This window comes from Algibacter sp. AS12, assembly GCF_046736315.1.
In the GTDB taxonomy this organism is placed as follows: Bacteria; Bacteroidota; Bacteroidia; order Flavobacteriales; family Flavobacteriaceae; genus Algibacter_B; species Algibacter_B amylolyticus.
The window spans coordinates 936,887-1,167,572 of the sequence record NZ_CP151841.1 but is presented as its reverse complement, the minus strand read 5'-3'; the positions used below and the strand labels follow the sequence as shown (position 1 = coordinate 1,167,572).

Here is a 230,686-nt window from a genome sequence, read left to right as displayed (position 1 = left end):
AAAAGTTACTTGATACAAAGCTATGTATGCTTCAATAACAAAAGCATAATCTTCGGCATAGGCATTAATAATACTTTTGTTGTTAATATGGGTTCTGTAAAGACTGCCATCGGACTTTAGTTGCTGGTTCTCTAAAAATTCAGCATTTTTTATAGCTATTTCTAGGTAATGCGGGTTATTAAAAACGCGGTAAGCATCAACATACGCTTTTAACATTAATGCATTCCATGAGGTTAGTGCCTTTTTATCGACATTGGGTTTATCTTTTTTAGCTCTGGCTTCAGCCAAAGTTGTAGTCCAATCTTTAATGTTGTTTTGTAATTCAGAAACCGATATGTTGTTTGATTTTGCAAACGTTTCATCCGATTGATTTCTGTAAAGCACATATTTGCCATGTTCCCAAAGCCCTAAATTGTTAATGTTGTAATAGGATTCAAATAAGCTGTAGTTATTTGTTATTAACTGCTTAAGTTCTGCTTTAGTCCATGTGTAATAATGGCCTTCTCCCGATATTCCATTTTCATTTTTGCTATCGGCATTTAAAGAAGAATAAAATGCACCATTTTCATGCATTAATTCACGCTCCACAAAATTTAGGCTTTCAGAAACGACTTGTTTATACGCTTCATTTTTGGTAATAAGATAGGCATCAGAATATAGGCTTACCAATTGTGCGTTATCATAAAGCATTTTTTCAAAATGGGGCACATGCCAATCCTTATCGACGGTATACCTAGAAAAACCTCCACCAACTTGATCGTAAAGGCCTCCATAAGCCATTTTTGTTAAAGTGGTATTAACATAGTTTCTAAGTATCGTATCATTTGTATGAAAGCTATACCTCAATAAGCTATTTAAGCTATTCGGTTTTGGGAATTTTTGATCACCCATTTCTCCGCCATTTTTAAAATCTAGTATCGATTTCCAATCATTTATAGCAGCATGCATTTCATCTAAATTAAAAGCTTCAAAGGTTTTATTCACTTTAATTAAGTTTGAATCTTTCATGCCTGCTTCAAGTTTTTCGGCAAAACTTATCATCTTTTCCGGATTCTCCTTATACATGCTCGATAGCTTCTTTAAGACTTGCATCCACTCGTCTTTTGTAAAATAAGTGCCTGCAAAAACCGGTCGGCCATCTGGTAAACAAATACTGTTTAGTGGCCAGCCGCCACTGCCCGTCATAAGCTCCAGAGCACTCATGTAAATTTGGTCTATATCTAGGCGTTCTTCACGATCTACTTTTATATTAATAAAATGTTCATTCATCATTTTAGCAACAGAGTCGTTTTCGAAACTTTCTGCTTCCATAACGTGGCACCAATGGCAGGACGAATATCCTACCGATACAATTATAAGTTTCTTTTGCTCTTTTGCTTGTTCTAACGCTTCAGAGTTCCATGCGTTCCAGTTTACTGGGTTGTGGGCATGTTGTAAAAGGTAAGGACTTGTTTCGTTTACTAATGCATTAGTAAACTTGTGTTTTTTTGTTGACGAATCATTTTTACAACCAATAAAACCAATTATAAGAAGTAGGAATAAAAATTTAAATACAGGTTTCATTAGCTAAGTAAAATGTAGTGGTTAGAAAAAAATAGAATCTATTTTAAAAAAATAAGATATTGTAAAAATATGCATTTTAGTACTAATAAATATTTAAAATAAAAACAACTTATCCCAAAAACCTATATATAGCACCATTTGTTATATAAGATGCTTGATTTGTTACAAACCCAATTTTAGCATAAATATATTTTTGTGACGTATTAATTTAAAACTTATTTCAATTGTATAATTTAGGAATAGACATAGGAAGTTCTTCCATAAAAGCAGCATTAGTTGAGGTAGAATCTGGTAAGAGTTTAGGTGTTGTACAAGAGCCAAAAGAAGAAATGGGTATGTTTGCTCAAAAAAATGGTTGGGCAGAACAAAAACCAAACGATTGGTGGTTGCATATTTGTAATGCCATTACGGCACTAAAAAAACAATATAATGTAAGCAGAACCCAAATTAAAGGTATAGGTATATCGTACCAAATGCATGGTCTTGTTTTAGTCGATAAAGACGGTAAACCGCTTAGAAAAAGCATTATTTGGTGCGATAGTAGAGCTGTAGATATTGGCCATAAAGCATTTAACGAACTTGGTGCCGAAACATGTACCTCAAATTTGTTAAACTCTCCAGCAAATTTTACAGCATCAAAACTAAAATGGGTAAAAGAAAATGAGCCCGATGTTTATAGCAAGATTCATAAATTCATGCTCCCCGGCGATTATATCGCCTATAAGTTTTCAGATAAAATAAACACCACCATTTCCGGATTGTCAGAAGGGGTTTTTTGGGATTTTAAAAACGATAGTGTAGCCGATTTTCTTTTAGAATATTATGGTATCGAAAAAACCTTCGTTCCAGATATTGTGGACACCTTCGGGGTGCAATCCGTAGTCGATAAAAAAGGCGAATCAGAAAGTGGTATTGCTGCAGGAACACCAATATATTATAGAGCTGGTGACCAACCTAATAACGCCTTGTCGTTAAACGTGTTTAACCCAGGCGAAGTTGCTGCAACTGGTGGTACATCGGGTGTGGTGTATGCTGTAACCGATAATTTATCGGGAAAGGAAAGCACGCGCGTAAACAATTTTGCACACGTAAATTATACAAAATCTAATCCAAGAATAGGCAAATTACTCAATATAAACGGGGCAGGTATCCAATACCGTTGGTTACTTAATAATCTTGCGGTTAGCTCTTACGAGGCAATGAATAATCTAGCCTCCGAAATCCCAATAGGGTCCGATGGCGTGTGCTTAATTCCCTTCGGAAACGGTGCCGAACGCATGCTAAACAACCAGGAAATTGGTACGCGTATCGTTAACATGAACCTTAATAATCATCACAAAGGACATATATGTCGAGCAGCGCTAGAAGGCATCGCGTTTTCATTCGTTTACGGTATGGAAATCCTAAAGTCCGATGGCATTAAACCAAGCGTTATTCGCGCTGGAAACGATAATTTATTTCGTTCAGAAATATTTGCAAACACGGTGGCAACGCTAATACAGCAAGAAATAGAGATTTACAATACCACAGGCGCTATAGGTGCGGCACGGGCGGCAAACTTGCATAACGGCGATTTCGAAGCCTTCGGAAAAACCATTATGGACAACGACCACGTCATGACGTTCATGCCTTTTAAAGATAAGCAACCCTATTTGGAAGCCTTTAATAACTGGAAAAAAGAACTAAATCTCATATTAAATAAATAACAGTTGGTGGGCGTTACCACAAGGGTCGGGCTTTCACTACTCGCTCCCTCCTAAAAAGTCGGGGAGCTCAAACAGACCGTTCAATCCCTAACGCGGCTGCAGAACTAAAAACAATAAAGCAAATTAATAATTACATATAAACACAAATCATTATGGCAGCAAAAGAATATTTTAAAGGTATAAACAAAATTAAATTTGAAGGTAAAGAATCAGATAATCCATTAGCATTTAAATACTATAACCCAGACCAAGTTGTAGCAGGAAAAACCATGAAAGAATGGTTTAAATTCTCTATTGCATACTGGCATACTTTCTGTGGTCAAGGCTCAGATCCATTCGGACCAGGAACACAAAAATTCGCTTGGGATCAATCATCAGACCCTATTCAAGCAGCAAAAGATAAAGCCGATGCAGCCTTCGAATTTATAGGTAAAATGGGCTTCGATTATTTCTGTTTCCACGATTTCGATTTAATTCAAGAAGGTGCAACTTTTGCAGAATCTGAAGCACGTTTAGAAACCATTACCGATTATATAAAAGGCAAACAAGCCGAAAGCGGAGTAAAGTTGTTATGGGGAACAGCAAACTGTTTCTCTAACCCACGTTACATGAATGGTGCGTCTACCAATCCAGATTTCGATGTGGTAGCAAGAGCAGGCGGGCAAGTTAAATTGGCTATCGATGCTACTATAAAATTAGGTGGCGAAAACTACGTGTTCTGGGGTGGTCGCGAAGGATATATGTCTTTATTAAATACAGATATGGGACGCGAGTTAGACCACATGGGACAGTTTTTAACTATGGCAAGAGACTATGCTAGAGCGCAAGGTTTTAAAGGTAATTTCTTTATTGAGCCAAAACCAATGGAGCCATCAAAACACCAATACGATTTTGATTCGGCTACCGCAATAGGATTCTTAAGAGAACATGGTTTAGATAAAGATTTTAAAATAAATATCGAGGTAAACCACGCTACTTTAGCACAACACACCTTCCAGCACGAAATTGAAACGGCTGCCAAAGCAGGCATGTTAGGAAGTTTAGATGCTAACCGTGGCGATTACCAAAATGGATGGGATACCGATCAATTTCCAAACAACATTCAAGAAACAACCGAGGCTATGTTAGTATTCCTAAAAGCTGGAGGCTTACAAGGTGGAGGTGTTAATTTTGATGCCAAAATTAGAAGAAACTCAACCGATATGGAAGATGTATTCTATGCGCACATTGGTGGAGCAGATACTTTTGCTAGAGCTTTATTAATCGCCGATAAAATTATAACAAATTCTTCTTACGATAAATTAAGAACAGAGCGATACAACTCATTCGATTCAGGAAAAGGAAAAGATTTCGAAAACGGAAAATTAGGTTTACAAGACTTATACAAACTAGCTCAAGAAAACGGCGAGTTAAAATTACAAAGTGGTAAACAAGAGTTGTTCGAGAATATTATCAATCAATACATATAATAGGCTTTCAATTTATATAAATAATGAACAAGCAAATAGATCAACAAGCAGCAGATAATATTAGAGCCTTAGCAGTAGCTATGGTCGAGAAAGCAAATTCTGGTCACCCAGGAGGCCCAATGGGCGGTGCAGATTTTATGCACATTCTATATTCAGAGTTTTTCAATTACGATCCTTCGGATATGACATGGCCATTTAGAGATCGTTTCTTTATGGATGCAGGGCATTTATCTACCTTATTGTATGCGCAATATTACCTTTTAGGAAACTATGCTAAAGAGGATGTTGCCAATTTTAGGCAATGGGGTTCTATTACTCCAGGGCACCCAGAAGTGGATGTGGTTAGAGGGATAGAAAATACTTCTGGACCTTTAGGACAAGGGCATACTATGGGTGTCGGGGCAGCCATTGCAGCTAAGTTTTTACAAGCCCGTTTTGGCGATTGGATGAATCACAAGGTATATGGTTTTATTTCCGATGGTGGTATTCAAGAAGAAATATCTCAGGGTGCAGGGCGAATTGCAGGCCATTTAGGTTTAAGTAATTTTATAATGTTTTTCGATTCTAACGATATACAACTGTCCACGTCTACCGACGAGGTTACTAGCGAAGATACCGCCATGAAGTACGAAGCATGGGGATGGAAAGTCGTTACTATCGATGCACACAACCACGATGCCATTAGAAAAGCATTAACCGATGCCAATAATGAAACCGAAAAACCGACCCTAATTATTGGGAAAACAATAATGGGGAAAGGATGTGTTGCTGCCGATGGTAGTATGTTTGAAGGGCATTGCGAACTTCATGGTCAGCCTATTGGTCATACCGGAGCAGATTATAAAAAAACCTTATTAAATTTAGGGGCAAATCCAGAATCGCCGTTCGATATTTTTAATGATGTTAATGCATTTTATAAGGATGTTATAGCAGCTAAAACAGCGCAAGCAGCAAATAAGAAAGCAGAAATCAATGCTTGGAGACAAGAAAATTCGGATTTAGCTAAAAAATTAGATTTCTTTTTATCAGGAGAATTACCAGAACTAGATTTTGAGTCTATTTTTCATAAAGCAGGACTAGCCTCTAGAGCAGCATCTTCGGGTGTGCTTGGTTATTTAGCCGAACATTTAGAAAACATGATTGTGTCTTCTGCCGATTTATCAAACAGCGATAAAACCGATGGCTTTTTAAAGAAAACACATGCTATTAAAAAAGGCGATTTTACAGGGTCATTTTTGCAAGCTGGTGTTGCCGAATTAACCATGGCTTGTATTGCTAATGGTATTGCTTTGCACGGTGGTATTATACCGGTTGTGGCTACTTTCTTTGTGTTTTCAGATTATATGAAACCTGCCATTCGCTTAAGTGGTATTCAAGAATTAGGCGTAAAATATGTTTGGACGCATGATGCCTTTAGAGTGGGAGAAGACGGGCCAACTCACCAACCAGTAGAGCAGGAAGCACAAATTAGGTTGTTAGAAAAGCTTAAAAACCATAGCGGAAAACCAAGTTTCTTGGCGTTACGTCCTGCAGATTCAGCAGAAACGAGTGTGGCTTGGAAAATGGCCTTAGAAAACAAAAATACACCAACGGGCTTAATCTTATCCAGACAAGGCATTAAAGATTTACCAACAAAAGGAAGTTCAAGATATAATGATGCTTTAGCAGCCGAAAAAGGCGGTTATTTAATTAAAGCTGCTGAAAACCCAGACGTTGTTTTAATCGCGAATGGTTCAGAAGTTGCTACATTGGTTGAAGCAGCAGAAATTTTAGAATCTGAAAACGGATTAAAAGTTAGTATTGCGTCAATAATTTCAGAAGGCCTTTTCAAATTACAATCTAAAGCATATCAAAACAGCGTCATTCCTAAAAACAAACCATTATTTGGTTTAACAGCAGGATTGCCTGTAAACTTAGAAGGGTTGGTTGGCGACAATGGTAAGGTGTTCGGGTTAGAGCATTTTGGTTATTCGGCACCAGCCACTGTGCTAGATGATAAATTTGGTTTTACAGGCATAAAAGTAAGCAAACAAATATTAGAATATTTAAAAACAGTATAATACAATACATATGAAATTTTTTATAGATACAGCAAACCTCGATGATATTGCAGAAGCTCAAGCACTAGGAGTTTTAGATGGTGTTACTACAAACCCATCATTAATGGCGAAAGAAGGGATTACAGGAGCAGATAATATTATAGCACATTACAAAAAGATATGCGATATTGTTGATGGTGATGTAAGTGCAGAGGTTATTTCTACCGATTTTGAAGGGATGGTAAAAGAAGGTGAGGCCTTAGCAGCGTTACACCCTCAAATAGTAGTAAAAATACCTATGATAGCAGACGGTGTAAAAGCCTGCAAGTATTTTTCAGATAAAGGTATAAGAACCAATGTAACCCTTATATTTTCTCCAGGACAAGCCTTATTAGCAGCCAAAGCAGGTGCCACTTATATGTCGCCATTTTTAGGGCGTTTAGATGATATTTCTACCGATGGATTACAACTTATTGCAGAAATAAGACAGATTTACGATAATTATGGTTTTGAAACACAAATTTTAGCAGCATCGGTAAGAAACACTATGCATGTTATTAATTGTGCTAAATTAGGCAGTGATGTTATGACGGGGCCATTATCTTCAATAACAGGATTATTAAAACACCCTTTAACCGATAGCGGATTAGCTAAATTTTTAGAAGATTATAAGAAGGGCAATGCGTAGGAAGTAACATTTTAAATATATACTTTTATAAAGTTATTATAAAAGATCAACTAAATTTCGGGGAATTTAAATTAATTCTCCGAAATTTAAAGTTATAAAACGAACCAAAACTAAAACCAAACTAAATACAATGAAAACCCTAACTGTACTTTTGTTTTTTATTTCACAAGTCACTTTTTCCCAATACAAAGACGTTAAAGTAGATGGAACATTTAAAAAATGGCAAAAAGTAACCTTAAGTTTTACTGGCGATACTTTTAATGAGATTCAAGAAGATAATCCCTTTTTAAATTACAGACTTAATGTTGTTTTTAAACATAAAAACAAAACGTATATAGTTCCTGGTTTTTATGCTGCCGATGGTAATGCAGCCGAAACAAGCGCCAAAACCGGTAAGGTTTGGCAAGTACGATTTATGCCAGACGAGATTGGTACTTGGACTTACCAAGTATCCTTTAGAAAAGGGAAAAATATAGCCGTAAATGATGATATAAATGCAGGTGAACCTGTTGCTTTTGATGCTTTAAAAGGTGATTTTGAAATTACAAATCCAGATGAAGCCGACAAAGGCAGGTTGCAATATACAGGCGACAGATATTTGCACTATGCCGAAACCAACACGCCCTTTTTAAAAGGCGGTACAGATAGCCCTGAAAACTTTTTAGGCTATTATGAGTTCGATCAAACACCAGATAAACACAGGTACGAGCCACACGCTCAAGATTGGAAAAAAGGAGATCCTACGTGGCAAAACGGCAAAGGGAAAAACATTATTGGTGCATTAAATTATTTAGCTTCAAAAGGCATGAATTCGGTTTATTTTTTAACCATGAATGTGCAAGGCGATGGTAAAGATGTTTGGCCATGGACCGATGAAAATGAGCGTTATCGTTTTGATTGTAGTAAGTTAGACCAATGGGAGCTTGTTTTCGATCACATGGATGCGCTAGGGTTAATGCTTCATATAGTAACTCAAGAAACAGAAAACGAGCTGTTAATGGATATTGGTGAACTTGGTGTACAACGAAAATTGTATTACCGAGAGTTAATCGCAAGGTTTTCTCATCATTTAGCAATAACGTGGAATTTAGGAGAAGAAAATGGCCCTGTGCATTGGTCGCCAAAAGGACAAAATGATAGCGATAGAAAAGCTATGGCTAAGTATCTTAAAACTCATGATCCTTATAAGAATTTAGTGGTGTTGCATACACATTCCTTACCAGAAGAACAGGGTTTATATTTAAATCCATTACTAGGTTATCCGTTTTTAGATGGTCCTTCTATGCAAACGCACAAACCCGATTTAATTCACGACATAACCAAAAAATGGATAAACAAATCTCAAAAAAATGGTAGAAATTGGGTTGTAAATCAAGATGAAATAGGTCCTGCGGATACTGGTGCAAAACCAGATAAAGACGATCCTAACCACGATGATATAAGACATCGTGTATTATGGGCAAATTTAATGGCCGGAGGTGCTGGTGTAGAGTGGTATTTTGGATACAAATTTGATCATAACGATTTAAATTGCGAAGATTGGCGTTCTAGAGATGGTGTTTGGAATCAAACAAGATATGCTTTGGACTTTTTTCAGAACTATTTGCCTTTTTCAGAAATGCAATCGGCCGATGGTTTAACCGATAATCCAAACGATTTTGTTTTTGCAAAAAATGATGATACCTACGCCATTTACTTACCTGAAGTAAAAGAAACAAAAATCAACTTATTTGGTTCTAAAAACACATTTCAAGTAAAATGGTATAACCCAAGAACCGGTGGAGACTTGCAAAACGGAAGTGTTAAAACTGTAGAAGGTGGTCAAAAGACAGATGTTGGGTTTCCGCCAAATAAAGAAAAAGATTGGGTCGCGTTGTTAAGCTTAAATCGTAAAACAAAAAAAGGACCTTTAAGAACAAAAAAAGAGGTAGTAACCTTAAATGCTTTAACAGATTTTGAAATAGAAACAAATCAAAACAAAGCGGTATACTATAAAGATAAATCTAACGGTGTTTTTGCTATTAATGCTGCAGATAAAGCACAACGCTCTATGTATGCGTATGCAACCACAAGGTTTAATGGAGTGTCTGGTTTGTATGATTTAGCGTTTATTTCAATGGCCGAGAATGATGGTGAATCGGAATACCTTATTTTAAAAAATGGTAGTGTTATAAGCGAGGTAACAAACCCAGAAACGGATAAAACATTTGCAGAAGCACGTCATAATTTAGGACGAGTTTTTATTGCAGAGCATGATATTATACAAATAGCATCTAAGGCTGTTACAAACAAAAAAATACCTGAAAACGATGAAACAGCTTGGTCTAGAGGCCGATGGAGTCGTTTAGTTTTAACACCCGAAGGCATGGTAACTAAACATATGTTGCAAGCTGAAACTGCTTTTACTGAAAAAGATGGGGTGTTAGAAATTGAGGCAGAGGATTTTCATTATAATTCAAAAAACGGAACAAACAGAACTTGGATTGTTAAAACGGCTAAAGAGAAAACAGGCCAAAGTAAAACCGCAAGCTCTAATACATATATTGAGGCCTTTCCGGATACACGTGTTACGCACGACGATATTTTAATTACAGGCGATAACTTTTTCCCTTTGCCAGGTGTTGGAGGTTTGGTTTCGTATAAAATAAACGTTAGTACAGCTGGCCGTTACTATGTTTGGGTAAGTGCTTATTCTAATGGTACCGAAGATAACGGAGTGCATGTTGGCGTAAATAATACGTGGCCAGAAAGTGGTGCGCGTATGCAATGGTGCGAGGGTAAAAATAAATGGACGTGGTCCTCGGCACAACGAGATCCAGATAACCATTGTGGAACGCCAAAAACCATATTTTTGGACCTCGAAGAAGGAACGTCTATTTTATCTTTCTCTATGAGAGAAGATGGTTTTAAAATGGATAGAATTATTCTAACAAAAGATGTTAACTTTAGTCCTAAATAAAATTGTAACACTATGCAGCTAAAAAGATGCACCAATCTTTTATTACTTTTAGGCTTTGTTTTTACCCTGAATTTTTGGGCACAATCGCCTACTCAAGATTTTAATTTTGTTAATATAAGAGAAGGCATTTCTAAAGTGGGTATTTATTCTATAACTCAAGATCATCATGGGTTTATGTGGATTTGTACTAACGGTTCTGGTTTGTATAAGTTTGATGGTATTGATTATACCTCGTATAAGTTTAAAGTGGAAGACTCGACGGCTTTACGAAGCAATCTTGTTTTTTCGTCGTATTTAGATAAAGAAAACCGCCTTTGGATTGGCACAGAAGATGGATTAAATTTATATAATAGAGATTTAGACCAATTTGAAAAAGTTCCCGTTGGCGATACCAACGAAATTGGTATTTCTGTGTTAAGTATTAAAGAAGATAACCATGGAAACCTTTTAATTGGAACCCGAGCTCTAGGTTTATTCATGCTAAACTTAGAAACTCGAGAGGTTGTTCGATTAGTTAATAGAAATCGTTACCCTGCTATAAATGCTATAGAAATATGTAACGAAACCGTGTTTTTAGGAACTAGCGTTGGGCTTCGCGTGCTGGATTATGCAAACCATAAAATTAGAAGACCACAAAATGATAATAATGCCAATTTTAATTTACCAGTACAAACCTTAAAGCGATCTGCAAGCAACCATTTATGGGCAGGAACTTACGGTCATGGGGTGTTTAAATATCAAACCGAAGATGATACCGTTTTAGAATTTTCAAATTTCGAAATAACCAACAAGCGCATACTAGCAATGATTCAATTGCCAGACCATTCTATATTAGTTGGTTCCGAAAATGATGGCCTTTTTCATTTAATGGATAATGGCTCGCTTATAAAAAGATATGTATACAATAAAAGAGACGAAAATAGTATTCGATCTAACTCTATTTGGTCTTTATTTCTAGATAAGGAAGAACGTATATGGCTAGGGTACTACAATAGTGGTGTAGCTGTTAGCGATAAACTCTTTGATAAATTTGCTAATATAGAAAGTTTAACGAGTAATGTAAATTCATTGCAAACGGGCTCTGTGACCGGTATATCAAAGGATCGTAATAATAAAATATGGGTGTCTATGGATGGTGGAGGTATTGATATTATAGATACTAAAAGCTTAAATTTTAAACATGTAAATCTTTCTAATACCAAGCATTATTCTGGTTTAACTAGTAATTACATACAAACTGTTTTTATAGATAGCAAAGAAAATATTTGGGCCGGAAGTTGGGATAATGGTTTTTATGTGCTTAAAAAAGGAGAAAAAAAGTTTAAAAATGTTAATGTAGATAACTCCAATGGAAGTCTAGTTTCTAACGCTATACTATCTATAACTGAGGATCAAGATGGTATTATATGGATAGGTTCTTTTTATACAGGTATATATGCTTATAACCCAGAAACGGATACGCTTAAAAATTACGCTTCTGAGGCATTCGAAAGCATTTCAACTACCGATGTTAGAAAAATTATGGTAGATAAAGATAATACCATTTGGTTTGGTACTACTGATGGGCTTTTTAAAATAATTAAAGGTGAAAATGAGACCTTAATACTTACTTCGTTAGAAGAGGAAATGTCTCAAGCGCCTAATAATCAAAAAAGTGCCAATCATATTTTATCCTTATTTCAATGTTCTAATGGGTTTGTTTGGATTGGAACACGAGGTGCGGGACTTTGTAAGTATAACAAGAAAACCAATGAGTTTAAGTGGTATAATAAAATTACAGGATTACAAGAAGAAAATGTTACTGGAATTATTGAAGACGACGCTGGTGCTATTTGGATATCGGGAAACTCGGGGATTTCAAAAATAAATATAGAATCAAACGAAGTAACAAGTTATACCTCTAACGACGGGTTGCTGTCCGACGATTTTAACTTTAACGCCACCTTAAAGGATGAAGATGGTGTGCTTTACTTTGGTAATTATAAGGGTATAGATTATTTCCATCCAGAGAAGTTAGAAGTAAATTCTAGTGTGCCTTCTTTGTATTTAACAGGATTAAAAATTTTTAATAAAGACGTTGTTCCAAACGAAAAAAATAGCCCATTAACTAAGGTAATTACCGAAACTAAAAGTTTAGAGTTTAATTACGAGCAAACGGTATTTACTATCGAGTATACTGGGATTAATTATACACGACCAGAAAAAAATCAATATGCTTATTATCTAGAAGGTTTCGAGGAGTCATGGAATTATGTTGGCGATTTACAAAGTGCTACATATACAAATCTAGATTATGGCGATTATACTTTTAAATTAAAAGCAGCAAATAATGATGGCGTGTGGAACGAAACGCCATTAGAACTTAAAATAACCATGTTGCCGCCATGGTGGAAAACAAATGTGGCTATGCTCTGTTATATTGGTTTATTTTTTATGGGCGTATATCTTTTAAATAGAATGACGCAAAGTCGTATAAAAGAGAAAGAAGCTATAAGAAATGAGCGTATACAGCGTGCACAAGAAGACCAGTTAAACGAGAAGAAAATTCAGTTTTTCACCAATATTTCTCATGAGTTTAGAACGCCGCTAACATTAATAATCAATCCGTTGCAAGACATTCTTCGAGACACCAGTTTAGGCCTTCCTTTTTCAGTAAAAGATAAACTAGATGTTATTTACAGAAATACCGATAGGCTTTATAGAATGATAAACGAGCTTATGGATTTTAGAAAACTGGAACTGGATAAAGTTAATATTAGAGCTTCAGAATTTAATCTTGTTAGTTTAACAAAAGATGTGGTTGCTTTTTTTAAGGAAGAAGCTTCTAGCCGTAACATCTATCTTTCCATGGATGCCGATGTGCCCGATTTACCAATTTGGGCAGATGCTAGTATGTTGGAAAAAATCATCTTCAATATTATGTCTAATGCTATAAAAGTTACACCAGATGGTGGTGCTATTAATGCAGATATTTTATCGACAGACGATTTGGTTTTATTTCCTTTAATAGACGAAAAAAAACCGCGTAAGGCTTTAGAAATTAGAATATCAGATACAGGTCCAGGTTTAGAAAAGGACCAGATTAATAAAATTTTCGAACGCTTTTATCAAATTGAAAATCTTAACAAAGGCTATTATGGTAGCACAGGTATTGGTTTAGAGGTTGTTCAGAGTTTTATAAAACTGCATAAAGGAAAAGTTGAAGTGGAAAGTGAAGTTGGCAAGGGAACCACATTTAGAATTTTACTTCCTGCTGGAAATGCTCATTTTACAAAAGAGCAGCTTGCACCTCAGGTAATTTCAGAAAGTACTAAAAAAGAAAAATTTATTTTAAATGCTGGTGTCGAATCTGTTGAAACAGATAACGATGCAGGAAACGATACTAGGTCTAGTACCTTGCTTATTGTAGAAGATAGTGTTGAGCTTAGAAAATATTTAAAAAGCGAATTAATTAACCATTACAAAATATTAGTAGCCAAAAACGGAAAAGAAGGTTTAAAAATCGCAAAACAATCTATACCAGACATTATTTTAACCGATGTTATTATGCCAGAAATGGATGGGTTTGAGTTTTGTAAACAAATAAAAACCGATATAAAAACCAGTCATATTCCCTTATTAATGCTAACCGCTAAAACCAGAATAGACGATCGTATGGAAGGTATAGGTTTTGGTGCCGATGCCTATATGGTAAAACCATTTGATATGCGTTTACTAAAATTACGTTTAGCGCAGTTAATAACCAGTAGGAAGCTAATATTCGATAAGTATTTTGGAGATATTAGCGGAAAAGAACAGGCAGGAACAACTTCTATTGATAAAGAGTTTATACAAAAAGTACTAAGCTATATAAGTGAAAACATGAGCGATTCAGATTTAAGTGTTGAGGTTTTAGCATCGCAATTAAACTTAAGTAGAAGTCAACTTTATCGAAAAATTAAATCGCTTACGGGTCAAACTGTAAATGAATTTTTAAGAAAAATACGTATCCAGAAGGCTAAACAAATTCTAGAAACAGGAAACTCTAATATTAGTGAGGTATGCTATAAAGTTGGGTTTTCTTCACCGTCTTATTTTACAAAATGTTTTAAAGCTCACTTTGGTATTCTGCCTACCGAGGTTAAGGTAAAAGATGATGAGATTTAAATAATTAAAAGCTTAAATTTTAGAAAAAAAACATATAATAGTGGGCCATTTAAGTCTAGTTGTTATGTGTTTTTTTTGTTTTAGGTATAAGTCCATTACTGCACCGATATATTGTTTTTAGGTTGGCTTATTTCATGTAAATCAAAGTTTTAGCTAGATGGTTGTTTTATAATAAATGTTGCATGTATTGTATCAAATGTTGTAAAACAGCACTTTAAAGGGGTAATCGCAACAAAATTCTCATTGATTGCTTAATGCGTTCTATTAAAAACATAAGTGGTCAAGTATATTTGGTATCATTAAATATTGTTTTTTAAAATGAAGCACCGTAAAACCCGATTAAAACTTTTAGCAGAAATTGTACTGGTGTGTTTTATGCTTTTCATTTTGGTAATGATATTTAGTTTTTTTTAATCGAGAATTTTTTATGCCAATAACTAAACTTAACATAGTGAACTCAAAATATTATAACATGGCTATTGTTGTAATGTTTATTTCTGTCTTGATGTCGTGTAACTCAAATAAAAAAGAGGTTGCTTTTCAGTTTCAAGATGAATCACTTTCTGCAGAAGAGCGCGTTAATGATTTGGTATCGCGTTTAACGTCAAAAGAAAAAATTTCTCAGTTGCGCTATGATGCTCCAGCTATATCAAGATTAGGTATACCTGAGTACAATTGGTGGAACGAATGTTTACACGGCGTTGCAAGAGCGGGCGAAGCCACGGTTTTTCCGCAAGCAATTGGTATGGGAGCAACTTGGAACCCAGATTTAATTTTCGAAATGGGAACCGCGGTTTCAGATGAAGCGAGAGCTAAACACCATCAATTTATAAAAGAGGGAAAAAGACGCATGGGGCAGGGTTTAACATTCTGGACACCCAATATTAATATTTTTAGAGATCCGCGCTGGGGTAGAGGTCAAGAAACCTATGGCGAAGATCCGTTTTTAACTAGTAAAATTGGCGTTAACTATATTAATGCCTTACAAGGCGACGATGATAAATATTTAAAGGTCGTTGCTACGGCTAAGCATTTTGCAGTACACAGCGGACCGGAGAAATCTAGACATCAAGATAACTATCAAACTAACAATAAAGATTTATACGAAACCTATTTACCAGCATTTAAAGCAGCGGTAAAAGAGGCCAATGTGTATTCTGTAATGTGTGCCTATAATAGATATAGAGATGCGCCATGTTGTGGAAGCGACATGTTATTACAAAAAATTCTTCGTAACGATTGGGGTTTCAATGGTTATGTAGTGTCAGATTGTTGGGCCATAAACGATTTTTGGCAAGCCGAAAATCATGGTGTTGTAGAAACGCCTGCTGAAGCTGCAGCTATGGCGTTAAATAATGGTACAGATTTAAACTGCGGAAATGTTTACGACCCTAGCCTAAATGATGCTATTTTAAAAGAATTGGTAGATGAAGTAGCTATTGATGCTGCTGTGAAAAAACTGTTTTTAGCACGTTTTAAATTAGGCATGTTTGATGCGCCAGAACATGTAAAATGGGCAAACATACCTTACAATGTTGTGGCAAGCAACGCGCATTTAGCCTTATCTGAAAAAGTGGCTCAAGAATCTATGGTGTTGCTTAAAAACGAAAACAAAACATTACCACTAAGTAAAGATTTAAAATCGATAGCCATAATTGGTCCTAATGCAGATGCTACACAAGCTTTATTAGGTAATTACCACGGCACACCGCAACAGTTTATTACACCATTAAAGGCTATTAAAGCTAAGTTGCCTAATGCAGAAATCCATTATGCTTTGGGTAGTGATATTGCTACGGGATGGTCCACTTTAACACCTATTCCTAGTGCGGTGCTTAAAAGCGAAGGCGAAGCAGGATTAAAAGGCGAGTACTACAGTAACAATATATTTAAAGGAACGCCAGAGTTTACCAGAGTAGATAGTATTATTAATTTTGTCTGGATGCCAAAACGCCCTATTAACAATTTAAAATCTGACAACTTTTCGGTGCGTTGGACAGGAGAATTAAAACCAATCGAAAGTGGTGCTTACAGAATTGGATTAAAGGCAAGTAGTTTTGCTAAATTGTTTGTAAACGATTCACTTTACTTTGAGTTTAGTGCAGAATATGAGCCAAAAACAAAGTATTTCGATACGGTTTTAGAAAAAGATAAAACATACGACATCAAAATAGAGTATAACAATGCATTATCCGATCCACAAGCACATTTACTTTGGGCTAAATTAGATGAAGATTTAATAACTCCAGCTATAAAGGCGGTTAATAAAGCCGATGTTGCTATATTGTTTTTAGGGCTTTCGCCAGAAATTGAAGGCGAAGAAATGGAAGTGGAATTAGAAGGTTTCGATAAAGGTGACCGCTCTGAAATTTCATTACCTAAAAACCAAATTGAATTAATGAAAAAGGTACATGCAACCGGAAAACCAACTGTTGTAGTTTTAATGAACGGGAGTGCATTGGCTGTAAATTGGGCGGCTAATAATGTTCCTGCAATTTTAGAAGCTTGGTATCCAGGAGAATTTGGAGGAAAAGCTATTGCCGATGTATTATTTGGAGATTATAATCCTGGAGGAAAACTGCCGGTAACTTTTTATAAATCGGTTTCAGATTTACCAGATTTTAAAGATTATAACATGGCCAATAGAACCTATAAATATTTTAAAGGAGATCCTTTGTTTCCTTTTGGTCATGGTTTAAGCTATTCTAATTTCGAATATTCAAACCTAAAAATAGCAGATCAAGTAACCCTTAAAAATGCTATTAATGTTTCAGTAGAAATAAAAAACACAAGTAAAATTGCTGGCGATGATGTGGTTCAAATCTACTTAACACATTTGGATAGAGAAGCGCAAAACGCCATTAGAACTTTGGTTAGTTTCGATAGAGTGCATCTAGCTGCTGGAGAGACTAAAACCTTAAATTATAAAATAGATGCCGAACAATATGCCTGGATCAATGCCGAAGGAAAAAAGATTCTAGAGCCAGGTAACGTATTGCTAAGCGTAGGTGGTAAACAACCAAATTTTACTGGTGTTGCCAATGCGAGTTCAACATCTGTTTTAACAAAAAGAGTATTATTAACAAACTAAATAAATAACTAAATTAATTAACTTAAACTATTTAATATGATGAAGTTTAAACTTTTGGGTATGTTGCTTGCTATGTTTTGCATTCAAAATGCCTTTTCACAAGCAAAAAGCATAAGCGGTACAGTATCAGATGTTGGCGGTGTTCCTCTACCTGGTGTATCCGTAATTGTTGAGGGTACAACAAATGGTGCATCTACCGATTTTGATGGTAATTTTACTTTACAAAATGTAACTAATGGAGATCAACTTGTTGTAACTTATATTGGTATGGCTACCAAAACAATTCCTGTTGGCAATCAAAATACCTTTGCAATAACATTAGAAGAATCTCTAGAAGCGCTCGATGCTATTGTAGTAGTTGGTTATGGTGCACAAAGTAGAGCTACTGTAACGGGTGCAATATCTACCGTAGATACTGATGAGATATCAGCTTTACCCGTAACAAATGCTGAATCGGCTCTAGAAGGACGAGCGCCAGGTATTACAGTTGTAAATAGCGGTGTTCCGGGTTCTAGCCCTTTAGTATTAATTAGAGGTTTAGGAACTTTTGGCGACAATAGCCCACTATACGTAATCGACGGTGTTATTGTTGGAAATTTATCGGGGATAAGTCCAAGCGATATAGAAAATGTGTCTATTTTAAAAGATGCATCAACCACTGCAATTTATGGAGCTCGAGGCTCAAATGGGGTAGTGTTAGTAACTACTAAAAAAGGAAAAAAGGGTAAAGGCCAATTATCTTTTAGTACTTATGCTGGGTTTCAAAGAAATACCGAGCGTTATAATACCATGAATACTATCGAGTATTTACAACACGCAGGTAATTTAGGGGTGTTTCCAAACAGACCATTGTCCACCTTTAAAATAAACACTAACTATCAGGATGAGATTTTTAGAACAGGATTAATGCAGAATTATAACATGAATTATTCTGCAGGAACAGAAAACAGCTCTCAGTTTTTTTCTGGTGAATATTTAAAGCAAGAAGGTATTATTATAAATACTGGTTTTGAGAGATATTCATTTAGAGCAAATAGTTCTTTTACCACTGGTAAATTAACCGTTGGAGAGTCTATGTCTATTTCTTTTGGCGAACAAAGCCCAGAGCGAGAAGGTGGTGGTAGAACCTTAATAACTCACGCTATTAAAGCTGCACCATACCTGCCGGTTTACAACGCTAACAATGATGGTGGTTTTCAAGGACCTTCATCTTCTGCCGATGGGCAAGATGCAGAAAACCCGGTAAGAATACAAACTCTTCCAACTGGCGTTAATAAAACCTTAGGTATTATTGGTAATGTGTATGCCGAGTTAGAATTACTTGAAGGTTTAACAGCTAAAACACAAGTTGGTTTAGATTATTTTACTTTTGATGGAAGTACTTTTACGCCTACTTTTAATGATGATAGTGTAGAGGGTAGCACAACACACGCTCAAAATTTTGCTGAATATGGTAGAAGTCATACACAAGGACATACTATTATGTTAACTAATAGCTTAACGTATAACACTACGTTAGGAGATAGCCATAATATTGAGCTTTTAGCATTAGCAGAAAACAATAAAAGAAAAAGCACGAATTTTGGAGGTAGCGCCAGAAACGAAATAACTAATGAGTTAATTCAATTTGGACCAACAAATCAATCTATAGGAAGTGGATCTAGTCAAACTAATAGACAAGGTTACTTAGGTAGATTAAATTATAACTACGATAATAAATATATCTTATCTGCTTCCATTAGAAGAGATGCTTCTTCTAGATTTGGTGAAAATAACAGATGGGGTACTTTTCCATCGGCATCGTTAGGATGGAATTTATCTAAAGAAAGTTTCTTAGAAAATACAGCTTTTAGTAATTTAAAAATACGTGGTAGTTACGGTATTACTGGTAACGATAAAATTGGAGATTACCAGTATAGTGCAAGTTTAGCAGGAGGTTTTGAGTATCCATTAGGAGATAGCAATGGCCCAGGTGTTACTGCAGATGGTGGGGCAAACCCAGATTTAAAATGGGAGGAAACTACCATAATGAATGTAGGTTTAGATTTTGGCTTTGCAAATCAAAAATTTACAGGTACTATAGAGTATTATAGAAACCAAAGTGACGATTTATTATTAAGTTTACCAGCACCATTATCAAACGGTATTAATGCCGGAAACATTACCGCTAATGTTGGTAGTGTAGAAACTAGTGGTTTTGAGTTAGCTTTAGGTTACAACGATATGGATGGAGATTTTACTTGGTCTGCAAACCTTAACTTAGGTACAAGTACCAACGAAGTATTAAGTTTAGGTAACTTAGAGGCTTTTGAAGGGGCTGCAATGAAAGACGGAAAAGGAAATATTTCTAGAACAGTTGTTGGCGAATCATTATTCCATTTTTATGGTTTAGTAAGTGATGGAATTTACCAAAACCAGGCCGAGGTTGATGCTGTATTTACGGCAAACCCTGGGCAAACAGTTGTGCAACCGGGAGATGTTAGATATAAAGATTTAAATGGTGATGGTGATATCACTTCTGAAGATCGCGATATTTTAGCAGACCCTTATCCAGATTTTACTTATGGTTTAAATCTATCGGCTAATTATAAAAATTTCGATTTTAACTGTTATATAACTGGAATTCAAGGTATCGATATTTACAACGAAAACAAATACGATTTAGAGGCAGGTGCAAATAGATTATTTAACGGTAGCAAAGTGTTATTAGATAGTTGGACACCAACTAATCCTTCAACAACACAGCCAAGAGTTCCGGGTGCGCCTCAAAACCACTCTGTGTCTGATAGATATGTTGAAGACGGATCGTTTGCTAGATTAAAAAATATTAGCATAGGTTATACTTTTACAGGTCCTGTTTTTGATAACTATTTTTCAAAACTAAGATTATACGCTAGTGGTCAAAACTTAATAACTATTACAGATTATTCTGGGTTAGATCCAGAAATAGGTCAAGGAAATCAAGAGTTTGGTATTGATAGAGGACGTTACCCACAACCAAAATCGGTTATCCTAGGATTACAAGTATCATTTTAAAAAATAAGACTATGAAAACATATAAATTTATACTTACAGCACTGTTAGGGATTTTTCTTATAAATTCCTGTTCAGATAAAGAATTAGAATTAACAAACCCTAATCAGCTTTCGCCAGATACATTTTTTTCTAACGAGGCACAAGTTCAATCAGCCGTAAATGCTGCATATGCCAACTTACAACCCTTTGGTTTATACGGTCGTCTTATCTGGTATATGATGGATAACATGTCGCATGAGCAATCTGGAAATGGACAACAAGAGGCAGATAAAGTTACTTTTGCCGATTTTTCTTTTGATTCTAGTAACGGCCAAATTGCCGAGTATTGGGATGCTTGTTACAGGGGCGTAAACAAAGCTAATTTTGTTATTGGTAATAAATCTATTATAGATCAAATACCAGGAAACTCACTATCAGAAGTTAAAAAAAGAAAGTTTTTAGGAGAAGCTAGATTTTTAAGAGCACAATACTACTGGTTGTTAGTAAACAGATTTGGAAATATTCCATTAAGAAATGGAGACTTTACACAACCAGAAGGTAAGCCTGTAAGTCCTAAAGCAGATGTAATTAAATTAATTATTGAAGATTTAACTTATGCATCGGCAAATTTATTACCAAAATCTGAAGAAGAAAAAGGTAGAGCTACAAAAGGAGCAGCACAAGCTTTTTTAGGTAAAGTATTGTTGTACCAAAAAGAGTATGCAGCAGCATTAGATTCTTTTAATAAAATGTCTGGGTACGATTTAGAAATCGATTATTATGATAACTTCAAAGAAGAAACAGAGCATGGTATAGAATCTGTTTGGGAAGTTCAATACGATTTATCTTTAGGAACCGGAGCAAAATGGGATAGCCCAGTAGTTGGAGCTGGTCAAAACCATGCAACCTTTAGAGGACAAGATTATGGTGTTTTAGATTGGTTTAACACCTATCCTTCTGATGATTTAGTAGCTTCTTTCGAGCCTGGAGATAAACGATTAAATGGAAGTTTCTATTTCCCGGGCGATACTTACAATAATGGTAACAATACGCTAACTGAAGATGATTTTGCCGAAAACAGCGGAAATATTCGTCCGGTAGCATGGAAAAAGTACCAAAACTATTATAAGCAATCTACTGAAGCTCAGGAATCTGGAATTAATGCGAAAGTTATTCGTTATTCAGATGTATTGTTAATGATGGCCGAATGTGAAAATGAAAGGCCTGGTGGTTCGCAATCTGTTGCCGTAGGTTATATAAACCGTGTTAGAGCAAGAGCGGGGTTAGTAGCATTGCCTACTACCTTATCAAAATCTCAAGTTTTTGATGCTATTGTTCAAGAAAGAAAGGTAGAGTTAAGTGGCGAGCAAGTACGTTTTGATGATATGATTAGATGGGGAATTGTAGGTACAGAATTAGCAGGAACTAACTTTCAAGTTGGTAAGCACGAGCTATGGCCTATACCAGACAAAGAAATAGCAACAAACCCTAACGTTACAGTTGCAAATCAAAACCCAGGATATTAAATTTTGTTTGAGTTAGTTTAGTTGAGTTTGAAAAGCAACACATTTTATATGTGTTGCTTTTTGCACTTGGTCTAAATATGGTGTAATCATCAGTATTAATATAGCTATATTAATAAAAAATTATATTATAACATGAGTATGAAATTTTTAAATAACAGATGCCTTTTCATCATTTTTTTAGTTTGTCTTTTAGGTTGTAACAAAGAGTATAACACGACTAAAGAAATGAATCCTAAAATATTTAAAACTGTTAATGCAGAACGCTCTGGTATAAATTTTAAAAATATATTAACCGAAACCGATACGTTAAACTATTTCACTTATACCTATTTATATATGGGGGGTGGGGTTTCAGCTGGTGATATTAATAATGACGGACTGGTAGATTTGTATTTTACAGGAAACCAAGTAGACAATAAGTTATACCTAAACAAGGGTGACATGAAGTTCGAAGACATTACACAGCAAGCGGGTGTAAGTGGTAACGGCAGCTGGTACACAGGTGTTACTATGGCAGATGTTAACGGTGATGGTTTTCTAGATATTTATTGTTCGGTAAGCGGCAAATTTGAACCTAGGCATAATCAACTATTCATAAATAATCAAGATGGTACGTTTACCGAAAAAGCTAAAGAATATGGATTGGATGATGTTGGACACAGCGTACAAGCCTCGTTTTTTGACTATGATAAAGATGGTGATTTAGACCTTTATGTAGCCAATTATCCACCAACAAAATTTAATTCGCCTGTTTTTGTTTATGTTCAAAACATGAGAAATGTAAAGGATAATGAAACCGACCATTTATACAGAAATGATGGTGGTCGCTTTACAGATGTTACCAATGAAGCGGGCGTAAGAACCTACGGCTTGTCATTAAGTGCTACCATAGGAGATTTAAACAATGATTCTTGGCCAGATATTTATGTGTCTAACGATTTTAGTTCGCCAGATTTTATGTACCTAAACAATCAAGATGGTACATTTAAAGAGGTTGTAAAACAGGCCACAAATCATACGGCATTTTATGGTATGGGCGCAGATATTTCAGATTTTAATAACGATGGAAATTTGGATATTTTTCAAGTAGACATGGATGCAGAAAACCATAGAAGGCAAAAAGCAAATATGGCAAGTATGAATCCGGAATTGTTCTGGAATACCGTCAATGCAGGATTTCATTACCAATACATGCATAATTGTATGCAATTAAATTCGGGTGTTTTTACAAATGGCATGCCTCATTTTTCCAATGTATCTCGCATTACAGGAACATCATCTACCGATTGGAGTTGGGGACCGCTATTCGCCGATTTCGATAATGATGGATTAAAGGATTTATATATTTCTAACGGTACGAGACGCGAAATTAATAATAACGATTACTTTAATAGTTTAGAAGGTGGTAAGCTAGAAACCACAGATTTGCTTAAAAAAAGTCTTGAAATTCCTTCAGAAAGAATTGATAATTTCATGTATCACAATAAAGGTAATCTTCAGTTTGAGCATGTTAATAAAGCGTGGGGCATAGAATTTAAAGGGTTTTCAAATGGCGTTACTTATGCCGATTTGGATAATGATGGCGATTTAGAAATTATTACCAATAATATTGATGATTATGCTTCAGTGTTCAAAAATACCAGTGCTGCAAGCAACAATTATATCACTATAAAATTTAACAGTCAATCAAAAAATACCAATGGTATTGGTAATCGTGTCTATCTTAAGTCTGACGGTATAAACCAAATGCAAGAGTTAACCTTAACACGTGGGTTTCAATCATCGGTGGCACCAGAATTACATTTTGGTTTAAATAAAGCTGAAACTATCGATGAGTTAAAAGTGGTTTGGACTAATGGAAAAATTCAAAAACTAAACAATGTTGCGGTTAATCAAACACTTGTTTTAAATGAAGAATATGCTATTAAAGCATCTCCTGAAACTCTAGAAAACACAACCTTGTTTTTAACCAGTAATGGCATTTTTCCTGAATATATACATCAAGAAAATAGTTATGACGATTTTATAGACCAAGTGTTACTACCTCATAAAATGTCCACCTTTGGGCCTGCTCTTGCTGTAGGCGATTTAAATAACGATGGATTGGATGATTATTTTGTTGGAGGTGCTTCTGGTTATTCTGGTAAATTATTTTTTCAGACTAAAACTGGTTTTGAAGAAAAAGAGCTAAAGGTTTTAGAAGATGATAAACAAAGTGAAGATGTTGGCGCGCTTATTTTCGACGCCGATAATGACGGCGATAACGATTTGTATCTCGTTAGTGGTGGTTATGAGTTTGAACCAAATGCAAAACAACTACAAGACAGACTTTACATTAACAACGGTAAAGGCGATTTTGTAAAAGCTTCAAATGCCTTACCAAATTTTCCTATAAGTGGGTCTAAAGCATACCAAGCAGATTTCGATAAAGACGGTAAAGACGATCTGCTAGTATTGGGGCGTCAAATGCCAAAACATTATCCATCGCCGGTTTCTTCAGTATTATTAAAAAATACTAGTAATAATGGTAATGCACAGTTTGATGTTTTTTCTAAAATGCAACCAAAAGCATTTGAGAATTTAGGAATGGCAACAAGTGCAATAATTACAGATTTTAACAACGATTCGTGGTTAGATATTATTATTGTTGGCGAGTGGATGCCTATTCGTGTGTTTCAGAATATGAGAACCGAATTTAGAGAAGTTTCAGAAGATATGGGACTTACCAAAGATACCACAGGTTGGTGGTGGAGCATTCAAGAAGGCGATTTTGATAATGATGGCGATATGGATTATATCGTTGGGAACAATGGCTTAAACTATAAATACAAAGCTACGCCAGATGCTACTTTCGATATTTTTGTAAACGATTTTGATAAAAATAATAAAGAAGATATTGTATTAAGTTATTACGAAGAAGGCAAGCAATACCCTGTTCGTGGACGCGGATGCTCTTCGCAACAAATACCTGCTATAAAACAAAAGTTTAAGAATTATGAAAGTTTTGCCGAAGCAACTTTAGTGGATGTGTACTCGGAAGAATCACTTGAAAAAGCATTACACTATCAAGTAAAATCTTTTGCGAGTATCTATTTAGAAAATAAAAACGGCAAGTTTATTACACATCCATTACCTATTGAGGCACAAGTGTCGAGCATCAATCAAATTGTGGTAAACGATTTTGATAAGGACTCAAATCTAGACGCCTTAATTATAGGTAATCTTTATAGCTCTGAAGTGGAAACACCAAGAAACGATGCTAGTCATGGTTTGTTTTTAAAAGGAAATGGACAAGGCGAATTTAAGGTATTGCCTGCTTATAAATCTGGTTTTTTTGTAAAAGGCGACGTTAAGGATATGCAACCTATAAAGGTGAATAATGAAACGTATATTTTAATTGCTAAAAATAACGATTCGTTAGATGTTGTAAAACTGAGGTAAAACGCCCGTTTTACTGTGAAAAAGCAACAATTTTATTAGTCATCGCTACATTTATTATACTCAAAAAGATGGCTAAAGAATACATTTGAGTATCAAAAATTATGGATTAGGTTTTAAAACACTTCAAGTTGTTTTTTTTTAAAGCTTAATACAAAAAGATAACTAAAATAAACTAATTAAAACTATTATGAAAACAACTAAAATTTTAAGTTTTTTATGTTTAAGTCTGGCGTTTTGGTCATGTTCTGATGACGATGCGGTTATAGAACTAACACAGCCACAATTTACAGTAACGGCTCCAGAAGGAGAGTCTGGACTTTTTACATTCGAAAACACCACACCAAACAAAGGCGAATTTTACAATTTTTGGGAATTTGAAGTTGGCGGCCCTAAGGTAATCGACCAAGATGGTCCTGTAACTTACGAGTATAGTTCCTCTGGCGATAAAACGGTAACCTTAACTATGGTGAGTTCGTTAACAAACATGAAAACCAGTCAAAATATTACGGTAACCTTACCTCCACCAGCAGATATTAGATACCTAATTAATCCTGAGAGTTTATTAGGTAATGGGTATTTTGGAGAAGGCGAAGGTAACGACTTTACTAATTGGAGTAAAAATAATGGAGCCGATAGAATGACCGAAGAGCGCAGCGAACCACTTGTAGGATCTAGAGCTATAAAAGTTAATAACGAAGTAGACGGAAACGAGTGGGAAACCCAATTAGTTTCTGATGCTTTTCCAACTGTTGATGGCGAAAAATATACAGCCTCTGTTTGGATAAAAGGATCGGCCGTTTCAATACGTTTTTCTACTAACCCAGGTGTTGGCGGCGATCAATATGCGGGTAACTACACACCAACGGCAGACTGGACTCAGTATTCATGGACATTTACGGCTAATTCTGCAACTACCTTGTTAGCACTAGATATGGGAAAAACAAAAGGAACATTTATAATTGATGCCGTAGAGGTTGTTCCAGGCGAAACAGCTTTACCATTACCGTCTAATGATAGTGCACTTTTAAATGGCGATTTAGAAAATGGCGAGGGAGATGATTTTGCTAATTGGAACCAAAATAATGGTACAGATAGAATGACTCAAGAAACTGTAGATGTTTTAAGTGGATCTCGAGCACTTAAAGTTAATAATGGAGTGGATGGAAACGAATGGGAAACGCAATTTGTAAGTGATGCTTTTGATGTTGAAGATGGCGCAAGTTATACGGCTTCAGTTTGGATAAAAGGAGACCCTGTAGAAATTCGCTTTTCAACTAATCCAGGTTTGGGAGGCGAGCAGTATGCTGGAAATTATACGGCTACAGCAGACTGGACTAAATATTCATGGGAATTTAATGCTAATTCGGCTTCCATGACTTTAGCTCTCGACATGGGGAAAACAAAAGGAACATTTTTAATAGACGCTATAAAAGTTGTAAAAAACTAAAAGAAAATAACTATGAAAAACACATTTAGAAATTTAATTTGTTTGCTTGCATTAATAATGGCTTTTAGCTGTTCTAATTCATCAGACGATTCACCAACATCAGGCCCAACAGAACTGCCTGATGCTATTAGGGCTTCGTTCGAACATGCTATATCACCATCAGACCCTTTCGTGCTTCTTTTAACAAATACAACGTCGTATTATCTTCCATATACAGGAATGTGGGATTACGGAAATGGTACTACGGCCATTGCTGATGGTACAAGCGTTAAAGAAGTAAGATACGACGCAGCAGGAAGATATACTATTAGTCTTACCGTATCTAGCGATGGTATAACAAACACCATGAGTAAAGATATTATTGTAGACGAGAATGGTATTTGTCCTAACGCGGTGTGTGGCGATTTAAATACGAGTAGCTTAAAAGATGCCGCTACAACTTTTTCGGTGGGTACAATTACAAGATCGCCTTATGTTAATGCAGGAGGTAAGCATACCGAAATTCTAGTGAGTGAGTTTAATAACTTAACATCAGAATACGAAATGAAAATGAATGTTATGTATCCATCAGAGGGTAACTACGATTTTTCTGCAGGTGATGCTATAGTAGATTTTGCTCAAGCTAACGGTATGAATGTGCATGGACACGCCTTAATATGGCACAATGCAACACCTAGTTGGGTCGAGAATTTTTCTGGAACCGATGCCGAGTTTGAAACTATGGTTGAAGATTATATTACAACAACTTTAGAGCACTATAAAGGTAAAGTACGTTCATGGGATGTTGTTAACGAAGCGTTTGAAGATGGCTCTGGACACCCTTTAAGAAACTCGGTTTTTAGACAAAAAATGGGTGACGACTACATTAAAAAGTGCTTTCAATTTGCTAGAAATGCAGATCCAGATGTTCTATTGTTTTACAACGATTATAACATGGCATCTAGTCCTACAAAGCGCGAAGCTATGTTTAACTTAGTGGATAGCTTGGGCGACTTAGTTGATGGTGTAGGAGCACAAATGCATATTTCGTACAACGGGCCTTCTGCAGCTAATATTCAGGCTGTGGCAGATGGTACTGTATCTAGAAATTTAAAATTACATTTTGCCGAATTAGATATTAGAGCAAATCCAGAAGAAGATACAAGTGTATCTTCGCTTTCTACCGATAGAGCAAATGCACAAAAGGAAAAATACAAGGAGGTTGTTCAAATTTATAACGCCATTCCTTTGGATAATAAATTTGCATTAACTGTGTGGGGTGTTAGAGATAACGAGTCTTGGTTGTTGGATTTCTGGGGTGTTCCAGATTGGCCATTAATGTTTGACGAAGATTATAATAAAAAACCAGCATACGCAGGCTTTTTAGAAGGTTTACAGTAATAAAAAACCTTTAAATTTTTTTTAGTAGAAAGCCCTAAGTTGTTAAATATTTTAGGGCTTTTCTTTATTATAAAATCAATTTTTAGGTAAGTTATAGTTTAAATATCCACTTCAATAACAAAAAAACAATTAAAGTATGTCTTTCAATAACGTATTAAAAATTTCAGTTTTAACCATAATAATGTTGGTAATGCATGCATGTAATAAAAATAAAACCATACAAGATAAAGGCCTAAAAGACCATGCAGAATTTCCAATAGGTACCGCTATTAAAATAGGATCTTTAACTTCAGATTTAGAACTTCAAGAGTTGCAAAAGTCTAATTTTAATAGCATCACATCTACAAGTGATATGAAAATGAATAGAATCATTTCAGAAGACGGTAACTACAACTGGAGTAGAGTCGATAAAATTGTTGATTATGCTCAAACCAATAATCAGAGGTTATTTGGCCATAATTTAATTTGGCACAGTTCTACACCTAAATGGGTAGAAGAAAAAGCCAGTAAAGATAGCTTATGGTTAGATGGTTTTATGGAAGATTATATCACTACGTATGTTACAAGGTATAAAGGTAAAGTTGCCGCATGGGATGTGGTTAATGAAGGTTTGGAGTCGCATGGTGGCAACATAAGAGAAACCATGTGGTATAATGCACTTGGTAAAGAATATATTGCTAAGGCTTTTAAGTTTGCACATGCTGCCGACCCCAATGCCGTTTTATTTTACAACGATTTTAATATAGAAAGAGATACCTTAAAGTTAAATGCCACATTAAAGCTTGTAAAGGATTTAAAAGAAAAAGGTGTGCCTATTCATGGTATTGGGTTTCAAATGCACATTCGCATGGATATACCTGATGAAACAATTGCATATGCCTTAAAAAAGGCTGCTGATACAGGTTTGCAAATTCACTTATCGGAAGTCGATATTATTTTTAATAAACATAACGATACAAGACTTGGAGGCGTACAAATCTATGATGAAATCACAGATGAAATGAAAACCGCCCAAGCAGAAAAGTACAAAAATCTTGTTTTAATGTACCGTAACATTGTTCCTAAAGCACAGCAATTTGGAATAACATTTTGGGAGTTTAACGATAGAGATACATGGATAAACGGCTTTTTTAATTTAAAAGATTGGCCAACCATATACAATGAAAAATTAGAACCAAAGCCTGCGTATTTTGGGTTTTTAGAAGGTTTAAAAGAAGAACTATAATGAAAACAAGAAGTGTAATACTTAAATGGCTCCTTTTTTTACTACCCATAATAAGTGTGGCCCAAAAGGAATATAACATGTCGTCTCAAAAAGACAGATTAATGCAATATGCCGGACATTGGGAAAGCGCTATTAATCCTAGTACCGATAGTGTTGCCATGCATCCAGAGGTAAAAATGAGCAGTATAAGTAATTTTAATAATAATTCGCTTAATGTAACTGTTTTTCAGAAAGATAGCGCGAATACATATGTGCCAATACTTCAGGAAATTATTGGTTACGATCGTATTACCGATACTGTTTTTGCTGCAGGCCATAATGCCGAAGGTGCTTTTTTTACAGGTAAAGGCAAATTTTATTCAGAATATAAATGGACCATGCAGGATAAAGACCTTAATGGGAATAAAACCATGAAGGTTAATTTTAACTTTAATAGTTATACCGATGTTACTCTAGTAGGTCTCGATAATAATGATAAGCAGTTATGGCAAACAAGATATATTAAGCAAAATTCTAAAGATAAAAACATAGGCATCCAATTGGTTTCGGTACACGATGAAATGCTTAAAAACCCAGAAAAAACCTTAATTCAATTAGGCAGAATGGGGTATAGTTATGTTGAAACTTTTGTTTATAAAGATGGTGGTTTTTATGGCTATAGTCCTAGTGCGTTTAAGGCTATAGTGGAAAAAGCGGGTATGCAGTTTTTGGGTTCAATGACGTTTTTTGATCCAGAAGATAAAAATGACGAAGTCGCAATTAACTCCTGGTGGAATAATGCTATTCAAGACCATAAAAAAGCGGGTGTGGAATATCTTTCTACTTCAAATAGTAAAATAAAAAGCATTACAACTATTAAAGAGCTTCAAGAGTATTGCAATTATTATAACCAAATAGGAAAGCTTTGTAAAGACAATGGCTTAAAATTTATTTTTCATAACCATGCCGATGAGTTTTTAAAGGTTGAAGGCATAAGAGTTTACGATTACTTTTTGCAAAATACAAACCCGGAATATGTCTATTTTCAATCGGATGTGTATTGGATGCATGTGGCTGGTGTTAATCCGGTCCATTATTTTAAAACCTACCCTAAGCGTTTTATAAGCTGGCATGTTAAAGACTATAAAGAATTGGGCGAAAGTGGTAAAATAGATTTTAAGGAGCTATTTAAGCATCAAGAAATATCTGGGGTTGAGTATATCTTATCTGAAGTTGAAGATTATAGCTTTCCGCCATTGTTTAGTGTGGGTTTAGCTTGGGAATATATTTATTATACATTATTAAAATAAGCCAAATATCTATGAAATCGTTTAGCATAAAGTGTTTTTTACTAACCATATTTCTTATAACCATGAGTAAAGCAAATGCTCAAGATCAGTTTAGTGTTTTATTGTTTACCCAACATGATGATTGGCATTACAACACCATTCCTGTGGCTATTCAAGCTTTCCAGGATATGGCCGAAGAACACCAATTTAAGTTTAATTGGACACAAAGGCCTAACGATTTATTAAAGCAACTACCAAAACATGATGTTGTAATATTTATGAACGCCAATGCCGATTCTTTAAAGACAAAGCATATCACTGCTTTAAAAGCATTTATGAAACTAGGCGGAGGTTTTGTGGGTATACATGGAACAGCCGATGGTGAAAATAATAACGCTTGGTTTGATGGCCTTGTGGGCGCAAAATTTGTGAATCATCCAAAATTACAGGCTGCCATTGTAAAGGTTGAAAATACCGATTTTCCAGCAACATGGCATTTGCCAAATAAATGGCTTAGAAGTGATGAGTGGTATAACTTTAGTAATTTCGATTTAGATAAATTAAATGTGGTTTTAACTGTTGATGAAACATCCTATGATTTTACTGCAGGATATGATGATATCCCACTAAAAGGCATGGGAGATAAACATCCTATTTCATGGTATCAATATTATGAAGGCGGAAAATCGTTTTATACAGCTTTGGGGCATAAACCAGAATCGTATAGGGATAAAAATTTTTTAAACCACATTTTTGGTGGCATATATTGGGTGGCCAATAAACAGAGTAATTAATTTAAAAATAGACTAAGGTTACTGTTAATAGTTGGTATTTTTATCAATTAGGATAAATAAATATCAATGAGTAAAACCTTAAAAGTTTATAAAAATGATGGCTAAACTAAAAATACATATAATAAAATATCATATTAGTGTTATTGTTACACTGTGGCTTGCTATACTTAATCTTTCTTGTAAAAGTAGCGACGGGAAAAAGCAAAATCTAGTAGCCGAAGGCGCAGAACTTATGTTGGTTTCCAATGCTTTCGAGTTTACAGAAGGTCCTGCAGCCGATAAATCGGGAAATGTATATTTTACCGACCAGCCAAATAATAGCATATTAAAATGGAATGCCTTAGATAACTCAGTTTCAGAATATATGAAACCTGCAGGTCGTGCAAACGGTTTGTATTTTGATAATGATGGTAATTTGCTGGCTGCAGCTGATGAGAAAAACGAACTATGGCGTATAGATTCTAATAAAAAAGTAACGGTTCTAGCCGGAGATTTCAATACTATTAAGTTTAATGGACCCAATGACATTTGGGTAGATCCTAAAGGAGGTGTTTATTTTACCGACCCATATTATCAAAGAACTTGGTGGGCACATAAATCGCCACCTCAAAAAGAAAAACGGGTGTATTACTTGGCGCCAAATGCCAGTAAAGTAAAAGTTGTAGTGCACGAAGGCTACTTGCAACCCAACGGTATTATAGGTACACCCAATGGTAAAACTTTGTACGTTGCAGATCAAGCAGGAAATAAAACCTATGCCTATACCATAACCAATTCTGGAGATTTAATAGATAAAAAATTGTTTACAAAATTGGGTTCAGATGGTATGGCTATCGATCATTTGGGCAATGTTTATCTTACCGGTAATGGCGTAACAGTTTTTAGTCCCGAAGGCAAACAAATTGAAAAAATAGAGGTGCCCCAGAACTGGACGGCCAATGTTACTTTTGGAGGCAAAGAGCAAAATATACTTTTTATAACCGCATTGAATTCTATTTACACCCTAAAGATGAATGTTAGAGGCATAAGGTATTCGTATTATTAAAACGTGTTAAAATGAAACATATAAAATTAGGAGTATTTATTTTTTTATTATCGGTTGGTACTATTTCAGCTCAAGTACCTAATGGATATAATCTTTGGCTTAATTATTCTCCGCAACCGAACAGCACTATTTTAAAAGAATACCAAAAGGTATCTACTTCGGTTTACTTTCAGAATGAATCCGATGTTTTAAACGTTTCAAGAGAAGAATTAAAAAGGGGATTAAAAGGCATGTTGGGAGTAGATGTTCTGTTTTCAGATGCCATTAGTAAATCGAATACCTTAATTATTGCGACAAATAATAACTTGCATCAAGACATTCAGAATACACTGGAAACCAATTATAAGTCAATAGGTGACGAAGGCTTTATTATAAAATCTATACAGTTTAAGGGCAAACAGATAATTGTTATTTCAGCCAACCAAGATGTTGGAATTTTATACGGTGTTTTTAGATTTTTAAGATTACTTCAAATGGAAACAGATTTAAGCACTATTCATATTATTGATTCGCCTAAATTAGATTTAAGAATGCTAAACCATTGGGATAATTTAGACAGGACTGTAGAGCGCGGTTACGCGGGCTTTTCTCTATGGAATTGGCAAAAACTTCCAGATTTTATAGACCAGCGATATATAGATTATGCGCGAGCCAATGCCTCAATTGGTATAAATGGTGCGGTTTTAAATAATGTAAATGCATCGGCTTTAATTCTTACGCCCATGTATTTAGAAAAAGTAGCAGCATTAGCCAATGTTTTTAGACCATATGGTATTAAAGTATATCTAACAGCACGTTTTTCTGCGCCTATAGAAATTGGTGGTTTAGATACCGCAGATCCGCTTAACAAGGAGGTACAAAATTGGTGGAATACAATGGCAAACAACATCTACAAAGCCATTCCAGATTTTGGTGGGTTTTTAGTTAAAGCAAATTCCGAAGGTCAACCTGGTCCACAAAATTACAACAGAACGCATGTAGACGGTGCAAATATGCTGGCCAAAGCTTTAAAGCCGCATAATGGTGTTGTAATTTGGAGGTCTTTTGTGTATTCGGAACATGATGTTACCGATAGAGCAAAACAAGCGTATAGCGAGTTTGTACCTTTTGATGGTAAGTTTATGGATAATGTTTTGGTACAATCTAAAAATGGACCCATAGATTTTCAACCAAGAGAACCTTTTCATCCTATGTTTGGCGCTATGCCGAATACTAATTTGATGATGGAATTTCAAATTACTCAAGAATATTTAGGCTTTAGCACACATTTAGTATTCCTTCCTAAACTTTTTGAGGAGGTTTTAAAAGCAGATACCTATGCAGAAGGCAAAGGTACCACAGTAGCGAAGGTTATAGATGGTTCTATAACAAAACCAAAACTAACCGGAATAGCAGGTGTTTCTAATATTGGAAACGATATTAATTGGACAGGGCATCCGTTTGCACAAGCCAATTGGTATGGATTTGGTAGGTTAGCTTGGAATCCGCATTTAAGTTCAGAAACCATTGCAGAAGAATGGTTAAGAGCAACCTATTCTATCAATTCAAAATTTATTGAACCTGTTAAAAATATGATGTTAAACTCTAGAGAAGCGGTTGTTAATTATATGAATCCTTTAGGCTTACATCATTTATTTGATACAAACCATCATTATGGTCCAGGACCTTGGGTGAGTAATTTAAGTCGCCCAGAATGGAACCCAACCTATTATCATAAGGCAGATGAAAACGGTATAGGATTTAATAGATCTTCAACAGGAAGTAATGCTGTAGAACAATATGCTAACGAGGTCGCTCATGTTTTTAATATTGTTGAAACCTGTCCAGAAGAATACCTATTATGGTTTCATCATGTGCCATGGGATTACAAACTGAAAAACGGAGAATCTTTATGGAATGGATTGGCATTAAAATATCAAGAAGGCGTGAATCAAGTTTCGCAAATGATAACAACTTGGAATGCTGTAAAGCCTTATATTTCTGAAGCTGAATATAAAGAAGTTGATATGTTATTAAACATTCAATTAAAAGAAGCTAAATGGTGGAAAGATGCATCATTACTCTATTTTCAAACCTTTTCAAAACAACCATTTCCAAAAGACATAGAGAAACCAGAAAAATCTTTAGAGTATTATAAATCTTTAAAGTTTCCCTTTGCTCCAGGTATTCGTCCGCATTGGGATTAGTTTATAAAAGCATTAAAAAAGTAGAACCATGAGCTATAATAAAACTGTTCTAATTTTAATTTTTGTCTTAGGCATTTCAACCTGTTTTGGGCAAATTAAACTACCAAAACTTATTAGTACTGGCGCTATTTTACAACGAGATACCGAGCTTAAAATTTGGGGTTGGGCAGCACCTCATGAAACTGTTGTTTTAAGTTTTGATAACAAGAAATATAACGCTATGACTGATGCCAAAGGCAATTGGCAACTACTTTTACCCGCTCAAAAATTTGGTGGACCATATCAAATGGTATTTACAGGAACCAATAAAATTACCCTTAATAATATAATGTTTGGCGATGTATGGTTATGCTCTGGGCAGTCTAATATGGAACTTCCTATGCAGCGTTTAAAGGATAAGTATCCAAAAGAACTTGCCGAAGCTAATAACCCCAGTATTAGACAATTTTTAGTGCCCGATCAATACGATTTTAACACCGTGCATAACGATTTAGATTCCGGAAGTTGGAAGGAGGCGAACACGCAAAATATAGCGGAGTTTTCTGGAGTCGCTTATTTCTTTGCAAAAGATTTGTATGCTAAGTTTAAAGTACCCATTGGATTAATAAATGCGGCCTTAGGTGGTTCGCCTGTTGAATCTTGGATGAGTGAGGATGCTCTTAAAAAATTTCCTGATGCTTATGCGGAATTACAACAATTTAAAGATAGTACGTATGTAGCTGAAATTGCTAAAAGTGATAAGAAAAGACAAGAAGATTGGTATAGCGATTTAAACAAAAAAGATATTGGGTTTATAAATGGTAATGAATGGTTTTTAGATGAGGTAAATGATACTGGATGGGAAGAAATGAGTATTCCTGGATATTGGAAGAATGAACCTATTGGAAATGTTAACGGTGTGGTGTGGTTTAGAAAAACCGTAAATGTTTCTAAAGAAATGACCGAAAGTGAAGCGAGTTTGTGGTTAGGAAGAATTGTAGATCAAGACCATGTTTATGTAAATGGAACCTTAGTTGGTACAACGGGTTATCAATATCCACCAAGAAAGTATAAAGTGCCAAAAGGAGTTTTAAACCTAGGGAAAAACACTATAACAATTAGAGTTATAAATGAACAAGAAAATGGTGGTTTTGTTTTAGATAAACCATATTTTTTAGCTGTTGAAAGCGACACCATTAATTTAAAAGGTAACTGGAAATATAAGTTAGGTGCTACAATGAATCCTTTAAAAGGTCAAACTTTTATTCGTTGGAAGGCGGGCGGACTTTATAACAAAATGATAGCACCATTATTAAATTATAAAATTAGAGGTGCTATATGGTATCAAGGAGAATCGAACACTTATGACCCTAATACATACGCGTCCACATTTCCAGCTCTTATTGCGAATTGGCGAGATAAATGGCAAATTGGAGACTTTCCATTTATTTATGTGCAGTTAGCGAATTTTTTAAAAGAAACCGATGCGCCAACGGAGAGTAATTGGGCTTTGTTAAGGCAAGCACAACTTAGTACACTCTCGGTTTCCAACACAGGAATGGCAGTTATAACAGACATTGGAGAATGGAACGATATTCATCCTATAAACAAAAAAGATGTTGGCAAGCGATTGTCTCAAGAGGCTTTTAGGCTGAGTTATGGCGAATCAAAAGTTTCATTGTGTCCTGTTCCTGAAAAAGCAAAGTTTAAAAAGGATAAAGTTGAAATAGAATTTAAATATGCCGACTCTGGTTTAAAGGTTAAAGGTGGTACCACATTGCATTATTTCGAAATATCAATTGATGGTATTCATTTTGTAAAAACTTCAGCTTTAATTAAAGGCGATGCTGTTGTTGTATGGCATTCAGAAATAAAAAATCCAAAAGTAGTACGCTACGCATGGGCAGATAATCCTGCTAAAGCAAATTTATTTTCAAATGATGATTTGCCCGTAAGTCCCTTTCAAATTAAAAAATAATATATCGCTATGAAAACACTTCAATCTTTAATCATAATTGGTTTAATGGTATTTAGCACCATTGTTTTTGCACAAACAGTCGATAAAAACAGAGTTATTATTTTATCGGATATTGAAGCAGATCCGGACGATACACAGTCTTTTGTACGCTTATTTTTATATGCTAACCAAATAGATATTAAGGGCATGGTAGCTACAACTTCTTGTTGGATGCAGTCGCAAATAAACCCGCAATCCATAGAAAAAATTATAGATGCTTATGGCAAGGTGCAACCAAACTTATTAAAACATGAGTCTGGTTATCCTGAAGCTTCACATCTAAAAAGTCTTATAAAAAATGGGTTACCTGTATATGGTATGAAGGGTGTTGGAAAAGGTAATGATTCCGAAGGTTCCGATTGTATTATAAAAACACTTGAAGAAGATGACGACAGGCCATTATGGATTTCCGTTTGGGGTGGTGTTAATACTTTAGCACAGGCCTTATTTAAAATTGAGGCTACAAAATCTAAAAAGGAAGCTAATCGTTTAATTAAAAAATTACGAGTAAATACCATCTCAGATCAAGATGATTCTGGGATTTGGATTAGAAATAATTTTCCAGATTTATTTTATATCGTAAGTCCTGGCGACGATTATGGATCGGCAACATGGATAGCTATTAATAGTGTAATTAAAGGGAATGATAATACCACTATAAGTAATACTTGGATAGCAGAACATATTCAACAAAACCATGGGCCTTTAGGTGCAGTTTATCCAGATACAGCTTGGGGCGTAGAGGGCGATACACCTGCGTTTTTATCGTTAATACCCAATGGATTAAATGTGTCCGAACACCCAGAATGGGGAGCTTGGGGCGGACGCTACGAATTGTATAAGCCGGATTTTAACAAAACTAAAAAGGGAGGTTCTGTTGTAGAATTAGCACCAGAAACACGACCTATTTGGACGGATGCTACTGATAATTATAAGCCTTATGTTTTTAAGGAATTTGGTAGAGTGTTTAAAAAAGACAGCTTGTCGTTTAATGATAATAAGGCTACGCTCTGGCGATGGCGAAATGAGTTTCAGAATGATTTTGCCGCACGTATGGATTGGTGTACACAATCATACGAAGAGGTAAATCATCCGCCTGTTCCGGTGTTGAGTCATCCATCAGAATTACATGTAAAATCGGGTGAAAGTATTTCTTTAGATGCGCGACAATCTCACGATCCTGATGGTGATAATTTAAGTTTTTTATGGTTTCATTACCCAGAAGCAAGTTCTTATAAAAAAGAGGTCGGATTTATTCCAGAAAATGTCTATCATGCCCACACTACGGCGCCAAAAGTTGATAAAAAAGAAACATTACATATTATACTAAAAGTAACCGATAAAGGGAGTCCTGCGCTAACCCGATATAAACGGATCATTGTAACTGTTTCTCCCAACAAATAGGGCTTTTAATCCTTGTAAGGATTTAAGGTTATTATTGTGCCATCTGCTCTATATTTTATCTCTGCTACTTTAACTGAACGTAGGTGTGTAACACCTTTAGATAAACTCGAATCGTGATAAAACAAGTACCATTTATTATCTACTTCGCAAATAGAGTGGTGTGAAGTCCAACCTACTACTGGATTCAATATGCGTCCGCTATAAGTAAATGGTCCATAAGGGCTATCGCCAATAGCGTAGCAAATAAAATGCGTATCGCCAGTAGAATATGAAAAATAATATTTACCGTTGTATTTATGTAACCAAGCGGCCTCGAAAAAACGTCGTTCGTTATCTCCAGCTAATAATAAATTTCCATTGTCATCTAAGATTTCAATAGGTTTTGGTTTTTCAGCAAATTCTAATAAGTCATCAGACATTTTAGCAACATAAGGTAGTAAAGCCGGTTCATTATCTTTAGGAAGAAATGCTGTTGGACTTTCAGGTTGCTCCGGATTAAACTCACCTGTTCTCCAGCGTTGTAATTGTCCGCCCCAAAGACCACCAAAATACATGTAATAGCTACCTTCTTCATCTTTAAAAACAGCAGGATCGATAGAAAAGCTACCTTTAATAGCTTCTGGTTGTGCTTTAAAAGGTCCTGTTGGAGAGTTGCTTGTAGCTACTCCTATTCTAAAAATACCATCGAGTGCTTTTGCAGGAAAAAATAAATAATACGTTCCGTCTTTTTCATTGGCATCGGGTGCCCACATTTGTTCTTTAGCCCAAGGCACATCATTAACATGTAAAGCCACACCATGATCTACGGCTTCACTTTCAATAGAATCCATAGAGATTACATGGTAGTCTTCCATGGCGAAATGGCTTCCTAAATCATCAAAAGCTTCTCCTGCATCAACATCGTGCGATGGGTAAATATATATTTTTCCATTAAACACATGTGCCGACGGATCTGCTGTGTAAATGTTTGTTACTAAGGGTTGAGAAATAGCGCGCTTATTTAGGTCATCAAAATTGATATTTTCGATACTTTCTTCAGGCATAATGTTATATTTTGTATGTTTTAATTTTGTCTTCGTTCTTTTAAATCCGCTTCAATTTTTACTTCCATTTTTTTATTAATTTCATAGAAAAAAAGCAAGCCTACGGCTATTAAAAATGGAATTGCTGGATATACACTTACAAGTAATTTAGTTCCTGTAATAGTAACTGCTGCTTGTTCTGTAAGGTTGGCATCATAGCCATAACTAGCTAAAATAGAGGCTAAAAGTGCTGAGCCAATACTTAAACCGCCTTTTAAACCCACCATCATTGCAGAGAAAATAATGGCTGTTGCTCTATGGTTAGTTTTCCACTCGGAGTAATCTGCTACATCGGCAATCATAGCCCAAAGTAATGGGATGGTGATGCCATAGAAAAACCCATGTAAAATTTGCGATGCAAACATGAATTCTACAGATGTTGAAGAGAAAAAATAAAAGAAAATAATGAACAAGGTTGAGGTAAATAAAAACGTCATAAAAACATCTCTTTTCCCATACTTGTCGGCTAGTTTTTTTGATAAACCAATACCAAAAATCATGAAAATAATACCTCCAGCATTAAATAATCCAAATCCTGCAGATACGGGATCTTCTCCAAAGAAATTTATGCCAATGTTAGATAGGAAGTCTAATAGCGGACTAATAAAACTTGTAAGTCTATTGGCGTCTACATAGTTTTTAAAGTAGTAAACATAAGATCCGCCTTTCATAGCTAGGGTAATAAAAACTAATGTGGTAACTGTTAAAGTAATTACCCAAGGTTTATTTTTAAATAAGTCGGCTAGATCTTCTTTAACACTCGATTTTTGTTCTGGTTTAGGTATTATACGTTCTCGTGTGGTAAAAAAGGTGATTAGCAACATGATGGTGCCTATAATGGCAAGCCATGTCATTACTATTTCAATTCCAACGGCTTTATCACCTCCGCCTGCCGATTCGATAATTGGTAGCATAAATACTTGCACAAAAAATTGTGCAAACATAACTGCTACAAAGCGATAAGCCGATATGCTGTTTCGCTCGCCCATATCGCCAGTAATTACACCGCTTAAAGCAGAGTATGGCAAGTTGTTTGCTGCATAAAGTAATAGTAATAAGGTGTAAGTAACAACGGCGTAAATAACTTTCCCTTTGTAACTAAAATCTGGGGTGCTAAAGGCTAATAAAGCAACAACACCAAGTGGAACGGCTGTCCATAAAATCCATGGTCTAAATTTCCCCCATTTGGAGTTTGTTCTATCTGCAATGGCGCCAATAATTGGATTAAATCCAAATGCAGCAACCAGCCCTACAGTTAATATAATTGCCGATGCGTGGTTAGCCTCAAGACCGTAAATATCAGTATAGAAAAAAGCTAAGTAGGTAACCAAGGTTTGAAATACTAAATTGGCAGCGAGATCGCCTAAAGCATATCCAACCTTTTCTTTTACTAATAGTTTTTGTGTATTAGCACTCATATTTATTTGTTTTTTAAAGCTAATACAGTGTGGTAAGCTTTTTTAGGTTCAAAATTTCTATCAAATAATAAGGGGTGATTCGTTCTTCCGTTTATAGGCCAATTGTTTAACCAGGTTTGTCCATCATTAACGCCCCAAAAAGTGACTCTTTCAATTTTATCTTTGTGTTTTAAGAATAGTTTAAAAATGTCCTCATAACGCTTAGCTAATTGCATTTGTGCCGCATCTGTAAGTGCAACAGGGTACGGATTCATTTTAGGGTCGCCTTCAAATTGTGCATAACTTTGCTCGACTGCAGCACCATCTAAATCCCATGGGTTTGGCAATACCGTAACATCTAGCTCGGTAAAACTTACCTTAACTCCTAATGCGGCATATGCCAAAATACTATTTTCTATATCCTCTAGAGTTGGACCTTCTAAACTCCAATGGGCTTGCATACCAACACCATCAATTTTAATACCTTGTGCTTGCAAGTTTTTAACAAGTTTTACCACACCAGCTCTTTTTTCTGGTTTCCAAAGGTTGTAATCATTGTAAACTAACTTAGCGTCAGGATCGGCTTTAGCGGCCAACTTAAAAGCATGAGCTATATAATCTTCGCCCATAACCTCGTAAAAATTAGATGTTCTAAAACTACCATCTTCATTTAAAGCTTCGTTTACTACATCCCAAGTATGTATTTTGCCTTTATATCTTTTTACAATTGTATTTATATGCGTTTCAATGTATTGTGCCATGGTAAGACTGTCTTTTACCTCTTGCATCCAAGGAGCTAATTGGCTGTGCCAAACTAGGGTGTGGCCTATAATATGCATATTGTATTTTTCTCCTAAGGCAACATATTTATCGGCTACATCAAAAAAGAATGTGTCTTTTTGTGGGTGAATTTGTTCCCACTTCATATCGTTTTCTGGTGTTATGGCATTAAATTCTTTTTCAAGAAGTGCTGTTGTTTTGGAGTTGCTTTGATTGATTTGAGAACCACTAAGCGCAGTACCTATATAAAAATCGTTTTTAAACGATTCTTTAAGAGAAATTGGCGCCTTTGAATCTGTTTTTTTTGGTGCATTATTACAGTTAAAAAACAAGGCAAATGCCATTAATGTAAAAATTAGTCTATATAATGTATTGGTCATAATTAATTAATTTTTCGACTCGTTTTTAAGTCAAGTTGGTTATAAAATTATTTTGAATAAAAGTAGTTTTAAGCCGTGTAGAAGAGTAAAACAAAATCAACTAATCTTAAAACAATTGTTGCATTTTGCAGTATAATAAGGCTATTTGAGCAGTGCTTAATTTAATTTATTATTAAGTTGGCTTAATTATCTTTTTAAAGTGAAGTGTCCTGAGAATTTTTGATTGTCAATAATAATAATGTACCAATAATCATCTGAAGGCATATTTATATTATTAGCGCTACCATTCCATGAAAATTTGGTGTTACTAGCACTTTTTATAAGTTTTCCATAGCGGTTAAAAATTGAAACATGCGACGAAGAATAAAACTCGATTCCCTTTAAATCAAATTCATCATTTACACCATCGTTATTTGGTGTGAAAAATTTAGGAATATAAAAATGTAAGTGTGGTTTGGTTATTATAGTATCGCAAAAACGCTGTTTAACATAAATGGTATATTGGCCACCTTCAATATTTATAAATGTATTATTGGGTTGATATATATTGCCGTTAAGTGAATATAAAAAATCACCTTCATTATTGGTTGTAACAACAATATCTCTACCATCTGATGCAATGGAATCTATAACAGGATTCTCAATTTGTGTAACAGTAATAGTTTTTGTTACTGTACAATTAAAATTGGATACAGCAACGGTATAAACTCCAGGGCTAGAAACAGTTATTTCTTCGGTGGTGGCGCCATTACTCCATAAATAGGTAGACGTTGGTATGTTGGAGTTTGCCTGTAGCGTAATGGTGGTGTTTTCGCAAAAAGACAAAAATTCGTCTTCCACTAAAGGGGTTTCAAGAAAATTAATAACAATAGGTGTTCTAGATGCTGAAACACAACCGCCATTTATGGTTTCTGCTTCGGCATAATACGTTCCAGATGTTTGAGGTGAATAGCTTGAACTATTTGGTAATAGTAAATTGCCTCCAGTGGCAGCATCATACCAGTTTACTGTCGTTCCAGAAGGTGTTGAAGCAGAAATAGGTGTTGTAGAACCTTCGCATACCGAAAGATCTCCATTGCTAGTAGGGGTGTTAGGAATCTCGACAACCTTAAATTCAAAAGTATCAGATAGCGCATTGCAAAAGGAATTCGATATGTTAATAGCATCTTCAGCAACCTTTACTCTGTAAAAAATAGTGGTATTTAACGGTGGTGTTGTAAATGTTGGATTGTTCTCTCCAATAAGGTCTGTCCAATTAATATTATTCGTGCTTTCTTGCCATTGATAAAAATGACTTGAAAAAATGGTGAAATCTGGATTTGCGGTTAATGTTTTTGTAGATGATGGACTTCCTGCACATTGAAAAACTCTTGAGTTGTTTTGAGTGTCGGTAACCGTAATATTATCACCGCAGGATTTAAATACAATATCATCTAATGCTAAATCGTTACCGCAACCTCCAACACCATTATTTAGCATTTTTAAAATTACAGATGTTTGTTTAGGCAACGTTTTAAATACTAAAGCGTACTGTTGCCAATTAGGACTAGAGGTGCTATTTATATTTCCAGTATCTCCCGAGGCTAGTAAATTGGTGTCGGTATTGTCCCAAATTTCGAATTTAACATTTATAGGAATTCCAGTGCCACAAGAAGGATGATTGTTAGGCAGAAGGTTAATTATCCAAGAAGAAAATTCGTAAGATGTATTTTCGCAGAGACCACTTATAGCCCTTCTGTAGAATTCGCCTGTAGTAAAATCGGCGTTAACTATTAAACTGCGGCCGTCGGTATCTCCGGGTGTGTGATCTGGTATATCGTGCCATCCAAACCAATTCGTTCGGTTAGAAACCGTATAGAAACCATCGTTAGGTTGTGTGCTTGCAAAGGTGTAGGACGTAGTTCCAGGTGGTAGTGTTGTGTTAGTGGTTCCTGAGCCAAAATCCTCAGTAAAAATGGGTTCGCCAGAATTCCCTCCGCAAAAACCTAATTGAGCACTTGCTTGAAGTGAGAAGCATGTTAATAAAGTAAGGAGTATTTTATTGAGAGTATTAATAATTTATAGTTTTAACAACAGTTTTTTATTTGACAATGAATTTAGTGCTATATTAATTAAAAGATAGCTTTGGTAATAATCTTTTCATCGCAAATACTAAAATAAATGATGCATATGCGGTATAAAATTTTTCAAGTTAACAAAAAAAACAGATGTCTTATGGTCTTTAGCTCTAATTATGCTATAAAATTTTCAGTTAATTAAATACATTTCTAAATTCATATAAAACACCATTTTCACTTCGTTTTTTAAATAGTTTAATAAAATTTTTTATTCATAACATCATGAGATTGAGTAGTTGGTGTTATTAAATGAGAGCTTTAAACAATTGTGATAAAAGCTGAGGTTAATATTTCTTGTAGTCAATTTTTATGTTAAAATTTGGGTGAATTCGTAAATTTTATAATATATTTGGAAAACTCAAAATTGGTTAACCACTTTGGAAAACCAAAAAATGAGATTTCTACCACAGAAAACTAAAACAATAACTAAATATTACATTATGAAAACAAAACTACTTTTAGGAGGACTAACAAGCAAAACACTTTATAGTCTTTTACTATGCTGTTTATGTCTAACTTATGGATGGAGCCAAAACCCTAGTATGCAAATTATTGGTGAATTTCCTGAGGTAGATGGAGGTATGGAAGCGCAAACAGCTGATGCAACAATGAGTTCTGCTGGTAGTTCACAGGCGGGCACTGCTCAAGAGACTTGGACTGTATCATCAACAGGTAATTCATCTGTAAGAACTATGGATGACGATGCGGCATTAGCAAGAACTGGTACCTTTTCGGCGGAATGGGCTGTGGCAGAAGGTAAAACTAACGTAAGATTACAATCTCCTTCTCCTACTTCTCCTGCATTTACGCCGGAAACAGAGTATACCATTCAATTTTTTTATAAAAGTGAATTCGATCCTGGAACTGATTTAGATCCAGGGGTTTATTTAAATAATACATCATCTGGAAGTACAACAAACAAGACAGATGTTACGCCTTGGGCAAGTAATACGTGGACAAAAACTTATGGTACAAAAACACTTGGAGCAGTGTTTAATGCTTCTAATTGGGCTGTAGCCAGAATATCCACGGCTTCAGATGCTACTGGATTTCATTCTGCTGTAAGAGTAGATGATTTTGTTGTATATGCTGGAGGTTATGATGATATGGCGCCTAGTGATCCTACAGGGGGTTCTTACGATGTGTCAGGCAACATCGCTTGGTCGGCGCCAACAGGTGGAGTAGATGGAGGAGGATATGTAGTTTTTAAATATTCTGAAATGCCATCTGCAGACAATGATCCTAATCAAAATGGTATCTATCAAGTAGGTAGTACCACAACAAATGGAACAGGAAGTATTACAGGAACTGTTGTTTATATTGGAGAAACGCCTTCATTCACAGATACATATTCAGCTGGTACATATTATAAAATATATGCGGTTGATAAGGCCTTTAATTATTCAAATGAATTAAATATTTCTGATGCTACATTAAGTGTCTCTCAAAATATTTTAGCAACTAAATTAAACATCTATCCTAACCCAGCTCAAGATTACATTCAAATAGATTCTAACGATATTAAAGTTAAATCAGTTGAAATGTTTAGTCTTGTTGGACAAAAAGTTATTTCAAAAAACAACCTAATTAATAGCAGATTAGATATTTCAAATTTAAGTAGTGGTATATACCTTTTAAAGGTAAATGCTAATAATGGAAGCTTAACTAAAAAAATAATAGTACAGTAACCAGTAAAATAGTTTGATTAAAAAGCCTTTTTTTAAAATAAAAGGCTTTTTTTAGTTTATTAAAATATACTTATGATATCAAAAAATAGACGGGACTTTGTAAAAAAATCAGCCTTAGCCATTGGAGCAATTCCTTTGTTAGGGTTTTCTAATAGTGCTTTACAATGGGTTAACGGTTCTGGTAATAATGATTTGTCTGTTAATATTTTTTCAAAACATCTTCAGTTTTTGGATTATAAAACTACGGGTGAAATGGCGGCATCAATGGGTTTTTCTGGAGTAGATTTAACGGTAAGACCAAAAGGGCATGTGTTGCCAGACCATGTAAAAGTAGATTTGCCAAAGGCTATAGCAGATATAAAATTGGGAGGTTCGCAATGTAATATGATAACCACCAGTGTTGAGAATGTTAATAACCCACTAGATGTAGATGTTATAAAAACAGCTGCAAAATGTGGTGTCAATTTTTATCGTACAAATTGGTTTAAGTATTTGGAAGGTGAAACCTTAGAAGCTTCTATTAACTTTTATAAAAACCAAGTACAAGCTTTGAGCGAGCTAAATGCACAGCATAATATTGTTGGTTGTTACCAAAACCATGCAGGTGTAAAAGTTGGTGCTTCTTTTTGGGAGGTAAAAGCGATTTTAGAATTAGCCAATACAACGTTTTTTGGTACACAGTACGATATTAGACATGCCGTTGTAGAAGGTGGGAATTCTTGGGTAAACGGACTAAACCTTTTACAAAATCATATTAAAGTAATTGTTTTAAAAGACTTTAAATGGGGGTTAGTTAACGGGCAATGGAAAATCGTTAATGTGCCAATAGGTGAAGGTATGGTTGATTTTGATACCTACTTTAAAATATTAAAAAAGTATAAATTAAAACCTCCAGTTTCTTTACATTTAGAATATGATTTAGGAGGAGCAGAAAAGGGACAGGATGAAATTAGTATTGATAAAAAGGTTGTTTTCGATGCTATGAAAAAAGACTTAAGTACAGTTCAAAAAATGTGGAATCAAGCCTAAAATATAGTTGATTGGGTGATATAAATAAACTAAAAATAAATAATACTAATGAATTACACGGTTAATTTTAAATTGAAGAACACCATTTTAATCTACCTAAGTGTTTTACTCCTTGCTTTTGGGTGTAAAGAATCTGCCGGTAAAAGTGGTGTTAAGGTTGATAATATCGAAGCATTAAATAAGGCGATTAAAGATGCAAAACCAGGAGATAATATTGTGCTTGCAAATGGTGTTTGGAAAGATGTAGAAATTAAATTTAGAGGCCAAGGCACAAAAGATAATCCAATTGTTTTAATTGCTGAAACAGCAGGTAAAGTTTCTATTGAAGGTAAATCGTATTTAAAATTTGGAGGCCAGTATTTAGTAGTAGAAGGTTTGCATTTTAAGAACGGTTATTCGCCATCAAGAGCAGTAGTCGAGTTTAAAATAAATGATGATGAGATTGCAAATAACTGTAAAATAACAAATTGCGTTATTGAGGATTTTAATAAGCTAAAACGTGATGACAGCGATTTATGGGTTAATTTCTGGGGAAGACACAACGAGTTGAGTAATTGTTATATAGCGGGAAAAACCAATAGAGGACCAACCATACGAGTTAATTTAGAGGGAATTGAAAGTATTAATAACTATCATCAAATTGTAAATAATCATTTTGGACCAAGACCTGTAAAAGGAGGTCCAAGTGGTGAAACTATTCAATTAGGAAATAGCTTTACATCCATGGCTCCAAGTTATACTATGGTTTCAAATAACTTATTTGAAGAGTGTAATGGTGAAGTTGAAGTAATATCAAGCAAGACTAACTTTAATGAGTTTAGAAACAATGTGTTTTATAAAAGTGAAGGGTCTTTAGTAACTAGACATGGTAATTATTGCACGATTGATGGTAACTATTTTATTGGCGATGGTGTAAATGAAAATTATGGTGGTATCCGAATAATCAATACGGGACATTGGGTAACTAATAATTATTTTTTCAACTTAAAAGGTACAAGTTTTAGAAGTCCGTTGGCTGTAATGAATGGTATACCAAAATCGCCACAAAATAGATATAACCAAGTTACCGATGTTGTTGTTGCCTATAACACTTACGTAAACTGTAGTACACCTTGGCAGTTTGGTGTGGGTACAAATATTGCACAAGCCGATGTATTACCTAAGTCTGAAATTCGTTCTGCAAGAGCTATTAGAACTACTGTGGCAAACAATGTGATTTATAATGAAAAAGGTTTAGAGGCTATTGTTATAGAAAACGATAAGGCTGATGGGGTTACTTTTAAAAATAATATTGTAGATAATAAAGGCGTTAAATTTAATGGTTTTGATGGAGGCATAAAAGAGGTGTCATTAAGCTTAAAAACTATTTCTGAAAACATTAAAATTCCAACCGGCTTACCAAACGATATCGAACCATATGTAGGATTCGATTTCGGAAATATAAAAACAGATTTATTCGGGAAATCTAGAGAAAACAATAATAGTATTGGTGCAATTATTGGAGTGGATGTTGCTAACTCAAATATTCTTGATAAATCTAAATACGGTACAGATTGGTTTTCAAATGAAGTAGAACCTAGTGATCCTGTTTCTCATGTTGTTACTAATGCTATTGAGATACAGGCCAAAATAGACGCCGCTAATAAAGGTGATATTATAGTATTAAGTCCAGGTGTTTATAACGTAGAAAAGTCTTTAGTTATTAATAAAGCAATAACAATTCAATCTAAAAAAGGGGAGAAAGCGCAAGTGGTATATAATGGAGCTGCAAATTCTCCTTTATTTTCGCTAAACCCAAAAGGGAAGTTAACCGTTAATAATTTAAATTTAAAAGGAAACAACGCTAATTATGCCTTTGCAAGTTTAAAAGAAAACATGTCTAATCATTTTGGATTAACAGTTTCAAATACCGAAATAAGTAATTTTAATTACGTGCTTAAAGTTTTTAAAGAATCTTTTTCAGAACGTATTACTTTTAATAATACTAATATTTCCGATTGTATAAATGGTATTGAGTTATCAGGAGAAATAAATGCAAAAGGAGATTATAATACCGAGTATTTAACTATCGCTTCTTGTAAATTTAATAATGTAAAGGCTAATGTGGTTGATTATTACCGAGGTGGTTATGATGAGTCTACAATTGGAGGAAATCTTATAGTTTCAAATTCTACATTTATAAATTGTGGTGCTAAAGAAGATAACCGAATTCTATTAAACCATCATGGAATAGTAAATGTAAATATTACAGGTAATACCTTTAAAAATAATCCGGTTGCTTTTGTTTCTATTTTATGGGGTGCAAAAAACAATGAGCAGTCAAAGAATACTATAAGTAATTCTGGGCAAATTAAGGTTCAAGAAAACTTAGAAATGAAATTGATGTACTAGTTTAAAAGGAGTTCTCAGTTTTTAAAATCCAGAATATTATTTAAATTAAAAAGACTTTAAACGCCCATTTTTATGGGCATTTTTTTATTTAATTATGTTAAAATTCACATTTTATAGTTATTTTTTTTGTAAAAATAGGAAATACCCATATATTTGGTAAACCAATTTGGTTAACCAGATTGGTCTCATTTAACTCATTAGGTGTTTTTTAACCCATTTCCAGGGGCGCAAAACTAAAGGTGTAAGTTGAAAATGATGATTTAGAAAACATATTATAAATCAATTAATAGAGACAGGGATTTCAAAAGGCATTCTTTGTAAAATGTTTGAGTTAGTCGCTGGTAAACATAGCATTTTGTTTCCTGTCTATATTAAAAAGAAATAAAGCAAATCCTTTGTTTTAAGGACTGCTTCGAAAATGGAATCATTAGTGGCGTTAAACTACAAAAAGAACTATTCATGTAAAGCGGGATTGAATAGTTTGTTTGATGCTGCTAATAATTCATTATTTAATTTGTAAAAAAAAAACGCTTTTCTATTTGGGAGCTAAATTTTAAACGAAACTATGAAATTAAATAGAACCTTATTATTAAGTGTATTGCTTATCACGTTATTTTCTTGTAATAATAAAACGGAAAACGTAGCGGAGGAAAGTGAACAAGATGGACACCCAAATTTAATTTTAACAAAACAAGGCGTTAAAGAGATTAGAGCACAATTAGGTAATATTCCAATTTTTGATAATACGTTAAAAGAGGTTCAAGAAGAAATTGATGCGGAAATTGCCTTAGGTATCGATACACCAACTCCAAAAGATTATTCTGGTGGGTATACACACGATCGCCATAAACGTAACATGGTGGTGATGCAAAAAGCCGGTGTTTTATATCAAATTCTAGACAATGAAAAATATGCAAAATATGTTAAAGACATGCTAATGCAATATGAAAGCATGTACAAAACATTACCTGTGCATCCTAAAACAAGATCGTACGCTAGAGGTAAGTTATTCTGGCAATGTTTAAACGATTCTAATTGGTTGGTTTATGTTAGTCAAGCATACGATTGCGTTTATAATTACTTAACTGAAGAAGAAAGAAATAAACTAGAAACTAACTTGTTTAAGCCCTTTGCAGATTATATTTCAATAGAGAATCCTCAGTTTTATAATAGAGTGCACAACCATAGTACGTGGGGAAATGCAGCCGTTGGAATGATTGGATTGGTTATGGATGATGAAGAGCTAATTCAGCGTGCATTATACGGTATCAAGGATCTAGAAATGGATAAAACCGCTAAAGATGATGATGGCGGATATATTAACAAAGATGGAAAAGCTGGCTTTTTAGCAAATATTGAAGAGCCTTTTTCGCCAGATGGTTATTACAACGAAGGGCCATATTACCAAAGGTATGCTATGTATCCTTTTTTAATTTTTGCTGAAGGTTTGCATAACGTAAGGCCAGATGTTAAAATTTTCGAATATAAAGATGGCGTGCTTTTAAAATCTATAAATGCATTATTAAACTTGTCTGATGCCGATGGGGATTTCTTTCCACTTAACGATGGCCAGAAAGGCATGTCGTATTACAATAGTGCTTTAGTTACAGCTGTAGATATTTCGTATCATTTTGGAGGTCAGGATCCTGGGCTATTAACTATAGCAAAACAACAAAATAAAGTGTTGTTGGATGATTCTGGTTTAGCGGTAGCGCTAGGAATAAAAAACGGACTAGAAAAACCGTTTGATAGGAAGTCTATTAACTTATCCGATGGCCCTGATGGAACCCAAGGTGGTGTAGGTGTTTTACGTAACCAAGGTATAGAGGTTGTCTTTAAATATGCCGCGCAAGGTTCTAGTCATGGGCATTACGATAAATTGTCGTATTCCTTATACGAAAGAGGCGATGAGGTTATTCAAGATTATGGGTTAGCACGTTTTGTAAATATTGAGCAGAAAGGCGGCGGAAATTATTTAAAAGAAAATAAAACTTGGGCAAAACAAACTATAGCTCATAATACAGTTACTCAAAATGAAACTTCTCATTTTAATGCTAAATTTGAAACAGGCAGTAAATACCATCCAGAGTTAAATTATTTTTCTTCAGAAAATGAAAGTGTACAAGTAGCAAGTGCCATTGATACTCATGCGTATCCAGGAACAGAAATGCTTCGTACACTGGCTGTTATTAAGGATGAAGATTTTGAGAAGCCTTATGTTTTAGATATCATGAAGGTGACTTCTAATAAAGCAAATCAGTATGATTTTCCATATTATTTTTTAGGTCAAGTATTGCAAACAAATTTTGACTATAAAACCCCGGAAACTCTAAAAACTTTAGGGAGTAAAAATGGATATCAACACTTATTTGTAGAAGGCAGTGCTAAAGCGCAAAGCGAGAACAGTAAGCTGTCTTGGCTAAATAAAGGTAAGTTTTATACTCTAACTACAGTTACTAGTAACACAGATGATTTATTATTTACTAGAATAGGTGCAAACGATCCAGAGTTTAACTTAAGGCGAGAGGCAGCTTTTCTTTTAAGGCGTAAAAATGTAAAGAATACAACGTTTGTTTCTACTATTGAGGCACATGGTGGTTATAGTCCTGTAACAGAATCGGCAGTAAACTCAAATAGTAATATAACTAATTTAAAAGTAGTTTTAGATAACGCAGATTATACGGCAATTGTTATTACTAACTTAAACGGTGTTTCCAAATTATTTATTACTGCTAATACTAAACAAAACAAGGAAACGAAACATAAATTAAATATTAAAAATGAGAGCTATGAGTGGTCTGGTTCTTATTATTTCAAATAAATAAACAAATCAACTTAAATTAATCAATATGAAAAGATCTAGTGAAAAGTATGTCATTACAAAAGACATGGAATGGGAAGAATTAGGAGGAGGAGTATCAAGAAAATTTTTAGGATACGATAACCAAATCATGATGGTAAGAGTGAAATTTACAAAAGGAGCATTTGGTTCTCCACATCAACATTTTCATACACAAGCTACTTTTTGTGCTTCGGGTAAATTTGAATTTGAAATTGATGGTGTAAAGAAAATTGTAGAGGCAGGAGATGGTATTTATATTGAGCCTAATTTATTGCATAGTGCACTTTGTTTAGAAGAAGGTGAGTTAATAGATACATTTAGCCCAGTGAGAGAAGATTTTTTAACTGGTGGAGAGGTGTCTTATTTTGGTGATAAATCATAAAAGTAAAGTCGTCAGAGCTGAAAAATCTATGTTTTTAAAGTAGGTTTTAATGCCAAAATAAAAGGTGTGAGTACAAATATAAGCATCAAAAAGTAACTTTTTTTAGCGATGTAAAGGATAAGTTTTTTTGTCAATACCGCTTTAATAAAGGGTTCTTTGATGTAAAAGTGTTAAAGGTATTTTTATTTTTTGCTAATACTAAAAATTAACATATATTTGGGAAACCAAATTGGTTAACCAATTTGGTTTCCCAATAAACTAAATTAATTACAGTGGGAACTCAATAACTCAATGTAAACTACTTTTTAAAAGTATAATATCAAACTACACTTTTAAAATTGTTTTTGCTGATTAACTAGTAACAAACTAAATTAAAATCAAATTATCTAATTATGAATTTGAAAACTAAGCTTTTTTTTATGGTAATGTTGATGGTCAATATTACCATTTTTGCGCAAAGTACCCCTATAAAAGGTACTGTTGTCTCTGCTACAGATAACATCCCTATTCCAGGTGTTAATGTTATTATACTAAATACCTCTACAGGTGCCTCAACAGATTTTGATGGGAATTATCAAATTAATGCTAGTAATGGAGATGTATTACAATTCTCTTACATTGGTTTTGTGTCTAAAACAGTAATTGTTGCAGATCAAAAAACAATTAATATAGCTTTAGAAGAGGATATAGCACAATTAAATGAAGTTGTTGTTATTGGTTATGGCGATCAAAAGCAAAAAACCTTAACAAGTGCTTTAACTAAAGTTTCTGGTAAAGACCTTGAAAATAATTCTGTCTCTCGTGTAGAAGATGCACTGCAAGGAAAAGTAGCTGGTTTACGAATTCAAGTAGCATCATCGGAAGCTGGTGGTGATCCTAAAATCACATTAAGAGGGCCAGGATCTATTACAGGTTCATCGTCTCCTTTAATTGTAGTTGATGGGATTGTTTTAGGTACCGATGCCGATATTTTAGGTTCTATTGATAATAATGATATTGAATCTATAAGTGTTTTAAAAGATGCTTCTTCTGTTGCAATTTACGGTTCTCGTGGTGCAAATGGTGTTATTTTAGTAACTCTTAAAAAGGGTGTTTTAGGTAAAACAAGATTCTCCTATAATACTTTTATGGGATATAAATACGCTAACAAAAACGATAACTTTAATACATCAATAGCCGATGAAAGAGCGAGGTTAAATGGCTTGCAAAGCGTAGTTGATGGCATATCTCCTGATAGTCCTAACTATGATAGAATTGTTGGTGATTACAATTCAGCTTATGCAGAGCTAGAGGCTATGGATTTTATTGCTTCTTTAGGCGATGGTGAAAAAAACTGGCAAGATGAGGTTTTTAATGGAGGTGTTATTACTAGCCACTCTTTAGCTGTAAGAGGAGGAACTGAATTAACAAATTATACGGCGTCTTTAGGATATCTGGAAGATGAAGGAATTGCATTAACAGATAATTTCAAAAAGTATAATGCCAGAATTAAAGTTGATAGTAAATCTAAAAATAAGAAAATTAAGTTTGGGGCAAGTTTAAACGTTAACTATAACGATCAAAATAAGTTGCCAGCTCGTTTCACAGATCCTTTAAGACAATACGGGCACGTACCATTATACTTAAATGAAGATCATTTAGAGTATGTTACTAATTTTTCTACAGATGTAGGTGTTTCAACTGATGCAGGAAAGTTATTTGAAAACCTTGGCGTAGGTAGCTACGGTTTTTCAAGAGCTTTTGATCACGTTTTTACAGTAGATCCTAATAATCCTAGAGATATACTTAGAGATCCAAGTACAGGGTTACCAATAGCTAGCGATTTAACTTCTGGCGGTTTAACCTTGTCAACTACTAAAAATGTACATCCTATGGTGCATTTTCTAGAACGATCTAGAACAAAGAAAAAATTAAGTTTAAACGCATCGTCTTATGTTGATTTTGAATTAAGTAAAGGTCTTAATTTCAGACAAACAGTTTCAGGTGTTTTTAGACATAATAAGTCAAATGAATTTGATTATCTATATGGTCAAGAAAACAGAGATCAAGAATCTTACAGAGCCGAAGGACGAGACGAGTTAAATCAATTCGCATTTGAATCACTTCTTAAATACAAGAAAAATTTTGGGAAGCATAATTTCAACTCACTTCTTGGATTTGAGTATACGCAAAGAGATTTTTATGCTCAGGATTCAGAGGCTGTAGGTTATACTAACGACTTTAACAACAATATAGCACTTGCAGACGGTGGTACAACATCAACTGATAATGGAACTGATAAGTTAGTGTCTTATTTTGGAAGAATAGATTATAACTACAACGAAAAGTACTTAGTACAAGTATCTGCTCGTACAGATGGAAGTACTAGATTTGGTCCTAATACTAGATTTGGATTTTTCCCAGCAGCTTCGGCAGGTTGGGTAATGTCAAACGAAGATTTCTTATCATCTAGCGATTTTGTAACATTTTTAAAATTAAGAGCGAGTTACGGTGTTTCTGGTTCTAATGAAATTTCTAATAATATTTTTGAATCACTTTACAGATTTGAAGAAACTTTTGGTACTGTTGGTTATAACGGACAAACAGGTGTTAAAGGACTTACTTTAGCTAATCAAGATTTAGGTTGGGAAAAATTAATAGAATTTAACCCAGGTATAGATGTTACTTTTGGTAGAGGACTTCTAAATCTTACATTAGATTATTATACAAGAACAAGTGAGGACTTAATTCTTTTTGCCCCAATACCAGGTACTTATGGTGCAGATAATTGGCTTCAAAATATAGGTGAAGTAAAAAATGAAGGTGTTGAAATAGAATTAAATTCAAGAATAATAACAAACGAAAACTTTAGCTGGGTAGCTTCAGGACAATTTTCTTTAAACAGAAATACGGTTGAAAGTTTAGGTAAAAGTGAACAAATTATTTCTGAAATCGCACAAGATACTAGAGCTACACAATTTATAGCTAGAGTAGGACAGCCAATAACGTCGTTTTATGGTTGGGTTTACGAAAAGGAAATTCCATTAGAGTGGGTAGATAATCCTTTTAATAGGTTTAATAATGATTTTGCAGATGTTTATGTAAAAGATTTAAATAACGATGGTATTATTGACGATGAAGATAGAACGGAATTAGGAAGTCCTTACCCTGACTTTACATGGGGATTCAATTCAGATTTTAAGTATAATGATTTCGATTTCTCTTTCCAATGGCAAGGATCTCATGGTGCAGAGGTAAGAGTTGCCGATTTAGATCAATTGTATTACGCTAGTGAGTCGGCAGTAAATGAGCTTGCAAGTTTTCCAGATAGAGATTTAACAGTGCACAGAAGATTTACAGACGATCATATTCAAGATGCATCATTTGTAACATTAAGAAATGTAACACTTGGTTATTCTTTACCAGATTCATTTACTTCTAAAAATGGTATCGACAGATTAAGATTTTATATAACAGGAGAGAATTTATTGTTCTTCACAGCTAAAGGCTATGAAGGATTTAATCCAGATGCTTCCGGTCAAACATCAGATAACGCAAATACCCCGCTTACATCTGGTTACCAAAGAGGAGATGGTCCAGTGGTTAGAACAATTTCAGCAGGGATTAACTTTCAATTTTAATTAATTATGAAAAATATATATATAAAAATAATAGCGTGTTTTTCTTTAGTAGCTTTAGTTACAAGTTGCGAAAAAGAACTTGATCTTAGTAACCCTACTGCACTTTCAATTGAAGAGTTACTGCAAACGGATAATGGATTTCAATTATTAGCAAACGGTGTTTTAGATGCTTATCAAAAAGTTCCTGCAAACGAGTTTTTGTTAATTGAATTGAGGTCTGATAATGTAAGAGCCAATTCAGAAAACGGAAACTTTCCAGCAATTAACGCTTATAACGTCGACCCTAATAATGGTGATGTAGCAACATATTATTCTAATAATATGTCTACTATTAAGCATGCTAATACTGTTATCGATAATCGTTTTTTAGCTCCAGAAAACCAACAATATGCTGTTGGAGAAGCTTATTTTATGAGAGCTTTATGTCATTTTAATTTGGTAAGAGCGTACCAAAATGTGCCTTATGTAGATAAAGTTTTGGATATCACTAAAGATGAAGCTTTAAATTATCCTCAATTGCCAGAGGCCGATGTTTATGAAAAAATCATTAGCGATTTTAAAACATCGATAGCCTATTTAGATGGTGGTGTACAAAATAGATACCGTCCTACAAAAGGAGCTGCTATTTGTTTAGCGGCAAAAGCATATTTAAGCCAACCAAACCCTAATTATGATGAAGCAGAACTTTTATTAGCTTCGGTAGTAGAAAACAACGGCGCATATAACTACGATTTAATTTTTACAGAAAGAAATAATGCTGAACAATTTGAGTTTAATGCAGATCCTTTAAATCCAACAATAGATCTTTTAACGGATGATGAGTATAACGCTAATTTGGTAATGGATTATGGACATGTTTTAGGTAACGCTATTTCGGCAGGTTATGGAGATGGTGTGCTAGATGGATCTTGGTCTAATAGTTCAGCGTTAGAAATTAATGATGAAGTTATATTTTCAATTGCTTACGATTTAGTTAGTAGTGATAATTATGTGACTAGTGATAGTGAATTAGGAGATCAAGTTGAAACGGATTCGGAAGCACATAGTTTTGCAATGACTTTACAAGGACCTTCAAATGGTGTAAATATTGCTTCTATTGACTTTTTAGAAGTTATGAATCCAGAAGAACAACCTGTTAGATTTTATGCGTCATTAAATCCAATTGAATATGGTGCGTTTCTTTCAGATAATACTATCGATGTTTTTAATACTAAATTCCCAACTAACGGTGAAATTGGTGATAATGATTGGGTTGTTTTAAGATATGCAGATGTATTGTTGTTATATGCAGAAGCTATTTTAGGAGGTGATGATAGTACTACAGATGCAAGAGCTGTTGATGCTTTTAATAAAGTGAGAGCAAGAGCTGGTCTTGAAGAGGTGGCTAATTTAACAAAGGAAGAATTATTAGCAGAGCGTCGTGTTGAATTTGTTTATGAAAATCAACGTTTATACGACTTAATAAGATTTGGTGAAGCCGATAGAGTTTTAACAGATTTTTCAACTCAAAACAGCTTGTTTTACACAAACGAAAAGAAATACCTTCCTTTTCCTCAAAGAGAAATTGACAATTTACCTGGTTTTTATAACCAAAATAACGGATACTAAAATCGCATAATTATGAAAAAATATTTAATTAAATTAAAATATATAGTGTTAGGAACATTTGTTTCTCTAACAGCATGTGTTAGCGATGATTTAGCTAACGTAGGTGATTTGGAAGATATTACAGGTCCTACACCTTTTTATAACTTAACAGATGTAACATCTTCGGAGTTTGATTGTAATGATGTTGAATTATGGGCTAAGTATGATTTTAATTTTCAAGGAGGTTCAAATTTAGCTGTAAATGGTACAAGTTACCAGTGGTCGGTATCACCTTCTGAAAATGTAGCGCTTATAAATAAAGATTTACCTATACTAGAAAAATCTATTGAGGCCGAATTAGCAGCCGTAGTAGCCCTAGAAAAGGAAATCGCTAAATTGCAATTTAAGTTGCCTTGCGAAACTAATCAAGCTAAAAAAGATGTTTTAGAAGCTCAAATTGTCGATTTTGAGGCACAATTAGCTAGTGCTCAGGATGCTTTGTCAGATGAGACTATACAAAACGTTGCAGATTTAGAAAGTCAGATTGCTAACTTACCTGCAGCAACACTGCAAGACCGAGAATTAATTTTTTCTTTTCCTGGTCCTGGTGAGTATACGGTTGGTTTAACAGTAACCGATAACTTAGGTAAATCCGATTATACCGAAAAACTAGTTACAGTAAACCAAGCGATACCTACAATTCCAATTCCAGAAATTGGAGAACCTGGTTTTGAAGATAATAGTTTGTTTGATGGAACAGGAGATGGTAGAGATTCTTGGAGATCCCCAAGTAGTTCTAAATGGGGTTCTGTTTTTCAAATTAATACAGATAGTAATGGAAGAGGTGAAGGAAGCGATTTGCCAGAAGGCGTACAAGCTGCAAAATTCCCTTCAGATGGTACAAGAACAGGTTATCAAGAAATAGAAGTCACTCCTGGAGCAACCTATGTGCTAACTTATTTTACTGCGTTTGAAGAGACTTCTTTTGGTGATGTTACTGTTTCTATTGTAAGTACAAATGCCGACTCATTAGAGGACGCTAAATTAGAAGCAAATATTATTGCTTCAAGAACAGATACCAATGTAGGAAGAGTCGATAATGTTTTCAAAAAACATGCTATTACATTCGAGGCTGGCGAAAACGAAGCGGTAATCATTTTAATTACTAATTCGGGTGTTGAGAGTAGAGTAGATGCATTCGATATTACAGTGAAACAATAAACCTTCTAAAAAAATAATATTATGAATTATAAAATATTTAAAATAACGAATAGAAGTGTTTTTACATTCTGCGTTATGTTTTTGGCCCTTGTATCATGTTATGATAGTGGTTACGATGAGTTTGTTCCGCCAACAGGAAATGTAAACAATATTCAACCAAATACATTGTTTACAACAAGTACGAGCGCAGATGATACCATGTCGTTTGTGTTTAGAAGTTATTCTACAGATGCAGCTTCTTATTTATGGGATTTTGGAGATGGCAACACATCTACAGAAGCAAATCCTAATTACACGTACCAAACAGGAGGAGAATATACAGTAACATTAACCACTAGAAGTTCTGATGGTTTAGTAGCTGAAGATTCATCGGATGTTGCACCTATTTTTGTGGATTTTAATATTAGCAAAATAGACTCAGAAGTAACTTTTGAAAACTTAACTTCTGGAGCAAAATCTTTAGTTTGGGATTTTGGTGATGGAGAAACTTTAGAGTGGGATGCCGAGGATTCAGAAGAAGATCCAAAATTTAACCCTGTACATACTTATAAAACGGCTGAAACATTTAAAGCAACACTTACAGCAACTACTTTTTTAGGTGTTCAGGTTTCTGTTTCAAAAAACATAGAAGGTTTAGTATTATCAACAATTCCTGATTTTACATTTGCTGTTTCTGGTTTTAATGTACAATTTACAGATGCATCAATATTAGCAGTTTCACATAGTTGGGATTTTGGAGATGGTAACACATCTACCGAGGTTAATCCAATGCATATGTATGCTGGCGAAGGTACTTATGAAGTAGCATTAACAACAACAAATGATGCTGGTGTATCTAAAACGATTACTCAAAGTGTGCCAATTGGAGGAATTGAAGCAACGTTTGCTGCAAAGATTTTAAATGGCTCAATTGATGAAATAACAGGTACAGATTTAAACGATAATGCGGATGCATTTGATATGACACCTAATTCAACTGTAAAAGATGCTTCAGGAAGTGATGTTCCTTCGCCATTTGCAGGTTGGAAAAACTCAACTTTAAATACATGGATAGAAGACAATATTAGTACAAGCAATGAAGCACCAGGAGGAAGCTCTACAGCGCACTCTGCTCCTAGAGCATTAAAGCTTCATGAAATTCAAAGAAGAGCATATCAACCATTTGCAGTTGAAGTGGGAGTTGAATACACTGTCAAACTTTGGGCAAGAGCTGAAGGCGCTGGAGAATTATCTGTTTATATTATGGATAATGAAATTCCAGATGAAACAACTTTAGAATCAGGCAACCTTAGCAAACTAGTGGTTACAGGTGGCGTAAACAATTCAGATTCATTTGAAGAATATTCATTTACTTTTGTGGCAACATCAACAACAGCATTGTTTTATGGTAAACCGGGAGACAACGCAAGTGGAGATAATGAGGTTTGGATTGATGATATTTCAATTGTGACTCCTGGATTTGATGAATCTGGTAACCCAACTGGAGTTACTGCAACGGTTGAAGCAAAGATTTTGAATGGCTCAATTGATGAAATAACAGGTACAGATTTAAACGATAATGCAGATGCATTTGATATGACACCTAATTCAACTGTAAAAGATGCTTCAGGAAGTGATGTTCCTTCACCGTTTGCAGGTTGGAAAAACTCCACTTTAAATACATGGATAGAAGACAATATTAGTACTAGCAATGAAGCACCAGGAGGAAGCTCTACAGCGCACTCTGCTCCTAGAGCATTAAAGCTTCATGAAATTCAAAGAAGAGCATACCAACCATTTGCAGTTGAAGTTGGAGTTGAATATACAGTAAAACTTTGGGTAAGAGCTGAAGGTGCTGGAGAATTATCTGTTTATATTATGGATAATGAAATTCCAGATGAAACGACTTTAGAATCAAGTAATCTTAGTAAGCTCGTAGTTACAGGTGGCGTAAACAATTCAGATTCATTTGAAGAGTATTCATTTACTTTTGTAGCGACATCAACAACAGCATTGTTTTATGGTAAACCAGGAGCAAACGCTAGTGGAGATAACGAGGTTTGGATTGATGATATTTCAATTGAAACTCCTGGATTTTAATTTTGTAATTTATAAATGAAAATGAAAAACTTCCGTAAAGAAATATTAAGCATTTTATTGATAACATTTCTATCTGTAAACGCTGCTTGCCAATCACAAAAAGGTAGCGTTTCCGACTCGGATGTTAAAGTTGAGAAAAAAGCCAAAAAGAAAAAGAAGCAGAAAAAGAAAAAGGTGAAACTTCCTAATATAGATTTAAGTCATTGGAGTGTAACAACACCAGAGTTAAATGCCAAAGGAAGAGCTATGAATATAGAGCCACCAGAAATCTTGAATTATGCAACCGATGAAAGATTGTTGCCATATATGTATAACGATTCTACTAGTGGAGCACTAGTATTTTATTCGTTTCCAAGCGAAGCGACAACAGCAAATACAAAGTACACACGATCGGAATTGAGAGAGCAAATGGTGCCAGGAGATAATAATACAAATTGGACTTTTGAGCAAGGAGCAAACATGAAAGGGAAGCTGGAAATAGCAGAAACCACCAGAGCTTCAGATGGTAAATATCATAGAACCATTATCATGCAAATCCATGGTCGCTTAACTAATGAGCAAAGAGATTTAATTGGGCAAAAAGATAACAATGCGCCACCAATTTTAAAAATATATTGGGATAATGGTAAAATACGTGTTAAAACAAAAGTACTTAAAAATCTAAGTGCTACAGATGAAGAGTTACTTCATGAAGATGCTTGGGATGACGACGAAGGTTTTAATTTTGAACAAGAGGTAGGATTTAGAAAGTTTACTCTAGAAGTGCAAGTTTCAAAAGGTAAAATGGTAGTGATACTTAATGGTAATGAATATAAAGTTTACGATGATATCCACATGAAAAGGTGGGGCGTTTTTGAAAATTATTTTAAAGCAGGTAATTATTTTCAGTCAAGAGACGAAGGTGCCTATTCTAAAATAAAGTATTACGAACTAGAAGTAAGTCATTGATTTTAGTAAACTTTAAATAAGGCGTATGTTTGCTTTTTTAAATTTTGTTTAAAAAAGATATATTACCAACTATTAAATAAGAAATATGAAATTAGAGTCATTAACGGTTAGTGAAAATCAAATGGTGCAAAACACCATTATTGGTAAAATAAGAGATTTAATAAATTTTAAAAACCTCGAGCCAGGAGATAAATTACCTTCCGAAAGAATGTTATCTGATAAGTTTGAAGTAAGCAGAAGTAACGTTCGAGACGCTATTCAAAAGTTGGAATTTTATGGTTTATTAAAGTCAATTCCTCAAAGTGGAACCTTTGTAGCAAACATTGGAGTAATAGCCATGAACGGAATGATTGATGATATTTTAGGTTTAAAGACGCCGGATTTTAAGGCATTAGTTGAAACAAGAATTTTATTGGAATTAAAAACCGTTAGGTTAGCGGCATTAAGACGTACAGAAGAAGATTTAGAGCGGATTAAAGATGCTTTAGATGCTTATGAGGATAAAGTACGATCGGGTGAAGATGCTGTGCAAGAAGATTTACTATTTCATTTGGCCATAGCTAAAGCTAGTGGTAATAGTTCAATGAATACGTTTATGTTAACTATTACACCTCAAATTATCATGGATTTTGAAAAATATCATGTCTGCGATAAAAGAATGTCGCTAGTTGGTATACAAGAACATAATGAAATTTATGAAGCTATTAAAAAGCAGGATACTGTAATGGCAAAACAAAAAATGAAAGATCATTTTAGCGTATTATATCAATATTGCTATAATGTTAAATAAGAACTCTAACTAAATTATTAACAACCAGAGGTTAACACCTCGTTAAATAACAGAAATATGAAATTAAAAGGTTTAAGATGGTGGGTAATAGGCTTAATTGCTTTAGCTACTGTTATAAATTACATCGATAGGCAAGCATTACCTGTACTTTGGCCGGATATTGCTAAGGATTTGTATCCTGATAAGACGCCCGATGAACGAAAGAGTATTTACGCTATAATTTCGACTATTTTCATATTTTCTTATGCCTTTGGTCAAGCTATTTTTGGTAAAATATTCGATAAGTTAGGAACTAGAATTGGATTTACGTTATCCATAGGGTTTTGGTCAATAGCAACGGCTTTACATGCATTTGCAAGAGGTATTTTTACCTTAAGTTTATTCCGTTCGCTGCTAGGAATATCAGAAGCTGGTAACTGGCCTGGTGCCGCAAAAGCTAATGCCGAATGGTTTCCTACCAAAGAGCGTGCTTTTGCTCAAGGTTTGTTTAATTCTGGTGCAGCAATTGGTGGTATTATAGCATTTCCAACTATTGGATTGTTATCTGTATACTTTAGTTGGAATTGGATTTTTATCCTAGTAGGTATAACGGGATTGTTATGGCTTATTCCTTGGTGGATTTTAGTAAAATCGCCACCTAAAAAGCACCCTTGGATATCTGATGAAGAGCGTGAGTATATTTTAACAGGACAACAAAATCAGGATGAAGATAACGATGGCGAGTTCGATGATGGTTACAATCCCGATACAACTACAATGCTTTCTCATAAAGAAAGTTGGGGAGTTATAATCGCATCAGCAGCATTAGATCCTATTTGGTGGTTATTCATTTTTTGGATTCCACTTTACCTAAACGAAGTTTACGGAATGGATGTAAAATCAATTGGTTTCTATGCTTGGGTACCTTATGTAGGCGCTATGTTAGGAGCTTGGTTTGGAGGCTTATTAGCGCAAAACCGTATTAAAGTAGGTTGGACTGTAAACAAAACTAGAAAGTTTGTTATTACACTTGGTTGTGTAATTATGTTACCTGCTTTATTGGCAATGGCTAATCCAGGTGGCCCTGTTACTGCAGTATTATTAATGGCTGTTATTTTATTTGGTTTCCAAACAGCAATTGGAAATGTGCAAACATTACCAAGTGATTTATTTGGAGGAAAAACAGTAGGTACACTTTCAGGTTTTGCAGGAATGGCAGCTAAGTTAGGTGCATTTGGTTTAACAGCATTGGTACCATGGTTAACTTCAGGAGGTAATTATACTCCAGCATTTATTATTGGTGCGGCATTAGCAGTTATTACTATGGCCAGTGTTTGGATATTATGTCCAAAAATTGAACCATTAAAAGAGAAATAAGATTTATAAAAACAATAGAATAATTAACACAAATTTAAAGAATATGAGTAATTCAAATGGAAAAGTAGCTGTTATAACAGGTGCTACAGGTGGTATTGGTTTTCAAGTAGCAAAAAGATTAGGTCAAGATGGATATACTGTAGTATTAAATGGTATTGATGATGAAGCTGGAGCGCAAAGAGTTAAAGAACTTACTGCAGAAGGTATAACTTCGGAGTATTATGGTTTCGATGTAACTAAAGAAGATGAGGTTACAGAAAACATTACAAAGATTGGTGAAAAGTACGGAAAAATTGATGCGCTTATTAATAACGCAGGTGGTTTAGGAGGTCGTTCTAGATTTGAAGAAATGACTACTGAATTTTACAGATTCGTGATGGCTTTAAATTTAGATTCTACATTTTTTGCCTCTAGAGCTGCAATACCGTACCTGAAAAAAGGTGAAAATGCATCTATAATCAACTACACATCTATCGCTGGTTGGAATGCTGGTGGACCTGGTGCTGGTATTTACGGAACCTCTAAAGCTGGAGTTCATGCTATTACTAGAGCATTAGCTAAAGATTTAGCTGAATACGGAATTAGAGTAAACGCAGTATCTCCTGGTACTATTGATACAGATTTCCACAAGCAAATTAAATCTACTAAGCCAGAAGTATTTGCTTCTTGGAAAAATAATATCATGTTAGGTAGATTAGGTCAGCCAGAAAATGTTGCTTCTGTTGTTTCTTTTTTAGTAAGTGACGATGCTTCTTTCTTAACTGCTGAAACTATCCAAGTTGGTGGTGGACAAGGTTTAGGAATCTAATTTTAATTAGTTCAAGTAAAGTATGAGAAATCATATTTTACAACCGAGTATAAATAAAGCGCTATTGTAGAAATACAATAGCGCTTTATTATTTTAAACTATTAATATATTTTTATCTGTAGAGTAAAAAGACAAAACCTAAAAGTACTTTTACCTCATTTTAATGTGATTAAATAAGAACTAGATGAGTAATTAGTTCTTGAGCTTTTAAGTGTATTAAAACTACTTATTTTAAATGGATTTGTTCATTATAGGGTATAAAAAAACCACCATATAGGTGGCTTTTATGAGTTATTAAAAAACTACTAACTAATTAGTGAGCAGCTTTTAATTTATCAGCTTCTTTTTTTACTGCATCAGCAGCTTTGTTAGCAGCATCACTAGTTTTTGCTTTTGCATCATTTACAACTTCTCCAGCTTTTTCTCCAGCGTTGTCAATTGCATTTCCAGCTGCATCAACAGCAGAATTTACAGCTTCACCAGTTGCATCAGCAGCATTCTCAACAGCTTCACCAGCTTTATTAGCAGCATCACCTGCAGCATCTACAGCAGAGTCAACAGCATTTCCAGTTGCATCAGCAGCATCTTCTACAGCATTACCTGCAGCATCAGCAGCATTTTCAATGGCATCTCCAATAGATTCACCTTTTTTTGTGTCTCTACATGATGTGAAACTTAATGCTAACAATAGAATTGAACTTAATAATACTTTTTTCATCGGTTTTTGTTTTAGTGTTTTCTGTTATTAATTGGTTTTCAAATTTTACTTTTATAAAAGTAATCCTTTAGAACAACCTATATACGTAAATAATCTAGTATTTGGATGACTGCCCCTTTATTCTTTTCTATAAAAGCTTTGTTGTAAGACCCTGCTTCTGCTCTAAAGTCACTATCCGCAATTAATTTATTAAGGGTTTCATTAAATTTTAATTGATTATCAATTTCAAACATGCCGCCATTATTAATTAAAGCTTGTGCTTCTAGAAACTTAACGTGATTATTACCTATTAATATTGGAACACCAAAAACGGCAGGTTCTAAGGTATTATGCAGTCCAGTATTACCCACGGCACCGCCAACATAAGCGATATCTGCGTAACTATAAATTTTAGAAAGAATACCTATAGTATCTATAATAAAGACTTGGAATTCTGCTAAATTATGGTTGTCTTTTTCGGAAAACAGAACCGTTTTAGAGTTGATTTTTTCTTGTAATTTTTTAATGCGATCGGGTTTAATATCGTGTGGGGCAATTATAAATTTTATATCTTTTGAAACCTGAGTGTTTATAAACTCAACAAACAGAGCTTCACCTTCTGGCCAAGTGCTACCGGCAACAATGCAAAGTTTGTTGTTTTTAAAAGTATCAATAAAATTTAATGAGTTATCTAAGTTTAATTGACTGTAAACTCTATCATAACGTGTGTCTCCACTTAAAGTAACTGATTTGTAATTTATGGACTCAAGTAATGTTTTTGAAGTTTCATTTTGAGTAAATATATGTTCAAAAGCAAAAAGAGCTTGTTTTAAGTGTTTGCCATAAAATTTAAAATAAGATTGTTCTTTTCTAAATGCTGCAGAGATAAGGATAGCACGTAAGTGTCTTGCTTTTAATTCATTTAAAAAATTGGGCCAAATATCATATTTAACAAAAATGGTAAGTTCTGGATTTAATAGATCTAAAAAGCGTTTAGCATTGGTTTTAGTATCCAAAGGCAGATAAATAACCACATTAGCTATAGGTGAGTTTTTTCGAATTTCATAACCCGATGGTGAGAAAAAACTCAATATTATTTTATGGTTTTTATAATGTTTTCGGAGTTCTAAAAAAACAGGAAGACCCTGCTCATATTCTCCTAATGATGCACAATGAAACCAAAGCGTTTTATCACCTTTTTGTATGTTGTTTTTTAAAATGTGAAACGTGTTTTTTCTACCAATAACACCTTTTTTAAGCTTTGCATTAAACTGCGCTCCTAATTTTAGTACAACACCTGTAAGATGAATTCCTATGTCATATATTATGCTCAATATTGTTTCTTTTAATGCTAAAATACATTTCTTTAAAATAAATACATTGGTTAACGTCTATCAATTTTGTAATTTTGTGTTGAGCAAACCCTATAAAAGGAGGCGTAAAAATTAGTCTGTATTCTTGTTTTATATTGGATAGGCTATAATTTTTTATACATGAAGAAAATTCAAATGGTTGATCTTAAGGGTCAATACGCAGGCATAAAAGATGCTGTTAATTCGTCTATTCAAGAAGTTATTGAAAATACCGCATTTGTAAACGGACCTGAAGTTCATAAATTTCAAAAATCTTTAGAAGATTATTTAGGCGTAAAACACGTTATTCCATGTGCCAATGGTACAGATGCTTTACAAATTGCAATGATGGGCCTAGGTTTAGAACAAGGCGATGAGGTTATTACTGCCGATTTTACTTTTGCAGCAACTGTAGAGGTCATTGCACTATTAAAATTAACACCTGTTTTGGTTGATGTTAATGAAGATGATTTTAACATTAGCATAGAAGCAATCAAAAAAGCAATTACGCCAAAAACAAAAGCTATTGTTCCTGTGCATTTATTTGGGCAGTGTGCTAATATGGAGGCAATAATGGAACTTGCTAAAGAACATAACCTGTTTGTAATCGAGGATAATGCCCAAGCTATTGGAGCAAATTATAAATATAGTGATGGCAAAAAGGTAAAGGCCGGAACCATTGGAAATGTTGGAGCTACGTCTTTTTTTCCTTCTAAAAATTTAGGGTGTTACGGCGATGGTGGTGCTATTTTTACAAATGATGATGATTTGGCACATACCATAAGAGGTATTGTAAACCATGGTATGTACGAACGCTACCATCATGATGTAGTTGGTGTAAACTCTCGTTTAGATAGTATACAAGCGGCTGTGTTAAATGCTAAATTACCACATTTAGATACTTATAATAAAGCAAGACAAACCGCTGCAAGAAAATATAATGCTGCCTTCAAGGATATTGATAGCGTTATAACGCCAAAAACGGTAAATGAATGTGATGGTATTTGTGATACATGCGATTGCCATGTTTTTCATCAATATACATTAAGAGTGAAAGGTGTAGATAGAGATGCTTTAGTTAAGCATTTAAATGAAAATAATATTCCATGTGGCGTGTACTACCCAATTCCGTTACATAACCAGAAAGCTTATTTGGATGAAAGGTATGTGGAATCTCATTTTGAGGTGACAAATCAATTGGTAAAAGATGTTATTTCTTTACCTATGCATACAGAGCTGGATGACGAACAAATTGAATTTATAACAACAACCATAATAAAATTTATAAATGGATAAAATATTAGTTACCGGCGGATTAGGATTTATTGGTTCTCACACCGTAGTAGAATTACAGAATGAAGGCTATGAAGTTGTTATTATCGACGATTTATCAAACTCATCGGAAAAAGTATTAGATGGTATTACGGCGATTACCGGAAAAACGCCAATTTTTGAAAAGTTAGACTTAAAAGAAAAGGACAAAGTAGAACAGTTTTTTGCTAAGCACAATGATATAAAAGGTGTTATCCATTTTGCGGCAAGTAAAGCTGTAGGAGAGAGTGTAAAAGAACCTTTGTTGTACTACGAAAACAATATCTCAACTTTAGTTTATATTCTAAAGGAATTAAAAAAGTTACCATCGGCAGGTTTTATATTTAGTTCGTCTTGTACGGTTTACGGACAAGCAGATGAGTTACCAATAACAGAAAATGCACCAGTTAAGTCAGCTGAGTCGCCATACGGAAACACCAAACAAATAGGTGAAGAAATAATCAGTGATACCTGTAAAGTGACACCAAATTTAAAAGCGATTGCCTTACGTTATTTTAATCCAGTTGGAGCACATGAGTCAGTTGAAATAGGTGAACTGCCTATTGGAGTGCCACAAAATTTAGTGCCATTTATTACACAAACAGGTATAGGTATACGTCAAGAATTATCTGTTTTTGGTGATGATTATCCTACACCAGATGGTACATGTATTCGTGATTATATTCATGTAGTCGATTTAGCTAAAGCGCATGTTATTGCCTTAGGTAGGTTACTTCAAAATAAAAATAAATCAAATTACGAAACCTTTAACTTAGGAACAGGAAAAGGAAGTTCGGTTTTGGAGGTTGTAAAATCTTTTGAAAAAGTATCGGGTAAACAGTTAAACTATAAAATAGTTGGTAGAAGAGAAGGCGATATTATTTCTGCCTATGCAGATACAGAAAAAGCGAATAAAGAATTAGGTTGGGAAACTAAATTATCTCTTGATGATGCTATGCGTTCTGCGTGGAAATGGGAACAAAAAGTAAGAGGAAATAATAATTAATTTTTACTGACTAAAGTTTAAATAAAAAGGGTTGCTATTTTAATAGCAACCCTTTTTTTATGTTGTGGCTTTCTTCTTTTTAAAAGTCATAAAAACTAGAATAATCATTCCGGTGGTAACCGATAAATCGGCTAGATTAAAAATACCTGTCCTAAAAACGCCACCAAGATCTATAAATAGAAAATCGGTAACTCTTCCATAAACGATTCTATCGTAAACATTGGCAATACCACCGCCAATAATACTTGCAAAAGCAAAAAGCGACCAATTATCTAAGGATTTATCTAAGAATATATGGCGAAGTACAAAACCTAAAACCAATATGGGTAATACTAATAATAATAGAACTCTTAGTGTATCGTTAAGTTCGCTACCCATACCAAGAAATGCGCCTGTGTTTTCTACATGCATTAAAATAAAGGCATCTCCAATAATAGGAATACGTTCACCAGGGTTTACTTCGGTTCTTAAAGTTACGTTTTGTTTTACCACTACTTTCGATATTTGATCGGTAGCAATAGTTAAAACAATAACTAAAATAATATAGATAGAGCGTTTGGTAAGCTTCATTTAACTGTTTGTTTCGAAAGTTGCAGAAGCCGTTTCAGAAGCTCTGTTAATCTTTTTTACTAAACCTTGTAAAACTTTACCAGGACCAACTTCTGTAAACAATGTTGCACCATCGGCAATCATTTGTTGTACCGATTGCGTCCAACGTACAGGAGCCGTTAATTGCGAAATAAGGTTGGCTTTAATGGCTTCTTCATCAATTACAGCGTTTGCTGTTACGTTTTGATAAATTGGGCAGTTAGGTTTACTAAATGTCGTGTTTTTAATAGCTGCAGCAAGTTCTTCGCGAGCTGGTTCCATTAATGGTGAATGGAAAGCACCACCTACAGGTAATACTAATGCACGACGTGCACCTTCTTCTTTTAAGGCTTCGCAAGCTTTATTAATAGCTTCAACTTCTCCAGAAATTACTAATTGTCCTGGGCAGTTGTAATTTGCTGCCACAACAATACCTTCGGTAGTTGCACATATTTTTTCAACAATATCATCTTCAAGTCCTAAAACAGCAGCCATAGTACTTGGTTGTAACTCGCAAGCCTTTTGCATAGCTATAGCGCGCTGTGAGACTAGTTTTAAGCCGTCCTCAAAGGTTAAAGCGCCATTGGCTACTAAAGCAGAAAACTCGCCAAGAGAATGTCCTGCAACCATATCGGGTTTAAAACGATCACCTAATGTTTTTGCTAAAATTACAGAATGTAAAAATATAGCCGGTTGCGTTACTTTAGTTTCTTTTAAATCTTCGGCAGACCCTTCGAACATTATATCCGTTATTGGAAAACCAAGAATGTCGTTGGCTTGTTCAAATAACTCTTGTGCTAAAGGTGAATGCTCATAAAGGTCTAAACCCATTCCTGAGAATTGTGCACCTTGACCTGGAAATACGTATGCGTTCATAATTGGTTTGTTTTAAGTGTGCAAAAATAACAATTATTAACAATTATCAATGCTTTTAATAATTTTGGCAGGATTACTAGCAATAAGAACGCATGTAATATAACTTCTAGGTTGCGTTAGTGATTGAAACGGCATCCTTTTTTTTGCTGCCATAAATGGCAAAAAAAAGATATAGTGGAAAGCACGACCCTTTTCGGGTAACGCCCAAATTATAGATTGCCCGTTGCTGCTTCTGCACAACGTTCGCCATCCATAGCTGCCGAAACAATACCGCCAGCATAACCGCCACCCTCGCCACATGGATAAAGGTTGGTGATTTGAGTATGCTCTAAATTTTCGTTTCTAGGAATGGAAACCGGCGATGAGGTGCGAGATTCTACGCCCACAATATTAGCCTCTTCGGTGTAATAGCCATTCATTTTTTTACCAAAAGCCTCAAAACCTTTACGGAGTCTGCCACCTATAAATTTAGGTAGTAAGGAATGTAGTGGCGCAGATTTTAGCCCTGGCTGATACGAGGTGTCGTTTAAGGTTGTGGATAGTTTGCCTTCTACAAAATCGGTTAATCGTTGGGCGGGTGCTACTTGACTTCGCCCGCCTGCAGTAAATGCTAAACGTTCTAAGTTTTTTTGATACTCTAAGCCTTTTAATGCACCAAATTGCTCGTATTTTGGCAAATCGGTATCTACATTAATTTCGACTACTATACCAGAGTTGGCATATAAGTTATTTCGTTTTGATGGAGACATACCATTAACCACAACTTCGCCATTAGCGGTTGCTGCTGGTACAATAAATCCACCAGGACACATGCAAAACGAGTACACACCACGATCTTTAACTTGCTCCACCAAACCATAAGATGCGGCTGGTAGTAACTCGTGACGATCGCCAGAGCAGTGGTATTGAATGGAATCGATAATATGTTGCGGATGCTCTACACGAACACCCATGGCAAAGGATTTTGCTTCTAGAGCAATGTCCTTTTTATGCAGTAAATAAAAGATGTCTCTAGCAGAATGCCCTGTGGCTAGTATCACTTTTTCAACATCTAAAGTATTACCATTTTGAAGTTCAATGGCTTTTATTTTGCTGTCTTTTATGATAAAATCGGTAACACGAGTTTCAAAATGAATTTCGCCACCGTAATTTAGTGTGGTTTCGCGAATGTTTTGAACCACTTTTGGTAGTTTATTGGTGCCAATATGCGGATGTGCATCTACCAATATTTGATCGGTAGCTCCATGAAACACCAGGTTTTCGAAAATACGACGCACATCGCCACGTTTTAAACTACGCGTGTATAATTTTCCGTCGCTATAAGTTCCAGCGCCACCTTCTCCAAAACAGTAGTTGGAATCTTCGTTTACAAAATGATCTTGGTTAATGGCTTTTAAATCGCGTCGGCGGTCCTGCACATTTTTACCACGTTCTAAAACTATGGGTTTATACCCTAGCTCGATGCAGCGCAAAGCAGCATACATACCAGCGGGACCAAAACCAATAATATGGATGGGTTTTGCTTTAGATACGTCTTTATATTCAAATTGATACGCCGAGGTTTTTGGTAAAGCTTCGCGAATATAAACGGCAACTTTGTAATTAAGTATTATTTTAGGTTTGCGGGCATCAATAGACTTGCGTAGTATTTTAACACCTGTAATATCTTGTCTATCAATCTCTAACTTAATCGCAGATTTTAATACCAGAATATTAGGCTGTTCTTCTTCCTTTAATGTAATACGAAGTTGAATTTCTTTTACCATGTGGCAAAATTACTGAAATTTGTAACAGGTGTATTCAATTTTTTATTGGTTTGCCTAACATTTAAATAATGTTACCTCACTAGGTATAAAACAAATTACTTTCTCGCATACGTTAAAAACGAAAATTCATGGGCATGGGTTTCATCTTTTGTATGAAACGTATTGGCAATTTCTTTCCAAACGTTAGTGTCAATTTCTGGAAAATAGGTGTCTGCATCAAAATTTTCATGTACACGAGTAAGCTCTATTTTATTGGCAATAGCCATGGCTTGCTTGTATATTTGTCCGCCACCAATAATAAAAGGATTGCTGTCTTTTCTCGAGGCATCAATAGCATCTTCTAAACTATGTACAACAATAACACCATCAGGAACATTATAATCTTTCTGGCGTGTTATAACAACATGCGTTCTATTAGGTAAGGGTTTCGGGAAACTTTCAAAAGTTTTGCGCCCCATAATAATATGATGGCCGTTGGTAAGCGCCTTAAAACGTTTTAAATCGTCACTTAAATGCCAAATTAATTTGTTACCTAAGCCAATAGCGTTGTTTTCCGCAGCAGCTACAATTATGGTTAATTCACTTCCTTTATTAATACTTTTAGTAGTTTCTTCTTTAAAAACTTCACTTTTAGCTAGTATGGTTTCTTCCTTAACAAAACCTGCTTTTAGTTTTTCTATGCGATTTTGTTGTTTGGCTACCAGTTTTTCTAATTGCGCTTTTTCCCAATCTTTACCCATAAATTTATGCGTAACAAACACATTAAACAGGTGGTATACAAATAGAAATAGCCAAATAATAATTGCCGTTAAAAACCATTCTTTACCAAATGGTTTAAAATCTGGCGCGATATTTAACACTGTATTAGCGATAATTAAAAAAACGCAGCCTAATAGAAACAATACAAAATGCACATATAAACTTTTTTTCTGTTTTATGCGTTTTTGAGCGTTTTCAATAAGCTCCAATTGGTCTTTGTCAATTTGTGGTATAGGTTTCTTTTTTCCGAACATATTTGTAAAATAAAGTCTGTAAAGTTAACCCTTTTTGGTAAAACTAAATAGAATAATAAAATACTTACTAAAAATACATTTACTCAAACGTTTTAGTCTTAAAACAGTCTGATAATCAGTGTAAAACAGTTTTTAAAACTTGATAATACTACAAATTAATTGGGAATTTATTATGTACTCCACTGTTTTAAAGAATACATTTTGCCAAATCGATAATTTTTTGAAAGTAAAGAGTCTTAAATAGTTAAGGCTTTTAATTTGTTAGTAAATTTGTAGCGCTATTAAATATTAAATTAAAATATTAAAACATAGAATTATGGCTATTAAAAAACAATTTTTAAAAAGTAAACCAGTTTGTAAAGTAACTTTTACTGTACCTGCAGAAGATGCAAAAAAGGTATCTGTAGTTGGGTCATTTAACGAATGGAATGCTAAAAAAGCACCGCTTAAAAAATTAAAAAACGGATCTTTTAAAGGAACTGTTGATATAGAATCTGGTAGCTCTTACGAGTTTAAATATATCGTTGACGGTGTTTATGTAAACGACGACGCAGCCGATGCTTACGCATGGAATGATTTTGCAGGAACAGAAAACGGGGTTATAAATCTATAATAACCACTTTAAAATAAATAATAAAGCACCTCATTTGGGGTGCTTTTTTGTTTAATAGTTTTGGCTTGTATTATTAATTGTGTAAAAAAATTAACTCGTATGAGTTTTACATTTTCGTTATAGAATTACTAATCCAATATCTTATTTATAAAACGAGTATTTAGTTTATAAGTAGAACATAAATTTAACACGTATTTATTTTACAATAAAAAACGCTTATTTTTATATAACATCATTATTATTCAATCATTTAGGTATAACAGAGTTTTAGTTTAATTCAAGATTCATATCTTTGTTCCTTAAAATAGAAATTACAATATGAAAAAACCAAAAATTGGATTTATAGGGCTTGGGCTAATGGGCGCAAACATGGTCGAAAACCTTCAAAATAGAGGCTTTGAGCTTACAGTAATGGATCTTAATAAGGATGCCGTAGCAGCTGTAATTGCTCGTGGAAATGCAACAGAAGCATCTTCTCCAAAAGAATTAGCTGAAAATAGTGATATCGTAATGTTCTGTCTTACTACTTCTGCAGTTGTAGAGAAGATTGTTTATGGTGAAGACGGAATTTTAGCAGGTATAAAAGAAGGTTCTGTTTTAATAGATTTTGGAACATCTATTCCAGCATCTACACAAAAAATAGGAAAAGATCTTGAAGCTAAAGGCGCTGGAATGATCGATGCTCCGCTTGGTAGAACTCCAGCGCATGCAAAAGATGGATTGCTTAACATTATGGCAGCCGGAAATAAAGATACTTTTAATAAGGTTAAACCTGTTTTAGACGAACAAGGAGAACACGTGTTTTACTTAGGTGGTTTAGGAGCTGGTCATACAACAAAGTTAATTAATAACTTTATGGGAATGACTACAGTTGTAGCTATGTCTCAAGCTTTTGCAGCTGCAGAACTTGCAGGTGTAGATAAACAACAACTTTTTGATATTATGTCTTCGGGACCTTCGAATTCACCATTCATGAAGTTTTGTAAAAATTATGCAGTAGATAACGTAAGTGATTTAGGTTTCTCTATAGCAAATGCGAATAAAGATTTAGGTTATTTTGTTCAAATGATGAACGATTTAGGTACAGTTTCTAAGATTGCAGAATCTACGTCTACTAATTTACAAACCGCTGTAGATGCTGGTATGGGTAGCGGTAATGTTCCAGAAATATTCGATTATTTTGTGAGTTTAAAGAAATAATTAGTTCTTAACATTATTTAAGGGTAAGAAAATAGGATTTCAAACCTATAATTCCCCTAACATATAAATATAAAAGCACCTCGTTTGGGGTGCTTTTTTTGTTTAATTATTGTCGCTTCGAGTGATTTCGATTTTTCGTCGGAATAATATCGAGAAGTTGGGCGTTACCACAAGGGTCGGGCTTTCCGTTACAAGTCCTCGCACCTCCTAACGTCGGGCTGTGGGCTTTTCACTGCAATCCCTAACGCGGGTTGTTTTGGGGAGTTGTGGTTTTTGAGTTTTTTAAATGTCTTTTTTTTTGGAGTTTCGTTTAACGTTTTGTATATGAAAAGTAGCGGATTTTTAGCACGAACTTTTCGGTTTCTAACTGACCTTTATTTTATTGATTATCTTTGGTTTAAGCACTAAAACCGCTATTTTTTATATACGGCTTAAGTTTACAATTCATTAAATTTAGGTTATAATCAGAAAAGACAAAAGAGAGGATTAAGGTTATTATATACGCAGAAGCTTGAGACTTCGTCAACATTGAAAATCCCCTCTCTTTACTACACAGATTTCGTACAGTTCTATGAGGCTTTAAGACCTCGATTTTAAGTCGTTGAAACTCGCGTAGCTTGTCCTTTCAAAAAACATTTTCTTATGAATAAAGATATTAAATATTTTGGAATAGACATCAGTCATTTAGTTTTCGATGTCACGGATTCAGATGGCAATTACTATCAGTTTAAAAATAGTATTTTAGGTTTTAAAAAGTTTGTAAAACTTATAGAAAATAATAGTCATTGTGTCATGGAAGCTACAGGATATTATCACTACCAGCTTGCCTATTATTTACTTGAATCAGGTATCAAAGTGTCAGTAGAAAACCCATTATCAGTAAAGCGTTTTATCCAGATGAAGTTGTCTAAGGTAAAGACAGATAAGAGTGATTCAAAACTTATCTGTGAGTATGCAAAACAGGTAGAAGTGAAACTTTGGCAAGGCAACTCTAAGCATCAAACAGAATGCCTTCAGATGACCAGACTCCTTTCAGTATATACAAAACAAAGCACCATGTTAAAAAACAAATTACATGGCGAAGCTGTTTTAGGTAATCCAAGTAAAGATGTTTTACGTTCCTTAAAACGCAGTTTGAAACAGGTTCAAAAAGAAATAAAAGCCATGGAAGAGAAACTAACGATGTTAGTAAAACAAGTGCATCAAGATGTTATAACACGTTTAAAAAGTATCCCAGGCATTGGAAAAAAAACAGCACTAATGTTGGTTGTTTTGACAGATGGTTTCGGGCGTTTTACAAGCGGAAGTGAATTGTGTAGTTATGCAGGTCTAACTCCTGTAATTAGAAAAAGTGGAAGTAGCGTAAATGGACGGAGCAGAATTAGTAAAATAGGTAATCAAAAGCTTCGGAATTTATTATTTATGTGCAGTTTTAATGCTTGTAAATACAACAAAGCTTGCAGAGAAATTTATGAGCGATTAGTAGCTAAAGGAAAGAGTAAAAAATTAGCATTAATAGCAGTTTGTAATAAGTTATTAAAACAAGCATTTGCTATTGCAAAATCAGGATTGGTTTACGATCAAACTTATCGAAGTGTTTTTGTGATAAATTAATGAGTTTTTACTTGTTTTTTACCACAGTACTTTGTTAGGTGTAGTTTATTAATTCACATACCTTATTTCGGATAGATTTAAAGAATCTTTCTCTCTAACAATTACTTTACCTAAAGAATGTTTTAAATCGCTTATATAAGGGCCAAAATTAAATTCAGGTCTTTTGGAAGATTTATTATAATATAAAGTATCCAAGGAATTGGTAGTTAGATAATTTTTGAAATCAGAAAAAACATGAATCCTTACAGATTCGCCAGGAACAAGCTCATCACATTTATAAATTAAATTTTTAGTAATTCCGCCTTTGTTATCATCTTTTGAAATCCGAAATACTTCTGGAATAAATAAAACATTATCTCCTTTTAGTATTCTTAAATGTAGCTCAACATTTTTTGCAGTATTATTTCCAGTATTCCTAATTATATAGGACGATTGAACATAGTCCTTATCAGCTGGTTTGGCAATTCCTAATTCGTAAGCTTGGATTTCAACTTGATCAAAATATTTTAATACAATAGGAATAGTAAAGATTAGTTGGCCAAAACTTATTGCAATGGCAACCAATGAAAGATATAACGGAAGATTTGATTTCTTTTCAATTCCGATAGACTCTTGGATTACTTTGTCTCTATTTTTCTTCTTTTTTTTCTTGGTCATTCAAAATTACACCTAACGATTGTTAAACGAAGTTAGTTGAAATTTTTTACAAAGTCAAGTTTGAAATTCATCCATTTTATAAAACAACTTAAATAGCAACAGCCCCTTTAATGTGTGGATGTGGGTTATAATCAACCAAAGTAAAATCTTCAAAATCGAAATCAAAAATATCTTTAATTTCAGGGTTTAAAATCATTTTTGGCAACGGACGAATATCTCTAGAGAGTTGCAATTCAACCTGCTCGAAATGGTTGCTGTATATATGTGCATCGCCAAAGGTGTGTATAAATTCTCCAGCTTCGTAGCCACAAACTTGAGCCATCATCATAGTAAATAAAGCGTAGGACGCAATGTTAAATGGCACACCTAAAAAAATATCGGCACTTCGTTGGTACAATTGGCAAGACAGTTTCCCGTTGGCCACATAAAATTGAAAAAATGCATGACAAGGCGGAAGTGCTGCTTTACCATTAGCCACATTTTCGCTAAAACTTTTAGAGTTATCTGGTAATACCGAAGGGTTCCAAGCAGAAACTAACATTCTACGGCTATTTGGGTTGTTTTTTAAACTCTCAATAACTTCTTTGATTTGATCTATTTCATCTCCATTCCAGTTACGCCATTGGTAACCATACACAGGACCTAAATCGCCATTTTCATCGGCCCATTCATTCCAGATACGCACACCGTTTTCGGTAAGATATTTTGTGTTTGTATCGCCTTTTAAAAACCAAAGTAATTCGTAAACAATAGATTTTAAATGCAGTTTCTTGGTAGTAACCATGGGGAAACCTTCACTTAAATCGAATCGCATTTGGTGCCCGAAAACACTTTTAGTTCCTGTACCTGTGCGATCTCCTTTTTCGTTACCGTTTTCTAAAACGTGTTTTACTAAGTCGTGATATTGTTTCATAATTTCCCCCATTAAAACGGGAATATTTTTTAATTAAACCAAGATTTTTAAAGCGCTGTAAAAATAAAAAAAAGCATCAAAATGTTTAATTGATGTTACTAGTTGTTATAAGAAAGTTATTAACTAACAAAAGTTTTAAAATGAAAAAGCCTTGTGTTTAAACAAGGCTTTTAAGTCATTAAATAATACTATTCTAGTTTTTTACTATTTTGGTGTTAATGTTTAATTCTGGTATGTTTAGTATATAAATTCCAGAAGCCAAATGGTTTAAATTAGTAATGCTAATAGTATTGTTTGATACTTGTTTGCGTGAGTTATACACCGTTTTCCCAAGCATGTTTACAATGTTTATATTAACTAATTCTGATGTTGCTACATTAGCCACCATGTTAAAGGTGTTATTAAATGGCATTGGGTATATTTTTAATTCGGAAACAGTAACGTCACTTACGCTTAAAGTTAGTGGTTGGTTTCCAGGAGAACCAACAGCTGATTCGTTCATGTCATTAACAGCAGTTGCAACTGGTTTGTATGGTGATTCTCCAATTATACTAAAACCACCTTTTTCAACATCGTATGAATGTCCTGGGTTTGATGCCGTATCTGGATAGGTTTCAAAATCTACAATTGTACCAACTGTTGTAGGTTCGCCAATCCATAAGGTTACAGCATCCCCACCACCCGAAAGTCCAGCGCCTGCGTAAGTTCCTATTTGAATATCGGTAAGATTATAAACCGATCCCCAAACTGCTATAAAATTATTAGTATCTGCCGCATCGATAGCAACAACAGATTCTCCTGGTTTAATGGATGTAATACCATTAATTAAGACTGCCGATGTTGGGTCTTGAGAGTCGTCATCAAAATATAAACCACCAAGTTCTGGTGTCCATTCTATTGGGCCATTGTTTTTAATTTCAAACCAATCGGCGGTTAAGTTATCGCCTTCAGCATTACCAGGCCAAATTTCAGTTATTTCTAAAACAGGACCAACCAATTTATTAAATGAGTTTGGTGTGTTTATGGCTTCGCCTTCTGCAGGAGAAGTTTCAGTAAAGCCTTCTAGTCCTTCACCATAGTAATTATTTCTTACCCAATCGGAAGTTGTATTGGTATCAACACCATTTGGAATACGTGATGCGCCTCCAACTTGAAAGCCAACACCGTCGTAATCTGGCGATAAATCTATAGCATAAACTAAATCTGAACTTCCTCCGTCCGAACTAGCTACGCCATCAACAATTGCTGTCCAATAGGTGGTGTCAATAGTGCCATCATCATTAGTGTCAATATCATCTTCAAGAGCACCAGTAAAGTTTTCAACTAATAATAAAGTAACGGTTCCGTTTTCAATCACATTATTTTGAAAAGGAGTAGTCCAATAGCCATTTTCATCGGTTGTTCCAAGTGTAAAAACACCATCGTCAATAAGTCCAGTAGAAGCACCATCGCCTTCAATTTCTACGATTGTATATGCAGAATAATCTGTAAAAGGATCACCTAAGATTTCAATAAATTCCGAGGTGTCTGTTCCTGTATGATCGACTACAAACTCATTAATTACAGGTGTTTTAATGTTGGCAGAAGTTACTGCGCCTAATGTAACGACATCGCTTCTAAATTTTTTCCATTCAGCTTCTTGGTCTTTGTTTTCTGTGCCATCGTTATAAATTACCGTAGCACCTAAATCGACTAATAAAGTCACTTGATCTGTGTCTCCTTCCGAACCTAAAAATGGGGTTTCAGGAAGTGCAATTAAACCTTCAAAAGAACCGCCAGTATTTAAAGCTGTTAAGTCTGTAGATCTTAATTCTGGAGCATCAACCGCGTTTCCAGTCCATGTGTATATTTTAAAGTCTGTTTTTGTGCCAAAAGGACCACCAACTAAAATGCAACCATTTTCATTACATTCCATGGTTCTTAATGTTCTTCCTTTTAAATCGATAAAAATAGGAGCGTCAAAAACAGAAGAACCGGCAGCTAAACCTGGTAAAGATGTAAAGTTGGTTACAGGAATAATAATGGCTTTTCCTTGATTGGTTGAACTACGTAAGCCAATATAAGCTGTGGTAGTACTGTTTGGTGCTAGTGCTAAAGATTCAATTTCTAAAGCATTATCTAGTCCAAAAAAGCTGTTTCCTAAACCATGAGTATTATTAGTATCCCATGCAATTAAGTCGTCTCTTAAACTGGTGTATTTATCGATATACTTTAACATGGAACTTGTACCCGTGCCTGCTAAGGTTGTAGAAAATATAACAGAGCGGTCTGATTCTTCAGTAGAACCTGTCCAGTAAATGGTATTATTAACTATAAACGAACCTTCTAAATCGACTTCGGTAGTAGTTCCTAGGGCAGCATTAAAATCTGTTTCTTTAATTGGAAGACCAGAATGGTTTATGTTGTATAAACGAAGTGTTTGGTCTTCATCATCTGCAATCCATACGTAGTCAGAATCTACAGGAATACCCGTTGAACCATCTGATGATCCAGTATGAAAACGACTAGAGCTAGGTGTTACCGATTCCGCTGAAGCAGCATAATTAATGGTGTAAGTATCAGTTTCGTTATTCGTGTTTTTAACAGTAATGGTTAGTGTTGAAAAACCGATAGCAATAGGTGTTATGGTTAATAATCGATTTTCATTTGAACCCGTAAGCACTAAGTTTGCGTTTGGTACAATACTTTCGTTGTTACTAGAAATCGTTACTACTAAATCGCTTATTGGTGTGGATGAATCTGAAATAATAAAAGGAATTCCAATAGTGCTTGCAGGATCGGTTGGATCGTTAATAACACCACTTGTATATCCTGAGTTTTCTTCAGTTAAACTTAAATAAGGTGATAAGTTAGCAATATCCACAACAATACTTAAATCTGATGTTGACACTGCAGCTGGACCTAAGTTTCCTGGCGATGCAACAGCAGATTCGTTTTCATTATTTACAGCGGTTGATGCCGGTTTATTTGGTTCTTCGGCAAGAATGCTAAAAGCACCTTTTACAACATCGAAAGATTGTCCTGGGTTTAATTCGGTATCTGGATATTCTTCGTAGGCAATAATACTAGAAGCATCTACTGGTGCATCCACACTCATAAATAGTGTTACACCATCACCACCGCCGCCAAGACCAGAACCATCGTAAGTTCCAATTTGTACGCCAGAAAGATTATAAACACTTTCCCAAACCGACATAAATTCTGCAGTATCACTATCATCAATAGCAATTACAGATTCACCTGGTTTAATTGTGGTGATGCCACTAATTATATCAGCAGTACTGAAATCTTGAGAGTCGTCATCAAAATATAAATTACCCATTGAAGCCGTCCATGTTCCTGGGCCTTCGTTTGTAATTTCAAACCAATCCGCAGTAAGGTTATCACCTTCACCATTTCCAGGCCAGATTTCTGTAATTTGTAAATTGGGTAATGCAGGACCTAAATTTCCTGGCGATGCGATTGCAGATTCGTTTTCATCATTTACAGCCGTTGCTACAGGTTTATTAGGTTCTTCGTTAAGAATACTAAAAGCAGTTTTCACAACATCGTAAGATTGTCCTGGGGTTCCTGCGGCATCCGGATATGTTTCGAAGTCAATAATACTAGTGGCATCAATGGGTGCATTAATACTCATAAAAAGTGTGACACCGTCGCCGCCACCGCCTAGGCCAGAACCATTGTAAGTTCCAATTTGTACGCCAGAAAGGTTATAAACACTTCCCCAAACCGAAATAAATTCTGCTGTATCGCTATCATCAATAGCAATTACAGATTCGCCTGGTTTAATTGATGAGATACCGCTTATTAAATCGGCAGTACTAAAATCTTGAGAGTCATCATCAAAATATAAATCTCCTATAGCTGGAGTCCATTCTGTATCGCCTTGATTGGTGATTTCAAACCAATCGGCTGTTAGGTTATCTCCATTTTCATTTCCGGGCCAAATCTCGGTGATTTGTAATGAAACTTGCGCAAACGCAATGAGATTTGTAAGTAGGAGGGCAGCTACCAAAGTAATTTTTTTACACATAATTCTTGTTTTGGATTAAGGGGTGTAAAGTACTTAGGGTAGTGTTAACTTTCTGATAGCTAAATATTAATCATACGTTATGATTAAATTAAGTATGTTAATTTAAGGTAAAAGTATTAGGTGAGTTGTGGTTTTCTGCTGATTTTTAGTTGTTTGTAGTCTTTTATCCAATAATCATTCCTGCAATAGTAGCCGAAATTAAAGAGGCAATTGTACCACCAATTAAAGCTTTTATTCCGAAGTTAGAAAGTGTTTTACGTTGCCCTGGAGCCAAAGAGCCAATACCGCCAATTTGAATACCTATGGATGCGAAATTAGCAAAACCACATAGCATGTATGTTGCCATGATTATGGATTTCTCATAATTTAAGTGTATCGCGTTTGATGCATCTTTTAAATCTCTTAATTGAATATAGCCAATAAACTCACTAGCGGCCAATTTGATACCTAATAGTTGCCCCATTAGAGCCATATCTTCTTTAGCAACACCAATAAGCCACATAAGTGGTGCGAATAGGTAGCCCAAAATAAGTTCTAGCGATAAGTTTTTATAAGTTGTGTTAGCCGCTATCCAACCATTAACAGATGTAATATCTCCAATCCAACCCAAAATACCATTAAACATGGCAATAAATGCCACAAATACTAAAAGCATGGCACCAACATTTACTGCTAGTTTTAAACCTTCTGTCGTTCCATTAGCAATAGCATCTAAAAAGTTAGAGCCTATTTTTTCTTGTGATACCGATACATCTGTGTTTACATCTTCGGTTTGCGGGTATAATATTTTTGAAATTACAATAGCTCCAGGTGCAGCCATTACGGATGCAGCCAATAAATGCTTTGCATAAAATAATCTTAATTCTGGATCGTCTCCACCAAGAAAACCAATATAGGCTGCCAATACTGCGCCAGCTACTGTAGCCATACCACCAATCATCACTAACAGCATTTCGGACTTATTCATTTTTTCCAAATAAGCCTTAATAAGCAGTGGCGCTTCGGTTTGTCCTAAAAATATGTTTCCGGCAACACTTAAACTTTCTGCTCCGGAAATTTTTAAAGCTTTGGAAAGTAACCAAGCCATTACTTTTACTACTTTTTGAATGATTCCTAAGTAGAAAAGTACTGATGTTAATGCCGAAAAGAAGATGATAGTAGGCAATACTTGAAAGGCGAAAATAAAGCCAAAAGTATCCATATCTACTACTAAGCCTTCAAATAGAAACTTGCTACCTGCTCGTGTAAAATCTAGTACGCTAACAAATAAACCACCAATAAATTCGAAAATAGTTTTAATAAATTCAACCTTTAATACACCTATTGCTATAAGTAATTGAAATGCTAATCCAATACCAACAATTTTCCAATTAATGGCTTTTCGGTTACTGCTAAAAAGAAAGGCAACAAAAATTAAAGTTATCATACCCAATACGCCTCGCCATAAACTATTTAAAGAGAATCCTTGGCTAGGAGTAATGGTATTTGCTGTATTTGTAGTGGTAGGAATGTCTGCTTCTGTAGGAGCTTCTATTTTGGTTTCAGCCAAATTAATGGTAGTAGAATCTATTAAAATAGTTTCGGTTTCCGAAACGTTTTTAATAAGCTCAGTAGCATCTGTTTTGTCTATATCTTGCGCTATAACTAATGGGGTGAAACATAAAAATATTATAGCAATGAGCAAAAACAGCTTTTTCATACTAAAAATTAAAGGTTATTCTCGTTTTGAGATTTCATCACGAATATGAGCCGCTTTCTCATAATCTTCATTTATAACGGCTTCTTCAAGCATGGTTTGAAGTTCTTCTAAGGTTTTTCCATGAAAACGCTCGCGAGGTTCTTCTTTAGGTTCTAATTCCGAAGCTACTAACTCATCCATTAAAATACTATCTTGAGATTCGTTTTCGTCTTCTTCCTTTGGATTCACTTTAAGGTAAATACCAGCTTTGTCCAGAATATTTTTATAAGTAAATATTGGTGCTTGAAAACGAAGTGCTAATGCAATAGCATCACTAGTTCGTGCATCAATAATTTCTTCAATTTTATCGCGTTCACAAATTAAACTTGAGTAAAATACGCCATCTACCAACTTATGGATAATAACTTGTTTAACAACAATATCAAATCTGTCGGCAAAGTTTTTAAACAAATCGTGTGTTAATGGGCGAGGAGGACTAATTTCCTTTTCTAATGCAATGGCAATAGATTGCGCTTCAAAAGCTCCTATAACAATAGGTAGTTTACGGTCGCCATCAACTTCATTTAAAATTAAAGCATATGCGCCATTTTGTGTTTGGCTATAGGAAATGCCTTTTATATTTAATCTTACTAAACTCATAATGTATTAAAAACGCAAAGAACTGCTTAAATTAGAACTTTACCAACTGCACAAGGCAATTTTAAGTCAAAATGCTAATTTAAGCAGTTCTATAGTATTATACCAATTATAATTTAAAAATAAGCGTTAATTGATATTATAAAAGATTATTGCTGTGCTTTAAAGGCTTTTAATTTTTCTATTAATTCTGGCACGACTTGAAAAGCATCACCAACAACACCATAATCTGCAGCTTTAAAGAAAGGTGCTTCAGGATCTGTATTGATAACTACTTTTACTTTTGATGCATTAATACCCGCTAAATGCTGTATCGCTCCAGAAATTCCAATAGCTATATATAAGTTTGATGCTACAGGTTTACCTGTTTGCCCAACGTGTTCGCTATGTGGACGCCATCCTAAATCTGAAACCGGTTTAGAGCAGGCTGTTGCTGCACCTAAAACATCGGCAAGTTCTTCAACCATACCCCAGTTTTCCGGACCTTTTAATCCACGACCGGCAGACACTACTATTTCAGCATCGGCAATAGATACTTTATCGGTAGCTTTATCAACAGACTCTACTGTAACCCCTGATTCTGGAATTGAAGGTGAAAACTCTTCCGCGGAAGCGCTACCACTATTTTCAACTAATCCAAAGGCATTATTAGATACACCAACAATTTTTACATCAGTGTTAATTTGAGTATTTTCGAAAGCTTTATTAGTAAATGCGGTACGTTTTACAGTAAACGGACTCGTGCTTGATGGTGCTGCAACCACATTTGTTGCGTAACCAGCATTTAACCCTACAGCCAATAGTGGTGCTAGGTATTTACTGTCTGCACTAGAACTTACAACTACAACTTTTGCATCTTCGCTTTCGGCCGCTTGTTTAAGGGCTGCTGCGTATGCATTTGCGTTAAATTTATCTAGTTGTGAGTTGCTTATATTTAATACTTTATCTACGCCGTAAGTTCCTAAAGCGTTAGTGTCGTTTGCGTTAATGGCTACAGCCGTAACCGTAGTTCCTAATTGATTAGCAACTGCTTTTGCATAAGAAGCTACCTCGAAAGCTGTTTTTTTAAAGGCGCCTTGTTCTGATTCTGTATATACTAAAACTGACATATTAATTTTGTTTTTTTTGTCATTCCCGTAAAGACGGAAATCTTATTATTTTACGTTAACATCCAAAGATCCTGAAATAAATTCAGGATAATTTAATCTGTAATTAAATCACCTTAGCTTCGTTATGAAGTAAGCTTACTAATTCGTCTAAATTATCTGGCGATACCAAAGTAACCGCACCTTTTGGAGTAGGTTTTTCAAACGAAACCGATGTTGTTTCTTGATTTGCATCTACAGGATCTACCACATTTAATGGTTTTTTACGTGCCATCATAATACCTCTCATATTTGGTATACGCAAATCGCTTTCTTCAACCAATCCTTTTTGTCCGCCAATAACTAATGGCAGCGATGTTGAAACGGTTTCTTTACCACCATCAATTTCTCTTACAGCTTTTGCCGAAGTACCATCAATTTCTAATCCAATACAGTTATTTACAAAATTAGCTTTAAGTAAACCTGCAACCATTCCAGGAACCATTCCGCCATTATAATCAATCGATTCACGACCAGCAATAATTACATCGTATCCACCTGTATTTGCCACATTGGCTAATTGTTTTGCTACAGAAAACCCATCGGTAGCAACCGTATTTACACGAATAGCTTCATCTGCTCCAATAGCTAACGCTTTTCTTAAAGTTGGTTCAGTTTCCGCTCCACCCACATTAACAACAGTAACCGAAGCTCCTTGTTTTTCTTTAAACCACATAGCACGTGTTAAACCAAACTCGTCATTTGGGTTGATAACAAATTGAACACCATTTGTATCAAATTTAGTATCGTTATCGCTAAAATTAATTTTTGATGTTGTATCTGGTACGTGACTTATACACACTAATATTTTCATTTTTTTATGTATTTAGATGTCTTATTTTTTTCAGTTTACGAAGTTAATTATAAAATTTCGAATATTTACTATGCGTGCATAATAAATTTTAAAAAAAACTTGTGAGAGGGTATCTCATTTATTGTTATTTTTGCTATTCGAATCAAAATATATTCAATGAAGACAATTCAATTTAGAGAGGCCATTTGCGAAGCAATGAGCGAAGAGATGCGCAGAGACGAAAGCGTGTATTTAATGGGTGAAGAAGTAGCTGAGTATAACGGAGCTTATAAAGCATCAAAAGGTATGCTTGATGAATTTGGAGCAAAACGTGTTATTGATACGCCAATTGCAGAACTTGGTTTTGCTGGTATCGCTATCGGGTCTACAATGACTGGTAACAGACCTATTGTAGAGTATATGACCTTTAACTTCTCTTTAGTTGGAATTGATCAAATTATAAATAATGCTGCTAAAATTAGACAAATGTCTGGTGGGCAGTTTAAATGTCCTATTGTTTTCCGTGGGCCAACAGCGTCTGCAGGACAATTAGGAGCAACACACTCGCAAGCCTTCGAAAATTGGTTTGCAAACACACCAGGTTTAAAAGTAGTAGTGCCATCTAATCCATACGATGCAAAAGGGCTATTAAAAGCTGCTATTAGAGATGACGATCCGGTTATTTTTATGGAAAGTGAGCAAATGTATGGTGATAAAGGTGAAGTGCCAGAAGGAGAATATATTGTGCCACTTGGTGTTGCCGATATAAAACGTAAAGGTACAGATGTAACAATCGTATCTTTTGGTAAAATTATAAAAGAAGCTTACAAAGCCGCCGATGAATTAGAGAAAGAAGGTATCTCTTGTGAGATTATCGATTTACGTACCGTTCGTCCTTTAGATAGAAAGGCGATTTTAGAATCGGTTAAAAAAACAAACAGATTAGTAATTTTAGAAGAAGCATGGCCTTTTGGAAATGTATCAACTGAAATAACATATTTAGTGCAATCTGAAGCATTTGATTATTTAGATGCTCCAATTGTTAGAATTAATACTGCAGATACACCTGCAGCTTATTCTCCTGTTTTAATGGCAGAATGGTTACCGGATTATACCGAAGTCATCAAAGCTGTTAAAAAGGTGCTATATAAATAAAACAACATTTTTTACGTTATATAAACTTCATTAGCATAATTGTTGATGAAGTTTTTTTGTATTATGAATATAAGATTAATTATTGCCCTATTCTACCTCGGATTATCTTCTGTATTTGCACAAACCAAAGTTAGTGGTTTTGTGTACGATGAATTTAATGAACCTGTCTCCTTCGCAAATATTGTGTTTAAAGGATCTACAGAAGGTACCATAACTAACGAAAACGGAAAATTCTATTTAGAGTCTGATGATACTTGGGATGGTTTAATCGTTTCCTTTATTGGGTACGAAACCTTAAATGTGCCTTTGGAAAAAAAGGTGAATTACAATTTAAAGTTTATTCTTAAAGAAGAAACTGCGGAGCTAAATGCGGTGCTTATTGTGTCTGGAAAACAATCTAAAAAAAATAATCCAGCCATTGATATTCTAAGAAAAATTTGGGCGCATAAACGAAGTAATGGTTTAAAGCAGTTTAAGCAATACGAGTACGATAAATACGAAAAAGTAGAATTCGATTTAAACACTATTGATAGTGCGCTTATAAAAAGTAAACTATTTAAGGGTATGGAGTTTGTTTTTAATGAGGTCGATACATCTAACGTTACAGGAAAAACCTATTTACCGATTTTTATAAACGAAGCCGTTTCAAAAGTATATGGCGATAATGTTATTAATAAAACCAAAGAAGATTTATTAGGTAATAAAAACTCAGGGTTTAGCGATAACCAAATTATTATCGATTTTATAGACGATTTGTATTCCGATTTTAGCGTGTACGATAATTACATGAAGTTTTTCGATAAGAGTTTTGTGAGTCCTTTATCTACAACAGGAGTTAATACCTATAACTATGTTCTGGCCGATAGTTCTTTTATAGATAATAAGTGGTGTTATAATATTATTTACTATCCAAGAAGAAAAAACGAATTGACTTTTAAAGGTGATTTTTGGGTGGCAGATACGACCTATGCTATTAAAGAAATTAATTTACAAGCCTCTAAAAGTGCCAATATAAACTGGATTAAAGAAATTTATATAGAGCAAGAGTTCGAGGTGTTAACCGATTCTCTTTTCTTAGTGACAAGAGATTATATGCTATCGGATTTTGCATTTAATAAAAAGGAAAAGTCTCGTGGTGTTTACGGAAAGCGTACTACCTTATACAATAATTATAAGTTTGATATTGAAAAGGATAAAAAATTCTACGATGCCGAGGTTTATAATTTTGATAAGGATATTTATAATAGAGATGATGAATTTTGGGGTGAGAACCGATTAGAAGCTTTAAATAAAGACGAGAAAGGCGTTTACAAAATGTTAGACACTTTAAAAACGGTTAAAAAGTTTAAACGCCTTTATAATTTAGGAAGCATCCTAGCTTCGGGTTATATTGAGTTTAATACGTTGCCTTTAGATTACGGACCCGTATTTTCAACCTTTGGATATAACGAAGTTGAAGGCGTACGTTTAAGAACAGGAGGGCGAACCTATTTTGGACCAAACGATTTATGGCGATTGGAAGGCTTTTTGGCCTACGGATTCGACGATGATAAATTCAAGTATGGTATTTCTGGTAAATGGTTAATCGATAAAAAAAGTCGACTCATTATTTCTGGAGGGAATAGACGAGATATCGAGCAAATAGGAGCGAGCTTAACAACCAGCACCGATGTGTTGGGCAGAAGTTTAGCCTCATCATCAGTAGTAGGAACAAGTACAAACGATAAGCTTACTAATATTAATTTAACTAGTTTAGCGGTTGAAGCAGAGCCTTGGCGTAATGTTATATTTCGATTAGGCGGGAATTATAGAACCCTAGAATCGGCATCGCCAACCTTTAGTTTAGATTATAATACACCAACAGGTATAGCTTCGGAAATAACACAATTTGAATCCAACTTATCGGTGTCCTATTTCCCTGGGCGTAAAATGACTGGTTTTGGGGTGGAACGTAGAGTGGCTAACGATTATTATTCACGTTTATTTGCGCAAGTTACGCGAGGCGATAAAAGTTTATTTAGTAGCGATTTCGATTATACTAAAGTACAGTTCTCATACACCCAACCTTGGCAAATGGGTGGTTTTGGAAGGTTAAATACCACCTTTGAAGCCGGCAAAACCTTTGGCGAAGTGCCACTTGGTTTGCTAAGTGTTATTCCAGGAAATCAATCGTATTTTTCAATATATAATACCTTTTCGCAACTTGATTTTTATGAGTTTGTGTCCGATACGTATGCCTCTTTTCATTTTGAGCATAATTTTAATGGACGCTTATTTTCTAGAATTCCATTTTTACGAAAGTTGAATCTGCGAGAAATTGTAAGTGTACGTGGTGTTATGGGAAGTATAACAGATGAAAATGTTGCTTTAAGTAATGTGCCTAGTAACCCAAACAATATTCAGTTAGTGGCACCATCAAACGAGCCGTATTACGAATACAGTCTAGGAGTAGGTAATATTTTTAAAGTGCTTAGAATAGACTTTAATTTTAGAGGAAACTATAAAGATAAAGTGCTTTATCCTGAAGCTAGAAAATTTGGGGTTACAGGAAGCTTTGGGTTTTACTTTTAGTACGCATATTCATAATGCATAGGAGTCTAAGCTGTAATTGCTATTGTAGTAAAATGAGCTTAAATTCCTGTAGCTAAATTATATGATATTTCATTTACACCAGATTTAGTAATGTATTTTACTGTGATTTTATCGAATTTAAGATCAATAATTTCTTGACGATTAGAGCTAGCGTCTATTTGATGCTTGCTAATTATAACTTTTTCGAGCGTAATTACTAAATATGGATTCTGTGATCCTGATTCTGGATTAACTAGGCTAATGGTTGTTTCTGGAAAAGATTTGCCTTGCAAGTTTGCTAACATTAAATAAGGTGTTGCTGCATCAATTTTTTTCACCAATGAAATTGGGGATATAGTAGCTTTAGCTCTGCTTCTTCCGGTGCCTATGGCATTTATTTGTTCGGTTAAGGATGCTAAGCCATAAATTTCAATTTCTTTAGCAAAAGCGCTAGATCGTGCTTCGCCATCTATATCGGGAACTTTCAAAAAGCCAACCACTTTATTTGCCGCCATTGGATTTTCTTGTGTGCTTTGAGCGTTTATCTTTGCCGAAAACATAAATAAACCGATAAATAATACTAGTACTGGTTTCATAATAAATTGATTTGCTTAAAGTTAAGTAATTTTTTAAGAATTTCAAATCAATTATTATTATTATAAAATGTAAGGGCAATAAAGTGAAGTATTAAGTTAGGTTTTAATGTTGTTGTGTATAGAAGTTGTTAGCGTTTAATGTGTTAGAAGTTATGTTATTTGCGCGAACGTAGTTTTAATTCAGATTTTCGCATGGGCATCACATCTATAATCTCAAACAACTTTTCGCAAGTAAGTAAATGGGGTTGTCTTATTTTTATACCGCCATCTAAACCAATTAATATTACTTCGAAAGAGGAGTTTTTAGATTTATATTTTTCATAGGTTTTAGATGAATTTTGCCATGCTTCGTCCAGTAAACCTTTTGTGTAACTATGTTTTTTTATTTGGTAAACAATAAGTTTACGATTGGTAAGTCCATTTTCGTGTGCCTGCAATTCTTTTATTTGATTCTGAAATGTAGAAGTGTTAGCGCCATCTGTAAGTACTAATAAAACTCTGTTTTCCCATTGATGTGATGCTATATTTTGAGACATCCCTTTATTAACGCTAATCATTAGAGTTGCAAAAAATAGGATTTTAAATACCTTCATTTTTTCAAGGGTTTGGGGAGGTTTGTTTAGCGTTTATATACTGCTTTGGCATTAGTACTTTATTTTTTTGGCCAAATTTTTTCAAATCTTTCGCAAACCACAAGCATTTCATCTGTCGATTTTTGCCCGTTTTGTTCCAATGCGTTCGCAAAAAATTCCCAATGCGCTTTTTTCCACTTTTCGAGTGGTTCAATATTCGTTCCCATATCCAATTCAGCATAATCTTTGGAAATCTGATTAAATGGAATTGTGTCCACTTTTTTTGTCTCAATTATCGCTCGTGCTTTTCCGTCAAAATCCGTTACAATAAGTTTTGTTCCGATTTTTGGTAAGTCAGCATTTGCTTCTTTATACCAAATATATAATCCAGAACTTGCTTTCTTTTTCCTGTTAATAATTAATTCCGCTAAACGATTTGCATCTTTTTCATTATCGTGAAAAAAATCAGAATCTGGTAGTTTGTCTTTTTTGAATTCGTGATTTGATTCCGTAAAATTATTCCACATTTCGTAAACGGTTTTGTGAATTCCGTTTTCCGTTACCAATTCTTTTTCCGATTCTACTTGAGTATTTATTTCGGTTTTTTTGTCGGTTTTGCAATTTATTAAAATTAGAAATAGAATGATTGTTATATGTCTCACAGTTTTTTCGGTATTAATGGCAATGTTTCGCGAAAATAAAATCATTTCAATATTTTATACCCAACAGTAAACGAAGTTAGCAAATTTTCTCACAAAGTCAAATCCAAAAAAAAAGACCACCTTAAAAAGGTGGTCTTTAAAATATAAATTAAGCCTCAAATTTTACAATCCAAAAGCAGTTTTTACTTTATCAACATAATCTAATTTTTCCCAAGTAAATAGCTCAACATCTAATGTTATGCTTTCTCCATTAGGCTGAGAAAAAGATTTGGTAACGGTTTCGTTTTTACGTCCCATGTGTCCGTAAGCAGCAGTTTCGCTGTACATTGGCGAACGTAATTTTAAACGTTCTTCAATAGCAAATGGTCTCATATCGAAAATTTCAGATACTTTTTCGGCAATTTCACCATCGGTTAAATTAAATGGGCAAGTTCCGTAGGTATCTACAAAAATCCCCATAGGCTCAACAACACCAATAGCATAACTTACTTGTACTAAAATTTCGTCTGCAACACCAGCTGCAACTAGGTTTTTAGCAATATGTCTTGTAGCATAAGCAGCACTTCTATCTACTTTACTTGGGTCTTTTCCAGAAAATGCACCACCACCGTGAGCACCTTTTCCCCCGTAGGTATCAACAATAATTTTCCGTCCTGTTAAACCAGTATCGCCATGCGGGCCACCAATTACAAACTTTCCTGTTGGGTTTATGTGGTATTTAATATCGTTGTTAAATAATTTTTGGATAGCTTCAGGAAGTTTAGAAACTACTCTTGGTATTAGTATCTCAACAATGTCTTTTCTAATTTTAGCAAGCATAGCTTCATCTTCATCAAAATCGTCATGCTGTGTAGATACTACAATAGCATCGATACGTTGTGGCACGTTATCGTCGCTATATTCAATAGTAACTTGACTTTTAGAATCTGGTCTTAAATACGTAATGTCTTTTACTTCGCGACGTAATTCAGCAAGTTCAAGTAAAATTCTGTGCGATAAATCTAATGCCAATGGCATGTAGTTTTCGGTTTCGTTGGTTGCGTAACCAAACATCATACCTTGATCGCCAGCGCCTTGTTCCTCTTTACTACCGCGATCTACACCTTGACTAATATCGTCCGATTGTTCGTGAATAGCAGAAAGCACACCACACGAATTTCCATCAAACATATATTCGCCTTTAGTATATCCAATTTTATTAATAGTGTCTCTCGCAATTTTCTGAACATCTAAATAGGTGGTCGATTTTACTTCGCCAGCAAGTACTACTTGTCCTGTTGTTACTAAGGTTTCGCACGCCACTTTCGATTCTTTATCAAAAGCTAAAAAATTATCTATTAATGCATCACTAATTTGATCAGCTACTTTGTCTGGGTGTCCTTCAGATACACTTTCTGAAGTGAATAAATATGCCATAATTATTATTTTACGGTAAGATTTGACGTGAACGTCGAAGGAAGTTTACACTGCCTTTAGCATTTTTGTTCACATAACCTTAAATTGTAATGTAAAGAGGTTGCAATCAGTCAAATCTTTCCTCTATTATTATTTCCGCAAAAGTAAAAAAATAAAAGAATATGCGTGTCTGTTTTTGTTTTTTTTAGGATTTAGTTGGCTATTAGAGTTTAATTACAAATATTTGCAATTTATAATGAAAAACTATTTTTTAAATATCGATCCTATTTATGTCTTTGTGATTAATTCACAAGACTAAGGAAAGGTGCTTTAAAACAAATTAAATAATAATAGCCTTCCTAAATTCGGAAGGTTTTTTTATGAAGTTTTTTTTGGTTTTGAACATCATAAAAATTTTAATCTAAATACCTGATAATAAGGTGATTGAGTTGATTTTTATAGTCGTGGATTTAACCTGAAAAAACAAAGGTTAGCGGTTATAAGAAGCTAATAAATTAATTTCGACAAGTTGTTTTGGTGAAATTGAATAATTTTCAATAAAAACCTTAATTAACTAAGAATACAAAAATAAAATAAGCTAAAGACTAAAGTTGTTTGCAATAAATATGAAAGAACTTAATAAACATAGTAAAAGACTAACACAAGACGAATCTCAACCAGCATCTCAAGCCATGTTATACGCAGTAGGTTTAACAGATGAAGATATGAACAAGGCTCAAGTGGGTATTGCGAGTACGGGATATGATGGGAACCCATGTAACATGCATTTAAATAATTTAGCTGCCGAGGTTAAAATTGAAACTAAAATTGCAGGTTTAGTTGGATTAGGATTCAACACTATTGGTGTAAGTGATGGTATTTCTATGGGAACTTCGGGTATGAATTACTCTTTAGCATCTCGTGATATTATTGCAGATTCTATTGAAACAGTGATGAACGCTCAAAGTTATGATGCTTTAGTATCTGTTGTTGGATGCGATAAAAATATGCCAGGAGCGGTAATGGCTATGTTACGTTTAAACCGTCCGTCTATTATGATGTATGGTGGTACGATTGCCTCTGGTAAATATAAAGGAAGAAAATTAAACATCGTTTCGGCTTTCGAGGCTTTAGGGCAGAAAGTAGCTGGCGAAATTGGTGAAGAAGAATATAGAGAAATTATAAAGAGTGCTATTCCAGGAGCAGGAGCTTGTGGTGGTATGTATACTGCAAATACAATGGCTTCGGCAATTGAATGTATGGGGTTTGCATTACCATATAACTCGTCTATTCCAGCCGAAAATCCTAATAAATTATCTGAAAGCGAAAGAACAGCAAGAGCTATTAAAAACCTTTTAGAATTAGATTTAAAACCTTTAGATATTATCTCTAAAAAATCTATTGAAAATGCAATTGCATTAGTAAATGCTTTAGGAGGTTCTACTAATGCAGTATTACACTTTTTAGCTATTGCACATGCTGCAGATATCGATTTTACATTAGAAGATTTTCAGCGTGTGAGCGACAGAACACCGTTAATAGCAGATTTAAAACCATCTGGAAAATACCTTATGGAAGATGTTCATGGTGTTGGTGGAACGCCAGCAGTAATGAAGTATTTATTAGATAATGGCTATTTACATGGTGAGTGTTTAACAGTAACGGGAAAAACTTTAGCTGAAAATTTAGCGGATGTTGAACCACTTTCTTTTGAAGACGATCAAGATGTTATCTTTCCAAAGGATAAAGCATTAAAATCTTCAGGTAACTTACAAATCCTTTATGGAAACTTAGCGACAGAAGGTGCGGTAGCAAAAATATCAGGTAACGAAGGTTTATTATTTGAAGGTAAAGCAGTGGTTTACGATGGTGAGCAAGCTGCAAATACTGGAATCTCTAATGGTGAAGTAGAAAGAGGTGATGTTGTCGTCATTAGATACGTAGGTCCAAAAGGAGGTCCAGGAATGCCAGAAATGTTAAAACCAACCTCATTAATTATGGGAGCTGGTTTAGGAAAATCTGTAGCATTAATTACCGATGGCCGTTTTTCTGGTGGTACACATGGTTTTGTTGTGGGGCATATTACGCCAGAAGCACAAAATGGTGGAACTATTGGATTATTAAAAACAGGAGATAAAATTAGAATTAGTGCAGAAGATAACTCTATTAACGTTTTACTATCTGATGAAGAAATAACAGAAAGAAAAGCACAATGGGTACAACCAGCATTAAAACACAATAAAGGAATATTATACAAATACGCAAAAACGGTAGCATCGGCTTCAAAGGGCTGTGTAACGGATTTGTAATAAATTGTCGTTCTTGCGTAGGCAGGAATCTCATCATTTAAGGTTGAGACTATGAAAACACAAACAATTAATAATAAAAAAGAAGTGGCAGAAAAAGCAGAACGTATAACAGGTAGCGAAGCTGTAGTTAAAAGCTTGATAGCAGAGGGTGTTGATATTCTTTATGGATATCCAGGAGGAGCTATTATGCCAGTATACGATGCATTATATAGATACCAAGATAAAATACATCACGTATTAACACGCCATGAACAAGGTGCTGCACATGCTGCTCAAGGTTATGCGCGTATATCTGGTAAAGTTGGTGTTGCTATGGCAACTTCTGGACCAGGAGCAACTAACTTAATAACAGGAATTGCAGATGCTCAAATAGATTCTACACCATTAGTGTGTCTTACAGGTCAAGTGTTTTCGCATTTATTAGGTAGTGATGCTTTTCAAGAAACCGATATAGTTGGTATTTCTACGCCAGTAACAAAATGGAACTGCCAAGTTACTAAAGCAGAAGATATTCCTGCGGCTATAGCTAAAGCATTTTATATTGCTAAAAGCGGAAGACCAGGACCTGTATTAGTCGATATTACTAAAGATGCTCAGGTTGCCGAGTTAGATTTTAAATACGAAAAATGTAGAGGAGTTAGAAGTTATGTTCCTGTACCAAAAACAAGTCAAAAGGCTGTTAACGCTGCTGCGGAATTGATAAATAATGCTAAAAAACCAATGATAGTTTGGGGACAAGGTGTTATTTTAGGTCAAGCCGAAGAAGAACTTAAAACCGTTATTGAAAAAGCTGGTATTCCTGCTGCATGGACCATACTTGGTGCGTCGGCATTTCCAACATCACATCCTTTAAATATTGGTATGGTTGGTATGCATGGTAATTATGCGCCAAATAAATTAACTAACGAGTGCGATGTTTTAATTGCTATAGGTATGCGTTTTGACGATCGTGTTACAGGTAATTTAGATAGTTACGCAAAACAAGCTAAAATTATTCATTTTGATATTGACCCAGCAGAAATTAACAAAAACGTAAAAGTGGATGTTGCTGTTTTAGGTGATTCAAAAGAAAGTTTAGCTATGCTATCTGAAGCTTTAGATAAAAACAGTCATGATGCATGGTTGAAAGAATTTAAGGATTTATATGCTATAGAGTTCGACCAGGTTATAAATAACGATATCAACCCAACAAAAGAAGGGTTGACTATGGGCGAGGTTTTAAAGCAAATAAATATAGAAAGTAATGGAAATGCAGCCATTGTTTCGGATGTAGGTCAACACCAAATGATTGCTTGTAGATATGCCGATTTTAATATTACAAAAAGTAATATTACTTCGGGTGGTTTAGGTACCATGGGGTTTGCACTTCCGGCCGCTATTGGAGCTAAAATGGCAGCGCCAGATCGTGAGGTTGTAGCTATTATTGGCGATGGTGGTTACCAAATGAATATTCAAGAGTTAGGAACCGTTTTTCAGCAAAAAGCAGCCGTTAAAATTGTGGTTTTAAACAATGAGTTTTTAGGTATGGTACGCCAGTGGCAACAATTGTTTTTCGATAAGCGTTATGCATCAACCGAAATGACAAATCCAAACTTTGTAGCTATTGCCGAAGGGTATTATATTAAAGCTAGAAAAGTAACTAAACGCGATGAATTGGAAGAAGCTGTAAAAGAAATGATGGCATCAAAAGAGTCTTATTTCTTAGAGGTTATGGTGGAGAAAGAAGATAATGTGTTCCCGATGATTCCTTCTGGAGCTTCAGTTTCAGATGTACGATTAAGTTAAAAAAATAAGATTTAAGAATAGAGAATAAAGAATAAAGATAAACCATAATTGAAGCAGTATGTATTCCGCGAAAGCGAAAAAAAACTTTAATTATAAAACCCTTTTTCTAATATCATTTTAAAAGATGAACGAAGATATACAATCATTCACAATATCAATTTATACCGAAAATAATATCGGTTTATTGAATCGTATTTCAGCTATTTTTCAGCGTAGACACATAAATATAGAAAGTTTAACAACCTCTCAATCTGAGATTGATGGTGTAAATCGTTTTGTAATTGTGGTGAATATTTGCGAAGACACGGCATGTAAAATTGTTAAGCAAATTGAAAAGCAAGTTGAAACCATAAAAGCATATTATCATACCGAAGACGAAACTATTTTTACAGAGTCTTGTATGTTTAAAATAAATTCTGATTTGTTGTTTAACGAGCCGCAAATACAGAATATTATTAAAGAAAGTTATTCTAGAATTGTAACCGTAAACAAAGACTTTTTTGTGCTTGAAAAATCGGGTAGAAGAAACGAAATTGAAGCGTTACGACGCGATTTAAACAGTTTTGGGATTATGCAATTTGTACGTTCTGGACGTATTGCAGTAACAAAAGATGAAATGAAAGTAAGCGAATTGCTAAAAGCATTCGATAACCAATAATTACAATTAAATATAAAATGGGAAATTATTTTAACACACTGTCGTTAAGAGATAAATTAAATCAATTATCGAAGTGTAGATTTATGGATGCTTCAGAATTTACAGATGGAGTAACTGCTTTAAAAGGAAAAAAGATAGTTATCGTTGGGTGTGGTGCTCAAGGGTTAAATCAAGGGTTAAACATGAGAGATTCTGGTTTAGATATTTCTTATGCATTACGTGATGCTGCTATTGCAGAAAAACGTCAATCTTTTGTTAATGCCTCTGAAAACGGATTTACTGTTGGTACTTACCAAGAGTTAATCCCAACAGCAGATTTAGTGTTAAACCTAACACCAGATAAGCAGCATACAAATGCTGTAAATGCCGTTATGCCATTAATGAAAAAGGGAGCAACGTTATCTTACTCTCATGGTTTTAATATTGTTGAAGAAGGGATGCAAATTCGTAAAGACCTTACAGTAATTATGGTGGCGCCTAAGTCTCCAGGTTCTGAAGTTAGAGAAGAATATAAGCGTGGTTTTGGTGTGCCTACATTAATTGCGGTACATGAAGAAAACGATCCTGAAGGTAAAGGTTGGGCACAAGCTAAAGCTTATGCAGTAGCCACTGGAGGTGATAGAGCTGGTGTATTAGCATCGTCTTTTATTGCTGAGGTAAAATCTGATTTAATGGGAGAGCAGACTATCCTTTGTGGATTGTTACAAACAGGTTCTATCCTTTGTTTCGATAAAATGGTTGAAGAAGGTATTGATGCGGGTTATGCTTCAAAATTAATTCAATACGGTTGGGAAACTGTAACAGAAGGTCTTAAATATGGTGGTGTAACTAACATGATGGATCGTTTATCTAACGCAGCTAAAATTAAAGCTTTTGAATTATCGGAAGAATTAAAAGATATTATGCGTCCATTATTCCAAAAGCATATGGATGATATTATTGAAGGTCGTTTTTCTGCTGGAATGATGGCAGATTGGGCTAACGATGATCATGATTTATTAACATGGAGAGCAGCTACTGCTGAAACTAATTTTGAAAAAACGCCGGCTGGTGATGTTGAAATTACTGAGCAAGAGTATTACGATAACGGTGTGTTAATGGTAGCTATGGTAAGAGCAGGTGTCGAATTAGCTTTTGAAGCTATGACAGATTCTGGAATTATCGATGCATCTGCATACTACGAGTCTTTACACGAAACGCCACTTATTGCAAACACTATTGCAAGACGTAAATTATACGAAATGAATAGTGTTATTTCTGATACTGCAGAGTACGGATGTTATTTATTTGACCATGCTTGTAAGCCTTTATTAACTGATTTTATGAAAAACATAAAAACAGATGTTATTGGAAAATCTTACGCTAAAGATAATGGCGCAGGTGTTGATAACGCTAAACTTATTGAAGTAAACGCTGCTTTAAGAAACCACCCAGTTGAAAAAGTTGGTGCATTCTTAAGAGGTTCTATGACGGCTATGAAGCCAATAGTATAAGTACCGAATACAACTAAACTAAACTATATTTCCAAAACCTGTCTGATGTTTTCATTTAGACAGGTTTTTTTGTGCCAAATCTTAATTTAAATGAGAAATGGTTTAATAAAAACAAAGGATTAAGTACCTTGCATAAGCATGATAAGCCCATATAAATGAGTCACAACACATCCACTTATTTTCCTAGTCTAGAAAGCGTAAAAGCTGCTGCTGAAACTATTAAAACGGTATCGACCGTAACACCTTTAAGTGAAAGTTTAAGGTATTCAAAAAAGTATAACGCTAACATTTTATTAAAACGCGAAGATTTACAACAAGTACGCTCGTATAAAATTAGAGGTGCCTATAATAAAATTAGCTCGCTAACGGCACAAGAAGCTTTAAATGGTGTAGTATGTGCTAGTGCTGGTAATCATGCTCAAGGTGTTGCTTTATCCTGTAAATTATTAAAAATTAAGGGCACTATTTATATGCCGGCACCTACGCCTAACCAAAAGGTGGAACAGGTGGAAATGTTTGGTGAAGATTTTATAGAAATTAAGTTAATTGGCGATACGTTCGATGATTCCTTTCATGCCGCCATGTTAGAGTGCGACGAATTAGGAAAAACCTTTATACATCCTTTTAATGATAAAAAAGTTATTGAAGGTCAAGCTACTATTGCTTTAGAGGTTTTAGAACAAGCCACGCAACCTATCGATTATGTGTTTATAGCTGTTGGTGGTGGTGGTTTAGCTGCAGGTTTATCAACGGTTTTTAAAACCTTATCGCCTCAAACTAAAATTATTGGAGTTGAGCCAGAAGGTGCGCCTTCTATGTCGGTTTCCATAAAAAATAATAAAAACACAACCATCGAAAAAATTGAAAAGTTTATTGATGGAGCGGCCGTAAAACGTGTTGGCGATTTAACCTTTGCCATTTGTAAAGAAAATTTAACCGATATGATTACCGTGCCCGAAGGCAAAGTTTGCGAAACCATATTAGAACTTTATAATAAAGATGCTATTGTGGTAGAACCTGCTGGAGCATTGAGTATTTCTGCGCTAGATTTTTATGCAGAACAAATACAAGGTAAAAACGTTGTTTGTGTGGTTAGTGGTAGTAATAATGATATTACACGAACCGCCGAGATTAAAGAACGTGCTTTATTATACGCCAATTTAAAGCATTATTTTATAGTAAGTTTCCCGCAACGTGCTGGTGCTTTAAAAGAATTTGTGGTTGATATTTTAGGTGAAGATGATGATATTACGTTTTTTCAATATGCTAAAAAAACCAACCGAGAAAACGGTTCTGCAGTGGTTGGTGTGCAACTAAAATCGGCTAACGATTTAGAGCCATTAATTACCAAAATGAAACAGCGTAATTTTTATGGCGACTATTTGAATGATAAGCCTGATTTGTTTCAGTTTTTAGTGTGATTTTGCACACTTAAAAATCTTCTAATTTGCGAAATCGTTTGCGCTCTATTTTTACTGTTTATTTGAATTTCAGGGTATCATTGTAAGTAAAATTTAGTTATTTTGGGTATAAACAAATTAACTATAAAAGTCTTAAAAACGATATCATTTTAAGGCTTTAAAACACTAAAAGAGTTATGAAGCATCCTTTTAAAGACATTCCAGAGGCTTATAAAATTGAATCCCTTTTGCATCAGTCCACTTATTTGTCCGATGGCGAATTAAAACATTGGGAAGGTGATACTGCAGAGGTTTACTCAACCATCTCGTCAACTAGCGATTACAAGCAAACCCTTTTAGGAACTATTCCGCAGTTAGGCGAAAAGGAAGCTTTAGAGGTTCTTGATTCTGCAACCCGAGCTTACGATAACGGTAAAGGCTTATGGCCAACCATGAAGGTGGGCGACAGAATTGCTTGTATGGAGAGTTTTGTTGAAGAAATGAAAACCAAGCGTGAAGAAGTCGTAAAATTATTAATGTGGGAAATTGGTAAAAATTTACCAGATTCAGAAAAAGAGTTTGATAGAACTGTCGATTATATTTATGATACTATCGAAGCTTACAAGCAAATAGATAGAGACTCGGCTAAATTTGAGAAAAACTCTGGAGTTTACGCTCATATTCGTCGTGGTCCATTAGGTGTTGTATTGTGTTTAGGACCTTATAATTATCCATTAAACGAAACCTTTACCTTGTTAATTCCGGCACTTATTATGGGGAATCCTGTTATTTTTAAGCCTGCTAAACTTGGGGTTCTTTTAATATCACCATTATTGGAAGCGTTTCAAAAAAGTTTCCCAGAAGGCGTTGTAAATATTGTTTACGGTCGTGGTCGTGTATTGGCAACTCCAATTATGCAATCGGGGAAAATAGATGTATTGGCTTTAATAGGTAACAGTGCTTCAGCAAACGCTCTACAATCTCAGCATCCTAAAGGAAATAGACTTAGAATGGTTTTAGGATTAGAAGCTAAAAACCCTGCTATTGTTTTACCTGATGCCGATTTAGACTTGGCTGTTGAAGAGTGTATTGCAGGAACTTTATCCTTTAACGGGCAGCGTTGTACAGCATTAAAAGTATTATATGTTCACGAGTCTGTAGTGGAAGAGTTTAATAGACGTTTTGCTTTTAAAGTAGATCAATTAAAGTTTGGAAACCCATGGGAATCTGGTGTTAAATTAACGCCACTTCCAGAAACCGATAAGCCAGCATATATTCAAGAGTTAATTGATGATGCTTTAGAAAAAGGCGCTAAAGTAATTAATAAAAAAGGTGGCGAAACATCAGATAATTTTATATTTCCTGCGGTTTTATATCCGGTTACTAAAGATATGCGTGTGTTTAGCGAAGAGCAATTCGGACCCGTTGTACCTGTGGTTTCATTCTCGGATATCGAGGAGCCTTTAGATGATATGGCCGAATCTGATTATGGTCAGCAAGTAAGCTTGTTTGGTAAAAATATAACAACGTTATCACCGCTAATTGATACATTGGTAAACCTTGTGTGTCGTGTTAATTTAAATAGCTCTTGCCAACGTGGTCCAGATGTTTATCCATTTACAGGACGAAAAGATTCTGCATTTGGTACTTTAAGTGTTCATGATGCTTTACGTTCGTTTTCTATAAGAACCTTCGTAGCATCAAAAGACAATCCTTATAATAATGCTATTTTAAATGAATTATTAGATAAGAAAACATCTAATTTTATTAGCACCGATTATATTTTATAAGTTTTAACGAATTCCATTTGTTTTAGGCTTAGTGTAGTATAGAATTTTTCACTGAAAAATTTTGTACTGTACTAAGCCTTTATATGCTTATATTTGAAGTTGTAGTAATACAGTTAAACTAAATTTAAACAAAATTATATCAAATGAAATCAATTAAATATTTATTAGTAGCTATCTTTTCTAGTGTGGTATTAGTAGCCTGTGGCGGTAAAGAAGAAAAAAAGAAGGAAGGGTTTTCATATGAAAAGAAAACAGATGTTGTTAAGGAAACAAAAAGTAACCCTAACGATGTAACCCTTACCGGTAATGATGCTATGCAATTTAATAAAAAGGAAATTCGTGTAAAGGCAGGCGAAAAAGTAAAAATTACATTAAAGCATATTGGTAAAATGGACAAAAATGTTATGGGACACAATTTTGTTTTATTAAAAAAAGGAGTGGATGTAATGGCATTTGGAAACAAAGCAGCAACTGCAAAAGCTACCAATTATATACCTGAAAATGGTAAAGATGTTATAGCACATACAAATCTTGTAGGTGCGGGCGAAACAACCGTTGTAGAATTTGATGCACCCGAAGTTGGTACTTACGATTTTCTATGTAGTTTCCCCGGGCATTACGCTTTAATGAAAGGGAAATTAATTGTTGAGTAAAACATAGCAATAGTTCTAAAACTTATATCAAAGTCTTTCAATGGTTTTTAGCTTTTAAGTTAACAACCAGAAAGACTTTTTTTTACTCAAATAATCCGTTTTTCCAAGCTGTAATTTTATGTATTCACACATGTTTCTCGCTTTTGAAACATTAGTTATAGCATTGGAGCAATAATTTATCTTAAACTTTTATCACTCTTAGTAGTTTTACATTTTACTAAAATAATTCTTATTGATTTTTACAATTAAAATAAACTAAACCCGTACCATGAAAATTAAAAATGTTTATGCACTTTCAGTCGTTTTATTATCACTTTTCAGTTGTGGAAAGAAAGAGTATGTCGATAAAATTTACGAAAAACCAGAAATAGTAAAAGATCCATCTTCAGCATTTCTTTCACCAGAGGAAAGTATGAAAACATTTTACTTGCCAGAAGGTTATAAGGTGGAGCTAGTTGCCAGCGAACCAATGATTGATGAGCCGGTAACCATTGCATGGGATGGAAACGGACGTATGTATGTTGCAGAAATGAATACCTATATGCAAGATGTTAATGGAGGTGGTACTACTAGAAACATTAGTAGAATTAAAATGCTTGAAGATTTAGATGGTGATGGTAAAATGGATAAAAGCACCGTTTTTATTGATAGTTTATTGTTGCCAAGAATGATTTTACCTCTTGAAAATGAATTAATTGTTAATGAAACCTTTTCATATGATTTATGGAGTTATAAAGACACTGATGATGATGGAGTAGCCGATAAAAAAGAACGTGTTTACTACAATCCGAACCGTCGTGGTGGAAATTTAGAACACCAACAAAGTGGACTTATTTGGAATTTAGATAACTGGGCCTATACAACGTATAACCCTGTTAGATTTAAGTTTAAAAGCGATGGAAAAGTAGAAGTAGATTCTTTAGATAACATGCCAAATAGAGGGCAATGGGGGCTTACTCAAGATGATTTAGGAAATATGTATTACTCTTCTGCCGGTGCTGAAAACCCAGCATACGGATTTCAGCAACCACCAGTATACGGTGAGTTTAATGCAAAAGGAAGACTTTCAAAAGGCTTTGTACAGCCTTGGCCAGTAGTAGGAACTCCAGATGTTCAAGGAGGTCCAAAAAAATTACGTGAAGATGGTACTTTAAACCATTTTACAGGTGTTGCAGGACAAGAAATATATAGAGGACATAAATTGCCTTCTAATTTATATGGTGATCTTTTTATCCCTGAACCTGTAGGTAGATTGATACGTAGAGCTAAAATTAAAAATGAAAACGGTAAAAAGGTGCTTTATAACGCCTACGACGAAGCTGAATTTATGGCGTCTACAGATTTAAATTTTAGACCATTGCAAGCCAAAACAGGGCCTGATGGTGCGCTGTATATTGTAGATATGTATCGTGGTATTATACAAGAAAGTAACTGGACCAAAAAAGGAAGTTTTTTAAGAACAGTAATTCTGCGTAAGGGCTTAGAAAAAAATATTGGAAAAGGTAGAATTTATAGAATTGTACATGAGGATATTGAATTGGATAAAAAACCTAATTTAATAGGAAAGAAAGCTTCTGAATTAATAGAATATTTAGGACATCGTAATGGTTGGTACAGAAATACAGCTCAAAAACTAATTGTTTTAAGGGGAGATGAATCGGTTATTCCAGAATTGCAAGCTATAGCTAGAGATAATTCGTCTTTTATGGATGGTATTTTTAATAGCGATAAAGATCTTGGTTTAGAACGTGTAACTGCACTTTGGACGCTAGAAGGTTTGGATAATATTGATAAAACCTTAATTACTGAAAAATTACAAGATGTAGATTACCGTGTTAGACTTACCGCGATTAGATTAAGTGAAAATTTACTTAAAGCAGGGGATACAGATATTCTTCAAGATTTAGAAAAATTAATTTCTGATTCAGATGTGAATGTTGTAAATCAGCTAGCTTTAAGTTTACGTTATAGTAAAGATAAAAAAGCAACAGAATTGCTAAACACAATTAATACTAAATACGAAGGCCACGAAATTGTTTCCAACGCAGTTGTTGAAAGTTTAAAGAAAGATGATTCTCAGTTAAAACAACTTAAAGATCGTATTTCAGGAAGAAGTTTAGGCGCAAGATTAAGTATTACAAAAGGCTACGATGCTTATAAACAATTATGTATTACGTGTCACGGCGCCGATTTAAAAGGTATTGCAACAGAAGATGGAGGACTAATTGCACCATCTTTAATTGGTAGTGCAAGAGTAACGGGAGATAAAGGTACGCTGAGTAAAATTTTATTAAACGGACTAATTGGCCCTATTGAAGGTAAAGAATATGGTATTATGATGCCTTTAAAAGATAATAGTGATGAATGGATTGCAAATGTACTGAGTTACGTAAGAGCCATGAATGATGCAGATAATGTAGATAGAAAAGTAGTTAGAAATGCAAGAAGAGATTCAGGGGATAGAGAAGATTATTGGACTTTAGAGGAGCTCTATAAAATAGAAGCTAAGAGAAAAAAATAACTTCGATTATTTAATATTATAAAAAAAGCGAATCTAGTTTTAAATTAGATTCGCTTTTTTTTGTGATTTATTTTACAATCAACTTAGTCCTCATAGTAAATGAATGACCGGGGAATGTACAAACAATCCAATACTCACCGGGTACGCTAGGAGATGTAAAGTAAATAGTTTCGTTACTTTCAGGTCCAACAGTTCCTGAATGAAATAAAACTAATTCGCTAAACGGAACATAATTTAAATCTGGACCATCTAACCCAAGGTTAAGAGCCATTTCTCCAATTTTAAGTGGTGTTTCTTTACCTGGTTTGGTAATAACCACATTGTGTATCATGTCATCATTATTATTCAGGGTAAGTTGTATTTTGTTATTTCGGTTTATAGTGATTTCTTCTGTATCATATTTTAATCCAGGAATTGTACCAATAACCACTTTTTCATCTGCTCCATGTTCTCCCCATGAAGACGGCATGGTGTTAACTCGCTTAGGTTGGTATACCTTTTTGTTAGACGTTTTAGCTATATGCATTTGTGACGATTTTAATTCTCCTCCAGGTACTTGGTTTAAAGTGTAATAGCCCGTATTATGTAATAATAATTCTCCAGATGCAGATTTTAGTTTAGGCATTTCTATTTGATGAATAAAACCTAAACGCATGCCGTGAATCGTTAATTTTACTTTCAACCCATCAGCGGAAATTTCAGCTTTATGAACCATAGAATTTTGTTGATCTAAAATGGGGCTACCATAAGTATCATGATATTTGTATGTAAACGTAGACATCTTATAGTTCGAAAGATCTTTAGCTAATTTTTTGTTGATAGGCTTGGTGAATTCAAATTCAAAACCGTCATCAAGCGCTTTCATCGTTTTAATTTCAAAAGGTGTTTTACCGCTCCAAACTAAACGTTGTAATCCAAAGGCTTTTTTTCCTGTAGATGCCCAACCACGACTCGTCATGCCAACAAACATATTGTTGTCTTTACCCCAAATCATCCTTAAAACTCCAGAAGAAAAACCTTCAACAAAACCAAAAGCAGCGCCTTGGTATACGCCATTCACCTTTTCCATGTACACACGCATAATTTTACTATGCCCTTGGTCTCCTATAAATTGTTGGCCTTCAAATGGACCAAATTTACCATTAGTAGTGTCGTATAAAATATCTGAGGTCGATATACCTAATATGGTGTGCGGAAACCAAACTGCGGCAGATTTTAATGCCTTTTCTTTTTTAGCATAATCATACATTGAAAGTCCAGATTGTTTTTCAATATCTTCTGGTTTTAATTTTAATGGTGAGTTTGGTTCGTCTGTCCATTTTAAACTTTCTGCATGTCCTGCAAAATCACCTTTTTCTAAATGTGACATACGTCCAGAACCAACCCAGTCGCCTTGGTTTTCTGTATAAAAAATATCGTTATTATCATTAATTGCAAACCCAGCTGGAGATCTAAGTCCAGCAGCTATAGGTGTAAATTGTCCTTCTGTAGTAACTTTTACAAGCCAGCCTCTCCATTTAGCAAAGCTTTTTCCGCCTTTGTACCATGATACATTTAGCGTTAATATCATGTCGCCGTTTTTGTCAAACTTCGGACCATATGAATATTCATGATAATTCCCGGAAAGTGGCCATGAGTAAACCGTTTTGTATAAATCGGCTACGCCATCATTATCTTTATCTTCAAGCCTTGTTAATTCACCACGTTGTGCTAAATAAAAACTATTGTCTTTATACGCTAAACCAAGAGTTTCGTGCATGCCGTGTGCAAATCTGTTAAATTCTGGTGTTTTGCTATGTGGATTGTTAACTAGCCAAACTTCACCTCTTCTTGTAGAAACACCCAGTTGATTTTTATCTGTTAACGCTAAACCACCAACTTCTAATTTGATATCATTAGGTATCGGGACGTCTACAATTTTATAATACTCAGCTTCTTTTATAGCTTGAGCCGAATTTAACATTTTATCTTTTTGAGAAAATCCAAATTGATTTATTAGAAGGAAAGCTATTATTACTATTGTTTTATTGATAATCTTCATGTTTTTAAGTTTTAGTTTACCAGATTATAGTATAATTAATAGTTGAATGTCCTTTAGGAATTTCTATAAGTAATTCATTTTTCCCATTGCTGTATCTAATAATAGGTTTAAGAGTTTCTCCATCTGGGAAAACAATATAATAGCTTTCGTTGTTTATAATAAACGTGTTATTTTCTAATGCTTTTATACTTTCTCCATCTGCAATTTTATGCCACATTGAGGATTTTGATTCAGAAGTAATTACTCGATCGATACCTCTTATTGCTTTTGCAGAGGCTTTAAAGCTATGGGATATTTCATTTCCATTAATTTCGAATGAAAACACGGGTAAACCTTCATTTTTAAATTCATAACCAATTTGTTTAAATGTTTGGTTGTTATCTAAGGCTTTTGGCCATGCGTTATTCTTAGAATTTAATGAAGCGAAATCTAAATCGCCATGCAATGAAATAGGAAAGCCCATAGGTTCTCCACGTTGATGTTCCCCTCGAGAATGCCACATTTGTGTAGCATCTAAGAAATCACCACTCCAAACATGGAGTAAAGAGCCTGTTTCTAAATCTAAACTATAATTCAGTTTTTCAACTAATCCAACCGATATACAATGCGAGCGTTTAACACCTTTGTGGTTTAAAAAACTACGTTGTGTAAGTGGCTTTTCTGTCACGTTTAAGGTAATTGGCTTTATTGGGTTGTTCTTGCTTAGAGTTGTAGTTCCTGTTTTTAATAAGGAATAACGTTGCATTTTTGGTCCTTCAACAAAAAAGTCGAAACCACGGCGCCATATTATGGGTTTGTTATATACTAGGTTGTAAGTAACTTGGCCTTTTTTTAAATGGACTTTATTAAATTGTGTAGTATTCATATCAAAGTCGCCATTCATTTTTATTACAGTATCATTCTCAATGATTAAGTACGTACCGCCATTAACCGCAGCTTCAAATAAATAGTCTCCAGATGTAGGTATGTCTAGCTTCCCTGAGTAACTTAATACTTTTTGGTCCCTTACATTAATCCTCATTAAAGGAGAAATAGAGTCTGTTGTATGTGTTTCAAGAAGTTTAAGATCTTCTATGTTTTTTAAAACAGAAAGCTTTTTAGAATTATTGTAAATTTTAAGCTCAGATTTTTCGATGCCAATTTTTTTGTCTTCATAAAGTTTATATTTTATGTTTTTAAAAGCAACAGGTCCATGATCGCCTTGAATCATTAATGGCGCATAAGACGCTTCTTCTTTTGCAGCGCTAGCACGAGTAGATCCAGTAAGCTCTACGTTTTTCTGAATTAAAATATTATTTAACCTAACTTCTTCAAACCAAGCGTTTTTAATTTTTTCGCCTTTTTCATTAAACTTTGGTGCATGAAAAATAATTTTTAAATGTTGCCATAAACCAGGGGCCTTGGCGGCATTTACTAAAGGCGAATGTCCTTCGTAGCCTTCTTTTCCTTTTTTAGCATCTTTGTTCCATCGTTGATAAACACCTCCAATGTCGTTGTGTTTAGGATGTTCTACACCCCAACTATCAAATAACTGAATTTCATATCTACTTTGAAAATAAATACCAGAATTAGATTTTATGGGCATCATAACATCAAGTTCTAACTCAATATCACCATGTTCGAAATTGGTAAATATATGTTTGTTCTGCTCTTGGTCGTGTTTGTTTATTAAAACGCCTTCGCCCTCATCTGGTATAAGTGCTTTTTCTTTACTTCTATTAGCAGCTACACTTCCGGCTATTTGCCAGTTTTTAGTAGTTGGTCTAAAATCTAATAAGTCTTCTAACTCAATATTAGTAAACGGTAATGTGTTAAGTGTTTCTTCTTTTTCATTAACAGTTTCTAGCAGTTTTGTTTCTTCTTTTTCGCAAGAAATTATCAACGAAATAGCAAAAAGAAAAAGGAGTTTGTTTTTCATATGCTTATTTGGTTAGATAAAGTTGGTTTTTTTTGACTTGCGTAAATGTATTGGCTTTTAGTTTTTACACGTTGTTCATATGGTCATTTGTATGCCAAATATGGTTATTAAAATTTATAATTTAATTGTAGTAAAGTAGATCGAGGTAAAATAGGAACTACAATAAAGCTAGCATCTGGATTTTCGTTTATATACTCTGTAGTTACCCCATTGGCATTGGCTCCAAAAGTATTAGCACCAAAAAAGTTAGCAAGACCATCAGAATTAAAAAGATTGCTAACTAATAGATTAGCGCTTATATTCTTATTTATTTTATAACCTAAGCCAGCATCAAAAACACTATAGGCATCTAATTGAAAAGCATTAGCAATATTACCTTCGCGTTTACCAGTGTATTTCCATTTAAAAAACGACGACACTTTGTCTTTTGCGTATTCAGCCGATAAATTAAACATTAACTTAGGGTTGAATGCTAGCGTGTTGCCAGAGTAATTAGTTGTGCTATCATCATCTGCATCAACTGTTGCACCAGCATCATAAATATTCCATTTTGTAGCTTTAGGGTCTTGTAAAACACCGTTGAATCGAAATGTAAAATACTGAATTGGATTATAACTGGTTTCCCATTCCAAACCTAAATTGCGCGAGCTGTTAAATTGAATTGGTGTATAGAAAATACTGCCAGATTCATCATCAAATTCAAAATTAGAGACTCCAATATTTTTTAATTCACTCCAAAATAAAGTACTAGTAAATGAAAAGTTTTTTAATGCAGATTTTAAACCTATTTCAACTTGATTGATTTCTTGAACTTCTCCCGCTTGGTTTATAGGTACATTTGCAAAATTGTTAAAATAATAGTTTAGTTCGGGAGCTTTGTTACCTTGAGATAATCGACCAAATAATGAAGCATCATCGGTTAGTTTATAATTTAATCCAACAGAATAGGATACATAGTTGTAATTGTAATCAAAGTTGTCGCGCTCGCCAGTTGGTGTTAAAATATTATTATCATAGGCTGTAGTTTCATCGCCATCTAAACCGCCATCTTGAGTAAATGGCGCATAACGGTCATTACTTCCTTTATGTGTTATTGATTCATAACGTAACCCTAAATCTAAGTTTAATTTATCAGATAGTTTCCAACGGTCGTTTGCAAAAGCCGCGATTTGACTAATTTTTGCGCGACTGTTTGTAAAGAATAAACCACCATAATTACTAACCCCAAATTCATCAGATAATGCGAGAACAGTCTCTCCAGGATTCTCTAAAGTTACTTGTAGCATACGTGGGTTATTTTCGTAGGTTGAAAATGCAAAACTACCTTGAGTAAATACAGAAGTGTTAGAGAAACCAGTGGCAAATCCAAAATTTAAATCATGATTAGTCCATTCTTTTCTTAGGGTTAATTGTTGCATGAATTCATCGGCATCATTGTCTTTATACCAGGTGGAGGTTCCCATTATAGCATCATTTGGTAAATAGCCATCAGTTAAATACTCAGAAGGGTCGCCACTAAAAATACCGCTATTATCTATTCTAGCTAATACGTTTCCAGAGTTCGCATCTTTAAATACAATTTCCCCAACAGGAAAAGGGTTTCCGTTACTTACGAGGAAATAAGGTATAAAGTCACTAATGGAGACAAAAGCATTACTAATAGAAGTTTGCCAGTTTGCGTTTTTGGCAGAAAATTTCATGTTATTTTTAACAGACCAATTATTTCCTAAGTTTTGAAACAAATCAAAGCCAAAGGCTAAATCTTTAGCGTGAACACCATTGGCAGGGTTAAAGCTATTTGTGCTGTTTAAATTTCTCCCATCTGGAATAGCGGCATTAAACTCAGGCATTAATAAGGCGGTTGCGTTAAAATTTTGACCAAAGGCAGCTTCTGGGTTGTTCCAATTTGTTGCGGCTACACCATTGTATCTATTGGTGTAATCGTTTAAATATTTACCATATAATTTAAAATAGCCTCGAGCGTTTTCCTTTTTAATATCGAACTTAAATTGTCCGCCTTTACTAAAGGTGAAATCGGTGTTTCTTGCGCCATCGTTATGGCGGTAATGCCCGCCAGCATTAAAAAACCAGTTGTTTCCAAAACCGCCACCTAAAACAGCATCGGCACGGTAAAACGGGTTGCCTTCTCCTTGAACACCATTTTGTAATTGTATTTCACCATTTAATTTTTCAGTAGTAGTTCTAGAAATAAAATTATAAACACCACCTGGTGCATTCATTGCGGTTATAGAAGCGCTTCCGCCACGTAAAGCTTCTATTCTAGATGTTGTTAAATCTACACGATGAAACAAATCTGGTCCGTAGTATGAATGTTGCACTAAACTAACAGGTAAGTCATCTTCCTGTAACGATACGTAATACCATCCCATATCATCTTCGGCTGCAGCCGAAATACCACGTGTATAAACTCTAGTAAAAACCTCTCCAACCGAAGCATCGGTAAATGTTCCAGGGATATTTTGAAGCAAATTAGCAGTTCCTTGTGGATATACCTGTTTTATTGATGTTGCGTTTAACGTAGTTACCGATGTGCTAGATTCAAGTTGGGTTTTAGGGGCGAAATTGCCTGTAACAACCACGGTATGCAGATTTAATATATCTGTATTTAGGGTAAAGTTGAAATCTGTGCTATTTGAATTAACCGTTATTTGGTCGTTAATGGTTTTAAAACCTATATGAGATATGGTTAAAGTGTAGCTCCCATCAGGAATATTTGGTAAGGTGAAATTACCAGTTAAATTAGTAGTGCTAAATATATTTGGTTCCGTATTAAGAATGATATTAACGCCTGAAATAGGTTGGTTATTTGTGTCTTTTATGCTTCCGTTTATAGTATTTTGAGCAGAAATAAAGAGTGCATTAGTTGCTATTAAAATGTAAATAATAAGTTTAAAATGATTCATAATATGTCTTAGGGTAGTTATTGTTGGTTGTTTAGTTGTTTAAAGTGAAAGCAAATTTATAAAAATATAACCTCATTAATGTTGGTAATAAGTGACTGAAATATTTTAAATATTTCAGTAGTTAAGTTTAGTAAGAAAATAGTCATTTAATTTTAGATTATCTATTTTTGATTAATAATACTTAAGCTAAATACACTATGATAAAGGCACAATACTCAAGAGTAAAAAAAATAATCAATTTTATACTTTGTGGTTTGTTTGTGATTTTTGCTGTACTTCAGTTAAATGACCCAGACCCAACACTATGGTTTTTAATTTATTTAATTGTAGCAATTATCGCGTTAGTTTCTAATTATATGGTTGTTCCTAAATTGGTAATTGTTTTGATTTGTATAGGCTTAGTGGTTTATGCGGCAATGCATTTTAGTTTGTTGCTAGAGTGGTTTCAAACGGATAATAAATCTGAGATTTTTGGAGAAATGGTTTATGAAAAAGCATATTTAGAAGGTTCAAGGGAGTTTATAGGTTTAAGTATGGCACTCGCTGCGTTATTGTTTCAGTTGAAAAAGTAAACGTTTAAAGTTGTTTTTTTTCTCGGGTAGAATTGTGAGAATAGTATAGCTTGTTTGTCACTGTTTAATTAACTAATTTGCAATAGAATTGTTTAAATAATTTCAGTGAAAGTAAATAAGATTAAAATAGAACCGTTTAAAGGTGATGGTATTGTGTACCATGCCGATACTTGTGTGCCTTTACTGGATGCTTTCAATAGAAAAAAAATAAAATTTAAAGCCTTAGCGAGACACACATATCCTGGAGATCGCTTAGATGAAAATACAATAGGGCTTAATAGTATTGGTTATTGGGACGCAAGTGTTCCTCAAGATTGGGGTTTAGATTGGCACAGAAATGAAGGTATTGAGTTTCATTTTTTAGAGTCGGGTAGTATGCCTTATGCTCAAGAAAACAAGGAAGTTATACTGGCGCCAAATCATTTAACAATTACGCGTCCGTGGGAAGCTCATAAAGTAGGAAATCCGCATGTTGGGATGGGTAAATTTTATTGGGTGATAATCGATTTGGGTGTGCGTAGGCCCCATCAAGATTGGGTTTGGCCAGATTGGATAACCTTAACGCCATCAGATTTAGATCGATTAACAACTATACTTAGGCAAAACGAAAAATCCATTTGGAAAACCGATCAAAAAATTCGAGATTGTTTTGCTAGAATATATAAAGCTGTTAATACAGATCAGTCTGGAAGTAATGCATCAAAAATAAGATTACTTGTAAACTATTTATTAATTCTATTATTAGATTTATTAAATACCGATGATATTGTTCTAAACGAATCATTAACAGATAGTTCTAGAAGTGTTAAATATTTTTTGGATGAGCTAGGAAATAATCTTTCCGAAAACTGGACTGTGGAGCTTATGGCAGAATCTGCAGGCGTTGGTGTTACTAGGTTTACGCACCATTGTAAGCGCTTAACAAATGTTACGCCTATGCGCTATTTAACCATGAAAAGGTTAGAATTAGCTAAAAAATTACTGCTAGAACAGGGTGAATTGTCTATCTCGGAGGTAGCCTATATGTCCGGATTTACTACAAGTCAATATTTTGCAACTGTATTTAAAAAACACGAAAAATGTTCGCCAAATAGTTACCGCGTAGCGCATGCAATTTTGGAGTTGGAAGGTGTTTAAAATCTTTCATTGAATAATTATACACATTGTTTTAATTTCTTATGCCTATTTTCACTAGGTATAATTTACTGTAAATATTCTTTTAAAATATTACAAAGTAAGTTCTACACTCACTAAACTAAATATTTTAAGATGGAAAACATTAACAAAGGAAGACTCTTTCTTGGGAGTTGCCTTGCTTTAATTACAACTGCAATGACTTTTGCAATTCGAGCAAGATTAGAAACCGTTTTTGGGCCAGAAGGCGTAGGACTTACACTAGAGCAAATTGGTTATGCATTTACACCCGCTTTTTTCGGGTTTACCTTGGCTATGATTTTTGGTGGTCCGATGGTCGATTTTTTAGGAATTAAAAAAATTACATGGATCGCTTTTATAGCGCATGCTATAGGTATTGTTTGGACTATCATGGCCGACTCCATGACGTCTTTGTTTTTGGCAACCTTATTTGTTGGTATTGGTAACGGTATGGTTGAAGCGGCACTAAACCCAATGGTGGCCTCGATGTATAGCGATCAAAAAACTAAAATGTTAAACCGTTTTCATGTTTGGTTTCCTGGAGGAATCGTTATTGGGTCTATTGTAGGTTGGTTGGTTATGGATGTTATGGGCTTAAGTTGGCAAGTAATGGTGTCTACACTTTTTGTGCCTTTGTTTGCTTATGCTATTTTGTTTTTCGGACAAAAATTCCCAGTTACAGAGCGTGTTCAAATGGGTATTAGTAATAAAAAAATGTTTTCAAGTGTTGGTAAACCCTTGTTTATATTTATGGTATTATGCATGTTTTTAACGGCAGCATCCGAGTTAGGAACCACACAGCGTATAGAATCCCTTTTAAAAGAATCGGTAGCGGTACCTTTATTGGTGTTGGCATTTATTAACGGTATTATGGCTTTAGGTCGCTTGTTTGCGGGTCAAGTAGTGCATAAGTTGAAACCATCGGGTATGCTTTTATATTCGGCAATATTCACCTTTATAGGACTGTGGTTATTAACAATTACTAGCGGTGGAATGACTTTTGTTGCAGCAGCAGTATTTGCAGTAGGTGTAACATTCTTTTGGCCAACCATGTTAGGTTTTGTGGCAGAATATTTGCCGGAAACAGGAGCGCTAGGGCTTTCAATTATGGGTGGTGCAGGTATGTTTTCTGTATCATTAGTACTTCCTGTTATGGGGAAACTTATGGATGATGCAAACGCATCCGAAGCCTTAAGAACTATGTCTATATTGCCAGCAATTCTTATTGTGGCTTTTATTGGTTTAAATATTTATATGAAAAAAAGAGAAAAAGCATAACAAGCTTAAAGTAGCTTGTTAGTGTAAAAATAACGCATTTCAACTTTTTTTATATAAACATTAATAGGGTTGAAATGAGTGCATAATAAAAAATAAATTAAAATAGTAATGGCAAAAAAAATTAAACTCGGAATATTAGGAGGTGGAGGCGATTCGCTAATTGGAGTGCTTCATAGAGTAGCTTCGGCAATGCATGATCAATTTGAAATTGTTGGTGGTGTTTTTAATCCTGATATTAATGAAAGTATCGCTTTCGCGGAAAAAATAGGCTTACCTACAAATCGAATTTATAAAGATTTAGATGCCTTTGTTGAAGGGGAATCAAAATTGCCTGAAGATGAAAAGATTCAAGTAGTTTCCGTTTTAACGCCTAATTTTTTGCATTTTCCAATGGCGAAAAAATTGGTAGATAATGGTTTTCATGTTATTTGCGAAAAACCTTTAACGACTTCATTAAAAGAGGCAGAGATCCTAGAAGAAGCTGTTAAAAAAGCAAAAATAGTATTTGCCGTAACCTATACCTATACAGGATATCCAATAGTTAGGCAAATGCGTGAAATGATTCAATCTGGCGTAATTGGCGAGGTTCATAAAGTAGATATTCAATACTATCAAGGTTGGATAAACCCAATACTTCATGATAAAGAAGTTCGTAAAACTATCTGGCGATTAGATCCTACAAAAGCAGGAATAAGTAGTTGCATAGGCGATATTGGTACCCATGCTTTTAATATGGCAGAATACCTTACAGGTAACGAAGTTAAGTCTATCTTGGCAGATCTTAATACGCGTTACGAGGATGTGCAACTTGATGTTGATGGTACGGTGTTAATTCGTTTTTCCGATTATTCAAAAGGAGTTATTAGAGCAAGTCAAATAGCAACAGGCGAAGAAAATGGACTTACAGTTAAAATTTATGGTTCTAAAGGTGGATTTAATTGGGAGCAAGAAAATCCTAATTTTTTATACCATTTAACCGATGATAAACCAGTGCAAATATTAAAACCGGGTCATGCTTATAATGGTGAGGTATCTTTAGATGGTACAAAATTGCCTCCAGGACATCCAGAAGGTATATTCGATTCTATGGGCAATATTTATTATGGCGTAGCTAAAGCAATTCGTGGTTTAGATTACGATAAAGGTGAATTCATAAATGTTTATGATGGTGTTCGTGGTATGAAGTTTATAGAGAAATGTGTAGAGTCGAACAAGTCAGGTAATGTTTGGTTAGATTTATAAAAGGAATTTAAGAGATGAAAACAATAAAAGGACCAGCAGTTTTTTTAGCGCAGTTTGCAGGAAGTGAAGCACCATTTAATAGTTTGGATGGTATGTGTAAATGGGCTGCCGATTTAGGTTATAAAGGTATTCAAATACCAACATGGGAGTCTAGTTTAATTGATGTTGAAAAGGCTGCCGAAAGTCAAACCTATTGCGATGAGCTTATAGGAAAAGTGAACTCGTATGGTTTAGAAATTACAGAACTATCAACGCATTTACAAGGGCAATTAGTAGCTGTAAATCCGGCATACGATTCTATGTTTGATGGTTTTGCACCAGAACATGTGAGAGGTAATCCTAAAGCTAGAACAGAATGGGCCATCGATTTTGTTAAAAAAGCAGGAACAGCAAGTGGACGATTAGGTTTGAAATCGCATGCTACATTTTCGGGAGCTTTGTTATGGCACACGGTGTACCCATGGCCACAACGTCCGCAAGGTTTGGTAGAAATGGGCTTTGGGGAATTAGCAAAACGTTGGACACCAATTTTAAATCATTTTGATGAGCAAGGGGTCGATGTTTGTTATGAACTTCATCCAGGAGAAGATTTACACGATGGTGTGTCGTTCGAACGGTTTTTAGAAGCTACAGGAAATCATAAACGCGCTAATATCCTTTACGACCCTAGTCATTTTGTCCTTCAGCAATTGGATTATTTAACGTTTATCGATTATTATCACGATCGTATTAAGTCCTTTCACGTTAAAGATGCCGAGTTTAATCCTTCGGGAAAACAAGGGGTTTATGGTGGTTTTTCAGATTGGAAAGATCGCGCTGGCCGTTTCCGTTCTTTAGGTGATGGTCAAGTAGATTTTAAAGGCATTTTTACAAAACTTACTAAATATAATTGCGATGTTTGGGCTGTTATGGAATGGGAATGTTGTATAAAATCGTCAGATCAAGGGGCTCGAGAAGGTGCACCATTTATTCAAAAGCATATTATTGAAGCTGCCCAACGTAGTTTTGATGATTTTGCTGGAGGCGAAATTGATGAAAATTATTTAAAAAGCATCTTAGGTATTTAATGAATAAAGCCTTTATACTTTTAATAGCCTTAATTTTTACGTCTTGTAGTAGCAAGGTTGTTCCTGTGGATTCTAATCAAAAAGTGGAATCTGCTGAAGGAATTACAGAACCAAAAAAACCAAAAGATACTGAGGTTTGGGAGCCTAAGCCTAAAGTTGTTCTTGTAAACGAGGAGACTAAAATCCCATCGGATGCTATTGTGCTTTTTAATGGTAGAAATTTTGATGAGTGGGTATCTTCCGTCGATTCTTCTCAGGTAACATGGGTTTTAAACCCAGATAAAAGTATGACGGTTAAAAACAAGGCTGGCGATATACAGACCAAGCGTAATTTTGGCGATATTCAGCTTCATATAGAATGGAAATCTTCTGAAGAGATACGAGGTCATGGACAACATCGTTCTAATAGCGGTGTGTTTATGCAAAACAGATATGAGGTGCAAGTTTTAGATAATAATGATAATGAAACTTATGTAAATGGTCAAGTAGGATCTATTTACAAGCAGGGAATTCCGTTGGCTAAGGCGTCCGCAAAAACAGGACATTGGAATGTTTATGATATTATTTATCATGCACCTAAGTTTGACAGCGCTGGTACTAAAATAAAACCTGGTAGCATTACGGTATTGCATAATGGCGTGTTAATTCAAGACCACTACAAAATTAAAGGCACTACCGAGTTTATTGGTTGGCCAAAAAATGAAGCACACGGTAAAGCGCCAATAAAATTGCAAGACCACCGCGATAATAGCGGTGTAAGCTATAGAAACATTTGGGTAAGAGAATTATAAAAAAATAGAAATTATGATAAATCGTATTGTTGTATTACTAATAAGTCTTTGTTTTTTAACAACAGGCTATGCAAGCAACCCTATTAAGGGGAAAATAAAAGTGCTGATTGTAGACGGACAAAATAACCATACGGTATGGCCAAAATCGACCATAATGATGAAGCAGTATCTTGAAGAAACGGGCTTGTTTACGGTAGATATTGCCAGAACAAAATATTTAAATAATAGTGAAGAAAACAAAAGTTGGTTAGGGTATGCAAAGGTACCTGAGGGTATTGAGGGTAAGCCTAAAACCGATCCGGATTTTAATCCAAAATTTTCAAAATATGATGTGGTAATTTCTAATTTTGGGTATAGAGCCGCATCATGGCCAGAGCAAGTACAACAGAATTTTGAAAAATATATTAAAAAGGGCGGAGGTTTTGTCAGTGTTCATGCTGCAGATAATAGCTTCCCGGAATGGAAAGCTTATAATGAAATGATTGCCATAGGCGGTTGGGGCGGTCGCACCGAAAAGCACGGTCCTTACTTATATATTGATAAAGAGAATAAACCAAAAAAGGATTATAGTCCAGGAAAAGGTGGTACACACGGTAAAAGAGAGGCTTTTCCGGTAACAAATTATAATACCGAGCACCCAATTACAAAAGGAATGCCAAAGGTTTGGATGCATGCACCAGACGAATGTTATGCTTTTCTTAGAGGGCCAGCCGAAAATGTAACTATTTTGTCAACAGCGGTATCTACCAAGAAAAAACCAGAATTGGAACAAAAAGAGCCTGTAGCTATGGTTATAAATTATGGTAAAGGAAGAATATTTCATACGACTTTGGGGCACGACTCAAAATCATTTGAATGTGTAGGCTTTATAACCTTATTAAAAAGAGGTGTAGAATGGGCAGCAACAAATAAGGTAACCCAAACGGAATTGCCTGAAGATTTTCCTTCTGCTGCAAAAACATCTTTAAGACCATTTGTTTTACCTAAATAGAGCGTTGTAAATATTTAAGAAATATTAAATATATGGATGTTTTTGATGGTAAAAATGCTAGATTAATATAATTGCACAATATTAAATATAAATTTGCTCTATTTTTTATATTTAATGTTGTGTAATCCATAATTAGTTGTAATTTTGCGGCTTATATTAACGAAAGGGGCTCACGCCGACGATTTAGAGTTAATAGTTAAGGTAGTTATTCAGTGAAAACAGGAAACAACATATCTCTTATCTCTTTTGTTTTAGTATCTATTACTAGAACAGCTGTTGTGCGTTTTCCTCAAACTCGCCCCTAGGGGCTATTCAGTTTAAGAAAGCTATTCGCTTTCGAAGTTTCGTTATTTTTTTGGAATAGATTTTTTAAGTAATTATTTTATTATAAATACTTAATCTAATCGATTGTTTTAAGGTCATTTTTTTTGATTTTGAATAAAATAAAAATATACCTTTAAAGGGGTTGTAAAATGGATACTATATTGGATACAGATATTATAAGTGTTATAGAGAAAGCTGAAGCCTATTGTTTTGATGAAGACATAGAGATAAAGCTCGTTTATAAACTTTCTAATAAAACGTTAGAGTTAATTTCAGAACGCTCAAAAGAGCTCTCTACATTGTATTATGTAGATGTAGACATGCTAAGAACGCGTGCTGAAAATGGCTGTTTTATATTGAAGAAAAATGATAGAATTTATGGTCATATTTTTGTTCATGAGCACCAAGTAAAAGGGCATTCTGTATACGAACGTACTTCGCTGTGGGTAGATCGCGAATGTCGTAATTATAACCTTGGGTTGTTACTAATGTCTAGAATGACCGAGTTGTTTTCCAATTCCTTTTTAATTTCGGTGGCACAAACTCCTAAAGTACATCATTATAATGAGTTAATAGGGATGACTCATGTTACCTTAGCTAAAATGTCTGCGGGATTAGTTGAAGAACTTGAGAAGCTCGGAAAATTAAGGGACGAGTTAAATTTCAAGTATTATGTTAATGAATGTTTCAAGTCTGAAATAGGTCATTTAACACAAATTTAAATTATAGAATAAGTTATACAAAATAATAAAATGAAAAAATTAGTAATAGCATATAGTGGAGGTTTAGATACATCGTATTGCGCAGTAAGTTTATCAAAAGAGTATGATGTGCATGCCGTAAGTGTAAATACTGGTGGTTTTACAACTGAAGAAATTAAGCATATTGAAAGTAACGCTTATAAAATGGGCGTTTCAACTTATAAAAATATTGATGCCGTAGCTACATTTTACCAAAAAGTAGTAAAGTATTTAATTTTTGGAAACGTATTAAAAAACGGTACCTACCCACTTTCTGTTAGTGCAGAACGAATTATTCAAGCTATAGAAATTATTGAATATGCTAAAAGTATTGATGCCGAATATATTGCTCATGGTAGTACAGGAGCCGGAAACGATCAAGTACGTTTCGATATGATTTTTCAAACCTTAGCGCCAAACATTCAAATTATTACACCAATTAGAGACCAAAAATTAACAAGACAAGAGGAGATAGATTATTTAAAATCTGAAGGTATTGATATGCCTTGGGAAAAATCTAAATACTCGGTTAATAAAGGACTTTGGGGAACTAGTGTTGGCGGTGTAGAGACTTTAAAGTCTGAAAAACCTTTACCAAGCGAGGCTTACCCATCGCAATTAGAAAAAGAAGGTGAAGAAAAAGTAACGCTAACCTTTAAAAACGGTGAGTTTGTAGCGCTAAACGGCGAAGAAAATGCTCCGGAAGTTAATATAGAAAACCTAAATAATATAGCTTCGGCTTACGCTATTGGTAGAGATATTCATGTTGGCGATACTATTGTTGGTACTAAAGGGCGTGTTGGTTTTGAAGCTGCCGCTGCTTTAATAACTGTAAAAGCACACCACTTGTTAGAGAAGCATACCTTAACAAAATGGCAATTACAGCACAAAGATTATCTGTCTAGTTTTTACGGTATGCATTTGCATGAAGGTCAATATTTAGATCCTGTAATGCGCGATACAGAAGCCTTTTTACAAAGTTCGCAAAAAATGGTTTCTGGTAATGTTGTAGTGACTTTAAAACCTTACCACTTTTCTTTAGATGGTATTGTTTCAGATCATGATTTAATGTCTAGCAAGTTTAGTACTTATGGCGAAGAAAATAAAGCGTGGACTGCAGAGGATGCAAAAGGATTCATCAAAATTATTGGGAATCAAAATAAAATTTACAGACAAGTAAACTCATAAAACCTTGTAGGTCTCAAAAGAGAAATAAATTTCCAAAAAGACCGTCAGTTTTTTTAAGCGTTTAGGTCTAAAAGAAGTATAAAAAATGAAAAAAATTAAAGCAGGAATTATTGGTGGTGCTGGTTATACAGCAGGTGAGTTAATTAGGTTGCTAATTAACCACCCAGAAACCGAAATTGATTTTGTGTTTAGTACAAGTAACGCTGGCAATAAGATTAGTAAGATACATCAGGATTTAGTTGGGACTTTAGATTTAAAATTTACAGCTACCGTAAACCCAAATGTTGATGTTTTGTTTTTATGCTTAGGTCATGGAAATTCTGTTAAGTTTTTAGAGGCTAATACGTTTTCCGATGACACAAAAATTATTGATTTAGGTAACGATTTTAGGTTAGAAGCCGATAAGGTTTTTAATGGAAAAACATTTGTTTATGGCTTACCAGAGTTAAATAAAGATGCAATTGTAAGTGCTAATTATATTGCAAATCCAGGGTGTTTTGCTACGGCTATTCAATTAGGTTTGTTGCCATTGGCAGATGCTGGTTTACTTGGTAACGATGTGCATATTAATGCTGTTACAGGTGCTACGGGTGCTGGAACGTCATTATCTGCAACTACACATTATACGTGGCGAGATAATAACTTTTCGTATTACAAGCCGTTTACGCATCAGCATTTAGGAGAAATAAACCAATCGGTTAATCAATTGCAATCTAGCTTTAATTCCGAAATTATTTTTATGCCAAATAGAGGTAATTTTTCTAGAGGTATTTTTGCTACTATTTATACCGATTACGAAGGTACAGTAGAGGATGCAAAAGCGTTATACGAAGCATTTTATGCAGATGCTAAATTTACCTTTGTAGCTGATGATTTTTTACACATGAAACAAGTTGTAAACACCAATAAATGTTTGGTGCATGTACATAAACACAACGGGAAATTATTAATTACTAGTGTAATTGATAACTTATTAAAAGGTGCTGCTGGACAAGCAGTACAGAACATGAATTTAATGTTTGGATTAGAAGAAGCTTTAGGTTTAGGTTTAAAGGCAACTTATTTTTAGGGAGTTGATTTAGATTCAGTAAAAGGAAGAATAGAGTAAAAGTTTGCGTTAATGCCTACGAGGTTTTTCTGCGTTAGGGATTGCAGTGGAAAGCCCATAGCCCGACGAAGGAGGTGCGAGGACTTGCAGCGTAAAGCCCGACCCTTGTGGTAACGCCATTATAAATTAAATAGATTCCCTTATTGAAGGGTGCGATAAAAGAGTTAATATGAAAGTAGCAATTATAGGAGCAGGAAGTTTAGGACAGTCTATTGCAAAAGGATTGGTGACGACAAATGCTTTAACAACGTTGTATTTAACCAAGAGAAATATAAGCTCTATTAAAGGGTTTGAGGAGTTTGATAATGTCGAGCTTACTTCGGATAATGCTTTAGCTGTTAAAACTGCCGATATTTTAATTTTTGCGGTTCAACCGCGTCATTTTGAGGCTATTTTAAAGGATTTAAAACCGTTACTTAATAAAAATCATGTTATTATTTCGGTTATAACTGGTTTTGCAATTTCAAGAATTGAAGATATTGTAGGTAAAGATCGTTTTGTTGTTCGCGCTATGCCAAATACGGCGGCTTCTGTGGGGCAATCTATGACCTGTATTTCGGTAAATGAGATGGCTAAGGCTAAAGTAGAATTAGCAAAAACTATTTTTGATTGTATGGGGCGATCTATGATAATTCCGGAGGAACAATTACAGGCAGCTACAGTAATTTGTGCTAGCGGAATAGCCTTCTGGATGCGTTTAATTCGTGCTACAACTCAAGGCGCTATTCAGTTAGGGTTTGAGGCTCATGAAGCACATGAATTGGCTATGCAAACCTGTTTTGGTGCGGCTACTTTATTAAAAGAATCTGGCAAACACCCAGAGGAAGAAATAGATCGTGTTACAACACCTAGCGGCTGTACTATTGAAGGCTTAAACGAAATGGAACACCAAGGTTTAAGCTCGTCGCTTATTAAAGGAATTAACGCATCGTTTGAAAAAATAAACCAAATAAAAACCAAATAAAATGCCACTATTTAATGTTTACCCGTTATATGATGTAACACCTGTTTCAGGAAAAGGTGTTTATGTTTACGATGAAAAAGGCACAGAGTATTTAGATCTTTACGGAGGTCATGCTGTAATTTCTATTGGACATGCGCATACAGATTATGTGGATGCTGTAGCATCGCAAGTTGCTAAATTAGGGTTTTACTCTAATGCAGTGCAAAATCCATTACAGGTAGAGCTAGCCGATAAATTAGAAGTCCTTTCTGGCTGTAAAGACTATGAGTTGTTTTTATGTAATTCTGGTGCCGAGGCTAACGAGAATGCCTTAAAATTGGCATCGTTTAAAACGGGGAAATCTCGTGTGGTTGCTTTTAAAAATGGTTTTCATGGTCGTACGTCGGCTGCTGTAGCGGCAACCGATAACCCAAATATTATTGCGCCAATTAATGCCCAACAAAAAGTAACTATTCTTGAGTTAAACGATATTGAAGGTGTAAAATCGGAACTAGAAAAAGGTGATGTTTGTGCGGTTATTGTTGAGTTTATTCAAGGTGTAGGTGGTTTGGATGAAGGTTCTGCCGAGTTTTTTGAATCTGTTGATGCACTTTGTAAAGCAAATAACACCATGTTTATTGCCGATGAGGTACAGTCGGGTTACGGACGCTCGGGCAAGTTTTTTGCTTTTCAGCATTATAATGTAATGCCAGATGTTATTTCGATGGCAAAAGGTATGGGTAATGGTTTTCCTATTGGAGGGATTTTAATTCACCCAAATATCGAAGCTAAATTTGGCATGTTAGGCACTACCTTTGGAGGTAACCATTTAGCTTGCGCAGCTGGTTTATCGGTTTTAAACGTTATTGAAGAGCATAAGTTAATAGATAATGTAAATGAGATGTCGTGCTATTTCATGAAATTAGCCAAAACCATTCCGCAAATAAAAAATATAAAAGGAAGAGGGTTAATGCTAGGATTAGAATTCGATTTTGAAGTTGGAGAACTTAGAAAGAATTTAATTTATAAGCACCATATTTTTACTGGTGGAGCCGCAAATAAAAAATTATTGAGAATATTACCTCCGTTAACTTTGAGAAGAGATCATATTAATATGTTTTTTGAAGCGTTGGTTGAAGCGTTGGTTGAGGTTGAAGAAGCTGTAAACGTAAGCTAGAAAAATGAAAAACATTTTTATTCTAATCATATTGTTTTATTCTTTAGGTGCGAAAGCACAATTTGGATTATCAAAAGGGGAACTTTATGAAAAAGCTATTGTTTATTTTACAGATGGTACTTCAGAAAAAGGTTTAATAAAGAGAAGGTCATTTGGAGGAATTAAGTTTAGGGAAAATTTAGATTCTAAACCTGAGACTTACGACTCGAGTAATGTAACTGGTTATGATGATTTAAATACAAATGAGAAATATCGTTATAAGACAGTTGGTGATTTCACAATGTTAATGAAGATTGTTCAATTAGGTGAATTAAATTTATTTGTTGTTTATAAGTCCAGTGGTTCAATGCCAATGGGTATGGGAGGTGCAAATACGGGAATGCCAATGATGTCTATGGGTTACGGTGGAAGTAATGTGTACTACATTGAAAAGAATGATAATACCGTTAACATTGGACGAAAAATAAGAAAAAATGAATGGCACTTATTTGAAGATTGTCCCGTTTTACTAGAAAAATTAAAACAAAAAGAGTTAAGTAAAGGAGCTATTGAAGACATCGTTGATTTCTATAATAGCAAATGTAATTAAGTAACTAAAAATGAATAAAACATTAAGCATACATAAACGTAATGCCGTATTAAATTCCATGAAGGAATTGGTTAAAGAACACGCACAAACTATCCTAGATGCTAATAAAATAGATATGGATAGTTATGATGATAGTGATTTGGCTATGAGTGATCGTTTAAAAGTTAACGATGCCAAAATAGAAGGCATGATTGAGTCTTTACGCCAGTTAGCAGAATTAGAAGACCCTGTAGGTGTAGAGCGTTTTAGATTTACACACGATAATGGTATGCAAATTTATAACCGAACAGCATCTTTTGGCACGGTAATGATTATTTATGAATCGCGACCAGATGTTACTATCGAAGCCGGAGGAATTGCCTTTAAATCTGGAAATAAAATTTTATTAAAAGGAGGTAAAGAATCTTTAAATTCTAACTTAGCTATTCTAGATTTATGGCACAAGGCATTACAAGATAACGATGTAAGTACAGAATGGGTAGAGTATTTAAATTATAACCGTACCGAAACACAAGCGTTTTTAGAAAACCCAACGCAAACTTTAGATTTAATAGTGCCACGTGGTGGCGAACGTTTAATCGAGTTTGTAAAGCAAAATGCTAAATGCCCTGTAATTGTTAGCGGACGCGGAAATAACTTCGTGTATGTGCATAAACATGCCGATGTTGCTATGGCTTTGGGTATTATTGTAAATGCCAAAACACAAAAAGTGTCTGGTTGTAATGCCGTTGATAAAGTGTTAATCGATAACGATTTACCTAATAAAGTACAATTTGTTGAAGATTTATTAGAACGTTTAGCAGCATATAATGTTGAAGTTTTAGGAGATGATTCTTTAGCCAATTATAAAACTGTTAAGCAAATTGAAAACGATGATATTTGGTATAAGGAGTTTTTAGATTATAAGATCGTTATTGGAAGTATACCGCATACCTTAGCGGCTATCGAAATGATTAATAAATACAGTGGAGGTCACTCGGCATCTATAGTAACAAGTGCACAAGGTGCTGCCGAAAATTTTATGGCTAGTGTAGATTGTGGTGCTGTTTATCATAATGCATCAACACGTTTTACTGATGGTTTCGAGTTTGGTTTAGGTGGTGAGTTAGCTATCAGTACCGATAAATTACACCAAAGAGGACCAATTGGTTTACAGCATTTAGTAACTAATAAATGGTATGTTCATGGTAATGGGCAAATACGATAATTAGGTAAATCTTAATGGGTGTTTTAAAATAAGCAGCTGAAGTTTTAAATAATGAAGAAAAAACGCATTTTACTAAAAATTGGCTCTAATACGCTAACTAAAGAAACCAATAATTTATCGCGTGGTAAAATTGAAGATATTGCAAATCAAATACAAAAGCTTCAAGATACCCACGAGTTTATTATTGTAAGTTCTGGCGCTATTGCTGTGGCAAAACAATTTGTAAAGCTAGAAAGTCAGCGTGAGGAAGTTTTTGTAAAACAAGCCTTGGCATCTATTGGACAGCCGCATTTAATAAGAATCTATCAAGAAATTTTTAGAGAATATGGCTTGTTGAGTTCGCAATGTTTATTGTCGTATTCAGATTTTGAAAAGCAAGAAAGTAAAACCAATATTGTTAACACTATTAACGTGTTGGTAAACAATAACTACATTCCTATTATTAATGAAAACGATACCGTTGCCACCGACGAAATTAAATTTGGTGATAACGATAAATTAGGAGCCTTAACGGCATCCCTTTTAAATGTCGATTTATTTATAATTGCTACCAATACAAATGGTATTTATACCAAGGAGTCTATGGAAAATGGAACGCCTAAAACCATAAAAGAAGTTGATGATTTTGATGCTTTAAGAGCTCAAGTTGTAAATTCGAAATCTACGCATGGCAGTGGTGGTATGGAATCTAAAATAGAAGCAGCTACAGTTGCTAAGGCTGCAAATATTGAAACATGGATTGTAAACGGATTAGAGGATGATTTTATGTTAAATGCCATGGAAGATAAGGTGGCGTTTACAAAAATATCCTGTAACGTTTCAAAAACCTTGTAGTGAAAAAATAAAGTTAAATTAAAAAGAGACCCACATAGGCGAGCATAAAATGAAAAATTACACGTCAATAAACGATATAGATAATATCAATACTTGGATTGAAGAAGCCAAAAAACTTAAAGCAAATCCGCTAGAGCATAAAGCATTAGGAAAAAATAAAACATTGGGTTTATTGTTTTTTAATTCTAGCTTACGTACGCGCTTAAGCACTCAAAAAGCAGCTTTAAATTTAGGTATGGATCCTATTGTAATGAATGTTTCTGGCGATGCTTGGGGAATTGAGTTTGGCGATGGTACCATCATGAATGGCAATACAGCCGAACATATTAAAGAAGCTGCAGCCGTAGTATCTCAATACTGCGATATTATTGCAGTAAGAGCATTTCCTACCTTAACAGATAAAGAAAAAGATAATAGTGAGCAGGTTTTAAATGCTTTTAAAAAATATGCCTCAGTGCCTATTGTAAATATGGAAAGTGCCACAGGGCATCCATTACAAGGATTAACCGATGCGATTACCATTTCAGAACATGCTAAGGTTAAAAAGCCTAAAGTGGTTTTAAGCTGGGCGCCACATGTAAAGGCTTTACCTCATGCTGTGGCAAATAGTTTTGCTCAAGCCATGCAAAAAATGGATGTAGAGTTTGTGATTGCTAATCCAGAAGGTTATAATTTAAACCCGGAAATTACTGGAGATACGCCAATTTATCACAATCAAGAAGAAGCTTTTAAAGATGCCGATTTTGTATATACTAAAAACTGGAGCTCGTATCAAGATTACGGAAAAGTAATCAATACCGATCCTAATTGGATGATTACTAAAGCTAAACTTAGCGATGCTAAATTTATGCACTGTTTACCCGTTAGAAGAAATGTAGTCGTTGAAGATGCTGTTTTAGATACCGATAGTTCTTTGGTAATTCAACAAGCAAACAACAGAACCTACGCAGCCCAATTAGTGCTTAAAAAGATATTAGAAGATTCATAGTGTCAAGGAAGTTTTGTGCTTTCTTAAACTTCTAAGAAGTTATAAAATTAATAAACCATACTTTTTTAAAGGCAAAAAGATTTCAAGATATACATGAAAGAAAAACTATCCATAGTAAAAATAGGAGGAAATATTATTGAAGATGAAAACGCTTTAGAGGCATTTTTAAAATTATTTTCCAATTTAGAAGGCAAGAAAATATTGGTTCATGGTGGTGGTAAACGTGCAACACATATCGCTTCTAAGTTAGGTGTTGAGTCTAAAATGGTAAATGGTCGTAGAATTACCGATGCTGAAACTCTTGAGGTTATTACCATGGTTTATGGTGGTTTGGTTAACAAAAATGTGGTAGCAAAACTACAAGCTTTAAATACTAACGCTATTGGATTAACAGGAGCCGATGTTAACAGCATAAAATCAGATAAGCGTCCGGTGAAAGACATCGATTTTGGTTTTGTTGGCGATGTTAAAGCAGTAGCTCATAATTCAATCGATAAATTAATTCAAGCCGATTTCACACCTGTTTTTTGTGCTATAACACACGACGGAAACGGGCAGTTGTTAAATACCAATGCCGATACTATTACCTCGCAAGTAGCAGTAGGTATGAGTGCGTTATACAACACCTCACTCTATTATTGTTTCGAGCTTAATGGTGTTCTAAAAGATATAAACGATAAAAACTCGGTAGTAAAACACATTAACACCAAAACCTATCAAGATTTATTAGCTAAAGGGATTATTGCAGATGGCATGTTACCCAAGTTAGAAAACTGTTTCGATGCTTTACGTGGTGGTGTAAACTCTATAAATATGGGAAATACATCTATGCTAACGCAAGAAAATGATAATTTTACAACCATAACCCTATAATATGCCCATACAAGATTTAACACAAGATGCTATATCGCTATTAAAAAAGCTGATAGAAACACAGTCTTTTTCTTCCGAAGAGGACAAAACAGCATTGCATATTGAAGCTTGGTTTACACGTTATAAAATCGATTATAAACGCACAAAAAATAACGTTTGGGCAGTCAATAAGCATTTTAATGAAAGCAAACCAACGCTATTGCTAAACTCGCATCACGATACGGTAAAACCAAATTCGGCGTACACCAATAATCCGTTCGAGGCCTTTGTTCAAGACGGCAAATTATATGGCTTAGGAAGTAACGATGCAGGCGGTTGTTTGGTGTCGTTAATAGCAACATTTACCCATTTTTACAATCAGGAAAACCTAAAATATAATTTAGTTATTGTCGCTTCCGCGGAAGAAGAAAGCAGTGGTCCAAACGGGCTAAATAGTATGCTTCCAATAATCCCGAAAGTAGATGTCGCTATAGTTGGCGAACCTACCTTAATGAATTTAGCCGTTGCCGAAAAAGGTTTGGTGGTTTTTGATGCTGTTATTGAAGGTACACCAAGTCATGCAGCACATCCAAACAATAATAACGCCATATATAATAGCATTGATGCGTTACAATGGTTTAAAGATTTTAAGTTCGAAAAAGGTTCTGAAGCTTTAGGTGATGTTAAGCTTACGGTAACACAAATTAATGCAGGATCGCAACATAATGTAGTGCCAGCACACGTTGATTTAGTGATTGATGTTCGTGTAAACGATGCGTATAGCAATGCAGAAATTGCAGATATTTTACAAGAAAAAGCACCTGTAACCAGCATAAAAGCACGTAGTTTGCGTTTAAATTCGTCTAGTATTCCTGTGGAACACGACTTGGTAAAAGCAGGCGTTGCAATGGGACGAAGCACTTACGGGTCGCCAACCTTATCCGATCAAGCGGTATTAACTTGTCCGAGTTTAAAACTAGGACCAGGCGATAGCACACGCTCGCATTCGGCAAACGAATTTATTTACGTAAATGAAATTGAGGAAGGCGTGCAGATATATATTGAATTGTTAGAAAAAGTATTATAAAAAAAAGAATATAGAATTAAGAGACAAGACTTAAAGTAATATTTTAGAAGTCTTTGTTCTAAAAGCGAAGCGGTCTTTTCTCTTTATTCTAAATTTTAAGAATTAAAATTTACTAAAATGAAACTCTGGGATAAAGGCATATCAATCGATAAAAAAATAGAACAATTTACTGTTGGAAACGACCGCGAAATTGATATTCATATTGCAAAATACGATGTTATTGCATCAAAAGCGCATGCCAAAATGCTTCAGAAAATCGGAATTATTTCGGTTGAAGAATTGGTAGAATTATTGGGCGGATTAAAAGTTCTTGAAGAGCAAATTGAAAACGGAACTTTTGTTATCGATGCACAGTTTGAAGATGTACACTCTAAAATTGAGTTCGACCTTACAAAGTCTTTAGGCGAGGTTGGAAAAAAAATCCATACCGCACGTTCTAGAAACGATCAAGTTTTAGTGGCTTGCCATTTATATTATAAAGAGAACTTGAGTATTATTAAAGATAAAACAAAAACACTTTTTGAAACCCTTTTAGGTTTAGCAGATACTTATAAAGACAAGGTTTTACCAGGTTATACGCATTTACAAGTGGCTATGCCATCATCATTTGGGTTGTGGTTTTCGGCTTATGCAGAACTTATGATTGACGATGTGTTTTTATTGGATGCCGCTATAAAAACGGTAGACCAAAACCCTTTAGGATCGGCTGCAGGTTACGGAAGCTCATTTCCTATTGATAGAGAATTAACCACCAAAGAAATGGGGTTTGCAACACTAAAATACAACGTAGTGGCTGCTCAAATGGGACGTGGTAAAAACGAGCGAACTATTGCAGCAGCATTAGGTAGTTTATGTAATACCTTGTCACGTTTTGCTATGGATACGTGTTTGTACATGAGTCAGAATTTTGGCTTTATCTCCTTCCCAGATGAGTTAACAACAGGTAGTAGTATAATGCCACATAAAAAGAATCCGGATGTATTTGAGTTGATTCGTGGTAAGTGTAACAAAATCCAAGCCTTACAAGGTGAAATGGTTTTAATAACCAATAATTTACCAAGTGGATACCACAGAGATTATCAATTGTTAAAGGAAAATATGATTGCTGCCTTTGAAGAATTAAAAGATATACTCGATATTTTTAATTACTCGATTCAGCAAATTATTGTTAAGGATGTTGATGTAAACAGCGATTTATACAAGTACTTATTTACCGTAGATAATATTAATACTTTGGTGGTTGAGGGGCAAAGTTTTAGGGAAGCTTACCAAAAAATAGGCGGACAAGTACAAGATGGTACTTATGTTCCTGATACCTCTAAAAAACATACGCACGCTGGTAGTATCCATAATTTATGCTTAGATAATATTCGAAATAAGTTTCCTAAGTAATTAGGTGGTATTGGACCCTATAAATTTCAAGGATGCAGAACATTAAGATTGATAAATTTGTTTTATCTATTATTGGCGTAATTATATTAGCTTATTTTTTTCCGGAATGGGGCGTAAGCGAAAGCAAAATTCCTATCGATACAATTAGTACGGTAGGAATTTCGCTTATATTCTTTTTTTATGGGCTTAAATTGAGTCCGGCAAAGCTTAAAGCAGGACTTAAAAACTGGAAATTACATCTTTTAGTGCAGAGCGCTACGTTTTTAATTTTCCCTATGTTAGTTTTGGGGTGTCGTCCGTTAATACAAAATGAAATCCAAGAAACTATTTGGTTGGCTTTCTTTTTTTTAGCGGCATTACCGTCTACAGTATCATCGTCTGTGGTTATGGTGTCTATGGCCAAGGGGAATATTCCTGCTGCTATTTTTAACGCGAGTATTTCTGGAATTATAGGTATTGCATTAACTCCACTTTGGATGGGGCTTTTTGTTAATGATGCCCAAACCGATTTCGATTTTACCGCCATTTACATTAAGCTTATTGTGCAAATTATATTACCTGTGGTTTTGGGGTTATTGTTACAACGGTTTTTTGGTGCCTTTGTACAAAAACACAGTGTTAAACTTACTCTTTTTGATAAGTCTATTATCCTGCTTATTATTTATAAGAGTTTTGCTGAATCGTTTACAGAAAATATTTTTAGTTCGGTATCGTTATTAGATTTACTATTTCTTTTTGTTGCTGTATTGCTGTTGTTTTTGTTAGTATTTGTAGTGTTAGGATTTTTATCTAGAAAGATGAATTTTAATAAAGAAGACCAAATAACTGCACAGTTTTGCGGTACCAAGAAATCTTTAGTACATGGTACAGTATTTTCTAAAATTATTTTTGGTAATATGGCTACTATAGGAATCATTTTATTGCCTTTAATGTTGTTTCATGCATCGCAAATACTAATTATTAGTGTTTTGGCAACACGGTTGTCCAAACGGTTAGATTAAACGTAAATATATTTTGAAGGTATAGCACAACACGAATTTGAGCTTAGCAAATACACACTTGCTTATTTTTTATGCCAGAATGTTTGCGGTTACACGCGTTAGGGATTGGAGCATTGTTGAAGCTCTTTTTGTGTTGTTGCACCTATGCAACACAAAAAAGCGACTGCGGAAAGCCCGACCGCATACCCTGAGCATAGACGAAGGGTGGGGTAACGCCAATAAAACACTTTCGTGAAAATTGCAATTTGCGTTTAGAAAAAATAAAGCCTAATTTTCCTAATTAATTTTAAAACCTGTAATTGATGAAGTCTTATACCTGTTTATGTTTTTTGTTTTTAATAGCCTTTAGCACAACGGCCCAAAATGAGATTTTAAATTTATGGGAAAGTATCCCTAACCATAAGCATACCACCGAAAATGAGGCTATAGAAATAAAAGATGTTAAACGTGTTTTTTTGACTAAAACACCAACTATTGAGGTGTTTTTACCATCGGAACGCAGTGCAAATGGTAGTGCTGTCCTTATTTGTCCAGGTGGTGGATACCGCTATTTGGTGTACGATTGGGAAGGTACAGATGTTGCAAAATGGCTAAATAGTAAAGGGATTGCGGCTTTTGTTTTAAAAAGCAGATTACCACTTTCAAAATCATTAATTACGCCGCATGAGGCGCCTTTACAGGATGCGCAGCGCGCAATACGGTTACTTAGGGCGAATGCCGAAAAGTGGCATATAAACCCAAATAAAATAGGGGTTATTGGGTTTTCGGCAGGCGGACATTTAGCATCTACTTTAGGAACTCAATTTGATGCTCCAAATACCTTTAAGGAACAACCTTTGGATACCATATCGGCTAGACCAGATTTTGTGGCTTTAATTTATCCGGTCGTTACCATGCAGGATGATTTTACACATAAGGGGTCGCAAACTAATTTATTAGGCGCAAATGCGGATGATGCTTTAAAAGCAAGATACTCCAATGAATTGCAGGTTACCAAAAATACACCACCTACGTTTTTAGTGCATTCTGGTGATGATGCTTCGGTGCCTGTGGAAAATAGTTTAAACTTATATAAGGCTCTAAAAAACCATGATGTAAAAGCTGAAATGCATATTTATCCTTATGGAGGTCATGGTTTTGGTTTAGCTATTGGACAAGGGTATTTACAATCGTGGACTGATAGGTTTTGCGATTGGATGACGCAGCTGTAGGCTATTTTAATTTACAAACGAGGTCGGAAATTATGATATTAAAAAAAGCGCATTGGTTAGATGCGCTTTTTACGTTTTAGGATTTTCCGGCCAAATGTTTAGTTTAATTTACTTTTTGGTGACTAACTCAAAAAATTAAATGATGGTGGATTGTCCTAAATGGATGTTAGTAAAGTTTAGATTTGTTTCGTCTGGATTTTGTATAAAATCCTCTATAAAATCGCCCACTTTTGTGGTGCTTATATTATCGTATTTGTTATTTAAATCTGGTGTTGTAATGTGTAATTTTAATGATTTGTCTACACCTTCTCGCACTATAGCCGCTTCTTCGTCTAAACCGAAATGATCTAGCAACATAGCTGCCGATAGTATTGAGGCAATTGGGTTTGCAATACCTCTGTTTGCTGCTTTGGTATATGCGCCGTGAATAGGTTCAAACATAGCGTGTTTATCGCCAATAGATGCCGATGCTAATAAACCAATAGAGCCTACAATTACACTAGCCTCTTCCGATAGGATATCGCCAAACATGTTTTCGGTTAGGATAACATCAAACTGTCTAGGTTTAATAATAAGCTCCATAGCTGCATTATCAATGTAAGTGTAATTAACTCGAACATCTGGATATTGCGGTGCAATTTCTTTAACTATTCTGCGCCAAAGACGAGAGGTTTCTAAAACATTAGCTTTATCTACTAAAGTTAATTTGCGTTTTCTAGACTGTGCTGCTTTAAATGCTGAATGCGTAACACGCTCAATTTCGAAACGCTCGTATTTACAAATATCGGTAGCTGTATTTCCGTCGTCACTTAAGTGTCGGTCTCCAAAATAAATACCACTAGTTAACTCGCGGTAAATAAGAATATTGGTGTCCTTTATTTGCTTTGTTTTTAAAGATGATTTACTAAGTAAATCGTCGTAAGCAATAACAGGGCGTATGTTGGTGTGTAATCCTAACTCTTTTCTAATACCTAATAAGCCTTGTTCTGGACGAATTTTAGCATCAGGGTCGTCGTCATACTTTGTGTTTCCAATGGCACCAAATAAAACAGCATCTGCATTTTTACAAATGTTAATAGTGTCTTCTGGTAACGGATTACCAGTTTTATCTATAGCACAGGCGCCAACTAAAGCATTTTGAAATGTAAATACGTGGTTAAACTCCATAGCAACAACTTTCAAAACCTTTACGGCTTGAGCAGTTACTTCTGGACCTATACCATCACCTGGTAAAACGGCAATATTTAATTTCATTAATTAAGCTTTTTATTAATATGAATTACGCTTTGATTCTGTTATTTATGCCGAAATAATTTCTTTATATACTTTACTGTTTTCTATTATTATATGGATATCTTTATCGTCCACTTCCTTTTTCTTATCGGCAAAATCTAAGAAATTAGTATAGATTTCATCCAATTGAAGTTTAGTTAATTCGTATCCAACGTTTTTTGCTCGGTAAGCTAGTGCAGCTCTACCGCTACGTGCTGTTAATACAATAGCAGATTCTGTTACTCCAACATCTTTTGGATCCATGATCTCGTAAGTTTCACGGTTTTTAATCACACCATCTTGGTGAATTCCAGAACTATGTGCAAAAGCATTAGCGCCAACAATAGCTTTGTTTGGTTGCGTGTAAATACCCATATTGTCTGAAACTAATTGGCTAATACCGTAAAGCATTTCGGTATTAATTCCTGTATCTAGATTCAAGTAAGGGTGTTGTTTTAAAATCATTACAACTTCCTCTAAAGCTGTATTTCCTGCGCGTTCTCCAATACCGTTTATAGTACATTCAATTTGGCGTGCACCGTTAATAACACCTTCAATAGAGTTTGCTGTAGCTAAGCCTAAATCGTTATGGCAATGACAAGATAAAATAGCCTTGTCAATACCTCGTACATTTTCTTTTAGGTATTTTATTTTTGCTCCATATTCGCTAGGTAAACAATAGCCTGTAGTATCAGGAATATTTAAAACGGTTGCTCCGGCTTTAATAACAGCTTCGCAAACACGTGCTAAATACTCGTTATCGGTTCTACCAGCATCTTCAGCATAAAACTCAACATCTTCAACAAACGTTTTTGCATAACTAACGGCTTTTACAGCACGTTCAATAATCGCATCTTGGTTCGATTTAAATTTGAATTTAATATGAGAATCAGATGTTCCAATACCTGTATGTATTCTTGGGCGTTTAGCATACTTTAATGCTTCGCCAGCAACTTTTATATCATTCTCTACAGATCGGGTTAAACCGCAAACTGTAGCGTATTTTATTATTTTTGAAATTTCTTCAACCGATTTAAAATCTCCAGGACTAGATACTGGAAAACCAGCTTCAATAACGTCTACTCCTAATAAATCGAGCTGTTCTGCAATAACTAGTTTTTGGTCAGTGTTTAGTTTACAACCCGGGACTTGCTCGCCGTCTCTTAGTGTAGTATCAAAAATTTGGACTTTATTATCAGACATTTATTAAAATATATTTTCGTATTGTTACACGAATTTATATTTTGGTTTTCTAAATACAGAACTTCATATATAATTATTACGATGTTTAACTATGTTTATATTAGTTTAAACATCTATAAATCAAGTGTTTAATACTGTTTTTATGACTATGACGAAAGAGCAAAAAGATAATTTATTTGTATTGATTAAATCGTTGTCTAAATCCGAAAAAAGACAATTCAAGCTTTATGTTGGGAGACTAGGCGTTAATGAGGAGTCAAAGTTTTTAAAACTCTTTAATATTCTTGATAAAATTAATGTGTATGATGAGGCGGCTATTCTAAAAAAAGGCATTGTTAAAAAACAGCAGTTATCTAATTTAAAGGCGCATTTATACAAACAGATTTTAATTAGTTTAAGGTTAAATCCATCGCATCAAGATATTCGTATTCAAATTCGCGAACAATTAGATTTTGCAACTATTTTATATCATAAAGGACTTTACAAACAAAGTTTAAAGATTTTAGATAAAGCAAAAAATTTAGCCATTTTAAATGAAGAAAAAAACGCGGCCTACGAAATTGTCGATCTAGAAAAAGTTATCGAATCTCAATACATTACACGAAGTATTAGTAGTCGTGCAGACGAGCTTACCGTGCAAGCCAAAGAGCTGAGTATGCAAAATGTATTGGCTAGTAAACTATCTAATTTGTCGCTGCAATTATATGGTTTGTTTTTAAAAATGGGCTACATTAAAAATGATGAAGACTATCAAATAATAACAAAATATTTTAACGATAGGCTTCCCAAATACGACATAAATAAATTAGGTTTTAGAGAAAAGCTGTGGCTTTACAAATCGTATTTATGGTATAGTTTTTTAACGGTCGATTTTTTGTCCTGTTATAAATATGCCTCAAAATGGGTCGATCTGTTTTACGATAATAAAGATATGATTGCCCTAAATCCTGTCTTTTTTCTAAAAGGAAATAATTACTTATTAGAATCTTTATTTTACCTAAACAAACACGAAAAATTCAAATTCTCATTATTAAAGTTAGAAGCACTAACTAAGGAAAAATGGTTTCCAACAGACGATAATATTGAGGGTTTAGCCTTTTTGTATATTTACAATAATAAATTTAATCTGCACTTCATAGAAGGTAGTTTTGAAGCCGGTTTGCCACTTGTAGAGGAGGTTTTAGAGCGCTTAAAAAACTATAAAAACCGTATAGATGAGCATCATATTATGGTATTTTACTACAAAATAGCAAGTATGTATTTTGGTGCTGGCGATAATAAAAAATGCATATACTATTTAGAGAAAATTATAAGCAATAAAACCTTGCAAATGCGCGAAGATTTGCTGTGTTTTTCACGAATTTTAAATCTTGTAGCGCATTACGAAGCTGGTTTAGATTATAATTTGGACGTTTTAATAAAAAGCACCTACAAGTTTTTAATTAAAATGGAAGATTTGTACGAAGTGCAAAAGGAATTTATCAAGTTTTTACGTGGTTTGGGCGATATTTATCCGCACGAGGTAAAAGGCGAATTCATCAAACTACACAAAAAACTAAAAACCTACGAAAACGACCCATACCAAAGTCGTTCCTTTTTGTATCTCGATATAATTTCGTGGTTAGAGTCTAAAATCGAAAACCGTCCTATTGGCGATATCATTCGCGATAAATTTAATAACGCAAGTGCCTAATTTTTTTTGGGCGCAACCCACAAGGGGTCGGGCTTTCACTACTCGCTCTCTCCTAAGGTAGGGGAGCTCAAACAGGCCGTTCAATCCTTTGCGCGGGCGTATTAACTAAAGTAGGTTATAGCAATGTCAACAAGAGGTTTATTTGTTTTAAAATCAAAAAATACTCTTAAAAATTTGGATATTAACGCTACAGGTTCAATCTTTGCACTCACAAAGTTCAAACACGTATTGAAATGTTATCAAGAAAGGTGGAGGGATTAGACCCTTTGAAACCTTAGCAACCCTTTAAACTTATTAAAGAAGGTGCTAAATTCTACTTAAATTGCCAATTCATTTATTGGTATTTGGATAGATAACTCACAAATTACAGTCTGTAATTTCACATCTCTTTTTAACATTTTTCTACTAAATGCACTTTTTACAAGTGAATTTTGACTTTATTAAACTAATAATATAAAAAACTAGAAAAATGAGTGATCTTAAATTAGCAACAAACGCATTACACGCAGGACATGATGTAGCAGCAAACGGAGGAACAAGAGCTGTACCAATATATCAAACATCATCGTATGTTTTCAATAATTCGGACCACGCTGCAAATCTATTTTCATTAAAGGAACTAGGTTTTATTTACACACGATTAAACAACCCTACAAACCAAATTTTACAAGATCGTTTAGCGGCCGTAGAAGGTGGTATTGGCGCTGTAGTTTTTGCATCGGGAACCGCTGCTATTGCAACAGGTTTATTAACCTTGTTGAAAGCAGGCGATCATGTTGTAGCGTCTAGTAGTTTATACGGCGGAACCTATAATTTATTAAATGTTACATTACCAAGATTAGGTATTACAACAACATTTGTAGATGCTTCAAATCCTGATAATTTTAAGGATGCCGTACAAGATAATACAAGAGCCTTTTTTGTAGAGTCTTTAGGAAATCCTAAGTTAGATGTTTTAGATTTAGAGGCTATCGCAGCACACTCTAAAGCAGCCGAAGTACCCTTTATAGTAGATAACACAGTAGCAACACCAGCTTTATTAAACCCAATAAAACATGGTGCCAATATTGTAATACACTCGTTAACGAAATATATTGGCGGACAAGGAACTTCTTTAGGTGGTGCTATTATTGATGCAGGTACTTTTAATTGGGCAAACGGAAAGTTTCCTGAGTTTACAGAGCCATCTGCAGGATACCACGGTTTAGTTTATCATGATGCTTTAGGTGCAGCATCGTATACATTTAAATTAATTCTTGAAGGTTTAAGAGATTTTGGTGGTGCTATGAGTCCAACAAACGCTTTTAATATTATTCAAGGTTTAGAGACTTTACCAGTTAGAATAAAACAACACAGTGCCAATGCTTTAGAGCTTGCAAAATGGTTAGAAGCACAAGAGGAAGTTGCTTGGGTAAACTATCCTGGTTTAGAAAGTAGTAAATACAAAGCATTAGCAGATAAGTATTTACCAAAAGGACAAAGTGGTATTGTAACCTTTGGACATAAAGGTGGTTATGATGCAGCTAAAAAAATAGCAGATAACACAAAATTATTCTCTTTACTGGCTAATATTGGTGATACAAAATCATTAATTATTCACCCAGGAAGTACAACACACCAACAATTGGATGAGGCACAACAAGCTTCGGCAGGGGTGTCAGGAGATTTAATTAGACTATCCGTTGGTATTGAAGATATCGAAGATTTAAAAGCTGATATATTAGAAGCTTTTAAAACGGTATAAATAACAGAGTTCTCAGGTCCTTCAGGGTTTTTTAAAACATGAAGGACTTTGACTATAAAAAAAAGTAATTTAGTTTATCCTGCGAGGTTTTTAAAACCTTGTAGGTATTTAATAAAAATAAAGAACTAAAATGGACCTACAGGATTTTAAAAACCTCGCAGGTCTAAAACATAACAGTAAGTATTTCTCCCCTTTGGGGAGGTTAGCAGGGGCTTCTATATGAAACACGAATTACAACATATTGATATAACAAACTTTACTACCGAAAGTGGTGTGCTTAACCAAAATATTAAGTTAAGTTATCAGGTTTTTGGAAAGCCTTTGGGTAGTGCGCCTATTGTTTTGGTAAATCATGCCTTAACTGGAAATAGCGATGTGGCTGGTGATGATGGCTGGTGGCGCGATTTGGTTGGCGATGATAAGGTTATTGATACGAAGCTTTATACGGTTTTGTCGTTTAATATTCCCGGAAATGGTTTTGATGGTTTTGTTATTGATAACTACAAGGATTTTGTGGCTCGAGATATGGCCAATATATTTTTAACAGGACTTAAGGAGTTAAATACAGGGAAAGTATTTGCAACTATTGGCGGATCGTTAGGTGGTGGAATTGCATGGGAAATGGCAGTTATAAAACCTGATTTTACCGATCATTTAGTGGTAGTTGCTACCGATTGGAAATCGACCGATTGGTTAATTGCAAATTGTCAAATACAGGAGCAATTCTTGTTAAATTCTAAGCACCCGGTGCACGATGCGAGAATGCATGCTATGTTATGTTACCGCACGCCAGAGTCTTTTAAGGAGCGTTTCCATCGTTCTAAAAATGACGAATTAGAGATTTTTAATGTGGAGAGTTGGTTATTGCATCATGGTAATAAATTACAAGAGCGTTTTCAGTTGTCGGCTTATAAATTAATGAATCAGTTGTTAAGGTCGATTGATGTTACGAAAGGGCGTTCAAGTAATTTTAATGTACTTGAAAATATTGAAGCCAAAATACATATTGTTGGTGTGGATTCGGATTTGTTTTTTACTGCTGAAGAAAACCGCGAAACGCACAAACAATTAGCATTAACGCATCCTAATGTAACGTATAACGAAATACACTCGGTACACGGGCACGACGCGTTTTTAATGGAATATGAGCAGTTAGAAAAAATTATAGAAGGCATTTTTGTGCCACATTCTAAAAGAAAACCTATGAAAGTATTAAAATTTGGAGGAAAATCGTTAGCCAACGGAAAAGGTTTAGAAACGGTGCTTTCAATTATAAAAAATAAAGTGGAAGCCGGCGAACGTATAAGTATTGTGGTTTCGGCAAGAGGTTCGGCTACCGATGATATTGATGCTATTTTAAATAAAGCTTTAAGAGGCGAGCCGTATCTAGACGATTTAAATGCCTTTAAAGCCTACCAAGTAGAACCTTTAAAAAGTATAGATTTTTCGGAAGAATTTTTAGTGCTTGATAAGTTGTTTGAAGGTGTTAGTTTATTACGCGATTATAGCAAAAAGACAAAGGATAATATTTTAGCTCAAGGCGAATTATTATCGGTAAAGCTGATTGCTAGTTTATTAAATAAACAAGGCATTAAAGCAAAGGCTACCGATTCGCGCGAGTTAATAAAAACCGATGAAACCTTTGGTAACGCGCAGCCTTTAGCGAAAATATCTAAAGAGAATACACAAGCCTATTTTGCTCAGAATAAAGATGTGGTTAATGTGGTTACTGGTTTTATAGCCTCTAATTTAAAAAATGAAACAACCACTTTAGGTCGAAACGGAAGTAATTATACAGCAGCTTTAATTGCTAATTTTTTAGATGCCGAAGAGTTACAAAATTACACGCATGTTAGTGGAATTTATACAGCAGACCCTGTTCTAGTGCCAGATGCTAAACAAATTAGAGAACTCTCTTTTAGCGAAGCTAACGAGTTGGCTAATTTTGGGACTTCGGTTTTACATGCTAAAACCATTATCCCGTTAGTTGAAAAAAATATTAATCTGCGTATTTTAAATACGTTTAATTCTGATGATGAAGGGACATTAATTACCGCAAGACCAAGTACTAAGGAAGTAACCTCGTTATCTATTTTAGATAATGTGGCTTTATTGAATTTAGAAGGGCGTGGTTTACTAGGAAAGATTGGTGTAGATGCTAGGATATTTGGAGCTTTAAGTAAATATGGTATTAGTGTTAGTATTGTATCACAAGGATCGTCGGAGCGTGGTATTGGGTTAATTATTGATGCCGACCAAGCTACACAAGCCGTTATTGCTTTAGAGCGTGAGTTTGAAAGTGATTTTTACTCGCAAGATGTTAATAAAATTGATGTTGTGGACGATGTGGCTGTAATTTCAATTATTGGAATTGAATTAAGCTCATTCCACAAGCCATTTAATGCGCTTATAAAAAACCACATTACGCCGTTACTTTTTAATAACACCGTTACTGGAAAGAATGTGAGTTTGGTGGTTAAAAAATCGCAACTACATAAGGCTGTAAATGTTATTCATGGTGAAGTTTTTGGCGTTTCTAAAAAGATTAATATTGCTATTTTTGGTCATGGTGGTGTTGGTGGCGCTTTGATTAACCAGATTTTAAAATCAAAAGGCGATATTGAAAAACGTAAAGGCATTAACTTGAATATTTTTGCTATTGCAAACTCTAAAAAACTATTGCTAGATAAAAATGGAGCGGAAGCCAATTGGGAAAATACTATTGCATCGAGCTCGTTTGAAAGTTCGATAGACGATATTCTTACTTATGCTAATAATCATCATTTAGAGAACTTAATAGCGGTAGATAATACAGCAAGTTCTGCATTTTATAAAAATTATATTCCGCTGGTTAAAGCTGGTTTCGATTTAGTATCGTCCAACAAAATTGCAAACACGATTTCGCACGATTTTTATACGCAATTAAGAACAGAATTAAAAAACAGCAATAAGCAATATTTATACGAAACTACAGTAGGTGCAGGTTTACCTTTAATTGACACCATTAAATTACTGCACGAATCGGGAGAGAATATTACAAGAATTAGAGGTGTGTTTTCTGGAACGTTGAGTTATTTATTCAATAATTTTTCGACTGAAGACAAACCGTTTAGTGAAATTATTCAAGAAACTGTTGATAAAGGGTTTACAGAGCCAGATCCACGTGAGGATTTTTCGGGAAATGATGTGGCTAGAAAGTTATTAATTCTTGCAAGAGAGTTAGATTTGCAAAATGAATTTGAAGATGTTGAGGTGCTAAATTTAATTCCAGAAGCGTATAGAGATATTTCGGTTTCGGAATTTTTATCGCAATTACATGTTCTGGATGAGCAATACCAAAAGATAAAAGACGAGCAAGAGGCAGGACATGTGCTAAGATATGTTGGTGATTTATCGGGCGATTTATCGCAGGATAAAGGCCTATTGGAAGTAAAATTAGTGTCTATTCCAGAAGATAGTACGTTAGGTCATGTAAAAGGAAGTGATGCTATTTTTGAAATATTTACCGAGAGTTACGGTGAGCAACCTATAGTTATACAAGGTGCGGGAGCAGGAGCAGAAGTTACCGCAAGAGGTGTTTTTGGAGATATATTGAGGTTGTCGAAATTAAACTAGTAATATGGATGTCTCGTTTTTTCGAGAATATGCTTTACTGTGAGGTCTTAAAAATCTTGCAAGTATAGGTTAAAATAATAAAATAGACCTACAAGGTTTTGGAAACTTCGCAGGTCGGTTAGTAGATAAAAAGGAAGTTTGCTTTAAAGACAGACTTTGGCAAATAAGTGCATTAGGGATTGTAGCGGCATCCTTTTTTTGTTGCTATAAATGGCAAAAAAAGATATAGCGGAAAGCCCGACCCTTTTGGGTAATGCCATAATAAAAATGATTAAAAAGAATAAAAGTGAGTAAGAAATTTGAAACTTCGGCGATACGAACACAGAGTGAAACGACACAATTTTCGGAGCATTCGGTGCCATTATACTTAACTTCTGGTTTTGTTTTTGACGATTCGGAAGAAATGCGAGCATCGTTTGCCGAAGAGAAACAACGCGATTTATATAGCCGTTATAGCAACCCGAATGTTAATGAATTTGTAGATAAGGTGTGCGCTATGGAAGGTGCCGAGGCTGGTTTTGCTTTTGCTAGCGGAATGGCTGCGGTGTTCTCGACGTTTGCAACGTTGTTAAATGCTGGCGACCATGTGTTGTCTTGTAGTTCGGTTTTTGGTGCTACTCATGGTTTGTTTACAAAATACTTTCCGAAATGGAATATTGAATGTTCGTATTTTAATATAAATGAGGTAGATGCTATTGAAGGTTTAATACAACCAAATACTAAGTTTATTTATGCCGAAACGCCAACAAATCCGGGTGTTGATATTCTTGATTTAGAATTTTTAAGTGCTATTTGTAAAAAGCATAATATATTATTGGTGGTCGATAATTGTTTTGCCACACCGTATTTACAAAACCCAATTAAACTGGGTGCCGATTTAGTAATACATTCGGCTACTAAATTAATGGATGGGCAAGGGCGTGTGCTAGGTGGTATAACGGTTGGTAGTAAAGAACTTATAAGAGAAATATATTTATTTTCTAGACTTACTGGGCCATCGTTAAGTCCGTTTAATGCTTGGGTGTTATCTAAATCGTTAGAAACTCTCGCGCTGCGCGTTGAAAAGCATTGTGATAACGCTATTAAAATTGCTACATTTCTAGAGGCGCACCCTAAGGTAACTTGGGTTAAATATCCTTTTTTAAAGTCGCATCCTAAATACGATATCGCTAAAAAGCAAATGCGTTTGGGGGGTAATATTGTAGCTTTTGAGGTTGAAGGTGGTTTAAAAGGCGGAAAGTCCTTTTTTGATAGTGTAAAAATGTGTTCGCTTTCGGCTAACTTAGGCGATACTAGAACTATTGTAACGCATCCGGCAAGTACAACGCATGCTAAGGTTGAGCCAGAAGTTAAAAAAGCTGCTAGTATTACAGATGGTATGGTGCGAATTTCGGTTGGTTTGGAGCATGTTGATGATATTATTCAGGATTTAGAGCAGGCTTTGGGTAAATAATTCTTAACTAAAATATTTAGGTATCGTTTTTGCAAGGAGTGTATATAAAATTGCGATATTAATAAGTGAATTTTGATAATGTTGTAAAATGGCTTGGTGTTAAAATATAATACGTATAATTTATGAAACTATTAAAAATGATATTTGTACTTGTAATTTTTACATCCATATTTGGTTGTGGTTCAGATGATTCAAATGCAGAAGTAAAAGCCGTAGAATTGAGTTTATCTTCAGTTTCTGAATTTACTGCAAATCAAGAATCGAAATCGATAACGGTAACAGCTAATTCTTATTGGTATACCCAAAATAATAATGATTGGATTACCCTTACACCTACAAATGGGACTAACAATGGCACGATAAATGTTTCAGTGTCGGCTAACCTAGCGGAAGCTAAACGTAGTGGAGTAATTAGTGTGATAAGTGATGATGTTACAAGAGATTTAACCATAACTCAGGCGGGCAAAGAACCTGTTACAGTAGGGTTGGACCCTAATAAAACACCCTCAGAAAATTTTGATTTATCTACTTGGAATTTAAGTATACCGGTTAATAAAGGTAATGGTACGGCAACTACAATTACGGTGAGCCAGATTAATAATAAATACACAAACAGTACTTATTTTTATACTGCCAATGATGGCGGAATGATTTTTAAATGTCCTGTCGATGGCTTTAAAACATCTACAGGTACAAGCTATACTCGAGTAGAGCTACGCGAAATGTTAAGAGGAACTAATACGAGTATCAGTACACAAGGTGTTAATAAAAATAATTGGGTTTTTGGTACAGCGCCAACTGCAGATAAAAATGCTGCCGCGGGATATGATGGTGAAATGAGTGCTACACTTGCGGTAAATCGCGTGACAACTACTGGCGATAGCGGGCAAGTTGGTAGAGTAATTGTTGGGCAAATACATGCTAATGATGATGAGCCTGTGCGTATTTATTACAGAAAATTAAAAGATAATGCTTTAGGGTCTATTTATTTTGCTCATGAACCTACCGATGGCAACGGAAGTGAACAATGGCACGAAATGATAGGCTCTAGAAGTAATAGTGCTTCTAACCCTGCAGACGGTATTGCGCTTAATGAAAAATTTAGCTATACTATTAAAGTGGTAGGCGATAGTTTAACGGTTACTATTATGCGAGAAGGTAAGGATGATGTGATTAAAACTGTTGATATGACAAATAGTGGGTTTAATGTTGGCGGTCAATACATGTATTTTAAAGCAGGTGTGTATAATCAGAATAATAGTGGCGATGGAGATGATTATGCACAAGCTACGTTTTATGCTTTAGAAAAATCGCATACAACAGATTAATAACAAGTTTATAAAACACTTATATTAGCGTCATGCTATCTAAAAAAACAAAATACGGATTAAAAGCTCTAACGTTTATTGCTAGGAGTGAAGACGATATGCCGGTTCAAGTGGGTAAAATTGCTAAGAGCGAGCAAATACCTCAAAAGTTTTTAGAAGGTATATTATTAACCTTAAGAAAGGCAGGGATATTAGGTTCTAAAAAAGGAAAGCACGGTGGGTATTATTTAAGGAGTGAACCTTCGGAAATAAAAATGACCGATGTTATGCGTGTTCTAGAAGGACCAATAGCTATGGTGCCTTGTGTGAGTCTTAATTATTACGAAAAATGTGATGATTGCCCAGACGAAACCCTTTGCAGCGTGCATAGACTTATGATTGAGGTGCGCGATAGCACGCTTAACGTGTTCAGAAATACCACTTTAGCAGATTTGTCTAGCGTAGATTAATGAAAATATCTCAAAATTATCTCTTATTTTAAATAATAATCTTCTTTTTATCCCAAATTTATTCCATTATTCTAAAAAGTTGTTAAAACTGCTTTTTGTATTATAAAATGTTTTACATTTGTAATCCCTACTAAATTGATAGGATTAATATAAATAATAAGAAATGATAGCGCAAATGTTATTAAAGAGTAAAGAAAAAACTACTTATAAAGAGGATGCTGTTGGAGAAAAACCAATTAGAAGTGTAGCAAAAGCTTTAAGTTGGAGAGTAATAGGTACTTTAGATACATTGGTAGTTTCATATATATTAACAGGGGAAATGACTGTTGCAGCATCAATTGCTTCGGTCGATTTTTTAACTAAAATGGTATTATACTTTTTCCATGAGCGTTTATGGAATTCAATTAAATGGGGAAAATAAATAAAGAGATTATGTTTACAGAAACTCAAATAGAAGAATTAAATAAAAGCTTTGAAAAAGCCACGCCTACTGAAATTATTCAGAAGGCTTTCGAGCTTAATAATAAAGCTGTAGTAACCACTAACTTTAGACCATACGAGGCTGCTATTTTACATGCAGTTAGCAGTGTAGAATCTAGTATTCCTGTGGTTTGGTGCGATACTGGTTATAATACACCACAAACATATAAGCATGCCGAGCAAGTTATTAAAGATTTAAACTTAAATGTGTCTTTATATGTGCCAAAACAAACATCGTCTCATAGAGATGTTGTTATGGGAATTCCAAGTGTTGATGCTCCAGAACACGCTTTGTTTACAGAGCAGGTAAAATTGGAGCCTTTTAAACGCGCTATGGAAGAGCACAAACCTAACGTGTGGTTTACAAACTTACGCCAAGGGCAAACAGCATTTAGAAACAGTATTGGTATTTTTAGTTTAAGTAAAGATGGTGTTTTAAAGGTAAGTCCTTTCTATTTTTGGTCTGATGAAAAATTAGACACCTATTTAGAAGAAAATAATTTACCAAACGAGTTTAAATATTTCGACCCAACAAAAGCATTAGAAAATAGAGAGTGTGGTTTACACGCTTAAAAATAATATTATGAAGAAAGATACATCAAACATCAATTCACTAGAAAACGAAGCGATTTATATCATGAGGGAAGTTGCGGCGCAGTTTGAAAAACCTGTGTTATTATTCTCTGGAGGAAAAGATTCAATAACTTTGGTAAGATTAGCTGTTAAAGCATTTTATCCTGCAAAAGTACCATTTCCTTTATTACATATTGATACGGGCCATAACTTCCCAGAAACAATTGAATTTAGAGATCGTTTATGTAAAGAATTAGGTTTGGAGTTAATTGTACGTAATGTACAAGATTCTATTGATGAAGGTAAAGTAAAAGAAGAGTCTGGTCGTTACGCTAGTAGAAACATGCTGCAAACAACTACGCTTCTTGATGCTTTAGAAGAATTTAAGTTTGATGCTGCTATTGGTGGTGCGCGTCGTGATGAAGAAAAAGCAAGAGCTAAAGAACGTATTTTTTCTGTACGTGATGATTTTGGTCAATGGGATGAAAAAAACCAACGTCCAGAATTATTTGATATGCTAAATGGTGCTATAGATCACGGACAAAACGTACGTGTGTTTCCAATTTCAAATTGGACAGAATTAGATGTTTGGTCGTATATAGAAAAAGAAAATATTGAGATTCCTTCAATTTATTTTGCACACAAACGTAAAGTCTTTTTAAGAGATGGCATGATCTGGTCTGCTGAAGACGATGTGGTTTATAGAGATGAGAATGAAGAAGTGATAGAAAAAATGGTGCGTTTTAGAACGGTAGGAGATATGAGCTGTACTGCAGCTGTATATTCAGATGCGGTTTCTATTTCTAAAGTAGTAGAAGAAATTAGAGATTCTACAATTTCTGAACGTGGTGCTAGAATTGACGATAAACGTTCTGAAGGAGCCATGGAAAAACGTAAACAACAAGGGTATTTCTAGAATATCAATTTTGTTAGTTCCGCATAAGCGGAAATCTTTTAAAATGAATACAAATTAGGCTTTTAGCCAACATTATAATATAAATGGAAGTATTAAAAATAGCAACAGCAGGAAGTGTAGATGATGGAAAAAGTACGTTAATAGGACGCATTCTTTATGATACAAAATCATTAACCTCAGATAAGTTAAAAGCCATTGAAGATAAAAGTGAACAACTAGGATACGATTACTTAGATTTTTCTTTAGCCACAGATGGTTTAATGGCCGAAAGAGAACAAGGAATCACCATTGATGTAGCACATATTTATTTTTCAACTAAAAAGAAAAGTTACATCATTGCAGATACTCCAGGTCACGTAGAATATACACGTAACATGGTTACAGGAGCTTCAACATCTCAGGCTTCTATTGTTCTAATTGATGCTAGAAAAGGTGTTATCGAGCAAACAAACCGTCACTTCTTTATTAATAATTTATTGAGAATTAAAGACGTTGTAGTTGCCATTAACAAAATGGATTTGGTTGATTATTCTGAAGAGGTTTACAATAAAATTAAAGCCGATTTCACAGAATTAATGAGTAAAAGAGATTATCAAGACCAAAAAATCACTTTTATTCCTGTAAGTGCTTTAAAGGGTGATAATGTTGTTAATAAATCTAATGAAATGCCATGGTATAAAGGTGAAGCTTTATTAGAGCATTTAGAGCAATTGGATAAAGCAGATATATTTAACTCGGGTACTCCGCGTTTCCCTGTGCAATATGTAATTCGTCCTAAAACTGAAGAATTTCATGATTACAGAGGATATGCAGGAAAAGTTTATGGTGGCGATTTAAGTGTTGGCGACGATATTATTGTGTTACCATCAAAAACAAGATCGAAAATTAAAGATATTTATTTCTATGATGAAAAGTATGAAACGGCTTCAAGGCGTTCGTCAGTAACCATCACTTTAGAAAATGATATTAACGTAAGTCGTGGCGACATGATTGTTAAAGAAAACGATATACCAACCATCGATAAGCAATTTACAGCAAATGTTTGTTGGATGGATACCGATCAATTATCACCTGGAGGGAAATATATCATTCAACATGGTGTAAATAAAGTATTGGCTAAGGTTGATAGAATCAATCATAAAATTAACCCAGATTATTCTGGTTTTGAAAAGAATGTAACAGGGTTAAATATTAACGATATTGCTTCAGTTTCATTTAAATTAAATAAGCCAATTTTTTACGATCAGTTCAAAAATCATAGAACAAATGGATCTTTTATTATAATCGATCCACAATCTAATAATACAGTTGGAGCTGGATTTATTCAGTAAAAACAACAAAAAGTTTTTTTCTAATTAAGAAAAGTCAGGTATAGCATGCAAAGTTTTGAAACAGAAATAGAAAATCCAATCGTACAAAAGGATATCATAGATTTAGCCAATAAAATTGAGCTTTTTCATAATGGTAAAATAGACGAAGAAAAATTTAGAAGTCTTCGTTTAGCACGTGGTGTGTACGGTCAGCGTCAAGAAGGCGTGCAAATGATTCGTATTAAAGTACCATACGGAAAGTTAAAAAGTAATCAATTACGAAGAATTGCTGCGGTATCAGATGAGTATTCTCGTGGACGTTTACATATTACAACCCGTCAAGATATTCAAATTCATTATGTGGATTTAAATAGAACACCAGAGCTTTGGGCCGAATTAGAAAAAGATGAGGTTACCGTACGTGAGGCTTGTGGAAATGTGGTAAGAAATGTAACAGCTTCTGAAACTGCAGGTATCGATGTAAACGAACCTTTTGATGTGTCGCCATATGCCGATGCATTATATAAATTCTTTTTACGTAACCCAATTTGTCAAGAAATGGGACGTAAATTTAAAGTATCTTTCTCATCAACAGACGACGATACAGGATTGTCTTATTTACACGATATAGGATATATAGCAAAAACACAAAACGGCGTTCGCGGTTTTAAAGTTTTAGTTGCTGGTGGTTTAGGGTCTCAACCCCGTCATGCCGATGTGTTATACGACTTTATTGAAACCGATAAAATCATTCCAATTATGGAAGGTGTTTTAAGAGTTTTTGATCGTTACGGTGAGCGAAAAAGTAGAGCTAAAGCACGTATGAAATTCTTATTAAAAGATATCGGTTTAGATGCTTTTAAAGACTTAATTGCTGAAGAGCAAAAAGCTATCGAGTTTAAAAGTGTTGCTATTGATGCTGATGCTTATGTAGCTTCAAAACCAGTTTCAGTTGAAGCGCCTAAAGCCGAAATTAAAGATCAAGAAGCTTTCGAGTTATGGAAGTCTACCAACCTTATTCCTCAAAAACAGGAAGGTTATGTAGCTATTGGTGTTAAAGTATTATTAGGTGATTTTTATACAGATAAAGCACGTTTATTAGCTAATTTAGTGGATAAATATGGTGCTGGCGAAGTACGTTTAACATTACGTCAAAATATTGTTATTCCTTTTGTAAAAGAAGATTTAGTGCCATTTTTCTATCAAGAACTTGAAAAATTAGGTTTTGTAGAAGCTGGTTATAATAAAGCCGTAGATATTACTGCGTGTCCTGGAACAGATACTTGTAACTTAGGTATAGCAAGTAGTACAGGTATTGCTGTAGAGTTAGAGCGTATGCTTAAAGCAGAGTACCCACAATATTTAAAAAACCAAGATTTGGTTATTAAAATTAGTGGTTGTATGAATGCTTGTGGACAACACAATATGGCAAATATTGGTTTTCAAGGGATGACAGTTCGTACACCTGAAAAACTAGTAGCGCCTGCGTTACAAGTATTATTAGGTGGTGGTAACCAAGGTGATGGTCATGCAACTTTTGCAGATAAAGTAGTAAAAGTACCAAGTAGAAGAGGACCAGAAGCGTTACGCAGAATTTTAAATGATTTTGAAGCTAATGCAAACGGAAAGCCATTTGTTGAATATTATCAAGAAAAAGGAGAAAAGTATTTCTATGATTTCTTAAACGATTTACAAGATGCTACTAACTTAACTCAAGAAGATTTTATCGATTGGGGTGAAGAAGAAAAGTATGTAAAAGAAATAGGAATTGGAGAATGTGCTGGAGTAGTAATCGATTTAATTGCAACTTTGTTTTTTGAAAGTGAAGAGAAAATTGATAATGCAAAAGAAGCTTTTGAAAACGAAGTATATTCTAGTGCTATCTATTATGCTTACCAATCTTTAGTTAATTCCGCGAAAGCGTTATTATTAGCAGAGAATAAAAAGACGAATACTCATGCTGGAATTATTTCTCAATTTGATGAAATATTTGTTGAAACAGGAGCTATTGAATTAGGAACATCATTTTCTGAATTAATTTACCAAATCAATAAAAATGCGCCAACTAAAGAGTTTGCTTTAAATTACATATCGAATTCAGATAAGTTTTTAGCAGCGGTTAGAGCATATAGAGCAGCGCAACAAGAAGCATAAATTTTAAAATATTACATGAATATAAACACCCCAAAATTAACCGTAGTAGGTGCTGGTCCAGGTGATGAAGACTTAATAACCCTTAAGGCAATTAAGGCTATTGAATCTGCAAATGTTATACTATACGATGCGCTTATTAACGAGTCGTTACTTAAATATGCTTCTAAAGATGTAGAGCTTGTTTTTGTAGGTAAACGCAAAGGGTGTTACGCATTTCAGCAAGATCAAATTAACGATTTAATTGTAACTAAGGCCAAAGAAAAAGGGCACGTAGTACGCTTAAAAGGAGGCGACCCATTTATTTTTGGTCGCGGTGCAGAAGAGATTGATTATGTTAGAGATTTCGGATTGGAAACGTATGTAGTTCCTGGAATCTCGTCGTCTTTGGCAGTTCCTGCTTATCAAGGTATTCCGTTAACAAAACGAGGTGTTTCAGAAAGCTTTTGGGTGGTTACAGCTACAACTAAAGATCATGCTTTATCTTCAGATGTTGAATTAGCAGCAAAATCGTCAGCAACCATTGTAATTTTAATGGGTATGCATAAGTTAAAGGAAATTGTTAAGGTGTTTTATGCCGAAAATAAAAGAAATGTTCCGGTTGCCATTATTCAAAATGGTACACGAGATAATGAAAAAGTTGGTATAGGAACCATACGTAATATACAACAAGTTGTAAAAGAAAATGAACTAGCAGCACCAGCAATAATTGTTATTGGTGAGGTTGTAAAACATAGATCGGTTTTAAATACTATACAGCAAGCTGTTGAAAATAAATAGGCTATGGAAAGAAATAATTTATATCCTATTTTTTTAAAAGTTAAAAGTTTAAATGTGCTTATTGTAGGCGGAGGAAACGTAGCAGAAGAGAAATTAACGTTCTTATTAAAGTCTAGTCCAGATGCTTGTGTAACAATGGTGTCACCTATGTTTAGAGAAGGTACATTATCTTTGGCTAAAACAGGAAATGTAACCTTAATTGAAAAAAAATACAAAAAAAAGTATTTAAAAGGAAAGCATATTGTTGTTGCAACAACCGATGTTCCTAAGGTTAATGTAAAGGTTCATAAACATTGCAGAAAAAGAAGCATTTTAGTTAATGTTGCCGATAATCCACCGTATTGTGATTTTTATATGGGTGGTATCGTAACAAAAGGAAATGTAAAAGTTGCGATTAGTACTAACGGAAAATCGCCAACAACAGCTAAACGTTTACGTCAGTTTTTTGAGGATGTTATTCCAGAAAATGTAGACGATTTAGTCAAGAATTTAAACGAGTACAGAAAAACAATAAAAGGTGATTTTGAAGAAAAAGTGGAAACACTAAACGAATTCACAAAAGGATTAATTGAAAAAAAAGAATCTTAGTAATGATTAAAACAGATATAATAATTATTGGCGCGGGGCCAACAGGTTTATTTACAGTATTCGAAGCTGGATTATTAAAATTAAAATGCCATTTAATTGATGCATTGCCGCAACCAGGTGGACAATGCTCGGAGTTATATCCTAAAAAACCTATTTACGATATTCCTGGTTTTCCAGAAATTTTAGCAGGCGATTTAACCAAAAATTTATTAGAACAAGGTAAGCAGTTCGAGCCTGGTTTTACTTTAGGAGAACGTGCAGAAACTATTGAAAAACAAGAAGACGGTACTTTTATTGTAACTACAAATAAGGGTACGCAGCATCAAGCGCCTGTGGTGGCTATTGCTAGTGGTTTAGGAAGTTTTGAACCTAGAAAACCACAGCTTGAAAACCTTGCTAAATACGAAGATAAGGGTGTTGAGTATATTATTAAAGAGCCAGAAGTATACCGCGATAAAGATGTGGTAATTGCTGGTGGTGGAGATTCTGCATTAGATTGGAGCATCTTTTTAGCAGACGTTGCAAAAAGCGTAACACTTATTCATAGACGTAGCGAATTTAGAGGGCATTTAGATTCTGTTGAGAAAGTTCAAGAACTTAAAAATGCTGGTAAAATTAATTTAATTACTCCTGCTGAGGTTACCGATATTATTGGTGATGGTAAGGTTGAAGCTATAGAGGTTAAGAAAAAAGATGAAGATGCTTTTATTTTAAAAACAGATCACTTTATTCCTTTATTTGGATTATCGCCTAAACTAGGACCAATAGCAAATTGGGGCTTAGAAATTGAGAAGAATGCTATAAAAGTTAATAACGCATTAGATTATCAAACTAATATTCCTGGAATATTTGCTATTGGAGATGGCAATTTTTATCCTGGTAAACTAAAGTTGATTCTTTGTGGGTTCCATGAGGCTACTATTATGTGTCAAGCGGCTTATCAAATAATAAACCCGGGAAAAAAATACGTTTTAAAATATACAACAGTTAGTGGTATTGATGGTTTTGATGGTTCTAGAAAAGAAGCGCCAAAAGCAGTTGTTCAAGCTATTAATTAAAACAAATATTCTTGAAGTTGAGGTTAAAAAATAACCATGGCGGATAGGGTGCATTAGGGATTGCAGAGTAAAGCCCAAAGCCCGACCCGATAGGGGAATGCCAAAAATAAAATTATAATCCTGCAGGGCTTTAAAACCTTTGCAGGATTTAGTTTTTAAAATAGGAGGGATTTACAAGTATAAGTTTTACTTTTATTAACTAAAATTTAAAGCCCTTACCTCAGCAAATTATTTAAAATGAAAAGCTACAACGTTTGCCTTAAAGACACTGCAAAAACATTCACGAAAAGATTGTTTTACTCTTTATTTGATTGTGAGCAAGAAGAAGCTCATGGCGATTATTTAGAAAACACGTTTGTTGAAATTGTGTCTAAATTAGAAATTGAGAACGGTAAAGAAATTTGGGAAACCTTTAAAACCCAATTACCAGAAATAAGAAAAAAATTAGATTTAGATGCTATTGCTTTTGAGAGTAATGATCCTGCATCTCATTCTTTAACCGAAATATACTTGGCATATCCTGGTTTTTATGCCATTTCAATTTATAGGTTAAGTCATGCGCTTTATAAGTTAGGCGTACACATACTTCCTAGAATGATGAGTGAGTATATTCATGGAATTACAGGAGTAGATATTCATCCTGGGGCAACTATTGGCGATTCGTTTTATATCGATCATGGTACCGGAATTGTTATTGGCGAAACCTCTATTATAGGGAAGCATGTAAAAATATATCAAGGGGTTACGTTGGGTGGTATTTCGGTTTCTAAAAGTTTAGCTTCCACAAAACGTCACCCAACAATCGATGATAATGTGTGCATTTATGCAAACGCCACTATTTTAGGAGGCGATATTACTATTGGAGCAAATAGTATTATTGGAGCTAACGTTTGGATTACAGAATCGGTGCCAGAAAACTCGTTAGTTACGTATCAAACAGAAATAAAAATAAGACCTAGAAAGAATGGAATTCAAGAATAGTATTATTGGTCAAATTGGCAATACACCATTAGTGGAGGCAACACACCTTATTTCGAAAAAAGGTGTGCGATTGTTTTTAAAATTAGAAGGTAATAATCCAGGAGGAAGTGTTAAGGATCGACCTGCTTTTAATATGATTAATGAAGCTTTAAAACGAGGCGATATTAAAAAAGGTGGCACTTTAGTTGAAGCAACCAGCGGAAATACAGGAATTGCTTTAGCTTTTATTGCTAAGCTTTTAGGTTTAAAAATGGTATTAATAATGCCTGAAAACTCTACCGAAGAACGTGTTAAAACCATGCGTGCTTACGGTGCCGAGGTTATTTTAACACCATCGGATGTTGGTATTGAAGGATCGCGAGATTTGGCATTTAAGCTTCGCGATGAAAAGGGCTATACCTTGTTAAATCAGTTTGAGAATCCAGATAATTGGAAGGCGCATTACAAAACTACGGGTCCAGAAATTTGGCAAGCTACAGCAGGAAAGATAACACACTTTGTATCTGCTATGGGAACCACAGGAACCATAACAGGAGTTTCAACCTATTTAAAAGAAAAAAACAAAGACATAACTATTGTTGGCGCACAACCAGCCGATGGTGCCAGAATACCAGGTATTAGAAAATGGTCGCCAGAGTATGTGCCAAAATTTTTCGACCCTAAAAACGTAGATATTGTGGTAGATGTTTCGGAAAACGATGCCAAACAAACAACCATTAACTTAGCCAAAGAAGAAGGTGTTTTTGCTGGTATGAGTAGTGGTGGCTCTGTGTTTTGTGCTTTAACCATAGCTGAACAAATAGAGGAAGGTGTTATTGTAGCCATAATTTGCGACCGTGGAGATAGATACTTGTCTTCAACTTTGTTCGAATAGGTTTTGATTGGTAGAGATATCCTGCAAGGTTTTAAAAACCTTGTAGGATTAATATATAAATGTTAACTAGGTCAAAAAAGACCGCACAGGATAAGGAAAACAAAAATATAGTTAGTACTTTTGTACGCGAGTTCATTAACGTACTAGTGTTATCAAGAAAGGTAGAGGGATTAGACCCGTTGAGGCCTTGGCAACCCTTTATCTTTTAAAGAAGGTGCTAAATTCTACTAATACAAAGGTATTGGAAAGATAACGAAAAGTAATCCTTCACTTTTCTTGATGACATGCAGATAATACATATCAAATGTCGAATATACAACAAGCATTAAAAGAACGAATTTTAGTTTTAGATGGCGCCATGGGTACCATGCTACAAGCGTATAAATTCACCGAAGAAGATTTTAGAGGCGAGCGTTTTAAAGATTACCCAACACCATTGCAAGGTAATAACGATTTGTTGTCTATTACACAGCCCGAAGCTATTAAAACCATTCATGGAAAATATTTTGAGGTTGGGGCAGATATTGTAGAAACCAATACGTTTTCTGGAACTACCATAGCTATGGCAGATTACCAAATGGAAGATTTAGTATACGAGTTAAATTTTCAGTCGGCTAAAATAGCTAAAGAAGTTGCTGATGAGTTTACAGCTAAAGAGCCTCATAAACCACGTTTTGTCGCAGGTTCAATAGGGCCAACAAACCGTACAGCAAGTATGTCGCCAGATGTAAACGATCCAGGTTATAGAGCCGTTACTTTCGATGAGTTAAGAATTGCATACAAGCAACAAATAGAAGCTTTAGTTGATGGTGGTGTCGATTTGTTATTGGTTGAAACAGTTTTCGATACCCTTAACGCCAAAGCAGCATTGTTTGCTATTGAAGAAGTTAAGGACGAACGTGGTATAGACATTCCAACCATGTTAAGCGGAACAATTACCGATGCTTCAGGAAGAACCTTGTCTGGACAAACTGCTGAAGCCTTTTTAATTTCTGTATCTCATATTCCGTTATTATCGGTTGGTTTTAACTGTGCCTTAGGTGCCAATTTATTACAGCCCCATTTGGAAGCTATCGCCAATAAAACCGATTTTGCTATTTCGGCACATCCAAATGCAGGATTGCCAAATGCTTTTGGAGAGTACGATGAAACTCCAGAAGAAATGGGAGAGCAAATTGAAGAGTATTTAAAAAAGAATTTAATCAATATTATAGGAGGTTGTTGCGGTACATCGCCCGAGCATATTGGTGTTATAGCTAATATTGCCGCCAAATATAAACCACGCGAATTTGTAATTGTAGAAAAAACAGGTAGCCTATAAATTATAGTGATGATTTTAGAGGTAGCCACATTACATATAAAGAAAGGACTTTCGGCAGAATTTGAAACTAGTTTTCAAAAAGCTGAAAAAATAATTTCTTCAATGAAAGGCTATATCTCGCACCAATTAAAAAAATGTATCGAGCAAGACGATAAATATATATTATTAGTAAACTGGGAAACACTTGAAGATCATGAAATCGGATTTAGAACATCCGATGCTTACCAACAATGGAAAGCAGTATTGCATCATTTTTACGAACCGTTTCCAACAGTAGAACATTATGTTTAGTTATTGGTAGTTCGTTAATAGTTAATTGTTAAAAAATGAAATCATATATAGAACTTGATGTTTGGATTGAAGCTAGGAAGCTAGTTAGTCAAGTCTATATAATAACTAATGAGTTCCCAAAAGAAGAGGTTTATGGTATTACAAACCAAATTAGAAGATGTTCGGTTTCAGTTCCATCTAATATAGCAGAGGGTTGCGGAAGACAAACACCCAAAGATGTTATTCGTTTTTTGTATATTTCGAGAGGTTCTTTATATGAATTAGAAACTCAGTTATATCTTTCAAACGATTTAAAGTTTGTTTCAGAAGAAAAGTTAAATAATATATTATCTCAAATAGAAACTTGTAAAAAGTTGCTTAAGGGATTTATCAATTATTACAAGAAATTATAAGTATGAGTGAGCCTAATAACCAAAAACGAGTAACAGTAAACCAAAGTAAATACATGAAGTTGTCGGGTTTAGAACCTTTGGTTTTAAACGAAAACAGCAATTTTATAAATGTAGGTGAACGTACTAATGTTGCCGGTTCTAGAAAATTTCTTCGCTTAATTAAAGAAGAAAAATTTGATGAAGCTTTGGATATTGCACGTCATCAAGTAGATGGTGGAGCACAGATAATTGATATTAATTTTGACGACGGATTAATTGATGGAAAGGAATCCATGATTCGTTTTTTAAATTTAATTGCTGCCGAACCAGATATTTGTCGTGTGCCTATTATGATTGATAGTTCCAAATGGGAAATTATCGAAGCAGGCCTTAAAGTAGTACAAGGTAAATGTGTTGTTAATTCGATTTCACTTAAAGAGGGCGAAGAGAAGTTTATTTACGAGGCTAAACAAATTAAGCGTTACGGAGCTGCAGTAATTGTCATGGCTTTTGATGAAGTTGGACAAGCTGATAATTATGATAGACGAATAGAAATTGCACAACGATCGTATGATGTGTTGGTAAATAAAGTTGGTTTTCCTTCTGAAGATATCATATTCGATTTAAATATTTTTCCTGTTGCTACAGGAATGGATGAGCACCGCAGAAATGCCATCGATTTTATTGAAGCTACCCGTTGGGTGCGTCAAAATCTAGAAAATGTTTCGGTAAGTGGAGGTGTAAGTAACGTGTCTTTTTCATTTAGAGGAAATAATGGTGTGCGCGAAGCGATGCATTCTGTGTTTTTATACTATGCTATTCAAGCGGGTATGAACATGGGTATTGTAAATCCTGCTTTATTAGAGGTTTATGATGATATTCCAAAGGATTTATTAGAGCACATTGAAGATGTAATTTTAGATAGAAGAGACGATGCTACAGAGCGTTTACTTGATTTTGCTGAAACCGTAAAAGGATCTAAAAAGGAAGCTGGAGCAGATTTATCATGGCGTGAAAATCCATTGCAAGAACGTATTACTCATGCCTTAGTAAAAGGTATTGATGCTTTTATTATTGAAGATATTGAGCAAGCTAGACAAGAAGCAGAATCTCCAATCGATGTTATTGAAGGGCATTTAATGATTGGAATGAATGTAGTCGGCGATTTGTTTGGTGCCGGAAAAATGTTTTTACCCCAGGTTGTAAAATCTGCGCGTGTAATGAAAAAAGCTGTTGGCTATTTAAACCCGTTTATTGAAGCAGCAAAAACCGAAAAACAAGAGCCTGTTGGTAAAATATTAATGGCAACCGTTAAGGGCGATGTGCACGATATTGGTAAAAATATTGTGAGTGTTGTTTTAGCTTGTAATAATTACGAAATAGTGGATTTAGGGGTTATGGTACCACCCGAAAAAATTATTGAAATGGCTATTAGTGAACGTGTAGATGCTATTGGTTTATCTGGTTTAATTACGCCATCGTTAGATGAAATGGTGTATTTAGCTAAAGAAATGCAACGTCAAAATTTTGAATTACCGTTACTTATTGGTGGCGCAACAACTTCAAAAGCGCATACAGCAGTTAAAATTGATACCCAGTATAATAATGCGGTTGTACATGTAAATGATGCATCGAGAGCAGTAACCGTTGTAGGCGATTTGCTTAACAAGAAAACGTCGCATGCGTATGTTGCTAAAATGAAGGCTGATTATGATGAATTTAGAACCAAGTTTTTAAAACGCGGCAAAGAGAAATCATATATATCGATAGCAGAGGCAAGAAAAAGAAAATATAAAATAGATTGGGAAACTTCTGAAATTGTAAAGCCTAAGGAATTAGGTGTACAGATTTTAAAGCAATTAAGCTTAAAAGAATTAGAACCTTTTATAGATTGGAGTCCGTTTTTTAGAAGTTGGGATTTACACGGTAAATTTCCAGATATTTTAACTGATAAGGTTGTTGGCGAACAAGCTACCATCATGTATAAAGAGGCTCAAGAATTAATTAAAGACATTATAGCAAAACAATCTTTAAAACCTAAAGCTGTTTTTGGATTATTTGAAGCAAACTCTATAAATGAAGATGATATCTCGGTAACTAAAAAAGGCCAAGAGCCATTTGTTTTTAGGACTTTGCGTCAGCAATTAAAAAAACGTGAAGGGATTCCTAATCATGCTTTAGCAGATTTTATTGCACCAAAAGAAACGGGTAAAACCGATTATATGGGCGCATTTTGTGTTGGTATTTTTGGAGCTCAAGAATTAGCTGAAAGTTACAGAGCAAAAGAGGATGATTATAACGCGATTATGGTACAAGCCATTGCCGATAGATTTGCAGAGGCTTTTGCTGAATATTTACATAAGCAAGTAAGAACCAGACATTGGGGTTATGCTGCAGATGAAGATTTAACGAATACCGATTTAATTAAAGAAAGTTATAAAGGTATTAGACCAGCACCAGGATATCCGGCTTGTCCAGACCATTTAGAAAAGGAAACCATTTGGGAATTACTAGAGGTTGAAAAACTAATAGGTGTAAAATTAACCGAGAGTCTAGCCATGTGGCCTGCAGCAGCAGTTTCGGGGTATTATTTTGGTAATCCGGAGGCTAAGTATTTTGGTTTAGGTAAAATTACCAACGACCAAGTTACAGATTATGCTACTCGAAAAGGAATAACCAAAGAGAAGGCTAGAAAGTGGTTGCACCCAACATTAGCAGAAGAATAACTATGAAATTTATAGAATTAACTTTAGGAAGCTATGTGATATCTCATGGGTTTGACAACAAGAATAAAGAAGTTTTGCAACATGTGAATTCGGATACATTTTCGAAGAAACTTGTGGCTGTGTCTAGAATAAAATCGGTTAGCGAAACCTATATTCTTACGGATTATACCGATGGTAGATGGATTTATTGGGAGTATAAAGAAAGCTTTAATGAGGTAACAAAAATGTTAGGTTAGCCCGCGTTAGGGATTGGAGTGTAAAGCCCACAGCCCGACGCAGGAGGTGTGAGGACTTGCAATGTAAAGCCCGACCCTTGCGGTAACGCCCAAAATATAAAAAAGTAGCTTTAAGAATTCGTTTGTAAATTCGTGGCTAAGAAAATAGAATATTAACAATAAATAGATTCCTGCTTTCGCAGGAAATAGTAATGAAAGTAACAGACCATATAAAAAACGCTAACGGTAAAACTTTGTTTTCTTTTGAAGTGATACCGCCAAAAAAAGGAAAAAACATTCAGGATTTATATAATAATATAGACCCTTTAATGGAGTTTAAACCGCCATTTATTGATGTAACGACCTCTAGAGAGGAATATGTTTATATTGATAAAGGTAACGGGCTTTTAGATAAGCGTATTACGCGTATGAGACCAGGAACGGTTGGTATTTGTGCTTCTATTATGCACAAGTATAAGGTGGATGCTATTCCGCATTTATTGTGTGGTGGTTTTACCAAAGAGGAAACGGAATATGTGTTGGTAGATTGCCATTATTTAGGTTTAGATAATGTCATGGCACTTCGTGGAGATTCCATGAAAGATGAGCCTTATTTTAAACCGGTTAAAGGTGGAAATGCTTATGCTAGCGAGTTGGTAGAGCAAATTGCGACATTAAACAGAGGGCAATATTTGCATGATGATGTTGTTGTAGAGCATAATTCTGATTTTTGTATTGGTGTTGCTGGCTACCCAGAAAAGCACATGGAAGCGCCATCGTTAGTTACAGACTTAAGACGTTTAAAGGCTAAGGTTGATGCTGGTGCAGATTACGTGGTTACGCAAATGTTTTTTGATAACAATAAGTATTTTGAGTTTGTTGATAAGGCAAGAGAAATGGGTATTAACGTGCCTATTATTCCGGGCATAAAACCTATTGCTGTAAAACGCCATTTACAAATTTTACCACAGGTTTTTAAAATTGATTTACCTCAAGATTTAATTGATGCGGTTGAGGGTTGTAAGGACAACCAAGCAGTAAGACAAGTAGGTGTGGAGTTTGCCATTCAGCAATCTAAAGAGTTACGTGCAGCTGGTGTTCCTGTTTTACATTACTACTCTATGGGTAAAAGTGATAACGTAAAAGCTATTGCCGAAGCGTTATTTTAATTATTGCACTACATTAGCAGTATTATTCCCCGATATGAAATTATTTTTTAGTTGTGTTTTAAGTTTTATTAGTGTTATTGTTTTTGCTCAGGATAAAACAAATACATCGTATGTGGATGTGAATTATTTTCGCGGAAATATCGCGCTGCACAACAATGAAATTCTTCATTTAATTACGGGGCATCCCGATGGTGTTATTTTAAGTTGGAATAAAAAAACCTATGGTTTTGAAGATTGGGAACAGCGTTTTAATTATCCAGATTATGGTGTGTCTTTTGCTTACCAAGACATGAAAAATCCTGTTTTAGGGAATAATTATTCACTTTATGCGCATTATAATTTTTACTTTTTTAAACGGAATTTAATGTTTCGGATTGGGCAGGGTATGGCGCATAATACAAACCCATACGACAGAGAAAGCAATTTTAAAAACGTGGCGTTTGGGTCTAAATTTGGTAGTAGTACTTACGTTATGTTAAACTATAAAAAGGAACGTATTTTTGATAGGTTTGGGTTGCAAAGTGGATTTTCGTTAATTCATTACTCTAATGCTAATGTAAAATCGCCTAATAATGGTACAAATTCTATAACCTTTAATGTAGGCTTAACGTATAGTTTGGCAGATAAAGATTTAGAATATCAACATACTTTAGATAAAAAAGCAGATCAGGCATATTCGGAGCCTATTAAATATAATTTGGTATTTAGAGCGGGCATTAATGAAAGCGATATTTTTGGAAGCGGGCAATACGCCATGTATGTAGCATCAACTTACGCTGATAAACGTATTAATAAATCGAGTGCGGTGCAATTAGGAACCGATGTGTTTTTCTCTAACTTTTTAAAAGAGTTTATTTACTACAGAAGTGTTGCTTTTCCTGAGGATGGACTTACGGGTAACGAAGACCATAAACGTGTTGGTGTTTTTGCTGGTCATGAATTATTTATAAACAAAACATCACTTATTACGCAGTTGGGTTATTATGTGTATTATCCTTTCGATTTTGAAGGGCGCGTTTATACTAGACTTGGTTTGAAACGTTATTTTGCTAAAAATTGGTTTGGAGTCATGTCTTTAAAATCTCATGGTGCAAAAGCTGAAGGTGTCGAATTTGGAATTGGTGTACGATTATGAAAAAGTTGATTTACATAGTATTTTTAATTGTTAGTATTGCTTGCGATAGTGAAGATGCTGGTGATTGTTTTCAAAAAACAGGCGACATTATACAACAAGAAGTTACCGTTGCAAGTTTTAGTAAAATTTTAGTAAATCGTGATGTTGAGTTAATATTGAAAGAAGGTGCAATCCAAAGTGTCATTGTTGAAACTGGTGAAAACTTATTGAACGATGTTAAAGCAGAAGTTGTTGATGATAGATTAATTTTAACAGATAATAATACTTGTAATTATATTAGAGATTATGGTATTACTAAAGTATATGTTACCGCACCAAGTATTACCGAAATTAGAAGCTCAACACAATATGATATTAGTTCGAATGGGGTTTTAACCTACCCAAGTTTATCTATTTTATCTGAAGATTTTGGAGCTCCAGGTTCTTTTAATGTAGGCGATTTCAGGCTGCAAATTGATAACACAAGTTTTAGAGTGGTATTTAATAATTTATCGGTCGCTTATGTTACCGGACAAACCGATAATTTGAGTGTAACCTTTGCATCTGGAACATCCCGTTTTGAAGGGCGCAATTTTGAGGCCCAAACAGTGAGTGTGAATAACAGAGGATCCAACGACATGATTGTGAATCCGCAGCAAGAAATTACTGGGAAAATATCTGGTATTGGAGATGTTATTTCTGTAAATACACCTCCAATTATTAATGTGGAAGAACTTTATAGAGGTCGATTAATTCTTGAATAAATTTACCGACTGTTTTGCTATTTCTACCTCTTCGTTTGTTGGAATGACTAAAACTTTTACTTTTGATGTTTCTGTGCTAATTACCGTAAGTCTATCTGGTCGTACTTGATTTTTTTCAGCATCTAAGCTGATGCCTAAAAAATCCATGTCTTCGCAAATAAGTTTTCGCATTTCTGGTGAGTTTTCGCCAATTCCGGCAGTAAATACTATGGCATCCAATCCGTTTAACACAGCAGCATAACTTCCAATGTATTTTTTAATACGATACGCATTCATTTGTAAGGCCAGCTTACAGGCTTTGTTTCCTTTTTCAGCTTCCGCTTGAATATCTCTTAAATCACTATATCCGGTTAATCCTAACATGCCGCTTTTTTTCTGTAAAAGGGTGTTAATCTCATCCAAGCTATAATCTAGTTTTTTTGCTAAATGAAAAATTACAGAAGGATCGATAGCGCCACTTCGCGTACCCATAATTAAGCCGTCTAAAGGTGTTAATCCCATAGAGTGGTCAATGCTTTTACCATTTTTTATTGCGGTAATACTACAGCCGTTTCCTAAATGTATGGTGATTATTTTAGAATTTTGTTTACCTAAATATTCAATTGCTTTTTCTGATACGTATTTATGACTTGTGCCATGAAACCCATATAAACGGATTTTGTATTGTTCTGAAAACTCATTAGGAATGGCATATTTGTACACATGCTCGGGTATAGTTTGATGAAATGCCGTATCGAAAACAGCAACTTGCTTAGCCTTAGGGAATACAATTTCGGCAACTTCAATACCTTCAAAATTAGCAGGATTATGCAATGGCGCTAAACTAAAAAGGTCTTTTATTTTAGCTTTTACAGACGGTGTAATTTCGGTTGTTTTATTAAATGATGCACCACCTTGAACCACACGATGACCCACAATATTAATACCATCTGCCGATTTTATAATACCCGTTTCTTTATGTAGTAATTGTTTAGATAGTAATTCTAAACCTACTTTATGGTTGGTTATAGCTTCAATAACCTCAATAGTATTACCATTTGTTTTGAATATAAATTTTGCATCGTCAAACCCAATGCGCTCAATTAAGCCAGAACATAAAATAGTTGCTTCGGGCATAGAGAACAATTGAAATTTTAAGGAAGAACTTCCTGAATTTAAAACTAATACTTGCATATATTAAAAATCTTGAGCTTGAATGGCGGTTATAATTACGGTGCTATAAATATCGTCGGCAGTACAGCCTCTACTTAAATCGTTTACAGGTTTGTTTAATCCTTGTAGCATGGGGCCAATAGCTAATGCTCCTGTTTCTCGTTGTACCGCTTTGTAGGTGTTGTTACCTGTGTTTAAATCTGGAAAAATTAAAACGCTTGCTTGTCCTGCAACTTCCGAGTCTGGTAATTTACTTTTACCAATACGCATATCCACTGCGGCATCGTATTGAATAGGACCTTCAATTTTTAAATCTGGGGCCTTTGCTTTTGCGATTTCAGTGGCTTTTCTAACGCGTTCTACATCTTCACCTTTACCAGAAGCACCAGATGAATACGATAACATTGCAACCTTAGGTTCTACGCCAAAATCTTTAGCAGTTTTGGCAGACGAAATGGCTATTTCGGCAAGCTGTTCTGCATTTGGGTTCGGATTAATGGCACAGTCTCCAAAAATGGAAACGCGGTCTTCTAAACACATAAAGAATACAGAAGAGACAATATTTACACCGGGTTTAGTTTTTATAAATTGTAAAGCAGGACGCAAAGTATGTGCTGTGGTATGAATGGCTCCTGAAACCATACCATCGGCATGTCCTTTATAAATCATCATGGTAGCAAAATATGACACATCGGACATGGCATCTCGAGCCATATCTAAGTTAACGTTTTTATGTTTTCTTAATTCATAAAAGGTATTTACATAGTCTTTAAAGTGTGGTGAGTTTTGAGGGAAAACAATATTAACGTCTTCTATATTTAATGGTATATCGTAACGTATTAGGCGTTCGCGTATTTTATCTTCCTCCCCTATTAAAGTTAAATCTACCACGCGAGCATCAATTAAACGGGCTGCTGCACGTAGAATACGTTCGTCATATCCTTCGGGTAAAACAATATGTTTTTTATCTTTTAATGCACGTTGCAGTAAATTGTATTGAAACATTCTTGGGGTGAAAATACCAGATTCGAAAGTAACTAAGTCTTCAGCTAATTTTTCTGTGGCTACATGTTTTTCAAAAGTAGCAATAGAGGTTTCAATTTTTTCGGTGTTTTCGGCATAAATCTTAGAACGTATTTTGCCTATTGTATTGGTTACATAAAACGTACCTGCCTTAACGCTAATTATAGGTACAACACTAGATAGTCCTTCAATTAATTTTAAAATAGGTTCTTCAGGAATTAAACCACCTGTTAAAATAATGCCGGCTATTTTTGGGTAGTTTTTAGAGATGTTGGCTTGTAGCGCACCTAAAATAATATCTGCTCGATCTCCCGGTGTAATCACTAAAGAGTTTTCCTTTAAATGCGTTAAGTAGTTACGTAACTGCATAGCTCCAACGCTAAAGTTTTCGGCTTGGTTATTTATCATATCCTCGCCAAAAAGAATGGTACCATCAAGTTTTTTTGAAATTTCCTTTATGGTTGGGCTTGCTAAACTTTTAATTTTCGGGATAACCGTAATATTTGTTCCGCTATTTATTCTAGCCATTAAAAGCGACTTTAAAGTACCAACTTCGTTAGGATTAATTTTGTTGGTCATTATAGAAAGCACCTCTACTTCTCCCTTAAAGGTGTCATGAGCCAACTGCACATTATCTACAATTTCCGATAATGATTTTCCATCACCTTGCGAAACTATAATTGCTGGTAAGCCTAAGTTTTTAGATATAAGGAGGTTAATGTCTAATTCTAAGCTCGAGTTTTCATGCGAAAAATCGGTGCCTTCAACCAAAACAAAATCAAAGTGCTCTTCTAGGTATTTATATTTTTTTATTATTTCGTCAATAACATCGCCTGATCTTCCTTTATTATACAAATCTAAAACCTGGCTTCTGGTGTAAGCAAAGGTTTTTTTATAATTAATATCAAGTTCAAAATAGGAGATCACAGTATTTATATGATTGTCCATTTCTCCGGCTTTTGTGTCTTCAATAATTGGTCTAAAGTATCCTACTTTGGCAGTTTTACCTAATAACATACGCATTAAACCTAGTACAACAACCGATTTACCGCTATTAGGTTCGATAGTTGCTACATAAATTCCTTTACTCATTGTATTTGTTTATGGATGAAAAAATACTAGCAGACTACTTTTAAGACTCTAGCATTTAAAATCATTTCGTTTAAAATTTCGTCTTGAGACAAAAATAAAACTTGAGTAGCCATTTAAAGATGATAATTATCATAAATTGGTTAACCAGTTTTAAAAACAAAGAAGAAATATATTACTTATTTCTGAATTAACAGGTGTTATACGTTAGTTAATTCTCTAAAAAGTGTTTCTAAACTTGTGTTCTTTTGATTAAGTTGAAGAATTTTTAACTGATTATCGTGTGCAAAATCAAATACATGCGAGCGCATATCTTCTGAGGTTTTAAAAGTGATTTCGTAAACAAAACCATAGGTATTTATCGCTTTTTCAACCTTAGGTAGTTTTAGTAAAAAAGCATCTTCAACACGGTAATCGAACTCTACAATAACCACTTGTTCTTTTTCGTCGCGTAAATCCTTTAGCTTTTTATCTGCTACTATTTCGCCTTTATTAATAATAATAACACGATCGCACATGGCTTCAACCTCTTGCATAATATGTGTAGAAAGAAATACAGTTTTGGTGGCACCTATAGATTTTATAAGGTTTCTAATATCTACTAATTGGTTTGGGTCTAAACCGGTTGTTGGTTCATCTAAAATTAAAACCTCGGGATCGTGCAGTAAGGCATTAGCTAAACCTACTCGTTGGCGATACCCTTTAGAAAGCTCTCCAATTTTTTTGTGAGCTTCGGGTGTTAATCCAGTTAATTCAATAACTTCATCTATACGGTTTTTGCTAACACCATAAATGTTTGCATTGAAGCTTAAATACTCTTTTATAAACTGCTCTAAATATAAAGGGTTATGTTCTGGAAGGTATCCAACACTCTGCTGTACGGCTTTGGCGTTTGTTAGTATATCAAAACCATTGACCTTAACCGTACCTTCATTGGCATTAAGGTAGGTGGTTAAAATTTTCATCATGGTAGATTTACCTGCGCCATTAGGTCCCAAAAAACCAACTATTTCTGGCTTACCTACTTTAAAGGAAATGTTATTTAAAGCTTTTTGTTTACCGTAAATTTTAGATATGTTATTAACCTCAATAGACATAATTAAATTAATTTGTTCAAAAATAAATGATTATATAATGTAAAGTGATATTTACTATAAAATCTTTAAAACTTTTCAGAAAAGATAAAAAAAGGTTTTAATGTATTTTGATTTCTTAAATAATTAATTACTTTAGCCACTCAATTATGACAATGACAACAGGTTATACATATTTTAGCAACTATTTCTATTTCTTTTTTAGCAAAAGAAACGAGACGCTGTATGTATAATTTATAGGTATAAATTAAAATATGAGTCTCGATGAAAATCGAGACTTTTTTTTGTTTAACCTTTAATGCATTGAATACGAATTATAAGTAAATAGAATTAAAAATTAAGTTTTGATAAACAAAGTAGCCATACAAGGTGTAATAGGATCTTTTCATCACATTGTGTCGCAGGAGTTTTTTAGTAACCCTGTAGATGTTATAGAGTGCATGACTTTTGATAGAGTTGTAGACGCTTTAATTACTAAGGAATGTGATGCTGCCATTATGGCTTTAGAGAATTCTATTGCGGGTTCTATAATTCCTAATTATGCATTAATTGATAAGTATGGTTTACATATTGTTGGTGAACATTATTTGGATATACAGCATAATTTAATGGTGTTGCCAGATCAAAATATTGCAGATATTAAGGAAGTGTATTCACACCCAATGGCCTTATTGCAATGTAAAGAGTTTTTTAAGCAATATCCGCATATTAAGCTGGTTGAAGATAAGGATACTGCCGAGGTAGCGCGACGTATACAAGAAAAAAATATACCAGGAATTGGTGCTATTGCTAGTGTTAAAGCAGCCGAAATTTTTGAGTTAGATATTTTAGCACATAGCATACAAACCATTAAGCATAACGAAACTCGTTTTGTAATTGTAAAGCGTAAAAATGCTGAGGTATTAGAAAGTGAAATAAATAAAGCTTCGGTTAAATTTGAAGCGAACCATAAACGAGGAAGTCTCGCTACTATTTTAAATGTAATGAGCGATTGTAAGCTGAATTTAACAAAAATTCAATCCTTACCCATTGTTGAAACCCCATGGAAGTATGCGTTTTTTGTGGATGTAACTTTTGAAAATTATTTAGACTTTAAAAAAGCAAAATCTGTAATTGATATTATGGGCGACGATTTTAAAGTGTTAGGAGAATATAAAAATGCCAAGATATGATTGAACCAGCTAAAAGGTTACAAACGGTTGAAGAATATTACTTTTCGAAAAAATTAAGAGAAGTAAACTTGCTTATTGCAAACGGAAAACCTGTTATAAACCTAGGTATTGGGAGTCCAGATTTACAACCACCAAAAAAGGTGTTATCTGCTATTTCTGCAAGTTTCGAAAATCCAATAGCTCATAAATACCAGAGTTATCAAGGATTACCAGAACTTAGAGATGCCATATCGCGTTTTTATAAAACTCAGTTTTCGGTAAATATTAGTCCAAGTACAGAGGTTTTACCATTAATGGGAAGTAAGGAAGGTATTATGCATATTTCTATGGCCTACTTAAATGAAGGCGATGAAGTATTGATTCCAAATCCTGGATATCCAACATACCAATCGGTAACAAAATTGGTAGGTGCTAAAGGTGTGCTATACGAGTTGGATGAAGCCAATAATTGGATGCCAGATTTTAAAGCTTTAGAAAGCCAAGATTTAAGTAAAGTTAAAATAATGTGGGTTAATTATCCGCATATGCCAACAGGTGCAAAACCTACAAAATATGTTTTTGAAGAGTTAGTAGCATTTGGAAAGCGTCATAATATTTTAATAGTTAATGATAATCCTTACAGTTTTATTTTAAACGACGAGCCTAAAAGTATTTTAAGTATTGAAGGCGCTAAAGATGTGTGTTTAGAGTTAAATTCTTTAAGTAAAACCTTTAATATGGCCGGATGGCGTGTAGGAATGGTTTTAGGATCTAGCGAGCATATTAGTAATATTTTAAAGGTAAAAAGTAATATGGATTCTGGTATGTTTTACGGCATACAAAAGGGCGCTATTGAGGCTTTAAAATGTTCTAGCATGTGGTTTGCAACATTAAATAATGTGTACAAAGAGCGTAGAAATTTAGTTTGGCAATTAGCCGAGGCACTAAATTGTACTTATGATAAGGAAGCAACAGGACTTTTTGTTTGGGCAAAATTACCTGCGTATTTAAAGGCTGAAGAGTTTATTGATTTAGTGTTGAAGGAGAATCATATTTTTATAACGCCAGGAACTATTTTTGGAACCAAAGGCGAAGGTTATATTAGGTTTTCTTTATGCGCATCGACCGAAGTTTTAGAAGAAGCTATAGCACGTGTTAAGTAGTATGAAAAATATATACGCCATAGGAGTAGGTTTAATTGGAGGTAGTCTTGCTATTGATATCAAGAAGCATAATCCGGATGTGATTATTCATGGTATTAGTAGAAAAGATGCCACACTAAAAAAAGCCTTGGAACTCGGTTTAATTGATAAAAAAGCAACTTTAGACGATCTAGGAAATGCCGATTTGGTTATCGTGTCTATTCCGGTGGATGCTACTGTTAAATTGCTACCAACCATTTTAGATAAAATATCTGATACTGGTTTAGTGGTTGATGCAGGTTCTACTAAAGAAGCGATTTGTAAAGTGGTTGAAAACCACCCTAAACGTCGTAACTTTTTAGCGATGCATCCTATTGCAGGAACAGAACACTCTGGACCAACAGCGGCTATTGAAGGTTTGTTTATAGGGAAAACAAATATTGTTTGTGAGGTTGAAAAAACAACATTTAAGCTGCAGGAAAAAGCATTAAAGTTGTTTACAGATATTGGCATGCGAATTCGTTATATGAACCCCAAGGACCATGATAAGCACATTGCTTATGTATCGCATTTATCGCACATTAGTTCGTTTATGCTGGGTAAAACGGTTATTGATAAGGAACGTAATGAACGCGACATTTTTGATATGGCAGGAAGTGGATTTGCATCTACGGTGCGTTTGGCTAAAAGTTCGCCCGAAATGTGGACACCAATTTTTAACCAGAATAAAGATAATGTTGTTGAAACGTTAGAGGAATATATAAACAATTTGACGCATTTTAAGGAGTTAATGAAAAGTGATAACTTTGACGAGATTTTTAATGAGATGCAAAATACTAATCGCATTAAAGATATATTGAACGGGATTGTTTAAAGGAGGTTAGAAGACTAAAGTTTACGGATGTGCCCGCGTTAGGGATTGAACGGCATGTTTGAGCTCCCCAACTTTTTAGGAGCGAGCGAGTAGTGAAAGCCCGACCCTTGTGGTAACGCCCAGTAGAAGAGAATAAAAGAGTAAAAAATAAATAGTAAGTAAAATAGCTTAAGCGGCTAAATATTAAGTAAAAATGGAAAACACAAAAAAAATGAGAACCTGGTTAGATGATTTAAATTTAGATCATCCGTTAGTAATTGCAGGTCCATGTAGCGCAGAAACAGAAGAGCAAGTATTAAAAATTGCTCACGAATTGAAAGACACAGATGTAAGCTATTTTAGAGCTGGGATTTGGAAACCAAGAACTAGACCTGGAATGTTTGAAGGTGTTGGTGCTTTAGGTTTGAAATGGTTACAAAAAGTAAAGGCTGAAACAGGTATGAAAGTATGTACGGAGGTTGCTAATGCGGCTCACGTAAAATTGGCTTTAGAGCATGATATTGATTTATTATGGATTGGTGCGCGTTCTACAGTGTCTCCTTTTATTATGCAAGAAATTGCAGATGCTTTAAAAGGTACTGATAAACCAGTATTAATTAAAAATCCAGTAAATCCAGATTTAGCTTTATGGTTAGGTGGTATTGAAAGAATTTATACGGCTGGTGTTAAAAATATTGGTGCAATACACAGAGGTTTTTCTACTTACGAAAAAACGAAATATAGAAATACACCAGAGTGGCAATTAGCTATCGAGTTTCAAAATAAATATCCTGATATTCCACTAATTAACGATCCGTCGCATATTACAGGAAAAAGAGATATGATTTTTGATGTATCGCAAACGGCTTTAGATTTAAACTTTGATGGTTTAATGATTGAAACGCACTACGATCCTGAAAATGCGTGGAGTGATGCTGCACAACAGGTTACGCCTTCTACTTTAGTTCAAATTATGAAAGATTTGAAAATTAGAAAGGAATCTAACACCGAGGAAGAATACAATAACTCGTTAGATAATTTAAGAGCTCAAATTGATATTGTTGATAATCAAATTCTTGATTTATTAGGAAAGAGAATGAAAACTTCTGACAGCATTGGTGCCCTTAAAAAGCAAAAAAATGTTGCTGTTTTACAATCTAAACGTTGGAACGAGATTTTAGGTAAAATGGTACTTGAAGGTGAGCAACACGGTTTAAGTGAAGAGTTTATCTTGAAAATGTTTAAAGCGGTTCATCAAGAATCTATTAATCATCAAGAGAAAGTGATTAACGGATAATTAGTGTAGACTAATTCCTATAAAAAAAAGCCTCACATTGTGAGGCTTTTTTTTATAAATAATTTTAAAATTATTTGTTTCTTTTAAATAGGTATCTAGTAATAAAAATACCTTGTCCGTCACCTTTTCCTCCTTCGCTTTCTACACCACTAGTTACAAAGGCAAGTTCCCAACCTTCCTCAATCATGGTGTTTATTTTAGATTCAATAATAGCATCGTTAGCAGCAATGTTTTGGAAACGAATACCTCCAATATTGTAAAAGTTTAATAGTTTAGTTTCATCAAAACCTTTAACTCTTATTTCTCCTCGTTTAGATTTGTTACGTGTATTGTCTTCTTCGGTTTGTGTTGATGTAAACTCTTTGTAATCTTTCTTTTCGTTAGCACTAATAATTCTAGAACGTCCTAAACCGTTAGGAACAATAGATTCTACACTTGTTACTACTTTGTACTCTACTTGGGCATTGGTTTCAATAAAAGTAAATAATACGATAGTTAATACAATTAATAATTTTTTCATGTTGTAAGGTTTAAAATTTTGTGATTAAAAAAAGCTAATATAAAAATTCTTACCCGTAAGATGCTTTTATTAGTGTTATTTACTCTTTATTGTTTTAAATTCGACCATAATTATCTGCCAAAAAAAGCAATTTTAGGTTAATGTAAATCAATTAAAAAATTGTTATTTTGTACTATAATCTAATGAATGACAGGACACGTTTATAAATCTACAGGAAGTTGGTACACCGTTAAGACCGAATTGGGCCATACTTACGAATGCCGTATTAAGGGTAAATTCCGTCTTAAAGGTATAAGAAGCACTAATCCTATTGCGGTTGGCGATGTAGTAGATTTTGAATTAGAAACTGATAACAATACGGAAACTGGTGTTATTCATAATATTCACGATCGGGTTAACTATATCGTAAGGAAATCTGTTAATTTATCTAAGCAAACCCATATTATTGCCGCCAATTTAGATCAGGTTTTTTTAATGATTACTATTAATAATCCGCCAACACTTACAAGTTTTATTGATAGGTTTTTAGTAACAGCCGAAGCGTATTCTATTAAAACAGTTTTACTATTTAATAAGATTGATACTTATGATGAAGAAACTTTAGATGAAGTTCGTTTCTTGGCGCATGAATATCGCCAAATAGGTTACGAGTGTATTGGTGTATCTGCAACTACAGGTAAAAATGTAGATAAAGTAAAAGCTTTAATGCTTGGTAAAACAAGTATGTTTTCTGGACATTCTGGAGTTGGAAAATCGACTTTGGTTAATACTATAGAGCCTACCTTAAATATAAAAACTAAAGAGATATCTACACAACATAGCCAAGGGCAGCATACCACAACATTTGCAGAAATGTTCGATTTAAGTTTCGATGCCAAAATTATTGATACGCCTGGTATTAAAGGTTTTGGTGTAGTTGATATGGAGCGTGAAGAGGTTGGAGATTATTTTCCGGAAATATTTAAGCTAAAACAAGACTGTAAATTCAACAATTGTTTGCATTTAAAAGAGCCTAAATGTGCTGTAAAAGATGCTCTAGAGAATGAAGAAATTGCATATTCGCGCTACCGAAGTTACGTGCAGATTTTAGAAGGGGAAGATGAGCATTATAGAACGGATATTTGGGATAAAGAATGAAAGTAGTTATACAAAGAGTCGCTAATGCTAGCGTAACGATTGAAGGCGAAAAAGTAGCTTCGATAGAAAACGGACTTCTAATATTACTAGGTATAGTAAATGAAGATACTCCAGAAGATATTAAATGGCTATCAAACAAAATAATAAATCTAAGAATTTTTGGAGACGAAAACGGTGTAATGAATAGGTCGTTAAAAGATACTAACGGTAATGCTATTGTTGTAAGTCAGTTTACTTTGCAAGCGTCAACCAAAAAAGGAAACAGGCCAAGTTATATTAAAGCTGCAAAACCAGAAGTGGCCATACCGCTTTATGAAGATTTTGTAAATCAAATAGAAAAAGATTTAGGTAAAAAAGTTCAAACAGGGCAATTTGGAGCAGATATGAAAGTTGAGCTTTTAAATGATGGTCCGGTTACTATTATAATAGATTCGAAAAATAAAGAGTAATGGCTTCCTTATTTGGTCACGGTATAGTTGGTTATACTTTAGTGAAAGTAGCGAATAAGCAAAACTTAAAATGGTTATTACTTGCCGCAATTTTTTCAACTATTTTACCCGATTTTGATGTTATTGGTTTTAATTTTGGAATTGCTTACAGTTCTCCTTTAGGGCATCGTGGCTTTACACATTCTATTGTGTTTGCTTTATTATGGGCAATACTTTTAATGTTTACTTTAGGGCGAAGTAATAAAGTTATTTGGTTTTTAGTGATTTTCGCTTCAACAATGTCTCATGGGTTTTTAGATGCAATGACTTCTGGAGGAAAAGGTGTTGGCTTTTTTATTCCTTTTAATAACGACCGGTTTTTCTTTCCATTTCAAGATATTCGTGTTTCACCGATTGGTATTGGTAAATTTATATCAGAACGCGGTGTTCAGGTTGTTTTTAGCGAATTTAAGTACATATTTATGCCGTGTTTTATTATATTAGCTATCAGGTTTTTGGTTTTGAAATTTAGTAAAAATAAGGATTAGCCCGTTTTACTTTGTTTAAAAAAAGCTAAACGCCCTACCTATAAAATAAACTTAACCTCATTTCATGATTTTAAAACGTATTTTAAATACACTATTTTTATTTATAACTCTTTTTAGTTTTTCCCAAGAAAATTTATACACCAGTTTCAGTATAGCTGATAACTTAAAACAGCATGCAAATGCTGTTGTTAGGTTAAATAAAACCGATATCGTTTTAGAATCTTCTCGAAACATGTTGGTTACCGAAAAACGTATAGTAACCGTACTTAATAAAGAAGGGAACGATGCTATTAATGCTTATTTGTATTACGATAAAAATGTAAACATTAAAACATTAGAAGTTCTGGTTTATAATAATTTCGGAAAAGTGATTAAGAAAATAAAAGAAAAAGATTTTAGAGATGTAAGCGCTGTATCAGGAGGAACACTGTATTCCGATTCTCGTGTAAAATATCTAGAATATACAGCCATTAAATATCCGTATACCATTGAGTTTAATTCGGAATACGAAACTAATAACACGGCTTTTATAAATTCGTTTTCACCTGTGAATGAATATTTTTTAAGTATAGAAAATAGTAGTTATACGTTAAGTTTTCCAGAGGAACTTTCAATTAGAAAAAAAGAGAAAAATATTGAAGGTTTTAAGGTTAATAAAGATGTTTCTCCAACTAAAATATATTACGAAATAAAAGATATTTTGGCAATTAAGCCAGAAGAGTATAGTCCTAATTTTTCGGATGTTATCCCAAAAGTAATGTTTGCTTCAAAACAGTTTACTTTAGAAGGTGTGAGTTCTGTGGTTGAAAACTGGAATGAATTTGGAACTTGGATGTATCATGATTTAATTAAGAACACACACGATTTATCGGCAGGAACAATAATGATGGTTCAGGCATTAGTTAAAAACGAGCCAGATGACGTAGCAAAAGCAAAAAGGATATACGAATACGTTCAAAATAAAGTACGCTACATAAGTGTGCAAGTAGGTATAGGTGGGTGGAAACCTTTTAATGCTTCGGAAGTAGATAGATTAGGTTATGGAGATTGTAAAGCACTTACCAATTATACGTTAGCATTACTTAAAGCGGTAGGTATAGAATCTAATTATTCCGTAGTTTTTGCAGGCGATTCACAACGTAGCTTAGAGAAAGATTTTGCTGGTATGCAGGGTAATCACGTTATTCTAAACATACCAAATAAAAATGAAAATATTTGGTTAGAATGTACGAGCCAGAAATTACCTTTCGGTTTTATTGGCGATTTTACAGATGATAGAGATGTTTTGGTAATTTCATCAGAAGGAGGGAAAATAGAGCATACCAAAAAATATAATCCGGATGAAAGTTTACAAACTATAAATGGTTTGTGTACTATATTAAACGATGGATCTCTCGACGCTAAAGTAAGTGTAAACTCAAAAGGCATTCAATACAACGATAAATATTGGTTAGAAACCGAACCAGAACGTGATTTAGATGTGCATTACAAAAAACGTTGGAAATACATAAATAATATGTCTATAAATAGCATAGATATTGAAAATGATAAACAGACCGTAGAATTAGTTGAAAACATAGATTTCCAGGCCAATAACTACACTAAAAAAGTGGGGAACCGTATGCTGGTTAATTTGAATGTGTTAAATAGAAACCTGCATATTCCAGATAGATATAGAAGTAGAAAACTTCCATTAAAAATAAATAGAGGTTTTAAAGATGTAGATGAGGTAGAAATTAGTTTACCAACCGACTATAATATAGAATCATTACCAAAAGGGCAGGTGCTCGAAACAGATTTCGGTAGCTATATTACTGAAATTTCGGCTATTGATAATTCTAAAATAAAATATAAACGAACATTTATTATAAACGATGGCGAATTCCCTAAAGAAGATTACGCTGCGTTTAGAACCTTTTATAAAGAAGTATCAAAACTCGATAATGCTAAAGTAGCATTAATTAAAAAGTAAAATTATACTATGAAACTAACCTCACTATTAGTAACTCTTTGTTTCTCATTAACTGTATTTGCTCAAGATTACCATTTTGGCAAAGTATCTAAAGAAGAATTACAAGAAAAATTTAATCCTTTAGACTCTTCTGCAAGTGCAACGTATTTATATAAGTACAGGTGGACCCATTATGTTTATAATCCTGGAGATGGTTTTTCTTTAATTACAGAAATTCATGAACGTGTAAAAATATATAATAAAGAAGGGTTTAAACATGCGACAAAATCTATTCATTTATACGAAAGTGGAGGTGCTAAAGAAGATGTTTATGATTTAAAGGCTTATACTTATAATTTGGTTGATGGTAAGATACAAGAAGTGAAACTAAAAAAAGATGGTGTGTTTGAAACTAAAGTTTCCAAATATCACAATAAAACAGAATTTACAATGCCTAATATTAAAGCCGGATCTGTTGTAGAATATAAGTATCAAGTAAAGTCCCCTTTTAATACTATGGTAGATGAATTTGAGTTTCAGCACGATATTCCTGTAAATAAGTTAGACGCTAAGTTTGAAGTGCCAGAGTATTTTACTTTTAAGTTAAATACAAAAGGGTATTTATCTGTTATTCCAAAGAAAAGTACTAGTAGAGATCGATTGGAATATAGGAGTAGAGTACCGATATCGGCAAGCACAGGAGGTAGGTCTATATCAGACTATCAAACTGGTGAGGTAGAGTTTATTAATAATATCTATACATATAAAATAGATAACGTTCCAGCTATAAAAGAAGAGTCTTATGTAAATAACATCAGTAACTATAGGTCTGCAGTTAAATTTGAGTTGTCTTTTACTAAATTTCCAAATTCTACGATAAATTATCATTCAACAACATGGGAGGATGTTGTAAAAACTATTTATGATAATTCAAATTTTGGAACAGAACTAAATAAGAAAGGTTACTTTGAAGAGGATATTGATGCGCTTTTAGCAACTGTTTCTAATCCGGTTCAAAAAACAGCCTTAATATTTAACTATGTGAAAAACAAAGTAAAATGGAATGGATATTATGGCTATGGAACTGATGATGGTGTTAAAAAAGCATATAAAGAACAAACGGGCAATGTAGCAGAAATTAATTTAATGCTTACTGCTATGTTGCAACATGCAGGACTTAGAGCTTATCCCGTTTTGGTTAGTACAAGGCAGCATGGTGTGCCATTATTCCCAACAATAGAAGGTTATAATTATGTGGTAAGTATGGTGAAATTAAACGAAGGCGATCTGCTTTTAGATGCTACAAGTAGGTTTAGTTCGCCTAACGTTTTGCCTTTTAGAACTTTAAATTGGCAAGGTCGTGTTATTGCAGAAGCTGGCGGTTCTACTTTAATAGATTTATACCCTAAACAAATGTCTAAAAACACAATATTTTTTATGGGTAGTTTAACTGAAAATGGTGATTTGTCTGGCGGGTATAGAAGTGTGAAAAAGAGCCATAAAGCATTATTGTTTAGAGAAAAATTTATTGATATAGATCGTGATGATTTTATTGAGAAATTAGAAAATAAGTACGATGGACTCGAAATTTCAGATTACGACGTTAAAAACGGATTAGATTTAGATAAGCCTATTATAGAATCTTATAAATTTGTAAAAGAAAGTCAAGCAGATATTATTGGTGATAAAATGTATTTTTCGCCATTATTTTTTCTAAGAACAACTGATAACCCTTTTAAGTTAAGTGAAAGAAAGTTTCCGGTAGATTTTGGTTACCCATCTCAAACAGATGGTAAAGTGGTAGTAAATATCCCAGAAGGGTATAAAATAGAAAGTTTGCCAGAATCTGGAGTTTTAGAATTGCCAGATAATTTAGGGAAATTTGTTTACCAGATTAATGGGGCTGGAAATAAAATACAACTTTCTGTTTCATATGAGATTAATTCGGCAATTGTTACTCCCCAATATTACGAAGCTTTAAAAGCTTATTTTGCACAAATGATAGAAAAAGAAAACGAACAAATAGTTTTAAGTAGAATATAATGAATATACAAAACGCACAAAAAGAAGTTGACGATTGGATAAAAGAACACGGCGTTCGCTATTTCAATGAATTAACCAATATGGCACAACTAACCGAGGAAGTAGGTGAGGTGGCACGAATTATAGCTAGACGCTATGGTGAACAAAGCGAAAAAGAAAGCGATAAAAACAAAGATTTAGGCGAAGAACTTGCCGATGTTATGTTTGTCGTGTTATGTTTAGCCAACCAAACCGGAGTCGATCTACAAAGTGCTTTCGATAAAAGAATGGATAAAAAAGGAAAACGCGACCACGATAGGCACCATAATAACGAAAAATTGAAATAACTATTTTAGATTGGTATGTGCACAGCCTTTATGCGAAACCTAGAAAAAAAGACTAATTAACTTAGCATTAATCTCCATTATGGAGTAAATTTGCGACTTCTTTTAAATTAGAATTTTAAGAACATGCACTTTACACTTCAAAAATCTAAAATAGCCAAACAATCTTCTGTACAAATAACAGGTTCAAAAAGTGAATCTAACAGATTGTTATTGTTACAAGCCTTATATCCTGAGTTTAAACTAGAAAATGTTTCAAATTCCGATGATAGTAATTTAATGACAAACGCATTAAGTTCACAATCAGAAGTTGTCGATATTCATCACGCAGGTACCGCTATGCGCTTTTTAACGGCATATTTTTCAATTCAAGAAGGTAGAGATACCATTCTTACTGGTTCGAAAAGAATGACAGAGCGCCCAGTTAAAATATTGGTTGAAGCCCTACAAGAATTAGGAGCCGAAATTAGTTATGAAGCTAACGAAGGTTATCCGCCAATTAAAATTAAAGGTACTAAGCTTACAAAATACAAAGTAGCCTTAAAAGCCAATGTAAGTAGTCAATACATATCAGCATTATTGCTTATAGCATCAAAGCTAGAAAACGGCTTAGAGCTAACTTTAGAAGGTGAAATCACATCCATTCCTTACATAAACATGACCTTAAGTCTGTTGGACGAAATAGGCGTAGAGTCGTCATTTATAGGAAATGTAATAACAGTAAAACCAAATACTAAAAAGTTAGCACCTAAAACGCTAACCGTAGAGTCAGATTGGTCATCAGCGTCCTATTATTTCAGTATTGCAGCTTTAAGCGATGTGGGTACAGAAATTACTTTATCATCCTACAAGTCTAATTCGTTACAAGGCGATTCGGCTTTAGTGGAAATTTATAAACACTTTGGAGTTGCAACGGTATTTAACGGAAATTCGGTAACACTAAAAAAAGAGCATTCTAATATAGAGCCGCTCACTTTAGACTTAAAAAATGCTCCAGATATTGCCCAAACTATAGCAGTAACCTGTTTTGCATTAGGTATGCCTTGCGATTTAGTAGGCCTACATACGCTTAAAATTAAAGAAACAGATAGACTTGTAGCATTAAAAACCGAAATCGAAAAATTAGGTGGTCAAGTAAGGATTACAGACAAATCATTACATTTATCGGCTGCAAACACAATAAATGCAATGGTATCCATTGCAACGTATAACGACCACAGAATGGCAATGGCATTTGCGCCTTTAGCACTTAAAACATCAATAGTAATAGAAGATGCCATGGTAGTTTCAAAATCGTATCCAACCTTTTGGGACGATTTAGAATCCATTGGTTTTAAAGTTGAAAAATAATTTTAAAGCTTAAGTTAAATTGAGGTTTGCGTTAGAGGTAGTAGTGGATAGCCCACAGCCTGATGAAGGAAGTGCGAGGACTCGTAACCTTTCGACTTTGCTCAAGACAAGCTTCAAGCCCAACCGCCTGCCCTGAGCGTATACGAAGGGTGTGGTAACGCCCAAAACACACCTTTTTTAATAATAAACAGTCATTTACTTGACAACCCCTATGTTCAGATTGTATATTTGCGCTTTCTAAATATTAATAAAAACTAAAACATGAAATTATCACACTTCGGTTTCGAATTACCAGAAGAACGACTAGCTGAGTATCCTGCAGAAAACAGAGACGAATCTCGTTTAATGGTACTTAATAGAAAAGAACAGACTATTGAGCATAAAATGTTTAAAGATGTTATTGACTATTTTGATGAGGACGATGTCTTAGTTTTAAATAACACTAAAGTATTTCCTGCAAGACTTTTTGGTAACAAAGAGAAAACCGGAGCAAGAATCGAGGTGTTTTTATTAAGAGAATTAAACGAAGAGCAACGCCTTTGGGATGTTTTAGTAGATCCTGCACGTAAAATAAGAATTGGAAACAAACTTTATTTTGGTGATGATGATACTCTAGTAGCAGAGGTTATAGATAACACGACATCTAGAGGGCGTACATTACGTTTCCTTTACGATGGGTCTTACAGAGAATTCCGTATTAAATTAAACGAGTTAGGCGAAACACCACTACCTAAATACATAAAAAGAGATGTAGAGCCAGAAGATGAGGAGCGCTACCAAACCATTTTTGCTAAAAACGAAGGAGCAGTAGCAGCACCAACAGCAGGACTTCACTTTTCTAGACACCTATTAAAACGTTTAGAAATAAAAGGTGTTAATTTTGCCGAAGTAACATTACACGTAGGTTTAGGTACTTTTAATCCAGTTGAGGTAGAGGATTTATCTAAACATAAAATGGATAGCGAAGAGCTTAAAATAGGACCAGAAGCCGTAAATATTGTAAACAGAGGTTTAAAAGAAAAACGTCGTATTTGCGCCGTAGGTACCACAGCGGTTCGCGCCGTAGAAAGTGCAGTATCAACAAATGGCCAGTTAAATGAGTACGATGGTTGGACAAATAAATTCATTTTTCCCCCTTATGAGTTTACAATTCCAAATGCAATGATAACCAACTTCCATACGCCAAAATCAACGTTGTTAATGATGGTTTCAGCCTTTGCAGGTCACGATTTTATAAAACGCGCTTACGACGAGGCAATTAAAGAAGGATACAACTTCTATAGCTACGGCGATGCCATGTTAATCATATAATATCAAAGTATTTTAAATCATAATAAGCCTCTTTTTTTAAGGGGCTTTTTTATGGGTAATAATTTGGGCATTCCCCAAGGGTCGGGCTTTCGGCAGTCGCTTTTTTGTGTTGCATAGGTGCAACAACACAAAAAGAGCTTCAACAAATGCCTCAATCCCTAATGCAGCTTACTAGTTTCAATTTAAGTACATAACTTCAGTATAAATATTTAAGGCAAGATGCCAATAGGCAGAGGATTTTTTTTCCTTATTTTTGCATCCAAATGGAAATCAAGAAAAAAGACATACGCGCATTAACCAAAGAGCAACTAAGAGAATTCTTTGAGAAAAATGGAGATAAAGCCTTTCGTGGTAATCAGGTTTACGAATGGTTATGGCAAAAAGGAGCGCATAAATTTGAGGATATGACGAATGTTTCAAAAGAAACCCGTCAAATGCTTGAAGATAACTTTGTAATAAATCACATTAAGGTCGACCAGATGCAACGCAGTTCAGACGGTACCATAAAAAACGCCGTTCGCCTTCACGACGATTTAATAGTAGAGTCGGTTTTAATACCAACAAAAACAAGAACAACAGCCTGTGTATCCAGTCAAGTAGGTTGTAGTTTAGATTGTAAGTTCTGTGCAACATCACGTTTAAAGCGTATGCGTAATTTAAATCCAGACGAAATTTACGATCAAGTAGTAGCTATCGATAACGAAAGTCGTTTATATCATAATCGTCCCTTAAGTAATATTGTGTTTATGGGTATGGGCGAACCACTCATGAATTATAATAACGTTATAAAAGCCATCGATAAAATTACTTCGCCAGAAGGTTTAGGTATGTCGCCAAAGCGTATTGTAGTATCAACATCTGGTGTGCCAAAAATGATTAAAAAAATGGCCGATGATGATGTTAAGTTTAAATTAGCCGTATCTCTGCATTCTGCTATAGATGAGGTTAGAACGTCTATTATGCCTTTCAACGCTACCTTTCCGCTTAACGATTTAAGAGAAGCATTGCAATATTGGTATGCTAAAACTAAAAACAGAATTACTTACGAGTATGTAGTTTGGGATGGTATAAACGACAAAAGGAAAGATGTAGATGCCTTAGTTGAATTTTGCAAATTTGCACCAAGTAAAGTAAACATTATCGAGTATAATCCTATAGACGATGGCGAGTTTCAACAAGCACAGTCCAAAGCTATAGATATGTATGTTGAGGTTCTAGAAAGTAACCATATAACCGTAACAGTAAGACGAAGCCGAGGTAAGGATATTGATGCCGCTTGCGGGCAATTAGCTAATAAAAGTTAAATAAAAAGAGCTGCAATTTGCAGCTCTTTTTATTTTAATGGTCTATATAAATTAGTCCTTCATGATTTTTAATGTCGCAGACCTTTCTTCAGATTTTATAATTATAAAATACATCCCTTTACCAAGCGTAGATAAATCAATAGTATTTTTTACAATGTTATTTGGTTTAATATCCATAACACGCTGTCCTAATTGATTTATTACTTCAGCAGAATCTATGGTCTCATTGGTTTCAATTTTTAAAATATCTTGCACAGGATTTGGGTAAACACGAGTTATTTCAAGTGCGTTATCCTTAACAGATAAAGATGTTGTATACGATACTTCAAAATCATCAACAACAATATATTCATTATTTGTGCAGTCGAAATGTCTAATTAGTATTCCAATAGTTTTTCCTGCAAACGTAGCCGGAATACTAGCCGTAACTATTTTGGCACTTGCTGCTCCTCCAGCTGTTAAAGTTTCTTCTAAAATATTATCGTCAAGCGATGGGCCAGTAGCATTATCGTATACATATACAGCGTAATGTTCAGCAAAATCAGGTGTGTAAGACGCTCCAACCCTCATTTCAAAAGTAGCCGTAATTGCATTAGCAGGTAACAAGAAGGTAGGGGTATAAAGCAGATTATCAGGTGTTAAAGCAACAGTTGCCCAAGATTGAGAAGCAAATACATTACCTGTAAAACCAATCGTATCAAAATTTCCAGGGCCAAAAGCTCCCCAATTATTGCCGTCCTCATCTAAATCGTTAATTCCCCAGCCGGTCAAATCTTCTAAATCCGAAGACCAAGCTACTGTTTGAGCATTAAGAGATATTGTTATAATTAAAAATAAAAGAGATAAAGTAATTTTTCGCATATTATATAATTTAAAGTGATTGATTAAATTATGTTTTTTATCTTACAAAGGAGCATTTTACCGATTAATAACATTTATTTTTGTTGTAATGTAAAATTAATTTTTGTCTGTTTTTGTTTCAAGATTATAGCATAGATATAACAGAATTAGTAGATTTGCTAAAACTGTAATTATATTTGAAAGTAGTAGAACAAATTAAGCAGCCTATAGCCTATGAAATGGATCTTTTCGAGCAAAAGTTTCAGCTTTCTATGTCTAGTAAGGTAGCATTGTTAAATAGGATTACCCATTACATTGTAAACCGCAAAGGGAAACAAATGCGACCAATGTTTGTTTTTTTGGTAGCTAAAATGGTTTCTAATGGCGAGGTTAGCGAGCGTACTTACAGAGGGGCTTCGGTAATAGAGTTAATACATACCGCTACTTTAGTGCATGATGATGTGGTTGATGACAGTAATCGCAGACGTGGTTTTTTCTCGGTAAACGCACTCTGGAAAAATAAAATAGCTGTTTTAATTGGCGATTTTTTATTGTCTAAGGGCTTGTTGTTATCTATTGATAATAATGATTTTGATTTACTTAAAATCATTTCAATAGCAGTACGAGAAATGAGTGAGGGCGAATTACTTCAAATAGAAAAAGCTAGAAAGCTAGATATAACTGAGGATGTTTATTACGAAATTATCCGACAAAAAACGGCAACCCTAATTGCAGCGTGTTGTAGTTTGGGAGCGGCTTCAGTTAAACCAGATTCAGCACACGTAGAGTCCATGCGTAAGTTTGGCGAGTTAATTGGTATGGCTTTTCAAATAAAAGATGATTTGTTTGATTATGGCGATACACAAATTGGTAAACCTACAGGAATCGACATTAAAGAACAAAAAATGACGTTGCCTTTAATTCATGTATTAAATCAAGCTTCAAAAAAGGACAAAAAGTGGCTAATTAATTCGGTTAAAAATCATAATAAAGATGCAAAACGCGTTAAAGAAATTATCGCCTTTGTAAAAGATAATGGTGGTTTGGACTACGCGGTTACCAAAATGAAGACATTTCAAGAAGAAGCGCTTCAGCTACTCGAAAATTTTCCAAATTCAGATTATAAAAGTTCACTTAAACTTATGGTGAATTATGTTATCGATAGAAAAAAGTAGTCTATTACTGCTGCTGCTGCTGCTGCTGCCCTTGTTGCATAACTTCTAAATTACGTTTATAGCTATTGTTAGTTGTTGATGTATTGAATACCGGAGTGTCTACAACAGTATCTTGATTCGTTTTAACTTCTACACTTACTTCCATTTCTGCTTCAACGCTACCTTTATAAACGCCTTTTACCGGAGAACAATCGCTATAATAGCGCCCCACAGCAATCCTTACGTGGTTTTCGTTAGCTATGGCGTTATTTGTAGGGTCTATGCCTAACCATCCGTAAAACGGAATATAAGCCTCAACCCAAGCGTGAGTTGCACCTGCTCCTCTAGTAATAGTATTATTAGGGCAAATGTAACCGCTAACATAACGTGCCGGTATGCCTAACATTTTTACCATTTTTAATAACACGTTGGTAAAATCTTGACATACACCGGCTTGTAGTTTCCAAGCTTCTTCAATAGGTGTGTTTACATTGGTTATGCCAGATTTGTACTCAAAATTATCATGCACATATTCACATAACTCAAGTGCCGCCTTAAACGGCGATTTGGTTTTAAGCATTTTATCTAAAATGATGTCTTTAATGTCTTCACATCCATTAAAGGCCTTAAATTTAGTGTAATCAATAAATTCAATTGTATTTTTTATACGGTTTAATTCTTTCCATTGCGATGCAATATCTGCGCTATCGTCTGGATAAATTCGTTCGGTGGTATTAACTTCAATGTCCGATATTATGCTTAATTCACTATGTGGTTCAGTAACCATAAAAGTGCCTACACGGTTGTTAAAGAAATCTATAAAAGTTTCAATATATGGGTTATTGGTTACAGATATTAAATGAGATTCTACCTTTTGGTATTCATCATTTATGGGATGTAGCCTTAATAATGTAGCACCGTCAATTACTGTACTGCTATAAATGTATTTGGTAATATGTTTAATATAAAATGTGGCCATAAGGTTTAGAATCAATTGTTTTGAGAAAAGTAAACGGCATTAATGTTTAAAGAAATATTTCTAATATCTTCCTTTATATCACTAATAAAACTAGTTAGTCCTTGGTTATTAATATTTTCAATTGTGGTATATTTAATGGTGCTTTCAAGTTTTCCTAATAAAAAATCTATTTTATTTTTTTCTAGTTCTTTGCAATCAATTAACTGATTAATGTGTTTATTAAGTTTATTTATACAATAATAAACCGATCTAGGAAATAACTTATCTTGAAATACCATACTTATAACGTGCTCTTCGTTAAATGTCGATTTATGCGTTTTCAAATACAGCTGATATCCACCAATAGAAAGCAATAAGTTTTTCCAGTAAAAACTTTTTTCCAAAGCATCGGTTGTGTTACTAATATCTATAAGTTTAAGCGAAGTAAAATCTGATATAAGTATTACACGTTCTAAATATTTCCCTATATTCATAAAGTAATACGAAGGACCACGCTCTTGGGTAATATCGGAGGTGCCGTAATATACAAGGTGATAATTTCTTAAATCTTCTAAGAATTGAACAGGGTCTTCTTCGAGTTTTTTTGGTAAATCGTTCTTTGTTAGATAGAGATAATAATTATTAATGCATAACCAAAGCTCCCTAGAAATATGTTCTTGAACACTTCTTGCATTTTCTCTGGCTTTAGTTACAATATTTAAAATTGAATTAGAATTTTCGGTGTTTAGCACCATAAATTTTATGCACTCCAAGGAGTCTTCAGTGAAAAATTCATTATCATAGGTTGTAAATGTTTTCATTATTGGTGTCCAAGAAAATAATTCGGGAGAGTCTTGGTTGGCATAATAGTTTACTTTAAGTAAACTTAAAATGCCGTTTCCTCTTTCCATATATCTGTCTAACCAAATAAGATTATTTGCTACTCTACTTAACATATATTAACTTTTTTAAAAGAATTATTCTATTACCCATGTATCTTTACTACCTCCACCTTGCGAGCTATTAACTACCAACGAACCTTTTTTTAGGGCTACTCTGGTTAGTCCGCCAGGGCAAATATCTATACCATCTTTACCGGTTAAAGCAAATGGTCGTAAATCGATACAGCGAGGCGATAACTTACCATCAATATAGCAAGGCGCTGTTGAAAGGCGTAAAATAGGTTGTGCTATAAAATTTTCAGGCTTTTTCTTTACGTTGTCTAAATAGTCTTTTATTTCTTCTTTAGTAGCTTCATGCCCCATTAGCATGCCGTAACCTCCACTGCCATCAGTCTTTTTAATTACCATGTCTTTTATGTTTTTAGTAACATAGTCAAGCTCATCTGGTCTGCCTAATTGGTAGGTTTCTATATTTTTCAAAATAGGTTCTTCCCCTAAATAATACTTTATCATGTCGGGTACGTAAATGTAAATTGCTTTATCATCAGCAATACCAGTTCCTGGTGCATTAACAATATTTACATGACCTTTTCTATAAGCTGCCATAATTCCGGCAACTCCTAAAACACTTTTTTCATTAAATTCTAAAGGATCTAAAAAGTCATCGTCAACACGTCTGTAAATAACATCTACTTGTTTTAAACCATTGGTGGTTTTCATATAAACATAATGATTTTTTACAACTAAATCACTTCCTTCAACCAACTCTATACCCATTAATCTCGCTAATGTAGTATGCTCATAATAAGCCGAATTATAAATACCTGGTGTTAGTAAAACAATGTTAGGTTCCGGTTTATTTGATAGCTCTTTAAGCTTTTTATATAATAAGTTAGGATAGTTGGATACCGATCTTACATTACTTTTAGGTAGAATACCAGGAAACAAACGTTTAGAAATTTCTCTATTTTCTAACATGTAACTTACACCAGATGGTGTTCTTAAATTATCTTCAAGGACATAAAATTCACCATCGTTATTTCTAATTAAATCGACTCCAGAAATATGTACATAAATATCATGAGGTACTTTTACACCTTTCATTTCACGTAAATAATTAGGGCACGAATATATTAACTCGCCAGGTACAATGCCATCTTTTATTATAAATTGCTCATTATAAATATCTTTTATAAATAAGTTTAAAGCTTTTAGACGTTGCTTTATACCAGACTCAATTTTTTGCCATTCGCTAGATGTTATAATTCTAGGAACAATATCAAAAGGAAATATTTTCTCTATACCTTCATTATCATTGTAGACCGTAAAAGTAACACCTTGACTCATAAAGAGTTGTTTTGCAAGATCTTCTTTTTTTGTGAGTTTTTCTGAAGAGGTGTTTTCTAAGTACGTTATAAATTCTTCATACTGTGTTCTAAATACAGAACTATCGTTATACATTTCATCCCATGTCTTAGGGAGTAGGTCGTATGAAGAAAATAAATCGGTCTTGGCCATAGTTTTACGTTTTCTTAAATGTAGTAATATTTTGTGTAATATTTAAAAAATTATGAACTTGATTGAAAATAAATTAGTGATTTATAATTAATGTTGAAAATAATTTTAATTCTGCTTTTTTTATATGAAGAAATTATGATTTATTTATTATTTGAGTGTTAAGAGGCTCATTTTTATAAAATCCTAAATCTGTGATTAGAATAGGTTTTTTAATTCTGATTTGATTTGTTGAGATTCAACTTTATAGCATTTAATTACAAAGCGTTTATAGGATTGCTAATGTTTAGTTGAATAGTTTTAATACCACCATTTTTTTAATTACTTAAGGCGTTTAACTTAAAAAATGTATTATTTTATATTACTTTTACATGCACTAAAAACATAATCTTTTGATATCACCATCTTCCATTGATCAAGTATTTGAAACCGCCCGAGTAGAGGAGGTTATTGGGGATTTTGTTCAGCTTAAAAAAGCAGGAAGTAATTTTAAAGGATTAAGTCCTTTTAGTGATGAGCGTTCTCCTAGTTTTATGGTATCGCCAGTAAAGCAGATTTGGAAGGATTTTTCGACGGGAAAAGGAGGTACTTCGGTGTCTTTTTTAATGGAGCATGAGCATTTTACTTATCCAGAGGCGATTCGGTATTTAGCTAAAAAGTATAATATTGAACTAGAGGAAACCGAGCAGTCCGATGAGCAGAAAGAAAAAGCTAACGAGCGCGAAAGTCTGTATTTAGTAAGTGAATTTGCGAATACTTATTTCCAAAAAGTACTACATAAAACCGATCAAGGACGATCTATTGGTTTAAGTTATTTTAAAGAGCGTGGTTTTACAGAGGAAACCATAAAAAAATTCGATTTAGGGTATTCCCTTAACGAGTGGCAAGCTTTTACAGATGAGGCCTTAAAGCAAGGGTATAATATAGATTTTTTAGCCAAAACGGGACTTACAATTGTAAAGGAAGATAAACGTTTCGATAGGTTTAAAGGACGTGTTATGTTCCCTATTAAAAGTATGAGTGGCCGTGTTTTAGGCTATGGCGGACGTATTTTAATTGCCGATAAAAAAGCTGCTAAATATGTAAACTCACCAGAAAGTGACATTTACCATAAAAGTAAAGTGCTTTACGGTATTTATCATGCTAAGCAAAGTATTGCTAAAGAGGATAATTGTTATTTGGTTGAAGGTTATACCGATGTTATTCAATTTCATCAAACAGGAATTCATAACGTGGTGTCTTCATCGGGTACGGCTTTAACCTCAGAGCAAATTAGATTAATAAATAGATTAACAAAAAATATAACAGTACTTTTTGATGGCGATGCGGCTGGAATGCGAGCGTCACTTAGAGGTATCGATTTAATTCTAGAACAGGGCATGAATGTTAAGGTCTGTTCATTCCCTGAAGGCGAAGATCCAGATAGTTTTGCTAGACAAAATACATTGGAAGAGCTTACGCTGTATTTAAATGAAAACGCTAAAGATTTTATTCAATTTAAGGCGTCTATTTTGTTTGAAGATTCAAAAAACGACCCTATTAAAAAGGCTGATACGGTAAGAGATATTGTTAATAGTATATCTAAAATTCCAGACCGTATAAAAAAGGAGATTTATATTCAGGAATGTGCTAGAATTATGGATTTGAGCGAAGAGGTGCTTTTTAGTACGTTAGCTCAAATGGATAAAAAGGAAGCGCAAGACGACCATAAAAAAGGAGCTCCCGAGCAACAGGCTTTTGATGTTATTAAACACCACCAAGAACCAGTTGAAAAAGTTGATGTTCAATATCTGCTAGAGCGAAAAATAATAGAAATATTATTGCTTTACGGAAATAAAACTGAAGACTTTGAAGATTTAGTTTTAAAGGAAAATGAAAAGGGCGAATTGATTCTAGAGCCTATTATTCAACAGGCTAAAGTATTCGAAAAAATATTTTTAGACCTTCAAGAAGATGAAATGCAATTTACAAATGCGCATTTTAAAACAATGTACTATACTATTATAGACCGTTTAAATCAAGATAAAAATTTTGAGTTAAAAACATTTGTGAATTCTGTAGACCAAAATATGGCTAATGAAATTACAACTATTTTAATGGACGATGAGCGCTATGCCTTGGATGATTGGAATAGGATGAATATTTTTCCTAAGCAAAAAATGAATAGTGTTGCGCAGTTGGTAAGTGAAACTATATTGAGTTTACGTTGCTTTTTAATAGATTTAAAAGTAAAAGAGTTTCAGCAGGAAACCCTTAAAAACAAAATAGACTCGAATAGAAATATACTTGAAGAAGTAAAAGACTATTCGGGTCTAAAAATGTTACTGTCTAGAAAACTAAACAGAGTTTTGTAGCTAATTGCTATACTTGTTGACTAAGTTTAGCTTGATTTACTAAATCAACTAAATTAGTAACTTTAAGTTTTCTCATTAAACGAGCTTTGTACGTACTAACTGTTTTTTCGTTAATATCTAACTCTTTAGAAATTTCCTTGTTCTTTCTTCCTATGGTAAGAAGTTTTAATACTTCGGCTTCTCTTGTAGAAAGTTTTTTGTAAAAATTCCCACCTTTATTAACTCGAGTACCAAACGCAAGTTGTTGCGTTAAATCGTTACTTAAATGAATGCCACCTTCATGAACTTTTAAAATGGCTTCATTAATAGTAATCACATTTTCAGATTTGTTTATGTAACCTGCAGCGCCTGCTTTAACGGCGTTTATGGCATAAACTTCTTCGGGTTGCGAACTAAGGATAATGGTTTTAATATCCGGGAAATCATTTTTTAAATAACGTAATACTGTTAATCCGTTTAATTTCGGAAAATCAGTTTCTGTTAAAATGATGTCTACTGGATTTTTCTTTACAAAATCTAAGATGGCTTCGCCATCATCTACACTTCCAACAATCTTGATGTTGGATGATGCTGAGAATAGGACTTCTAGTCCCTTCCGCGTAATTGGGTGGTTGTCTGCTATTAATAATTTTATCATAATTGTACAGCTTATTTTTTAATTAACTAATTGAGAGAAAGTTATGTTGAGAGATATAAGCTGTGGTAAATGTAATACTTTTTTAAATATTCTGCAAAAATTACAACAAATTACGAGGGATTTCGCATATAGGAATAGGAACCATCTTATGCTTATTATTGTTGTTATAACGCTTGTAAATATTAAAAACTTCTTGCTCTCTACCATTAAAATCATTGGCAGTTTTGCCTTCTTCATCCATGTTCATAGCCCATTCTAATTCTGGGTAAGATGCACCTATTTGGTCTTCATCGCTTCTTGCATCACCAAATAAACCATCGCTAGGCGAAGCTTTCATTATAGATTCAGGAACTTCTAAAAATTCACCTAAGTTGTATACTTCAGATTTCATTAAGTCGGCAATAGGGCTTAAATCTACACCGCCATCACCATATTTAGTGTAAAAACCAACACCAAAATCCTCCACTTTATTACCCGTTCCAGCAACTAATAAGCCGTAAAGTCCGGCGTAGTAATATAGCGTTGTCATTCGTAATCGAGCACGTGTATTGGCTAAAGCCATATCGACTGTGGCTTGTTTGCCTTTCAAAGATATTTCGGTTTTAAATTCTTCAAAAACAGGTGTTAAGTCGGCACGTGTGGAGTCAACATTAGTAAATCGGGTTTTAAGTTGTGCAATATGCTCGTTAGCACGACTTACATGACTTTCTGCTTGGTGTATTGGCATTTCAACACATAAAACGCGAAGTCCGGTTCTTGCACACAGGGTTGAGGTTACAGCAGAGTCAATACCTCCAGAAACTCCAACTACAAAACCATTTACGCCAGCTTTAGTGGCATAATCTTTTAACCAATTTACAATATGATTTTCAACTTTTTCTGTTTGCATATTAAATGAATTTATATGTAATAATACCAATAAAATTTTAAAATGACATACTGTTATTTTTACTTATTTAATAAACTAATGAAATAGGAAACATAAGCATAGCATAAGTTATAGTTCTAGGTTATTATAAAATAGGTGTAAAATAGAATATAATTATATGCCTTATTTTGAAACTTAATAGGTATAACAGTACCTTTGCAAACAAAAATAACCCAAACGTTCAATTTATAAAAATTTATGACGTTTAAGTTTTCTATGAAATCTATAATTTTTTTTTTATTGGTAATGTTGATGGTTGTTTCTTGTAAAAAAGAAAATGCCCTTGAAACTGAGATTGCTAAAATAAACACTGACGTTAAAATTGAACGTTTTGATAGATTGTTTGCCCAGGTAAACTCAGGTAAACTATCTAATTTAAAAACAGCTTATCCTTTTCTGTTTTCTGAAAAATATACCGATTCTTTTTGGTTGGCAAAAAAAGCAGATACCTTACAAATTCAATTATTTAATGAGGTTGATAAAGCCTTTTCAGATTTTAATAGCACTGAGCAGGAAATAGAATCTTTATTTAATCATTTAAAGTATTACTATCCAGAATTTAATCCGCCTCGAATCATTACTATAACAAACGATGTGGATTACAGAAATAGTGTTATTGTAACCGATACTATTGCCGTTATTGCTCTGGATTCTTACCTAGGTAGCGACCATGAATTTTATGGCGGAATAGCCAACTATTTAAAGGCGAATTTTAATAAAAATCAATTGGTTGTAGATCTTGCAAATGCCTATGCCGAAAAGTATACATACCACCCAGAGCGTAAAACCTTATTGGACGAAATGGTATACTATGGTAAGCTTTTATATTTTAAAGATGTTATGTTGCCTTTTAAAACTGAAGCGGAACGCATTGGTTATACCGAAGAAGATATAAATTGGGCCATGGCTAACGAAAGTTATATTTGGCGATTTTTTGTAAGTCGCGAATTACTGTTTAGTACAGATACCAAATTACCTCGACGCTTTATAAATCCAGCGCCTTTTTCTAAATTTTATTTGGAAGAAATTGATGCCGATTCGCCCGGGCGTTTAGGGCAGTATATAGGTTGGCAAATTGTTAGGGCATATATGAAACAAAATGATGTGTCTTTAAAAGACATGTTAATGAAAAGTACCGAAGATATTTTTAATAACTCAAAGTTTAAACCACGTAAGTAATGGCAAATACAACAACATCAAAAATAGTATTAAATGTTGAATTAGATGAAAACAGGGTGCCTGAAAAATTGCATTGGACAGCTCAAGATGGCGGTGTAACTAACGAGGAAGCTAAGGCTATGATGCTTGCCGTTTGGGATGCCAAAGCTAAAGAAGCTATGCGTATAGATTTATGGACAAAAGATATGCCTGTTGATGAAATGAAAATATTTTTTCATCAAACCTTAGTGGCTATGAGCGATACTTTTTTAAGAGCGACTCAAGATGATAAAATGAGTGCTACAATGAAAGATTTTTGCGATTATTTTGCCGAAAAACTAGAGTTGAAAAAGTAAGCCGAATTTAAAAATTCATGGCTAATCCAAAGCCTCTACCATTGGCTATAATTTTAAACTCAGGTTTAAAAGTAGTACTCGATGTTGGGTTTATAGAGGCATTGTAAAGCTCTACCGCTTGATTAATCTTTTTATTTGAACGCGACGAAATTGGTATAGCCACAGCTATTAGTCCTGCGCCAATACCGGCTAATGTCCAATTTACTTCGCCACCACCTAACGAGGTGCCTATTGGCCATCCAATTAATCCGCCACCAACAAAGCCTAAAACACCAGATAAGCTGCGATTAGTTCTGCCTTTTTTTATCAATTCATAAGCATCCGTATTGGTTTCAATTATGGATGCTAAATCGCCAATAGATATAAGTTCTTTATTATACGTGTACTTGTAGCCTCCAAATACTTTCTCAGTATCAATTTTTTGAGCATTAACAAGCGAAGTAAATGATAAAGCAGTAACGAATATTATAAGATAAGTTTTCATTTTAATGAGTTTAGGTTAGGTTTTAATTTGGGGTGCTAAATTTTCTATTACAAATATATAGAATAATTTCATGCTTATTCGTTTAATAAAAATATGGTTTTCTAGGGACGATTTTGAGTACTGCTTTTTATGTCTTTTTTTAAATGATCGAGATACAATATGCCGTTTAAGTGATCTATTTCATGCTGAAATATTACCGATGTAAATCCATTAACGGTTTCTGTTTTATGTTCCGAATTCATAGTATCGTAGTCGATTGTAATAGAAAGGGATCTACTGTCTAATGTTTCAGAGCGATTTGGAATAGATAAACAGCCTTCTTTTACTGTTTGCTTTTTTTCAGAATAAGAAACAATTTTAGGATTCAAGTAGACTTCAAAAGGAAACTCTTCTTTATCAAAACGTTGTACCCAAATAATGTTTTTTAATATACCAACCTGTGGCGCAGCAATGCCAACACCCAATGATGAACTATCTCTTACCGTGGCATAAAGCCGATTTATAAAGGTTTTTAAAACCAGGTCTTTACTGTTAGGTTTTATATATGCACTTTTCTTTCTTAATAATAAGGAATCGTTAGCGTTATTTATCTTGTAAACACGCATAGGTTTTAAGCTATCGGAATTCATAATTAACGCTGTTTCCTTGAGAGAAAATGATTTTTTAAACGCATTCTTCGAGCTAGAACAACTAGTTATAACTAAGCATACAATAAGAATTTTGATTGTTTTATACATGCACGAGATTTTAAATTAACTAGTAAGGAAACGTAAGAGTACTATAATTAATATAAATTATCGGTTACCACTCATTTATTCGGTTGGAATCTAGTTTTACGAATATAAAAATAAGAATTGTAAAGGCCCAAAGTCCAGACCCACCATAGCTAAACATAGGTAACGGAATACCAATTGTGGGGATTAAGCCCATAACCATACCAATGTTTATGAAAAAGTGAATAAAGATAATAGAGGCAACGCCATAGCCATAAACACGACTAAACTGCGATTTTTGTAACTCTGCTAAATGTAAAATACGGAGTAAGAGTAAAACGAATAAAATAACAACCAATGCACTGCCTACAAAGCCCCATTCTTCGCCAACTGTACTAAAAATATAATCGGTGTGTTGTTCGGGTACAAATTTACCTGTAGTTCGTGTGCCTTCCATAAAACCTCTTCCTGTAAACCCTCCAGAGCTTATTGCTTTTTCAGATTCGTTTAGGTTGTAAGCAAAAGTACGTTTCATTTGCTCTAGCTTTTTTGGGTCTTTTTCTAAGCGTAACCACAAACTTATTCGGTCTTGTTGGTGTGGTTGTAAAATACTTTGATAAAAGAATTTTACACCAAACGATATGGCTATGGCAGCTACTAAAATAAAGACAGATTGAAAAACACGTAACTTATTCTTGCTTAAAAAATGAAACGCTATTACAAATATTAAGGCTGTAATAGTTGCTACAAGAGCTCCAAATTTTAGGGATAATATAGAAAGAATCAGAATTGAAATACCAATAGTTAAATAGTATTTAGGTAACCCTTCGCGATACAAAACAAAAAAGAAGGCACCATAAACAATAGTACTACCTGTATCGTTTTGTAGTAAGACTAAAATAGCCGGAATAATGATAATAATAAAGGTTTGAATTTGATCTTTAAGAGTGTTTATATTCGTGTTTAAATCACTTACGTATTTGGCTACTGCAAGCGCTGTTGCCGTTTTTGCAAACTCACTTGGCTGAATAGTCATACCGCCAATACCGTACCATGAGGTCGCACCATTTACGTTTTTACCAAAAATGAAAAGCCCGACTAAAGAGAGCATCGAAATGATGTATATAACACTAGAAAAACGTTCGTAAAACTTGGCATCTACTGCAAGTAATAAAATGACCAAACCAAAGGTTAGAAATATAAATACAAGTTGCTTTCCAAAAGGTTGCGAAAAATCAAAATAATCTACAGTTACACCTATATGTGAAGCCGATAAAATATTTAACCAACCAAAACCTACTAAAAGAAAGAAAAGAATAATGGTAATCCAATCAAATTTAAAATGTCTGTTAGTATTCCTAACCATCAACTTTCAGCTTTATTAATTCGGTTTAACTCTTTCTTTAAACGGTAGTATTCTTGTTCTTCAACAATTTGTAATGTAGTATAACCATTAATACCAAAAGACTCTCCCGAAAATGGTTTAGCATACTCGTTTTCTAAAGTATGCCTTAAAAGCCAATCTTCCATATCCTTTCTAGTGGTGTGGCCTTTTATGTGTTTTTCAATCATTAAACTGGCTATCCTTCCGGCAAACCTGCTTCCCCAATACCCATTTTCAACAAAAACAGCAATGGCTATTTTGGGGTTGTTTTTTGGAGCAAATGCTAAAAAGATAGAGTGGTCTGTTAATTGTGTTTTTACGCTATCAATTTTTACGAAATTTTCAACTGTTCCTGTCTTTCCACAAATATCAATATCTTTAATTTGTAAACTTGTAGCGGTTCCTTTTTTGTACACCTGCAGCATGCCTTCAATTACAGGCTCGAAATTATCTCTGTCTATGGTTGTGTATTTTGGTTGGGTAAACTGTTCTGGTAACGTTTCCCCTTCAATATTTTTTATAATGTGCGGTGTAAAATAATAGCCTCTGTTAGCTATCGCTGCCGCCATATTTGCCAACTGAATTGGTGTAGTAGCAACTTCACCTTGCCCAATTGCGTTTGATATGGTGTACGTAGAGTAAAACGTATTAGGATAAATAGTTTTGTAATAGGCTCTATCTGGAATTCTACCTTTCTGGCCTACAAATAAATCGTTATTTAAAAAGTTTCCTAACCCAAAGCTTTGTGCATGCTTACTCCAGTTGTCTATACCTTCGGAGGCATTACCATTTTTATCTAAAATTTTTCTATAAGTCGTTGCAAAATAGGCGTTGCAAGAGCGTTGTATACCACCTACCATGTCGTTTCTAGTGCCTCTGTGGCAGTGGCATTTCATAAAACGATTACCATATTTGTAACCCGCATAACATGTAACGGTTTCCTCTGGAGTTACAACACCTTCTTGAAGCGCAATTAATGCATTCATTAATTTAAAAGGAGATCCGGGTTCGTAAACACCCTGCAAACTTCTATTAAAAAGTGGTTTTGCAATGGAGTCGTTGTAAAGTTTAGTAAAGTTTTTAGAGCGGTCTCTGCCAACCAGAAGATTAGGGTCGTAGGTTGGAGCGGCTACCATAGATAAAATTTCGCCCGTAGCGGGTTCTATAGCAATAATACCACCACGTTTGTTTTGCATTAACAATTCACCATAAGCCTGTAACTGAGCATCAATGGTTATAGTAATGTCTTTTCCTTGTTCGGGTATGGTATCAAATTTACCACCTTTATAAGGGCCTATATTTTTGTTAAATCTATCTTTCTGAATAAATTTTATCCCCTTAACACCTCTTAGTGTTTTTTCATAAGAAGCTTCAATACCTTGTTTCCCTTTTAAATCGCCCATTTTGTAATAAGGATCTCGTCTTATATCGCCATTATTAACTTCTCCAATATCGCCTAATACATTGGCGCCAATAGTGGTTTCGTAGTCTCTTAGAGAACGCTTTTGGATATAAAAGCCTTGAAATTTTCGCATTTTTTCTTGAAGAACAGCATAGTCTTCCTTTGAAAGGTGCGATACAAAAACCGAAGGTAATCGTGGAGAATAATGTCTAGCTTTATCGTATTTTTTTATAAACTGTGATTTGTCAATTTTCAACAATTCACAAAATTCTAGGGTGTCTAATGGTTCAACTTCACGAGGAATAACCATAACATCATAAGAGGGTTGGTTAGCCACTAACAGCTCGCCATTTCTGTCATATACAAAACCACGTTTAGGGTAATCGTAAACTTTTCTTATGGCATTATCTTCATACAAATCATGCCCGCTAGAATTATATATTTGAAGGTAAAACAACCTTGCAATAAATAATAAGCCAACAGCAATTATGGTAATGAAGAGTAAAAATTGTCTCATTTAGTTTTTCTACTAAAAATTATAGTTACAATAACACTTAATAAAATAGTGAATATACTTGAGAATAACGTTTTTTGAAGGATTAATAGTATTCTAGAAACACTAAAAATTTCCAACGAAAATAAAACAATATGATGCAGTACAGTTAACAGCGTAAAATAGGTAAGTTTAGAGCCGAATTCTACTGTGTTAAATTTAATACTTTGGTGCTCGTAAATCATTCCGAAAGACGATTTTAAAATTACAGGTCTCGCGTATGCAATAAATACACAAGCACCGGCATGTATACCTCCGGTATCTAAAAACATGTCTACGGTTAATCCTAATAAAAAACTTAATAAAATTAATACAACCCGGTTGTTTTTAACAGGAAATAAGGCAATAAATAGGATGTAGATATACGGATTTATATACCCCAAAAAGTTTATATGATTCAGTATTAAAACCTGTACAAATACTAATATTACAAAGCGAACGGTATGTATAGAGAAAATACTATTCATTAGTTACCTAGTAGATTAGAGATTTCTTCTTTATTAGCGTTTTCTATAATGTACACATGCTCAATACTAGTCATGTCATTAAACAACCTAACGTTAATTTCGTAATAATTCTCAGCTTGGTCTAGCTTAAAGCTTTCAATGGTTCCTACAGGAACGCCTTTAGGAAATATGGAGGACTGCCCAGAAGTTATAATAGTATCTCCAGCTTTTACTTTGGCTATTTTAGGTATATCAATAAGTTGTGTGAATTTAGAATCTTTACCATCCCAAATTAGCGACCCTAAATGATTTGTTTTTTTTAACTGCGCACTAATGCTGCTTGTACCATTTAAAATAGAGATAACGGTAGCGTAGTTGCCACTAGTTTTATCAATAATACCAACAATTCCTTTGGATGAGATTACACCAAAATCTTGTTGAATACTATCATTTCTCCCTTTGTTTATAGTTAAAACATTGTTGTTTAACGAATAGCTATTTTTTATGATATTAGCGCTGTAAAACCTATAATCTTCGCTAAATGTAAGGCTGTCAATAAATGTAGAGTCAGCGTTAGTGTTAACATTTAAAAGTAGTTTTCTAAGCCTTTTGTTTTCGGCGGCAAGTAATTCGTTTTGGGTTTTTAAGTTAAAATAGCCTGTAACGTTATTAGCCGAATTATAAACACCTCCGGTTAAAAAATTAGCCGAATTAATAAACTTACTTTTATGGTAGGAGTGCGATTGTATTGTAAATAAAAGCGAAATGCCAAACAGCAACAAGAACAACAAAACGTTTTTGTTTCTTATTATAAAATTAATAATTTGTTGCATGGGGCTGCCTCTTTTAAGCTATTACTTTATCAATACACTTTTGTATTTAGGTAAATTTTTAAGTGTAATACCAGTACCTCTTACAACGGCGCGTAAAGGATCTTCGGCAATATATACAGGTAAGTCTGTTTTTTGAGATAAACGCTTATCTAAACCACGTAACATAGAGCCACCACCCGCTAAGTAAATACCCGTGTTATAAATATCGGCAGCCAATTCTGGAGGCGTTTGCGATAAAGTTTCCATAACCGCATCTTCAATACGAAGTATAGATTTATCTAAAGCCTTAGCAATTTCTCGGTACGATATAGAAACCTGTTTTGGTTTTCCTGTTAATAAATCACGACCTTGAACACTCATGTCTTCTGGAGGTAATTCTAAATCTTCAGTAGCAGCACCAATTTGAATTTTTATTTTTTCGGCAGTACGCTCACCCACATAAAGATTGTGTTGTGTACGCATGTAATAAACAATATCATTTGTAAAAACATCACCTGCAATTTTTACAGATTTATCACAAACAATACCACCTAAAGCAATAACAGCAATTTCGGTAGTACCACCACCTATATCAACAACCATATTACCTTTTGGTTGCATAATATCCACACCAATACCAATAGCCGCAGCCATAGGTTCGTGTATTAAGTAAACTTCCTTGCCATTAACACGTTCTGCACTTTCTTTTACCGCACGCATTTCAACCTCTGTAATTCCAGAAGGAATACAAATAACCATACGTAAAGCAGGAGTAAAAAACTTCTTTTTTAAAGCCGGTATGTTTTTAATAAACATACTTATCATCTGCTCCGAGGCATCAAAATCTGCAATTACACCATCCTTAAGCGGTCTAATTGTTTTAATATTTTCATGGGTTTTGCCTTGCATTAAACTCGCTTCTTGGCCAACGGCAATAATTTTACCAGAAATCCTGTCGCGGGCTACTATAGAGGGTGCGTCAACAACAACCTTGTCGTTATGAATAATAAGTGTGTTTGCAGTACCTAAATCTATTGCAATTTCTTCAGTTAAGAAATCAAAAAATCCCATGTGCTATTAAATATTTTATATGGTTTAAAAACGAATCCCGTAAATGTAATAAAAGTTACTAAATATATGACTTTTAACCGGTTCAAATTCTTGTCAAAATAATGTCACTGTTTGTTATACGTTATTCATCGGTTTTTAGACTATTGTTTTAAAATTATGGCGTTACCTAAAAAGGTCGGGCTTTCACTACTCAATCTTTTTGTTTTTTTTTTAAGGAAAAACAAAAAGGATTTCAAACATACCGTTCAATCCCTAACGCGCTCCGGTGTGCTAAAAACTTAAAACTTATTAAAAATTCAACACGTCAAGGAGCAACATTAATTTTGTATTAGTGTTTAAAATGACGTGTACCTGTCATTACCATAGCAACCCCATTATCGTTACAATAATCAATACTTAGTTGATCTTTAATAGAACCACCTGGCTGAATTACCGCATTAACACCTGCATTTTTAGCAATTTCAACACAATCCGGAAACGGGAAAAAAGCATCACTTGCCATTACCGCTCCGTTTAAATCAAATTTAAAAGTTCCTGCTTTATGTATAGCTTGCTCTAAGGCATCAACACGACTTGTTTGTCCTGTTCCGCTAGAACATAATTGTTTGTTTTTAGCTAAAACAATAGTGTTAGATTTTGTGTGCTTACAAATTTTAGAAGCAAAAATTAAATCGTCTATTTGCTCTTGTGTAGGTGCCGTATTGGTAACGTTCTTTAAACCTTCAATAGTATCAGTAATGTTATTTCTTTCCTGAAGTAAAACACCGTTTAAACAGCTTCTTACATTCATTTTAGGCATTTCAACGTCATGAATTTCTAATAAAATTCTATTCTTTTTGCCTTTTAATATCTCTAAAGCATCAGCAGCAAAAGAAGGTGCAATTACAACCTCACAAAATAACTTGTGAATTTCTTCGGCCGTAGCAGAATCAATTTCTTTGTTACTAATTAATACACCACCAAAAGCAGAAACAGGATCGCCAGCTAAGGCATCAACATAAGCTTGGTGTAAGGTGTCGCGTTGTGCTAAACCACATGCGTTGTTGTGTTTTAAAATTGCAAATGTAGGTGCGTCATTTTTAAACTCTAACATTAAGTTAACTGCCGCATCAACATCTAATAGGTTGTTGTAGCTTAATTCTTTACCGTGAAGTTTTGTAAATAACTCATCAAAATTCCCAAAAAAGAATCCTTTTTGGTGCGGGTTTTCGCCATAACGTAACACTTTACCATTAGTTTCGCTAATTTTTAACGCAGCTTCATCATGGTTTTTGTTGAAGTAGTTAAAAATAGCTGTGTCGTAATGAGACGATACGTTAAACGCTTTACCAGCAAAACGCTTTCTGTTTTCTTCAGAAATTGATCCATTATTTTCAGAAATCAATTCTAAAAACTCAGCATAATCATCAACAGAAGATACACATATAACATCGGCAAAATTCTTAGCTGCCGCTCGTATTAAAGAAATACCTCCAATATCAATTTTTTCAATAATATCTTGCTGGCTAGCTCCCGATGCTACAGTTTTTTCAAAGGGATATAAATCAACAATAACCACATCAATTTGAGGAATTTCATATTCTGCTAATTCGGCAACATCACCATCGTGGTTTTGTCTGTTTAAAATTCCTCCAAACACTTTTGGGTGTAATGTTTTAACACGACCACCTAAAATAGAAGGGTAAGATGTTACATCTTCCACCGGAACAACTTTTATACCTAAATCGTTAATAAATTTTTCTGTACCACCTGTAGAATAAATGGTTACCCCTTGTTTATCAAGCTCTTTTACAATAGGCTCTAAACCATCTTTACTAAATACAGATATTAATGCCGACTTAATAGTTTTTTCGTTGCTCATTGGTACTTTTTTAAAGTTTTAAAATGAAATTCTTGTTATTTAATAGCGTTTTTTGCTAAAGTTTGTAATTATTCGCAAAAGTAGGTATTTCATTCAATAAAATAAGCGCCTAATTCTTAAAAAAGACGCCCTTTTTTTAACGAAATAGCGAAGTTGTTAACAAGCAAATGAAAATTTAAAAATTGAAGTCCTTATAGCCTTTAATCTTTATGTTTTTTAAGCAGGGAGTTTTACTAAAGTATCTCTGCTATTTTTTTATTTACAAATTCTAAAAAGCGTTCATCTTTTTCTGTAAACGGGTCTATGGTATTAGAGTCGATATCAATCTGTCCAATATTTTCTCCATTCACAAAAATAGGCACAACAATTTCAGATTTTACGGTTATACTACAAGCAATATAATTGTCTTGAGCCGCTACATCTGGTACCACAAAGTTTTGATTACTAACAGCCACCTGACCGCAAATACCTTTGCCAAACGGTATAATGGTGTGGTCTGTTGGTGCGCCAACATATGGGCCTAAGTGTAATTCTTCTTTAGTGCCGTTTCTAAAGTAAAAACCAACCCAATTGTAATACTCCACATGCTTTTCAAGTAATTCGCAAATAGCTAAAAGGCGTTCGTCCACCGTTTTTTCAGAATTGGCTACTATTGTTTCTATTTGTGGTTTTAATTTTTCTAAAGACATAACTGTTAAAGTTTTTGGTAAAAGTATTTAAAAAGGTGTAATTTCGATATTCAGTTTTAAAATTTATTTTTGAAGGCACTTTTTGTAAAATACAAGTCGGTAATAAAATTTATCCTTACGTTTTTGTTGGTTTATACCGTATTATCGGTGGGCTATAAGCTGTATTTACAGTTTTCGGACGGGTCTAAATTTTATCCAGATTATTTTACGCATCTAGTAGCGGTGCAAACCGAAAACGTATTAAACAATTTGGGTTATCCTACACAAGTACTGCCGCATCCAGATGAGCCGTCCATGAAAGTGTTATTAAATGGAAAGTACTTAGCAAGAATTATAGAAGGTTGTAATGGTTTTAGTGTAATAATCTTATTTACATCGTTTGTTGTTGCCTTCTCCGGAAAGCTAAAAACAACGCTATTTTACATCCTTTCGGGTAGCGTTTTAGTATATATTGTTAATTTATTACGTATTGTTGTTTTAACCATTGGTTTGTATTATTACCCCGAATATAAAGATGTTTTACACGCTGTGGTTTTCCCTGGTATAATTTACGGTATGGTGTTTTTATTATGGGTTTTTTGGGTAAACCGCTTCTCTAAATTAAATAAAAAGGATGCATAAAGTTATAAGAGCCATATTGGTTTTAGTGTTTGTTGTCCTGTTGGTTTTAATACGGTTTTACGAAGGTGTATTGTTTTACGATCCGTATTTAACTTTTTTTCAAAATGACTATTTGTATATTGATAGTCCGCGACGCGAAATAGCTAAATTAGTTGGTTTTACAACGTTGCGCTATGCTTTAAACACTGTAATTTCATTAGCTATTTTGTTGGTTGTTTTTAAAGATAAAGGCATTATAAAATTTTCTGCTTTAATTTATGTTATAGCCTTTTTAGTACTCATGGTGTTTTATCTGTATTTTGTAGTTAACCCAAGGCAGGAAGATTATTATTTGTTTTTCAATATCCGTAGGTTTTTAATTCAGCCAATACTTTTAATACTGCTATTGCCAGCGTTTTATTATCATAAAATTAAAAACTGAATCTACCTAGTACTTTCTAAAACTGAAGTGTTAATCATTTTATAAATGGGCTGTAGAGTCTCGAATTTTTCGTAATTTTGCAGCGTGATAAAAGAACTATTACATAAAAGTTTTTCGGCCTTAATGGCATTACTCGTATTGTTTTCGACGGTATCTTTTACTATCGAAAAGCATTTTTGTGGTGATGTTTTAGTAGATGTATCTATGTTTGCTGATGCTGAAAAATGCGAAATGGAAGCTTTAGAAGTGCTTTTAAAGAAAACATGTTGTAAAGACGAGATTGATGTTTTTAAAGGACAAGATGAATTAACAGTATCTACCTTTGAAGATTTAGACTTTGAAAAACAGCAATTTCTTGCGGCTTTTACGTATAGTTATATAGATTGTTTTGCGAGTCTGCCAAAACAAACTATTCCTCATAAAGATTATTCTCCACCTAATTTGGTCACCGATATTCAGGTTCTAGACCAAGTTTTTATTATTTGATTTATAGATTTTTTTAAACCTCATAGGTAAGGGGTTTTAAGGTTTTCGCTTTTGCGGAAATGTAAAAAGATTTATTAATTTAAATAAATTTCAAAATGAAACATACATATACAGTTGCAGGTATGACCTGTAATGGATGCAGAACCTCTGTTGAAAGCAAATTAAATGCGATTGATGGTGTTACAAAAGCATCAGTAGATTTGGAAACAGCTGAAGCCGTTATCGAAATGAATAGGCATATTGCTTTAAAGGAAATTCAAAAGACATTACCTGAAAAATATGCTATATCAGAAAAGAAAGCGTCTAATGTTTTCAATACGGCTTCAACTCAAGTAGAAGCAGAGAAATCAGAATTAAAACAACTCTTTCCTTTGTTTTTAATATTTGGGTATATTATTGTGGCTTCCGTTTTACTAAACAGTAATCCTTGGGATACAACTGGTTTTATGCTCGATTTTATGGGCTTATTCTATATTGTGTTTAGTTTTTTCAAACTCCTCGATTTAAAAGGTTTTCCAGAATCATTTAAAATGTACGATCCGCTAGCTAAAGCAATTCCTGCTTATGGTTGGGTTTATCCTTTTATAGAATTGGGGCTTGGTGTTATGTTTTTAATGCGCATCGAAATTTTATTTGCATTAATAATCACTTTAGTTGTTTTAGGAATTACCACTATTGGAGTAACAAAAACATTGCTAGATAAAAAGTCTATACAATGTGCCTGCTTAGGAACGGCACTAAAACTCCCTATGACTAAAGCTACTTTTATAGAAAACAGCATTATGATTGTAATGGCTGTAATTATGTTATTATCGAGTTAATATAAAATGGTGTTAGCCTTTGCGTTAGGGATTGAACTGCTTGTTTAAGCTCCCAACCTAAGGAGGAGCGAGTAGTGAAAGCCCGACCCCTTGTGGGTAACGCCCAAATTAAATTTATTAAGAATGAAAAAAATTATATATATAGTCGTAATGCTTCCGTTTTTGCTGTTTTCGCAAGATAATATAACAGGAAAAATACTTGATGCTTACGATAAAACCAGAGAAATAGGGTTGGCAGGTGCTAACGTTTATTGGCAAGGTACAGAAGTTGGAACAGTAACCGATATTGATGGTAATTTTTCGCTGTCGTACAAGCCAGAATACCGCAAGCTTATTATAAGTTATGTTGGTTTTAAAACAGATACATTATGGGTTAATGCGCCTAAAAAAATTAAGCATTGGTTGCAACCTAGCGATAATTTAGATGCCGTTATGGTAAAATCTAGAAAGCAAACCACCGCGAAATCGTATTATAAATCTGCTAATGTAATTAATGTAAGTAGTGCAGAGTTGTTAAAGGCGGCCTGTTGTAATCTTTCTGAGAGTTTTGAAACAAATCCTTCTATAGACGTAAATTTTGCCGATGCTATGACGGGAACACGACAAATTAAAATGCTCGGGTTAACGACCCCTTATATTTTAATTGCCACCGAAAATATCCCGTCTATTCGTGGGGCATCGCAAGCCTATGGTTTAAGTTTTATTCCTGGAACTTGGGTGGAAAGTATTCAAATTACTAAAGGTGCCGGTAGTGTTGTTAATGGGTTTGAAAGTATTGCAGGCCAAATTAATGCCGAATTGGTAAAACCATCTACCGACGATAAATTGTTTGTTAATTTATACGGAGCATCTAGCGAGCGGTTAGAGCTTAATACACACATAAACACTAAGGTGAGCGATAAATGGCATACGGGCTTGTATATTCATGGTAATACACATAAAGGAGAGCATGATGTTAATGACGATGGCTTTTTAGATATGCCAAAATTTAATCAAATTAACCTGATGAATCGTTGGCAATATACCGATACAGAAAAGGGTTTTGTAAGCTTTGTTAATTTGAAGTTTTTAAATGATGAAAAGCAAATGGGCGAGTTGGATTTTAATCCAGATACCGATAAGCTAACAACCAATAATTGGGGTGGCGAAATTAATACGAAACGTTACGAGATTTCTACTAAGTTTGGTTATGTTAATCCGGAAATTCCTTGGCAAAGTCTTGGGGTTCAAACGGCTTATAGTAGCCATATACAAGACTCGTATTTTGGTTTAAATACTTATGATATTACACATAATAGTTTGTATGCTAATGCTATTTATAACTCTATAATTAGCGATTCTAGACATAAAATAAAAACAGGAATTAGCTATACTTACGATCATTACGACGAGTTTGTAAATGCGGGTTCGTTAGAGGCAGATTTTGAAAGAACCGAAAACTCGGTAGGTGCGTTTTTTGAGTATAGTTTTGATAATTTAGAACTGTTTAATCTTACCGCAGGTGTGCGTGTGGATCATCATAATTTGTTAGGTGAATTTATAACACCACGAGTTCATGCACGTTATTCGCCTTGGAGTAAATCGGCCTTTAGAGCATCGTTTGGTAGAGGGAAACGAAGTGCTAATATTTTTACCGAAAACCAACAACTGTTCTCTACATCTAGACAAATTAATATATTAGATACAGGAGGAAGTGTGTATGGCTTAGACCCAGAAATTGCATGGAATTATGGCGTTTCCTATTTACAAGGTTTTAATCTTTTTGGTAGGAAAGCAGATATAACTTTAGATTATTATAAAACCGATTTTAAAAATCAAATTGTAGTAGATTGGGAAACACCTACCGAGATAAATTTTTATAATCTAGACGGAAAAAGTTTTGCAAATAGTTTTCAGGCCGAATTGAATTATAATGTTTTTGAGCATGTAGATTTGCGAATGGCTTATAAATTTTATGATGTAAAAACCGATTATAATTCAGGCAGATTAGAGCGCCCGTTAACGCCTAAACATCGATTTTTTACAAATATTGGATACGAGACCGAACATAACGAAACAAAACTCGATTTCTGGAAGTTTGATGCCACCTTTAATTGGTTAAGTGACCAACGTTATGCCAATACAAGTGCGAATCCTACCCAGTATCAATTGCCCGAGCGAACACCAACGGTTGCAACTTTAAATGCGCAAATAACCAGGGTGTTTTCTCCAAAATTTGAAGTATATTTAGGAGGTGAGAATATTACAAATTTAAGACAGTCTAATCCTATTTTAGGTGCAGAAGACCCTTTTGGTGCGAATTTTGATTCTACCTTTGTATATGGCCCCATTTTTGGAAGCATGTATTATGCAGGCTTGCGATTTAAACTTCGTTAGGAAAATAGAAGTTTAAATTAATAACTAGAAAATTAATTAAGAAGACCTCTAACGAGGATATTAAAAATATTAAATAATTAAAATATGAAAAAACTATTAGTAATAGCTTTAATGCTAACCGGAACATTAACATTCGCACAAAACAAAAATGCCAAAGCATCAATAGAGGTGGATGGTATTTGTGGTATGTGTAAAGCACGTATTGAAAAGGCATGTTTAAACACAAAAGGCGTAAAGTTTGCAGATTGGAGTATAGACACCCATGAGTTGAAATTAATTTTCGACGATCGTAAAACAAGCGTTTCCACAATAGAAAAGCAAGTGCTTGATGCAGGACACGATACTAAAGTATTAAAGGCAACAGATGAAGCTTACGCTACTGTGCACCCATGTTGTAAATATCGTGACGAAGCCGTAATTGATGATCATGCTCCAAAAAAAGAACATGAGCATAAGCATGAAGAAGGTGAGGACCATGATCATAACCACTAGAGCATAACCTTTATGCCTAAAGTACAATATCGTATTTATGTTATAGAATTATCCAAACGGGTGTTTACTGAAAATGCTAAGTTTCGTGTAGCAAATCCGCAATTTAATGGCGTATTGGAATGTTTGTATGTAGGTATGACAAGTAAAACGCCAAAAGAGCGATTTATGCAGCATAAAATAGGGCATAGAAATAAGAAAGGCTATAAATTGTCGTCCAATATTGTACAGAAATATGGATCGTATTTAAGACCTAGTTTGTACAATCATATCGATCCAATGTTTTCTAGGGCAGAAGCTTTAAAAATGGAGGAAACACTGGCTCTGGAGTTGCGCGGAAAACGTTATGCGGTTTGGTTTAATTAAAAATTAAAATATATATAATAAAAAAGCCTTTGATTTTCATCAAAGGCTTTTAAGTTTATAATTGACAGGAGTCAATGTGTATGGCTATTTCCCATTACATCATTCCTGGCATTCCGCCACCGCCCATTGGAGGCATGGCAGGAGCATCTTCTTTAATATCGATTAAAGCACACTCTGTTGTTAGAATCATTCCAGCTACCGAAGCTGCATTTTCTAAAGCAATACGAGTTACTTTTTTAGGATCGATAATACCAGCTTTTAGCATATCAACATATTGTTCAGATTTAGCATCGTAACCAAAATCTTTTTTACCTTCTAATACTTTATTTATAACTACAGAACCTTCGCCTCCAGCATTTTCAACAATAGTTCTTAAAGGAGCTTCAACAGCTTTATTTACTATTTGTACACCAGTAGTTTCATCTAAATTATCAGTTGTAATTTTTGCTAAAACAGCTTTTGCTCTAACTAAAGCAACACCACCACCAGCAACAATACCTTCTTCTACAGCAGCTCTCGTTGCGTGTAAGGCATCATCAACACGGTCTTTTTTCTCTTTCATTTCAACTTCACTTGCAGCACCTACGTAAAGTACAGCAACACCTCCAGCTAATTTAGCTAAACGCTCTTGTAGTTTTTCTTTATCGTAATCTGAAGTTGTAGTTTCAATTTGAGATTTAATTTGGTTTACTCTAGCTTTAATATCTCCAGCTTTTCCAGCACCATTAACAATAGTTGTATTGTCTTTATCTACAGTTACTGTTTCAGCAGTACCCAACATGCTTAAATCTGCATTTTCAAGAGTAAATCCTCTTTCTTCAGAAATTACAGTTCCACCAGTTAAGATAGCGATGTCTTCAAGCATTGCTTTACGTCTGTCTCCAAATCCTGGAGCTTTAACAGCTGCAATTTTTAGACCACCTCTTAATTTGTTTACTACTAAAGTCGCTAAGGCTTGTCCGTCTACATCTTCTGCAATGATTAATAAAGGACGACCAGATTGTGCAACTGGTTCTAATATTGGAAGAATTTCTTGTAAGTTAGAAATCTTTTTGTCAAATAATAAAATGTATGGATTTTCTAAATCAGCAATCATTTTATCAGCATCAGTTACAAAGTAAGGTGATAAGTATCCTCTGTCGAATTGCATACCTTCAACTACGTCAACATAAGTTTCCATACCTTTAGCTTCCTCAACAGTAATAACACCTTCTTTACCAACTTTACCAAAAGCTTGAGCGATTAACTCTCCAATAGTATCGTCGTTATTTGCAGAAATAGCAGCAACTTGTTTTATTTTTTCAGAAGAATTACCAACTTTTTGAGCTTGCTTTTCAAGATCTTTAACAATGGCTTCAACAGCTTTATCTATACCACGTTTTAAATCCATTGGGTTAGCACCAGAAGCTACGTTTTTTAAACCTTCTTTTACAATAGCTTGCGCTAATACAGTAGCAGTAGTAGTACCATCACCAGCTAAATCGTTAGTTTTAGAAGCTACTTCTTTTACCATTTGAGCACCCATGTTTTCGTGCTCGTCTGCCAATTCAATTTCTTTTGCTACAGATACACCATCTTTAGTTACAGAAGGAGCACCAAAGCTTTTAGAAATAATTACGTTACGTCCTTTAGGACCTAATGTTACTTTTACTGCATTGGCTAATGCATCTACACCACGTTTTAAACCGTCGCGTGCTTCAATATCAAATTTTATGTTTTTTGCCATAATGAAAATTTTTTAAAATTTTTAAATCTCAATTTTTAAACTTTAAATTCCAATTCTGGAATTAGAATGTTTTATTGAGAATTTTCGGAATTTTGTTTTTTTATTTTTTTGGAATTTGCAATTAGATAATTGCCAATATATCACTCTCACGCATGATTAAATAATCGCTACCTTCAAGTTTAAGTTCTGTTCCTGCGTATTTTCCATATAAAACGGTGTCTCCAACTTTAACTGTAATAGGCTCATCTTTTGTTCCTGGGCCAGCAGCAACTACAGTTCCTTTTTGTGGTTTCTCTTTTGCATTATCTGGAATAATAATTCCTGAAGCTGTTTTGGTTTCGGCTGCAGCAGGTTCAATAAGAACACGATCTGCTAAGGGTTTAATGTTTAATGCCATTTTTATATAGTTTTTTATAATTTATATTAATGTTTAAGTAAGGTGCTAAAAATGTGCCATTACTTGTTAACTGACAAACTTGCAGAAACAAAAAATGCCAACTCTATAAGTTGGCATTTAATTGTTTGTTTTTATGCTAATTACTCTGCTGCCGAATCCTCTGGAGTTGCAGTCGTTGTGTCATTTGTTGTTGGTACAGCTGGTAAAGGTTGTGTGCTTTGTGCATCGGTATCTAAAGCTTTAGATTCTACACCTGCATTTCCTCTATCAATTGCAATGTTTGAAACTAGTATTAATACTAATAACAAAGTTGCTAAGGTCCATGTACTTTTATCTAAAAAGTCGGTTGTCTTTTTTACACCACCTAATTGTTGTGTACCGCCACCACCAAAAGATGATGATAATCCGCCACCTTTAGGGTTTTGAACCATAATTACAACGATTAGCAAAAATGCTACAACTACTATAAGGACTAAAAATATTGTAAACGTACTCATTATTCTCTATTGTTTTGTTCTTGTATGTGCTCTACAGCTTTAATTTGGTTTGCAAAGAAACTACTTTTTTCTGGATATTTCAAACTTAAAATTTTATAAGATTGAATTGCTTTTTTGTAGTTTTTTTGTTCAACATAAATACGTGCTAAAGTCTCGGTCATTAAAGCCTCTGGCTGTATCATTTGTGCATTTGCTAAATTCCCTTTAGAAGGTGCCGTTTTATCAGGGCTTATTTTTGGGTTTTTGGCAATAAATTTATCGATAAGTTGAAACTTTTCAGCTTTTGCTAATCCTTTTGAAGGTTTAACTTCTCCAGGTGTTTCTTCTTGTGTGTTCGTTTCCTTTTCTTGCTCGCGTTCTATGGGTTTAAATTGAGATAACTTTAACCACTCATTAAAGGAATGTGTTTCTTTTTTGTCAAATTGAAGCGGTTGGCCAAGGTTCAATAAGTCTTCGGGTGTTGCTTCTTGAGTTTTGTTTTCCTTGGTGGCATTTTCAATATTTTTTGATTCATCTAGTTTAAAACCCGTGAATTTTTTAGGTCTATATTCTTTAGGTTCGAATAAAGCAGGGTCTAAAACACCATCGGTATCTTTAATTTGTTGTTTTAAAATATCGTCGATGGTTACGCTGCGGTTAACTGATATATCTTCTACATTTACAGGGATGCCTTTTAAGTTTTCAGTATTCTTTTTAATGGCCTTAGAGATTTCATTTTGAATGAAAGCTTCAGATGTTATATAATCGAATAAAATACTACGATCGCTTGTGTAAGCTGCCGTAGTTTTAAGTTCTTGATTGTATGAAATACTACTTTGGTTTTTTAATCCTTTTAAGTGTATAGCGCGTGCCGCTTGAAAATAGGGGAACCTCTCAATAATAGATTTTACAGCCTCCGTTTGCTCATGAGAAATATCTTGAGGGTGTTGTAAAATATATGTAAAATCTGTTTGGTTCATTGGTTATACCTTATTTATTGCTTTTATGTTATTTATTAATAACTACCATTTTGCTAATGTAGCATTAAATATATCTTGAGTTATACGTTCAAAAATTTCTTCGTGCGCTGTTGTTTTTACGCTTCCTATTAATTGTGTGCTAGCAGGATAGTCATAGAAAAAAGAAAAACTTTGTTCTAAATCGTCTTCTTCTTTTTTGGTGTTGAAAAAACGAAGTTTAACGCTAATGGTTAATCTGTTTTGTGCTGCTGTGTTTGCCGACGTAGCTGTAGTAGGTGAGATTCTATAATCTGTAATTTCACCTTCGTAAATTAAATCGCCTCTAGATGGGTTTAAAGTTAAATTGGTTTGATTTAAAATATAATCTTCAAGTTCTATTTTAAATTCGTTTTCTAAACCAGGTTCTACAAGTAACGATGTATTTTCAAATCGGTTTACCTGAAAAGTTTCTGTGCCAGGAGGAATTGATGCTCCTGTAAATGAGTATATGCCACAGCTAAAAAAAGTTATGGTTAATAGAAGAATAATGATGTATTTTGTGTGTTTCATTTGTTAAATCGATGTATAACTTACGTTATTTGTGATTATTAGAGTATTGCTGTAACGATTAACTTTGTTTAATGTTATAAATCGAACTGCTTAATTTTTCGATAAAGTGTACGTTCGCTAATCCCTAATTCTTCGGCTGCTAATTTACGTTTTCCGTTGTGACGTTCAAGCGATTTTTTAATTAATTCTAATTCCTTATCGTGTAATGAGAGCGTTTCTTCCTCTTCAATTTCTTCGGCAAAGTAATATTTATCTTGAACAGGTGTTGGAGTATCTTTACTCGAATTATGTTCTGCAATAGCGATGAGGTCGTTGTTTGAGTTAGATTCTTTAAAATCGATATCCTCATCATCGTTATCGCCATAAATTTTTTGAATCAGGCTTTCGTTATTTTTTTCGACATCTTTAACGTTGCCGTTTTTCATGAGTTCCATAGTCAACTTTTTCAAGTCGTTTAGGTCGGCTTTCATGTCGAAAAGTACTTTGTATAAAATTTCGCGTTCGCTACTAAAATCGCTTTCCGATTTAGATGTTTTAATAACAGCAGGCAGGTTAGTGCCCGACGAAGCAGGTAAATAACCTTGTAATGTTGATGCGCTTACCGTACGGTTTTGTTCTAAAACAGAAAGTTGTTCGGCTATGTTACGCAATTGACGAATGTTTCCGCCCCATCGATGTTTTAATAAAACTTGAATAGCATTATCACTTAGTTTTATAGTGGGCATTTTATATTTTAATGCAAAATCGCTGGCAAATTTCCGGAATAAAATATGAATATCCTCTTGTCGCTCTCTAAGCGGTGGCAAGTTAATGTCTACCGTACTTAGTCTATAATATAAATCTTCACGAAATTTTTCTTTTTCGATAGCTTCAAACATATTTACGTTTGTTGCCGCTACAATACGAACATCTGTTTTTTGAACTTTACTGGATCCTACTTTTAAAAATTCGCCGTTTTCCAAAACACGTAATAAACGTACTTGAGTTGTTAATGGTAATTCGCCAACTTCATCTAAAAAAATGGTGCCGCCATCGGCAACCTCAAAATAGCCTTCGCGAGTTTGTGTTGCTCCTGTAAAGGCTCCTTTTTCGTGCCCAAACAACTCACTGTCTATAGTGCCTTCTGGAATGGCACCACAGTTTACAGCAATGTATTTGTTGTGTTTTCTATGAGATAATTGATGGATTATTTTTGGAATACTTTCTTTTCCAACACCACTTTCGCCGGTAACTAAAACCGAGATATCGGTAGGCGCTACTTGTATGGCCTTTTCGATAGCGCGATTTAGTGCTTGGTTATTACCAATAATTCCAAAACGTTGTTTTATAGCTTGAATTGATTCCATAATAATTACCCATTAAATGGGAATCTTTTTAGTTAATTTTTACTTGCTTTCTTAATAAGCTTTTTAAAATATTTTATCATTTTAGTTTCGTTTTTATTTGAATCTAAAATGTTTTTATTGTTCATGTCTAATATGTAAATATTTACAATTGGTATTTTGATATGAGTGATTTTACCATTTAGATGTTCTTGTTTTTTATCATAATGTGAATCGTATATAATCAAAGTACCACCTTCGGTATTTATATTTTTTAGGGCTATATTTTTCCATAAGTAGGTTACCCCTAATTTACCTTTTGATGCTTCGTTAAATAGACCAAATTTTTTATTTAATAAATTTATAAGTTTATTAGAATTAAAAGAAAGGTTAGATGCTAGAGTTTTAACTTTTATAGTATTAGTAATTGCAAGGTAATTGGTGTTAACCGTGTTTAGCTCTAGGTTAATTTGAGCGTAATTAGTTGATAATACAAATGCAAACCCTAAGAATAACACTATACTTTTACTCATACATAATACATTTAATTGTTTTGTGAGAACCCTACAGCTTCTCCAATAAGCGTTGCACTTGTACAGTTAGTAACTTTTACATTTACAAAATCGCCTACTTTATAATGGCCTTTTGGGAATACACATACAATACTTTCTGAGGTACGACCAGACCATTGCTTATCTGATTTTTTAGATTCCTTTTCAATAAGTACTTCAACAGTTTTACCTAACCATTCTTTGGTTTTAATTTCGCTGTGAATACGTTGTAAGTCTACAATATCTTGCAGTCTTCGTTTTTTTGTATCCTCTGGAACATCATCTTCCATATTTCTGCCAGCCATAGTTCCTGGGCGTTCAGAATATTTATACATATAACCAAAATTGTATTTTACGTATTTCATTAAGGAAATAGTATTTTGAAAATCATCTTCAGTTTCGGTTGGGAATCCGACAATCATATCTTGACTGATGGTGCAATTAGGTATGATTTCTCTAATGTTATCAATTAATTCCATATACTCTTCTCGGGTATGTAAGCGATTCATTTCTTTAAGAATACGATTACTTCCACTTTGCACGGGTAAATGAATATGGTTACAGATATTTTGATATTTAGCCATGGTTTTAACCACATCTAAAGTTAAATCTTGAGGGTTTGATGTTGAAAAACGAATACGCATTTTAGGTTGTGCTTTGGCGCAGATTTCTAATAGGTTAGAAAAATTTACCGAAGTTGCTTTTTGCATATCGCTGGCTTTTTCGAAATCTTTTTTAAGGCCGCCACCATACCATAAATAGCTATCAACATTTTGCCCAAGTAGAGTAATGTCTTTGTAACCTCTGCTCCATAGGTCGTTAACTTCTTCAATGATACTTTGTGGGTCTCTACTACGTTCTCTACCGCGAGTAAAAGGTACCACACAAAAAGTACACATATTATCGCAGCCACGAGTAATGGATACAAATGCAGAAACGCCGTTGGTGTTTAAACGCACCGGCGATATATCGCCATAGGTTTCTTCCTTAGATAGGATAACGTTTATAGCATCTCTACCTTCATCTACCTCGGCAAGAAGGTTTGGTAAATCTTTGTAGGCGTCTGGTCCAACTACTAGGTCTACTATTTTTTCTTCTTCAAGAAATTTAGTTTTTAAGCGTTCGGCCATACAACCTAGTACGCCAACTTTCATGTTTGGGTTATGGTCGCGTTTTACGGCGTTATATTTTTCAAGGCGTTTACGTACGGTTTGTTCTGCTTTATCGCGAATAGAGCAGGTGTTTACTAGAACCAAATCGGCTTCTTCTAGGTTTTGTGTGGTATTAAAACCTTGATTAGCCATTATAGATGCAACAATTTCGCTGTCGCTAAAATTCATGGCGCAACCGTAGCTCTCGATAAAAAGTTTACGTTTGTTGCCTTCTTTCTTGTCTATAACTAAAGATTGGCCTTGTTTATTTTCGTCTATTGTCTTTTCCATAGTGTGTCGATATTTCTACCGGGTCAATAAGTATGCAAAGATACAATAAATTTACATTTAGTGACAAAGTGGCAGTTTGATTTTATATGTTATTTTGAACTGTGATTTTTTAAGTTTTGTTGGGTTGTGCTAAGCGGTTTTGAGTAAGCGCGCAAGGGATAGTATTGGATAGCCCACAGCCCGACGAAGGAGGTGCGAGGACTTGCAATTTTTCGACTAAGCTCAAGACGGGCTTTTAGCCCGACCCTTTTGGGTTGCACCATAAAAAAACTTATATTATATACGCAACCTTTTTATGTTTTTGCATCTTTATTAAAAATACCCTGCTTATGACATTTAAATATCTTTTGCTATTATCTCTACTTGTTTCTATTTGCTCTTGCGATAATAATAACGACGACGATTATGAGTTTGTACAAGTTGCAACGCCGCAATTAATGAGTAAGACTGCTTTTAGGAGCGCCGTAAAAATTGATGCGCCTAAGAGTATTGAAACGGTTGGTAAAATTTATGTGTATCGAGATTATATTTTTATTGGCGATGTAGATAATGGAATTCATATTATCGATAACTCAAACCCAGAGTTACCTGAAGCTATAAAATTTATTAAAATTCCTGGTAACGAGGATATCTCGGTTAAGGATGGGGTTTTATATGCCGATAGTGCAACCGATTTGGTTGTTTTTGATATTAGGGATATTAATAATGTTGAGTTTATTGAACGGTTGGAAGATGTGTTTAATGTTTATGATTACGCTGTTCCTGTTGAAGCCCAAGTTGTAGATTATGGTAAGTTTGATTATAATGAAGATATTATTGTAGGATGGACTTTGGCCACCGAGCTTCGTAAAAAAAACACAGATGTTATGTTTTTTGAAGACGATGCGTTAGCTTCTAATGTGGAGTCTGTAACGGGCGTAGGTGGTTCGCTAGCGCGTTTTCAAATTGTAAATAAGTACTTGTATGCGGTTGGTAATTATGAAATGGCCATTTTTAATATTCAGAATTTAAAAGAACCAGTCCTTGAAAATACCACGTACGCGGGATGGAATATAGAAACTATGTTTCAGGCCGATGGGTATTTGTATTTAGGTAGTACTAATGGGATGTATATCTATAGTTTGGATAACCCGAAGTTGCCTGAGTATGTTTCGGAGTTTACGCATTGGGAAGGTTGCGATCCGGTTGTTGTAGATGGCGACTATGCTTATGTAACGTTACGTGGCGGTAATGCTTGTGGACAACTAGAAAGTGTGTTAGAGGTTATCGATATTAGCGATAAAACAACACCTACATTAGCGCAACGCTATACCTTAGAGAACCCTTATGGTTTGGGTGTAAAGGAAAATATGCTTTATGTGTGCGATGGTACGGCGGGTTTAAAACTATTTAATAGAGAAACCCCTAAAGATTTGGTATTGGTAAATACCTTAAAAAATGTACAGGCTAAAGATGTTATTCCTTTGGAAGAAAGCTTGCTAATGATTGGCGATAACACACTCTATCAATATGAATATAAAGAAAACGATGTTAATTTAATTAGCGCTTTCAAACTAAACTAAGCTAAATAAATGTTGTTTCAAATCTGCTTACGGGCAGATTTTTTTATGTATAATTGCAACTTGTTTGTAAGTTAATATACTTACAGTTTTTCTAACCAAATTATTATAGTATGAATGTTATTGATACGCTTTTAGGTAAAATTGAACAGGCTAAAGATCTAGATTTTGGGATTATTTTTAGTGAATCTATCGAACTATTTAAAAAAACGTGGTTACAAGGGTTTTTAATGCTTTTGTTTACCATGTTAATTATGTTGCCTTTAATTATTGTGTTTTATATACCATTAATAGGTATGGTTATAGCACAGCAAGAAAACGGTTATGCAGATAGCAGTGGTATGGAAGGTTTCTTTGCCGGTATGTCTGCCTTATACATAATGTTTATTATAGTTGCAGTACTTGTTTTAGGGTCTGTAACGTTTGCTATTAACGCTGGTTTTTATAGAATAATGAGAAAACTTGATAATAACGAGCAAGTGGTAACTCCAGATTTTTTCTATTTTGTTAAGAAGCAATATTTAGGAAAAACGTTTATGATTACACTTGCTACAATAGGAATTGCTATACCATCGGCCTTACTTTGTTATATACCTTTATTATATGCTATGGTGCCATTATCATTTTTTGCAGTGTTTTTTGCTTTTAATCCAGATTTAACGGTAGGCGAAATTATAAAGGCAAGTTTTAAATTAGGAACAAAAAAATGGCTTATTTCATTTGGTTTAATAATTGTTTCGGCATTGTTAGCTAACATAGTAGGGTATTTATTATGTGGTGTTGGGTTATTGTTTACAACCGCTTTTACTTATCATCCTGTATATTTAATTTATAAAAATGTAATAGGATTTGATGAGCATAGTGCTATTGATGAAATAGGAACTACAACAATAGAATAAAAAAAATAAATTTGTTTATACGAAAAAGCCTGATTTTACTATGTTTAAATCAGGTTTTTTTGTTTCGATAATACACAGTTAATCCATAAAATGCTACAGGTAAACTTTTTTTGATATACATTTGTAGCTTCAAAAAATGAAGTATGGCGAAGAATTTAGTGATAGTGGAGTCACCTGCAAAGGCAAAAACCATTGAAAAATTTTTAGGAAAAGATTTTAAAGTAGAATCTAGTTTCGGGCATATTGCCGATTTACCTTCCAAGGAATTAGGGGTTGATGTTGATGGTGATTTTAAACCCAAATACGAAGTTTCTAAAGATAAAAAAGCAGTTGTTAAAAAACTGAAGGACTTAGCTAAAAAAGCCGACATGGTTTGGTTAGCAAGTGATGAGGATCGCGAGGGTGAGGCTATTGCGTGGCATTTAGCCGAAACTTTAAAACTGGATAAAGATAAGACAAAACGTATTGTTTTTCATGAAATTACTAAAGGAGCTATTTTAAAAGCTATTGAAAACCCAAGAAGTATTGATTACGATTTGGTAGATGCACAACAAGCGCGTCGTGTTTTAGATAGAATTGTAGGTTACGAGTTATCGCCAGTACTTTGGAGAAAAGTAAAAGGTGGTTTATCTGCTGGTCGTGTACAATCTGTATCTGTGAGATTAATTGTTGAAAAGGAACGTGACATCCAAGGGTTTACTCCAGAAGGTTCATATAGAATAGATGCCGAATTTTCTAATGAAGATGGGCAGACGTTTAAAGCTAAGCTTCCAAAGAATTTTTCTACGAAAGCCGAAGCTAAAAAATTCTTAGAGCAAAACGCTTCAGCCGATTTTAAGGTAGCCGATTTAACTAAAAAACCAGCAAAAAAGTCGCCTGCTGCACCGTTTACAACATCAACGTTACAACAGGAAGCATCAAGAAAATTATATTTTTCAGTAAGTAAAACCATGACTATGGCGCAACGCCTATACGAAGCCGGTTTAATTACTTATATGAGAACGGATAGTGTAAATCTATCAGACGAAGCTAAAAAAGGAGCCGAAGCAGAAATTATTAATGCTTATGGCGATTCTTACAGTAAACCAAGAAATTATAAAGGAAAAGCTAAGGGTGCTCAAGAAGCGCATGAGGCTATCCGTCCAACCAATTTTGCAACGCATTCTGTAAATATAGATAGAGATCAAGCGCGTTTATACGATTTAATCTGGAAACGTGCCATTGCCTCTCAAATGAGTGAGGCCGAATTGGAAAGAACTAATGTTAAAATTAGTGCTTCAACGCATAAAGAAACATTTACAGCCAATGGAGAAGTAATTACTTTCGATGGCTTTTTAAAAGTGTATTTAGAAGGTACCGATGATGAAGATGTAGAGCAAGACGGTATGCTTCCAGCAATGAAAACTAACGAGACATTACTTAATAATTATATATCGGCAACAGAGCGTTATACGCGGCCGCCAGCAAGATATACCGAGGCTTCTTTAGTTAAAAAGCTAGAAGAGTTAGGTATTGGTCGTCCATCTACTTACGCACCAACTATTTCGACTATTCAAAATAGAAATTATGTTGAAAAAGGTACTGTTGAAGGTGTTGAGAGAAGTTACGCTCAGCTTACTTTGCAAGAGGGAACTGTTAAAGATGTGACTTTAAGCGAAAAAGTAGGGTCAGATAAAGGGAAATTGGTGCCAACTGATATTGGAATAATTGTAACCGACTTTTTGGTAAATCATTTTGACGCTATTTTAGATTATAATTTTACTGCTAAGGTAGAAGCCGATTTTGATGAAATAGCCGAAGGAAATGTAGATTGGACAGAAATGATGAAGTCTTTTTACAAGGAGTTTCATCCTGTTGTTGAGGATGTTAAGGAAAATGCCGATAGAGAATCTGGAGAACGTATTTTAGGTGAAGATCCTAAAACGGGAAAACGTGTAAGTGTGCGTTTAGGTAAGTTCGGTCCAATGGTGCAAATAGGTACTGTTGATGATGAGGAGAAACCGCAATTTGCTAGTTTAAGTCCAGACCAACAACTAAATACAATTACCTACGAAGAAGCTATGGATTTGTTCCAGCTTCCTAAAACTCTAGGTAAATTTGAAGAAGAGGAAGTTACTGTTAATAATGGACGTTTTGGACCTTATGTAAAGTTTGGAGAAGCTTATGTATCGCTTCCTAGAGGTACAGATCCTTTAAGTGTAGAGTTAGATGATGCTATTGTTTTAATTAAAGAAAAGCAAAAAGCAGATGCTCCAATTTACATGTACAAAGATTTACCAGTACAAAAAGGAAAAGGACGTTTTGGACCATTTATAAAATGGAACAATATGTTTATTAACGTAAACAAAAAATACGATTGGGATAATTTATCTGATGATGAAATTGTTGAATTGATTGAAACAAAAATTCAAAAAGAGATTGAGAAGGTTATCCATAATTGGGAAGATGAAGGCATACGCGTTGAAAAAGCGCGTTGGGGCCGCCATAATGTTTTAAAAGGCAAAGTGAAGGTAGAGTTGGCTAAAACGGTTGATGTTACCGATATGACCTTGGATGAGGCTAAAGCCATTATAGAAGCTAATACGCCTAAAAAGAAAGCAAGAAAAACTGCGGCTAAAAAGAAAGCACCAGCAAAAAAGAAGCCAGCAGCTAAAAAGAAATAAATATAAATGAATTTTAATTTTTTAACTCCAGTTTCAGATGTAGTTCTAGCTCATAACGAGCTTTTGTCTGCGCAAGCTCTTGGTCGTAAAATTAAAATTCATTCGGTTCAAAATGGAATTCCAGATCTTGATGGTGTTAAAATAGCCATCTTAGGGGTTTTAGAAAATCGGAATGATATTAATTATATAGGCGAAGAAATTAATCTTAACGAAATAAGACGATCATTTTATAGCTTATTTCCTGGTAGTTGGAATACATTAATAGCAGATTTAGGCGATATTGACAAAGGCGAAAGTATAGAAGATACCTATTTTGCTGTAAGAGAAGCGATAACTATTTTAGTTAAAAAAGGAGTGATTCCTATTATAATTGGTGGATCGCAAGATTTAACTTATGCTAATTATAGAGCTTACGATAATTTAATTCCTATGGTTAATATTGCAAATGTAGATTCGCAATTTAACTTAGGAGATTCCACTAAACCAATTAAAAACAATAGCTTTGTTGGTAAGATAATATTGGATCAGCCTTATAACTTGTTTAACTATGCAACCATTGGTTATCAAACCTATTTCAATTCGCAAGAAGAAATAGATTTGATGGAAAACTTATATTTTGAGTCTTATAGGCTCGGAACGGTTTCTAGCGATATTACTATTGTGGAGCCAGCATTAAGAGACGCAAATATTGTTAGTATAGACTTATCTTCGGTAAAAGGATCGGAAGTAAGTGCAAAACAAAAATATTCGCCAAACGGTTTAGATGGTAAGGAAATATGTGCTATAGCACGATATGCGGGTATTAGTAATAAAGTATCTTCGTTTGGTATTTATGAATATAGACCATCAAAGGACGATGAGCTTACTTCAATGTTGGTAGCTCAAATGTTATGGTATTTTGTTGAAGGGGTAAACTATCGTGTTAACGATGATGATTTTTCGGAGGATAGTAATTATCAAAAATACATTACTTTAGTCGAATCGGAGGAATTGATTTTTTACAAGAGTAATAAAACCGGTAGATGGTGGATAGAAATTCCTTTTTTATCAAATGTTAATAATAAATTAAAAAGACATACGTTATTACCATGCATGCATCAAGATTATCTTGACGCTTGTAACAATGAATTACCAGACAGGTGGTATAAAGCATTAAAAAAGAATAGCGTTTAAAGAATAAAGTTTAGTTGAAATACCAATTTCATCGTTTAAAAGCTAATTTTTTACGACGAAATGTTATTTTTTTGGATAAAAAGTTGTTTTATTAAAAATATATAAATATGTTTACGCTCTCAATAATGAAGCTTAAAATAATTAACCTCAAGTTTTCTATGAATATTAAGAAATTTATATTGTTAACCTCAGTTTTTGCAATGTTAGCAAGTTGTGGCTCTAAAAATAGAGGCGAACTAGTTGGTGTTCAAGGAAAAAAGTGGCATCCAGAGAAGCCTTTTGGCATGGAGCTAATTCCTGGAGGCGCATTTATAATGGGTAAGGCGGATGATGATCTTGCAGGTGTGCAGGATGCTCCTTCTAAAACTGTTACTGTTAGAGCCATTTACATGGATGCTACAGAAATTACAAACAGTGAGTACCGTCAGTTTGTAAACTGGGTAAGAGATTCTATCGTTAGAATGAAACTAGCCGTATTAGCAGACGAAGTGGGTTTAACTCAGGCGGATGAAGGTACTATTGGCGAATTTGCATTTAGTGATGCAGACCCAGAAAACATGTCTGTTTACGAAAAATACATGTATGATAATTATACTGGTTTAGGGCCAACAGGCTATGAAGGCAGAAAAATTAATAAAGACATTGATTTAATCTTTGATACTTCAGAGTATTTAGACGAATACTATGCTGAGGTTATGGATACCATGTATTTACCTCTAGAAGAGTCTTACAATGGGCAACGTACATGGGATGTTACTAAATTTAAATTCCAATACAGCCACATGGATATTCAAGAGGCTGCGAGAAATAGAGGTGTTAAGCGTAGTGATGTTATTATAAAAGAAGAATTAGAAATTTATCCTGATACAACAGTTTGGATTAGAGATTTCGCATATTCTTATAACGAGCCAATGCATAACGATTATTTCTGGCATGATGCTTATAGCGATTACCCTGTTGTAGGTGTAACTTGGAAACAAGCTAAAGCATTTTGTGAGTGGAGAACAATAAACAAGAACTCTTACCAAAAATCTAAAAAAGGTGCTCAAATGGTAAATACATTTAGATTACCATCTGAAGCTGAGTGGGAGTATTCTGCTCGTGGTGGCCTGCAAGCTGCAACCTATCCTTGGGGTGGGCCTTATACAAAAAGTGATAGAGGTTGCTTTATGGCAAACTTTAAACCTGTAAGAGGAGATTATGCAGCAGATCAAGCGTTATATACAGTAGAAGCAAAATCTTACGAGCCAAATGATTATAATTTATATAACATGGCTGGTAACGTATCAGAATGGGTGAATGCATCTTACGATCCTTCATCTTATCAATATACATCGAGTATTAACCCGAGTGTAAATGATAGTGAAAATAAACGAAAAATTGTAAGAGGTGGATCGTGGAAAGATGTAGCTTACTTTTTACAAGTAAGTTCAAGAGATTATGAATACGCTGATTCCGCAAGGAGTTATATAGGATTCAGAACCGTGCAAGATTATATGGGGACACAAGTAACTAGTAACGGTCAATAAAAGTTTAATCCAAATCAATTAATAATAATTATATTAACCTACTTAAGTAAAAAAACCTACTTAAAACTAAAATCTAAAATTATGGCAAGTTCAAGAGCAAAAAAGAAATTTATGGGAATGGCTTATGGCCTAGGAGCAGCAATTGTAATCGTTGGTGCCCTATTCAAAATCATTCACTTTGAAATAGGACCTTTAACAGGTAACGTTATGTTAACTATAGGTCTGGTAACAGAAGCAATTATTTTCGCATTATCAGCATTCGAACCTATTGACGAAGAAGTTGATTGGTCTTTAGTATATCCAGAATTAGCTGGAGGAAAAGCTAGTGCAAAAGCTGGAGCTGGAAATGAAGATGCTCAAGGATTGTTATCTCAAAAATTAGATAACTTATTAAAAGAAGCAAAAATTGATGGTGAATTAATCGCTAGCTTAGGAGAAAGCATCAGAGGATTTGAAGGCGCTGCAAAAAACATGTCATCTACAGTGGATTCTGTTGAAGCAACTAAGAAATATGGTGAAGAGTTATCTTTAGCAGCTGCTCAAATGGAATCATTAAACAGCTTATACAAAGTGCAGTTAGATAGTGCAACTAAGCAACAATCTATCAATGAAGAGTCTGTTGAAAACGCGGCTAAATTAAAAGAGCAAATGCAATCTTTAGCGTCTAACTTATCATCATTAAATGGTGTTTATGGAGGTATGTTATCTGCAATGAATAAATAATTAGGAGTTAATAAATAATCCCAAATTAAAATTAACCAAAAAACCTAATTAAACATGGCAGGAGGAAAAGAAACCCCAAGACAAAAAATGATTAATTTGATGTATTTAATATTTATAGCGATGCTAGCTTTAAATATGTCGAAAGAAGTGCTTTCAGCCTTCGGATTAATGAACGAAAAGCTTACGGAATCTAACCAAGCAACAGAAGCCAGAAATGCTAGTTTTGTTGCAAGTTTAGATGTAAAAGCGGAAGATCAACCAGAAAAGTACAAGCCTTTAAAAGCTAAAGCTGATCAAATTGATGATTTAGCGCATAAATTTGATGCCTATTTAGAAGGTTTAAAAGGTAAAATGACCGCTAAGTTGGAAGACAAGAAGGATTATGAAATTATGGATAAGGCTGATTACCTAGACCAAAATTTCTTTAAAGGCGGTATTGTTACTAAAGAAGGAAAAGAGTTTTTAGCTCACATGAAAGGTTTTAGAGAAGGTGTTGCAAACATCTTAGCAGGTGAAAAAGGTATGGAGTCTGTAATAAAACAAGTAAACAATAAGTTTAGCACTGCTGAAGTTGAAAATAGAGACGGTATTAAAGTTGATTGGTTAGATTACCACTACAAAGGATTTCCTTTAGTGGCTTCTTTAACTAAAATGACTCAACTACAATCTGATATTAAAACTACAGAGTCTGAAATATTATCAAATATGTTAGCAGGAACACTTTCTAGTGAGGTGTCAATGACAAACTATACTACCTTAATGGAAACTTCAAAATCAGCTTACTTTAACGGTGAGCAGTTTGATGGACAAATTGTATTAGGTCGTAAAGATGCATCTACTAAACCAAGTAGAGTTGAATTAACTTTAGATGGTAGAAAGCTTTCTCCAAACCAATATTCTATTGAAGATGGTAAGGTTAAGTTAAAAATAGGAACAGGTGGAGTTGGCGAACATAAGATTGAAGGTAAATTAATCTTTGCTCAAGATGGTGAAGAAATTGAAGTACCAGTTAAATCTACATTCGCAACTGTAGCAAAGCCAAATTCTGCTACAATCTCAGCAGATAAAATGAATGTTGTTTATAGAGGTGTTAAAAACCCAATGACTATTTCTTTTGCTGGTGTTCCAGATAATAAAGTAAGTGCTAGTGCTCAAGGTTTATCTAGAGGTTCTGGTAGTAGTTATGTAATGGATGCTACAAAAATTAAAGGTAGAGAAGTTACTATCAACGTAACTGGTACATTACCAGATGGTGGAAAAGTAACCGATAATGCTAAATTTAGAATTAAAGATTTACCAAAACCAACAGGTACAATTAGAGGTGAAGATGGAGCTATTAAAATGCAACGTAACAGTCTTAAAATTTCTACTATTGGTGCTAAATTTGAAGATTTCGATTTTGAATTACCTTTAAGAGTTTCAGGATTTAAATTTAAAGTTCCTGGGCAGCCCACAATAAATGTTAAAGGAAATAAGTTAGATAGTAGAGCTCAAGCAGCTTTAGCAAAAGCTAAGCGTGGATCTGGAGTTCAAATATTTGATATTGAAGCTAAAGCAAGTGGTGTAAGTGTTATACTTAAAAAAGTATCACCAGTTTTTGTAGAACTTACAAATTAAAAAAACTGTTAGAAATAACTTTAAATAAACAAAGGTTATCTCTAGCAATTAGAATGTAAAATAAAAATTAAGATGAACGTAAAAAGTTTTTTATTAACCGTTGCTACTGTTTTTACAGTATCGAGTCTATTCGCACAAGCAAATATTCTTAATGCTAAAAGTCCTGAAGAAATTGGGGTAAGAACGGAGTCTCAAAAAGCAGTCGACAATGACAAGCCTTTAGAATATGGGTATGTTGATGATAGAGATATTCTTTTTTCTAAGATGACTTGGGAAAAGATTGTGCTTGATGAGCGTGCAAACTTTCCACTTTACTATCCAATTGATACAAACAATATTGGTAGTGATAGAAGATCGTTGTATGACGTGCTAATGAAAAACATTAAGAATGGAAAAATAAAGAACATTTATGATGATTCTTATTTTACAACAAAACGTACGTTAAAAGATATTCAAGGGGCATTAACTATGATTGATACTACCGAGTATGGTATTGAACAATTAAATGCTGGTGAAACCTTATCTGCAGAATACATTAACAAAAGAGAAATTACAGCTGCTGATATTAGAGAATATCATATTAAAGGTCTTTGGTATTTTGATAAGCGTCAAGCGGAGATGAAGTACAGACTTTTAGGAATTGCTCCTGTAGCTCCAGATGTTAACTTTATTGATGACTCAGAGCCAGATTTAGTTCCTTTATTTTGGGTGTTTTTTCCTGATGCTAGAGAAGTGCTACACGAAGCAAAATCTTTTAACAACAAAAATAGTTCGATGCCATTTTCTTTTGATCACGTGTTGAACGCAAGACGTTTTCAAGGATATATTTTTAAAGAAGAAAATGTGCAAAATGATAGAGCTATATCAGAATATGTATCACAAAATGCTTTAATGCAATTACTTGAATCTGAAAGAATCAAAGATAAAATTAGAGATTTTGAATTAGATATGTGGACGTATTAAGCCATAATAGTCTTATAAAATAGTAAAAACGCCCACTTTTTAGTGGGCGTTTTTTTATGCCTAAAATTACTTTGTGTACTTTTTTTAAACATTCTAACTATCTTTGCGCCCAATATGGAAGTAGATTATATTATTGTTGGTATTGGAATTGCTGGTATTAGTTTTTGCGAGCAATTAAGAGCAAATGGAAAGTCGTTTGTGGTTTTCGATGATGGCTCTCAGCAATCATCTACAGTTGCGGGTGGATTATATAATCCTGTGGTGTTAAAACGCTTTACTTCAGTATGGAAAAGTACCGAGCAATTAGATATTGCGTTACCACTTTATGCAGGGATCGAGAAGCGATTAAACTTAAAGTTGGATTATAAAATTCCAGTGTACAGAAAATTTGCTTCGCTAGAAGAACAGAACGATTGGTTTTCGGCTTCGGATAAACCATTGTTAACAAGATATCTTTCTACGAATATTATTAAAAATATAAATAAGGCTATTTATGCTCCTTTTGGTTTTGGTGAAGTTTTAGAAACGGGTAGGATTGATGTTAATACTATGATTAAAGGCTATAAAGCTGAACTTACAGAAGGTAATATCCTTATGGAATCTACCTTTAACTATGAAAGCTTACATATTACTGATGAGGCTTTAGGCTATAAAGATATAACAGCTAAGTATATTGTGTTTGCAGAAGGCTCTGGTATACGTTTAAATCCGTTTTTTAATACGTTACCACTAAATCCAGCTAAAGGTGAATTGTTAACCATACACGCCCCCGATTTAAATATTGACTTTGTTTTAAAAGCAGGTGTGTTTTTAATTCCTTTAGGTTATGATTTATATATTGTTGGAGCCACTTACGAGTGGAAAGATTTAACTTATGAAACCACTGTAAAAGCCAAGGAGACACTTTTGGAAAAGTTAGATAAACTTATTATAGATTGTCCATATAAAGTTGTGCAGCAGGTAGCAGGTATAAGACCAACGGTTAAAGATAGAAGGCCGTTAGTTGGGAGTCACTCGAAACATAAAAATCTTTATGTGCTAAACGGACTTGGTACCCGGGGAGTTATGATTGGACCTTATGTGGCCAAACAACTTTATAATTTTATTGAGGGTAATGTATCTCTTGAAAAAGTAGTTGATATTAAGCGTTTTAACTTATAAGCTTATAAAAAACCGCGTTAGGTATTG

The 230,686-nt window shown here is 34.3% G+C and carries 179 protein-coding genes and 2 riboswitches (1 of these 181 only partly in view); of the genes, 125 read left to right on the top strand and 54 right to left on the bottom strand.

Annotated elements, in window-relative coordinates:
* A protein-coding gene (locus AAFN75_RS05000; RefSeq protein ID WP_411808519.1) for a thioredoxin domain-containing protein crosses the window boundary here: on the bottom strand, positions 1-1,563 show its 5' portion. Its footprint begins 549 nt before the window's first position; the window shows 1,563 of its 2,112 coding nt (coding positions 1-1,563); its start codon is at positions 1,561-1,563; the stop codon falls past the left edge of the window.
* Between the two features lie 224 nt (positions 1,564-1,787).
* Here AAFN75_RS05000 and AAFN75_RS04995 point away from each other — a divergent pair, with 224 nt between their 5' ends.
* From AAFN75_RS04995 to AAFN75_RS04905, 19 genes are all read left to right on the top strand, one after another.
* Positions 1,788-3,269, top strand: a complete 1,482-nt coding sequence (locus tag AAFN75_RS04995) for a xylulokinase (protein WP_411808518.1) — start codon at positions 1,788-1,790, stop codon at positions 3,267-3,269.
* Between the two features lie 152 nt (positions 3,270-3,421).
* A complete protein-coding gene (xylA, locus tag AAFN75_RS04990) occupies positions 3,422-4,738 on the top strand; it encodes a xylose isomerase (RefSeq protein WP_411808517.1) in 1,317 nt (438 codons plus the stop codon).
* Positions 4,739-4,761: 23 nt separating this feature from the next.
* Positions 4,762-6,798, top strand: a complete 2,037-nt coding sequence (locus AAFN75_RS04985) for a transketolase family protein (RefSeq protein ID WP_411808516.1) — start codon at positions 4,762-4,764, stop codon at positions 6,796-6,798.
* Between the two features lie 10 nt (positions 6,799-6,808).
* Entirely contained in the window at positions 6,809-7,465 is a 657-nt protein-coding gene (gene fsa / locus AAFN75_RS04980; RefSeq protein ID WP_411808515.1) for a fructose-6-phosphate aldolase, read from the top strand.
* Positions 7,466-7,595: 130 nt separating this feature from the next.
* Positions 7,596-10,424 carry a DUF5060 domain-containing protein gene (locus AAFN75_RS04975; protein ID WP_411808514.1) on the top strand — a complete coding sequence of 943 codons (2,829 nt, stop codon included), beginning with the start codon at positions 7,596-7,598 and terminating at the stop codon, positions 10,422-10,424.
* A gap of 12 nt (positions 10,425-10,436) precedes the next feature.
* A complete protein-coding gene (locus AAFN75_RS04970; protein WP_411808513.1) occupies positions 10,437-14,570 on the top strand; it encodes a two-component regulator propeller domain-containing protein in 4,134 nt (1,377 codons plus the stop codon).
* Between the two features lie 472 nt (positions 14,571-15,042).
* The gene (locus tag AAFN75_RS04965) at positions 15,043-17,661 is read left to right on the top strand and encodes a glycoside hydrolase family 3 C-terminal domain-containing protein (protein WP_411808512.1); all 2,619 of its coding nucleotides are present in this window, start codon (positions 15,043-15,045) and stop codon (positions 17,659-17,661) included.
* Between the two features lie 36 nt (positions 17,662-17,697).
* The gene (locus AAFN75_RS04960) at positions 17,698-20,697 is read left to right on the top strand and encodes a SusC/RagA family TonB-linked outer membrane protein (RefSeq protein WP_411808511.1); all 3,000 of its coding nucleotides are present in this window, start codon (positions 17,698-17,700) and stop codon (positions 20,695-20,697) included.
* Between the two features lie 11 nt (positions 20,698-20,708).
* On the top strand, positions 20,709-22,202 hold the full coding sequence (locus AAFN75_RS04955; RefSeq protein ID WP_411808510.1) for a RagB/SusD family nutrient uptake outer membrane protein: 1,494 nt from the start codon (positions 20,709-20,711) through the stop codon (positions 22,200-22,202).
* A 132-nt stretch (positions 22,203-22,334) separates the two neighbouring features.
* A complete protein-coding gene (locus AAFN75_RS04950; RefSeq protein WP_411808509.1) occupies positions 22,335-25,643 on the top strand; it encodes a VCBS repeat-containing protein in 3,309 nt (1,102 codons plus the stop codon).
* Between the two features lie 187 nt (positions 25,644-25,830).
* Complete coding sequence (locus tag AAFN75_RS04945) at positions 25,831-27,090, top strand: carbohydrate binding domain-containing protein (RefSeq protein ID WP_411808508.1); 1,260 nt, start codon at positions 25,831-25,833, stop codon at positions 27,088-27,090.
* Positions 27,091-27,102: 12 nt separating this feature from the next.
* Entirely contained in the window at positions 27,103-28,470 is a 1,368-nt protein-coding gene (locus AAFN75_RS04940) for an endo-1,4-beta-xylanase (RefSeq protein WP_411808507.1), read from the top strand.
* A gap of 136 nt (positions 28,471-28,606) precedes the next feature.
* Complete coding sequence (locus AAFN75_RS04935) at positions 28,607-29,695, top strand: endo-1,4-beta-xylanase (protein WP_411808506.1); 1,089 nt, start codon at positions 28,607-28,609, stop codon at positions 29,693-29,695.
* Positions 29,695-30,984 (top strand): sugar phosphate isomerase/epimerase family protein, encoded by a 1,290-nt coding sequence (locus AAFN75_RS04930; RefSeq protein ID WP_411808505.1) that lies wholly within the window; start codon positions 29,695-29,697, stop codon positions 30,982-30,984. The genes AAFN75_RS04935 and AAFN75_RS04930 overlap by 1 nt, the downstream gene beginning before the upstream one ends.
* A gap of 62 nt (positions 30,985-31,046) precedes the next feature.
* Positions 31,047-31,757 carry a ThuA domain-containing protein gene (locus AAFN75_RS04925; RefSeq protein WP_411808504.1) on the top strand — a complete coding sequence of 237 codons (711 nt, stop codon included), beginning with the start codon at positions 31,047-31,049 and terminating at the stop codon, positions 31,755-31,757.
* Between the two features lie 94 nt (positions 31,758-31,851).
* Positions 31,852-32,802, top strand: a complete 951-nt coding sequence (locus tag AAFN75_RS04920) for an SMP-30/gluconolactonase/LRE family protein (protein ID WP_411808503.1) — start codon at positions 31,852-31,854, stop codon at positions 32,800-32,802.
* A gap of 11 nt (positions 32,803-32,813) precedes the next feature.
* Positions 32,814-34,988, top strand: a complete 2,175-nt coding sequence (locus AAFN75_RS04915) for an alpha-glucuronidase family glycosyl hydrolase (protein WP_411808502.1) — start codon at positions 32,814-32,816, stop codon at positions 34,986-34,988.
* 28 nt (positions 34,989-35,016) lie between these two features.
* A complete protein-coding gene (locus tag AAFN75_RS04910; RefSeq protein WP_411808501.1) occupies positions 35,017-36,945 on the top strand; it encodes a sialate O-acetylesterase in 1,929 nt (642 codons plus the stop codon).
* A 9-nt stretch (positions 36,946-36,954) separates the two neighbouring features.
* Positions 36,955-38,388, top strand: a complete 1,434-nt coding sequence (locus tag AAFN75_RS04905) for a nucleoside hydrolase-like domain-containing protein (protein ID WP_411808500.1) — start codon at positions 36,955-36,957, stop codon at positions 38,386-38,388.
* Between the two features lie 5 nt (positions 38,389-38,393).
* Here AAFN75_RS04905 and AAFN75_RS04900 read toward each other — a convergent pair whose 3' ends face one another.
* The 4 genes from AAFN75_RS04900 to AAFN75_RS04885 all read right to left on the bottom strand — a co-directional run bounded on the left by AAFN75_RS04900 (position 38,394) and on the right by AAFN75_RS04885 (position 43,536).
* A complete protein-coding gene (locus AAFN75_RS04900; RefSeq protein WP_411808499.1) occupies positions 38,394-39,431 on the bottom strand; it encodes a glycoside hydrolase family 43 protein in 1,038 nt (345 codons plus the stop codon).
* A 20-nt stretch (positions 39,432-39,451) separates the two neighbouring features.
* Complete coding sequence (locus AAFN75_RS04895) at positions 39,452-40,888, bottom strand: MFS transporter (protein ID WP_411808498.1); 1,437 nt, start codon at positions 40,886-40,888, stop codon at positions 39,452-39,454.
* Between the two features lie 2 nt (positions 40,889-40,890).
* Positions 40,891-42,027: an endo-1,4-beta-xylanase gene (locus AAFN75_RS04890; protein ID WP_411808497.1), complete on the bottom strand. Its 1,137-nt coding sequence runs from the start codon at positions 42,025-42,027 to the stop codon at positions 40,891-40,893.
* A gap of 186 nt (positions 42,028-42,213) precedes the next feature.
* A complete protein-coding gene (locus tag AAFN75_RS04885) occupies positions 42,214-43,536 on the bottom strand; it encodes a T9SS type B sorting domain-containing protein (protein ID WP_411808496.1) in 1,323 nt (440 codons plus the stop codon).
* Between the two features lie 1,048 nt (positions 43,537-44,584).
* Here AAFN75_RS04885 and AAFN75_RS04880 point away from each other — a divergent pair.
* The 13 genes from AAFN75_RS04880 (at position 44,585) to AAFN75_RS04820 (ending at position 64,885) form a co-directional block, all read left to right on the top strand.
* Positions 44,585-45,832, top strand: a complete 1,248-nt coding sequence (locus tag AAFN75_RS04880; protein ID WP_411808495.1) for a T9SS type A sorting domain-containing protein — start codon at positions 44,585-44,587, stop codon at positions 45,830-45,832.
* A 72-nt stretch (positions 45,833-45,904) separates the two neighbouring features.
* Positions 45,905-46,861, top strand: a complete 957-nt coding sequence (locus tag AAFN75_RS04875; protein ID WP_411808494.1) for a sugar phosphate isomerase/epimerase family protein — start codon at positions 45,905-45,907, stop codon at positions 46,859-46,861.
* A gap of 48 nt (positions 46,862-46,909) precedes the next feature.
* On the top strand, positions 46,910-49,252 hold the full coding sequence (locus AAFN75_RS04870) for a chondroitinase-B domain-containing protein (RefSeq protein ID WP_411808493.1): 2,343 nt from the start codon (positions 46,910-46,912) through the stop codon (positions 49,250-49,252).
* A gap of 565 nt (positions 49,253-49,817) precedes the next feature.
* Positions 49,818-52,073: an alginate lyase family protein gene (locus AAFN75_RS04865; RefSeq protein WP_411808492.1), complete on the top strand. Its 2,256-nt coding sequence runs from the start codon at positions 49,818-49,820 to the stop codon at positions 52,071-52,073.
* Positions 52,074-52,101: 28 nt separating this feature from the next.
* Positions 52,102-52,476, top strand: coding sequence for a cupin domain-containing protein (locus AAFN75_RS04860; RefSeq protein WP_144115819.1), 375 nt, complete (start codon positions 52,102-52,104; stop codon positions 52,474-52,476).
* 392 nt (positions 52,477-52,868) lie between these two features.
* Complete coding sequence (locus tag AAFN75_RS04855; RefSeq protein ID WP_411808491.1) at positions 52,869-56,096, top strand: SusC/RagA family TonB-linked outer membrane protein; 3,228 nt, start codon at positions 52,869-52,871, stop codon at positions 56,094-56,096.
* Between the two features lie 6 nt (positions 56,097-56,102).
* Complete coding sequence (locus tag AAFN75_RS04850; protein ID WP_411808490.1) at positions 56,103-57,704, top strand: RagB/SusD family nutrient uptake outer membrane protein; 1,602 nt, start codon at positions 56,103-56,105, stop codon at positions 57,702-57,704.
* Between the two features lie 12 nt (positions 57,705-57,716).
* Positions 57,717-58,904, top strand: a complete 1,188-nt coding sequence (locus tag AAFN75_RS04845; protein WP_411808489.1) for a hypothetical protein — start codon at positions 57,717-57,719, stop codon at positions 58,902-58,904.
* A 21-nt stretch (positions 58,905-58,925) separates the two neighbouring features.
* Positions 58,926-60,983, top strand: a complete 2,058-nt coding sequence (locus AAFN75_RS04840; protein WP_411808488.1) for a PKD domain-containing protein — start codon at positions 58,926-58,928, stop codon at positions 60,981-60,983.
* 21 nt (positions 60,984-61,004) lie between these two features.
* Positions 61,005-61,931, top strand: coding sequence for a polysaccharide lyase family 7 protein (locus AAFN75_RS04835; protein ID WP_411808487.1), 927 nt, complete (start codon positions 61,005-61,007; stop codon positions 61,929-61,931).
* An 85-nt stretch (positions 61,932-62,016) separates the two neighbouring features.
* Positions 62,017-62,721, top strand: a complete 705-nt coding sequence (locus tag AAFN75_RS04830) for a FadR/GntR family transcriptional regulator (RefSeq protein WP_411808486.1) — start codon at positions 62,017-62,019, stop codon at positions 62,719-62,721.
* Positions 62,722-62,778: 57 nt separating this feature from the next.
* Complete coding sequence (locus AAFN75_RS04825) at positions 62,779-64,077, top strand: MFS transporter (protein ID WP_411808485.1); 1,299 nt, start codon at positions 62,779-62,781, stop codon at positions 64,075-64,077.
* Positions 64,078-64,120: 43 nt separating this feature from the next.
* Positions 64,121-64,885: an SDR family NAD(P)-dependent oxidoreductase gene (locus AAFN75_RS04820; protein WP_411808484.1), complete on the top strand. Its 765-nt coding sequence runs from the start codon at positions 64,121-64,123 to the stop codon at positions 64,883-64,885.
* Positions 64,886-65,198: 313 nt separating this feature from the next.
* Here AAFN75_RS04820 and AAFN75_RS04815 read toward each other — a convergent pair whose 3' ends face one another.
* Both AAFN75_RS04815 and AAFN75_RS04810 read right to left on the bottom strand, forming a co-directional pair.
* The gene (locus tag AAFN75_RS04815; protein WP_411808483.1) at positions 65,199-65,603 is read right to left on the bottom strand and encodes a hypothetical protein; all 405 of its coding nucleotides are present in this window, start codon (positions 65,601-65,603) and stop codon (positions 65,199-65,201) included.
* Between the two features lie 77 nt (positions 65,604-65,680).
* Positions 65,681-66,916 (bottom strand): 3-deoxy-D-manno-octulosonic acid transferase, encoded by a 1,236-nt coding sequence (locus tag AAFN75_RS04810; protein WP_411808482.1) that lies wholly within the window; start codon positions 66,914-66,916, stop codon positions 65,681-65,683.
* Positions 66,917-67,075: 159 nt separating this feature from the next.
* Between AAFN75_RS04810 and AAFN75_RS04805 the strand changes: the two genes are divergently transcribed.
* Positions 67,076-68,230 carry a DegT/DnrJ/EryC1/StrS family aminotransferase gene (locus AAFN75_RS04805; RefSeq protein WP_411808481.1) on the top strand — a complete coding sequence of 385 codons (1,155 nt, stop codon included), beginning with the start codon at positions 67,076-67,078 and terminating at the stop codon, positions 68,228-68,230.
* A complete protein-coding gene (galE, locus tag AAFN75_RS04800; RefSeq protein ID WP_411808480.1) occupies positions 68,223-69,251 on the top strand; it encodes a UDP-glucose 4-epimerase GalE in 1,029 nt (342 codons plus the stop codon). Before AAFN75_RS04805 ends, galE begins: the two co-directional genes overlap by 8 nt.
* A gap of 57 nt (positions 69,252-69,308) precedes the next feature.
* Here galE and lspA read toward each other — a convergent pair whose 3' ends face one another.
* From lspA to AAFN75_RS04780, 4 genes are all read right to left on the bottom strand, one after another.
* Entirely contained in the window at positions 69,309-69,821 is a 513-nt protein-coding gene (gene lspA / locus AAFN75_RS04795) for a signal peptidase II (protein ID WP_411808479.1), read from the bottom strand.
* On the bottom strand, positions 69,822-70,715 hold the full coding sequence (gene fabD / locus AAFN75_RS04790; protein ID WP_411808478.1) for an ACP S-malonyltransferase: 894 nt from the start codon (positions 70,713-70,715) through the stop codon (positions 69,822-69,824). It lies immediately after the preceding gene.
* Between the two features lie 209 nt (positions 70,716-70,924).
* Positions 70,925-72,481 (bottom strand): NAD(P)/FAD-dependent oxidoreductase, encoded by a 1,557-nt coding sequence (locus AAFN75_RS04785; protein WP_411808477.1) that lies wholly within the window; start codon positions 72,479-72,481, stop codon positions 70,925-70,927.
* A 95-nt stretch (positions 72,482-72,576) separates the two neighbouring features.
* Positions 72,577-73,494: a dihydrofolate reductase gene (locus AAFN75_RS04780; RefSeq protein ID WP_411808476.1), complete on the bottom strand. Its 918-nt coding sequence runs from the start codon at positions 73,492-73,494 to the stop codon at positions 72,577-72,579.
* Between the two features lie 316 nt (positions 73,495-73,810).
* Here AAFN75_RS04780 and AAFN75_RS04775 point away from each other — a divergent pair, with 316 nt between their 5' ends.
* The 3 genes from AAFN75_RS04775 to AAFN75_RS04765 all read left to right on the top strand — a co-directional run bounded on the left by AAFN75_RS04775 (position 73,811) and on the right by AAFN75_RS04765 (position 76,921).
* A complete protein-coding gene (locus AAFN75_RS04775) occupies positions 73,811-74,107 on the top strand; it encodes an isoamylase early set domain-containing protein (protein ID WP_411808475.1) in 297 nt (98 codons plus the stop codon).
* A 318-nt stretch (positions 74,108-74,425) separates the two neighbouring features.
* Entirely contained in the window at positions 74,426-75,307 is an 882-nt protein-coding gene (locus tag AAFN75_RS04770; RefSeq protein WP_411808474.1) for an NAD(P)-dependent oxidoreductase, read from the top strand.
* Between the two features lie 642 nt (positions 75,308-75,949).
* Complete coding sequence (locus tag AAFN75_RS04765) at positions 75,950-76,921, top strand: IS110 family transposase (RefSeq protein WP_411808473.1); 972 nt, start codon at positions 75,950-75,952, stop codon at positions 76,919-76,921.
* 48 nt (positions 76,922-76,969) lie between these two features.
* Here AAFN75_RS04765 and AAFN75_RS04760 read toward each other — a convergent pair whose 3' ends face one another.
* From AAFN75_RS04760 to AAFN75_RS04730, 7 genes are all read right to left on the bottom strand, one after another.
* Positions 76,970-77,578 carry a hypothetical protein gene (locus AAFN75_RS04760; protein WP_411808472.1) on the bottom strand — a complete coding sequence of 203 codons (609 nt, stop codon included), beginning with the start codon at positions 77,576-77,578 and terminating at the stop codon, positions 76,970-76,972.
* A gap of 88 nt (positions 77,579-77,666) precedes the next feature.
* Complete coding sequence (locus tag AAFN75_RS04755; protein ID WP_411808471.1) at positions 77,667-78,491, bottom strand: thymidylate synthase; 825 nt, start codon at positions 78,489-78,491, stop codon at positions 77,667-77,669.
* Between the two features lie 193 nt (positions 78,492-78,684).
* Positions 78,685-82,524, bottom strand: a complete 3,840-nt coding sequence (locus tag AAFN75_RS04750) for a T9SS type A sorting domain-containing protein (protein ID WP_411808470.1) — start codon at positions 82,522-82,524, stop codon at positions 78,685-78,687.
* A gap of 163 nt (positions 82,525-82,687) precedes the next feature.
* Complete coding sequence (locus AAFN75_RS04745) at positions 82,688-84,223, bottom strand: NupC/NupG family nucleoside CNT transporter (RefSeq protein WP_411808469.1); 1,536 nt, start codon at positions 84,221-84,223, stop codon at positions 82,688-82,690.
* A gap of 15 nt (positions 84,224-84,238) precedes the next feature.
* Entirely contained in the window at positions 84,239-84,862 is a 624-nt protein-coding gene (locus tag AAFN75_RS04740; RefSeq protein ID WP_411808468.1) for a bifunctional nuclease domain-containing protein, read from the bottom strand.
* A 146-nt stretch (positions 84,863-85,008) separates the two neighbouring features.
* Positions 85,009-85,968: an electron transfer flavoprotein subunit alpha/FixB family protein gene (locus AAFN75_RS04735; protein ID WP_411808467.1), complete on the bottom strand. Its 960-nt coding sequence runs from the start codon at positions 85,966-85,968 to the stop codon at positions 85,009-85,011.
* Positions 85,969-86,071: 103 nt separating this feature from the next.
* A complete protein-coding gene (locus AAFN75_RS04730) occupies positions 86,072-86,818 on the bottom strand; it encodes an electron transfer flavoprotein subunit beta/FixA family protein (RefSeq protein ID WP_411808466.1) in 747 nt (248 codons plus the stop codon).
* A gap of 156 nt (positions 86,819-86,974) precedes the next feature.
* On the opposite strand from AAFN75_RS04730, the gene AAFN75_RS04725 reads away from it, so the two are divergent.
* Both AAFN75_RS04725 and AAFN75_RS04720 read left to right on the top strand, forming a co-directional pair.
* Positions 86,975-87,952, top strand: a complete 978-nt coding sequence (locus tag AAFN75_RS04725) for a pyruvate dehydrogenase complex E1 component subunit beta (protein WP_411808465.1) — start codon at positions 86,975-86,977, stop codon at positions 87,950-87,952.
* A 63-nt stretch (positions 87,953-88,015) separates the two neighbouring features.
* Positions 88,016-90,523, top strand: a complete 2,508-nt coding sequence (locus tag AAFN75_RS04720) for a DUF5686 family protein (RefSeq protein ID WP_411808464.1) — start codon at positions 88,016-88,018, stop codon at positions 90,521-90,523.
* A 59-nt stretch (positions 90,524-90,582) separates the two neighbouring features.
* Here AAFN75_RS04720 and AAFN75_RS04715 read toward each other — a convergent pair whose 3' ends face one another.
* The 4 genes from AAFN75_RS04715 to metK form a co-directional block, all read right to left on the bottom strand.
* Positions 90,583-91,119, bottom strand: a complete 537-nt coding sequence (locus tag AAFN75_RS04715) for an Hcp family type VI secretion system effector (RefSeq protein ID WP_411808463.1) — start codon at positions 91,117-91,119, stop codon at positions 90,583-90,585.
* A 155-nt stretch (positions 91,120-91,274) separates the two neighbouring features.
* The gene (locus tag AAFN75_RS04710) at positions 91,275-91,712 is read right to left on the bottom strand and encodes a DUF4174 domain-containing protein (protein WP_411808462.1); all 438 of its coding nucleotides are present in this window, start codon (positions 91,710-91,712) and stop codon (positions 91,275-91,277) included.
* 59 nt (positions 91,713-91,771) lie between these two features.
* On the bottom strand, positions 91,772-92,398 hold the full coding sequence (locus AAFN75_RS04705; RefSeq protein ID WP_411808461.1) for an ASCH domain-containing protein: 627 nt from the start codon (positions 92,396-92,398) through the stop codon (positions 91,772-91,774).
* Positions 92,399-92,515: 117 nt separating this feature from the next.
* Positions 92,516-93,769 (bottom strand): methionine adenosyltransferase, encoded by a 1,254-nt coding sequence (metK, locus tag AAFN75_RS04700; protein ID WP_411808460.1) that lies wholly within the window; start codon positions 93,767-93,769, stop codon positions 92,516-92,518.
* Positions 93,770-94,374: 605 nt separating this feature from the next.
* On the opposite strand from metK, the gene ilvD reads away from it, so the two are divergent.
* From ilvD to AAFN75_RS04660, 8 genes are all read left to right on the top strand, one after another.
* Positions 94,375-96,057, top strand: coding sequence for a dihydroxy-acid dehydratase (gene ilvD / locus AAFN75_RS04695; RefSeq protein ID WP_411808459.1), 1,683 nt, complete (start codon positions 94,375-94,377; stop codon positions 96,055-96,057).
* A 51-nt stretch (positions 96,058-96,108) separates the two neighbouring features.
* Positions 96,109-97,842 (top strand): biosynthetic-type acetolactate synthase large subunit, encoded by a 1,734-nt coding sequence (gene ilvB / locus AAFN75_RS04690; RefSeq protein ID WP_411808458.1) that lies wholly within the window; start codon positions 96,109-96,111, stop codon positions 97,840-97,842.
* Between the two features lie 124 nt (positions 97,843-97,966).
* Positions 97,967-98,500 (top strand): acetolactate synthase small subunit, encoded by a 534-nt coding sequence (gene ilvN, locus AAFN75_RS04685; RefSeq protein ID WP_411808457.1) that lies wholly within the window; start codon positions 97,967-97,969, stop codon positions 98,498-98,500.
* Between the two features lie 17 nt (positions 98,501-98,517).
* The gene (gene ilvC, locus AAFN75_RS04680; RefSeq protein WP_411808456.1) at positions 98,518-99,993 is read left to right on the top strand and encodes a ketol-acid reductoisomerase; all 1,476 of its coding nucleotides are present in this window, start codon (positions 98,518-98,520) and stop codon (positions 99,991-99,993) included.
* A 155-nt stretch (positions 99,994-100,148) separates the two neighbouring features.
* Positions 100,149-101,414 carry a threonine ammonia-lyase IlvA gene (gene ilvA / locus AAFN75_RS04675; RefSeq protein WP_411808455.1) on the top strand — a complete coding sequence of 422 codons (1,266 nt, stop codon included), beginning with the start codon at positions 100,149-100,151 and terminating at the stop codon, positions 101,412-101,414.
* A 176-nt stretch (positions 101,415-101,590) separates the two neighbouring features.
* Positions 101,591-103,183: an NADP-dependent glyceraldehyde-3-phosphate dehydrogenase gene (locus AAFN75_RS04670; protein ID WP_411808454.1), complete on the top strand. Its 1,593-nt coding sequence runs from the start codon at positions 101,591-101,593 to the stop codon at positions 103,181-103,183.
* A gap of 143 nt (positions 103,184-103,326) precedes the next feature.
* On the top strand, positions 103,327-103,836 hold the full coding sequence (gene azu, locus AAFN75_RS04665) for an azurin (protein WP_411808453.1): 510 nt from the start codon (positions 103,327-103,329) through the stop codon (positions 103,834-103,836).
* A 268-nt stretch (positions 103,837-104,104) separates the two neighbouring features.
* The gene (locus tag AAFN75_RS04660) at positions 104,105-106,357 is read left to right on the top strand and encodes a c-type cytochrome (RefSeq protein WP_411808452.1); all 2,253 of its coding nucleotides are present in this window, start codon (positions 104,105-104,107) and stop codon (positions 106,355-106,357) included.
* 67 nt (positions 106,358-106,424) lie between these two features.
* Here AAFN75_RS04660 and AAFN75_RS04655 read toward each other — a convergent pair whose 3' ends face one another.
* The 3 genes from AAFN75_RS04655 to AAFN75_RS04645 form a co-directional block, all read right to left on the bottom strand.
* Positions 106,425-108,398, bottom strand: coding sequence for a plastocyanin/azurin family copper-binding protein (locus tag AAFN75_RS04655; protein WP_411808451.1), 1,974 nt, complete (start codon positions 108,396-108,398; stop codon positions 106,425-106,427).
* Between the two features lie 16 nt (positions 108,399-108,414).
* Positions 108,415-110,316, bottom strand: coding sequence for a DUF1080 domain-containing protein (locus AAFN75_RS04650; protein ID WP_411808450.1), 1,902 nt, complete (start codon positions 110,314-110,316; stop codon positions 108,415-108,417).
* 107 nt (positions 110,317-110,423) lie between these two features.
* Positions 110,424-113,240: a TonB-dependent receptor domain-containing protein gene (locus AAFN75_RS04645; RefSeq protein ID WP_411808449.1), complete on the bottom strand. Its 2,817-nt coding sequence runs from the start codon at positions 113,238-113,240 to the stop codon at positions 110,424-110,426.
* 197 nt (positions 113,241-113,437) lie between these two features.
* Between AAFN75_RS04645 and AAFN75_RS04640 the strand changes: the two genes are divergently transcribed.
* The 21 genes from AAFN75_RS04640 to AAFN75_RS04540 all read left to right on the top strand — a co-directional run bounded on the left by AAFN75_RS04640 (position 113,438) and on the right by AAFN75_RS04540 (position 134,977).
* Positions 113,438-113,812, top strand: a complete 375-nt coding sequence (locus tag AAFN75_RS04640; RefSeq protein WP_411808448.1) for a transmembrane 220 family protein — start codon at positions 113,438-113,440, stop codon at positions 113,810-113,812.
* A 105-nt stretch (positions 113,813-113,917) separates the two neighbouring features.
* A complete protein-coding gene (locus AAFN75_RS04635; RefSeq protein ID WP_411808447.1) occupies positions 113,918-114,949 on the top strand; it encodes a helix-turn-helix transcriptional regulator in 1,032 nt (343 codons plus the stop codon).
* A 132-nt stretch (positions 114,950-115,081) separates the two neighbouring features.
* A complete protein-coding gene (locus AAFN75_RS04630) occupies positions 115,082-116,245 on the top strand; it encodes an MFS transporter (protein WP_411808446.1) in 1,164 nt (387 codons plus the stop codon).
* A 108-nt stretch (positions 116,246-116,353) separates the two neighbouring features.
* Entirely contained in the window at positions 116,354-117,487 is a 1,134-nt protein-coding gene (locus tag AAFN75_RS04625) for a Gfo/Idh/MocA family protein (protein WP_411808445.1), read from the top strand.
* A gap of 14 nt (positions 117,488-117,501) precedes the next feature.
* A complete protein-coding gene (locus tag AAFN75_RS04620; protein WP_411808444.1) occupies positions 117,502-118,554 on the top strand; it encodes a sugar phosphate isomerase/epimerase family protein in 1,053 nt (350 codons plus the stop codon).
* Positions 118,554-119,345 carry a DUF1080 domain-containing protein gene (locus tag AAFN75_RS04615; RefSeq protein ID WP_411808443.1) on the top strand — a complete coding sequence of 264 codons (792 nt, stop codon included), beginning with the start codon at positions 118,554-118,556 and terminating at the stop codon, positions 119,343-119,345. The genes AAFN75_RS04620 and AAFN75_RS04615 overlap by 1 nt, the downstream gene beginning before the upstream one ends.
* Before the next feature lie 13 nt (positions 119,346-119,358).
* A complete protein-coding gene (locus AAFN75_RS04610; RefSeq protein WP_411808442.1) occupies positions 119,359-120,336 on the top strand; it encodes a ThuA domain-containing protein in 978 nt (325 codons plus the stop codon).
* Positions 120,337-120,809: 473 nt separating this feature from the next.
* Positions 120,810-121,382, top strand: coding sequence for a hypothetical protein (locus AAFN75_RS04605; protein WP_411808441.1), 573 nt, complete (start codon positions 120,810-120,812; stop codon positions 121,380-121,382).
* 30 nt (positions 121,383-121,412) lie between these two features.
* Positions 121,413-122,588: an argininosuccinate synthase gene (locus tag AAFN75_RS04600; RefSeq protein ID WP_411808440.1), complete on the top strand. Its 1,176-nt coding sequence runs from the start codon at positions 121,413-121,415 to the stop codon at positions 122,586-122,588.
* A gap of 85 nt (positions 122,589-122,673) precedes the next feature.
* On the top strand, positions 122,674-123,657 hold the full coding sequence (argC, locus tag AAFN75_RS04595; RefSeq protein ID WP_411808439.1) for an N-acetyl-gamma-glutamyl-phosphate reductase: 984 nt from the start codon (positions 122,674-122,676) through the stop codon (positions 123,655-123,657).
* Between the two features lie 208 nt (positions 123,658-123,865).
* A complete protein-coding gene (gene proC / locus AAFN75_RS04590; protein WP_411808438.1) occupies positions 123,866-124,660 on the top strand; it encodes a pyrroline-5-carboxylate reductase in 795 nt (264 codons plus the stop codon).
* A gap of 1 nt (position 124,661) precedes the next feature.
* Complete coding sequence (locus AAFN75_RS04585; protein ID WP_411808437.1) at positions 124,662-125,816, top strand: aspartate aminotransferase family protein; 1,155 nt, start codon at positions 124,662-124,664, stop codon at positions 125,814-125,816.
* A 4-nt stretch (positions 125,817-125,820) separates the two neighbouring features.
* Entirely contained in the window at positions 125,821-126,405 is a 585-nt protein-coding gene (locus AAFN75_RS04580) for a hypothetical protein (RefSeq protein WP_411808436.1), read from the top strand.
* A 10-nt stretch (positions 126,406-126,415) separates the two neighbouring features.
* Positions 126,416-127,612: a glutamate-5-semialdehyde dehydrogenase gene (locus tag AAFN75_RS04575; RefSeq protein WP_411808435.1), complete on the top strand. Its 1,197-nt coding sequence runs from the start codon at positions 126,416-126,418 to the stop codon at positions 127,610-127,612.
* Positions 127,613-127,663: 51 nt separating this feature from the next.
* Positions 127,664-128,446, top strand: a complete 783-nt coding sequence (gene proB, locus AAFN75_RS04570) for a glutamate 5-kinase (RefSeq protein WP_411808434.1) — start codon at positions 127,664-127,666, stop codon at positions 128,444-128,446.
* Between the two features lie 49 nt (positions 128,447-128,495).
* Positions 128,496-129,434, top strand: coding sequence for an N-acetylornithine carbamoyltransferase (locus AAFN75_RS04565; protein ID WP_411808433.1), 939 nt, complete (start codon positions 128,496-128,498; stop codon positions 129,432-129,434).
* Between the two features lie 93 nt (positions 129,435-129,527).
* Positions 129,528-130,307, top strand: a complete 780-nt coding sequence (gene argB, locus AAFN75_RS04560) for an acetylglutamate kinase (RefSeq protein ID WP_411808432.1) — start codon at positions 129,528-129,530, stop codon at positions 130,305-130,307.
* A gap of 1 nt (position 130,308) precedes the next feature.
* Positions 130,309-131,373: a M20 family metallo-hydrolase gene (locus tag AAFN75_RS04555; RefSeq protein ID WP_411808431.1), complete on the top strand. Its 1,065-nt coding sequence runs from the start codon at positions 130,309-130,311 to the stop codon at positions 131,371-131,373.
* Positions 131,374-131,490: 117 nt separating this feature from the next.
* Positions 131,491-132,765 (top strand): argininosuccinate lyase, encoded by a 1,275-nt coding sequence (gene argH, locus AAFN75_RS04550; RefSeq protein ID WP_411808430.1) that lies wholly within the window; start codon positions 131,491-131,493, stop codon positions 132,763-132,765.
* Positions 132,766-132,797: 32 nt separating this feature from the next.
* A complete protein-coding gene (locus AAFN75_RS04545; protein WP_411808429.1) occupies positions 132,798-133,766 on the top strand; it encodes a bile acid:sodium symporter family protein in 969 nt (322 codons plus the stop codon).
* Positions 133,767-134,068: 302 nt separating this feature from the next.
* Entirely contained in the window at positions 134,069-134,977 is a 909-nt protein-coding gene (locus tag AAFN75_RS04540) for an alpha/beta hydrolase (protein WP_411808428.1), read from the top strand.
* Positions 134,978-135,112: 135 nt separating this feature from the next.
* On the opposite strand, the gene leuB is transcribed toward AAFN75_RS04540, so the two are convergent.
* Both leuB and AAFN75_RS04530 read right to left on the bottom strand, forming a co-directional pair.
* Entirely contained in the window at positions 135,113-136,231 is a 1,119-nt protein-coding gene (leuB, locus tag AAFN75_RS04535) for a 3-isopropylmalate dehydrogenase (protein ID WP_411808427.1), read from the bottom strand.
* 45 nt (positions 136,232-136,276) lie between these two features.
* The gene (locus tag AAFN75_RS04530) at positions 136,277-137,452 is read right to left on the bottom strand and encodes a 2-isopropylmalate synthase (protein WP_144115760.1); all 1,176 of its coding nucleotides are present in this window, start codon (positions 137,450-137,452) and stop codon (positions 136,277-136,279) included.
* A gap of 148 nt (positions 137,453-137,600) precedes the next feature.
* Here AAFN75_RS04530 and AAFN75_RS04525 point away from each other — a divergent pair, with 148 nt between their 5' ends.
* From AAFN75_RS04525 to AAFN75_RS04410, 24 genes are all read left to right on the top strand, one after another.
* Positions 137,601-139,145, top strand: coding sequence for a hypothetical protein (locus AAFN75_RS04525; RefSeq protein ID WP_411808426.1), 1,545 nt, complete (start codon positions 137,601-137,603; stop codon positions 139,143-139,145).
* Between the two features lie 233 nt (positions 139,146-139,378).
* Positions 139,379-139,504, top strand: a riboswitch (SAM riboswitch).
* 110 nt (positions 139,505-139,614) lie between these two features.
* A complete protein-coding gene (locus AAFN75_RS04520; protein WP_411808425.1) occupies positions 139,615-140,889 on the top strand; it encodes an O-acetylhomoserine aminocarboxypropyltransferase/cysteine synthase family protein in 1,275 nt (424 codons plus the stop codon).
* Positions 140,890-141,108: 219 nt separating this feature from the next.
* Entirely contained in the window at positions 141,109-144,504 is a 3,396-nt protein-coding gene (gene thrA / locus AAFN75_RS04515; RefSeq protein ID WP_411808424.1) for a bifunctional aspartate kinase/homoserine dehydrogenase I, read from the top strand.
* A gap of 280 nt (positions 144,505-144,784) precedes the next feature.
* Complete coding sequence (locus AAFN75_RS04510; protein ID WP_411809270.1) at positions 144,785-145,957, top strand: trans-sulfuration enzyme family protein; 1,173 nt, start codon at positions 144,785-144,787, stop codon at positions 145,955-145,957.
* Positions 145,958-146,079: 122 nt separating this feature from the next.
* Positions 146,080-147,285 (top strand): polysaccharide lyase family 7 protein, encoded by a 1,206-nt coding sequence (locus tag AAFN75_RS04505; protein WP_411808423.1) that lies wholly within the window; start codon positions 146,080-146,082, stop codon positions 147,283-147,285.
* 32 nt (positions 147,286-147,317) lie between these two features.
* Positions 147,318-147,734 (top strand): RrF2 family transcriptional regulator, encoded by a 417-nt coding sequence (locus AAFN75_RS04500; protein ID WP_411808422.1) that lies wholly within the window; start codon positions 147,318-147,320, stop codon positions 147,732-147,734.
* A gap of 163 nt (positions 147,735-147,897) precedes the next feature.
* A complete protein-coding gene (locus AAFN75_RS04495) occupies positions 147,898-148,155 on the top strand; it encodes a DUF2061 domain-containing protein (protein WP_411808421.1) in 258 nt (85 codons plus the stop codon).
* Between the two features lie 11 nt (positions 148,156-148,166).
* Entirely contained in the window at positions 148,167-148,787 is a 621-nt protein-coding gene (locus AAFN75_RS04490) for a phosphoadenosine phosphosulfate reductase family protein (protein WP_411808420.1), read from the top strand.
* 10 nt (positions 148,788-148,797) lie between these two features.
* Positions 148,798-149,703: a sulfate adenylyltransferase subunit CysD gene (gene cysD / locus AAFN75_RS04485; RefSeq protein WP_092851052.1), complete on the top strand. Its 906-nt coding sequence runs from the start codon at positions 148,798-148,800 to the stop codon at positions 149,701-149,703.
* Positions 149,704-149,786: 83 nt separating this feature from the next.
* Positions 149,787-151,034 (top strand): sulfate adenylyltransferase subunit 1, encoded by a 1,248-nt coding sequence (locus AAFN75_RS04480; protein ID WP_411808419.1) that lies wholly within the window; start codon positions 149,787-149,789, stop codon positions 151,032-151,034.
* Between the two features lie 45 nt (positions 151,035-151,079).
* Positions 151,080-153,167 carry a HEPN domain-containing protein gene (locus AAFN75_RS04475; protein ID WP_411808418.1) on the top strand — a complete coding sequence of 696 codons (2,088 nt, stop codon included), beginning with the start codon at positions 151,080-151,082 and terminating at the stop codon, positions 153,165-153,167.
* Between the two features lie 15 nt (positions 153,168-153,182).
* Positions 153,183-153,944, top strand: coding sequence for a uroporphyrinogen-III C-methyltransferase (cobA, locus tag AAFN75_RS04470; protein ID WP_411808417.1), 762 nt, complete (start codon positions 153,183-153,185; stop codon positions 153,942-153,944).
* A gap of 3 nt (positions 153,945-153,947) precedes the next feature.
* On the top strand, positions 153,948-154,532 hold the full coding sequence (locus AAFN75_RS04465) for a bifunctional precorrin-2 dehydrogenase/sirohydrochlorin ferrochelatase (protein WP_411808416.1): 585 nt from the start codon (positions 153,948-153,950) through the stop codon (positions 154,530-154,532).
* Positions 154,533-154,534: 2 nt separating this feature from the next.
* A complete protein-coding gene (locus AAFN75_RS04460; RefSeq protein ID WP_411808415.1) occupies positions 154,535-155,590 on the top strand; it encodes an NAD(P)/FAD-dependent oxidoreductase in 1,056 nt (351 codons plus the stop codon).
* Positions 155,591-155,827: 237 nt separating this feature from the next.
* Complete coding sequence (epsC, locus tag AAFN75_RS04455) at positions 155,828-156,571, top strand: serine O-acetyltransferase EpsC (RefSeq protein WP_144115746.1); 744 nt, start codon at positions 155,828-155,830, stop codon at positions 156,569-156,571.
* Positions 156,555-157,445 carry a cysteine synthase CysM gene (cysM, locus tag AAFN75_RS04450; protein ID WP_411808414.1) on the top strand — a complete coding sequence of 297 codons (891 nt, stop codon included), beginning with the start codon at positions 156,555-156,557 and terminating at the stop codon, positions 157,443-157,445. The genes epsC and cysM overlap by 17 nt, the downstream gene beginning before the upstream one ends.
* A 146-nt stretch (positions 157,446-157,591) precedes the next feature.
* Positions 157,592-157,701: riboswitch (SAM riboswitch) on the top strand.
* Between the two features lie 48 nt (positions 157,702-157,749).
* On the top strand, positions 157,750-158,766 hold the full coding sequence (locus AAFN75_RS04445) for a homocysteine S-methyltransferase family protein (protein ID WP_411808413.1): 1,017 nt from the start codon (positions 157,750-157,752) through the stop codon (positions 158,764-158,766).
* A gap of 9 nt (positions 158,767-158,775) precedes the next feature.
* Positions 158,776-159,057 carry an antibiotic biosynthesis monooxygenase family protein gene (locus tag AAFN75_RS04440; protein WP_411808412.1) on the top strand — a complete coding sequence of 94 codons (282 nt, stop codon included), beginning with the start codon at positions 158,776-158,778 and terminating at the stop codon, positions 159,055-159,057.
* Between the two features lie 35 nt (positions 159,058-159,092).
* A complete protein-coding gene (locus tag AAFN75_RS04435) occupies positions 159,093-159,449 on the top strand; it encodes a four helix bundle protein (RefSeq protein ID WP_411808411.1) in 357 nt (118 codons plus the stop codon).
* A gap of 2 nt (positions 159,450-159,451) precedes the next feature.
* Complete coding sequence (metH, locus tag AAFN75_RS04430) at positions 159,452-162,154, top strand: methionine synthase (protein WP_411808410.1); 2,703 nt, start codon at positions 159,452-159,454, stop codon at positions 162,152-162,154.
* A gap of 2 nt (positions 162,155-162,156) precedes the next feature.
* Entirely contained in the window at positions 162,157-162,390 is a 234-nt protein-coding gene (locus tag AAFN75_RS04425) for a hypothetical protein (protein ID WP_411808409.1), read from the top strand.
* Between the two features lie 191 nt (positions 162,391-162,581).
* Entirely contained in the window at positions 162,582-163,538 is a 957-nt protein-coding gene (gene metF / locus AAFN75_RS04420; protein ID WP_411808408.1) for a methylenetetrahydrofolate reductase [NAD(P)H], read from the top strand.
* Positions 163,539-163,572: 34 nt separating this feature from the next.
* Entirely contained in the window at positions 163,573-164,673 is a 1,101-nt protein-coding gene (locus tag AAFN75_RS04415) for an acyloxyacyl hydrolase (RefSeq protein ID WP_411808407.1), read from the top strand.
* Entirely contained in the window at positions 164,670-165,416 is a 747-nt protein-coding gene (locus AAFN75_RS04410) for a head GIN domain-containing protein (protein ID WP_411808406.1), read from the top strand. Before AAFN75_RS04415 ends, AAFN75_RS04410 begins: the two co-directional genes overlap by 4 nt.
* On the opposite strand, the gene AAFN75_RS04405 is transcribed toward AAFN75_RS04410, so the two are convergent.
* The 3 genes from AAFN75_RS04405 to gldA all read right to left on the bottom strand — a co-directional run bounded on the left by AAFN75_RS04405 (position 165,402) and on the right by gldA (position 169,777).
* A complete protein-coding gene (locus tag AAFN75_RS04405) occupies positions 165,402-166,589 on the bottom strand; it encodes an acetate/propionate family kinase (protein WP_411808405.1) in 1,188 nt (395 codons plus the stop codon). The genes AAFN75_RS04410 and AAFN75_RS04405 overlap by 15 nt on opposite strands.
* Positions 166,590-166,592: 3 nt before the next feature.
* The gene (pta, locus tag AAFN75_RS04400; RefSeq protein ID WP_411808404.1) at positions 166,593-168,683 is read right to left on the bottom strand and encodes a phosphate acetyltransferase; all 2,091 of its coding nucleotides are present in this window, start codon (positions 168,681-168,683) and stop codon (positions 166,593-166,595) included.
* A gap of 197 nt (positions 168,684-168,880) precedes the next feature.
* Entirely contained in the window at positions 168,881-169,777 is an 897-nt protein-coding gene (gene gldA / locus AAFN75_RS04395; protein ID WP_411808403.1) for a gliding motility-associated ABC transporter ATP-binding subunit GldA, read from the bottom strand.
* A 341-nt stretch (positions 169,778-170,118) separates the two neighbouring features.
* On the opposite strand from gldA, the gene AAFN75_RS04390 reads away from it, so the two are divergent.
* The 4 genes from AAFN75_RS04390 to AAFN75_RS04375 all read left to right on the top strand — a co-directional run bounded on the left by AAFN75_RS04390 (position 170,119) and on the right by AAFN75_RS04375 (position 174,217).
* On the top strand, positions 170,119-170,946 hold the full coding sequence (locus AAFN75_RS04390) for a prephenate dehydratase (protein WP_411808402.1): 828 nt from the start codon (positions 170,119-170,121) through the stop codon (positions 170,944-170,946).
* A complete protein-coding gene (locus AAFN75_RS04385) occupies positions 170,943-172,088 on the top strand; it encodes a pyridoxal phosphate-dependent aminotransferase (protein WP_411808401.1) in 1,146 nt (381 codons plus the stop codon). The genes AAFN75_RS04390 and AAFN75_RS04385 overlap by 4 nt, the downstream gene beginning before the upstream one ends.
* A 1-nt stretch (position 172,089) precedes the next feature.
* Positions 172,090-172,941, top strand: coding sequence for a prephenate dehydrogenase (locus AAFN75_RS04380; RefSeq protein ID WP_411808400.1), 852 nt, complete (start codon positions 172,090-172,092; stop codon positions 172,939-172,941).
* 193 nt (positions 172,942-173,134) lie between these two features.
* Complete coding sequence (locus tag AAFN75_RS04375) at positions 173,135-174,217, top strand: chorismate mutase (protein WP_411808399.1); 1,083 nt, start codon at positions 173,135-173,137, stop codon at positions 174,215-174,217.
* Between the two features lie 70 nt (positions 174,218-174,287).
* Here the strand turns inward: AAFN75_RS04375 and AAFN75_RS04370 are convergent, their stop codons facing one another.
* Positions 174,288-174,737 carry a hypothetical protein gene (locus AAFN75_RS04370; protein WP_411808398.1) on the bottom strand — a complete coding sequence of 150 codons (450 nt, stop codon included), beginning with the start codon at positions 174,735-174,737 and terminating at the stop codon, positions 174,288-174,290.
* 186 nt (positions 174,738-174,923) lie between these two features.
* Between AAFN75_RS04370 and rsgA the strand changes: the two genes are divergently transcribed.
* The 9 genes from rsgA to rlmN all read left to right on the top strand — a co-directional run bounded on the left by rsgA (position 174,924) and on the right by rlmN (position 185,132).
* The gene (gene rsgA / locus AAFN75_RS04365) at positions 174,924-175,874 is read left to right on the top strand and encodes a ribosome small subunit-dependent GTPase A (RefSeq protein WP_411808397.1); all 951 of its coding nucleotides are present in this window, start codon (positions 174,924-174,926) and stop codon (positions 175,872-175,874) included.
* On the top strand, positions 175,871-176,323 hold the full coding sequence (gene dtd, locus AAFN75_RS04360) for a D-aminoacyl-tRNA deacylase (RefSeq protein ID WP_411808396.1): 453 nt from the start codon (positions 175,871-175,873) through the stop codon (positions 176,321-176,323). The genes rsgA and dtd overlap by 4 nt, the downstream gene beginning before the upstream one ends.
* Positions 176,323-176,850, top strand: a complete 528-nt coding sequence (locus AAFN75_RS04355) for a metal-dependent hydrolase (RefSeq protein ID WP_411808395.1) — start codon at positions 176,323-176,325, stop codon at positions 176,848-176,850. The genes dtd and AAFN75_RS04355 overlap by 1 nt, the downstream gene beginning before the upstream one ends.
* 64 nt (positions 176,851-176,914) lie before the next feature.
* Positions 176,915-178,822, top strand: coding sequence for a DUF3857 domain-containing transglutaminase family protein (locus AAFN75_RS04350; protein WP_411808394.1), 1,908 nt, complete (start codon positions 176,915-176,917; stop codon positions 178,820-178,822).
* A 9-nt stretch (positions 178,823-178,831) separates the two neighbouring features.
* A complete protein-coding gene (locus AAFN75_RS04345; protein WP_411808393.1) occupies positions 178,832-180,844 on the top strand; it encodes a DUF3857 domain-containing protein in 2,013 nt (670 codons plus the stop codon).
* On the top strand, positions 180,844-181,170 hold the full coding sequence (locus AAFN75_RS04340; protein ID WP_411808392.1) for a nucleotide pyrophosphohydrolase: 327 nt from the start codon (positions 180,844-180,846) through the stop codon (positions 181,168-181,170). The genes AAFN75_RS04345 and AAFN75_RS04340 overlap by 1 nt, the downstream gene beginning before the upstream one ends.
* A 123-nt stretch (positions 181,171-181,293) precedes the next feature.
* Positions 181,294-182,517 (top strand): 3-phosphoshikimate 1-carboxyvinyltransferase, encoded by a 1,224-nt coding sequence (locus tag AAFN75_RS04335; RefSeq protein WP_411808391.1) that lies wholly within the window; start codon positions 181,294-181,296, stop codon positions 182,515-182,517.
* A gap of 261 nt (positions 182,518-182,778) precedes the next feature.
* Positions 182,779-183,828, top strand: coding sequence for a tRNA preQ1(34) S-adenosylmethionine ribosyltransferase-isomerase QueA (queA, locus tag AAFN75_RS04330; RefSeq protein WP_411808390.1), 1,050 nt, complete (start codon positions 182,779-182,781; stop codon positions 183,826-183,828).
* A gap of 263 nt (positions 183,829-184,091) precedes the next feature.
* On the top strand, positions 184,092-185,132 hold the full coding sequence (gene rlmN, locus AAFN75_RS04325) for a 23S rRNA (adenine(2503)-C(2))-methyltransferase RlmN (RefSeq protein WP_144115722.1): 1,041 nt from the start codon (positions 184,092-184,094) through the stop codon (positions 185,130-185,132).
* Positions 185,133-185,183: 51 nt separating this feature from the next.
* On the opposite strand, the gene AAFN75_RS04320 is transcribed toward rlmN, so the two are convergent.
* Positions 185,184-185,993 (bottom strand): T9SS type A sorting domain-containing protein, encoded by an 810-nt coding sequence (locus AAFN75_RS04320; RefSeq protein WP_411808389.1) that lies wholly within the window; start codon positions 185,991-185,993, stop codon positions 185,184-185,186.
* Positions 185,994-186,169: 176 nt separating this feature from the next.
* Here AAFN75_RS04320 and AAFN75_RS04315 point away from each other — a divergent pair, with 176 nt between their 5' ends.
* Positions 186,170-187,147, top strand: coding sequence for a polyprenyl synthetase family protein (locus AAFN75_RS04315; RefSeq protein ID WP_411808388.1), 978 nt, complete (start codon positions 186,170-186,172; stop codon positions 187,145-187,147).
* Positions 187,148-187,151: 4 nt separating this feature from the next.
* Here AAFN75_RS04315 and AAFN75_RS04310 read toward each other — a convergent pair whose 3' ends face one another.
* Genes AAFN75_RS04310 through AAFN75_RS04300 form a run of 3 tightly spaced genes read right to left on the bottom strand, consistent with a single transcriptional unit; the run spans position 187,152 to position 190,504 of the window.
* Positions 187,152-188,105, bottom strand: coding sequence for a transglutaminase family protein (locus AAFN75_RS04310; RefSeq protein WP_411808387.1), 954 nt, complete (start codon positions 188,103-188,105; stop codon positions 187,152-187,154).
* Between the two features lie 11 nt (positions 188,106-188,116).
* Positions 188,117-189,040, bottom strand: a complete 924-nt coding sequence (locus tag AAFN75_RS04305; protein ID WP_411808386.1) for an alpha-E domain-containing protein — start codon at positions 189,038-189,040, stop codon at positions 188,117-188,119.
* Positions 189,041-189,061: 21 nt separating this feature from the next.
* The gene (locus AAFN75_RS04300; protein ID WP_411808385.1) at positions 189,062-190,504 is read right to left on the bottom strand and encodes a circularly permuted type 2 ATP-grasp protein; all 1,443 of its coding nucleotides are present in this window, start codon (positions 190,502-190,504) and stop codon (positions 189,062-189,064) included.
* Between the two features lie 389 nt (positions 190,505-190,893).
* Between AAFN75_RS04300 and dnaG the strand changes: the two genes are divergently transcribed.
* Positions 190,894-192,855 (top strand): DNA primase, encoded by a 1,962-nt coding sequence (gene dnaG / locus AAFN75_RS04295; RefSeq protein WP_411808384.1) that lies wholly within the window; start codon positions 190,894-190,896, stop codon positions 192,853-192,855.
* 7 nt (positions 192,856-192,862) lie between these two features.
* Here the strand turns inward: dnaG and AAFN75_RS04290 are convergent, their stop codons facing one another.
* Both AAFN75_RS04290 and nadE read right to left on the bottom strand, forming a co-directional pair.
* Positions 192,863-193,492 carry a response regulator transcription factor gene (locus tag AAFN75_RS04290; RefSeq protein WP_144115715.1) on the bottom strand — a complete coding sequence of 210 codons (630 nt, stop codon included), beginning with the start codon at positions 193,490-193,492 and terminating at the stop codon, positions 192,863-192,865.
* A 100-nt stretch (positions 193,493-193,592) separates the two neighbouring features.
* Positions 193,593-194,381: an NAD(+) synthase gene (gene nadE, locus AAFN75_RS04285; RefSeq protein ID WP_411808383.1), complete on the bottom strand. Its 789-nt coding sequence runs from the start codon at positions 194,379-194,381 to the stop codon at positions 193,593-193,595.
* 255 nt (positions 194,382-194,636) lie between these two features.
* On the opposite strand from nadE, the gene gldB reads away from it, so the two are divergent.
* Together gldB and gldC are read left to right on the top strand one after the other, a co-directional pair.
* Complete coding sequence (gldB, locus tag AAFN75_RS04280; protein WP_411808382.1) at positions 194,637-195,599, top strand: gliding motility lipoprotein GldB; 963 nt, start codon at positions 194,637-194,639, stop codon at positions 195,597-195,599.
* Positions 195,599-195,934, top strand: coding sequence for a gliding motility protein GldC (gene gldC / locus AAFN75_RS04275; protein WP_144115712.1), 336 nt, complete (start codon positions 195,599-195,601; stop codon positions 195,932-195,934). The genes gldB and gldC overlap by 1 nt, the downstream gene beginning before the upstream one ends.
* 7 nt (positions 195,935-195,941) lie before the next feature.
* Here gldC and AAFN75_RS04270 read toward each other — a convergent pair whose 3' ends face one another.
* The 9 genes from AAFN75_RS04270 to AAFN75_RS04230 all read right to left on the bottom strand — a co-directional run bounded on the left by AAFN75_RS04270 (position 195,942) and on the right by AAFN75_RS04230 (position 205,349).
* Complete coding sequence (locus AAFN75_RS04270) at positions 195,942-196,418, bottom strand: hypothetical protein (protein ID WP_411808381.1); 477 nt, start codon at positions 196,416-196,418, stop codon at positions 195,942-195,944.
* A gap of 101 nt (positions 196,419-196,519) precedes the next feature.
* The gene (gene def, locus AAFN75_RS04265) at positions 196,520-197,047 is read right to left on the bottom strand and encodes a peptide deformylase (protein ID WP_411808380.1); all 528 of its coding nucleotides are present in this window, start codon (positions 197,045-197,047) and stop codon (positions 196,520-196,522) included.
* Between the two features lie 172 nt (positions 197,048-197,219).
* Entirely contained in the window at positions 197,220-198,497 is a 1,278-nt protein-coding gene (rodA, locus tag AAFN75_RS04260) for a rod shape-determining protein RodA (RefSeq protein ID WP_411808379.1), read from the bottom strand.
* Positions 198,497-200,434 carry a penicillin-binding protein 2 gene (mrdA, locus tag AAFN75_RS04255; RefSeq protein WP_411808378.1) on the bottom strand — a complete coding sequence of 646 codons (1,938 nt, stop codon included), beginning with the start codon at positions 200,432-200,434 and terminating at the stop codon, positions 198,497-198,499. Before mrdA ends, rodA begins: the two co-directional genes overlap by 1 nt.
* Positions 200,431-200,937, bottom strand: coding sequence for a rod shape-determining protein MreD (locus AAFN75_RS04250; RefSeq protein ID WP_411808377.1), 507 nt, complete (start codon positions 200,935-200,937; stop codon positions 200,431-200,433). The genes mrdA and AAFN75_RS04250 overlap by 4 nt, the downstream gene beginning before the upstream one ends.
* The gene (gene mreC, locus AAFN75_RS04245; RefSeq protein ID WP_411808376.1) at positions 200,937-201,749 is read right to left on the bottom strand and encodes a rod shape-determining protein MreC; all 813 of its coding nucleotides are present in this window, start codon (positions 201,747-201,749) and stop codon (positions 200,937-200,939) included. The genes AAFN75_RS04250 and mreC overlap by 1 nt, the downstream gene beginning before the upstream one ends.
* A 21-nt stretch (positions 201,750-201,770) precedes the next feature.
* Positions 201,771-202,799, bottom strand: a complete 1,029-nt coding sequence (locus AAFN75_RS04240) for a rod shape-determining protein (RefSeq protein WP_019388210.1) — start codon at positions 202,797-202,799, stop codon at positions 201,771-201,773.
* A 328-nt stretch (positions 202,800-203,127) separates the two neighbouring features.
* Positions 203,128-204,660 carry a bifunctional phosphoribosylaminoimidazolecarboxamide formyltransferase/IMP cyclohydrolase gene (purH, locus tag AAFN75_RS04235; RefSeq protein ID WP_411808375.1) on the bottom strand — a complete coding sequence of 511 codons (1,533 nt, stop codon included), beginning with the start codon at positions 204,658-204,660 and terminating at the stop codon, positions 203,128-203,130.
* Positions 204,661-204,893: 233 nt separating this feature from the next.
* Complete coding sequence (locus AAFN75_RS04230) at positions 204,894-205,349, bottom strand: GAF domain-containing protein (protein WP_411808374.1); 456 nt, start codon at positions 205,347-205,349, stop codon at positions 204,894-204,896.
* Between the two features lie 69 nt (positions 205,350-205,418).
* Between AAFN75_RS04230 and xrtF the strand changes: the two genes are divergently transcribed.
* The 7 genes from xrtF to AAFN75_RS04195 all read left to right on the top strand — a co-directional run bounded on the left by xrtF (position 205,419) and on the right by AAFN75_RS04195 (position 210,929).
* Positions 205,419-205,970, top strand: a complete 552-nt coding sequence (gene xrtF / locus AAFN75_RS04225) for an exosortase family protein XrtF (protein WP_411808373.1) — start codon at positions 205,419-205,421, stop codon at positions 205,968-205,970.
* Positions 205,963-206,391 carry an exosortase F system-associated membrane protein gene (locus tag AAFN75_RS04220; RefSeq protein ID WP_411808372.1) on the top strand — a complete coding sequence of 143 codons (429 nt, stop codon included), beginning with the start codon at positions 205,963-205,965 and terminating at the stop codon, positions 206,389-206,391. Before xrtF ends, AAFN75_RS04220 begins: the two co-directional genes overlap by 8 nt.
* Before the next feature lie 84 nt (positions 206,392-206,475).
* Positions 206,476-206,877: an HYC_CC_PP family protein gene (locus AAFN75_RS04215; protein ID WP_411808370.1), complete on the top strand. Its 402-nt coding sequence runs from the start codon at positions 206,476-206,478 to the stop codon at positions 206,875-206,877.
* 95 nt (positions 206,878-206,972) lie between these two features.
* Positions 206,973-207,698, top strand: a complete 726-nt coding sequence (locus tag AAFN75_RS04210; protein ID WP_411808369.1) for a heavy-metal-associated domain-containing protein — start codon at positions 206,973-206,975, stop codon at positions 207,696-207,698.
* Positions 207,699-207,821: 123 nt separating this feature from the next.
* Positions 207,822-210,074 (top strand): TonB-dependent receptor, encoded by a 2,253-nt coding sequence (locus tag AAFN75_RS04205; protein ID WP_411808368.1) that lies wholly within the window; start codon positions 207,822-207,824, stop codon positions 210,072-210,074.
* Positions 210,075-210,158: 84 nt separating this feature from the next.
* Positions 210,159-210,566, top strand: a complete 408-nt coding sequence (locus AAFN75_RS04200) for a heavy-metal-associated domain-containing protein (protein ID WP_411808367.1) — start codon at positions 210,159-210,161, stop codon at positions 210,564-210,566.
* Between the two features lie 12 nt (positions 210,567-210,578).
* Entirely contained in the window at positions 210,579-210,929 is a 351-nt protein-coding gene (locus AAFN75_RS04195) for a ribose-5-phosphate isomerase (protein ID WP_411808366.1), read from the top strand.
* Between the two features lie 94 nt (positions 210,930-211,023).
* On the opposite strand, the gene groL is transcribed toward AAFN75_RS04195, so the two are convergent.
* The 8 genes from groL to miaB all read right to left on the bottom strand — a co-directional run bounded on the left by groL (position 211,024) and on the right by miaB (position 218,372).
* Entirely contained in the window at positions 211,024-212,655 is a 1,632-nt protein-coding gene (gene groL / locus AAFN75_RS04190; RefSeq protein ID WP_411808365.1) for a chaperonin GroEL, read from the bottom strand.
* A 121-nt stretch (positions 212,656-212,776) separates the two neighbouring features.
* Positions 212,777-213,052, bottom strand: coding sequence for a co-chaperone GroES (groES, locus tag AAFN75_RS04185; RefSeq protein ID WP_144115695.1), 276 nt, complete (start codon positions 213,050-213,052; stop codon positions 212,777-212,779).
* Positions 213,053-213,192: 140 nt separating this feature from the next.
* Entirely contained in the window at positions 213,193-213,549 is a 357-nt protein-coding gene (secG, locus tag AAFN75_RS04180) for a preprotein translocase subunit SecG (protein ID WP_411808364.1), read from the bottom strand.
* Complete coding sequence (locus AAFN75_RS04175; RefSeq protein ID WP_411808363.1) at positions 213,549-214,508, bottom strand: hypothetical protein; 960 nt, start codon at positions 214,506-214,508, stop codon at positions 213,549-213,551. Before AAFN75_RS04175 ends, secG begins: the two co-directional genes overlap by 1 nt.
* Positions 214,509-214,550: 42 nt before the next feature.
* Entirely contained in the window at positions 214,551-215,057 is a 507-nt protein-coding gene (gene lptE, locus AAFN75_RS04170; protein ID WP_411808362.1) for an LPS assembly lipoprotein LptE, read from the bottom strand.
* Between the two features lie 74 nt (positions 215,058-215,131).
* Positions 215,132-216,403 carry a sigma-54 interaction domain-containing protein gene (locus AAFN75_RS04165; RefSeq protein WP_411808361.1) on the bottom strand — a complete coding sequence of 424 codons (1,272 nt, stop codon included), beginning with the start codon at positions 216,401-216,403 and terminating at the stop codon, positions 215,132-215,134.
* A 32-nt stretch (positions 216,404-216,435) separates the two neighbouring features.
* On the bottom strand, positions 216,436-216,912 hold the full coding sequence (locus tag AAFN75_RS04160) for a hypothetical protein (RefSeq protein ID WP_411808360.1): 477 nt from the start codon (positions 216,910-216,912) through the stop codon (positions 216,436-216,438).
* An 11-nt stretch (positions 216,913-216,923) separates the two neighbouring features.
* Complete coding sequence (gene miaB, locus AAFN75_RS04155) at positions 216,924-218,372, bottom strand: tRNA (N6-isopentenyl adenosine(37)-C2)-methylthiotransferase MiaB (protein WP_411808359.1); 1,449 nt, start codon at positions 218,370-218,372, stop codon at positions 216,924-216,926.
* 329 nt (positions 218,373-218,701) lie between these two features.
* Between miaB and AAFN75_RS04150 the strand changes: the two genes are divergently transcribed.
* The 9 genes from AAFN75_RS04150 to AAFN75_RS04110 all read left to right on the top strand — a co-directional run bounded on the left by AAFN75_RS04150 (position 218,702) and on the right by AAFN75_RS04110 (position 230,659).
* Entirely contained in the window at positions 218,702-219,934 is a 1,233-nt protein-coding gene (locus tag AAFN75_RS04150) for an LVIVD repeat-containing protein (protein ID WP_411808358.1), read from the top strand.
* A 110-nt stretch (positions 219,935-220,044) separates the two neighbouring features.
* The gene (locus AAFN75_RS04145; protein WP_411808357.1) at positions 220,045-220,830 is read left to right on the top strand and encodes a hypothetical protein; all 786 of its coding nucleotides are present in this window, start codon (positions 220,045-220,047) and stop codon (positions 220,828-220,830) included.
* A 143-nt stretch (positions 220,831-220,973) separates the two neighbouring features.
* Positions 220,974-223,493: a type I DNA topoisomerase gene (topA, locus tag AAFN75_RS04140; protein WP_411808356.1), complete on the top strand. Its 2,520-nt coding sequence runs from the start codon at positions 220,974-220,976 to the stop codon at positions 223,491-223,493.
* Between the two features lie 6 nt (positions 223,494-223,499).
* Complete coding sequence (locus tag AAFN75_RS04135) at positions 223,500-224,666, top strand: formimidoylglutamase (RefSeq protein WP_411808355.1); 1,167 nt, start codon at positions 223,500-223,502, stop codon at positions 224,664-224,666.
* 158 nt (positions 224,667-224,824) lie between these two features.
* Positions 224,825-226,195, top strand: a complete 1,371-nt coding sequence (gldK, locus tag AAFN75_RS04130) for a gliding motility lipoprotein GldK (protein WP_144115684.1) — start codon at positions 224,825-224,827, stop codon at positions 226,193-226,195.
* An 81-nt stretch (positions 226,196-226,276) separates the two neighbouring features.
* A complete protein-coding gene (gldL, locus tag AAFN75_RS04125; RefSeq protein WP_144115683.1) occupies positions 226,277-226,918 on the top strand; it encodes a gliding motility protein GldL in 642 nt (213 codons plus the stop codon).
* A 54-nt stretch (positions 226,919-226,972) separates the two neighbouring features.
* On the top strand, positions 226,973-228,535 hold the full coding sequence (gldM, locus tag AAFN75_RS04120) for a gliding motility protein GldM (RefSeq protein WP_411808354.1): 1,563 nt from the start codon (positions 226,973-226,975) through the stop codon (positions 228,533-228,535).
* A gap of 72 nt (positions 228,536-228,607) precedes the next feature.
* A complete protein-coding gene (gldN, locus tag AAFN75_RS04115; RefSeq protein WP_411808353.1) occupies positions 228,608-229,498 on the top strand; it encodes a gliding motility protein GldN in 891 nt (296 codons plus the stop codon).
* Between the two features lie 114 nt (positions 229,499-229,612).
* Positions 229,613-230,659 carry an NAD(P)/FAD-dependent oxidoreductase gene (locus AAFN75_RS04110; protein ID WP_411808352.1) on the top strand — a complete coding sequence of 349 codons (1,047 nt, stop codon included), beginning with the start codon at positions 229,613-229,615 and terminating at the stop codon, positions 230,657-230,659.
* The last annotated feature ends 27 nt before the right edge of the window (positions 230,660-230,686 follow it).

Excerpts from the sequence above, each read along its gene's own strand:
- xylA (WP_411808517.1), top strand. The coding sequence starts at position 3,422 with ATGGCAGCAAAAGAATATTTTAAAGGTATAAACAAAATTAAATTTGAA.
- AAFN75_RS04985 (WP_411808516.1), top strand. The coding sequence starts at position 4,762 with ATGAACAAGCAAATAGATCAACAAGCAGCAGATAATATTAGAGCCTTA.
- fsa (WP_411808515.1), top strand. The coding sequence starts at position 6,809 with ATGAAATTTTTTATAGATACAGCAAACCTCGATGATATTGCAGAAGCT.
- AAFN75_RS04975 (WP_411808514.1), top strand. The coding sequence starts at position 7,596 with ATGAAAACCCTAACTGTACTTTTGTTTTTTATTTCACAAGTCACTTTT.
- AAFN75_RS04970 (WP_411808513.1), top strand. The coding sequence starts at position 10,437 with ATGCAGCTAAAAAGATGCACCAATCTTTTATTACTTTTAGGCTTTGTT.
- AAFN75_RS04965 (WP_411808512.1), top strand. The coding sequence starts at position 15,043 with ATGGCTATTGTTGTAATGTTTATTTCTGTCTTGATGTCGTGTAACTCA.
- AAFN75_RS04960 (WP_411808511.1), top strand. The coding sequence starts at position 17,698 with ATGATGAAGTTTAAACTTTTGGGTATGTTGCTTGCTATGTTTTGCATT.
- AAFN75_RS04955 (WP_411808510.1), top strand. The coding sequence starts at position 20,709 with ATGAAAACATATAAATTTATACTTACAGCACTGTTAGGGATTTTTCTT.
- AAFN75_RS04950 (WP_411808509.1), top strand. The coding sequence starts at position 22,335 with ATGAGTATGAAATTTTTAAATAACAGATGCCTTTTCATCATTTTTTTA.
- AAFN75_RS04945 (WP_411808508.1), top strand. The coding sequence starts at position 25,831 with ATGAAAACAACTAAAATTTTAAGTTTTTTATGTTTAAGTCTGGCGTTT.
- AAFN75_RS04940 (WP_411808507.1), top strand. The coding sequence starts at position 27,103 with ATGAAAAACACATTTAGAAATTTAATTTGTTTGCTTGCATTAATAATG.
- AAFN75_RS04935 (WP_411808506.1), top strand. The coding sequence starts at position 28,607 with ATGTCTTTCAATAACGTATTAAAAATTTCAGTTTTAACCATAATAATG.
- AAFN75_RS04930 (WP_411808505.1), top strand. The coding sequence starts at position 29,695 with ATGAAAACAAGAAGTGTAATACTTAAATGGCTCCTTTTTTTACTACCC.
- AAFN75_RS04925 (WP_411808504.1), top strand. The coding sequence starts at position 31,047 with ATGAGTAAAGCAAATGCTCAAGATCAGTTTAGTGTTTTATTGTTTACC.
- AAFN75_RS04920 (WP_411808503.1), top strand. The coding sequence starts at position 31,852 with ATGATGGCTAAACTAAAAATACATATAATAAAATATCATATTAGTGTT.
- AAFN75_RS04915 (WP_411808502.1), top strand. The coding sequence starts at position 32,814 with ATGAAACATATAAAATTAGGAGTATTTATTTTTTTATTATCGGTTGGT.
- AAFN75_RS04910 (WP_411808501.1), top strand. The coding sequence starts at position 35,017 with ATGAGCTATAATAAAACTGTTCTAATTTTAATTTTTGTCTTAGGCATT.
- AAFN75_RS04905 (WP_411808500.1), top strand. The coding sequence starts at position 36,955 with ATGAAAACACTTCAATCTTTAATCATAATTGGTTTAATGGTATTTAGC.
- AAFN75_RS04900 (WP_411808499.1), bottom strand. The coding sequence starts at position 39,431 with ATGCCTGAAGAAAGTATCGAAAATATCAATTTTGATGACCTAAATAAG.
- AAFN75_RS04895 (WP_411808498.1), bottom strand. The coding sequence starts at position 40,888 with ATGAGTGCTAATACACAAAAACTATTAGTAAAAGAAAAGGTTGGATAT.
- AAFN75_RS04890 (WP_411808497.1), bottom strand. The coding sequence starts at position 42,027 with ATGACCAATACATTATATAGACTAATTTTTACATTAATGGCATTTGCC.
- AAFN75_RS04880 (WP_411808495.1), top strand. The coding sequence starts at position 44,585 with ATGAAAACAAAACTACTTTTAGGAGGACTAACAAGCAAAACACTTTAT.
- AAFN75_RS04875 (WP_411808494.1), top strand. The coding sequence starts at position 45,905 with ATGATATCAAAAAATAGACGGGACTTTGTAAAAAAATCAGCCTTAGCC.
- AAFN75_RS04870 (WP_411808493.1), top strand. The coding sequence starts at position 46,910 with ATGAATTACACGGTTAATTTTAAATTGAAGAACACCATTTTAATCTAC.
- AAFN75_RS04865 (WP_411808492.1), top strand. The coding sequence starts at position 49,818 with ATGAAATTAAATAGAACCTTATTATTAAGTGTATTGCTTATCACGTTA.
- AAFN75_RS04860 (WP_144115819.1), top strand. The coding sequence starts at position 52,102 with ATGAAAAGATCTAGTGAAAAGTATGTCATTACAAAAGACATGGAATGG.
- AAFN75_RS04855 (WP_411808491.1), top strand. The coding sequence starts at position 52,869 with ATGAATTTGAAAACTAAGCTTTTTTTTATGGTAATGTTGATGGTCAAT.
- AAFN75_RS04850 (WP_411808490.1), top strand. The coding sequence starts at position 56,103 with ATGAAAAATATATATATAAAAATAATAGCGTGTTTTTCTTTAGTAGCT.
- AAFN75_RS04845 (WP_411808489.1), top strand. The coding sequence starts at position 57,717 with ATGAAAAAATATTTAATTAAATTAAAATATATAGTGTTAGGAACATTT.
- AAFN75_RS04840 (WP_411808488.1), top strand. The coding sequence starts at position 58,926 with ATGAATTATAAAATATTTAAAATAACGAATAGAAGTGTTTTTACATTC.
- AAFN75_RS04835 (WP_411808487.1), top strand. The coding sequence starts at position 61,005 with ATGAAAAACTTCCGTAAAGAAATATTAAGCATTTTATTGATAACATTT.
- AAFN75_RS04830 (WP_411808486.1), top strand. The coding sequence starts at position 62,017 with ATGAAATTAGAGTCATTAACGGTTAGTGAAAATCAAATGGTGCAAAAC.
- AAFN75_RS04825 (WP_411808485.1), top strand. The coding sequence starts at position 62,779 with ATGAAATTAAAAGGTTTAAGATGGTGGGTAATAGGCTTAATTGCTTTA.
- AAFN75_RS04820 (WP_411808484.1), top strand. The coding sequence starts at position 64,121 with ATGAGTAATTCAAATGGAAAAGTAGCTGTTATAACAGGTGCTACAGGT.
- AAFN75_RS04815 (WP_411808483.1), bottom strand. The coding sequence starts at position 65,603 with ATGAAAAAAGTATTATTAAGTTCAATTCTATTGTTAGCATTAAGTTTC.
- AAFN75_RS04805 (WP_411808481.1), top strand. The coding sequence starts at position 67,076 with ATGAAGAAAATTCAAATGGTTGATCTTAAGGGTCAATACGCAGGCATA.
- galE (WP_411808480.1), top strand. The coding sequence starts at position 68,223 with ATGGATAAAATATTAGTTACCGGCGGATTAGGATTTATTGGTTCTCAC.
- lspA (WP_411808479.1), bottom strand. The coding sequence starts at position 69,821 with ATGAAGCTTACCAAACGCTCTATCTATATTATTTTAGTTATTGTTTTA.
- fabD (WP_411808478.1), bottom strand. The coding sequence starts at position 70,715 with ATGAACGCATACGTATTTCCAGGTCAAGGTGCACAATTCTCAGGAATG.
- AAFN75_RS04785 (WP_411808477.1), bottom strand. The coding sequence starts at position 72,481 with ATGGTAAAAGAAATTCAACTTCGTATTACATTAAAGGAAGAAGAACAG.
- AAFN75_RS04780 (WP_411808476.1), bottom strand. The coding sequence starts at position 73,494 with ATGTTCGGAAAAAAGAAACCTATACCACAAATTGACAAAGACCAATTG.
- AAFN75_RS04775 (WP_411808475.1), top strand. The coding sequence starts at position 73,811 with ATGGCTATTAAAAAACAATTTTTAAAAAGTAAACCAGTTTGTAAAGTA.
- AAFN75_RS04770 (WP_411808474.1), top strand. The coding sequence starts at position 74,426 with ATGAAAAAACCAAAAATTGGATTTATAGGGCTTGGGCTAATGGGCGCA.
- AAFN75_RS04765 (WP_411808473.1), top strand. The coding sequence starts at position 75,950 with ATGAATAAAGATATTAAATATTTTGGAATAGACATCAGTCATTTAGTT.
- AAFN75_RS04760 (WP_411808472.1), bottom strand. The coding sequence starts at position 77,578 with ATGACCAAGAAAAAAAAGAAGAAAAATAGAGACAAAGTAATCCAAGAG.
- AAFN75_RS04755 (WP_411808471.1), bottom strand. The coding sequence starts at position 78,491 with ATGAAACAATATCACGACTTAGTAAAACACGTTTTAGAAAACGGTAAC.
- AAFN75_RS04750 (WP_411808470.1), bottom strand. The coding sequence starts at position 82,524 with ATGTGTAAAAAAATTACTTTGGTAGCTGCCCTCCTACTTACAAATCTC.
- AAFN75_RS04745 (WP_411808469.1), bottom strand. The coding sequence starts at position 84,223 with ATGAAAAAGCTGTTTTTGCTCATTGCTATAATATTTTTATGTTTCACC.
- AAFN75_RS04740 (WP_411808468.1), bottom strand. The coding sequence starts at position 84,862 with ATGAGTTTAGTAAGATTAAATATAAAAGGCATTTCCTATAGCCAAACA.
- AAFN75_RS04735 (WP_411808467.1), bottom strand. The coding sequence starts at position 85,968 with ATGTCAGTTTTAGTATATACAGAATCAGAACAAGGCGCCTTTAAAAAA.
- AAFN75_RS04730 (WP_411808466.1), bottom strand. The coding sequence starts at position 86,818 with ATGAAAATATTAGTGTGTATAAGTCACGTACCAGATACAACATCAAAA.
- AAFN75_RS04725 (WP_411808465.1), top strand. The coding sequence starts at position 86,975 with ATGAAGACAATTCAATTTAGAGAGGCCATTTGCGAAGCAATGAGCGAA.
- AAFN75_RS04720 (WP_411808464.1), top strand. The coding sequence starts at position 88,016 with ATGAATATAAGATTAATTATTGCCCTATTCTACCTCGGATTATCTTCT.
- AAFN75_RS04715 (WP_411808463.1), bottom strand. The coding sequence starts at position 91,119 with ATGAAACCAGTACTAGTATTATTTATCGGTTTATTTATGTTTTCGGCA.
- AAFN75_RS04710 (WP_411808462.1), bottom strand. The coding sequence starts at position 91,712 with ATGAAGGTATTTAAAATCCTATTTTTTGCAACTCTAATGATTAGCGTT.
- AAFN75_RS04705 (WP_411808461.1), bottom strand. The coding sequence starts at position 92,398 with ATGATTTTATTTTCGCGAAACATTGCCATTAATACCGAAAAAACTGTG.
- metK (WP_411808460.1), bottom strand. The coding sequence starts at position 93,769 with ATGGCATATTTATTCACTTCAGAAAGTGTATCTGAAGGACACCCAGAC.
- ilvD (WP_411808459.1), top strand. The coding sequence starts at position 94,375 with ATGAAAGAACTTAATAAACATAGTAAAAGACTAACACAAGACGAATCT.
- ilvB (WP_411808458.1), top strand. The coding sequence starts at position 96,109 with ATGAAAACACAAACAATTAATAATAAAAAAGAAGTGGCAGAAAAAGCA.
- ilvN (WP_411808457.1), top strand. The coding sequence starts at position 97,967 with ATGAACGAAGATATACAATCATTCACAATATCAATTTATACCGAAAAT.
- ilvC (WP_411808456.1), top strand. The coding sequence starts at position 98,518 with ATGGGAAATTATTTTAACACACTGTCGTTAAGAGATAAATTAAATCAA.
- ilvA (WP_411808455.1), top strand. The coding sequence starts at position 100,149 with ATGAGTCACAACACATCCACTTATTTTCCTAGTCTAGAAAGCGTAAAA.
- AAFN75_RS04670 (WP_411808454.1), top strand. The coding sequence starts at position 101,591 with ATGAAGCATCCTTTTAAAGACATTCCAGAGGCTTATAAAATTGAATCC.
- azu (WP_411808453.1), top strand. The coding sequence starts at position 103,327 with ATGAAATCAATTAAATATTTATTAGTAGCTATCTTTTCTAGTGTGGTA.
- AAFN75_RS04660 (WP_411808452.1), top strand. The coding sequence starts at position 104,105 with ATGAAAATTAAAAATGTTTATGCACTTTCAGTCGTTTTATTATCACTT.
- AAFN75_RS04655 (WP_411808451.1), bottom strand. The coding sequence starts at position 108,398 with ATGAAGATTATCAATAAAACAATAGTAATAATAGCTTTCCTTCTAATA.
- AAFN75_RS04650 (WP_411808450.1), bottom strand. The coding sequence starts at position 110,316 with ATGAAAAACAAACTCCTTTTTCTTTTTGCTATTTCGTTGATAATTTCT.
- AAFN75_RS04645 (WP_411808449.1), bottom strand. The coding sequence starts at position 113,240 with ATGAATCATTTTAAACTTATTATTTACATTTTAATAGCAACTAATGCA.
- AAFN75_RS04640 (WP_411808448.1), top strand. The coding sequence starts at position 113,438 with ATGATAAAGGCACAATACTCAAGAGTAAAAAAAATAATCAATTTTATA.
- AAFN75_RS04630 (WP_411808446.1), top strand. The coding sequence starts at position 115,082 with ATGGAAAACATTAACAAAGGAAGACTCTTTCTTGGGAGTTGCCTTGCT.
- AAFN75_RS04625 (WP_411808445.1), top strand. The coding sequence starts at position 116,354 with ATGGCAAAAAAAATTAAACTCGGAATATTAGGAGGTGGAGGCGATTCG.
- AAFN75_RS04620 (WP_411808444.1), top strand. The coding sequence starts at position 117,502 with ATGAAAACAATAAAAGGACCAGCAGTTTTTTTAGCGCAGTTTGCAGGA.
- AAFN75_RS04615 (WP_411808443.1), top strand. The coding sequence starts at position 118,554 with ATGAATAAAGCCTTTATACTTTTAATAGCCTTAATTTTTACGTCTTGT.
- AAFN75_RS04610 (WP_411808442.1), top strand. The coding sequence starts at position 119,359 with ATGATAAATCGTATTGTTGTATTACTAATAAGTCTTTGTTTTTTAACA.
- AAFN75_RS04605 (WP_411808441.1), top strand. The coding sequence starts at position 120,810 with ATGGATACTATATTGGATACAGATATTATAAGTGTTATAGAGAAAGCT.
- AAFN75_RS04600 (WP_411808440.1), top strand. The coding sequence starts at position 121,413 with ATGAAAAAATTAGTAATAGCATATAGTGGAGGTTTAGATACATCGTAT.
- argC (WP_411808439.1), top strand. The coding sequence starts at position 122,674 with ATGAAAAAAATTAAAGCAGGAATTATTGGTGGTGCTGGTTATACAGCA.
- proC (WP_411808438.1), top strand. The coding sequence starts at position 123,866 with ATGAAAGTAGCAATTATAGGAGCAGGAAGTTTAGGACAGTCTATTGCA.
- AAFN75_RS04585 (WP_411808437.1), top strand. The coding sequence starts at position 124,662 with ATGCCACTATTTAATGTTTACCCGTTATATGATGTAACACCTGTTTCA.
- AAFN75_RS04580 (WP_411808436.1), top strand. The coding sequence starts at position 125,821 with ATGAAAAACATTTTTATTCTAATCATATTGTTTTATTCTTTAGGTGCG.
- AAFN75_RS04575 (WP_411808435.1), top strand. The coding sequence starts at position 126,416 with ATGAATAAAACATTAAGCATACATAAACGTAATGCCGTATTAAATTCC.
- proB (WP_411808434.1), top strand. The coding sequence starts at position 127,664 with ATGAAGAAAAAACGCATTTTACTAAAAATTGGCTCTAATACGCTAACT.
- AAFN75_RS04565 (WP_411808433.1), top strand. The coding sequence starts at position 128,496 with ATGAAAAATTACACGTCAATAAACGATATAGATAATATCAATACTTGG.
- argB (WP_411808432.1), top strand. The coding sequence starts at position 129,528 with ATGAAAGAAAAACTATCCATAGTAAAAATAGGAGGAAATATTATTGAA.
- AAFN75_RS04555 (WP_411808431.1), top strand. The coding sequence starts at position 130,309 with ATGCCCATACAAGATTTAACACAAGATGCTATATCGCTATTAAAAAAG.
- argH (WP_411808430.1), top strand. The coding sequence starts at position 131,491 with ATGAAACTCTGGGATAAAGGCATATCAATCGATAAAAAAATAGAACAA.
- AAFN75_RS04545 (WP_411808429.1), top strand. The coding sequence starts at position 132,798 with ATGCAGAACATTAAGATTGATAAATTTGTTTTATCTATTATTGGCGTA.
- AAFN75_RS04540 (WP_411808428.1), top strand. The coding sequence starts at position 134,069 with ATGAAGTCTTATACCTGTTTATGTTTTTTGTTTTTAATAGCCTTTAGC.
- leuB (WP_411808427.1), bottom strand. The coding sequence starts at position 136,231 with ATGAAATTAAATATTGCCGTTTTACCAGGTGATGGTATAGGTCCAGAA.
- AAFN75_RS04530 (WP_144115760.1), bottom strand. The coding sequence starts at position 137,452 with ATGTCTGATAATAAAGTCCAAATTTTTGATACTACACTAAGAGACGGC.
- AAFN75_RS04525 (WP_411808426.1), top strand. The coding sequence starts at position 137,601 with ATGACGAAAGAGCAAAAAGATAATTTATTTGTATTGATTAAATCGTTG.
- AAFN75_RS04520 (WP_411808425.1), top strand. The coding sequence starts at position 139,615 with ATGAGTGATCTTAAATTAGCAACAAACGCATTACACGCAGGACATGAT.
- thrA (WP_411808424.1), top strand. The coding sequence starts at position 141,109 with ATGAAACACGAATTACAACATATTGATATAACAAACTTTACTACCGAA.
- AAFN75_RS04505 (WP_411808423.1), top strand. The coding sequence starts at position 146,080 with ATGAAACTATTAAAAATGATATTTGTACTTGTAATTTTTACATCCATA.
- AAFN75_RS04500 (WP_411808422.1), top strand. The coding sequence starts at position 147,318 with ATGCTATCTAAAAAAACAAAATACGGATTAAAAGCTCTAACGTTTATT.
- AAFN75_RS04495 (WP_411808421.1), top strand. The coding sequence starts at position 147,898 with ATGATAGCGCAAATGTTATTAAAGAGTAAAGAAAAAACTACTTATAAA.
- AAFN75_RS04490 (WP_411808420.1), top strand. The coding sequence starts at position 148,167 with ATGTTTACAGAAACTCAAATAGAAGAATTAAATAAAAGCTTTGAAAAA.
- cysD (WP_092851052.1), top strand. The coding sequence starts at position 148,798 with ATGAAGAAAGATACATCAAACATCAATTCACTAGAAAACGAAGCGATT.
- AAFN75_RS04480 (WP_411808419.1), top strand. The coding sequence starts at position 149,787 with ATGGAAGTATTAAAAATAGCAACAGCAGGAAGTGTAGATGATGGAAAA.
- AAFN75_RS04475 (WP_411808418.1), top strand. The coding sequence starts at position 151,080 with ATGCAAAGTTTTGAAACAGAAATAGAAAATCCAATCGTACAAAAGGAT.
- cobA (WP_411808417.1), top strand. The coding sequence starts at position 153,183 with ATGAATATAAACACCCCAAAATTAACCGTAGTAGGTGCTGGTCCAGGT.
- AAFN75_RS04465 (WP_411808416.1), top strand. The coding sequence starts at position 153,948 with ATGGAAAGAAATAATTTATATCCTATTTTTTTAAAAGTTAAAAGTTTA.
- AAFN75_RS04460 (WP_411808415.1), top strand. The coding sequence starts at position 154,535 with ATGATTAAAACAGATATAATAATTATTGGCGCGGGGCCAACAGGTTTA.
- epsC (WP_144115746.1), top strand. The coding sequence starts at position 155,828 with ATGAAAAGCTACAACGTTTGCCTTAAAGACACTGCAAAAACATTCACG.
- cysM (WP_411808414.1), top strand. The coding sequence starts at position 156,555 with ATGGAATTCAAGAATAGTATTATTGGTCAAATTGGCAATACACCATTA.
- AAFN75_RS04445 (WP_411808413.1), top strand. The coding sequence starts at position 157,750 with ATGTCGAATATACAACAAGCATTAAAAGAACGAATTTTAGTTTTAGAT.
- AAFN75_RS04440 (WP_411808412.1), top strand. The coding sequence starts at position 158,776 with ATGATTTTAGAGGTAGCCACATTACATATAAAGAAAGGACTTTCGGCA.
- AAFN75_RS04435 (WP_411808411.1), top strand. The coding sequence starts at position 159,093 with ATGAAATCATATATAGAACTTGATGTTTGGATTGAAGCTAGGAAGCTA.
- metH (WP_411808410.1), top strand. The coding sequence starts at position 159,452 with ATGAGTGAGCCTAATAACCAAAAACGAGTAACAGTAAACCAAAGTAAA.
- AAFN75_RS04425 (WP_411808409.1), top strand. The coding sequence starts at position 162,157 with ATGAAATTTATAGAATTAACTTTAGGAAGCTATGTGATATCTCATGGG.
- metF (WP_411808408.1), top strand. The coding sequence starts at position 162,582 with ATGAAAGTAACAGACCATATAAAAAACGCTAACGGTAAAACTTTGTTT.
- AAFN75_RS04415 (WP_411808407.1), top strand. The coding sequence starts at position 163,573 with ATGAAATTATTTTTTAGTTGTGTTTTAAGTTTTATTAGTGTTATTGTT.
- AAFN75_RS04410 (WP_411808406.1), top strand. The coding sequence starts at position 164,670 with ATGAAAAAGTTGATTTACATAGTATTTTTAATTGTTAGTATTGCTTGC.
- AAFN75_RS04405 (WP_411808405.1), bottom strand. The coding sequence starts at position 166,589 with ATGCAAGTATTAGTTTTAAATTCAGGAAGTTCTTCCTTAAAATTTCAA.
- pta (WP_411808404.1), bottom strand. The coding sequence starts at position 168,683 with ATGAGTAAAGGAATTTATGTAGCAACTATCGAACCTAATAGCGGTAAA.
- gldA (WP_411808403.1), bottom strand. The coding sequence starts at position 169,777 with ATGTCTATTGAGGTTAATAACATATCTAAAATTTACGGTAAACAAAAA.
- AAFN75_RS04385 (WP_411808401.1), top strand. The coding sequence starts at position 170,943 with ATGATTGAACCAGCTAAAAGGTTACAAACGGTTGAAGAATATTACTTT.
- AAFN75_RS04380 (WP_411808400.1), top strand. The coding sequence starts at position 172,090 with ATGAAAAATATATACGCCATAGGAGTAGGTTTAATTGGAGGTAGTCTT.
- AAFN75_RS04375 (WP_411808399.1), top strand. The coding sequence starts at position 173,135 with ATGGAAAACACAAAAAAAATGAGAACCTGGTTAGATGATTTAAATTTA.
- AAFN75_RS04370 (WP_411808398.1), bottom strand. The coding sequence starts at position 174,737 with ATGAAAAAATTATTAATTGTATTAACTATCGTATTATTTACTTTTATT.
- rsgA (WP_411808397.1), top strand. The coding sequence starts at position 174,924 with ATGACAGGACACGTTTATAAATCTACAGGAAGTTGGTACACCGTTAAG.
- dtd (WP_411808396.1), top strand. The coding sequence starts at position 175,871 with ATGAAAGTAGTTATACAAAGAGTCGCTAATGCTAGCGTAACGATTGAA.
- AAFN75_RS04355 (WP_411808395.1), top strand. The coding sequence starts at position 176,323 with ATGGCTTCCTTATTTGGTCACGGTATAGTTGGTTATACTTTAGTGAAA.
- AAFN75_RS04350 (WP_411808394.1), top strand. The coding sequence starts at position 176,915 with ATGATTTTAAAACGTATTTTAAATACACTATTTTTATTTATAACTCTT.
- AAFN75_RS04345 (WP_411808393.1), top strand. The coding sequence starts at position 178,832 with ATGAAACTAACCTCACTATTAGTAACTCTTTGTTTCTCATTAACTGTA.
- AAFN75_RS04340 (WP_411808392.1), top strand. The coding sequence starts at position 180,844 with ATGAATATACAAAACGCACAAAAAGAAGTTGACGATTGGATAAAAGAA.
- AAFN75_RS04335 (WP_411808391.1), top strand. The coding sequence starts at position 181,294 with ATGCACTTTACACTTCAAAAATCTAAAATAGCCAAACAATCTTCTGTA.
- queA (WP_411808390.1), top strand. The coding sequence starts at position 182,779 with ATGAAATTATCACACTTCGGTTTCGAATTACCAGAAGAACGACTAGCT.
- rlmN (WP_144115722.1), top strand. The coding sequence starts at position 184,092 with ATGGAAATCAAGAAAAAAGACATACGCGCATTAACCAAAGAGCAACTA.
- AAFN75_RS04320 (WP_411808389.1), bottom strand. The coding sequence starts at position 185,993 with ATGCGAAAAATTACTTTATCTCTTTTATTTTTAATTATAACAATATCT.
- AAFN75_RS04310 (WP_411808387.1), bottom strand. The coding sequence starts at position 188,105 with ATGGCCACATTTTATATTAAACATATTACCAAATACATTTATAGCAGT.
- AAFN75_RS04305 (WP_411808386.1), bottom strand. The coding sequence starts at position 189,040 with ATGTTAAGTAGAGTAGCAAATAATCTTATTTGGTTAGACAGATATATG.
- AAFN75_RS04300 (WP_411808385.1), bottom strand. The coding sequence starts at position 190,504 with ATGGCCAAGACCGATTTATTTTCTTCATACGACCTACTCCCTAAGACA.
- AAFN75_RS04290 (WP_144115715.1), bottom strand. The coding sequence starts at position 193,492 with ATGATAAAATTATTAATAGCAGACAACCACCCAATTACGCGGAAGGGA.
- nadE (WP_411808383.1), bottom strand. The coding sequence starts at position 194,381 with ATGCAAACAGAAAAAGTTGAAAATCATATTGTAAATTGGTTAAAAGAT.
- gldB (WP_411808382.1), top strand. The coding sequence starts at position 194,637 with ATGAAATCTATAATTTTTTTTTTATTGGTAATGTTGATGGTTGTTTCT.
- gldC (WP_144115712.1), top strand. The coding sequence starts at position 195,599 with ATGGCAAATACAACAACATCAAAAATAGTATTAAATGTTGAATTAGAT.
- AAFN75_RS04270 (WP_411808381.1), bottom strand. The coding sequence starts at position 196,418 with ATGAAAACTTATCTTATAATATTCGTTACTGCTTTATCATTTACTTCG.
- def (WP_411808380.1), bottom strand. The coding sequence starts at position 197,047 with ATGAATTCCGATAGCTTAAAACCTATGCGTGTTTACAAGATAAATAAC.
- rodA (WP_411808379.1), bottom strand. The coding sequence starts at position 198,497 with ATGGTTAGGAATACTAACAGACATTTTAAATTTGATTGGATTACCATT.
- mrdA (WP_411808378.1), bottom strand. The coding sequence starts at position 200,434 with ATGAGACAATTTTTACTCTTCATTACCATAATTGCTGTTGGCTTATTA.
- AAFN75_RS04250 (WP_411808377.1), bottom strand. The coding sequence starts at position 200,937 with ATGAATAGTATTTTCTCTATACATACCGTTCGCTTTGTAATATTAGTA.
- mreC (WP_411808376.1), bottom strand. The coding sequence starts at position 201,749 with ATGCAACAAATTATTAATTTTATAATAAGAAACAAAAACGTTTTGTTG.
- AAFN75_RS04240 (WP_019388210.1), bottom strand. The coding sequence starts at position 202,799 with ATGGGATTTTTTGATTTCTTAACTGAAGAAATTGCAATAGATTTAGGT.
- purH (WP_411808375.1), bottom strand. The coding sequence starts at position 204,660 with ATGAGCAACGAAAAAACTATTAAGTCGGCATTAATATCTGTATTTAGT.
- AAFN75_RS04230 (WP_411808374.1), bottom strand. The coding sequence starts at position 205,349 with ATGTCTTTAGAAAAATTAAAACCACAAATAGAAACAATAGTAGCCAAT.
- AAFN75_RS04220 (WP_411808372.1), top strand. The coding sequence starts at position 205,963 with ATGCATAAAGTTATAAGAGCCATATTGGTTTTAGTGTTTGTTGTCCTG.
- AAFN75_RS04210 (WP_411808369.1), top strand. The coding sequence starts at position 206,973 with ATGAAACATACATATACAGTTGCAGGTATGACCTGTAATGGATGCAGA.
- AAFN75_RS04205 (WP_411808368.1), top strand. The coding sequence starts at position 207,822 with ATGAAAAAAATTATATATATAGTCGTAATGCTTCCGTTTTTGCTGTTT.
- AAFN75_RS04200 (WP_411808367.1), top strand. The coding sequence starts at position 210,159 with ATGAAAAAACTATTAGTAATAGCTTTAATGCTAACCGGAACATTAACA.
- AAFN75_RS04195 (WP_411808366.1), top strand. The coding sequence starts at position 210,579 with ATGCCTAAAGTACAATATCGTATTTATGTTATAGAATTATCCAAACGG.
- groL (WP_411808365.1), bottom strand. The coding sequence starts at position 212,655 with ATGGCAAAAAACATAAAATTTGATATTGAAGCACGCGACGGTTTAAAA.
- groES (WP_144115695.1), bottom strand. The coding sequence starts at position 213,052 with ATGGCATTAAACATTAAACCCTTAGCAGATCGTGTTCTTATTGAACCT.
- secG (WP_411808364.1), bottom strand. The coding sequence starts at position 213,549 with ATGAGTACGTTTACAATATTTTTAGTCCTTATAGTAGTTGTAGCATTT.
- AAFN75_RS04175 (WP_411808363.1), bottom strand. The coding sequence starts at position 214,508 with ATGAACCAAACAGATTTTACATATATTTTACAACACCCTCAAGATATT.
- lptE (WP_411808362.1), bottom strand. The coding sequence starts at position 215,057 with ATGAAACACACAAAATACATCATTATTCTTCTATTAACCATAACTTTT.
- AAFN75_RS04165 (WP_411808361.1), bottom strand. The coding sequence starts at position 216,403 with ATGGAATCAATTCAAGCTATAAAACAACGTTTTGGAATTATTGGTAAT.
- AAFN75_RS04160 (WP_411808360.1), bottom strand. The coding sequence starts at position 216,912 with ATGAGTAAAAGTATAGTGTTATTCTTAGGGTTTGCATTTGTATTATCA.
- miaB (WP_411808359.1), bottom strand. The coding sequence starts at position 218,372 with ATGGAAAAGACAATAGACGAAAATAAACAAGGCCAATCTTTAGTTATA.
- AAFN75_RS04150 (WP_411808358.1), top strand. The coding sequence starts at position 218,702 with ATGACATTTAAATATCTTTTGCTATTATCTCTACTTGTTTCTATTTGC.
- AAFN75_RS04145 (WP_411808357.1), top strand. The coding sequence starts at position 220,045 with ATGAATGTTATTGATACGCTTTTAGGTAAAATTGAACAGGCTAAAGAT.
- topA (WP_411808356.1), top strand. The coding sequence starts at position 220,974 with ATGGCGAAGAATTTAGTGATAGTGGAGTCACCTGCAAAGGCAAAAACC.
- AAFN75_RS04135 (WP_411808355.1), top strand. The coding sequence starts at position 223,500 with ATGAATTTTAATTTTTTAACTCCAGTTTCAGATGTAGTTCTAGCTCAT.
- gldK (WP_144115684.1), top strand. The coding sequence starts at position 224,825 with ATGAATATTAAGAAATTTATATTGTTAACCTCAGTTTTTGCAATGTTA.
- gldL (WP_144115683.1), top strand. The coding sequence starts at position 226,277 with ATGGCAAGTTCAAGAGCAAAAAAGAAATTTATGGGAATGGCTTATGGC.
- gldM (WP_411808354.1), top strand. The coding sequence starts at position 226,973 with ATGGCAGGAGGAAAAGAAACCCCAAGACAAAAAATGATTAATTTGATG.
- gldN (WP_411808353.1), top strand. The coding sequence starts at position 228,608 with ATGAACGTAAAAAGTTTTTTATTAACCGTTGCTACTGTTTTTACAGTA.
- AAFN75_RS04110 (WP_411808352.1), top strand. The coding sequence starts at position 229,613 with ATGGAAGTAGATTATATTATTGTTGGTATTGGAATTGCTGGTATTAGT.